The sequence below is a fragment of the Dokdonia sp. LLG6352-1 genome, from assembly GCF_045055815.1.
In the GTDB taxonomy this organism is placed as follows: Bacteria; Bacteroidota; Bacteroidia; order Flavobacteriales; family Flavobacteriaceae; genus Dokdonia; species Dokdonia donghaensis.
This window is the reverse complement of sequence record NZ_CP159329.1, coordinates 57,672-288,357: the sequence shown is the minus strand read 5'-3', so window position 1 is coordinate 288,357 and position 230,686 is coordinate 57,672. Positions and strand designations below refer to the sequence as shown.

The following is a 230,686-nucleotide window of genomic DNA, read 5'->3' as shown; positions in this document are numbered from 1 at the left end:
GCGCATTCTTTATTTAGTTGATAAAAGATTTATTGCAAGGTAACTAAAAACGCCAAATCCTTGTGGGATTTGGCGTTTGATATTTTCTTAAAAATTTAACCAGTTCTATGCAGAAATCGCAGGTTTCATACCCATCTCACGTAAGTGACTAAAGTGAGCGATAAGTGCCTTTCTAGTAGTTTTATACTCGTGGTAAGGTAAATTAAATTCTTGTGCTGTCTCCTTTACAATTTTACTAATCTTAGTATAGTGTACGTGGCTTATGTGAGGAAAGATGTGGTGCTCCACCTGGTGGTTCAATCCTCCAGAAAACCAGTTCATCACCTTATTTTTAGTTGAGAAGTTTACAGTAGTAAATAGCTGGTGTATCGCCCAAGTATTTTTCATAGTTCCAGTCTCATCTGGTAGCGGCATATGTGCATCTTCTACCATATGCGCAAGCTGGAAAATAATACTCAAAATAAGACCCGCCGTATAGTGCATAATAAAGAAGCCTATTAAAATTTTCCACCAAGCAAGATCAATAAATACGAGAGGTATAACAATCCACATCGCGATGTATATCGCTTTTGTAATAAGTAGTGTGCTCCACTGCTTTACAGGGCTCTGTAGTTTTCCGTAAGATAATTTACGCTTCATATAACGTTTCATCTGGAAGAAATCTGTAGTAAGCGCCCAGTTAAAGGTAAGTAGACCATATAAAAACACCGAGTAGTAATGCTGGAACTTATGTGCCCAGTGCCATTTTCCGTGTTTTGAAAATCGTAACACGCGACCAGCTTCCATATCTTCATCGTGACCGTGTATGTTAGTATACGTGTGGTGAAGCACGTTGTGTTGTACTTGCCAGTTATAAACATTACCAGCGAGTATGTAAATACTGCTTCCCATTAATTTGTTTACCCATTTTTTACTAGAAAATGAACCGTGATTACCATCGTGCATCACATTCATCCCTATACCAGCCATACCCACACCCATAACAACGGTAAGGACAATCTGAAGCCAGGTAGGCATATCTAGCGTTAAAAATAAAAAGTAAGGAACTAAGTAAATGGCAAACATAATGATTGCCTTAAGGTACAGTTTCCAGTTACCTGTGCGTTTTATATTATTCTCTTTAAAGTAGTTGTTTACACGTTTATTTAAAGTTCTGAAAAACTTTGCAGAGTCCGTGCGAGAAAATTTTATAGTAGTCTCCATAATGTAATAATTACTCTCATAGCGCTACAATAACTGTTTTATTGTAGTGTTGTCGAGGTTTTTAATTCCGCTTTCGCGAAAAAAAATAATCTTCTTTTAATAGCTTGGTAAAAGTAATGCATAATATAGGCTACATCTATGAACCTGCGTTAAAATAATAGCGGGTATTATGGTACTTTTACACCGTTAATATACTAAATAATGGATATCATATTAAAATATTTTCCAGATCTAACAGATACTCAGATTGAGCAGTTCTCAAAACTGAAAGATTTATATCAAGATTGGAATCTCAAAATCAATGTAGTAAGCCGTAAAGATATAGATGAGATTTACTTACGTCACGTACTGCACTCACTAGGTATAGCAAAAGTTCAAACCTTTAATCCTGGTGCCAGTATAATGGATGTAGGTACGGGAGGAGGCTTTCCTGGAGTACCACTTGCCATACTACATCCAGAAGTAAATTTTCACCTTGTAGATAGTATAGGTAAAAAGATAAAAGTAGTAAACGAGGTGGTAGAGGGCCTAGGTATCACAAATGTAAAAACTACAAACGACCGAGTAGAAAATGTACCTGGTCAGTATGATTTTATTGTGTCTAGAGCGGTAGCTCAAATGGAAACATTTGTAAGATGGGTGCGCGGGCACATTGCAAAAAAATCTAACCACGAACTCAAAAACGGAATTTTATACCTCAAAGGAGGAGACCTCACAGAAGAACTTAAAAAGTATACCACCACTACTATTTATGATCTTCCCACATTCTTTGAAGAAGATTTCTTTGAAACAAAAAAGGTAGTTCACTTACCTATGAAGTATAAAGGATAAGCTAGAAAACAGACCTTTATGTACAAATCCAAATTTCTGATTACACTACGGTAAGAAGAAATTTGGATTTTTTTTTGCCTTGAGGCAACCTTTTTTAAAAACGATGCGTCTTTATAAATAGAAACCCAAACATCAGGTATGAAAGTCATACAATTTAATAACGAGCGACAACTCATAAAAAAAGCCATTAAAGGCAATAGAGGTGCACAGCGCAAACTCTATGATGAGCACTCGCCTAAAATGCTGAGCATCTGTCGTTATTATATAAAAGATGTACATCAAGCCGAAGAAGCTATGTGCAACGGTTTCTTAAAAGTATTTACAAAGCTAGATACCTATGGAGGTAACGGGAGTTTTGAAGGGTGGATACGTAAGATTATGGTACGAGAAAGTATCTCATACCTAAGAGCAATAAAGAAGTTATATTTTTCAGATGATGGTGTGGTAGAAAATAATGATGCTATAAATAACATACAGACAGATCTAGAAGTGGCACATATACAATCACTCATAGACGACCTGCCAGAAGGATATCGAGTCGTATTTGTAATGTATGCAATAGAAGGTTACAAGCATAGAGAGATAGCAAAAGCACTAGGGATTAGTGAGAGCACTTCAAAAAGCCAATTGTTTAAAGCGAGAAAGCAGTTACAAGCAGCGGTAAAAAAAGAATTAATAAATAACGGTAGAGATGAACTTAGAGGATAATTTTAAAGATAAGCTAGAGAGACGCCGTCTCGAGCCTACCGCATCTGCCTGGGATCGTATAGAGGGCAAGCTAGATGCTAGTCAAGGCAAGAAAAAAAGTAAAATAGTTTTATGGATGGGTATCGCGGCCAGCTTTATTGCCGGCGTGTTTATCACAGCACTTATTTACAACACGAGTGTGGTAGATGAACAAACACCTTATGTAGAAAATCAACCAGTAGAGGTGATAGATGAGGTAGCACCAGAACAAATAAGTGATAAGCCTAGTGAAATTTTACTTACAGATGCAACAACAAATAATGTAGAAGTACAAAAATCTGTTACCTCACCCAAGAACAATACTGCTACAAAGAAGAAAAGAACAAATCCTACTAAAAGTAAGTATCGCCCATACAGCAATGCTAATACTATAAACTCGCAAGTAGAAGAAGCTGTAGCCACTTCTATTAGAAAAGAAGGAGAGGTGAAATCTACTGTAAATGCAGTTGTAGATGTAAATCCTGATGAAGTAAAAACAAGCGAAGAGTTACTAGATGATGAGGTAGAAAACCTACTCAAAGCTGCCCAGCAAAATATCAATAAACAACCAGTGTATGCACAGCCACAACGAGTGGTAGATGCAAATGAGTTATTACTAGACGCCGAAGCTGAGGTAGATCCAGACTCCTTTAAAGATAGAATGTTCCGCACGCTCAAAAAAGAGTTTAATAGAGCCGTAGAGGCAGTTGCAAATAAAGATAATTAAGAAAATTCATCAATAACGCGCTATCATCGAGCGCACAAAACACAAACTATTATGAACACAATTTTTAAAATTGCCCTAGCGGCAACAGTGGTAATCTTTGCCCAAAACGTAAATGCGCAAGAAGCGCAACAAGAGGTCTCTCAAAAAATTGTAGACCAAGTATCAACCCTAGAAGCTCGAAAAGAGAAAGTAAAAGAAAACTGGAAAAGCAATCTCAAACAGAGAATCCAGTTTATAAATGCTCAAAGAGAAAAACAAAACATTAGTGCCACCCAGGCAGAACAACAAAAAAAGGATGCCGCACAAGAAGTTGCTCTTAATATAGAAAACGAACTAGCCATTATAGATAATCAAATCGCACTGGTAAAAAGAACCGGACGCATAGATCCTTCAAAACCTACCTCTGTAGAAATAGGTTTTGGTAGTGCAGATGAGAACGGCAACAGAGTATTAGGTATCGCTGTAAATACCAATAAGCCAAAAAAAGTCACATATGATAGACGTACGTATAGCGAGCTTGTATTTGCCTTTGGTCTCAACAACGGTATTGTAGAAAATGGAGCCGACTTTGGCGATGAGTTCTCCATAGGTAAATCGCGCTTTTTTGAACTAGGTTATGCCTGGAAAACGAGAGTATTTCAAAACTCTGGCGCGCTTCACCTCAAGTATGGAGTGTCATTGCAAACTAACAAGCTGTTTACAAAACAAAATGAGCGACTCGTAGTCACAGAGGGTGTCGCTGCTTATGAGGAGTTCCCACAAGAGTTAGACAAGACCCAGTTACGTTTCTCAAACCTAGTGGTGCCTGTGCACCTAGAATTTGGCGGGTGGAAAAAGGAGCAAGAAGAAGACTATGTGCGCTACAGGCTGTCAGGTAAATTTAGAATGGGTATAGGAGGTTATGTAGGTGTGCGACTTGGGACACAACAAAAATTGAAGTATAAAGAAAATGGAGACCGCATCAAGACAAAAGAGAAGCAAGACTTTGGTAGTGATAACTTTGTGTATGGGGTGAGTAGCTACATAAGACTATCGCAAGACCTTAGCCTGTACGGCAAGTATGACTTGAGCACCGCTTTCAGCACAAGTGACTTAGGTGATGTAAATAATGTCTCTCTAGGCTTGCGTTGGGACTGGTAACATATAATGTATAGCTAGCATTCTGTTTTTGTAAAAGTGTTTTATAACGCTTTCGCGAAAGCGGAATTAAGAAAGAAGGTAGCTCAGATATGTAAAATGTCTGGGCTATTTCTATTTATAAGTGATTTGATTTTTTTTATAAACGATGCAATGCGTTATATTGAAAACTGTTGTAATTTGAAGTACTTTTGCAGGCTACCAAAAGTTATTGTAACATAATCACGACAAGCTAGATTTGATATCAAAAGAAACCATAGACAAAGTTTTTGAAACCGCCCGTGTAGAGGAGGTGATAGGTGATTTTGTAAATCTTAAAAAATCTGGATCTAATTTTAAAGGCCTCTCTCCATTTTCTGACGAGCGTACGCCTAGTTTTATGGTGAGTCCTGTGAAGCAAATTTGGAAAGATTTTTCTACAGGTAAAGGAGGTTCGGCGGTTTCATTTTTGATGGAGCACGAGCATTTTAGCTATCCAGAAGCGATAAAATACCTAGCCAAAAAATACAACATTGAGGTAGAAGAAACAGAGCGCACAGACGAGCAAAAGGAAGCTGCAAATGAGCGTGAGAGTATGTATCTCGTGAGTGAGTATGCTCGTGATTACTTCCATAAAACGATGCTCAACTCTGAGCAGGGTAAGGCTATAGGTCTTTCATATTTTAAAGAACGCGGGTTTACTGCAGCGACTATTGAAAAATTTCAGCTAGGGTATAATCCAGATCAATGGGATGCTTTTACGAGTGAGGCAATACGTCAAGGTTACAAACTAGATTACTTAGAAAAGACAGGACTATCCATTGTAAAGGAGGAGAAACAATTTGACCGTTTTAAAGGGCGTGTGATGTTTCCTATACACTCTATGAGTGGTCGTGTACTAGGTTTTGGAGGTAGAATATTAGATAGTAGTAAGAAAGCAGCAAAGTATCTCAACTCGCCAGAGAGTGACATTTACCATAAGAGTAAAGTGCTGTATGGTATTTACTATGCAAAGCAAGCCATTGCAAAGGAGGATAACTGTTACCTAGTAGAAGGGTATACAGATGTGATACAGATGTTTCAGTCGGGTATTGAGAATGTAGTTTCTTCTTCTGGAACGGCACTTACTCCAGAGCAAATACGATTAATAAATAGACTTACTAAAAATATAACGGTTCTTTTTGATGGTGATGCTGCTGGACAGCGCGCAGCACTACGAGGGATTGATTTAATTCTTGAGCAGGGAATGAACGTGAGGGTTTGCTCTTTTCCTGAGGGGGAAGATCCAGACTCATTTTCGCGAAAGCATAGTAAAGAAGAAATCGTTGCTTTTTTTGATGAAAATGCAAAAGACTTTATACAGTACAAAGCAAACCTGCTTGTAGAAGAAGCGGCTGGTGACCCTGTAAAAAAGGCAGATACTGTACGTGATATGGTAGAGAGTATTTCTAAAATACCTGATGCCATAAAGCAAGAAATTTATGTGCAAGAGTGTGCGCGTATAATGGAGGTCTCTGAGACTGTGTTGTATAACACGCTTGCTCAAATACTTAAGAAAGATAAAAAGGAGGCAGCAAAACAAAATAGAGGTAATCAATCTCAACCGCCATCAGAGTATATGTCTGTGGTGCCAGACGAGATGCCTAATGCTGTTGAGAAAGTTAATGTGTTATATGAGCTTGAGCGCAAGCTTATAGAGTCATTACTTTTATACGGGCAGGTAGAAGAAGATTTTGAAGATCTGGTTCTTAAAGAAAATGAAGATGGCTCACTTGGCCTAGTGCCAGAGGTTCATAAACTTAGGGTTTTTGAAAAAATCTATTTAGACCTTCAAGATGATGAGGTGGAGTTTACAAACGACCTTTTTAAGGTTTTGTATGTGAGAATAGTAGAGCAAATGAATCTAAATGATAATTTTCAAATTCAAAACTTTATCAATGAGCTCGCTCCAGAAGAAGCAAGCGAGATTTCTAACATCATTCTTAATGATGAGAAGTATGAGCTACATCGCTGGGATACACGTGAGGTTTATGTGCGTAAAAAAGACACTTCAATAGCTCAGTTTGTATCAGAAACTGTGCTTAGTTTACGTAAATACCTTATCACCCAGAAGATAAAAGAGCTTATGGATAAGACACAAGGAAGCTCTAATAATCAGGAGATTATTAAAGACATTCTTGATTACCAATCGCTCAATACCTTACTAGGTAATAAACTGGGCCGAGTGCTGTCGGTCTAGATATGACTACTCTGCAATAAACGTGCGTGCTTTATAAGCTCTGCCACATTTTGTGCTTCTAGTTTTTTGAGTAATCGCATCTTATAAGTACTTACAGTTTTCTCGTTAATATCTAGGTCTGCGGCAATTTCTTTATTGCGCTTACCATTAGATAAGAGGTTGAGAACTTCTATCTCTCTACTTGAGAGTTTTTTATACTTATATGCTAAACCTTGCGTAGCGTTACCGTCATTTACAAGTCGCTGGCTTAAAGCCTCATTAAGGTATATACCACCTTTTTGAACTTGTGTAATGGCGTTTATAATACGCTCTACATCTGCTGTTTTTGCAACATATCCAGAGGCTCCATATTTGATAGCGCTTAGAGCGTACATCTCCTCGGGATGACAGCTTAAAACGAGTATCTTAATATGGGGAAACTCTCTTTTAATGGCTTTTAAAGCAGTTATACTGTTTAGGTTTGGGATATCGATTTCAAGAATGAGGATATCCACCTCGGTTGTGGTCAAGGTGTTCAGGAGGTTATTTCCGTCTTTTACATAGCCTATGATGTCATATTGACCTTCGGCTTGCAGAATAGAGGAAATACCCTTTCGTGTGATCGGGTGATGATCTGCTATTAGTACTTTGTTCATTAGTTATTGTTTAACAAATAATGAAACAAGAAATTGAGGGGTTTACTTGTTTGTTTGCAGCACTAATGTAAGCTTAATTGATAATTTTATTAACTTTTTTGTTAAAAATTTCGCTAAAATGCTATTTATTTAAGATTAACGGGTATTTCACAGACTGGTATTGGGTTCATTTTGTGAAGATTTGCAGTATTCAATTTTTTATAAAGCTTGAACACTCTGTGTTGTTCGTCTGTCCAATTGTCAGAAGTGCTGTTATCTTCATCTTGTGTCATAGCCCATTCTAATTGATCATATGTAGCTCCTATTTGGTCTTCGTCTGTGCGGTCATCTCCCCATAATCCATCTGTAGGAGCGGCTTTTTGTATACTCTCTGGTACACCTACTTGTGCAGCACACGCATACACTTCAGATTTCATTAAATCTGCAATAGGGCTCAAGTCCACACCTCCATCACCATACTTAGTATAAAAACCTACGCCAAAGTCTTCTACCTTGTTACCTGTACCAGCGACAAGGTATTTGTGTAACCCTGCAAAATAGTACAAAGTACTCATACGCAATCTAGCTCTCGTATTTGCTAGGCTTAGATTAAGTTGCTCGCTCATCTCTACTGCAGGCACAGCCTTTTTCATTTGCTCAAAGGTGTCGGTAAGGTTAACCTCCACGTCAGTAACATTTGCAAATCGTTCCTTAAGTTGCTTTATATGTTCTTTTGCGCGGGTTACTTGGCGCTCATCTTGATGTATGGGCATCTCTACGCAAAGTACTCTCAGTCCAGTTTTTGCACATAATGTTGAGGTAAGTGCACTATCTATACCACCACTTATACCCACTACAAAACCATTCATTCTTGCATTTGTTGCATATTCTTTTAACCAGTTTACAATGTGGTCTACTACTTTTTCAGTTTGCATTTGCGATTATTTTAGAGTGTATAAAATTGGTACTTTTACCTTTGTAAACGCTATATAATACAACTTTTTGTATTACCTGCGTTATGAATTATAAAGATACAAACTCTATGAATAAAATGCTTGTGCTTTTAGTAATGCTAGGGCTAGTAACCGGCTGCGCTGAAATTTCAAAAGAAGAAGCTGCTATAGAAGCTATTGAGTTAGATATGGAGGTGCGTCGCTTTGACCAATTATTTGCAAAGTCTACAATAGATGAGCTAGATAATTTAAAAGGGGAGTTTCCTTATTTGTTCTCAAAAAAGTATCCAGATGAGTACTGGGCGCAGCGCTTTAAAGATACCATCCAGCTAGAAATTAATGAAGAGCTGGCAAAAGCTTATCCAGATTTTAATCAGGAAGAGGAGCAGTTAGAAAATCTATTTCGTCATATAGTTTATTACTTCCCAGAGACTACTGTGCCTAAGGTGGTAACGCTAGCCTCTGAGGTAGATTATAGAAATAAAGTTGTTCTAGCAGATAGTCTTCTTCTTATAGGTCTAGATACTTACCTAGGTACAGAGCACCATTTTTATATAGGGATACCTAAATTTCAAAGTAAAAACTTTAGAAAAGAGCAAATAGCAGTAGATGTTGCCGCAGCGTTTGCAAATCAAAAAGTAAGTAAGCCCCGTACCCAAGATTTTCTTTCAGAAATGATTTATGAGGGTAAGAAATTGTATTTAATGAAAACCTTATTAGGAGAAACCCCGCTCAAAGAGGTCTTTGGGTATACAGAAAGTGAGCTTACTTTTGCACAAGAAAACGAGATGAATATCTGGGAGTTCTTTATTAAAAATGAACTGCTTTATGACACAGATAAAAAATTGCTTAGTCGTTTTATAGATCCCGCTCCTTTCTCAAAGTTTTATCTATCCTTTGATAATGAAACACCTGGGCGCATAGGGAGATTTATAGGTTATGAGATTGTTGCGTCATATATGTCTAAAAATGATATATCGCTTAAAGCGCTATTGAATCAAGATGCAACAACTATCTTTGCAAACGCAAAATATAAACCCTAAGAAATGGCGAAAAATATAAAATCTGATATAAAAATTTCTATTGAGCTTGATGAAAATCGTGTGCCAGAAAAAATGGCGTGGACAGCTCGTGATGGAGGAGTGGCAAATGAGGAGGCAAAAGCGATGCTACTCTCTCTGTGGGATCCTAACCAGAAAGAAACTGTACGTATAGATTTATGGACCAAGGATATGCCAGTAGATGAGATGCAGCAGTTTTTCCATCAAGTGCTTGTAGGGATGACAGACTCTTTTAAACGTGCTACAAATGATGAGAAAATGGCAGATACGATGAAAGATTTTACAGATTACTTTGCAGAGCACCTTAACTTAAAGGAGAAGTAAAAGATATGAGTTTGCTATTTATATACAATGCAAACTCTGGCGCCATAAATGGTATTCTAGATACGGCTCATAAGCTGGTGAGTCCAGAAACTTACCAGTGTGAGCTTTGTGATCTTACCCACGGAGCTTTTACAGAAAAGAAAGTGTGGTTACGCTTTCGCGAAAGCGTAAAAACCCCAATGCAGTTTTTGCATAAAGATGAGTTCTTAAGGCGCTACAGGTCTAAGTGGTTGCCGCAGTACGATTTTCCTGTGGTACTAGCCGCTACAGATGGTGGTCTAGAAGTTGCTATCTCAAAAGCGCGACTTACTGAGTTGCAAACGCCCGAAGCTTTAATAGAAGAAGTGCAAGAGGTATTGCGTCTTTTTAATTTTTGAGATTGCTGTTTATCTCCTCAATGTAATTTAAAATTTCATCTTGCCCGGTACCATCGCTTGAGCTACTCACAAAGTAGTTAGGAAACTCCCACCATACACCCTCAAGCATAATGCGTTTGTACTCTTCTATATTGCGTTCTAGGGCTTGTGGTCGCAGCTTGTCTGCCTTAGTAAATATGATAGAAAAAGGGATTTCCTTCTCACCCATATACTCCATAAACTCCATATCTATTTTTTGAGGCTCGTGGCGGCAATCTACCAGCACAAATGCAGAGATCATTTGCTCGCGTTGCTCAAAATAGTCGGTGATAAATTTTTGAAAATACTTCTTATCTTTTTTTGATACTCGAGCATAACCATAACCAGGTAAATCTACTAGGTGCCAGTTTTCGTTTATTAAAAAGTGATTAATAAGCTGCGTTTTTCCAGGTCTTCCAGAGGTTTTGGCAAGACTCTTACGGTTAGTAAGCATATTTATAAGTGAAGACTTGCCTACATTAGAGCGGCCTATAAAGGCATATTCTGGTATGCGCGTGTTGGGGCATTTTGATACCTCAGAATTACTTACTACAAATGTGGCAGACTTTATTTTCATAATGCAAAAGTAACAATGTAATCCCTCATTAAAGAATTACAATACAATAAAGTGCAAAGCGATTACCGTGTGGAGGTAATTGCAAATAGCTGAGAGTATAAATTTAAACTGTTTAGACTTTAGAGTAGGTTATTAAAAGCCTCTTTCTTTGAGCCACTTAAGTAGTATGTCGTTAAACTCGTTAGGCTTTTCCATCATTGCTGCGTGACCACACTCATCTATCCAAAAAAGATCTGAATCTGGAAGGAGTTTATTAAAATCCTCTGCAACTTCTGGTGGAGTCACACCATCTTGCTTACCCCAGATGATACACGTAGGTGTTTTCATCTCTGGAAGATCTTGCGCCATATTGTGTCGTATCGCACTTTTTGCAATCGCAAGTGTTTTGAGAAGCTTGTTACGATCATTTACGGTGTCATAAACTTCATCTACAATCTCTTTTGTAGCACACTCTGGGTTATAAAAAACACCCTGAGCCTTCTGTTTAATGTACTCATAGTCGCCACGCTTAGGGTAGCTTTCTCCCATTGCGCTTTCATAAAGACCAGAGCTTCCTGTGATAACCAGTGCTTTTACGGTCTCTGGAGCCATCTTTGTATGATAAAGGCCCACGTGACCTCCCATAGAATTTCCTAATAATATTACTTCTTTATACCCTTTCATTTTTATAAAATCGTTCAGGTATGAAGCAAAAGATTTTACTCCAGTCTTAAGAAGTGGCATTGTATAAACTGGTAGCTCAGGAATGACCACCTTATACCCATTTTCCGAAAAATGAGAAGTCACCGCATCAAAGTTGCTTAAGCCACCCATTAACCCGTGTAAGATAATAATTGGTGTGCCTTCGCCTTTCTCTAGATAGGTAAAATCTCCTTCAGTAATTAAGTCGTGTGTCATAAATGTGGTTAGTCTTCAATCCAAGCAAATATAGCTATTTCGGTTTTGATTGGTTACCATTTTTTGACTTTGCTTCATAGGGTTTATATCCTGTTATATAGTGTTCATTATGAGAGTTTTTAGTGCGCTTTCGCGAAAGCGTGCCTCAACATATCTAAGATTTTTTTTTAGTAAAAGACCTCAATTTAAAGTAATGAACCATTGTTAACAAGTATAGGGTGGTGGTACAACTTATCAACAAAGTGGTAGAATGTGGTAAAAAGTGGTAATATTTGCGCTATATTTGAGTTAATAGATAAAAACTAACCCATCTCGAGTGATTAATCTCATTGGAACATACGAATGTAAAATAGACGCCAAAGGCCGCCTTATGCTGCCTCAAGCGTTTAAAAAGCAGCTGGCACCTATCCTTCAGGATGGTTTTGTGCTTAAGCGTGCTGTGTTTCAAAAGTGTCTTGAGTTGTACCCCATTGCAGAGTGGAATGTGCTAAGCGCAAAAGTGAATAAGCTTAATCGTTTTAATAAAAAGAACGATGAGTTTATACGTCGTTTTAATGCAGGTGTAAAGCCTGTAGAGGTAGATGGTACGGGGAGAATTCTTGTGTCTAAGGATTTGGGAAGTTTTGCAAAGCTTGAGAAGTCTATCGTGGTAAATGCCGCGTTTAATATTCTTGAGATTTGGGATAAAGATTTATATGAAAAAGCCATTGACGAGGCGGCAGTAGACTTTGCAGATCTAGCCGAGGAGGTAATGGGAGATAGCGATATACCAGATGGATTATCATAACCCAGTTTTATTAAAAGAGACCGTAGATGGTCTTGACATAAAGCCAGATGGTGTTTATGTAGATGTCACATTTGGCGGTGGAGGTCACTCTAGAGAGATTTTGAGCAGGCTAGGTGAGAATGGTAAGTTGTATGGTTTTGATCAAGATCCAGATGCAGCGCAAAATGTGCCAGATGATAGCAGATTTGTGCTCATACCAGAAAACTTTAGGTTCATAAAGCGCTTCTTGCGTTTTCACGGTCATAAAAAGGTTGATGGGATTCTGGGAGATTTTGGTGTGAGTTCACATCAGTTTGATGTTGCAGAGCGAGGTTTTTCTACCCGTTTTGAAAGTGATCTTGATATGCGTATGAACCAGAAGGATGATCTCTCTGCTTATAACGTAGTTAATGATTATGCAGAGGAGGACCTAAGGCAAGTGTTCTGGCAGTATGGAGAGTTGCGCAATGCACCTAAGCTTGCTAGTGCAATTGTTGTAGCAAGAGGTAATGCGCCTATAAAAACAAGCGAGCAACTTAAAAAAGTGCTTGCGGCCTTTTTACCAAAACATAGAGAGCATAAAATACTCGCACAGATTTATCAAGCAATACGCATAGAGGTAAATCAAGAAATAGAGGTTCTTAAAGAATTTTTGCTCCAGACGGAGCAGCTGCTTGAGCCAGGTGGGAGAATAAGTCTTATAAGTTATCACTCTCTTGAAGATAGACTGGTAAAGCGTTACATACGTAATGGTCTTTTTGAAGGAGAGCCAGAAAAAGATATGTACGGCAATTTTGAAGTGCCGTTTAAAAAAGTAGGCCGATTAATTGTGCCTAGCAAAGAAGAAATAAAGAGTAATAACAGAGCTCGTAGTGCAAAGCTTAGAATAGCTGCAAAAGTATAGTGTGTTTATGAGTAAAGTAAATGACATACTTAAGGGTAAGTTTCTTGTAGATGAAGATGCTTTTAAGAACTGGAGAATGATCATTTTTTTATCTGTACTGGCGCTTATTATGATTGCTAGTTCGCATAGGGCAGATGAGAAAGTACACGAGATAGCAGATCTTAAAGATGAGGTTGCAGAGTTGCGCAGTGAGGCTGTAGATTCTAGAGTAAATCTCTGGAAATTAAAAACAAGTAGTAGTGTCGCAAAGGCGCTTGAGGCAAGAGGGGTAAAACCATCTAATGTACCTCCAAAAAAAATTAAAGTAAAAATAGAAGAAAGAGATTAAAAGTGGCTACATCAGAAAAGAACATATTAAACCGCCTTTATTTCGTCGCTGGATGTATGTTTCTTCTAGCGCTTATTATTGCATATAAACTTGTAGCGATACAGGTATTTCAAGGTGCGGCATATCGAGAGCTTGCTGTTACTAGTACCGAGAAGATGGTTACCATACCAGCTACGCGTGGTAATCTTTATGCAGAGGATGGTAGTCTACTTGCTACGTCTCAAATTAAGTACGATATACGCTGGGATGCACTCGCACCGTCTAAGGATAACTTTAATGAAAACATTGTAGCGCTTTCTAAAGGACTCTCTGAGGTGCTTGGTAAGCCTCAGTCATATTATGAAAACAGACTGCGCAAAGCACGTAGCACAAAAAACCGCTATTTATTTATTGCCCGTAAACTAGGTTATGCAGATTATGTAAAAATCAAGTCGTTGCCATTGTTTAATAAAGGCCAGTTTAGAGGAGGGATCATTGTAGAAGAGCATACAGAGCGTGAGCATCCATTAGAAAAAATGGCAGAGCGCACAGTAGGATACGAGCGTCAGGATGATAGTGGGTATTATACGCGCGTAGGCCTAGAAGGAGCTTATGGTTATTATCTAAGAGGTAAAGAAGGACGCCGTCTTAAGCAAAAGATTGCAAAAGGCGAGTGGAAACCTTTAGGGATAGGTAATGTAGTAGAGCCTCGCGATGGGTATGATGTCATTTCTACCATAGATGTAAATATTCAAGACGTTGCTCACAATGCCTTACTTACGAGTCTCGAAAAATACCAGGCAGATCACGGTTGTGTGGTAGTTATGGAAACTAAGACTGGCGAGATTAAAGCAATCTCAAATTTAGGTCGTACTAAAGAAGGAAAATATTACGAGCGTCTCAACTATGCGGTAGGAGAGGCACACGAGCCTGGGTCTACTTTTAAATTGATGTCTATGGTAGCTGCACTAGAAGACAAGGTGATTGACTCAAGTACGGTGTTTGATACAGAAAATGGACGAGTAAAATTTTATGACCGTACAGCTATAGATTCTAAGCGTGGTGGTTATGGTAAAATCACTGCGGCAAAAGCGTTTGAGTTGAGTAGTAATACCGCTTTCGCGAAAATGATAAACGATAACTATGCCTCAGATCCAGAAAAGTTTGTAAAACGACTTTTTAATATGGGTCTCAACGATCAGTTAGGGCTAGAGATAAAAGGAGAAGGAAAACCTAATTTTCCGTACCCAGGAGATAAAAACTGGTATGGAACTACGCTGCCTTGGATGGCCTTTGGTTATGGCGTAGAGCTTACTCCATTACAAACACTCACATTTTATAATGCCATTGCAAATGATGGTGAGATGGTAAAACCTCGTTTTATCAAAGAGGTAAAGGAGTGGGATCAAACTATAGAGACTTTTGATAAAGAGGTAATAAACTCACGCATCGCATCTCAAGAAACAATTAACGTTGTTAAGGAGATGATGAAGAAAACTGTAGAGCGTGGTACAGCAAGAAATATCTACAGCAAGGAATTCTCTATGGCTGGCAAGACGGGTACTTGTCAAACAGAATACTGGATAGAAGCGGGCAGGTATATATCATCTTTTGCAGGATACTTTCCTGCAGATGAGCCTAAGTACTCGTGCATTGTTGTGGTAAACAAGCCTAAAAAATCTATAGGGTTTTATGGCAATGTGGTTGCTGCTCCGGTGTTTAAAGAGATTGCTCAAAAAATATATTCAGATACGCCAGTGGTAGACGAAATAGCACTGCCGGCAGATAATGCTTCTAATATTACGAATGACTTTCAGAAGTATTATGCAAGCGTAAATAAGAGCCATAAGACAATCCCAAATGTAAAAGGTATGCCAGGTATGGATGCTGTAGCATTGCTAGAAAACTTAGGATTAAAAGTAAACTTTCGCGGAAGCGGAAAAGTAAAAAGCCAGTCTATTAAGGCTGGTGATAAGATAGAAAAGAACAAAACCATTACGCTGCAATTATCGTGATTTTACTTAAAGACATATTATATAGAGTAACCCTGGAGTCTGTAGTGGGTAATACTGCTATTGCTATCACAGATGTACATTTCGACTCGCGTAAAGCGTCTCTTAATGATGTGTTTGTGGCAATACGTGGGACCCAGAGTGACGGTCACGATTATATAGAAAAGGCAGTTGCTCAGGGAGCACTAGCGATTATTTGTGAGGAGATGCCGCAGCAAGTTGTAAATGGTATCACTTACGTGAAAGTAGCAGACACCTCTAGTGCCCTCGCTACAATAGCAAGTAATTACTACGGAAACCCATCTGCAAATCTGAAGCTTATAGGGATTACTGGTACTAATGGTAAGACTACTATCGCCAGCCTGTTATATCAACTTTTTAAGAAGGCTGGGTATAAGACTGGGTTATTATCTACTGTGAAGATTATGGTAGATGCAACAGAGCATAAGGCAACGCATACTACACCAGATAGTCTTACTATTAATAAGTATCTCGCAGAGATGAGTGCTGCCGGGGTTGAGTATTGTTTTATGGAGGTGAGCTCTCACGGTATTCATCAAAAGCGCACAGAAGGTTTACATTTTGAGGGAGGGATTTTTACAAATTTATCTCACGACCATCTGGACTATCACGAGACATTTGCAGAGTACAGAGATGTTAAGAAAAAGTTTTTTGATGAGTTGCCTAAAACGGCTTTTGCGCTTATAAATAACGATGATAAAAATGGACCTGTTATGGTTCAGAATACAAAGGCAAAGAAAGTAACCTACGCTTTAAAATCATATGCAGATTATAGAGCGCAAATTCTAGAAAATCAATTATCTGGATTATTACTTAAAATTCAAGATCAAGAAGTTTGGGTAAAGCTTATTGGTTCTTTTAACGCATATAACCTCTTAGCCATTTTTGCAACAGCAAAACTTTTGGGACTAGATCAAATGGAAGCATTACAGCTTTTAAGTGAGCTAGAGAGTGTGTCTGGACGTTTTCAATATTTTATTTCTGAGGGTAATGTGACTGCAATAGTAGATTATGCACATACGCCAGATGCCCTTAAAAATGTACTAGAAACTATAAATGACATTCGTACTAAAAATGAAGAGCTTATTACGGTTGTAGGAGCTGGAGGTGATCGTGATACTACAAAGCGACCTAAAATGGGCAACATCGCTAGCGCACTTAGTACAAAGGCTATTATCACAAGTGATAACCCAAGGTCAGAAAATCCAGAGGCTATTATTGAGCAAATAGAAGCAGGGGTAGAGCCTATACATTACAAAAGAATTCTGTCTATTACTGATAGAAAACAAGCTATCAAAACTGCTTGTCAACTGGCAAATGCGGGAGACATAATATTAATAGCAGGTAAAGGTCACGAGACTTATCAAGAGATAAATGGAGAGCGTTTTGATTTTGATGATTATAAAATAGTACAAGAAACTCTTAAACAACTTAACAAGTAATGCTGTATCATCTTTTTCAATGGTTAGACGAAGCTTATAACTTGCCAGGTGCAGGCTTGTTTCAGTTTAGTACGTTTAGAGCAGCGCTTGCGGTGTTGCTTTCATTAATACTATCTACGGTATATGGAGAGCGTGTGATTAAGTTTTTGCAACGCAAGCAGATGGGTGAGCAAATACGAGATCTAGGCCTAGAAGGACAAGCAGAAAAAGCAGGTACACCTACTATGGGGGGACTCATAATTATAGGTGCTACGCTAATACCTGTGCTGCTCCTAGGTGACTTGCAAAATATCTATATCATTCTTTTAATAGTAACCACTGTGTGGATGGGAATCATAGGTTTCCTAGATGACTATAAAAAGAAAATGCAAAAAAATAAAGACGGTCTAGCTGGTAAGTATAAAGTTATTGGCCAGGTTGGGCTGGGTATCATTGTGGGGGCAACAATGTTCTTTCATAGTGACATTACCATACGTGAAGAAATCAAGCAAACAGCAGGAACAGAGCAGGTAGAAATCACTACACTTAGAGGTAATGATAAGTTTGATGTAGCACATAAGAGTCTCAAGACTACTATTCCTTTTGTAAAGTATAACGAGATAGATTACAGCACGATACTTACTAGTATCAATGAAGACTGGAAAGACTATGCGTGGATCATATTTATCCCGATCGTGATTTTTATAATAACTGCAGTGTCTAACGGAGCAAATCTTACAGATGGTATAGATGGTCTCGCGGCGGGTACGAGTGCTATTATAGTGCTCACGCTAGGCATATTTGCCTTTATATCTGGTAACATCATCTTTAGTGATTATCTCAATGTGATGTATATCCCAGGTACGGGAGAGATGCTCATTTTTATAGCAGCATTTGTGGGTTCTCTCATTGGCTTCTTATGGTATAATGCTTATCCAGCACAAGTGTTTATGGGTGATACAGGTAGTCTCACTATAGGTGGTATTATAGCGGTACTTGCCATTGCTACTAGAAAAGAATGGCTCATTCCTATTTTATGCGGGATTTTCTTAATGGAGAATCTCTCTGTGGTAATGCAAGTTGGATATTTTAAATACACAAAAAAGAAATATGGAGAAGGTAAGCGCATCTTCTTGATGTCACCATTACACCATCATTATCAAAAGAAAGGCATACACGAGAGTAAGATAGTTTCTCGCTTTTGGATTGTGGGGATATTGCTTGCGGTACTTTCTATTATAACATTAAAAATTAGATAATCACGCTTTCGCGAAAGCGAAGTCAACACTAAACCTGCCAAAGTTAGAGGGTATAAAAAAATGAAGAAACGATTAGTCATATTAGGAGCTGGAGAGTCTGGCGTAGGCACTGCCATTTTAGGCAAGGCCAAAGGCTATGACGTGTTCTTATCTGATTTTGGGAAGATAAAGAATCACTACAAAGAGATACTCACTGCCGAAGAGTTTTCTTGGGAAGAAGAAGGTCATACAGAAGCACTTATTCTCAATGCAGATGTAGTGATGAAGAGTCCTGGAATACCAGATAAAGCACCTATTGTGCAAAAGCTAATAGAAAAAGGAGTCTCTGTAATATCTGAGATAGAATTTGCATCTCAATATACAGATGCCACAATTGTGGGGATTACCGGAAGTAACGGGAAAACTACAACCACGATGCTTACTGGATTTATTCTGGAACAAGCAGGTATTAATCTAGGCGTTGCGGGAAACATAGGAGACAGCTATGCAAAGATGGTGGCGCAAAAGGAGATTGACACCTATGTGCTTGAAATAAGCAGTTTCCAGTTAGACGGAATCGCAGATTTTGCACCTCATATCGCGGTGGTGCTCAATGTGACACCAGATCACTTAGATAGATACGATTATAAGTTTGAAAATTACATCGCATCAAAATTTAGAATAGCGATGAACCAAAAAGAAACAGATTATCTCATCTATGATGCAGATGATCCCGTGAGTGTAGACTGGCTTAATAAACACCCGGTGCGCTCAAAATTATTGCCCTTTTCACTCACACAAAAATTTGAAAATGGCGCTTTTATAAAAGACAATAACCTAGTAGTACAAATAGATAATAACACCTTTACAATGACCACAAACAATCTCGCTCTTAAAGGGCAACACAACAAGAAAAACGCAATGGCTGCCTCTACGGTAGCAAATTTATTAAACATCCGTAAGGCAACGATACGTGAGAGTTTAGAAGGTTTTCAAGGGGTAGAGCATAGGTTAGAGCAGGTGCTTAAGATTAACAACGTGCAGTACATAAATGACAGTAAGGCGACTAATGTAAACGCTACCTTTTATGCACTAGATAGTATGAACGACCCTACGGTATGGATAGTAGGTGGAGTAGATAAGGGTAATGATTATCGTGACTTATATCCCCTTATTAATGAGAAGGTAAAAGCAATTATCTGTCTAGGTGTAGATAATCAAAAGCTTATGAGTCATTTTGAAAATATGGTGGATATTATTGTGGAAACACCGTCTATGACAGAGGCTGTAAAGATTGCTTACAAGGTGGCAGAGCGTGGTGATAATGTATTGCTTTCTCCAGCGTGTGCAAGCTTTGATTTATTTGAAAACTATGAGGATAGAGGCCGCCAGTTTAAAGCTGCCGTACGTAACCTTTAATTCTGATTATACAACCGGCTGCAAGCTGCAATCCCCCGTGAGTAGCCGGTGTATCAGAGTTTATAAAAAAAAAGAAAAATTACGCTTTCGCGAAAGCGCAACAAAAACAATTAATAGTAAGTGAGTACTAGTTTTAAAGACATATTTGCAGGTTTACAAGGCGACAAAGCTATATGGGCAATTGTTGCTCTACTGGCATTGTTTTCATTTTTGCCAGTTTATAGTGCTGCGAGTAACCTTGCTTATATAAAGGGCGACGGTAATACTGTGCGTTTTTTAATTAAGCACGGGATGCACTTAGTACTAGGTTTTGCGATGCTATATGGCGTGCATAAAATACCACATCATTATTTTAAAGGGCTCTCATTTATAGCATTGCCCTTTGTGATTATACTACTTATAGTAACGCTAGCCCAGGGTACCACGATGGGAGGTGCAAATGCAAGTAGATGGATTAAGATACCTATACTGGGTGTTGGTTTTCAGACATCAACCTTTGCAGGCGTTGTGCTTATGGTCTATGTAGCGCGTTATCTGGCAAAAATTAAGGATAAAGCTGTGACTTTTAAAGAAACTCTTGTTCCTCTATGGTTGCCTGTGGCGGTAGTTCTGGGACTCATATTGCCAGCCAATTTTTCGACCACGGCAATCATTGCTGCTATGGTGGTTGCTCTTGTGTTTTTAGGTGGGTACCCGCTTAAGTATTTAGGTATTGTAATAGCAACAGGTATTGTGGCGCTGTTATTTTTTGTGCTTATGGCAAAAGCTTTTCCGGGGATGTTCCCAAACAGGGTAGACACCTGGATAAGTCGTGTAGAAAACTTTGCAAATGATGAGGTAGATGCAGATGCAGATTACCAAATTGAAAAAGCAAAAATCGCAATTGCCTCAGGTGGTTTATTAGGTCAAGGTCCTGGTAAAAGTGTACAGAAAAACTTCTTGCCACAGTCATCTTCAGATTTTATATACGCCATCATTGTAGAAGAGTTTGGTCTTGCTGGAGCAGGTTTTCTATTGTTCTTATATATGTTATTGCTATTTAGAATAACAGTGATAGCCCATAAAGCCGAAACGATTTTTGCAAAGCTGGTGGTAGTGGGAGTAGGATTACCTATAGTTTTTCAGGCGCTTATTAATATGGCAGTTGCTGTAGAGTTGTTTCCTGTAACTGGGCAAACATTACCACTAGTGAGTAGTGGAGGTACATCTATATGGATGACCTGTCTCGCTGTAGGAATTGTGTTAAGTGTAAGTGCAAAGCGCAAACCTACGCCGGTAAAAGAAGAGAGTGAGTTAAACCCATTAGATGTTTTAAGTGAAGCCTTATAAAGTCATAGTATCTGGAGGAGGAACAGGTGGCCACATCTATCCTGCTATAGCCATCGCAAACGAGATAAAGCGCCGTCATCCTGACGCACAATTTCTCTTTGTAGGTGCGAGCGACCGTATGGAGATGGACAAGGTGCCACAAGCAGGTTTTGACATAGAGGGATTATGGATAGCAGGTATACAGCGCAAGCTCACGATAGATAATCTTATGTTTCCATTTAAGCTCATAAGTAGTTTGTGGAAGTCTCGTAAGATTATAAAAAAGTTTCAGCCAGACGTGGTCATAGGTACGGGTGGTTTTGCTAGTGGTCCCTTGCTTAAAATGGCAACGGTAGCTGGCATACCAGCATTAATACAAGAGCAAAACAGCTATGCGGGCATCACAAATAAATTACTGGGAAAACACGTAAGTAAAGTATGTGTAGCATATGATGAGATGCATCGATTTTTTCCTAAAGAAAAGATTGTAAAAACAGGAAATCCAGTACGCTCCGATTTACTTGATATATCAGGCAAAAGCGAACAAGCGATGGCAAAATATGAGCTAGATGCTAGTAAAAAAGTGGTGCTTGTGATAGGAGGGAGTCTTGGTGCAAAAGCTGTTAATGAGCTTATGTATGAGAAGCTACCTTTCCTTAGAGAACAAGGGGTACAGGTTTTATGGCAAACGGGTAAATTATATTATGACACCTATAAGCATCTAGATAGTGAAGATGTTAAAGTGATGGCATACATAGACCAGATGGATATGGCTTATGCTGCTGCAGATATTATTGTATCCCGCGCAGGAGCAAGCTCTGTATCTGAGTTATGTATCGTGGGGAAGGCAACTATTTTTATACCGTCGCCTAATGTAGCAGAAGATCATCAAACCAAAAATGCAAAAGCCATAGAAAAAGAAGGTGGCGCTATACTCATTGCTCAAAAAGACCTTGACAAGAAGTTTGAACTTATGGTTAAGGCATTAATAGATGATGAGCCGTCTAGGCTTGCTTTGGGCAATAAAATAAATGCGCTCGCTTTGCCTAATGCGACTAGTGATATAGTAGATGAGGTAGAAAAATTATTAAAAGATAAAAAGTAGAAACTTTACAGCATATTGTGAAGAGTTATATATGAAAGCACTTAAGGACATACAGAACTTTTACTTTATCGGCATAGGCGGTATAGGGATGAGTGCGCTTGCTTTTTATTTTCAAAATGAAGGTAAAAATGTAGCAGGTTATGATAAGACGCCTTCAGATGTAACCACAAAGTTGCAAGAGGCCGGCGTTGCTGTTCATTTTCAAGATAAGGGAGATGCGATAGATGAGATCTTTGCAGATAAGGAAAACACTCTTGTTATTTATACACCTGCGGTGCCAAGTACAATGGGAGAGTTAGTACGCTTTCGCGAAAGCGGGCATACCCTCAAAAAACGCGCAGAAGTCTTGGGTCTTATTGCAAACCAGTCGTTCTCGCTTGCCGTTGCTGGCACCCACGGAAAAACAACTACCTCAAGTATATTAGGTCACCTACTCGCTGCTACGGGAGCACCAGTAACGGCTTTTGTAGGAGGAATAACAAATAACTACAACGGTAACCTTATTCAGAACGGAAGCGATATTACCGTTGTAGAAGCAGATGAGTTTGATAGGTCATTCTTACAGCTCACTCCAGATATATTGTGCATCACCTCTATGGATGCAGATCATCTCGATATTTATGAAGACGAGGCAGATCTTGTGGCGACTTTTCAAGAGTTTGGATCTCTTGTAGCTCCAGAAAAGAGATTTATAAGAAATGGTTTACCACTTGCAGGTAATACGGTGGGTATAGAAGATGATGCAACATACTCGGCACAAAATGTGCGCATTGTAGACGGTGCTTATCATTTTGATTTTAAGTATCCAGAAGGTGTGCTTAAAGATTTGAAATTTACATTGCCAGGAAGACACAATCTATTTAATGCTACCACGGCACTTAGTATGGCGGTGGCTTACGGTACTCCAGTAGCAAAGTTGCCAGAAGCGTTAGCTAGTTATGCGGGTGTAAATCGCAGGTTTACCTATCGCTACCAGTCTCAAGATAAGGTGCTCATAGATGATTATGCACATCACCCTACAGAGATTGCGGCGGTGTATCAAAGTATAAAAGAGATGTATCCGGGCGAGGAAGTGCTGGCTATTTTTCAGCCACATTTGTTTAGTAGAACAAAGGATTTTATGGTAGATTTTGCCACAGAGTTATCTCGTTTTGATGAGGTAGCACTGCTAGATATTTACCCAGCGAGAGAGTTACCTATAGAAGGTATTACAAGTCAAGTATTGCTAGAAAAAATGACGCTTTCAAATAAAGAAATTGTCACAAAAAATCGCTTACCTGAGATTGTAACAGCTTCAAATAAGAAAATTATAGTAATGATGGGTGCGGGAGATATAGGTGTAGAAATATTAAAAGTTACAAAAATATTGCAGTGTGAAGGTTAATTGGTTTTACATAAAGATGCTTGTTTTACTGGGGTTCACAGTGTTTCTGTTTGGGTTTTCTGTGCAGAGAAACGACGCTCGTCTTGTAGAAGAAATTGCCATCTCTTTTGATGATGAAAGTGCACCTTTTGTCACTCGTGAGACCGTTAATAAATTGTTGATAGTAAGTGGGAAAAAGGTTACGGAAACGCCTAAAGAAAATTTAGCTTTGAGTATAATGGAAAATCGCGTCAAGGCGCATCCAATTATCAAGAATGCAGATGTTTATGTATCGATGAGTGGTGAGGTAGGAGTTGCAATAGAGCAACGCAAGCCTATTGCACGACTCAACGGTGCTACGTCATTTTATATAGACGAGGGTGGTGAGGTGATGCCACTGTCAGAAAATCACGCTGCTCACGTCCCTCTCGTTACAGGAGCAACAAAAAAAGATATAGACAAAGTATTTGAGCTTGTAAAATTTATCAATGGTGATACATTTCTCTCAAAGCACATCATAGGCATATTACGCACCGCTAGTGGTGAGTATGTGCTCAAAGCAAGAAAGCTAGCGTATACAATCTCGCTAGGTAAAGTAGAGCAACTTAATAAACGTTTCAGCAATTATAAAGCGTTTTATCAAAAGGCACAAAAAGATAAAAGCTTAGGTAATTATAAAACAATAGTGCTCAAGTATGACGGGCAAGTAGTTTGTGAGAAAAAGTAATAGAGGGTGTTATAAGAACGCTTTCGCGAAAGCGTAAACCTTCAAAATTAGAAGTATGGAAAATCAAAATATCGCAGTAGGACTGGACATAGGGACCACGAAGATCGTGGCAATGATAGGGCGGTACAATGAGTACAACAAGGTAGAAATTCTAGGTATAGGTAAGTCTAAAAGTCTTGGTGTGCATCGTGGTGTAGTTAATAATATTACCCAGACCATACAGTCTGTACAACAAGCAGTACAAGAGGCCGAAGATGTATCAGGGATTAAAATAAAAGATGTTGTAGTAGGTATAGCTGGACAGCACATACGCTCATTACAACATAGCGATTACATCACTAGAAATAACTCTGAAGAGGTAATAGATGCGCAAGATATAGAAGCATTATGTGATCAAGTACATAAACTAGTAATGTTACCTGGTGAGGAGATTATACACGTCTTACCACAAGAGTATAAGGTAGACGGGCAGAGTGAGATAAAGGAACCTATAGGAATGTATGGTGGTCGTGTGGAAGCAAATTTTCACGTAGTTGTAGGTCAAGTAGCATCTATAAGAAATATAGGACGTTGTGTTAAGAGCGCAGGGCTCAATTTAGATCGTATTACCCTAGAGCCACTAGCCTCTGCAAACGCAGTGCTAAGTCAAGAAGAAAAAGAGGCTGGTGTCGCTCTTATAGATATAGGTGGCGGTACAACAGATCTTGCGATTTTTAAAGACGGGATAATCAGGCATACGGCTGTAATACCTTTTGGTGGTAATATTATCACAGATGATATAAAAGAAGGTTGCTCAATTATAGAAAAACAAGCAGAGCTGCTCAAAATAAAATTTGGATCTGCGTGGCCAGGTGAAAATAAAGATAACGAGATTGTTTCCATTCCTGGATTGCGTGGTCGTGAGCCTAAGGAGATAACATTAAAAAACTTGTCAAAAATCATTCACGCAAGAGTAGTGGAGATTGTAGAACAAGTGTATCTAGAAATTAAGAATTACGGTCACGAGGAGCAGAAGAAAAAACTTATAGCAGGTATAGTACTCACAGGTGGAGGAAGCCAGCTTAAGCACTTAAAACAGCTAGTGGAATATATCACTGGTATGGATACTCGTATAGGATATCCTAATGAGCACCTAGCTGGAGATAGTGATGCAGAGACCACGAGCCCGCTTTATGCGACAGCAGTAGGCCTTGTGATGAATAGTTTAGAACACGGGCTATACAACTCACACCTTGATGCAGAAGAAGAGGCGATAGCAAAAGAAGAAGAGGTATTTACAGATACCATAAATGAAGTACAAGAAACAGACATAGAAGCAAGGCAAACTAAGCCACAAGCGCCTAAGCGCAGCATCTTTGATAGATGGGCAGATAAGTTTAAAGATTTTCTTGATAATGCAGAGTAGTGCAATAGCGTTACACTTTTAAACAAATAAGAACAAAAATCAAATCGGCGTATGGGCGTCGATCTAGTAGAATACAACGGGGCAAAAAATAAATTATATGAGTACGACACAATTTAATAACATCACATTTGATCTACCTAAAAACCAAAGCAATGTCATAAAAGTGATAGGTGTAGGTGGAGGAGGTAGCAATGCTATTAACCATATGTTCCAGCAGGGCATAAAAGGTGTAGATTTTGTAATCTGTAATACAGATGCACAAGCACTTGAGAATAGTACAGTGCCTATTAAGATACAACTAGGTGTAGGTCTTACAGAAGGTCTTGGTGCAGGAGCAAATCCAGAAGTGGGTGAGCAAGCTGCCATAGAGAGTGAGATGGATATTAAACAGATGTTAGGTACTAATACAAAGATGATCTTTATTACTGCCGGAATGGGTGGTGGTACAGGTACTGGTGCCGCTCCTGTAATTGCAAAGATGGCTCGTGAGCTTGATATCCTAGTCGTAGGGATAGTCACGATTCCTTTCCAGTTTGAAGGAAAAATGCGTAACGAACAAGCCCAGAAAGGAGTAGATAGACTACGTGCTCAGGTAGACTCACTCATTGTAATAAATAATAATAAGCTACGTGAGGTTTATGGAAACCTAGGCTTTAAAGCTGGTTTTAGTAAAGCAGATGAGGTTCTTGCCACAGCCTCAAGAGGTATAGCAGAGGTAATAACACACCACTATACACAAAACATTGACTTGCGTGATGCAAAGACAGTGTTGAGTAAATCTGGTACAGCTATAATGGGTAGCGCTACTGCTAGTGGTACAAGTCGTGCAAATGAGGCAATATCAAAAGCGCTAGACTCACCATTACTTAATGATAACAAGATTACAGGTGCAAAGAATGTACTACTCCTTATTGTTTCTGGTGGTGATGAGATTACTATAGATGAGATAGGTGAAATAAATGATCACATACAAGCAGAGGCTGGTCATAGTGCAAACATCATTATGGGTGTGGGTGAAGATGACTCTCTAGGAGATGCGATTTCTGTAACAATAATAGCAACAGGTTTTAATGCAGAGCAGCAAAACGATATTGTAAACGTTGAGACAAAAAAAATTATACACACGCTAGAGGAGGAGCAAAAAGCACAACAAGACCTTATGCCAGAGGCGACGGTAGAGATACCGCCAGCAGCACCAGTTGAGCCTCAAAAACCAGTAGCACCAGCTAAGATTGTACACACGCTAGACTTAGATGAGCTGGAGGATACTACTAGCGCTTTCGCGAAAGCGCCTGTAAAAGAAGTTCCACAAGAAAAAGCTCCAGAAGCACCACAGGCTCAGGCAAGACAAGAAGCTCCAGCAAGCCAGCAATATAAAATGGATATTGTGCCTACAACAGATATTATAAAAAATATCAATGTAGTATATGATGAAATTCTAGCCGAAAATGATGCAGACTTTGAAATCATAGATACAACTGTACGTCAAGAAAGCCCAATAGTTGAAAATAAAGAGCCAGAAGGAAACGGAATGCTCTTTTTTGATATGCCACTCAATGCAGACACTACTGTACAAGAGGAAGAAAGTGCACCTAAGCTTTTTGACCTTGACGATAGCACAGCATCAATAGAAGTAAATGAGCCTATAGAAATCATTCCAGTTACCGAGCATACTAATGATGGAGAGACTCGCTACAGTCTTGAAGATTATATGGAGCTCGAAGAGACACTCTCAAGTGCCTCTATTGTAAAAGAAGATATTGATGAGGAAGAAACAATCGTTTTTGAAACAAAGACAGTTGCTCCTCAAGAGAAAGAAGAAGATGAGCCAGAGGCAGAAATAGACCCTATGAATAGCCCTATCTCAAAGTTACTTATAGATAGAGCATCAGAGCGTAAACGTAAGATGAAGGAGTTTAACTACAAGTTTAGAAATAACCAGTCACGTATAGAAGAGATAGAGAAGCAGCCTGCATATAAACGTATGGGTATAGATCTAGATGAGACGCCAAAAAAAGATGGTAACCTATCTAGAACATCACTCTCTACAGATGATAATGACGAAGTACAACTACGTAAGAACAACTCATTTCTACACGATAATGTAGATTAATACAATTATTATTAGTGCTTTGTAGTCCAATGATCTCCCCCAAGATTGTTGGACTACTTTTTTATGGAGTGATTATTTCTACTTAAGTGGTACATATAAAACTCCGTATCTTTGATAATCTAATTAAAACAATAAACTATGAGTCTATCTAAAGATGTGATGACGGCTATGAAGGAGGCTATGAAGGCCAAAGATCAAAATGCCCTTACGTCACTACGCGCTATAAAATCTGCTATCTTACTTGCACAAACAGAAAGCGGTGCAAAAGAAGAAATAACAGAGGAGCAAGAGTTAAAATTGCTTCAAAAACTTGTTAAACAACGTAAGGATAGTGCAGCCATATTTAATGAACAAGGTAGAGCAGATCTTGCAGAGCCTGAGCTTGCTCAAGCAGAAGTTATTGCACAATTTTTACCTGAACAACTAGGAGAAGATGATATAGCCAAAGTGGTAGATGAGGTCATAGCTACTACTGGTGCTCAAGGAATGAAGGATATGGGTAAAGTAATGGGGCAGGTTAATGGCAAGCTAGCTGGTAAAGCAGATGGTAAGACTATAAGTACGATCGTAAAATCAAGACTGAGCTAATATATACGTTAAATATGATACTATTGAAAGAGGCACAATAATGTGCCTCTTTTTTTATAAATAAACTCAAGTAACAGCCATAACTTGCGAATACGTTTATTTATAAACATAAGCAGCGTCACTTTTCTAATTTTATGTATTAAATTTTATTTTGCAAGATACTAGTTTTCAATAGATAAGGCTAGTGTCTTTCACTTTTTTTAGTATGTTTGTGGCCTCCCCTTATTTTGTAGTAAAATTCTATCCTCAACTTATCTTTTAATTAAAAAGTTAATACTTAATACTAAAGGTTAAATGAAGAATTTTTTACGTGGGATCACGTTATTAGTCTGTTTTTTATTTTATATCACAGGGGCGGCTCAAGATGCAAAACTTGCCAGGGCAAATAAAAAATTTAATCAGCTTGCATATATAGATGCAATAGAAATCTACAAAGACCTCGTAGCAGAAGGCTTTAAGTCTTATGATGTTTTCAAAAAAATAGCAGAGGCTTATTACTATAACGGTAAGTACTCACAAGCACAAGAGTGGTATAAAAAGATCACAGAAAATTATGCAGACTCCGTAAGTGCAGAGCATTATTTTAGATTTGCACAAACTTTACGAGCAACAAAGGAGTATGACGAGTCTGATTATATGATGCAAATTTTTACCTCCTTAAATGGTAATGATTTTAGAGCAAGGCTATTTCAAGAAAATCCAGATTATGTGGCAGTAGAGGGATATAAGGAGAGTCTTTATGAGATTAATATGTTGCGCACGCTTAACTCTAGGTATTCAGATTTTGGGCCCGCATATTATAAGGGACAAATTGTTTTTGCCTCTGCAAGAGATACTGGTACAGTTACCAGACGTATACATAAATGGACTAATCAACCTTTTTTAGACCTATACAGGTCTACTATAAAAGAGGACGGTACAATGTCACCTCCATCTAGATTTAGCAGAAAGCTCAATACTATTTATCACGAGAGTTCACCCACTTTTTCAAAAGATGGAAAAACTGTTTATTTTACCCGTAACAACTTTACAAAAGGAGATTATAAAGCATCAAAAGACGGAATAAACAAGCTAAAAATTTATAAGTCCACGTATCTTTCTTCATCAAAGAGCTGGACAAAGGCAGAAGAAGTTCCCTTTAATAGTGATGATTTTTCAAATGCGCATCCGGCTTTGAGTCGGGATGGACGATTACTATACTTCTCTTCAGACAGAGCGGGAGGAGTAGGTAGATCAGACATCTGGAGGGTCGCTATAAATGAAGATGGGACGTATGGAGAACCAGAAAATATGGGCAAACCTATAAATACCGAAGGTAGAGAGGCGTTTCCTTTTATGAGTGATACAGGTAATTTATATTATGCTTCAGACGGTTATCCAGGCTTAGGCGGTCTAGATGTCTATGTTACAAATCCCTCTTCAGAAGAGATTGCTGTTGTGGGTGTGGGAGCGCCTATTAATAGCTCTAGTGATGACTTTGGTTATATTGTAAATGATAGTATAAAAATGGGCTTTTTCTCGTCTAGTCGTGCTCAGGGTATGGGTAGTGATGACATCTACCGTTTTAAACAGACAGAAAAACCACCTCGCAAATGTGATATCCCTATAAGTGGTTTTATAACAGATAAAAACACAAAAACACCTATTACAGATGCAAAGGTGCAACTTCTAGATCCAGATAATAAGGTTTTACAAGAAGTACAGGTCTCGCCTAAGGGTAAGTATACATTTGATCTTGTTTGCTCTCAGAATTATATCATACGAGCTTCCTCAAAAACGTATTACTCAAACGAAGTTTTTGTGATGACACCAGCAACAGAGCAAAGTTTAGAAAGAGATATAGAGTTAGAACTTAGACTTACAGAAGTAGGCGTAGGAGACGATCTTGCAAAGCTTCTCAATTTGAACCCTATATATTTTGACTATAATAAGTCAGATATAAGACCAGATGCAGCCCTTGAACTCACTAAAGTCATCTCTGCTATGAAGCAAGTGCCGGAGATGGTTATTAACGTGCGCTCACATACAGATAGTAGAGGTAAAGATTCTTATAACTTGTCATTATCAGATAGACGAGCAAAGTCTACAGTGGCATATATCATCTCAAGAGGTATAAATGCAGAGCGTATAAGTGGTAATGGTTATGGAGAGACACAACTTGTAAATGGCTGTGGTAATAATAGTGATTGTACCGAGGAGCAGCACCAGTTAAACAGACGCTCAGAGTTTATTGTTGTTAATCAGTAATGGAGTAAATTTGCGCTTTCGCGAAAGCGTAAAAAGGCTGCGTAGTTCAACTGGATAGAATATCAGATTTCGGCTCTGAGGGTTGGAGGTTCGAATCCTCTCGCGGTCACAAATAAATTTAAAATCCCCCATTAAGGTATAAACTTACTGGGGGATTTTAATCATAAGGCTCTTTGTCTATCAATTAATGAGGTAACTTATCTTTAAGTATACCATATAAAAAAGTACCTAGTATTGCCGCAGCAATAACTACTAGTATAGGTATAAAACCTGCTCCAATAAGAGTAAACATAGGACCTGGACACGCACCTGCAAGTGCCCACCCTAAGCCAAAGATAATACCACCTATAAGGTAGCGACTTACACTCCTAGTTTTTGGATAAAAGTGTATGGTCTCCCCATAAAAAGATTTTATATCAAATTTCTTAATGAGCTGTATAGTGATAACACCTATCACCAGTGCAGAACCTATAATTCCATACATATGAAATGCGTCAAATTTGAACATCTCATAAATACGAAACCAAGAGGCAGCCTCACTCTTAAACATTGTAATCCCAAAGAGGATTCCTATAAATAAATAAACTACTGTTCTCATTAGGCAAAAATTAAGGGGTATAATAAATGTATCATCACAAGACCTCCTATAAAGAATCCTACTACGGCTATAAGTGATGGGAGTTGTAAATTACTAAGACCAGAGATCGCGTGGCCAGATGTACAACCACCAGCATAACGCGCCCCAAACCCCACGAGGAGCCCGCCTATAATGAGTATAGCTAAGGTTTTAAAATCTAACAGCGCCGAGGTCTCAAAAAGTTCGGTGGGAAGGTATGCTTTACCAGCGCTATTAAAGCCTAGATTTTGTAAATCACTTATAGTTTCTGGTGTGATGGCAACAGCGGCATCTGGAGTCATAAAATTTGCAGCTATAAAGCCACCTATAATGGCACCTATAACCACGGTGAGATTCCATTTTTGTGCACGCCAGTCTAGTTTAAAAAAGTCTGCTTTTGTACCTGCTCCACAAATGGTGCACATCGTTCTAAGGTTAGAAGACATACCAAAGTTTTTACCCACCATAAGTAGTAAAAACATCACAAAAGCAATCATTGGGCCCGATACATACCAAGGCCAGGGGGAATATATCCAATTCATTACTTGATTTTTGACAAAGAAAGCGCAAAAATAACCCCTCTTCAGTAACATTTGTTACCTAAGAGGGGTCTTTATTAATCAAGTGTTTTAATGTATTGTAAATGTGTTTGTTATGCTTTCGCGAAAGCGTACCTATACTAGTTTTGATAAGCAGAGAGCATCCATACCAGTTTTTCCTGTTGTACGATATAATCACTCATAAGTGCTACTGTCCCTTCATCATTTGCATCTGCAGCTATTGATAAGATGGCTCTTTCTTTTTTGAGTAAGACAGTAAGTGCCTCGAGTATACTTGATATTGCTGCCTCACCATCTGTAATATTTTCGGCACCTTTAATCTCTGATATCTCTAGATATTTTTTAAAGGTGTGAAGTGGAGTAGCGCTTAGGGTAAGTACACGCTCTGCAATCTCATCTACTTTTATAAGTGCGTCGTTGTATAACTCTTCAAACTTAAGGTGTAATTCAAAAAATCGTTTTCCTCTTATGTTCCAATGAAAACCTCTTAGGTTCATATAAAACATCTGGTAGTTAGAAAGTAAATCATTAAGCTCCTCTGCCGTTTGTTGTGAGGAGGTTATGTCTAGGCCTATGTTATTTAGTTTTTTCATAATAATTAGTTTTTTTTAAGTTATTAATAGCTACGCTAAAACGTGCGCCTTAGTGTCTTAAAGTATTTTTATAAATTAAGAAAGCAAGAGGCTTTCATAATACATTACTCTTTATAATAGTTTTTGATACTCTTCTTTACATATAAAAAACGAAACAAACCTATAATTAATAAGGCTGGTCCTATAACAATGAGCATAATACCTATCCAGCGTATTTCGTTTAACAGGTCTAATTTTATAATAGCAAAACCAGAACTTAAAAAAACAATAAACGTTCTAAAATAAGCAAGAAAGGTCCTCTCGTTTGCCAGTCTCGTTCTATCTATCGCTAGTTTATCTCGTAGTGATTGCTCTAGTGTGCTCATAGGTTAGGTTATTTTTCCCGTAGCACAACTTACAAAAGATTTTGCCTTTAACAATACACCATTATCATCTTCTATAGATGGATAGCCTAGTTTTTTTAGAGTTTCCTTTACAGATAGCGCATCTAGAGCATCTTCGGCAGTAAAGGAGATTGTAGATGATTCTAGATCTACACTAACATTATGTACATTTTCTAATGCATTAATTTTTGTAGTGATTGTATTAACACAGCCACCACATCTTAGATTTTGAACAATTATAGCCGTTTTCATAGTGTAATATTTTGATGAAGAGATTACGTAAATTGATTTAATTAATTACGCTTTCGCGAAAGCGTGATTGCATACATTATAATCATTATGATTTATAGAATATGCTATTTCCAGTTGTTATAACCATCTTCTAGATCAAAGATGATTTTGAAACCTAGGCTATCTAATTTTGCCGCAGCGCGCTGGCTTCTATTACCAGATCTACAATAGAGGTACACTGGTTTATCCTTATCGAGTTCATTTACCTTAGTTGTAAACTCTGATGTTTTAAAGTAATCTATATTTTGTGCTTTTGCTATATGACCGGAGCTGTACTCATTTGCAGTACGTACATCTATGAGCTGCACACCAGGGGTTGCTATTGCGCTTTTAAAAGCGTCTCTGTCGAGTATTGTGATAGCATCGCTCTGTTGCAATTTATCACCAAAAAGTAAGGATAGAAATGACATAAGTATGAGTGTAAGTTTCATTATTATTTTTACTCAAAGATAAGCGCTTAGTGTACGTTTGTCAGTGACTTAGGTTACATAACAAGGCTTTTAAAACAAAAAAAAGTGACTGTTTGTACAGTCACTTTTTTCTTCACTAATTTAAAATAATAAGCCTTAATTATAATGAGGCAAATTATGCGTTATGGTGCTACCGTTTCTCCTCTCCAGGCCATCATTCCACCTGTAAGATTGTATGTGCTTTGTACACCCAAACTATCAAGTATTTGACAAGCTTGCCCACTACGATTACCGCTCCTGCAATAGATGTAGTAATTTTTTGAGGTGTCAAGCTCTTTTATAGAAGCCATAAACGAGGGCTGGTCTAAAAAATCGATCATTTGAGCATTAGCCTGTATTCCCTCTGCACACTCTCCAGGAGTTCTTACATCTAGAATTACAGCCTGACTGTCATTTGCAATGAGTTCTTGCCATTCGGCTTGATTTATATTTTTCATTTTAAAAGTTTTATAATGTTGTTGGACACACAAAATCTGTAACAGGTACACCAGCTTCTTTTATGGCTTTAAAACCACCTTTTACATCTATAAGATTGTGTATGCCTCTGCTTTTTAAAATAGATGCTGCAATCATACTTCTATATCCTCCAGCACAGTGTACATAAAAAGTGTCGTTTTCTGGAAACTCTGCAAGGTGATTATTTAAGAAATCAAGAGGAGTAAGGTGAGCGTCTTTTACACGCTCAGATAAATACTCACTCTCTTTACGTACATCGTATACCGGTTTTTTAGATTTTTCAAGATCAGACTTAAACTGTGCAGCCGTTATAGAGCTTACCGTATCATACTCAAGAGCTTCCTTTTTCCAGGCATCAAAACCACCCTTGAGATATCCCAGTGTGTTGTCAAAACCTACACGTGATAATCGTGTCACTGTCTCTTCTTCCTTACCAGGTTCTGTCACTAGTAATATAGGTTGCTTTACATCTGCAATAAGGGCTCCTACCCACGGAGCAAAACCTCCCTTGAGACCTATAAAAATAGACCTAGGTATGTGACCCTTTGCAAACTCATCTTGATGACGTACATCTAGTACAATGGCCCCCGTCTCATTTGCAGCAGCCTCAAAAGCTTGTGGAGATAAGGCTTGTGTACCTCTTTTTAAAACATCTTGTATGTCTTCATAGCCTTCCTTGTTCATTTTTACATTGAGCGGAAAATATTGAGGTGGTGGTAACAGTCCATCTATAACCTCATTTATAAACTCTTCCTTAGTCATATCTGCTCTCAAGGCATAGTTCATTTGTTTCTGGTTCCCTAGAGTGTCTACGGTTTCCTTCATCATATTTTTACCACAGGCAGATCCCGCACCGTGTGCTGGATATACTGTAACATCATCTGCAAGGGGCATTATTTTAGTGCGTAAGCTGTCATATAAGAAACCAGCAAGGTCGCGCTCTGTGAGTTCTCCCATTTTTTGAGCAAGATCTGGCCTTCCTACATCTCCTAGAAATAAAGTGTCACCACTAAAAATCGCGTGGTCTTTGCCGTCTTTGTCTTTAAGAAGGTAAGTTGTACTTTCCATCGTGTGTCCTGGAGTGTGTAAGGCTATAATAGTTACATCACCTAGTTTGAACTCTTGACCATCTTTTGCAATTATTGCGTCAAAAGAAGGGTTTGCATTAGGACCATATATGATAGGAGCGCCTGTTTCTTTGGCTAGTGTTACGTGACCGCTCACAAAATCTGCGTGAAAGTGAGTTTCAAAAATATACTTGATTTTTGCATCATCAAGTTTTGCTCTATCAAGATAAGGTTTTACCTCTCTTAAAGGGTCAATTATAGCAACTTCACCTTTGCTTTCTATATAATAGGCACCTTGTGCTAAGCATCCTGTGTAGATTTGTTCAATTTTCATACTTTCCATTTTTTAGTACGCTTTCGCGAAAGCGTTATATCATACATTTTAACTCGTTATTTGGTCTCATCATATTATTTATTTACAAAGAACTCCATATAAAAGATAAAAATGGCCATTGCAAAAATAAAGTAACCAAAACCTTTTTTGAGCTTCTGTCCATCTATAAAATTACTTAAATAACTGCCTATAAAAATTCCCACAAGAGAGATTAGTGTAAAAATGGAGAGAAATACCCAGTCTACATCCATCGTTAAAGCGTCACCTAAAAAGAAGCCCATAAGAGATTTAAAAGCTATAATTATGAGTGATGTGCCTACGGCTACTTTCATTTTTATGTTTGCAAGTATTACTAGGGCGGGTATGATTAAAAAACCACCACCGGCACCTATCATACCGGTAATAGCACCTACCAGCAATCCTTCTATTAAGATAAGAGGATAGTTATAAGAAACCTTACCATCATTTTTTTCTGGGCATTCTTTACGCTTTTTGAGCATTGAGAAAGCTGCTGGTATCATTAGTATTGCAAAGAGGCCAAACATTGCCATCCTGCGTGTAAAATCAAAATCACCTATGGTAAATAAAACGTCTGGTAAAGCTGGAACTACATAATGCCTTACCACTGTAACTCCTGCAATAGCAGGAATACCAAATACTACCGCAGTGCGCCAGTCTACATATCCTTTAAGATGCTGTTTAAGCCCGCCCACGAGCGCACTAGCACCTACAATAAATAAAGAGTATGCAGTTGCTATTTTTTCGTTTACAGAAAACAAATATGCAAGAACAGGTACCGCAAGTATGGAGCCACCACCACCTATGAGACCTAAGGAAATGCCTATAATGAGTGCACTTATATATCCTAATACTTCTAAAACTTCCATAATGAAACTTTGTATTTTACAGCAAATGTATTCTGATATAAAACTACTGGCGGTAACAAAGGTTACATAGCTAGTCTAAATCTATGATTTCTATATAATTTCTATGTAATTCTATTTTACCTAGTTTTTCTAATTTCTTGAGAAGTCTGGATATAACCACTCTCGAGCTGTGTAGTTCTCCTGCAATCTCTTGGTGTGTGTTGCGTATGCTGTTATCTTTATTAACTCTAGATTTCTCTCTAAGATAATCTAGTAAGCGCTGGTCCATATTGTTAAAAGCAATAGTATCTATGGTATGTAACATTTCGTTGAGACGCGTGTGGTAACTTTCAAAAACAAAATTTCTCCAAGATTTATATTTTGAGGTCCATAATTCCATTTTTTGGACAGGTACCATTATAAGTTTAGTGTCTGTTTCTGCTATGGCTCTAATCTCACTTTTTGTTTGCCCTAGGCAGCAACTCATAGTCATAGAGCAGGTATCACCTTTTTCTAGGTAGTAGAGTAGGAGTTCATCCCCTTCTTTATCGTCTCGTAATATTTTTATAGCACCAGATATAAGTAAAGGCATACCTTTTATGTAAGAGCCTATCTCCATAAGTTTAAAGCCAGCGGGAACTTCTTTATAAGTCCCTACTTGTGCAATCTCGTTTAGTAAGTCGTCTTCAAAAAGTTGACCGTAATTTTGCTTAAGTTCTTGAATCATTTATATATAAATAAGTCAGTTTGTAAATTACAATTATGATGATAGATACTTCAGTTTTTATGAAGCATTACATTACTACTGTATTTTTTGTACTGTAAAGTTAACCTAATTCTAATGTCCTTTAAGTAACAAAAGTTACAGTAAGAAAGATATAGAATTCATTAATTTTACAAAATGAGATGAGCCTTTTAAAAGGTAGCAAAGTTTGTAAGATTACTAGCAAATTACGTCTACTTATACGTGTAAAAGTCTAGCACTCTAGTTTAGAACATATGGAAAAATATTTGATAGGTTTTAAAGATGCAATTTTAGGTACCATAGACTGGACCTGGAAATCTGTCATTTTTGAAGTCCCTTGGTATTCAAATTACTTCTGGGGGCTTATCATTTTATCGTTACTTGTATGGTCTATGGAAATACTCTTCCCTTGGAGGAAGGAGCAATCTGTTTTTAGAAAGGACTTCTGGCTAGATGGGTTTTATATGTTTTTTAATTTCTTCTTGTTTGCAATAGCGATAAGCGGTTTTTATAAGCTATTGCAACTTGGTTTTGAAGATATAGGGATAAGCGAAGATTCTCTAGCGCTCTTTGATCCATCTTCTTGGCCTATGTGGAGCCAGTTACTCGTCTTTTTTATTGTACTAGACTTTGTGCAATGGTTTACACACACCTTATTACATAAATATCCTTTTTTCTGGAAGTATCATAAGGTGCACCATAGTGTAAAAGAAATGGGGTTTGCAGCACACTTGCGCTATCACTGGATGGAGAATATTCTCTATAAACCACTTAAGACATTTGGTGTAATGATTCTTTTTGGTTTTGAGCCTACGCAGGCATACATCGTGCACTTTATTGCTATAGCAATAGGTCACATAAATCACGCTAACATTAAGATTACCTGGGGACCTTTAAAGTATATTTTTAATAACCCCGTAATGCACTTGTATCATCACGCATATACCATTCCCGAAGGAACTTATGGCGTAAATTTCGGCATATCGCTAAGTGTATGGGACTATATTTTTAAGACAGATTATATACCTGAAGATAGCGGTACCATAGAGCTAGGTTTTCCCGGAGATGAGGTTTTTCCAAAAGACTTTGTGAGTCAAAACACCTACGGCTTCAAAAAAGGACAAGAATAGGGTAGTAGTACGCTTTCGCGAAAGCGTAATTACAAATAAACAATCGATAATCGGGGCTATCTATTCAAAAAGCTCAGATGATAGGTATCTATCACCACGATCACATATAATACTTACAATAAAACCACTCTCAAGTGTGCTTGCCAGTTTAAGTGCTGCTGCTGTAGCGCCACCGCTGCTCATACCCGCAAGAATACCTTCTTCTTTAGCAAGACGTCTAGCCATTGCAATTGCCTCTTCTGTACTTACTTCAAGAACACGATCTACCTTTGAAGCGTCAAATATAGCTGGGAGATAAGCCTCTGGCCATTTACGTATACCGGGTATTCTAGAACCGTCTGTGGGTTGTACGCCCACTATCTCAACATTTTTATTTTGTTCTTTGAGGTAGGTTGAGGTACCCATAATGGTACCTGTTGTGCCCATAGATGATACAAAGTGAGTTACTTTTCCATCTGTATCTCTCCAGATTTCTGGACCTGTAGACTTGTAGTGTGCTTTCCAGTTATTATCATTAGAAAACTGGTTAAAGCTGTAATAGCCTTCATTTTTTACTTTGTCGATAGCATAATCTCGAGCGCCTTCTATACCGTCTGGATGTAGCGTAACTTTTGCACCATAAGCGCGCATAGTTTGTACTCTCTCTTTGGTGGCCTTTTCTGGCATTACAAGCTCTATATCTAGACCATAAATGGCTGCAATCATAGCTAGTGCAATACCCGTATTACCACTTGTAGCCTCAATGAGTTTTGACGTTTTATCAATCTCACCTGCATCTAGAGCCGTCTTAATCATATTAAGAGCAGCACGATCTTTTACACTCCCTCCAGGGTTATTTCCCTCAAGTTTAAAATATAGATCTACGTTTGGGTTTGTATTAAGTGTAGTAGACTTTACAAGTGGCGTATTACCTATTCTATCTATGAGTGTTTTATTCATTTTTTCTTATTTGTTTTTGTAGATACTTGTAGCTCTGGTCTATGTACGACAAAGGTATGTGGCTCTATAGATGAGGTTATCCAGGTGTTACCTCCTATAACGCTGTGCTCACCTATTACTGTATCACCACCTAGTATAGTAGCATTTGCATAAATGGTTACGTTGTCTAGTATAGTAGGATGGCGTTTTGTGTTTTGTAATTCTTTAGTCACAATAAGCGCTCCTAGCGTTACTCCCTGATACAGTTTTACGTGATTGCATATCTCAACCGTTTCTCCTATAACTACACCTGTACCGTGGTCTATAAAAAAAGAGTCACCTATGGTAGCGCCAGGATGTATATCTATACCTGTAAGCTGGTGAGCATACTCTGTCATTAATCTTGGTATGAGTGGTAGGCCCAGATTGTAAAATTCTCTTGCCATTCTATAAATTGATATGGCAAAAAAGCCAGGGTAGGCAAGGTAAACCTCTTCAAGTGATTGTGCAGCAGGATCATTTTCAAGTATAGCCTGTGCATCTTTTTTGAGATTAGTGCAAATAGTAGGTATCACTTGCATAAAATCTGTCCAAGTCTTACAGGGTTTTCCTTTTATATTAGGACACGCAATATCTCTAATAGTTAAAAATAACTCTTCTAGAACTATAAGAGATGATTGTACATCTGTTTCAACATCAAAGAGTGTGTTAAAAAGAAGTTGAGCAAATCGCTGTGACTCCTCTTTTAACCGTACAGTAACGTGTACTTCTTTTTTATGAGCATTTATTGCATCTACAAGGTGTGATACCTCCATAAGTTATAAAATCTGGTGATGCGCCTAATTTATTAGACTTATTATAATACAAAAATAAGGTAATTATAAACGCTATGTTAGTAGTAGCTATGCAGGTCTATTTGAGTCTATAGTACTGGCTGCCTTTTTACGGGATTTATCATAATTAAAGAAAAATTGTGCCCAGATAATTTTAGATAGTGCATAAAGAAGCGGGAAAAGCACGATAAGAGATACCACAAAAGATATCATAAGTGAAGATGGAGTAAGCTCTTCTCTAAATATATAATTTAATACAACTACGGCCATAAATAAAGCAACCCCTAGAGCATAAGAAACATAGTAAGACCCTTGGTAGAAACCCGTTTCAAGTTCAAACTTTGTATTGCAGCAAGAGCAACGCTTGTGTACTTTACCCATTGTGCTAAACTTATAAGGGTGCCCTTTAAAAAAATCGCCTTCTTGGCACACCGGGCATTTCATAAATAACACGCTATATAGTTTGGTTCCTTTGAGCATAATAAGAAGTTTTATGTAAAAATAATCGGTTGTTACGACCTTGTAAGTAACTATTGTTACATAAGGAGAGATAATATAACCGCGAGAGAGAAAGAATATTAAATTGTGAGTTTTATATTTCTATTTTAAGCATAATTATTACCTTAGTCGTTCTATATGATGACACAACCAGATGCTTTAATTGCTAGATTTCTTCAAAAAGACGCTATATCTTTTGAGAAGATATATGAGCTGTATAGTGAGAGCCTCTTTGGTGTTATTAATAGCATACTGCACGATAAAGAATTATCTGAAGAGGTACTACAAGACACTTTTGTAAAAATCTGGAATAACTCAGATCGTTATAATCCTAAGAAAGGTAGATTCTTTACCTGGATGCTCAACATAGCGCGCAACAGTGCAATAGATAAAACAAGATCTAAGGCATTTAAGAATCAACGTAAAAACCATACAGCCGAATATTTCGTAGATATTCTTGAAGCGAGAGGGAGTTTTAATACCTCTGTAGACGCTATAGGGATTCAAAAATTTGTAGACGTTTTAGAGCCGCTTTGTAAAAAGATAATTCACTTTTTGTTTTTTAAAGGGTATACCCAAAAGGAAACAGCCGAAGAGCTAGATATTCCTCTTGGAACTGTCAAAACAAGAAATAGAATTTGCATAAAAAAATTAAGAGATATCATAGGAGTAGAATGAAAGACCCACAAACATATATAAACTCAGGAGTGCTAGAACTCTTCGTATATGGCACCCTTCCTGAGGAAGAGATGGTCGAGGTTGCTCACGTCGTAGCTCAAAATTCTGTACTTCTACACGAAGTAGTTTCTATAGAAAATAGCTTAATGAAACTTGCCAGCGCAGCCGCACCGGCTCAGGTGGCAGACTTTAGTAACCTAAGAAAGTATATAGATGTAAATGGTAAAGTAATACCGCTTTCGCGAAAGCGAACTCCTATACCTACCATAATATTATGGGCAGCTGCCATTCTTTTACTTGCTGGTGTAGGTTATTTATACACTGAAAACAGTAAGCTAGAAAACCAGCTTGTAGATACAGAGCGAGAGTTATTATTACAAGAGTCTAAAACCCAAGTAGCCGAATCTGATTTACAACAAACAAAGGATATCCTTAACGTGATAAGACAGCAAGATCTTATCGCTGTACCACTAGGAGCTCAGGCCGTTGCACCAGAAGCATATGCATCTGTGTACTGGGATAAAGAAAATGGTAAAGCTTATATAGATGTAAAAGGTCTTCCAGAACCTCCACAAGGAAAGGTGTATCAAGTATGGTCGCTTACTTTAGAACCACTCACGCCTACCAGCTTAGGGATACTAGACCAGTATGATGTTACGGGAAATCAAATCTTTGAACTTGATAATCCTAACCAGTCTGAAGCATTTGGTATCACGCTAGAACCTGCCGGAGGTAGTGAATCTCCTACTCTTGAGCAACTATATACGCTGGGTGTAGTAACCTCTTAATATTCTTCTTAAACTTTATATATAAGACACTAGTCGCAATTCTGTGCCTTCTCGTTTGTCTCATATAACTCATTAACTCATCCTTAATCTATGTTTGTTAATGTGAAGAGTGTTTTTCAATCTGAGTTGGGTTATGAGCAAAAAAAACGACCTACTTAAAAAAGTAGATCGTTCACAAACAAACTAAAAAACTATCCAACCTTATAGCTTTTATACTATATCAATACTTACGTAAATGCTTGTTTCTTGGTTTCTTATTATAAATTTTTTATTTGTGAGTAGGTTACTGGTCCTAACTCATAACTTGTTTCTAAGAGTTCTTTCTTAAGAGGAGTGAGATCTTTTTGCATACCTAATGCTTTATAGATTTGTGCTGTGTGAAATTGTGCTACAGGCTCATATGTTTTGCCTATTACGTGCTCCTCTGCTATAATAAGTGCTTGCGCATAATCTCCTTTTCCATAATGTGCGTGTGCTAGTAAATCATAAGACATAGGGGTGGGGCGGTTACTCACCTCCCTTTTTGCAAGAGCAATAGCTTTATCTGCTGTTTCTGGCTGAGATGCATAAAGCTCTACAAGATAAGCTCCATACATATCACCGTAGTTTATGGCAGTGGCGCTATTTATAAATTCCTTCTTTAAATCTTCGGAAGTTTTGTGATCTCCTATATACTCATAGATTTCAGATTTTAATAAGGTATAGTCTGGACTTTTAGTGTCTTTTTCAATCGCTTTAATAATTCGTAATGCCTCTTGAGGGTTATTCTCATAAGAATACGTTATCCAGGCAATTCCTTTTTTCGCGTAAGCGTTAGAAGGGTCTAGAGTTAAAGTCTTAAGATAGTGGTTGTAAGAATCTCTTATGCGACCAGCGTGACCATAATAATCTGCTAGGTTTGTATATACCCATATCTTAAGATCTGGAATATTGCTGCGCTCTGCGATGCGCATTGCGTTTTCCATATGCTGTATGGTGGCGTCTAGATTACCGCTGTAGTCTTCCCACTTTGCAAGTCTTATTAAGTAATTGTAGTTAGAAAAATCTGCTTCTTTGTCCAGTAATGTTTTTGCTTCTTTATACTTACCTAGCTCCATTGCTACATCAAATAAAACAAAATTGCTAGCGCTTACCTCACCGCCTACTTGTGCGGCAGAGTCTATGATAGTTTTTGCTTCTTTAAAACGGTGTTGAGTGATATAGTTTTGAGCGAGAGCGCGTAAGTAGTTGTCTTTACCTATCGCCGCTTTTTGTGCAGCTTTGTGCAAATTTTGCTCAGCCTTTTTGAGCATCTCGATATCTGCATTTTGATTAAAAAGGGCGGTGTAAGTTCCTGCGCTTTTACTTAAATCTATTATTTGCGAGCTGTCCTTTTTAATACGACTGTTCCAGAAGGCAACTTGATCATTAAGTTCTGAAATTACCTTACTATTTGAGGTGCTGAGATATGCATTATAATCATTTTGATCTGTGAGGATATCCTCCTTATGGCTATGACACGATGTGAGAAAGATTAATGTACATAGCACTATGAGGTATTTTGTATATGGTAGTTGGCGTGTTTTCATAGTTTGTTTTATTAAAAAAAAAGGGACTGAAAAACTTCAGTCCCTTTATCATTATTTATTGGGGAACTAGTGATTTGTTGAGGAACTAGTGAGGTCCTTCTAGGTATGGGAACGTGGTGCTTGGGTTTTCACCAGTGTTTGGTACATTATCTGTAACAAGAATTGGTAAGTCTGCCACGCCATCATTATCAAGATCTTGACCATTAAAACGGTCACCATTATTACCTCCAAAAAGGAGTATAAGTGATACATCTACAACATCATCTGTAAGATTACGACCAGTAAGTACATTACCATCACCATCTATATATGTAGTAGGTGCATCTGGCGCAACTTGTAATACATCTGCCGCGAGAACTGTTGTAAGTGTTGTTGCATCTAGACCTAATACATTATTTTCATATTCTACACCAAAAGCAGCGTGTAATGCAACTGCTCTATCAAGAAACCCTTGCTGAAAGTTTGCTACCATCTCAGATGGTATTGTAAGGTTAAAGCTGTTTTTTGAAGCGCTATCTCCATTAAGAACGGTGTTTATAGCGGCTCTTCCCATCTGGTCTTCTTGAGCAAAAGTTCCTTCAAAGTTAAGCTCCTCCATTTCCATTTGTTCTTCTGGTGCTGGTATAAATAAATCGTCATCATCGTTACACGATACAAACCCTGCGAGTACAGCACCTACTAATAGGTATTTTATGTTTTGTAATTTCATCTTTATGTGTCTTTAGTAATATTATTGTTGTCTTTTTGCTTCTACCCAAGTATTCCATACTTGTACATCAAATCCTGCTGGGTGAGCTACTGTAGGTCCTATAAGGGCGTTAGGGATTTCTACAACTATTGATAGCACATTTGTACCGTCAAAGGTGTCTACTGCATTTTCGGCAGTTTGAAAACCTCCATTAGGGCCATTGTTTTCTGCATCTCCGCCTATAACAGCATTAAAAGTTCCAAAATCAAAAAAGAAAGGATCTTCTCTAGGGCCTGCAAACATTTTAATACCACCTTCTGTAGTTTCTGTAATAGCATTACCATCTGTAGTAATCGCTACTGAACCTATCATTTGAGAAGCATCTATTGTACTATTTAACCCTGTGCTAGAAGGCGCATATGGCCCAAAAAAGTACATTCTCCCATCTCTAGCTATAGCTTGTATCACGCGATCTTCTACAAGATCTCCCGTGTTATCTATATTAAACTCAACTAGAACGTTCTCGTCAAATGTTGCGTCGTTACCTGCTGGCGCTAGCGAGCTCTGTACGTTTGCTACAAATACGGTGTTGTCTCCATTTTCTGCACTTTCAAAGGCAAAATAATCTGTGATGTCTGCCGTGGTTCCTCCCACAGCTGGTGCATCTAGGTGGTCTGCCGCGATAAGAGCACCCACTCCAGCAACAAGTGCGCTGGCAATTAGAATTTTTGATACTGTTTTCATTGTTGTATGTTATTTATTTCAGATATCTACGCAGCTTATGTGCTATGGGTTTTATGGCATACGTTAAACTCTTGTTAACATAATTTTTCAAAACAGCATTCTACAATCCCTCTTTACACAAATTTTACAAGCAGTTTGTGCAATTTTCAATAGAGTATAATACCTTAGACCTTATACAAACACCATAGTAAATGAATACATTATTAGGAATAGGGAGTAGAATAGATCACCATAAACTTGGAAAAGGGGTGATTACAAATGTAACATCAGAGTTATATTGGGTAACCTTTATAGACGGTGGTCTAGAGACCATCACGCTAGATGATCATTTTGACGTGATAGAAGCTATAGAAGATGAGGTAGATACTGTAAGTTTTTATGAAGTAGAGAAGTCTTTAAGAGACTTGTTAAAAAGATATAGTGACATCTCTGAGGTCGTCCCACTTGCAGATAAGTGGAGAGGAGGTACCCTCACAATGAACCCAAAGGATAGTAGCCTAGCCTCAAAAGAAATTCCTATAGATAGTTTCTTTCATAAAATCGTGATGGTGCGCGACCGTATACGTGTGATGGAGCAAAAGATAAACGCGAGTAAAACTCTTGATGATCAAGATAAAATAGACCTACAACAGTATATTACCCGCATCTACGGAAGTCTTACTACCTTTAATGTCTTATTCAAAAATAGCTCTCATAACTTTAAAGGAGCTTCTTCAAAGAAGTAAGAATCCTTTAGACTATACCTATTAAGTACAACTATAGACTAATAGGCGCTTGTAGGTTTTAATTACGCTTTCGCGAAAGCGTAAAACATCTTTTATTACATTTGAAACTATTAATCATCAATCAAATATATTTATATGGAATCACCACAACCTCAATTTTTACCAGTAAGCGCACTCTCAGACGAGCAGCGCGTAGACTTCTACCGAAAGACATATACCTATGTTGCGCTAGCGGTATTACTTTTTATCGTTACTGAGTACTTATTTTTTCAATCACCAGTTATAGTAAACTTTGCAATGTCACTTACGGGTGGATGGAGTTGGTTATTATTACTGGGAGCATTTATGTTTATTACAAACTATGCCGAAGGCCTAGCACTTAACTCCCGTGATAAGAAGAAGCATTATCTAGCGCTAGGTATCTATGTAGTGGCCGAAGCCTTTATTTTCATACCCTTATTGCTCATTGCTTTCTCAATGATAGATGGTGTTGAGATGCTTCAAAAAGCTGCTGTAATGACTATTGCACTCTTTGCGGGGTTATCTGGAGTGGTGATTATAACAAAAAAAGATTTTTCGTTTTTAAAATCAATACTCACTATAGGTTTCTTTCTTGCTCTAGGTCTTATGGTTGCAGGTTTGTTATTTGGATTTGACTTAGGACTCTGGTTTAGTGTAGGGATGGTTGCTCTTGCTGCAGGGTCTATACTTTATACAACCTCAAATATGGTTCATAAATATGATGAGGAGCAGTATGTCGCTGCTGCCTTAGGCTTATTTGCATCACTTATGTTATTATTTTGGTACATACTTAGAATATTTATGTCAAGAGACTAGTAATACCAAGTTTTATAAAAACAAAAAAAGCCATTGCTGTATAAGCGATGGCTTTTTTATTTACTTAATTGACCACTTATATAATCTGTGATTTTAGATTTTTAATTGTGGTAACAGGATTTTCGGCCTTAAAAACATAGCTTCCGGCTACGAGCACATCTGCTCCTTTTTCAATAAGTTGTGAAGCATTTTTATTTGTTACACCACCGTCTATTTCTATAAGCGTGGTCGCACCTTTTCTTATAATGAGAGAGTTGAGCGCAGCCACTTTATCATAAGTATTTTCTATAAATTTTTGACCGCCAAAACCAGGATTTACACTCATCACACAAACTAGATCAATGTCTCTTATTACATCTTCTAGTAGAGATATAGGTGTGTGTGGGTTAAGTGCTACACCAGCTTTCATACCAGCATCTTTTATAGCCTGTAGTGTTCTGTGTAAATGCGTGCAAGCCTCATAATGTACAGTAAGAATATCTGCTCCCAAATCTGCAAATGTCTGTATGTACCTATCTGGATCTACTATCATTAAGTGCACATCTATAGGCTTACTAGCGTGCTTAGTGATATCTCTAAGTACTGGCATACCAAAAGAGATATTAGGCACAAAAACACCATCCATAATATCTATATGAAACCAGTCTGCATTGCTATTATTTATCATTTCTATATCACGTTGCAAGTTTGCAAAGTCTGCTGCTAGTATAGAAGGGGCTATGAGTTTTGAAGACATAAAAGATTCTTTAGGGTAAAGATAAGATTATCTAAATATTGAAATGAAAAATCCCCGGTAATCAGCCGGGGATTCATTCATCAATCAAAAAACGAACAGTTATGATAAACTGTTGTTGCGGTTATTAAGTCGCCAGAGGCGTTAATTACTTACATTAGTTCGGTAAAGATACCAAAACTTTTATTTTACAAAAAGTTAAACTGAAACTTTAAGAGATTATGCACTTTATCGATGCATATATCACGTTTATCCCAGATATGTTTTAAGAATTTTACTTCTTGAGGTATGCTTGAGTCTACGTATAGCTTTTTCCTTTATCTGTCTAACTCGTTCTCGAGTAAGGTCAAAGGTTTCTCCTATTTCTTCTAGCGACATAGGTCGTTGGTCTCCTAGCCCAAAGTAGAGTCTCACCACATCTGCTTCACGAGGGGTAAGTGTCTCTAGCGCTCTCTCTATTTCTGTTTTAAGAGATTCGTGCAATAAAGCACGGTCAGGGTTAGGTGATTCTCCAGAGTTTAATACATCATAAAGATTAGAATCTTCTCCTTCTACAAGAGGAGCATCCATACTTATATGACGTCCAGAGTTTTTAAGAGACTCTTTTACATCTTTTATAGTCATATCCAGCTCCTTTGCAATCTCTTCAGGACTAGGAGGACGCTCGTTAGCTTGTTCTAAAAAAGCAAAAGTCTTATTAATTTTATTTATGGAGCCTATCTTGTTAAGTGGTAATCTTACTATACGTGACTGCTCTGCTAGCGCCTGTAAGATAGACTGTCTTATCCACCATACAGCATATGATATGAACTTAAACCCACGTGTCTCGTCAAAGCGTTGTGCCGCCTTGATAAGTCCTAGATTACCCTCATTAATAAGATCTGGTAGTGTAAGCCCTTGATTTTGGTACTGTTTTGATACAGAAACTACAAAACGCAAATTTGCCTTAGTGAGCTGTTCCAGAGCACGGTGATCACCCGCTTTTATGCGCTGTGCTAGTTCTACCTCTTCCTCTGCAGTAATAAGATCTACTTTACCTATTTCTTGTAGGTACTTATCTAAAGAAGCAGTCTCTCTGTTTGTTACCTGCTTAGTAATTTTAAGCTGTCTCATAGGGCCGAAATAAACTTGGGTTAGCGTTCATTTATTATACGAGGCAAAGTTGCAAAATGTTACAAAAATCTTAAAGTTTTTTTTAAGTGGTTTTTTAGTTATAGCTTAAGGCGCTTTTTCAAACCTCACAAAACACTGGTTTTTATACTTATATATTATCAGTAGTTTCAACTTTAGCAAGTATGTACAGTTTAATGTATCATAAATGTGAAGTGAAGGAGTTACGCTTTCGCGAAAGCGTAAAACACAACGTTTGGAGACTCAATAATATTATATAAAGCTTTTAAACCATATTGCTATTAAATATCTTTGCAACCTATGATAAGCTTACCTCTTTTTATTTCGGGTACCGAGATTGCCTTCATTATTTTTATAGTGATTATGGTTTTTGGTGCAGATAAAGTCCCAGAAATCGCACGTGGTCTAGGGAAAGGTATGCGTCAGATTAAAGACGCTACAAATGATATCAAATCTGAAATAACTAAAACTGCAGAGCGTAACGATATAGATCTTGATGTAACTAAGGATATCAAGAAAGAAATAGATAAGGCAAAGGAAGATATAAACGACATCACGGGGCCTATTAAAAGATCGCTCTAGATGTGGGAGCAACTCCAGCAATGGGATAGGTCATTATTTATATACCTTAACAGTCTGGGTATAGAAGAATATGATGCCTTCTGGATTTTTGTCACTAAGATTGAGCACTGGACACCGCTCTACATTCTCTTTTTTATTCTCTTTTTTATAGTTTACACACGTCACAAGGCATTTATAGGTGTAGGTATAACACTCTTAGTTTTTGTCACAACACTAGGTCTTACAGAACTTGTAAAAAATACAGTAGGTAGACTAAGGCCTAATAATAATACAGAACTTTCAGAGCTTATACGGGTATTACAAACTCCGGGTAACTTTAGCTTTTTTTCCGGTCACGCAGCTGTTTCTTTTGCAATAACCACATTTGTTGTACTGGCATTGCGATCAAGGTTTAAGTGGGTGTATTTATTTTATATCTGGCCACTACTTTTTATTATGAGTCGTATTCTTGTGGGGGTCCATTACCCGGGCGACATATTTGTAGGGGCACTTGTAGGAACTACTATAGGCTTTGTTTTTTGGAAATATCTAGGTAGGCGCTTGCTGTTAAAGGCGTAATCATTACCTATATAAAAACATATTCTTTAAAATTTCATATATAAAATTATGATTTTAATATTATGCGCGCATAATTATTAAATTTTTAATAAATTGAGGTGATTTTAATGCAAACCTAATCAATATGAAAAAAGCTAACTCCTTAGTACTTGGACTGTGCCTTCTTGCGGCATTCTCTTGTACAAAAGACCAAGATGAAGCGTCAGACCTTCTTACGGAAAATGTAGAGGTAAACCTTCAAGATTCAGACGCGTTCTTAACTATCGAAGAGATTAACGCCTTAATCAACCAGTCATTTTATGAAAAACAATCATTCTCTTGGAGTGAAGTCCCGGCCAATGTGCTTTGGAGTGCCACAGTACACGGAGGTAACGTTCTTACCATAGGTTATGGTGAAAAAGGTGAGAGCTTTAGAACAGAAAAAAATGACCGTCTTGATGCCACAAGGCTTGGTCTTGTAGATCTAGTTCAAAGTAGTGAGCAAATTGCCAAAAAAGATTTCAGAGTAAAAGAAGATGAGGTTCTTAATGTCGTAGACCTTGAGGTCACAAAGCTAGAAACTATAAGAGAGCTCCTAGCCTCAGATGGAGTGAGGTATTTAGAACCTAACGGTTATTCTTATTATGATATCACTACTCCACAAGGAGCAAAGCCGGCGCCTACTCAAACACGTAGTGCAGGTTGTGATACTAGTGGCAGTAGCCTTAATAGTGCAGATTATAGAAGTATATGGCCGGGAGCACTTGTACCTTGGACGTTTGATCGTCACAATATAGCCAGCGCTTGGGGGCGCTCTCGTGGTGCAGGTATCACAATAGGTATTATAGATACAGGTCTTTCACCTAACCAGCCATTGCTGGGTAGCAGTTTTGGAGATGGAGCTTCTATAAATGGAAGAACGGTAGAAAAATATGGAACTTATATAGACTCTGCCTGGTGGTGGTCTAATAATCTAGATGGACCTAATGACCGTTGTGGTCACGGTACAAGTATGGCAGGAGTCGCCGCAGGACCTCGCAACAACGATGGCCTTCCTTCTGGAGTAGCTTATGATGCAAATCTTGTAATGTATAGAGGAACATCTGATGTTGTTCTTAATGATTATCACGAGCGCAAAGGGGTGTCTAACGCATTACGAGCACTTGCAGATAGGAGTGATGTAGATATTATCTCAATGTCTATAGGTTACCCTTGGAGTATAGGTAATGTAAGAGATGCTGTACGTTATGCATATAGTCGTGGTAAACTCATATTTGCTGCAGGAGGTACAAGCACCAGTGCTACAAACTGGTACCCAGTTATTTTTCCAGCAAGTATGCCAGAGGCTATTGCAGTGACAGGAGTGACCGACTGGTCTGGAGGTTATAGGGAGTGTGATATTTGTCACGACGGTAACGAGATAGAATTTACAATCGTGATGGAACGCGATAGTAATGATGATAGAACAACACCAGTGATAGGTTTTAACCAGGGGCAACGTGATTATGTAGGTGGCTCATCTGTAGCTACAGCAACTATGGCTGGAGTTGCAGCGATGGTTTGGTCAAAATACCCTAACTGGTCAAGACAGCAGGTTCTTAATAGACTTCGCCAGTCATCAGACTTATATGGTAATACGAGTAGTAAGTACGGTTATGGTAATATAGATGCCTACCAAGCTGTACAGTAAATAGGATGTCATTTTGAATATCAAAGGTCTCATTGTAATCATCAATGAGATCTTTTTTTTGATATCTAGAATTACGCTTTCGCGAAAGCGTAATTAAAACCAGTAATATACTACCTCACACGACTCACCGTAAGCCCATCTCTTATAGGTAATAGAACGGTCTCTAGACGTTTGTCTTCATTGAGTAGTTTGTTATACTCCAGTAACACTTTAGTGTCTATGTCTTTCTCGTTAAGTGGTTCAACCACTTTGCCGCTCCAGAGCACATTATCAGAGAGGATAATGCCACCCTTGTTCATCTTATCAATAATCACATTATAGTAGTTAATGTAGTTGCGTTTATCTGCATCTATAAAAACGAGGTCAAAAGTAGTATCAATGGTTGGAATGATATCTAATGCTTGACCGAGGTGCTGTGTAATTTGTGATCCGTAAGGCGAAGCGTCAAAATGCTTGCGCTGGAAATCTACAAGTTCTTCCTTGATATCTATGGTGTGTAGAGAGCCTTCTTGTTGTAAACCTTCGGCGAGGCATAAGCCAGAGTAGCCTGTAAAAGTTCCTATCTCAAGAATGTTTTTTGGGTTTACTAGCTTGCTTATCATACTAAGCACTCTACCTTGATACGCACCAGAAAGCATACGTGGTTGTAGTATCTTTTGATAGGTTTCCTTTGTAAGCGCTTTGAGATGAGCTGGTTCTTGCGCCGAGTGGGCAACCACATAATCATCAAGTTCCTCTGGTAAAAAATGCATTATAAATAAGTTTGAAAGGGCAAAATTACCTATCGTTCTTGAGATAGGTCTAGGTAATGCAATAATTTATTTTTCGCCTAATATTCTTTTCCTGAAAGCTTCTTTGCGCTTCTCATCATCTCCATATAGCCAGCGCACAACATTATCATCCCATATCTGGTCATACTCGGTAGCATTAATAATCTCGCGTTCTAAAGCAAGATCTAATATTTTACCAGGATAACTACTCTGGTTGTCGCTTTCCATCTCACCCAGCGGGTATGGATCATCAAGTCCCATAACCACCTGCTTGACTCCTTGGTTTTCTATCACCATTTTAAGCGAATTTGTATCGTGTACTAGGGTGTCAAAAAAGATATTAGGATGCCCCACAGATTTACGTGGGTGTGTTTTTCCTTCAAAAAGATCTGGCCTTCCGTCAAAACCTTGTATACGTCTCCCTAGATTTATTTGTGCTAGTTGGCCACCGTGTGCAAAGCACACACGCATACCAGGATACTTATCTGCATAGCCATTAAGCGTAAGAAAGTGGTAGGCATCTGCACATTGTGCAAGCATCCAGATGAGGTGAAAACGCCAGTTTGTATTCTGCAGTTTTATAAACTTCTCACCATCATACGGGTGAATCTCTACTGCGAGGTTATACTTGCTTGCGAGTTCAAAAATAGGTTCATTTTCTTCATCAAAAATACATCGCCACGTCCCGATGGTATCCATATAGTGTGTAGGTAAGCATAGTAAATCCATACCTAGCACTTCTACACATCGCTCTATCTCCCATAATGCTCCACGCACAAACCCTGGGTGTACCACAAAACCAGTTGTAAACTTATCTGGGTGATCTTGTTGTACTCGTGCATTAAAGTCGTTCTGAAACTTAAGTGCTTGCTTCATTTCCTCTAGACGCAGTCCGTTTCCATAAAGTTGCGAGAGGTTAAGTACCACCGCGTGGTCTACCTTGTTGCGTTCCATCCACTCCAGTTTTTCGTGCAAGAAAAAACTAGAATCTGTCACAGGTCTGCTCCAGTCTTTTTGGAGCATAAACTTTCGGTCTTTGTCTACCCAAAAAATCCCTTTGTCTTTCATAAACTGAGGAATTTCCTCAGGGTAGGGAAGTAGGTGAGAGTGACCGTTTATGCGAAGTTTTTTATGTGACATATTGAGTATGCTTTCGCGAAAGCGTACTACGCAATCGCTGTTGTGTTTTTAAAAATACAATTATTATATGAGTACCGCCTTACTCTTTTACCTTCTTGAGTTGTATATAATATAAGACGAGTAGTATAATAAAACCGCCAAAGGTTGCAACCAAAAAATAATTACTTAATCCCGTCTGTTTACCCACGGCAACTGCCATAGATTGATATACCAGCCACCCAAAAAGAAGGGTGCAATACAGCGCCATTTGTGACATAAAGGTTTTTGTAACGGTAACCTGTGCCTCATTTTTAACCCCTTGTTTATGCTTATTAATCTTTATAGACTTGCCTGTCATAAACTGGAATAGTAAGATAAGTAAGACGCTAAGTATGGGTAAGATAAAAAGTTCATTTTTTGACCCATATCTATCTGCCACTCCAGTCGCATCAAAGTGCATAGGTACTTCGTCTGGAATGTCTCCATAGTGTATCAAAATCATCGCAAAGGTAACTCCCGCCACGAGCCAACTTAGTATCCAGAAAATCTTTTTAATATCCATCTACAAGCTTTTTGTGCGCCCTCCATCTACAGGAACATTGATTCCATTAATAAATGAAGCGGCTTCACTAGCTAGAAAAACAATTGCATTTGCTACCTCTTCTGGCTTTGCAAAACGTTTTGCTGGTGAAGCGTTTGCCATAGCTTGAGATACCTCTTCTATAGATTTCCCAGTCTTTTTTGCCTTGTTTTCTATAATCTCAGAGAGTCTACCAGTAGCGGTTGCGCCAGGAAGCACGTTGTTTACAGTGATGCCGTATTGCCCTAGTTCATTTGCCATTGTTTTACTCCAGTTTGCCACGGCACCACGTATCGTGTTACTCACGCCTAGACCATCTAGCGGTTGCTTTACCGAGGTAGAAATCACGTTAATGATACGTCCATATCCTTCGGCTTTCATCCCTGGGAGTACGGTTTGTGTTAATAGGTGGTTGGTTTGTAGGTGTTGTGTAAACGCTTTTGCGAAAGCGGTAACATCTGCATCCACAATGGGTCCACCTGGAGGGCCACCCGTGTTATTGATTAATATGTGATACACATTGTCTGTTGCCGAAACAGCAGCTGCCACCTCCTGCGGATTTGTAAAATCTGCCACCACATAGCTGTGCTTTTGTGAGCCGTTATTAGGTAACTGCTTGATTACGTTTTTGAGCTTCTCTTCTGTACGAGCAGCAAGGGTTACGTTTGCACCTTCTTCTGCTAGACCCATAGCCGTAGCTAGTCCGATCCCGGCTGTAGAGCCACAGACGAGTGCATTTTTATTAGTTAGGTTTAGTTTCATAGTATGTGATTGCGAGCGTAGCGAACTAATCTGTCCGATTGAGCTCTAATTTTATTTTCTAATTATATTTTATACAAACATTCTTTGCTTCAGTAAAAAATCGGAGCGCTTCAAAACCGCCTTCACGACCTACGCCGCTTGCTTTCACTCCACCAAAGGGTGTGCGCAAATCTCGATTCATCCAAGTATTCACCCAGACAATACCAGCTTCAAGTGCATTGCTTAAACGCATTGTTCTGTCAAGTTGCTGAGTCCAAACCGTTGCGGAGAGTCCGTATTTTGTGCCGTTTGCAAGAGCAAGGGCTTCTTCTTCGGTGTCAAAGGGCATTATAGTCACTACAGGTCCAAAAATCTCTTCTTGGTTAAGTTTGCAGTTATTACTGTCCACCTCAATAACCGTAGGTTCTAAGTAATAGCCCTTCTCATATCCTGCAACGGTTACTCGCTTACCACCACAAAGAACAGTACCACCGTAAGTCTGTGCATTGTGAATGTAATCTTCTACTTTCTCAAGGTGTGATTTTGATACGAGAGCTCCAAGGTTTGTTTTCTCTTGTGATGGATGGCCCACGACTAACTCCTTAACTTTTGAAATGAAATCACTTTTAAATCGGTCATAAATAGATCGCTCTACAAAAATGCGACTCCCACAGAGACAGATTTGCCCTTGATTTGCAAAGGAGCTCCTTACGGTTGTGGCAAGCATATCCTCATAATTACAATCGGCAAAAATGAGATTTGGGTTTTTACCACCTAGTTCTAGCGAGAGTTTTTTAAACATAGGGGCACACGTCTTTGCGAGATGCGCTCCCGTTTTTGTACCTCCCGTAAAACTTATCGCCTTGATGTCTTTATGTTCTAAAATAGCTTGTCCCGTTGTGTGTCCCAGTCCGTGTACTATATTGAGAACACCTGGAGGAAGCCCGGCCTCTGTACAAATCTCACCTAGCAGGTAAGCCGTCATAGGAGTCACTTCACTAGGTTTTGCAATCACACAACTGCCAGCGGCTAAAGCCGGAGCGATTTTCCAAGTGAAGAGATACAGTGGTAAATTCCACGGGCTTATGCATCCCACCACGCCTATGGGTTTACGCAGGGTAAAATTCATTGCGTTCAGCCCAACACTCTCGTGACTCTCTGCCGAAAACTGAGTGATCGCATTTGCAAAAAACCGAAAGTTACTCGCCGCCCTCGGAATATCCACAGCCATTGCTAGTGAAACCGGTTTCCCATTATCGCGACTTTCGGCTAGCGCAAGTTCTTCAAGTCTAGCTTCAATGCCACTTGCAATGTTCATCAAGATGCGACTGCGCTCATCAAGCGTGGTGCTGGACCACTGCGGGAATGCCGCTTTCGCGAAAGCGGTAGCTTCCTCAATATCTTGCGCACTACTATTGGGAATCTGCCCATATACCTCACCAGAAGCTGGCTCATAATTATCTAACCAATCATTTGATGTTGGATTTTTATAGTCGCCGTTTATGTAGTTTTTGATGTTCATTGTTTTCTTTTATCAGTTCGATCTCTACATTTTTCTCCTGTCAGTCCGAGCGCAGTCGAGTTTTCTTTGTCAGTTCGAGCGCAGTCGAGAACTAACTGTCAGGGTTATATTTAAAATGACTCGCATTCCTACATTCCGCTAAAGCCTGAATCATATCATAATCTTCAGATGCTAGAGCCAATTTCTTTTTTGAACTCCATTTTTTGAGTTTCTTTTCAAGGGCAATTGCTTGCTCTATATCATTAAACACTTCGTGCCAAATCAATGTAACTGGGCGACGCTTGTATGTGAAGCTACTCTTATTTCGTCCTTGTTGATGTTCTTCATAACGTCTCGCTATATCATTTGTAACACCTGTGTAAATCAGGTTGTCATTGCATTTGAGCATATAGACGTAATAGGTTTTCATTAGGTTAGGTTCATTGAGTTCTCGACTGCGCTCGAACGGACATCTTCTCGACTGCTTTTGAAATTACATCATTTCGACCTTATTTAAAAAGATATCTTCTCGGCCGTGCTAGAAGGGACAACTTCTCGACTGCGCTCGAAGGGACACTTTTAGAGTTTCTAGCCAATGGACAAATTCTCGCCTGCGCTCGAAGAGACATTGCTTCTATTTTTCTATCGGCTTATAAGCCATCACCTTAATCTCAACCACCAGATGCGGGTGTGGTAGCTGGTGTACGGCTACGGTGGTTCTTGCAGGGCCAGTTTCTTTATTAAAAAACTCTCCGTAGGCTTCGTTGTAACCGCCAAAATCATTCATATTTACAAGAAACGAAGTGACATCTACCACATCTTCTATCGTGGCATTTGCGGTTGCAAGTGTTTTCTTTATGTTTTCTAGTACGGCTCTGGTTTGCTCTTTGATATCAAGGTGCATTGTACCCATCTCGTCTATCACGTGCACGCCAGCAAAGGTGTTATCTGACTTGCGGCTGCTGGTGCCTGACACAAATAGAAAGTCTCCAGCTCTTTTAATATGAGGATAAGCTCCTCTAGGTGTCACTTTCTTTTCATTAAAAGGATCGCCTTGTAAACGTAGGTCTAAATCTTTATCACTCATAGGTATATGATTTTGTTATATGTTTCCGGCTATGGCATCGTCGTGCAAGATGTCTTCTGTAGCCTGTTGTACTTTTTTTAATTTCGCTTTAAGCGAAAGAGAATCAGGTAGTAATCCGTCATCCAGTAGGTTTAAAATAGCCTTGTTTTGTGCTCTACCGCGCGTCATCGCCTCTTTGTATCCTATAGCTTCGTTGAAAGTTACTAGACTATATTTTGAGTAATACTCCGTTGGGAATTCTTTCTCAAATTGTGTCTCGAGCTTTCTCTTCTCTTGAAACATAGGGTGAGCCGTGTGTTCTTTCATCTCGTGAAAGTTATCTACGGCAAGGTCTGCAATGGCATCTGTATCTGGTTTTCTAGTTTTTTCAAATTCCTTGAAAACCTTATCCCATCCTTGATCCCCAAATGCATCTAGCGTCGCGTCAAAAACTACCACATCTTCAAAACTAGCATTCATCCCTTGTCCATAAAATGGAACAATGGCGTGTGCCGCATCTCCTAGAATACACGTTTTTCCAAAGGCGCTCCACGGGTGGCATTTTATAGTGCCTAGCGGCCCTACAGGATTTTCTTCATACTCTTTTACCAGTTCTGGCATCATTGGGATAGCGTCTGGAAACTGGCGTGTAAAGTATTCTGTAATTGCAGCTGGACTATCTAGTGATGCAAAACTATCTGGAGCATCTTCATAATCTATAAATAGCGTTACAGTAAAACTCCCGTCTAGGTTAGGCAAAGCAATGATCATATCACGACCACGTGGCCAGATGTGTAAGGCATTTTTTTCAGTGCGGTAACCGCCATTTTCGGCAGGAGGGAAGGTGAGTTCTTTATAACCGTGACCTAAGTAATCTTGCGAGAAGCTGAATAAAAAGTCGCGACTCATATACATACTCTTACGCACTGCAGATCCTGCACCATCTGCTCCTAAAATAATATCTGCAGTGATGGTTTGCTCTTCTTTTGTGTGATAATCTGTAAAGGTTGCCGTAGCATTTTTAAGATCTACGTTTGTACACGCCTGGTTAAAGTGAACCTGTAAGGTATCATACTCATCTGCCGCATTGAGTAGCATAATGTTGAGGTCTGTACGTGAGATAGAATTTATGTATTCATCTGTACGTCCAGAGTACGGACTAAAAAGCGTGTTACTTTCTTTGTCGTGCAACATCCTTCCATTCATAGGGATACACAAATCTTTTACTCGATCTTCAAGACCTACAAGGCGTATTCCTTTTAAGCCTCTGTCTGATAAAGCGAGGTTGATACTTCTACCAGCATCTTGATGTACGGCTCTTAGGTCTGGACGCTTTTCCATCAAGGTGATTTTATAACCACGTTGCGCCATACGTAACGCTAGAAGCGAACCGCAAAGGCCTGCGCCTATAATGAGTATGTGTTCTTGTTTTGCCATATTATATTGTGAGTACTAGCGTGATCTCTCAGTTAGTACTGTTTGAATGTTATTTATTTCTCAAGCACTCCATTTCGTCTGCGACGGCTTTGTCGTTTGGAGTTCCATTTTCGCGTAAGCTAGATACTACAGCAGCGTGATTTTTGTCGTTTCTGTTTTGTGACATCTTTTTTACAGCTTCAATGCTCGTGATCTCAATCTCAAATGCCACGACGCCGTTTATTTGTCGCAATGTTTTTTCAGAAAGCGCATCCATATCTATTGGATTTTTTTGCGGTGCTTCATACTTATCCATCAATGCTTTGATGGATTTATAAGTGCCTTCCTTATCTAGTAAACGCACATTACCTCTCACTTGTACGGCCGTATAGTTCCAGGTGGATACTTCTTCAAAATCGTACCAACTAGCCGAAATATAACTGTGAGGTCCATTAAAAATACAGAGCGCCTCTGCGCCATTGTTGAGATGAGCAACTTGCTCATTCATTTTTGAGATGTGTGCGTGTATGATTTCGGTGCCGTCTGGACGTTTTGATAATTCTAGGGGGATGTGTGTCGCACACGATTTTCCTTCAAGATTTGTGACAAGAATCCCAAAAGCATTCTCTTTTAAGAAACTGCGTATCTCCTCTGGGTTTTCATTTTTATAAATCTCAGGGATATACATTACAGTATCTTTTTGAGTCGTTCTACCATTTCAAATACGTCTTGATAACTATTGTAAAGCGGCGCTGGAGCGACACGTATTACATCTGGCTCACGCCAGTCTGAGATGACTCCTGCTTCGGTTAGTTTTTTGTGTAAACTCTTATCGGCATTTTTTACTTGAATACTTAGTTGACACCCACGTTGCGCTGGATCGCTAGGTGTAATGATAGCGATGTGCTCATTGTTGAGTTCGTTTACTAAGAACTCCAGATAGCCAGTGAGTTTTTTAGATTTTGCGCGTATGTTGCTCATACCAGCTTCCTCAAAAATATCTAAGCTCGCCTTTACCGCTGCCATACTAAGGATAGGAGGATTTGACAATTGCCAGCCTTCGGCAGTTGGTATGGGGTCAAAGCCTTTGCGCATATTAAAGCGTGTGTCTTTATTTTGTCCCCACCAGCCTGTAAATCGCTGTATGTTTTTATCTGTATGGTGGCGCTCGTGTACAAAGCAACCACCTAGACTTCCTGGGCCGCTGTTGAGGTATTTATAAGTACACCACACGGCAAAATCTGCACCGCTCTCGTGTAAGTCTGGCATAATATTACCCACGCCGTGTGCAAGGTCAAAGCCTACTTTGCTGCCGTTGTTGTGACCTAAATCAGTGATTTTTTTAATAGGGTAGTACTGTCCAGAATAATAGTTTGTGTTACCTATGAGTAATAGCGCAACGCTGTCACCGTGTTCTTTTACAAGTGCTTCTAGGTCTTCATAACGGCATAATTCTTCTCCTTCTCGAGGTTGCCATAGTATAAGGCTCGTCTCTGGATCGTATCCACGCTGGCGTATCTGACTTTCTACCGCATACTTATCTGATGGGAAAGCATCACTTTCTATAATGATTTTATGACGTGATGGTGTAGGATTGTAAAACGAAACCATCATCAAGTGAAGGTTTGTCGTGAGCGTATTCATTATCACTACCTCACTCGGTTTTGCACCTACGATGTGTGCCATAGGTTTTGCGAGTTCCTCGTGATAAGACATCCACGGAGTTTCTTCTTTAAAATGCCCTTCAACACCCAGATCTGCCCAGTCATTGAGTTCTTGCTCGATGTATTGTGCGACAGATTTTGGCTGGCAGCCTAGACTGTTTCCGCAGAGGTAGATAAGTTCGTTATCCTCTTTGTCTACTGGTATGTAGAAGTGATTACGGTACTCTTTAAGGGGATCTTTTTCGTCTTGCGCTTTCGCGAAAGCGAGATTATTTTCATACACCATATATGCTGTTTTCTTGAAGAACTATTGCTTGTCTAAAAATAATGATTTTAAGGGAGAAAATGTCTTTACAGGCTTATGAAGCAGCGTAGATGTTCCGCACATTTAAATTATAATATGTAACTGAGTTTTTCTTACGTTGAGAGAGAAGGTTATTTATATTTGTGGAGCATTTAATAATAAACTTTATGAAAAAACTAGCTGTACTACTTTTACTAATTGCAGGATGCTATACACAGGTTACTGCACAAGAAAAAGAAAAATTTAGATTTGATATACGCCTAGGTTATGCTGCGGGTAATGAATATGGAGATGGTGTTTTATTTAATCTGGAGCCTAAATGGTCTATAGATGAAAAGATAAATGTAGGTTTTAGAATAGGTGGTGCGGCACTTGCCGAGTTAACAAGTCCTTCTAATGAAATTGACGTTTTTGAAACAGATGTCGTTACTGTTTATGGATCATACCTAGGTACAATAGATTATTACTTTTACCATAGAGATGGGTCACCTTTTGCAGTATTTGGAGGTGCAGGAGTAGGATATGTTTCTAGTGCAAACGTTATTGCAGATTTTGATGAATATGACGATGCAAATAATATTGAAACGGATGGTGGTCTAGGTGGGATGTTGCGAGTAGGTTTTGACTACTTTAAGTTTAGACTTGCTGCAGAGTATAATTTTGCGCCAGAAGGTCAATTACGTGACCTTAATAATAATGAGTTTGGTGCTGTAAAGAATGGGTACTTTGGTATCTCTTTAGGATTTTACTTTGGTGGTGGAAAATGGAAAAATGTAACAGTTCAAGAGTAAATATTACTGACATACTATAATAAAAAGGTCTCTCAATATGGGAGACCTTTTTATTATAAAACGTTTGCGTACAAATTCTTGCGCTATTGTGGTTTGAGTTATAAGATGATTTACTTTTGAGAGATGAACTCTCTGTTTCTCATACTATCAAGAAAAAGATACTTTGCACCCGCTTGGGTTTTTGCTTCACTCAATATTATGATAGGTACCTGGGTGCTTTACATCCCGAGAGTAAAAGAAAAGCTAGAAATAGATGATGGTGAGCTAGGTGTAGCTTTATTCTGTATGGGGTTAGGAAGTCTCGTGTCGCTCACGGTGGCCTCTCGAGTTATAAAGCGAGTGGGAGTAGGGGCATCTACAGTAGCAGGTATTATTATCTTCTCACTATTGTTTTTAATGCCATTACTTGCGCCATCTTATGCACTTCTGTGTGTTTCCTTGTTTTCTGTAGGGCTATTTTCTTGTTTTACAGATATAGCAATGAATGCGCTCGTCTCAGATATTGAAACCGAAGATAATGTGCATATTATGAGTTCTTCTCACGGTTTCTTTTCTATAGGAGGAGCAATTGCCGCAGTGATAGGTTATTTTATAATAGACCTTGTTAAGGTGCCTGTTTATCACAGTATGGGAGCTGCAATTCTGGTCATTGTCACAAACTTATGGCTATGCAAAAGTTATATAACGCATAGAACACCTATAGATGACAGTCACGGGACATTTAATTTCAATTTACTCAAACCGCTGTTAGGTCTTACCATCATAGCTCTTATAATTATGGGCAGCGAAGGAGCCATTGAGCAGTGGAGTAAACTATATCTAGAAGATATTGTGCAAGTAGCTACAGAAAAAACTGCAGGAATGGGGTTTTTACTTTTCTCACTGTTTATGGCGATAGGGCGTTTCTTTGGTGATGGGGTGAGTAAGCGTTTTGGGTCACTCAAAATTATCATAGGTGGTGCTCTTCTTGCGGTTGTAGGCTACCTAGCGGTACTCTCAGCTAGTACCTATGTCACTCTTGTAGGTTTTGCAATTATAGGGCTCGGCTTTTCTGTGATTATTCCTGAGTTGCTTAGACTTGCAGGGAAAGCAAAAGGAGTAAACAGCGCAGACGGTATTTCGTTTGTTGCGGGAGCTGGTTTTATAGGGTTTCTTGCGAGTCCACCATTGGTGGGGTTTTTGGCAGATTTTTCAAGTCTCAAGCTGAGCTTTACGGTGCTAGGTGGCGGAGCATTACTAGCGATGATTATTGGGATTACGCTTTCGCGAAAGCGTAATTAACCCCAACTATAGCTACACGTATGTTAAGGTAAAGTAGACAGTTATTGTAAATAGTTTTAAATCTAGTAGTATTATCTATCTTTGCACGCTATGACAAAACAGGCCCTAGATTCATTACAAGCACAAATAGACCTTGGTGAGATGCTTCCGCTTATGGAGGAATTTTATACCATACAAGGAGAAGGATTCCATAAAGGAACAGCAGCTTATTTTATACGAGTAGGTGGTTGTGACGTGGGATGTCACTGGTGTGATGTGAAGGAAAGTTGGGATGCTGCAATACACCCTCCTACAAATGCAAATACCATTGCCGAAAATGCTGCAAAGTACTCAGATACTATCGTGGTGACGGGTGGTGAGCCGCTTATGTGGGATATGAACCCGCTTACTAAAAAATTAAAGTCACTAGGACTTACAACTCATATTGAGACTTCTGGTGCCTACCAATTATCTGGTGATTGGGACTGGATATGTCTTTCTCCCAAAAAGCGTATGCTGCCTACACAGTCTGTATTAGAAAAAGCAAACGAACTGAAGGTGATTATCTTTAATAAGTCAGATTTTGACTTTGCAGAGAAGCACGCTGCACAAGTGGGCGAGGACTGTATTCTATACTTACAACCAGAATGGTCTGTGCGTGATAAGATGGTGCCACTCATTGTAGATTATGTGATGAAAAACCCAAAATGGAAGGTGAGCTTACAGACACATAAGTATTTAAATATTCCATAGTAGGCTTAAAGCTTTAGGCTATATGCTATAAGCAAGGGGTACTTTTACGGAGATGATGAAGTTGGTAGCCCAATAGTTTTTGTACATCTTTTTTAAAAATTTTATCGTCAAATATCCAGCAACTTTATATTTGCTAACAGCTAATTTTCGCGAAAGCGCATAAAAAAATCCGCTACTTCTCAGTAGCGGATTTTCTATTTATTGAGTTTCTTAGAAGCTTATGCTTCTACTTCTTCCTCTTCTTTTTCTTCCTTTAATCCTTTCTTCTGTACTGTGTCAAACATTACAGGAGTTGCTATAAATAGTGAAGAATATGTACCTACGATTACACCTACAATAAGTGCAAACATTAATCCTCTAATAGATGGAGCTCCTAAGAAGAAGATCGCTAGAAGTACGATTAACGTAGTTACAGAGGTGTTAAGTGTACGGCTCAATGTACTGTTAAGTGCTTGGTTAATTAATTTACCAAATCCTCTAGTAGAACCGTGCTCTTTAATGTACTCACGTATACGGTCAAAAACTACCACGGTATCATTCAGAGAGTACCCAATCACGGTAAGAATAGCCGCAATAAAGTTTTGATCTACCTCCATATCAAATGGCATTATGTTTTTAAATATTGCAAAGACTCCTAGTACTAACAATACATCGTGGAAAACTGCAGCTACAGCTCCAAGAGAGAATTGCCATCTACGGAAACGTAATAAGATGTATAAGAATACCACAATTAATGAACCGATTACGGCAAAAAGTGCACCTTTCTTAATATCATCTGCAATAGTAGGACCTACCATATAGTATTCCATTTTACCTACCTGCTTATCATCTGTAGACTTTGCAAATGCTGCATAAGTCATACCGCTAGGTAAGAATGGTGTAAGTGATGTAAATAGTTGTTGCTCAACCTGAGCATCTATATCTGTACCTGTCTCATCGATACGGTACTTTGTAGTAATCTTTAATTGATTATCTGCTCCAAAAGTTTTTACATCTGCACTTCCAAAATCTGCAACAAGTGCATCTTCTACTTCTTGTGCATTCATAGGTTGATCAAAACGTACTGTATACGTACGACCTCCTACAAAGTCAATACCTGCGTCAAGACCTCCTGTTAATAAAGCAGCAAGACCTCCTACGATAAGTACTCCAGAGATAGCGTAAGCAATTTTACGTTTTCCTAAGAAGTCTACATTGTTATTTACAAATAGGTTCTTAGTCATAGATGTAGCAAACTCTAAAGACTTTCCGTTTTTACCGTATCCATCTATAAATAGACGTGTGATAAAGATTGCACAGAAAAGTGATGTTGCAATACCTATCATAAGCGTAGTTGCAAATCCTTGTACCGGTCCTGTTCCAAATAAGAAAAGGATAAGTGCTGTTAAGAAGGTCGTAATGTTTGCATCAAGAATAGATGAAAGTGCGTTGTTAAAACCGTCTTTAATAGCATCTTTTTGAGACTTTCCTTTGCGTATCTCTTCTTTAATACGCTCAAAGATAAGTACGTTTGCATCTACAGACATACCTATAGTAAGTACAATACCCGCAATACCAGGAAGTGTAAGTACAGCTCCAAGACCAGCAAGTACTCCAAAGATGAAAAGGATGTTAACTACAAGTGCGATATCTGCAAATCCTCCGGCTTTACCGTAGTAAAATACCATCCAGATAAGTACTAGAGAAAGTGCAATTAAAAATGATAAGATACCAGAGTTAATTGCCTCTTGACCTAATGATGGTCCTATTTCTTCTGCTTGAATAATCTTAGCAGATGCAGGAAGTTTACCTGCGTTTAATACTGTTGCAAGATCTTGCGCGCTTGCTACTGTAAAGTTACCAGAGATCTCTGTGCTACCTCCTTTAATCTCTTGACGAGCATTTGCTGCAGAGTATACATTACCATCTAGTGCAATGGCAATAGCATTTCCTTTTTGAGCAACCTCACGAGTAAGTTTTGCCCATTGGTTAACCCCTTGTCCTTCAAAATCAAGACCTACAGATGGTTGTTGTGTTTGTGTAAATTGCTGGCGTGAGTCGTTTACAACGTCACCGTCCATATAAGGCGCTCCCTGTCTATTAGACTCAAGTGCATAAAGTCCTACGATGTCTGCACCTTCTTCTGGTACACCCCAAGCAAACTTTGCATAACGTAAAGATGCTGGACGCTGCTTGATAACTGCTGGGTTTCTCAAGTAAGAGTTGATTGTTGCTGTATCTTTTACAGCAGCAAATCCTACAGTTGGGATTGAGCTCATTTGAACCGCTTGTTGATTAGGACTAAAGACTTTAAATAATGGTCCAAAATCTTGCTCCTCTTCTTCTTCATCTACATCTTTAAGTAGGTCAGATACATTATCATCTAGTGTGCTGTCTTGAGCAACAGCGGCTTCTTTTTTCTCAGATGCAGCAACAAGAGTTCTTAATGTTTCATTTGCCCCTACAAGGTAGTTAAGTACTTCACCAGCATAGTGAGTTTGATAAAACTCAAGTTGTGCTGTCTTTTCAAGAAGACCTCTCACACGGTCAATATCCTTTGCTCCTGGAAGCTCAACAAGTATACGCCCGTTATCTCCTAGAGACTGTATGTTAGGTTGTGTAACTCCAAACTTATCAATACGATTACGTAACGTTTCAAAAGCAGAGCCTATAGTTTCTTTAATTTCACCTTCAAGAACTGTAGCAACTTCAGAGTTGCTCATTCCTGTGTTTACTTTGTCCTCTAGAACAACATTTGCAAAGATGTCTGGAGAAGCTAGTTGCCCACCCTGCTTTTCAAATTCTGTTACAAAATCCTCAAAGTAAGTGTTTTGGCTATCTTTTTGCGCCTCATCTGTAGCATCTAGTGCTGCGATAAAAGCTGGGTCTGTACTGTTGTTAGAAAGACCACCTAAGATATCACGTATAGATATCTGAAGTATCACGTTGATACCTCCTTTAAGATCCAGACCTTTATTAAGCTCTTTCTCTTTTGCATCATTATAAGTGATGCCAGCAAAGATAGGATTTGCTCCTATGCTGTCTAAGTACGTGCGCTCTATGCGATCTTGTGCATCTGCATCTGTAGGCGCTTGTGCAACGGCATAAGCCTTTGCTTCGTCTTCTGTTTTGTTTGTTAAATACGTAAATGATAGTTGGTATAAACATACCAGACCAAAAATTAACGCAAAAACTCTAATGAGTCCTTTGTTTTGCATTTTACTTTGTTTGAGTTCAGAAAAGGTGGCTTTACTGTAAACCAAAATCTCTGAAGGTTGATAAATAATTAATTGATAATAAGTGCCAATTCTGGGTATTGAAGCAGCGTTGTGGATATTACAACTAGCCACTAGCTAGACTGTATATATCTAGGTGAAGTTGTTAAGAAATAGGTCCAGCACGTACTTGTGGTATGCGGTACTGGATATTTTTTAATGCGATAGCATTGTACCTATAAAGTGTATAGGTTGTGTGTGTATTACTATTTTCTTCTCTTGCTTGCTGGTTATTAAAAGCAGCATAGGTATCAAAGCTTGTAGCACGTGTAGTCTCAGACTTAGGCTCAATAATATGACCCGCTGGTCCATCAAAATCGCTAGTATTCTGAATTTTATAGATGTCCAACTCATAGTACTCTCCAAGACTCTCACCAGTAGGGTAGTGGTCAGAAGTAGTTGTATAAGCTTGACTACTATTTTCTTTGCCAAATATTTTTTGGATCTCAGATACGTCTAGATCACTGTAGTAACTGAGTTTGAGCGTTCCATCTGCAAGCTCTTCAACTTTGATATTACTTACGTCTACATTTTCTAGTTTGCTCTTTACAAGTGCAATTGCATCTTGAGTGTTATGCACACTGTTTTGAGAAGTAGTAAATTTTATGAGAATCTCCTGGTTAGGTACAGCATTTTGCTCCAAGCTTATTCCTAAAATAGCTAGGGCAATAATAAATGTGTATAAGTACCACTTGTTTCTCACAAATTGATGTTTATTCATCAGGCGACAAATATAATATTCTCAGGCTAAGTACCCAATGTTTTAAAGACTACTTATTAGCATACTTAAAGGGCTTGTAACGTGTTATTTTGTTAGTTTTTAAGTATTCCGCTTTCGCGAAAGCGTAAAAAAAGCCTGCTACATTTAAGTAACAGGCTCTTTGTGTCGAGTTATGTAGGCTGTATTATAGCTCTAATAATCCGTTAGTTTTCTTAACGCCCTCTGCACTTTCTGCAAGGTGTGCTTTTTCTGCATCGTCAAGGTTGATCTCTACTATTTTTTCGATTCCGTTTTTACCTAGTACTACTGGCACACCGATACAAAGATCAGAAAGACCGTACTCACCATCTAGTAGTGTAGAACAAGGGAATATTTTCTTTTGGTCACAAGCAATAGCCTGTACAAGACCTGATACTGCTGCTCCTGGTGCGTACCAAGCAGAAGTTCCGAGAAGTTTAGTAAGTGTTGCTCCACCTACTTTAGTATCTTCTTTTACTTGAGTAAGACGTTCGTCAGAAATAAATTCTGATACTGGTACACTGTTGCGAGTTGCAAGACGTGTAAGTGGTACCATTCCTTTATCTGAGTGTCCACCTATTACCATACCATCTACATCTGAGATAGGAGCTTCTAGAGCTTCGGCAAGACGGTACTTAAAACGTGCACTATCAAGAGCACCACCCATACCGATAATACGGTTTTTAGGAAGTCCAGTTACTTTATGAGCTAGGTAAGTCATTGTATCCATAGGATTAGATACTACGATAAGGATCACATTAGGAGACTCTTTTACAAGACTAGCAGCAACACTTTTTACGATACCTGCGTTAATACCTATAAGTTCTTCACGAGTCATACCTGGCTTACGAGGTATACCAGAAGTAATTACCGCGATATCACTACCTGCAGTTTTTGAGTAATCACCAGTAGTACCTGTGATTTTTGTATCAAAACCGTTTAATGAAGCTGTTTGCATTAAATCCATTGCTTTACCTTCGGCAAAACCTTCTTTAATGTCTACTAATACTACTTCACTAGCAAAATCTTTTATTGCGATATATTCTGCACAGCTGGCACCTACGGCTCCAGCACCTACTACGGTAACTTTCATTGGATATAATTTTTAATATTTATGTTGATTTATACAGCTTTTTAAAGCTGCTACGAAAATACGATATCTCCTTCTTTTAATGTAGTCTAAGATGATAAAACTGTATTAATAGACGTCAAAAAAAAATCCCTGTCGCTACAAGTAGTGACAGGGATATAACAAGCCTGAATTCACAATCCAAATGAATCAAAATATTATGTTGCCTGTTTTTTTAAACCATTTCAAATACCCAACTTAGAATAGTTTAATAATCAACGTATGTTTACGCTGCTGTAAATGTACTACGACTCAAAAAATTGATTTTTTTGTTAAGTAGTGTTAGAGATCAAATATGTATATTTGTGTAGTTTATCGATAAATTAAGTGTTTAATCGATTAAAATTAAAATCTTGTACGGAAGTATGCACTTGTTGAGAAGACTTAATTAAAAAAATCCTCACTATCAGATAGCGAGGATTTACGTATGACTAGATTCTTTAAAATTAAACCCCTACATCTAATTATAAGAAAATAGCGAAAAGTGTCAAACACTCATCATATACTACTGCAATTTAAATATTATTTGAAGCTTTAAATTGTGAGGTGATAAAACATTAATCAGATTGTTTAAAACTACACTTTGTCGATTATAAATTACTTTTTATCGATATTATTTGAATAAGATGAGAGCTTTAAGATAGTTACAACCTGTACATAACTGCTAGGTTAGAATTTGTAAATCTCCCTACCGTTAAGATGTGAGATAAGCTCCATTTTGAGAAATGATAGCTCACCCCAATCTCACCTCTTATAGCAGTTTTTTGCGTATCAATTTTTTCTACTAGCTGATTTAAAATTGATAAAAACTGACTTTCTTGACCATTGAGCGAAAAATCATAATTGCTCACTGTTATTCCCAGATTACCCATAAACTCAAATTGCTTATGTCTCTTAGAAGTTATAAGTTGAAAAAGCATCGAATTTGAAGCTATTTCCATACCGTCTACTTCTAGAAGCGGAGTTGTCTCTGTGTCATCTGGATTATCTATAGTAAAGGCATCTAATTTGATCCTTAAGTCAAACCGAGCGTATGAAGCAGCGATAGCATACTGCAGTGATTCTGGATTTTCCTCTTTAGAGCTGTATTGATTGAGGTTATGTTTAACACCTATACCATAAATATTATATGCCGCATCTTCAATGGGTATTCTAGGGGAATAACGTAGGGTAACCTCTGTCTTTTTCCACAAGCCTACAGAGGCCTGTAGAAAGGGGTGGAAAAGCACACTTTGTTGTACGCCTTCAAAAGCTTGTAGTTCATTTGGTTCATCGCCTATGGTAAAATCAAAAAAGATAGAAGTCTCACCACCTAATGCACTCGGTATGATAGCGCTGCTCGAACCATCACGAATGATAAAATTATTGAAATCTGAATTTGAGACTTCAAAATTACGCTTACTATTGGGCGTCAATAGCGTGTTAAAGTGTAAAGAAATTTTGGTCTCGAATAATCCTAATGAGCGGGCATTATCTACCCAAGCTGCAGAAGATTGAAATGAGCTTGCCTCTGCACCGGGTGTGATAAAACCTTCAGAAATAAAAACTAGGTCTTGTACTGTGTTTTCTACATCTTCAAAAATAGATTGGGCTTGAAGCGAAGTGCAAATAATTAAATTGAAAATACAAAGGCGTAGTTTTAGTGTCATAATCACATAGGTTTCAGTAGGAAAATGGGAAAATACTATTTATCAAACTATTAGAGAATTGGTAATGCTATTTAAAATAAAAAAAGGCTCTAAACCTAAGTTTAGAGCCTTTCACGTATATAATTAAGAGTGTTTAAGCGTCTATATTTGCATAGATAGCATTCTTCTCGATAAACTCACGGCGAGGTGGTACCTCGTCACCCATAAGCATAGAGAATATTCTATCTGCCTCTGTACCATTATCTATGGCAACCTGGCGTAGTGTTCTAAACTCAGGATTCATAGTCGTATCCCAAAGTTGCTCTGCATTCATCTCTCCAAGACCTTTGTATCGTTGTATAGATACACCTTGAGTACCCAGACGTTCTGCTATCGCATCTCGTTCTTTATCATCCCAAGCATATTGCTTTTTCTGACCTTTTTTAACCAAGTATAATGGTGGTGTTGCGATGTATACAAAACCTTTTTCTACTAGCTCCCTCATATAGCGGAAGAAGAAAGTAAGAATAAGAGTAGAAATGTGACTACCATCTACATCGGCATCACACATAATAACTACTTTATGATATCTAAGTTTTGAAAGGTTAAGTGCTTTACTATCTTCCTCCGTACCTATAGTTACACCAAGAGCGGTGAAGATGTTTTTAATCTCTTCGTTTTCAAAAACTTTATGTTGCATTGCTTTCTCAACGTTCAAGATCTTACCACGTAGTGGTAAAATGGCTTGAAACTCACGGTCGCGACCTTGCTTAGCCGTTCCACCTGCCGAGTCTCCCTCAACAAGAAATACTTCACAAACTGCAGGATCTGTTTCAGAACAGTCAGATAATTTTCCAGGTAAACCACCTATACTCATTACCGTCTTACGTTGCACCATCTCACGCGCTTTCTTTGCTGCGTGACGAGCTTGAGCTGCAAGAATTACCTTTTGAACAATGGTCTTAGCATCATTCGGGTTTTCTTCCATATAAATCTCAATCATCTCTGCCACTGCTTGAGATACTGCAGATGTAACCTCACGGTTACCTAGTTTGGTTTTAGTTTGCCCTTCAAATTGTGGCTCACTTACCTTTACAGAAATAATAGCTGTAAGACCCTCACGGAAATCATCTCCCGCAATGTCAAACTTAAGTTTATCTAGCATTCCAGAGGCATCTGCAAATTTCTTGAGTGATCCCGTAAGACCACGACGAAAACCTGCAAGGTGTGTTCCTCCTTCGTGTGTGTTAATGTTGTTTACATATGAGTGTAAGTTCTCTGCATAGCTATCATTATAAATCATAGCCACTTCTACAGGGACACCATTTTTCTCCCCTTCCATAGAGATAACGTTTCCTATAATAGGGTTACGGTTACCATCTAAGAAACGTACAAATTCTGAAAGACCTTCATTAGAGTGAAAAGTTTCATTTTCAAACTCACCATCTTCTTTCTTATTTCGCTTGTCTGTAAGTGTTACAGTGATACCTTTATTAAGGTAAGCCAGTTCTCTTAATCTTGAAGCAAGCGTGTCATAATTGTACTCTGTAGTTTGCTGGAAGATAGAATCATCAGGAGTAAACGTAACTTCGGTACCTGTAAAATCTGTATCACCTATAGCTTTTACTGGGTATAATGCTTTACCACGTTCATACTCTTGTTCCCATACTTTACCTTCTTTATAAACCGTAGCTTTAAGATGGTTAGAAAGTGCATTCACACAAGATACACCTACCCCGTGTAGACCACCAGAAACCTTATAAGAGTCTTTATCAAATTTACCACCGGCACCTATCTTAGTCATTACTACTTGTAATGCAGATACACCTTCCTTTTTATGAATCCCTACAGGGATACCACGACCATTATCTCGTACCGTGATTGAGTTATCCTCGTTAATAGTAACATCTATAGCGTCACAGTAACCTCCCATAGCCTCATCTATAGAGTTGTCTACCACCTCATATACTAAGTGGTGCAAGCCTCTAACTCCTACATCTCCAATATACATCGAAGGACGCATACGTACGTGCTCCATTCCCTCAAGGGCCTGAATACTATCTGCCGAATATTGCTTTTTATTAGCGTCGTCGCTCATATTATAATTCTTAAAATATTGTCTAAAAACAAATATAAAGAAAGGGTCTCCAGAAAGGTCTTAAAAACCCTCGAAAACCCTTGAAGTTATTAACATTTTGTGGAAAAATACAAGCCTCTTTTTAGCGTAATTTGTGAGGTGCATTTTTACGCTTTCGCGAAAGCGGAATTATGATCTTTAAATATCTATAAAGCTTTAATTTTTCATCTCAGTTGGCGCGTTGATCTCTGCCTCTGGCGGAATGCGTTTTGCAAGAAATAAAACCTGACCTAAGTGACTTGACTGATGTTCCATTACGTGAAACCAGGCGTAGTAATTATTCATCCCATAACTAGGTACTTCTTCAAGAAGCCACTCGTCACTTGCAGACTTAAAAAGGGCTTTAGTGCGCTCTCTAACTTTTGTAAACTCCTCTAGATAATAGCTCACGGGCTTCCCTTTAAACTCCTCTTGAGCTTTTTTACCTAGGTCTAAGGCTAGTCCCCACTTTTTGGCTTCTTCTTCATTAAAGCCTCTGTTTTCAAATGTTCTTACTTGGTAAAATGCCTCTGCTGCTGCTAGGTGCATTACGAGTGCACCTATACGATTTGCATTCTCATCGTGTAGATGATCTATCTCGTGCTGAGACATTCCTTTTACTCTATACTCAACTCGCTCTTTCAAATCATCTAGCATTGAGATTAAAACACCTAGCTGTGGAGCATAACCATCTTCAGACTTAATTTCGGCTGGGCCAAAGTCCATAGCTTCGGTACCTTCTCCTGTTATCATTAGGGAGTGTGCTCCGGAAAAAGCATCGCTAGATGATTCTAGTGTATACTCTAGCACAGAACTGCTGTTTGTGCCGCCTATACCTTCTAACCAAGAGTCTATTTTCTCTCCTTTTGCTGTTTTTTCAAAGTCGGCATTTCCTAGTGGAAAATCTGTCATTATGCCGTTACTGTCTTCTATTTGTAAAGAGAAGTTGTCAAAGTAGAATATTCCATCAGATAGCATCAAACCACCTATAAGTAATCGTTCTGCATTTTTACCTATGGTTCCTTCTATGGTATATTCTTTCCATTCTGGATCTCTGATAGGTCTATCACCCATATTATCAAAAAAGCCGTTTTCATTATTCTTCATATCTACTCGGGCCCATAGTCCTGCCCAAGCTGTGGAGTCTGCAATTTCTGCCTTTACAGCTGCTTTAAGAATAAATTTGCGCTCCTTGTCCATACTCATATCTATAGATTGAGAAAAGGCTGTCCAGCTGTTTGATACTTGAGATTGCTGAGCTTTTGCAATAAATGAGCAGCAGAGTAATACGATAAGAGTTGGGTTAAATTTCATTGGATTGACTTGATTGAGTTCTTACTGGCTTTATTAGTAGCAAGATAGAGTTTTTGTTACACCAACCCCTTAACCTCCTCAAAATCTAACCCGCCATAATTGCCACTACTCATAAGCAGTATGGCTTTATTTTTAAGCTCTTGTTCAAATAGAAAGGCTTTAAAGTCTGCTGGCTCTGTAAATATGGTAAGGTCATCACGTTTAAACGCTGCTGCGATTTGCTGCGCTGTGATAGGTTCTAGTTTTTTGATTTCGACAGCCTTTGGTGAGTAAAAAACCACAGCCACATCTGCAGCATCTAGTGCTCCTTGATATTCGCTTAAAAACTCTGGATTAAGGCTGCTGTACGTATGAAGCTCTAGGCAGGCTACAACAGTACGGTCCCCATATTGTTCTTTTACGGCGCTTGTAGTTGCAGCTACTTTAGAAGGACTATGCGCAAAGTCTTTGTAAATGACCGTGTCTTTACTTTTAGCGATAAGTTCAAGTCGCTTACTGGCTCCCGTAAAGGTTGAGATGGCTTCATAAAAATCTTCTTCTACAACACCCATATGCTGGCAGATCCACTTGGCACCGGCTAGGTTATTGAGATTATGTTTCCCAAAAACTTCTATAGGCATCGCACCATCTGGAGTTTCTAGTAGGGTCTCACCATCTTCTACCGTGTACTTAGGTGTTTGGTAAGGATATTTTTTAATGTGGGCAGTGGCATTCTCTACTACTTTCACCACATTTTCATCTTCGGTATTGTACACCATTGCACCACCGTTTGTCATTGAGTCTACAAAAATCTGAAACTGCTCCACATAATTGTCAAACGTGGGAAAGACATTAATATGATCCCAAGCAATACCGCTTAGTAGGGCAATATTAGGTTTGTATAAGTGAAATTTTGGTCTGCGATCTATAGGGCTACTCAGGTACTCATCACCCTCTAGCACCATAAAATCTGCGTCATCTGTCATTCTCACCATCGTGTCAAAGCCTTCTAGCTGGGCACCCACCATATAGTCTACCTCTTTATCCCAGTAATGCATCACGTGCAGTATCATAGAGGTAATAGTAGTCTTGCCGTGAGATCCTCCTATAACGACTCTAGTTTTGTCTTTTGCACGCTCATATAGATATTCTGGATATGAGTAAATGTTGAGGCCAAGTTCTTGTGCTTTGAGCAACTCTGGGTTGTCTTCTTTTGCGTGCATTCCTAAAATAACTGCATCGAGGTCGCTTGTTAGTTTTTCTGGAAACCAGCCAAATGCTTCAGGTAATAGTCCATATTTTTCAAGTCGAGATTTTGACGGATCAAAAATCGTGTCGTCACTACCTGTTACGGTCTCTCCTTTGTGATGTAAAGCAAGTGCTAGATTATGCATTGCGGCTCCACCTATGGCTATAAAATGAATGTTCATATGTTGTAAAAGTCTTTATCGTAAAAATAAGATTTCGATTCCAAATGTGCGAGTATTATAAGTTCTATTTTGGGTGTGAGTACGCTTTCGCGAAAGCGTAACAAAAAACAATATCTTCTCTCAAGACAAGCTGCCAAAACACTGTTACGACTGCAAAAAGGCGTTTGTTTATGCAGAAATATTGACTCTCTGCGAGTTGTCTGTACTGACATAACGACATTCTCAGTAAAAGGCACTATTTTTGTCTAACCGATACCAACGTTCTGCTTACGGAACACAGAAAACGCACAACCAAATGAGTTTCTTCAAGAAAATATTTTCAAAAGAAAAAAAAGAAACCCTTGATAAAGGGCTAGAGAAGACAAAAACGAGCTTCTTTGATAAGATGAGTAAGGCAGTTGCCGGAAAGTCTAAGGTAGATGATGATGTACTTGATAATCTTGAAGAGGTGCTTGTTACCAGTGATGTGGGTGTAAAAACCACGCTTAAGGTGATCACGCGTATTGAAGAGCGAGTGGCCAAAGATAAGTATGTAGGTACAGATGAGCTTAACAAGATACTGCGTGAAGAAATTGCCGGTCTACTAAGTGAGACAAACACGGGTAACGCAACCGAATTTGAAATCCCATCGCAAAATAAACCACACGTGATTATGGTGGTAGGTGTAAACGGTGTGGGAAAAACAACCACTATAGGAAAGCTTGCTTACCAGTTTAAAAAGCAAGGTAAAAAGGTGGTGCTTGGTGCGGCAGATACGTTTAGAGCAGCAGCAATAGATCAACTGCAGGTATGGGCAGATCGAGTAGATGTACCTATTGTAAAACAGCAAATGGGAAGTGACCCAGCCTCAGTAGCCTTTGACGCACTAGAGAGTGGCGTAAAACAAGATGCAGATGTGATTATTATAGACACTGCCGGGAGATTACACAATAAGGTAAACCTTATGAACGAGCTTACTAAGGTGAAGCGTGTGATGCAAAAGGTAGTGGGAGATGCTCCTCACGATGTACTTCTTGTACTTGATGGTTCTACAGGTCAAAACGCCTTTGAACAAGCAAAACAATTTACAGCAGCAACAGAGGTGACTTCGCTAGCTGTGACAAAACTAGATGGTACTGCAAAAGGTGGTGTGGTGATAGGAATTTCTGATCAGTTTCAAATCCCTGTAAAATACATTGGAGTAGGAGAAGGTATCGAAGATTTACAAGTCTTTAATAAAGTAGAGTTTGTAGATAGTTTCTTTAAGTAAACCATCACTTTTTTATGAAACTCGATTTTAGGTGGCTTCCAGAACTTACGTTGCGCACCTTACGAGTGGTTGCTATTGGTTTTTTATTACTTAACCTTTATAGCGTCTATACAGCATACACTGCGGTAAGGAGTGACCTTGTGCCTGAATATCTAGCGCAGTACACCTCTTTTCCTCACTATATATTTATTGCCTTTTACAGTCTCATCATATTTTATATATGGAGAATCCTTAAAGGAGCGATTGCTTCACAATACTGGTGGGTGCCCGTAATTGCGGTGATTGTTTTTGAGTCTACTAAGTTTTTTATCTACGGTTTCTTGATGTGGGTTAATCCTTTTGGGTGACGCATTTTGTATTTTTAGTGGACTATAAAAATGCACTATGAAATACTTGTATACCCTCGCGCTCGCAACAGCGCTTTTTTCTTGTAAAAATGAAGCTCCTACTACCGCGGCAGACACAACTCCGCGATATGTTTGGGAAGCTTATAATGACTCCCTAGATATTGCAAAAACGCAAGCCCTTGAAAATAGCAGAATGCACCTCAAGCTTGTAATTGCAAAGGGACTCGATAAAAATGATATTTGGAACGATCTTAATGGGGAGATAAATACGCTTTCGCGAAAGCGTATCTCAGAAATCTCTTCGCTTATTTTAGAACAAGATATCCCGACCATCCAGAAGCACGTTAAAAATGGAGATTACTCATACGAAGAACTGACGCTATTTTACCTAGATCGTATCGCGCATTTTGAAAGTGACAATGACTTAGCGCTTAACGGAGTCATCGCTCTCAATAAAGAAGCGGTGAAGGAAGCGAGAGCACTTGATACTAAAGATAAATCAACCATAGATGAATATTCTGTGTACGGAATGCCTATACTTTTAAAAGATAACATTGGCGCAGCGGGGATGCCTACAACAGCAGGATCTGTAGCACTCACAGATAATATTGCAGGAGATGCATTTATTACCAAAAGGCTCAAAGAAGAAAATGCTATAATACTAGGTAAGGCTAACTTGAGTGAGTGGGCTTATTTTTTATGTACAGGTTGTCCAGTAGGTTATAGTGCTGTAGGTGGTCAGACCATAAATCCGTACGGTCGTTTACAATTTGAGTCAGGAGGATCAAGTTCTGGATCTGGGGTGAGCGTGGCAGCAAATTATGCCGTAGCCGCCATAGGGTCTGAAACTAGTGGATCTATACTGTCACCTTCTAGCCAAAATAACCTAGTTGGACTTAAACCTACCATCGGTCTTTTAAGTCGTAGTGGGATTGTACCTATTTCTAGTCACCTTGACACACCTGGTCCTATGACGAAGAATGTAGTGGATAATGCGATTGTACTACAAGCGCTCACGGGTAAAGATGCTGCAGATTCTTATAGTTATGCATCTACGGGTAATTATGTTCAAGCTGTTAAAGAAGGGAACCTTGAAGGAAAATATCTTGGTGTTATAAAGGGATACTTGCAAGACAGTACGTATGCTGCGGCTATCAATAAGCTTAAGGAAACAAAAGCTACACTTGTTGAGGTAGATATGGAACGAGTAAATATGCCAGGTTTTCTGTCTATCTTAAATATAGATATGAAAAATGATCTTCCTGCTTATTACGATGCAGAGGTTGCCCCTTCGGTAAAAAATAGAAATATAGAAGAGCTCATTTCATTTAATAATCAAGATAGTCTTACGCGTATTCCTTACGGTCAACAGCTTTTTAAAGGTATCGTTGCAGATAGCACAACCGATACAGAGCTTAAAGCAATTAAAGAAAACCTTATGGATATTACTCAAGCCTATTTTCAAGACGCACTGAGCAAACACCCTGAAGCTGGTGGGCAACTAGACGCAATACTCTCCATAAATAACTATGATGCTGGCTATGCAGCAGCGGCACATTATCCAGCACTTACATTACCTATGGGTTTCACCGCACAAGGAGAGCCTAAGGGAATTACCATTATCAGTCCGTCTAAAAATGAAGAAGTGATTTATAATATCGCAGTAGGAGTAGAGAGCACACTTAATGCTAGAACACTGCCAGAAGGATATCAGGAGTAAAAAAATGAATACACTTTAAATGGCTGTTGTCGTCTAGCTCTTAAAAGCTATTGGATAACAGCCATTATTTTTTCCCATAAATCTGTATCAAAACCAGAAGGACCTAATAATGACTCTTCGGTTGCATCGCCTAGGCGTATTACTACCAGTCCTTCACTGGGTAAAACATATACTTTTTGATCATCTTTACCTAAACCAGCAATAAGATCATCTGGTGCAGTAGGGATTAATTTTCCTGTAAATGTTGTCGTGGTGCCGGGTAGTCTATAGCTGTCTTGCCCATTAAGCCACCATAGATATCCGTAAGCCTCATTAATATCTTGAGAAGGCGTTGTCATTTCTGTAAAATATGCTGGATTTATTAATTGGTTTCCGTCCCAATTTCCTTCATTGAGCGTGAGTAGCCCAAAACGCGCCATACTTCGAGCTGTACTAAAGTATAATCTAAAATAGCCAAAAGGCACCCAGGCACCCGTCATACCGGTTTGTGACTTAAGCTTATTGTCATAGTAGGTGTTGAAATCATCGGGTATAGCTGCTGTTACTACATCTTGTAATAAGGTGTAAAAAGCGTTATGATAGTACCACTCAGCACCAGCATCATTAAGGTACAGCAGACACTCAGGGTCAGAGCAGTTGGTGTCATCTACTGTATAATCTCCTCCGCTGGTCATCGTGAGTTGGTTACGTATTGTTACCGCCGCTTCCTGTTCTGGAGTCATAGTAGTCCATCCCGTGCCTAGGTAATTGCTGGAAGCATCATTTATAGATAAGTAGCCTTCTTGTTGAGCAATACCTACGGTGTAAGCCGTGAGCGTTTTTGCAGCGCTATTCCAGCGATGGCTTGTAGTTGCGTCTGTATCTTGATAATAATTTTCTACTACTATTTTTCCATCTTTAAGGATGATAAAAGCGTTGCTGTTATTTTCTGCTACATAATCAGTGAGATCTTGTAAGGCTGTAAGATTCCAGTTAAGAGTAGACGGGCTTGTCACTTCCCAAGTGTCACCTGCGATAGGAGGGAAGTATAGATTACTAGTCTCGCCAGTATCATCTGGCTCTTCTGTGATGGTATCGTCAGTTATAAAAATCGTATCATCAGTAATGATTTCATTATCTGTAGTTGAACACGATAGACATATAAGTAATAAGAAATATAGGTAACGCATCATTGAGGCTTTATGATAGGACTCTAAAATATAAAAAAGGATTAATGTAGCTCTCATAATTAAGGAATTGGCAGTTTTTAGAGCAATCAAAAGGTGTAAAATATCAAGGTGCTATTTACTATGTTATTTGGCTTATCTTTGCACTCCCTTAAAAGGAAGGCTATGCGTACAAAATCATTGAAGAAGAATAAGATAAACGTAGTAACTCTAGGTTGCTCAAAAAACGTTTATGATAGTGAGGTCTTAATGGGCCAGCTCAAAGCAAATGAGATGGATGTTGCTCACGAAGAAGATGGTAACATCGTTGTGATTAACACCTGTGGTTTTATAGACAATGCAAAAGAGGAGTCTGTAAACACCATTCTTGAGTACGTAAAGCAAAAAGAAGAAGGCGATGTAGACAAGGTATTTGTTACAGGATGTCTTTCTGAGCGATACAAGCCAGACCTTCAAAAGGAGATTCCAGATGTAGATCAGTATTTTGGAACAACAGAGCTACCAGGATTACTTAAAGCACTTGGAGCAGACTATAAGCACGAGCTTATAGGTGAGCGTATCACAACTACACCAAAAAACTACGCCTACCTAAAAATAGCCGAAGGTTGTGACCGCCCTTGTTCTTTCTGCGCAATTCCTTTAATGAGAGGTAAGCACAAGTCAAAATCTATTGAGCACCTCGTAGTAGAAGCAAAAAAACTTGCTTCAAATGGCGTGACAGAGTTAATCCTTATCGCACAAGATCTTACGTATTACGGTCTTGATTTATATAAAAAACGTAACCTAGCAGAGCTTCTTGAAAACCTTGTTCAAGTAGAAGGTATAGAATGGATTCGTCTACACTATGCATTTCCTTCTGGTTTCCCGGTAGATGTACTTGATGTGATGAAGCGTGAGCCTAAGGTGTGTAATTACCTTGATATTCCGTTGCAACACATTGCAGATCCTATCTTAAAATCTATGCGACGTGGTACAACAATGGCAAAGACAAATGCGTTGTTAGAACGCTTTCGCGAAAGCGTACCAGAGATGACCATAAGAACTACCCTTATTGTAGGATATCCTGGAGAAACCGAAGAAGATTTCCAAACGCTGAAGCAATGGGTAAAAGATCAACGTTTTGAGCGTTTAGGATGTTTTACATACTCACACGAGGAAAATACACACGCATATAATCTAGAAGATGATGTGCCAGAGGATGTAAAAATGGATCGCGCAAACCAGATTATGGAGATCCAATCACAAATTTCTTGGGAGCTCAATCAGCAGAAAATAGGGAAGGAGTTTAAAATTGTTGTAGATCGTAAAGAAGGAAACTTCTTTATAGGTCGTACAGAATTTGACTCACCAGATGTAGATAACGAGGTGCTAGTAGATGCTACCAAGTTTTATTTAAAAACTGGAGACTACGCAATGGTAAAAGTAACAGAGGCAGAAGATTTTGATCTGTATGCAGAACCACTTGTAGCCTTAGAGCGACCACAAGCATTGCACGCAAAACGTGCTACCAAAAAATAAGAAGTAGTAAATTAATTTACAAAAAGCCTTTTGGAACAAATGTTTTGAAAGGCTTTTTTGTGTGTAAGAGTTTGTTTGCAAGGCTTACATTTGTAGCACTAAAAAAGCTTTTTTTATGCGTATTATTTGTCTAGTGTTTTTTGCTTTTATTCTTATTACTTCTTGTAAAGAGTCTAATCAAACAGAGGTTGCCCCAGTAGAAGAGCAGCCAGCAATAGCTGCGTCTACTACCAATGCATCACTCACTGCTATACAACTACCCTCTACGGGAAAGTCTCATCTACCTAGACTCAAGTCGAGTGGCGGTAAATTACATATGACTTGGGTGGAGCAAGAAGGCAAGATGGCAATTTTAAAATATGCTAGTTACGATAGTGCCAAGTGGAGTCAACCTAGAACCATTACATCTGGAGATAATTGGTTTGTAAACTGGGCAGATTTTCCAGCACTGGGCGTAAATGGTGATTACCTACTCACTAATATCTTAGAAAAATCTGCAGAGGGCACTTATGATTATAATATAAAGCTTCAATTATCAAAAGGTGATGAGATTATTAAAGATGATTTCCTACTCAATACAGATGGCGTAGATGCAGAGCACGGATTTGTATCTATTCAAGCATATGATGGAGGTTTTTATGCTACTTGGCTTGATGGTAGAAATACAAAAAACGAAGACGAGAGTAAAAACCAAATGACGCTACGCAATGCCTACATAGATTTAGCGGGAAATATAACGCAAGATACAGAGATAGATAATCGCGTTTGTGACTGCTGTAATACAGCAACGGCTATAACAAATAATGGACCGGTTGCCGTTTATAGAGATCGTTCAGACACCACACCAGAGGTACGAGATATGGCAATTGTGCGATGGGTAGATGGAGCGTGGTCAAAACCTATGGTTATAGGTAATGATAATTGGGAACTTAACGGTTGCCCCGTAAACGGACCTGCAATAGCAACCAAAGAAGAAAATGTGGTGGTGAGTTGGTTTACTGCAGAGGGTGATACTCCTAGAGTGCTCACGGCTTTTTCAAATGATAATGGAGCCTCTTTTGGAGGTGCAATCCGTGTAGATAACGGAAACGCAATAGGTAGAGTAGATACAGATTTTATGAGTGATGGCAGCGCTCTCATATCGTGGTTAGAACCAATGGGTGAAAACGTAGTGCTACAAGTAGCCCGAGTGTATGTAGATGGAACACACGATGCGCCAGTGACAGTAACCAATACCTCTGCCGAACGACAAAGCGGCTTCCCACAACTAGAAGTTGTAGGCGATTCGATTTTTGTAGCGTGGACAGATCTTAATGGTGACAACAGCGAGGTTAAGATGGTACACTTTGAGATGAAATAGTCTAATTTGCTCAATAACGTAATCTACCCCACAACAGTGTCCCTCTTCCAAGAGGGAGTCAGAGAGGTGTCCGCAGGAGTGAGTAAACTAGAATTTCATTTCCAATTCTCACCCTTCAGGACTGGGGAAGGAATTGGCAGACTGAGTCGGGGCTAGTAAAAAGAATTGCCAGCCGGAAAGTTTTCCCCGTCCCTAAAGGGTGACTTTTCTTAGGGAATTAGACATAAAAATAACCCAGCCCACCCACAACAGTGTCCCTCTTCCAAGAGGGAGTCAGGGAGATGTCCGCAGGAGTGAGTTAACTAGAATTTTATGTCATAATTCTACCCCTCAATTCTATCCATCAAAATAACGTAACCTACCCACAACAGTGTCCCTCTTCCAAGAGGGAATCAGGGAGATGTCGGCAAGAGTAAGTAAACAAAAAAAATGCCCTGAAATAGGGCATTTTTTTTGTTTTAGTAAGTAATGAATCTACAACCTAAACTTCCCGTTATTGGTCAAGAAAATAGCATTGGTGAAGAATAACTTTCCATTGTGCCAGAACGCTCTAAAAAGTGGGTCGTCTACCATATAGATAACGCTCCCGCGTCCCATACGTTCTTCTCCAAAAATAAGAGAGTTACTTAGTTTTCCTTTTGCCGTTTCTCCTGCAAATCCTGCTACATTCTCTACATCTTCAGGTATCCACGCTACGTTATAACCGCGGTCAAGATATGAGTAGGAGTTGCTTCCTAGCTTTAAGCTGTAGTACGTGTCTGGATAGCCAAAAGCCATAGGGTGCGTCGTATCTACTTTAGTCTTAAAGATAGAACCTGTGATAAAATTTGTAGTACTTGCATTCTCACGATCTGCATATGGAGTTAGGTTTTCTTTCTTTTCGCTTTTTTCAGTATCGCTGCCGCCGGTATTTCTTTTTATTGAAAATCCAGATTTGCCAGCAAGGCTTCCTACGGCATTTGCTAGTGCAATTACTTTACCGCCACCACGCACAAAGTCTTTTACCTTGTCAAGGTTACTTTCGGTAAGTACGCTTCCGTACCAGCCGCTAGGCATCACGAGCACATCAAATTCATCAAGATTTACACGCCCTAGCTTATCTGCATTTATAGAAGTCACAGGGTACTGTAATGTCTGTTCAAAAAAGTACCACGTAGCTCCATAACTCAATGATGAGGTTGCGTCTCCTTTAAGTAATGCAATCTTTGGCGGATTGATAAGCTTTACTTGTGACGACCCAAAATCTGGTCCAGAACTTGCAAATGAGGTTGTCGTAGCGGTAAGGGTTCTGTTATGCTTTAGCGAAAGCGTACTCAACACCTCATTAAAATCTTCACGTCCCAGATTATCACTTTTTGTGATGATTAAAGAACCGCGCTCGTAAGAAACTCCATTATTTACAAAGGGTTGCTCGCTAAAACGTACTCTAATGCCCTCCTTAAGAAGTCCTGCTAGAAACTGTGCATCATCAAGACTATTCCACTTCCCGATGTAGCCCGCTACATTTGTGCTTGCTGTGGTTATGTTTGTTTTAAAAGGGCTCGCGGCATTTGCTTTTACCAGTGATGTGCTTGCCACGGCATTAAGACCGTAAGCGTGTGGTAAATTCCACGCGGTAATATCATAAGTGAGCGGTGTGCTTAGTTTTGCATCTGGTTCAAAAAGTGCCTTTACCATTTTTCCTTTTGGCTGGTCTGTACTTATCACCATTGCTGTGTCATAGCTCATACTACCTTGACCGTTTGAGGTGTAGTTAAAACCTGTTGCCTTACCGTTTGAGGCAAAGCCATAGTTTATCTCGTGCTTGTCCATTAAGTCGGCTAGCGCTTTGAGATTATCTACATTACCAGAAAGTACGTAGCTTTTATATTTAAGATTGTTGTTATTAAAGTATGCTTTAAACTCTGAGTTGAGCTTTGCAGCATTTTTTACAGAAATCTCTACGGTAGAGAGTCCTGTAGTTTTGTGGTGTGCTACACGATCTACCAGCGTGAGTTCATAACCTCGATCTGTATGAATACCTAAACCGGCACGACCGTGACCAGCCTGCTCATAGGTCATCCCTATTGCTCCCATAAAGGTAGGGTAGGTGTCACCGTAAGAAGGGTAGAGTAAGTCAAAACTCTCTCTTGTGAAAAACAGCCAACCTTCTTTATCAAAATAGCGTGCGTGATTTGCTCCTATTTGCGTTTGGAAATCCATCTGCCAGTCTGTGATAATCTCGTGATATGGCTCTGCTGCCGGAGCAAAATAATAGGGATTGTTTATTCCCTGCTCGTGAAAGTCTACGTGCACGTGAGGCATCCACTTATTATATACTTTTAATCGTTGTTGTGACTCTACTTGTGATGCCCACGCCCAGTCACGGTTAAGGTCAAAAAGGTAGTGATTAGGTCTTCCTCCTGGCCACGGCTCATCGTGCTCTGTAGCTACTTGTGCTGGGTCATAAGGTGTAGACGCTACTTGATTAAACCAGTTTGCATAGCGATCACGCCCGTCTGGATTTACACAAGGATCCATAATAATAACGGCATCTTTTAACCATTCTTTTTTTGAAGTAATTAACTCATATAGTGTCACCATAGAAGCCTCTGTAGATGATGCTTCATTACCGTGCACGTTATAAGAAAGCCAGACTATTGCCTTGTCTGCCGTACCAGAGTTACCGGTAGCAATACCTGTTTGCTCCAGGTTTGCTTTGCGTATATTTTCTAGATTGCTATGGTTTGCGCTTGTGGTAATAACGGCATAGGTAAGGGGTCTACGCTCGTTAGTTTTACCATATTCTTGATAGGTGACTAGGTCACTATTTTCGGCTACGTGTTCAAAGTAGCGCACCACGTCTGAGTGTCGTGAGAACTGTGTTCCTATCTCATAACCCAGAAATTCTGATGGAGATTGTACTTGAGCGGTAAGTAATGTTGTGAGAAATAAGGCGACAAAAAAGCTGTAGATTCTGAGCATTTGGTTGGTTTTAGCAAAAGCTAAAGCTATAAAAAGAGCTCGCCGCAAATCAGCGTTTTAACGTTTTTTTGGGAAAAGTCGCAATTTATCAGAATTATCTTTACTATCTAAACCATAATTTATGCCAACCGACTGTCTGCCGTACCGAGAAACGGGGTATTTTTCTAATCTTATCACAAATTACCTAGATCAAGAAGAAGCACTTAAGCCCTTTTATCACAGATTTCCTACAGCAGATAATCTTATCAAACAGGCAGATGAGAAAGGACAATTTTTTAGTCCGCTTTCGCGAAAGCGTTTATACGATTCCCTTATTGCGCAGTATAAAAATACAAACACCTCTGCCGAGACACAGCTCAACTTAGAGCATCTTGCTAGCGAAAATACGTTTACCATCACCACAGGGCACCAGCTCAATTTATTTACGGGGCCGCTCTACTTTTTATATAAAATCATCTCTGTGATTAACCTCTGCAAGGAGCTTAAAGAGAAAGATCCAGACCGCAATTATGTGCCTATTTACTGGATGGCGACAGAAGATCACGATTTTGACGAGATTAATTACTTCAATTTTCAAGGTAAAAAAGTGCAGTGGAATCGTGAGGACGGAGGCGCCGTGGGCGAACTCTCAACCGATGGACTGGCGGAAGTACTAGCATTGTTTAAAACACAGCTAGGCACTTCAAGAAATGCGGAGTACCTCTCAAAACTCTTTAACGACGCCTACATAAATCACGATAACCTGGCAGATGCAACGCGCTATCTGGGTAACGAGCTTTTTGGTGAGTACGGCCTTGTCATTGTAGATGGTAACGACGCGGGACTTAAAGAATTATTTGCTCCTTATGTACAACGAGAATTGCTAGAGGGTGTGTTGCACGCAAAGGTGACACAGCAAACCGAGCAACTCACTGCACTAGGCTACCCAGAGCAAGTGCACCCTCGTGAGATTAACTTGTTTTACATTACAAAAGGCATCCGTGAGCGCATTATCAAGGTGGATGATATGTATGTGGTAAATGATACAGATATCCGCTTTCGCGAAAATGAGATACTCGACGAGCTTGCTAACCATCCAGAACGGTTCTCGCCTAACGCCTTGCTGAGACCACTTTTTCAAGAAGTGATTTTACCGAATCTTTGTTATATAGGTGGAGGCGGAGAGCTGGCGTACTGGTTCCAACTGAAAGCATATTTTGAAGAGGTTAAAGTACCTTTTCCAGCCTTATTACTTCGTAACTCGGCATTAATACGTACCGAAAAGCAACGTACAAAGGCGGAAAATTTAGGCGTGTCGTTGCCAAATTTATTTCTAAAACAAAACGAACTCATCAACCGAAAGGTGCGTGCTATCTCAAATATAGAGATAGACTTTTCTGCGCAACGCAGCTTTTTAAAAGAGCAGTTTAAAGCAATGCACTTACTAGCCGAAGAGACAGACGCTAGTTTTATAGGAGCCGTAAAAGCACAAGAAGTAAAACAACTCAAAGGCTTAGAAAACTTAGAGAGTAGATTGCTGCGCGCACAAAAGCGAAAGTTAAGTGATCACGTACAACGCCTAGTAGATTTACAAAACGAAGTTTTCCCAATGCAAAGCCTGCAAGAAAGAAACACTAACTTCTCACAGTTTTATCTAGAATTTGGCGAGCAACTCATCCCTGAGTTAGTAAATGCTCTTGAGCCGCTAGGCGGCGAGTTTACAGTGGTTACTTTGTAGGGGGTAGATGAGAGAAGAAGCTATCAAAAAATACTATTTGAGATTTGGTGTTTTGAATTTCGTCTTTTCATTAATTATTATACTTGTACCCAGGGATATAGTATTATTAGAGCGTTTTTTTGCAATGATAGCTATAAACCTAGGTTACCATATGCTTTATTGGTTTTATGTCAAGTTGTATGATTCTTACATAAAATTAGAGGGTTCTTTTGAAAAAAGCTTTTGGTATTTTGGAATAAAATTTTTTATAGTTTTCGGCTTTGTTTCAAGTTTAATTATTGCATTTACGTTTGTCTATAACTTTTTTATAGTTAAAGATTATGCTACTCTAACTGCTATTTGTGTCCCGATAGGGCTTTTTCTTGGAGTCCTACTTGTGCAGATCAAACTAGAAAAATAATTTTTAATTTTTGATTTTTTTCCCTTTTACAAACTTGATGATCATTGGATTTCCATTATCATTTATGCAAAATTCTTCACCATCTTTCTTTCCGTCTGTATAAGGACATTTATATATTAAAGTAGTATCCTTATGCCTTGTGACTAAAGTCTTTTTAAAATTGGTGTCGTAATAAGTCCTTTCAGTGAATTTTCCATTCTTATTTGTTATGTATCGTATTCTTTCTTTTGGTGCGAGCGGGTCCTCTTTATAGTAGAGAACTTTTTCGGCGAGACGTCTATTGCTCCTTCCAAAATATGAACGCCATTCTAGAAGAACACCATTCTTATATATCTCTTCTGCAACAATATGACCATTTCCGTTTTTTCTAAGTTTTTGTGCAACACCAGTAAATAGCTCATCATTATAGCCTTGATATGCAAGATTGTTGTCAAAATATATCTCTTTGACAGATAATGTGTCTTGAGAGAATACATTTTGATAACCTACAATAAGTAGAAAAAGAAACATTAAACGTAACTTCATATCTATAAATTCAACTGCCTTATCCCTTCATAAGCTACAATTCCTACGGCATTTGCTAGGTTTAAACTTCTGATGTGTTCGCTAAATAATGGGATTTTATAAAGTTGGTTAGGGTGTTTTTCGGTAATTTCTTTTGGGAGTCCTTTAGATTCTTTTCCAAAGACGAGAAATAGGTCTTCTTCAAAAGGAATGTCATAATGGGACTTTGTGCCGTGACTTGAGAGAAAGGCCATTTTCGCGAAAGCGTTCTTATTAAAAAAGTCTTCTGTATTATCATAATACTGTACGTCTAGATGCTGCCAGTAGTCAAGACCTGCGCGTTTAAGGCGGGTGTCGTCTATCTCAAAACCAAAGGGTTTTACAAGGTGCAACTTGCAGCCAGAACCGAGGGCAAGCCTACCTATGTTACCTGTGTTATTGGGGATTTCTGGATTGATGAGTACAATATTGAGCATAATGGCTTGCTTGATGGGATGTATGGTGTATAAATGGTGTGTGAGATACTAATGTTATCACAAAAACTAAAGCTTGTCACGGGCTATAACTCCCGTCTACAGTATCTTTACCCAAAAATAGCATTTTGAGAGTAAACTACTTCCCCAAAAAATTGATATATCTTATTGCCATCGTACTTTTTACGGTAGGTAATACACAGACGGCACAAGCACAGGATTTTGAAAAAATTAAAGAGTTTTTTACGTTTCACCCTAACCACAAGGCTGTTGTAAAAGATAGTACTTTATATGCCTCTAAGTTTATAGCGGCACCAGTAATGAGCTACAGCCCGGAGACAAATTTTGCCTTTGGGACAGGTGCAAAATACTTATTTAAATTTAACGGTAGTGGGGAGGAGACGCGTGTGTCTAATATGCCTATCACGCTGCAGTACACACTTAATAGTCAGTTTTTTGTTTATTCTGGATTTGAGATTTTTACTAACCAAGAGAAGTGGGTGATAGAGGGTAATATCCTTTTTCAAAATTACCCAAGACTGTTTTATGGTTTTGGCACAAATTCTCCAGAAAGTGCAGAGGAGGAGTATAATTATTACCAGTTGCTAGTGGAGCCTATCTTTCTAAAACAGGCTTTTACACGTTACCTTTTTGTAGGTGCAGGTGTACGATTTAATCACATTTATTCTGTTGATATAGAAGAGGGCGGACTTATAGATCAAACCAGACCTACGGGGTATGATGGATCTACATCGCTAGGTGTTGAGGTCGCTGCGCTGTATGATAACAGAAATAATGTGCTTAATGCTCAGAATGGGTGGTACCTAGAGACGACGAGAGGTCAATATTTTGAGGAGCTGGGAGGTACACATAATTTTGATTTGACACGTTTTGATTTAAGACATTACACAAAGCCATTTGCAGATAAGGATGATATTATTGCATTCCAGATGGTGGGAAGATTTACTCGTGGTGACTTACCGTTTTCTGAGTTTTCTTTTCTTGGGGGTAGTGAGATTATGCGTGGTTATAGAGAAGGCCGTTATGTAGGTAGAGATTTACTTGCAAGTCAGGTAGAGTATAGAAAGACGTTTAAGAACTCTCGTTTTGGCGCTGTATTATTTGCCGGTGGAGGTGATATCTATAATGATGTGAGCGATTTTCAGTTTAAGAATTTAAAACCTACTTATGGAGGTGGTCTTCGTTTTATGATAGATAAGGAAGAACGTCTTAATCTTCGTTTTGATGTAGGTTTTGGTAGAGGATCTAGCGAGTTTTACTTAGGGATTGCCGAGGCATTTTAATAGCGCGCAGCTAGTGTGATTTGCATCATTTTATTTTTAGAGATAGGAACAAAATTTCTATATTACTCTGAAAATAATCCTGATACGATGCTTAAACCTGTACTCTTTTTTCTTTCCATTTTTTTAGTTTGTAGTTGTGCTCAACAACAAGAACCAGAAGTTGCCGTAAACCCAGAAACGTACTGGGGAGAAAACCCTTGGCCAGACATTAGAAAGAAGCGTATTAGTAAGCTATTACCGCAAGCACTCAAAACAGCAGAGGTAGATTGCTGGATGACTATTTGTAGAGAAAATAATAATGATCCCATTGCAGATCACATAGGAGGAGAAAATGCCGGTGGCACCGCTGTATTTTTATTCTACAACGACGCAACTGGTTTTCACTCTAAAGTGTTCTCACCTTCTGGAGAAGCAACTGCGCTAGATGATCTAGATATACACGACGAAGTTGTGAGTGTAGAGCGAGGAACATCAGCTATTGAGCAAGCCTCAGATTTTATCAAAACAAAAGATTTTAAAAGTATTGCCGTAAACACTTCTTCAAAAAATGTGATGGCAGACGGACTTACGCATACACAGTATGAAGAAATCGCTAGTGCCTTAGGTGACGCAACCTCAAAATTAGTATCCTCTGAAGAGGTGGTCTATGAGTGGTTATCTATAAAGCTGCCAGAAGAAGTTGCCATCTTAAAGAAAGCAGCAAAGCTCACTGCCCAGTGGCAGATTGAAGCCTACGAGCAAGTAGTACCTGGCACATCTACAGATGAAGATATTGCAAAATATTTAAAACAAAGAATGACCGAGTATGGTGTGACAGATGGATGGGCACCTGCTCAAAATCCTAATGTAAATTCTGGTCCAGACCGTGGGCACTCGCACGCTACAGATAAAGTAATTATGCCTGGTGATGTGATACAAATAGACTTTGGCATCAAAGTATATGACAGGTGGGTGACAGATATACAGCGATTTGCATATGTTTTAAAAGAGGGTGAGAGCGAGGCTCCAGATGAGATTATGCACTACTGGGAAAGTTCTAAAGCTGGAAATAGGGCAGCATTCGCTGCGATGCAACCTGGCGTAAAAGGAGTAGATGTAGATAGAGCCCAGCGCGTCTTTATGGAAAAAGCAGGGTCTGATTATGTGATGTGGAGCACGGGTCACCCAGTAGGCTATGTCGCTCACGATGTAGGACCTAATCTAGGAGGTTCTCAAGCATCACACGTGAGACCAGCCTCAGAAAAAGTAATCAAGGAAGGGATGACCTTTGCCTTTGACGGTTTTCACTCTTGGAAACTAGCAGACGGTGGTGTAAAAACAATGTCTGTAGAGGAGATGGCCGTAGTAACAGAAAATGGAGCGGAGTATCTTATCGCTCCACAAGAAGAACTTGTTATTATCTCAAATAAGTAAACTAAGCAAAAAACCAGTAATCCTTAACCGCTTCTTTACCCCAAGAATCAAGTAGTGCTTGTATTTCCTTCTTACCATCGGGAGAAGAAACTACAATCATAATCTGCGCATTTTCTATAGATGGGACATCTGTAAAAGATTGCATACGTACATCATAAATGTCTTTACCTATCTGTTTCTCATTATTAGAAACCCAGTGAAAGGTGTCATTATACGATTGTAAAATTTTAGCCATATCCTTACCGTTGCGGCCGGCACCCCAGAGTACGAGTGGTCGTTTTTTATCACGATCTATCTCATAAAAGAATCGCATTTTCATATCAAAGTAGCGATTGTCTTTATACTCATCCCAAGTACGTGAGATACGATTAGAGCGATCACGCCAGTGATGAAGTATGGCATCTATCCCTATAACTTTGAGCCCGTGTTTATACATACGGAAACATAAATCATAATCTTCTGGATAAATAATAGGATCAAAAGCACCTACGGCGTCAAAATCATCTTTATGAATCATCCAGCAATGTGACGGGATAACACACTCTTTATAAATCTGCTGGTAGTGTGTACTTGTTCTTGCCACTTCATTAAGCCAGCGTTCATAGCGTAAAAAACCGTCACCTACCTCGCCTTCATCTACAAAGTGCTCTGTACCTCCAGCAATCACGTGCCCTTTTCCATACTTATGCCACTCATCTACTAATAGCTGAATTTTATATTCTGGCATTTTGTCATCAGAGTCCATCCTGTTGAGCAGGGTTCCGCGTACTTCTCTGTATCCACATTGTAATGTAGGGATGAGTTTATAGCCATCACTGTCAAAAACACGAACGCGTGCATCTTGCTTTGCAAATGCGGCAAGAATCTCTGGAGTCTCATCTGTACTGTGATCATTTACAGCAATAAGTTCCCAGTTTTGATACGTCTGGTTTATAATCGAGTTTATGCAATCGTGCAGATATGGAGCCGTGTCTTTTACGGCCATTATGATAGATACGAGGGGTTGATTTACTGCCACGATTTTGGAAGGTTTTTTGTGATTTCTATAAGGTCAAAAGTACTACTTTCTCTCGCGCCGTGTTCAGTCACCCATTTTGCGGTTTCTTGTAATCCTTGTGCAAGTGTTGTGGCTGGTTTTGGAGTAAAGATTTCTGTGAATTTTGAGTGGTCTGCATAGGCGTGTACCACTTCCTCACGCTGTTCAAGGTGATTGATGGTTACCTCTTTTTTCATAGCAACTCCTACTTCTTTAGCTAGATCATTTACCGTGTTTTCTGTGTCTGCGCCTATGTTAAAGATTTGGTTGTCCGCTTTCGCGAAAGCGTAACTAGCCGCAATATAAGGTGCCACATCATCTATGTAGGTAAAAGCACGGGTTTGATTTCCGTCGCCAAAGATGGTAAGCGGTTCGCCCTTTAACATCTGATTCATAAAAATGCCCACCACATTGCGATACTTATCTCCAATGTTCTGTCCAGGCCCATACACATTGTGCGGACGAAAAATAATATAGTCTAGCCCAAAAATTTTATGTGCATTATCCAGATCCATCTCTACCGCATATTTTGCAATACCATAAGGGTCTTCGGGTTGTGGTTTTTGCGATTCTTTAAGTGGTAATTCTTGAGTTCCATACACAGCAATAGAGCTTGTAAAGATGAACTTCTTTATGTTATGATTAACTGCAGCATTAATGAGGTTGATGCTCCCAATGAGGTTATTCTCGTAGTTGAACTTACGTATAAAATGGCTCAAGCCTTCGGCGGCATATGCAGCTAGATGGTAGATGTAATCTATGTGATGTTGTACAAATATCTCATCTATAAGCGCGGTGTCTGTAATGCTTCCTTCTATAAAAATCGCACCTTGAGGTACATTGCTTGTAAAGCCGCCAGAGAGGTCGTCAAGTATGATTACTTGGTGATGTAAAGCTAGTAAATGACGAGCAACGTGGCTTCCTATAAAACCAGCGCCACCGGTAACTAATGAGGTTATTTGCATACTGCAAACTTAGGAAAAGGAATTGAGAGGGGCGTTGTTACGCTTTCGCGAAAGCGTAAAAAAAAACCACCTTTTACAGTGGTCTTTATATATTATCTCTTGCTTGCTCTGGCTTGCTTAAAATATTTTACTGGAGGAAAGAGCATCCCGAAAGATTCTCCATCGTCTTTACCTAGGTGTTTGTGGTGCATTTTGTGTGCTCTTCTTAATGCTTTACCGTACCATCCATTTGCATTACGAAACAATTTAAATCTCTGGTGGATAAAGATGTCGTGCACGCCAAAGTAGGCAAGACCATAGGCAAAAATACCTAAGCCTATAGGTAAACCTATCCATACGCCTTCGTACTGCCACAATAGGAAACAGCCTATTGAAACTAGCGCGTAAAAAATAAAGAAGAGGTCATTTTTTTCCCACCAAGAGTTGTGTTTTTTATGGTGGTGGTCTTGGTGTAAAGACCATAAAAAGCCGTGCATTACATATTTATGTGTTGCCCAGGCTAGAAATTCCATAATGACAAAAGTCATAACAAAAACGAAGATCCAAAGTAATGTTTGCATTTGTATAGGGGATTCTTTTAAATAAGGTTTAAACGATATTTTACATAGCTACGTGCAAGAAGACTTGCCTTTACGTAGTCTGGTACGCGCACTCTTGTATTCCTAATTTCGGCAGAGGGAACGCGTTTAAGTTTTGTGAGTAATTTTCTATAATAACGGAAGGCGGTGTACACCCCAAACTTTGCTTCTATAGGTAGTCTATTTATACCTGCTAGTCCTTTTGCAAAGTCTTCTTCTATCTCTTCGATAATACGTTGTTTAGAGGCTTCATCAAGATTTACAAGATTTGTATTAGGGAAGTAGGTGCGACTTAGTCCTTCAAAATCTGCCTTGAGGTCACGTAAAAAGTTTACTTTTTGAAAGGCAGAGCCTAAGCTCATAGCGCTGTCTTTAAGGCTTTCGTATTTTTCTTTATCTCCTTTTACAAAAACGGTAAGACACATAAGGCCTACGACATCTGCGCTTCCGTAAATGTATTCCTTGTACTCTGCATCTGTGAGATAATCTAGTTTTGTGAGATCTAGGCGCATACTTTTCATAAACGATGCGATATGAGCAGGGTCTATATCATATTTATGCACAGTCTCTTGAAAGGCGTTGAGAATAGGGTTGAGGCTTATTTTATCTGTAAGCGCGTGCTCAAGATCTTCTTCAAAACGCTTGAATAGTGTAGGCTTATCATAGTCGTGAAAAGAATCTACAATCTCATCTGCAAATCTTACAAAACCATAAATGTTATAAATGTCCTGACGTATACAGGGTGCAAGCATTTTAGTCGCGCTTGCAAATGAGGTGCTATATGATTGAGTTACAACCTTTGCACAGCTTCTCGATACGGTGTCAAATAGAGATTTCATTACTTAATTGATTTGCTTATTAATTGTGATACAAGCTTACCAGATATGAGGGCTGGAGGTACGCCAGGTCCTGGAACCGTTAACTGTCCAGTAAAATACAAATTTTTGACTTTCTTACTCCTTAAATTAGGCCTAAGAAAAGCTGTTTGCTTTAAAGTATTTGCCATTCCGTAGGCATTTCCTTTATAGCTGTTATACTCACTTACAAAGTCATCTACACAAAATGACTTCTTAAAGATAATATGATTTCTGAAATTTTGACCAGATAATCGCTCTAGTCTTTCCATTATAATATCAAAATATTGATCACGTAGTGCCCGCGTATCTTCTACTCCAGGAGCTATAGGGATTAAGAAAAATCCATTTTCTTTACCTTCTGGCGCCATTGTCTCATCTGATACTGATGGGAAATTTGCATAAAATAAAGGCTCTTCTGGCCAAGCAAGATCGTCATAAATGGTTCTTGCGTGCTGGTCAAAATCTGTATCAAAGAACAAGTTGTGATGAGCTACGTTATCAAACTTTTTATCAAACCCTACATAAAAGAGTAGTGATGACGGCGCAAACACACGGCTGTCCCAGTACTTCTCTGTGTATTGTCTATATGATGGGTCTAGCAAAGTCTCACTGTGATGATAGTCTGCTCCACTTACGACATAATCTGCAGTAATGGTTTCCCCATTAACTATAATTCCTTGTACTTTTCCTTCATCTACCAGAATTTTACTGGCACCAGCGCTTGTATGAGTTTTTACTCCTAGTGAGTGTGCAAGCTTAATCATTCCTTGGATTACCTCGTGCATACCTCCTTTAGGATGCCAAGTCCCTAAGCCAAAATCTGCATAGTTCATAAAACGATAGAATGCAGGTGTGTTATTAGGTTTAGCTCCGAGAAACAATACTGGAAATTCTAAAATAGAAACCAGCTTCTCATTTTTAAAAGCCTTGCGCACATCATCACTTATAGTTTTAAAAAACTGATTTACGCGTACCGCCGTTTCTGGAGTTACAAGTTCAAAAGGAGAAAGGCCTGGCTTGTTAACTACATCATTAATAGCAATGTCATAGTTGATCCCAGCATTTTTTATAAACTTTTTGAGTTGAGGAGAGCTGCCTGGCTCTATACGCTCAAACTCTGTAGCTATTTTATCTAGCGTATCACCTATGGTTACAACTTCATCTTTAAACCAAACGTAATAAGCAGGGTCCAGCTTTTCTAACTGGTAAAAGTCTGCAACCTTTTTATTAAAATCTCCAAAAAACTTTTCAAAGATATCTGGCATCCAGTACCAGCTAGGGCCCATATCAAAAGTAAAGCCTTCTTCTTTAAGTTGTCTCGCACGACCACCTAGGGTATCATTTTTTTCATAAAGGTGTACCTCGTTACCAGCTTGAGCTAGATAACACGCAGCAGATAAGGATGAAAATCCAGATCCTATAATCACAATCTTTTTAGGCATACGTAGCAGACTTGTTTTTTACAACATTTACAAATTCTCTTATACTCATCATTATATGCACATTTTTAGGAAGACTAAGCTCGTCTATTTTACTAGTCATAGATCCTAAAACATATAAATCTAGTTTCTGGTTACCAAAAAGTTCATTAAACTCATCAAAATATGCAGGTATATCTTCTGCCAGCGGCTGTACAGTAAAATACGTTGCAAATGAGAGGTTAGGATGATTTGAAGAAAGGTACTTTAAGTTTGATAACATTATGCTCTGCCCTAAGTAAATTACCTTGTAGCCATTTGCAACAAGTTCATAATTTAGAAAGAGTAGGCCTAGCTCGTGTATTTCGTTTTCTGGTAAGAAAAGTGCAAATGTTTTATCCTTGAGAGGCGGCACATTAATTTGTGTCTTCTCAATATTTATAAGAATCTTTTGCTTAATAAGATTAAAGATAAAATGCTCGTGAGATGGGTTTATCGTATCCGTTTGCCATAATAACCCTATCTCTTGTAGTAAGGGTATAAACGTCTCGTAAAAAATGGTGACAAATGGCTTATCTTCATTAAGAGCATTATATGTTTTGTGAAATAAGTTTTGATCAAAATTCATCATTGCTATCTTAAATGAATTGATAGCGTGATTTTCATTTGCTGCACTGGTTTCGGTAACTAGCTCTGCCACGAGCGCTGCAATTTCCTTTGTGGAGTGCTTTGCTATTTTAGAAATCTTGAATTTATTCTCTGTAAGAAATACAACATTAAGAAGCTTTTGCAAGTCGCTTAAGGCATACGTTCTAATATTTGTAGAGGTACGCTGTGGCTCAAGAAGACCATACCTTTTCTCCCAGATACGTATGGTATGGGCTTTTATACCACTTAAACTCTCTAAGTCTTTAATGCTAAATTTTGTCTTTACGGCATTTTTCATACTACACATATTTCTTGTAAAAATAGCGAATTTACTTATTTTGTTTAATCAAATAGTGTTAAGTTTTAAACAAAATATCAAATATGCGATATTTTCTTATGCTCTAAATGTATAAAAGTTATTCCCGTGATGCTTAAAGTATAGGTGTTTTTGGGTTCTATTTGTATAGTTAAGAGTACTTGTATAAAAAAAAGAGCTAACCTTACGATTAACTCTTGTATTGTACCCGGGATGGGACTTGAACCCACACGCAACTAGTGCACACGGCCCTCAACCGTGCCTGTCTACCAATTTCAGCACCCGGGTAGAAAAGCGGCATTTTATCAATGCGGGTGCAAATATAAAATCTTCTTATGAAACTTGTGTATTAATCTACAGATATTTTAAAATAGGATAAAACTGTTCTATAAAAAAACCTCTATCGTTAGATAGAGGCTTATGCTTGTAAAGTGACCTGGCTGGGGCTCGAACCCAGGACCCTCTCCTTAAAAGGGAGATGCTCTACCAACTGAGCTACCAGGTCGTTATTTTAACGGGGTGCAAATATAAAATCTTCTTTTGAGATTTTGGGCATATTATGTAATTAATTTAAGAACGTTTTTTTAGCGGTGACACATAAAAAAACCTCTATCGTTAGACAGAGGTTTGCACTTATAAGTGACCTGGCTGGGGCTCGAACCCAGGACCCTCTCCTTAAAAGGGAGATGCTCTACCAACTGAGCTACCAGGTCATTGCCTTAATGCGGGTGCAAATATACAGTTAATTAATTCTTACTGCCAAGTGTTTTAAATAAAATTTTCAATCTTTTTTTTAGATTAATATATACTTTTGTTTCTCAACAAGTTCGCTTATGAAAATATATCTAGTAGGTTATATGGGGTCTGGAAAATCAACCATTGGACCGCTACTTGCCGAAGTGCTTTCTTATAAATTTATAGATTTTGACACCTACATTACTCAAAAAGAGGGGATGAGTATCTCTGAGATTTTTAAAAATAAGGGAGAAATATATTTTAGAAAAGCAGAGTCTACTTACTTACAACAACTTTTAGAAGAAGAATCTGAGCAGGTCGTTGTTGCATTAGGAGGAGGTACCCCTTGTTATGGTACAAATCTCCAGGTGTTAAAGGATAGTGATGCGCAAACGGTATATCTTAATTGGCACTTTAAAACACTTGCTCAACGTTTATGGTCTGCAAAAGAAGAGCGCCCTCTCATCGCTAGTATGCAATCTTATGAAGATCTAGAAGATTATGTTAGAAAGCACCTATTTGAAAGAGGTCTTTATTACAACCAGTCAGATCTAGTTTACAAAATAGAAGATCAAAGTCCTCAAGAAGTTGTAGATGGTATACAGGAGTTTTTATTCTAATACAGCAGTATCATTACCTTTTCTAAAAGTTACTTTTACAGATTCATTGAGAGAAGTACTTAAGGAAATACCTTTAAAGTCTGCTTTAACAGGGTATTTTTTGTGGTTTCTATTTACAAGTACTGCCGTTTTAAATCTCTTGAGCGGTACATCAAGAAAATGCTTTACACCGTATATTAGCGTTGTGCCAGAGTTTAGTACATCATCTATAAGTATCACAGATTTATCTTTATACTCCTCTGGTGACATACTGGTTTCTACAGTGCCTAGAGGTTTTTTCTTATTCATAGATACTTTACAAAGCTTGGTTTGTAAAGGTGAGATTTCAGAAAGTACTTTGGCTAGACGTTCTGCAAATTTGTAGCCATTATCTGCAATACCAGCAAGAATGATTTCTTCTTCATTTGCATTACTCTCATAAATCTGAAACGCTATACGTTTTGTTTTATGCTGTATAGCTGTGTGATCTAGTATTTTTTCCAACTTAACTTTCATACTTGAAATTGCTTATGGTATAAAGATATTTAATATCCAGCTTATTCTTCTTCGTCACTACCAAAAAAGGAGTCATTATTATATATATCATCTATATCTCTACGATCCTTTTTAGTAGGTCTACCAGACCCCTTCTTGCGGTAATAATCTTTTGAATATTTGAGAAGTTCTAATTTTTCTAGATTTTCTTTTGGAGTATGATCTTGTACATACATTCCCACTAGTTTTGCCCCCAGTCTACTTTCTGGTAGGTCTAAAACTTCAAGAATATAGGTAACTTGATTTTTTCGCACAGAGATCTTATCTGTAGGATACACATCTCGCGATGGTTTTACAGAAGCTCCATTCATTTTTACCTGCCCTTTTTTACAGGCAGCCGTGGCTATAGATCGCGTCTTAAAGTAACGCACACACCATAAATATTTGTCTACTCGCATATAAAAAGCCCTAAAACAGCGTTAATAACTGTAAAGTAATGTGCAAAAATACATCAAAATTGTATCTTGCGCTCCTTAAAATAATATTGATGAAATTAAGAAATTACCTTGGTTTAGTGCTGGTTTTACTAGTTTGTGTAGCTTGTCCTAATAATGATGATGACCTTATAGAGGTTCCCGTAAGAGACCGTGGCGAGCAGTCTATAGAAGATGACGAGTTACTGGTAGAGTACCTTTCTACTCACTTTTATAATTATGAAGAGTTTGAAAATCCACCTGCAGATTTTGATTATAAAATAGTTTTTGACACTATAGCTGGTGATAATAGTGATAAAACTCCATTAATAAACAGACCAGAGCTTAAGAAAAAAGAATATTTTAGATTTGATACAGAAAACTCACTATATATTTTACAAGTAAGAGAAGGGAGTGGAGAAGAGCCAGTGGCAACATTTGCAGATTCTACATTACTAACTTACGAAGGTTTTAATCTTTACGGAGATGTGTTTGATGCATCTGTAAATCCTATATGGCTTAATCTTCCTACCACAATAGACGGTTTTGCAAATGGGTTAGGAACTTCTGTAAATCTTCTAAGTACAGTTGCAGAAGATAATAATGTAGGTTTTGGTGGCGCTTCAGGCTTTACAGTAGAGCCAGATGGTACTACTTCTTTTAACCAAGATTATGGAGTAGGTGCGGTATTTGTACCTTCAGGTCTTGCTTATTTTAACCAGCCTCCGGCAGATATTAGCTTGTACGGATCTATCGTTTTTACATTTTCAGTATATGATGTAGTTATTACAGATCACGATGGTGATGGTATTATTACTATAAATGAAGATATAGATAATAATGGATTCCTCTTTGACGAGGCAGATAATCCAGATGAAGATGCTGTTCCAGCTTTTAGAGATCCTAATGATGATAATGATGGTATTCTTACTAAACTAGAGATAGTAACAGATGAGGATGGAAACTTTATAAGCCTACTGGATACAGATGGAGATGGTATAAATGATCACTTAGATACAGATGATGATGGTGATGGAAGACCTACAATAGATGAAATTATTGTAAATGCTCTTACAGGTGAAATCACCTACACAGATACAGATGGAGACGGTACACCAGATTATCTAGACTCAGATAGTTAGTAGACGGTATACCGCTTTCGCGAAAGCGTAATAAAAACCCACATTGTACATCACAATGTGGGTTTTTTAGTTAGATTTAGTTTATCACATCTATTTTGCAGGAGACGCTATGGTTAAATTAATTATAGAAAATAGTACAATGGTCATTCTTTAAAAAGCAAAAAACACCCCAGATGAGGTGTTTTATAACAGTTTTTGAAGCGTGTTTTAATTCTTCTTATCAAAAGCGTATGAGAGACTTAAAATCCATTGAGAAGGCCTTGCATCTACTTGAAAACCTACACTGTTATCTTCTACTTGTGACTCAGTGATAATCGTATTATCTGTAAAGGCACCTTCATACCTTACATCAATACCTAGCTGGCCTAGTGTTATTCCTACACCTAGTTGATATCCTACGGTAAATGAATTTTCTGGATCTTCAAAATCTATATCTACCTCTTCAAATCCATTTTCAAGAATGTATTGAAATGATGGTCCCGCCTTAATGTTGAGTGGCCCTATTATGTCAAATCCTACGAGAAGCGGAATGTCTATTTTTGAAAGTTCATAATCATATACGTCTGAAGATACTCCGTCGTTTGTGTATTCTGTATTAAGCTTTGTATATAACAGCTCTGGTTGTATAATGAGCCCAGCAAACTTTGCTTTATAAAAAACACCAGCGTGAAAACCGGTTTTGTTTTCTTTACTAAAAGTGCTGTTTGCAAACTCAGACGTAAACTCTAAGTCACCTACAGATCCATAATTAAGTCCTCCTTTAATACCAAAGCCAGTACTCTGGCTTAAAGCTGTAATACCTGATAAAAGTAGTACGGCGACAATGATTTTTTTCATAATTGAAATTTTATTGATTAATGTAAAGACAAATAAAAAGGCAGTATGTTACAATCATACTGCCTATGTCATATAGTAAAAACGTATGGTATACGTTATTATTTTCTTGAAATCACTTTTTCTACTTTCTTAACAATCGCGTTTGTATTAAGGCCATATTTCTCCATAAGTTGTGCTGGAGTTCCACTCTCGCCAAAAGTATCTTCTGTAGCGACATACTCTTGTGGTACTGGATGCGTAAGTGATAGCTCTCTAGCAACACTCTCACCAAGACCTCCTAGAAAGTTATGCTCCTCTGCAGTCACGACACATCCTGTCTTTTTTACAGACTTAATGATTGCCTCTGCATCTAGTGGTTTTATGGTGTGTATGTTTATTACATCTGCCGTGATGCCTTTCTCGTTAAGGACTTTGCAAGCCTCTAGCGCTTCCCATACTAGGTGACCTGTTGCAACAATTGTTACATCATTACCTTCTTGCAATTGTACGGCTTTACCTATTTCAAAAGTTTGATCTGCTGGAGTAAAGTTAGGTACTACCGGACGGCCAAAACGTAAATAAACCGGCCCCACGTGGTCTGCAAGGGCTATTGTAGCGGCTTTGGTCTGGTTATAGTCACAGGTATTTATTACTGTCATACCTGGTAACATCTTCATAAGACCTATGTCTTCTAGTATTTGGTGTGTTGCACCATCTTCACCTAGGGTAAGACCTGCGTGAGATGCACAAATCTTTACATTTTTACCAGAGTAGGCTATAGACTGTCTTATCTGGTCATAAACACGACCTGTAGAGAAGTTTGCAAAAGTACCTGTAAAAGGTATTTTACCTCCTATGGTAAGGCCTGCGGCTATACCCATCATATTTGCTTCTGCAATTCCTATTTGGAAAAAGCGCTCAGGATTTTCATCTATAAAGGTTTGGATTTTTAAAGATCCTATAAGGTCTGCACAAAGAGAAACCACATTTGGGTTTGTTCTACCTAGTTCTGTCATTCCTGCGCCAAAACCTGATCTTGTGTCTTTACTGCCTGTATTTTCGTATGTTTTCATTGTAAAAGTTTTTGGTACGCTTTCGCGAAAGCGTAATAAGAAAAGGTTTAGTAATCGCCTAGTGTTTCTGGATTTTGCTCTAGTGCACTAGCGAGTTGCTCATCATTAGGAGCTTTACCGTGCCAGGCGTGAGTGCCCATCATAAAGTCTACACCGTTACCCATAACTGTGTGTAATAACACACAGACAGGTTTACCTTGACCAGACGCGGCTTTTGCCTCGTTCATTCCAGATACAATGGCCTGAATGTCATTTCCTTTTTCTATATCTAAAACAATCCACCCAAAGGCTTCAAACTTTGCACGCACACTTCCTAAATCAAGTACGTGGTCTGTGCTACCGTCTATTTGCTGACCATTGAGGTCTACAGTTGCAATAAGGTTGTCCACCTTTTTTGCAGAGGCATACATTATAGCTTCCCAGTTTTGTCCTTCTTGTAACTCACCATCACCCATAAGTGCATAGATGGTGTGGTTATCGTTATTAAGTTTTTTTGCTTGAGCGGCACCTACGGCAACACTAAGTCCTTGGCCTAGTGATCCAGAGGCTATACGTACTCCTGGTAGCCCTTCGTGTGTAGTAGGGTGACCTTGTAGACGTGAGTCTAACAATCTAAAAGTGTTAAGTTCTTCTACGGGAAAATACCCAGATCGTGCGAGCACGCTATAAAATACGGGTGATATGTGACCGTTAGATAAGAAGAAGAGATCTTCTCCTATACCATCCATATCAAATCCTTCTTTACGTTCCATTAGTTCTTGATAGAGAACCGAAATAAATTCTGCACATCCTAAGGATCCTCCAGGGTGACCTGAACTTACTTTGTGTACTTGTCGTACAATGTCTCTGCGCACTTGTGTTACAAATGCTTCTAGCTTCTTAATATCTGCCATCTTGGGTAAATTTTATCACGTAAAAATAAGCATATAAAAAAGTCCTACCATCTAGATTGCTCAAGATTGTAGGACTTCTTTGATTTTTGCGAAATATTGAATTTAAATTGCTTTATGCAATAACATCCATATTTTCTGAAAGTGTACCTATAAATTTTGTGATAGGTCCTTTTACCATCATTGCCATCATTGCATTAAACTCACCTTGAAAAAGGAGTTGCACTTCTGTTTTTGAGGCTTCTAGTTCTTTAATATCTGCAGTGAGCTCAAAAGGAATTTTGTCACTGGCAGCACCTAGTACTACTTTACTGTGTGGTATACCTTCTTTAAGATCTAATACAATCTCTGGCATTCCTTTAAGACCAAATAAGAAACGGGTATCGCTTATTTTTTCAAATTTGGTGTTTTCTGGCATTAATTTTTCAAAATTCTCAATGTTCATCAAGAAGTTGTATACCTCTTCTTGAGATTTATCTAAAGTTTTAACTGGGCTCTCTAAGTTCATTTAGCTTTTTTTAATTTGTATAATTATCCCCAGTTTGCTGGGTCTTTACGCCAGTTTTCTAAGGTTTCTTGCTGCGCTTCTGTTATGAAGTTTGTATCGCGAGCTTGTAATAATAGGTGCGAGTAATCACTTAATGTATTAAGTGCTACGCCAGCTTCTTCAAAATTTGTAGCGGCTGTGTCAAACCCATAAGTAAAGATGGCTAGCATCCCTTTTACATTCATATCAGAATTTTTAAGAGCTTCTACTGCCATAAGGCTACTCTTACCAGTGCTTATAAGATCTTCTATCACCACTACATTACTGTTAGGCTCTAGGTGACCTTCTATTTGATTTTTACGTCCGTGCTTTTTTGGTTCAGGGCGCACATAAGCAAAAGGTACATTAAGATAATCTGCAACAAGCATACCAATACCTATCGCTCCCGTAGCAACGCCTACTATCGCATCTGGCTTACCGTAGATAGACTCTACTTGTTTTGCCATCTCTTGATGTATGTAGTTACGTATTGCTGGGTACGACAGTGTGATACGGTTATCGCAATAAATGGGAGATTTCCAACCAGAAGCCCACGTAAAAGGAGTTTGCGGTTGTAGTTTTATTGCATTAATTTGCAAAAGCAATTCGGCAGTTTTTTTTGCCGTTTCTTTGTCTAAAATCATATTGCAAATGTATAAAGTTTTTGTCAATGATATTCCTATTATTCTATCTACCGAAAAGGTAATAGGTAAACAGTATAAGACGATTCCGATTAAGACGGTTAAGATTAAAAAATTAATCAAAAAACTATACAAGGGAGAACAGCTATACATCAATCTATATCACCCTAAAGAAGAAAAACTTCTTAAACATTTACGCAAGAAGCTTAAGCTCGTCATAGCGGGTGGTGGGCTTGTTTATAATGACAAAAAGGAAATTCTTTTTATACACCGCAACGGCAGGTGGGATCTCCCTAAAGGAAAGATAGAAAAGAAAGAGGGCATAGAAGAATGTGCCTTGAGAGAAGTAGAGGAGGAGACCGGTGTAAAAGGACTTACTATTAAGAGACCGCTTGAGATTACTTATCACGTTTTTAAACGTAACGGTAAATTTAGACTTAAAGAGACTTTCTGGTATGAGATGCATACTAGCTCTACAGAGGCTCTTGTACCACAAACTAAAGAGGGTATAAAAAAAGCAAAGTGGCTCAACTTTGAAAAAGCACAAAAAGCGCTTGATAAATCTTACGAAAATATCAAGCTTATCTTCCCGAGTACATATCTAGTTAAGCATCCTAACGATAGGGTAGCGTAGATGCGCTTTCTCATAGTTAGGTGATTTTTTATGAAGCCAGTCTAGCTGGGCATACCAGTTTTCGGCAAATTGCGGTTCTAGTGATTTTTTGAGGTTAAATTCAATTTGTAATTGTGGGTTACGTTTAAGCACTTCGAGTGCTTTGTCTTCCCACACATATGGTGAGAATCCTTCCTTTTGTTGCAATATGGTGTCAAAAAAGTTCCAGTTAAAGAAACTGTCTGTTGCCTCTGGCTCGAGGGTTTCTAGCAAGTAGCGTATTCCATCTTGATCTGTAGGCACGAGATAGCCACCCTTTGCCACAGTTACTTCTTGGCTCGTAGTTTTTACAGCTGTGTTGTAGTGTAAATAATGACCCTCGTAAGCACTCTTGCGAGTGTCATATGTGTCTATATGATATACTTCTCCCGTAAACGTAGTATCCCTTTTAAGCTGTTTGAACTTAATGTTGTTGTCCTTTAAAATGAGAGCAATGTCACGGTAGCCTCTAGGTATCACATATGCCTTAGGTATACGCACTTCCTTAGTAGGTTTAAAGTAATCGTAGTAGGTTACTTCCTTGGTAAAAGGCTTTGTTCTATCATATTTGAGGCGTTCTTTTCCTGTGATTTTACTTGGTATCATTTCTCCCTCGTAGCCTAAAAACTCTAAGGTTGTGGTTTTTGTTGTGTCTAGAGCAAATTGTACGGGATAAGTTTCCGCTTTCGCGAAAGCGTTAAAAGCCTCTGCACGTATTTTTTTAATCTGATCTCCGTTTTGAGCAGTGAGTTTTAATACACTTTTCATTAACTCATATGTACCTTCTACACGTGGTTTATATGGCTTGAGCATATGTGTCTCTACCATAAGGCCTATGGTGTTCCATAGTGATGTAAAGCCCGTTGAGTAACGAGGGTAGTCCATAAACTGGCTAAAACCTTTTTCTGGAACGCTATTAAAAACGTTTACATAAGGAGTGATTTCCCAGTCTTTACTCTTAAGATCTTCCTCAAGCATAGGCTGGAAGGTTTCGTGCACGTAGTTACCTAAAGCACCGCCTAGCTTATTGTGTTGTGTAAAAAGATGGGTCAGGGTGTACTGATAGTCTGCGCCATTACTCACGTGATTATCTATAAAAACGTCTGGAGATATCATATGATAGATTTCTGCAAAGGCTTGTGCGTTTTTTGTATCTCGCTTTATAAAATCGCGGTTGAGGTCGTAGTTTCTAGCATTACCTCTAAAACCATATTCTTTTGGCCCATTTTGATTTGTGCGTGATGTACTGTTACGATTAAGAGCGCCGCCTATATTGTATATGGCGATGGCACTTACCCAAGTATCTTCTGGAGCTTTTATCTTGCCTTGTGCGAGGTCACGCATAAGCATCATTGTTGCATCTATCCCATCTGACTCTCCCGGGTGAATGCCATTATTTATGAGAATACGGCGCACATCGGTATCATCAGAAAACTCACTATCAAAACTACGATTAGGATTAAAGGTGACTAGCGTGAGGGGCTTACCTGTATCTGTCATTCCTACTTCGTAGGTTTTTATAGATCTGTATGCCTTGTCAAGGTCTTGATAAAATGTGATCACCTCATCATAAGTAGGTGTTTCTGTACCACCGCTTTTTTCAAAGAGGGTTGTAAAGTCTTTATTATCTGGGTTGTCTTTGTGCTCTCCACAACTTAAACTAAGGATAGAGATGGCGATGAGTACGATACCTTTTTTCATATGGTGGTTGGATTGTGCTGTGAAGATACAAATTGACAAAAAAAAGGCCCCATCTTCTTTTTAAAAATGAGGCCTAAAGCAGGGAGATTGGTTAGTTGTTATTTTTTTACAACTCTTTTTACAAGTTGTGTTTGCCCTGCCGTTATGTGCATAAAATATACTCCAGCTTCATAATATCTGAGTGATATGTTTGTGTTTATACCGCTACTAGATAACTCTATACGCTCAACTATACGACCTCTTATATCTGTTATAACCATATAATCTAGTGGTGTATTACTCAAGTTCTTGAGAGTAATGTCTCCTCGCGTGGGGTTAGGGAAGAGTATGATGTCGCTTTCGCGTAAGCTTAAATCATCTACACTTAACGGGTTGTTTGTCACTGTGATTGTAAACTCACAGGTAACCATATTTCCATCTTCGTCAAAACCTGTAAGCGTTACCGGTACCTCTTGAGGAGCATCTATGATCGTGCCAGCAACAGGTTGTTGAGAGACATTTGTAAAGGTGCCGCCACCACAGTTATCTGTAAGTGATTCTATGTAGTTTTCTATCTCATAAAGGTCAAAGAGATCTGCCTCTACGGTAAAATCTTCTTGACAAGAGATGAGTCCAAAATCATCTGCATCTACAAGAACTGTCGCTTCACAAGTGGCAGTGTTTCCGTTTTGATCTGTAACGGTGAGTGTCACGATATTTTCTCCCACATCTGCACAACCAAATTCTGTTATGTCTAGACTAAGTGTTACCTCTCCACCACAGTTGTCTGTACTACCATTGTCTATCATATCTGGTGTTATACTAGCTGTACCAGTATCTTCATCAAGTATAACAACAATGCTTTGACAGATAGCTGTAGGTGGGGCCTCATCTACTATAGTGACATTTACTGTACAAGTGGCTACATTACCTTTTGCATCTGTAACGGTAATATTTACAACATTCTCGCCTAGATTAGAACAATCAAAAGTGTCTACGTTAAACTCAATATCTGAAGTAGGCGTACAGTTATCAGGAACTCCTAGAAGATCGTCATCTGGATCTGCAAAGCTTATCTCAAATCTCAATAGTTGTCCAACGTCACCTTGTGTATTATCACAAACAGACAGACTCCAGTTTCCGTTTATTTGTTCACCAGCAAAGGTATCTGCAAAGGTTCCTCCTTCTGGAGAATAAATTCCGTTTACAAGACCTGTTGTCATTGTGATGTCTTCTCCATCATCATCAAAGGTTGCATTTTCATAACCCTGTGCATTTCCGCCATTACCTGCAGAGAGTACAAGTTCTGTACCTTGTGGTGATGTAAGGGTTAAGTCTAGGTCACCTACAAAAGAGTGATCCAGATCTACAATGACCGTAGCAATGCGATAGGCGTCACCTATAGTGCCCTCAAGATCTACTGCTGCTGTAGAGGTGGTAGGTCCTCCGGCACAATTTGTACCTCCTGTACCCGTCATCGGGATACTTTCAGGCACTCCGTCACCAGTAAAAGGAATACCCTGTACAGGTACGAGGTTACCTATTACATCTTCTGGAGTAAGAATTGCGATACCATTTTCATCTAGTGAGATGGTTGCATCCATACATTCTGGCGTGGGTGCAGTAACATCTATTACTGTCACAATCGCTTCACAAGTAGTCGTATTACCAGCATTATCTGTAGCAGTTACTACTACCACATTTGGACCGGTGTTTGCACAGCCAAATTCTGATATGTCTAATTCTAAATTATCTATAAGACAAGTAGATGATGTATCTGCAAGTACATCTTCTGGTACAATAGTAACCATACCATTCTCATCAAGCTCAATAGTGATATCTTGACAAGTGATTTGCGGTATAATACTACTTGTAACCGTTACAATAGCCTCGCAGTTTGCCGTATTTCCATTCTCATCTGTAGCCGTGAGGGTAACCACGTTTTCTCCAAGATTTTCACACGTAAATGAATCAATATCTATACTTAAAGTTACTGGCGTACAGTTATCACTTGTGCCACCATCAATATCTTCTGGAGTTATGGTTGCCATTCCATTTTCATCTAGTGCTATCTCAATATTTTGACAAAACATTCTAGGTGCTAGATCATCAATAATTGTGATAGTGAAAGAACAAGTATCTAGGTTACCATTACCATCTTCTACAGTAAAGGTGTTAGTAGTGGTACCTACGGGGAATGGGTTACCGCTTGCAAAACCAGCAGTTTGTGTAACAGTACCACCGCCAACACAGTTCTCATTTGTAAATGGTCCTTCGTAAGAAATAATTGCCCCACAACCCGATGCCGCATCAGAAAATACAATTTCTGCAAAACCTGTATTTCCATCTCCATAATTAGATAGTACTTCCATACGGATTGTAGTTGCCGTAATAGGGGTAAATGTAAATATCTCTGGTGCGCTCGGTGCGTTTTCTTCCGCTTGCGCGAAAACTGTAGGCGCTCCCTCTACATCTATAAACGTACTACCATCTATACTATAAGAAATCAAAACATCTCTTATACCTGAAGTTCCATCTGGCCCCGGACCACCACCATTTTGATTCCAGAAAGAGAATCCGCTCACGGTTGTCTCTGCTCCTAAATCAAAATCAATTGTGCCAGTACTTCCTTCTCCTATCCAAGAATTTTCTGGAGTAGAAGGAGCGTGATCTGTAGTAAGGCTAGGAGAGGTGTTTAACCCCGTTCCGTCTATTGCATTTGTAATCGTACTGCCAAAGGCGCTATTATATGTTGTAGTAGCTCCCGTAGGTACGATAGGGTTAGAAATTTCAGATAGATTAATAACCAAATCTTCTGGACAGGTAATTTCTATCGGTTGGTTATTAACTACTGTTATTACAGCTTCACAAGTAGCAGTGAGACCTTGCTCATCTGTTACTGTTAGAATAACAGTGTTTTCACCTAAGTTATCACAAGTAAACTCAAACACATCTAGTTCATATGTTAGTTCTCCACAAACAGCAGTACTGCCTCCATCTACTAGTACTGGGTCTACAGTAATCATTCCTTCCTCATCTAGTTCTACAGTGATGTTTTGGCATACAGCTGTAGGTGCTATGTTGGTTTCGACAGTGACAATAGTTTCACAAGTCGAGCTATTTCCATTTGCATCTGTTACGGTGAGCACTACTATATTTTCCCCTAATTGCTCACAAGTAAATGTGTCAATATCTATTGCAGTAGCAATATCACCACAGTTATCAGAACTTCCATTGTCAATATCATCTGCGGTAATGGTTGCGATGCCATTTTCATCAAGCACAACAGTTATAGGTGCGCAAACAGCTCTTGGCGCTACATCATCTATAAGAGTGATTGTAAATGAGCAAGTCACCTCATTACCGTTAGTGTCAGTTGCTATAAATGAATTTGTAGTGGTGCCTAGCGGGAACGGACTACCACTTTCAAAACCAGCTGTTTGTTCTAAAGTACCGCCACCCAGACAATCAAGATTTTCAAAAGGACCATCGTAGTTTACAATAGCGCCACATCCATCTGTTACATCTGCAAAAGCGACCTCTGCTATTCCTGTATTACCATCGCCATAATTGCTTAGTACATCAAAGCGTATGTAGCGAGCTGCCACCTGAGTAAATGTAAATACCTCTGGACCTACAGGTTCTGAAGTAGTAACCTGAGCAAATACTGTAGGCGCTTCAGGAAGTACTGTATATGTCACGTTATCTAACGAATAGAGTATAGTAACATCTTGAATACCAGAAGACCCTTCTGCTCCAGGACCTCCACCGTTTAAATTCCATAGAGAGAATCCATTTATAATAGTTTCTTGTCCAAGATCAAAATCTATACTACCGCTCGATCCAGTACCTATAAAAGCATTACTAGGTGTCGAGGCTTCGTGATTTGCCATTAAGCTAGGAGACATCTCAAGACCAGTGCCATTAAAAGCATTTGCAAGCTCACTTCCAAATGCAGGGCTAAATGATGTCGTGCCATTAGAAACTTCTACAGGCATCAATACCTCAGAAAGATTAAGTACAATATCTTCTGGACACTCTATACTAAGCGGTTGAGTATTCTCTACAGTCACAATAGCTTCACAAGTCGTAAACTCGCCACTAGGGCTCGTTGCAGTAAGTAATACTATATTTTCACCTAGTTGCTCACAAGTAAAGGTGTCTTGATCTAGTGTAAGCTCAAAAGTGCCACAGTTTGAGAAGCTACCCCCATCTACTTGTTCTGGGGTGATGGTTGCCATTCCGTCTTCATCGAGTTGTACGGTAAGGTCCATACATACAGCAGTAGGAGGACTGTCACTTATGACAGTGACGATAGCCTCACAAGTAGCGGTAAGACCATTACTATCAGTTACGGTAAGTGTCACTGTATTTTCTCCTACATTATCGCAAGTAAAAGTATCTGTATCTATTGATAATGTAATATCACCACAGTTATCTGTACTGCCTCCATCTATATCTTCTGGTGTAATGCTGGCCGTACCATCTTCACCTATTTCTATAGTAATCGCTTGGCAAACAGCTCTTGGTGCTACATCATCTATAATGGTGATGTCAAAAGAGCACGTTTGTACGTTACCGGCACCGTCTGTAACTTCAAAAGTATTTGTGGTTGTTCCTAACGGGAACGGGCTTCCACTTGTAAAACCTTCGGTTTGTACAAGTTCACCACCTCCAGCACAGAGTGCATTTGTAAATGGTCCTTCGTAAGTGACTATTGCCCCACAACCTGACGGAGTATCGGCAAAGACTATTTCCGCGAAAGCGGTATTACCATCTCCATAATTGCTCATCACCTCCATACGAATCACGGTAGCAGCAATTTGATCAAACGTAAATAGCTCTGGCGCAGATGGCTCACTTGTCGTTACCTGAGCAAACGTAGTAGGAGCACCCGGTATGGCAGTAAATGTTGTGCCATCTGTAGAGTAGAGCATTGTTACCTCTTGTATGCCAGAAGTGCCATTTGCACCAGGACCACCACCATTTTGATTCCAGAAAGAAAAGCCACTTAAAAGTGTCTCTCCTCCCAGGTTAAAATCAATTGTACCAGAAGTTCCTGAGCCTATAAAAGAATTACTAGGCGTGGTAGCCTCGTGGTTTGCTGTAGTACTAGTTGTGGTACTTAATCCCGTTCCGTTTGTAGCATTTGCTATATCACTACCAAAGGCAGGGCTAAAGCTCGTTGACGTACTACTTATGGTGACAGGTTCTAGTACTTCAGATAAGTTTAGAATGAGGTCTTCTGGGCACGTAATGGTTACTGGTTCGTTATTAACTACAGTTACAATAGCCTCACACGTTGAGGTATTGCCTTGAGGATCTGTTACTGTAAGTACAACGGTGTTTTCGCCTAGATTCTCACAGGTAAACTCTGTAATATCTGCTTCATAGGTAAGTGGTCCACATACAAAAGTGCTTCCTCCATCTAGTAAGGCAGGGTCTAATATACCTACACCAGTAGCATCAAGTTCTAGTGTGATGTTTTGACAAACTGCAACAGGTATATTAGGATTTTCAATAGTCACAATTGCTTCACAAGTAGAAATTAATCCATTACTGTCTGTAACGGTTAGGGTTACTATATTCTCTCCTACATTCTCACAACCAAATTTATCTATGTCTATAGCAATGCTCACATCACCACAATTATCTGTACTACCTCCATCTACATCTGCCGCCTCTATAGTTGCAGAGCCTGTTTCATCTAATTGTATCGTGATATCTTGACACACTGCTCTTGGAGCTACATCATCTATCACCGTAATATCAAAAGAACAGCTAAGAGTGGTGCCATTTGTATCAGTCACCTCAAAGATATTTGTGGTTGTACCTAGTGGAAAAATACTGCCGCTAGTAAAACCTGCCGTCTGTACAAGCTCTCCACCACCTAGACAATCTACATTTGTAAAAGGACCTTCATATACAATTGCTGCACCACAACCTACCGTGGTGTCTGCAAAAGCAATTTCTGCAAATCCAGTATTACTATCACCATAATTGCTTAATACTTCAAAGCGTATAACAGTAGCTGCTATTTGTGTAAAGTTAAATGTCTCTGGAGCTACATCTTGTGATGATAACGCTTGCGCGAAAACTGCCGGCGCTCCATCTACCGGAACAAAGGTTGTCCCATCTACCGAATAAGAAATGCTTACATCTTGAATTCCTGAAGAGCCATTTGCACCTGGCCCACCGCCGTTAAGGTTCCAAAAAGAAAAACCAGTTATTGTCCTTTCGGTGCCCAGATCAAAATCTATAGTTCCCGTTGTGCCCGCTCCTATAAAGGCATTGTCTGTTGTAGTTCCATCGTGAGTGGCAGTAAGACTTGGTGAAGTCGCAAGACCAAGGCCGTTAATGGTATTCTGTATACTACTACCAAAGGCTGAATTAAAACTTGTCGTTACATTAGTAGGTATAACTGGCTCTAGCACTTCAGAAAGATTTATGACAATATCTTCTGGGCACGACAGATTAAGTGGCTGGTTATTTTCTATGGTTACAATTGCCTCACAAGTAGTGCTATTTCCAGACGCATCTGTTGCTGTAAGCGTTACTATATTTTCGCCTAGGTCATCACAGGTAAAAGTTGTTATGTCTGCAGAAAGGGTAAATGTTCCACACCCTGCAAAGCTTCCTCCATCTATTTGTTCTGGGGTAAGCGTCGCTATACCATCTGCATCTAAAAGTAGAGTGATATCTTGACAAACAGCAGTAGGAGCATCACTTCCTACAATAGTTACAATAGATTCACAAGAAGATGATAGGCCGTTACTATCTGTAACTGTTAAGGTCACAATGTTTTCTCCTACATTATCACAGGTAAATGTATCTGTGTTTATTGACAATGTAATGTCACCACAGTTATCTGTACTGCCTCCATCTATATCTTCAGGAGTAATTGTTATAGAACCAGTTTCGTCTACTTCTAAGGTTATGTTTTGGCATACAGCTCTTGGCGCAACATCGTCTATTATAGTGATATCAAAAGAGCACGTTTGTACGTTTCCTGCGCCGTCTGTTACTTCAAAAGTATTTGTGGTTGTTCCTAGCGGAAATGGACTTCCACTCGCAAAACCTTCGGTTTGTACAAGTTCACCACCTCCTGTGCAGAGCGCATTTGTAAATGGTCCTTCGTAGGTGACAATTGCTCCGCAGCCTGACGAAATATCGGCAAAGACTATTTCCGCGAAAGCGGTATTACTATCTCCATAATTACTCGTCACTTCCATACGTATTACCGTAGCCGCTATCTGATCAAAAGTAAAAATCTCTGGTGCCGAAAAATCATTATCTGTGATTTGTGAAAAAATAGATGGAGCACCAGGTATAGGGATGAAGTTTGTTCCATCTGTGCTATAAGAAAAGACAACATTTTGAACACCAGAAGAACCATTTGCACCGGGACCACCACCATTTTGATTCCAAAATGATAGTCCGCTTACCAGAGTCTCACTACCAAAGTTAAAATCTAAAGTTCCAGTAGTACCGGTTCCTATAAAAGAGTTGCTCGGAGTTGTAGGTTCGTGTGTAGCTGTAGTACTTGGCGAGACGGTGAGCCCCGTACCGTTTGTAGCATTTGAAAGTTCACTGCCAAAGGCAGCCGTAAAAGTTGTAGTAGTACTTGTAATCGCTATAGGTTCTAACGCCTCAGAAAGATTAAGAATAATATCATCTGGGCAAGTTATGGTTACCGGTTCATTATTTACTACGGTAACTATCGCCTCACAGGTTGAGGTATTCCCTTGAGGATCTGTAATTGTTAGAACGACGGTGTTTTCACCTAAGTTTTCACAGGTAAATTCTGTGATATCTGCTTCATAAGTAAGTGGTCCACAAACAAAAGTGCTTCCTCCATCTAGTAGTACAGGATCTAAAATTGCTATGCCCGTAGCATCTAGTTCTACAGTTATGTTTTGACAGATAGCCTCTGGTATATTTAGATTTTCTACTGTTACAATTGCCTCACAAAAGGAGGTATTTCCATTACCATCAGTTGCAGTAAGGGTTACTATATTTTCGCCCACATTTACACAGCCAAATTTGTCTATATCTATAGACAGTGTGACATCAGTACAGTTATCTGCCGTTCCGCCGTCTATATCTGAGGCAAGTATAGAAGCACTACCCGTTTCATCGAGTTGTATAGTAATATCCTGACATACCACATCTGGAGCAACATCATCTGTTATTGTCACATCAAAAGAGCAGGTGATTATGTTACCAGCACCATCATCTACCTCAAAAGTATTAGTAGTAGTACCCAGTGGGAAAGCACTTCCCGATGCAAATCCAGCAGTCTGAGTAAGTGTGCTTCCTGGGAAACATTCTTGATTTGTAAACGGACCTTCATAAGTAATCACTGCGCCACATCCCGAGGTAGTGTCTGAGAAAGCAATTTCTGCAAAGGCAGTATTCCCATCTCCATAATTAGATTGTACTTCAATGCGTATTGTCGACGCCATTACGGGTGTCCAGTTAAATATTTCTGGTGCGGCAGCAGCATTTGGTATCACTTGCGTGAAGGAAGTAGGCGCTCCAGGAATAGGTGTAAAGTCTGTTCCGTTTGTTGATGATGAGATAATCACATTTTGAATACCCGAAGTTCCATCTGCCCCTGGACCTCCTCCATTTTGATTCCAAAAGGCAAGTCCAGAAACGGTTGTCACAGCACCAAGAGAAAAATCTATGGTTCCAGTAGTTCCTTCACCTATCCACGAGTTAGTATTACTCGATGGTGCGTGCTCACTTTCCAAAGAAGGGAAAGCCTCAAGCCCTGTACCGTCAAAGGTGTTATTGAGACTTGTACCAAATGCCGTAGTAAAACTAGTAGAAGCCGAATTAGGAATGATAGGCGTAGCGACTTCAGATAAGTTAATGTTTATATCTGCCGGACAAGTAATTACGAGCGGCTCATTATTTTCTACGGTAACAATTGCGGTACAGGTATCTGTATTACCAGAAGCATCTGTTACGGTAAGCGTTACAGTGTTATCCCCCAGATTCTCACAGGTAAATTCTTGAACATCTAGCGATAATTCTACGGCGCTACCACACGTAGACCCCGAGCCATTATCAATGTCTGCAGGAGTGATGCTTGCCATACCATCCACAAGCTGTATAGTGATATCTTGACAAACGGCCACCGGTAGTTCATTAGAAGTAACCGTAACCATTGCCTCACAAGAAGCGCTGTTTCCATTTACATCTGTTGCTGTAAGCGTCACAGTAACTGGCGTACCTACATCTGCACAAGTAAATGTATCTTGATCAATGCTCAAGGTTACATCTCCACAATTATCTGTAGTGCCATTATCAATATCGGCTGCTGTGATTACAAAGTTTCCTGTCTCATCAAGTACCACTTCGATATCCTGACATACCACATCTGGAGCGACATCATCTGTTATTGTCACATCAAAAGAGCAGGTGATTATGTTACCAGCACCATCATCTACCTCAAAAGTATTAGTAGTAGTACCCAGTGGGAAAGCACTTCCCGATGCAAATCCAGCAGTCTGAGTAAGTGTGCTTCCTGGGAAACATTCTTGATTTGTAAACGGACCTTCATAAGTAATCACTGCACCACATCCCGAGGTAGTGTCTGAGAAAGCAATTTCTGCAAAAGCAGTATTCCCATCTCCATAATTAGATTGTACTTCAATGCGTATTGTCGATGCCATTACTGGCGTCCAGTTAAATATTTCTGGTGCGGCAGCGGCATTTGGTATCACTTGCGTGAAAGAAGTAGGCGCCCCAGGAATAGGTGTAAAATCTGTTCCGTTTGTTGATGATGAGATAATCACATTTTGAATACCCGAAGTTCCATTTGCCCCTGGACCTCCACCATTTTGATTCCAAAAGGCAAGTCCAGAAACGGTTGTCACACCACCTAGAGAAAAATCTATAGTTCCAGTAGTTCCTTCACCTATCCACGAGTTGGTATTACTCGATGGTGCGTGCTCACTTTCCAAAGATGGGAAAGCCTCAAGCCCTGTACCGTCAAAGGTGTTATTGAGACTTGAGCCAAATGCCGTCGTAAAACTAGTAGAAGCCGAGTTAGGAATGATAGGCGTAGCGACCTCAGATAAGTTAATGTTTATATCTGCCGGACAAGTAATTACGAGCGGCTCATTATTTTCTACGATAACAATTGCGGTACAGGTATCTGTATTACCAGAAGCATCTGTCACGGTAAGCGTTACAGTGTTATCCCCAAGATTCTCACAGGTAAATTCTTGAACATCTAGCGATAATTCTACGGCAGTACCACACGTAGATCCCGAGCCATTATCAATGTCTGCAGGAGTGATACTTGCCATACCATCCACAAGCTGGATAGTGATATCTTGACAAACGGCCACCGGTAGTTCATTAGAAGTAACCGTTACAATCGCCTCACAAGAAGCGCTGTTTCCATTTACATCTGTTGCTGTAAGCGTTACAGTAACTGGCGTACCCACATCTGCACAAGTAAATGTATCTTGATCAATACTCAAGGTTACATCTCCACAATTATCTGTAGTACCATTATCAATATCTGCAGCTGTGATGATAGCATTACCTGTTCCGTCTAGAAGAACCTCAATGTTTTGGCATAATACATCTGGTGCTACATTATCGGTAATAACAATATCAAATGAGCAGGTTTGCGTTCCGCCACTGCCATCTGTAACTTCAAAGGTATTTGTGGTTGTTCCTACTGGGAAAGCACTTCCGCTAGGTAATCCTGCTGTTTGTGTTACTTCACCACCACCATTACAGGCAGCATTAGAAAATGGCGTTACATAAGCTACTAGTGCACCACAACCTGGTGTATCATCAGAAAATGCTATTTCCGCGAAAGCGGTATTACCATCTCCATAATTTGATTGTACTTCTATGCGAATGCTAGAAGCAATGATAGGTGTAAAGTTAAAGACCTCTGGGGCCACAGGACCATCTCCAGTTACTTGTGCAAATACTGCTGGTGCTCCAGGGATAGGTGTAAAGTCTGTTCCATTTGTTGATGATGAGATAATGACATTTTGAATACCTGAAGTTCCTGAAGCACCAGGACCTCCGTTGTTTTGATTCCAAAAAGAAAAGCCACTTACGGTCTGACTACCACCTAGATTAAAAGTGATTGTGCCAGAGGTTCCTTCACCTATCCACGAGTTTGTAACTCCAGAAGAACTGTGGTCAGAATTAAGATCTGGAAAAGTGGTAAGTCCATTACCATTAAAAGTATTATTAAGACTCGACCCAAAAGCAGTGGTAAAACTAGTACTAGCAGATGAGGGTATGATGGGTGTAGCCACTTCAGAAAGATTAAGGGTAATATCTGCTGGACAGGTGATGGTTGTAATACTGTTACTCTCCACCGTAACGATTGCTTCACAACTTGCTGTATTACCTTGATCATCTGTAACTGTAAGTGTAACGGTGTTAACTCCTAAATTTTCACAATTAAATTCTGTGATGTCTGCACTTAGTATAGGAGCTCCACAAGCTACAGTGCTACCATTATCAATATCTGCAGCTACAATGGTTGCTACTCCTGTATCATCAAGGCTTATTGTAATATCTTGACATACTACGGTGGGTACTACAGTATTTTCTACTGTGACAATAGCCTCACAGGTAGCACTATTACCATTGTCATCTGTTATGGTTAGTATTACTGTATTTTCTCCTAGGTCTGCACAAGTAAAATCTGTTATGTCTAAGGTTGGGGTTGCCGTACCACAGTTATCTGTAGAGCCATTGTTTATTTCTTCAGGAGTGATGGTAACAGAGCCCGTTGGATCTAGTTGTACCGTAATATCTTGACAAATAGCGATAGGAGCCACATCATCTATAATGGTAATATCAAAAGAGCAAGTTGCTGTATTTCCGTTTCCATCATCTACAATAAAGGTGTTTGTAGTTGTACCTATGGGGAAAGGATTTCCACTAGCAAATCCTGTTGTTTGAGTAACGGTGGCTGCCACACAATTTGTAGCTACTATAGGTGCATCATAGGTGATGACTGCTCCGCAACCATCAGTAATACTAGAAAAAATGATTTCTCCCAGACCAGTGTTGCCATCTCCATAATTAGATAATACCTCTATACGTATAGTCGAGGCATCAATAGGTTCAAAAGTAAATTCTTGCACTGCAGCGTTATCACTGGCTACTACCTGTGCAAAAGTTGCAGGAGCTCCTGCAATAGGTGTAAAATCTGTCCCATTTGTAGAAGCACTTATAATAACATCCTGTATACCAGATGAGCCTGAGGCACCAGGGCCACCTGCATTTTGATTCCAAATGTAGATTCCATTTATGCGCTCTGTACCACCTAAACTATATTCTATAATACCACTAGTCCCACCACCTATAAAGGAGTTTGCAGGCACTGTAGCGTCGTGAGTTGCAGTAAAACTTGGAAATTCTGATAAGCCACTACCGTTAAAGGTATTGTTAAGCGAACTGTCAAAAACAGTTGTGAAGGATGTAGAGGCAGAGACAGGTGTAACCGTCGTGACATTTTCTGAAAGATTAAGTATGATATCTGCAGGGCAAGTAATATCAAGTGCTCCTGCTTCTACAGTTACCGTTGTAGTACACGTATCTGTATTTCCTGCAGCATCTGTTATGGTGAGCGTTACCGTATTATCGCCTATGTTAGAACAGTCAAAGTTGGTTATGTCAAGTGATAATACAGCGTCTGGACAATTGTCAGCAGAGGGTGTAACGGTATCATCCACATCTGCTGTGGTAATACTTGCAAGGCCATCCTCATCTAACGTAATTGTAAATGGAGCAATACAGTTTGCCACTGGCGCTTCATTGTCTGTTACTGTAACTGTAAAGGTACAAGTCGCCACCCCATCTGGATCGCCAGTAGCCTCAAAGGTTACTGTAGTATCTCCCACAGGAAAGAAGTCTCCAGATGCTGGTCCTTCTATTTGTGTAACCGTAAATGTTGCCGTTCCATCCGGATCGTTTGGAGTAGGCGTGGCAAATGTGACATTTGCACCGCATAGTCCAGCATCATTTATTTGTGTAATAGGTGCAACAGGACAGTCTGTAAAAGTCGGTGCGGTTTGCGCAATGGCAGTCGAAAAGATACCACATACCAAGAGTATGCGTATCGCAGTAGTAATTTGTTTCATATTAATCCCCCAATTAATGAAGACTAAATGTATGCACTATAAGTGGTTTGTATAAAGTGAGTTAAGTCAGAAATTTCCGTCAGAAATCGCGTCAATCTACACGGGTAAATGCCCTATGTGTCTCATTTAAAATAATTGAGGGTATGTACGCTTTCGCGAAAGCGTAATTCTTCCCACATTACGCACTAAGTACGTCTACAAGGCATATTTATGAAGGTAGCTCACACCACTTTCTATTAGACATAAAAAACTTGCGGTTATAGCTTATTGCCCCTTTGGTCCATACGTATCATACAATTTGAGGTGATAATCGCCGTACACTTTACCGAAATGAGATGCGTGGCCACTGTTTTGATAAACAAATAATTAGTCGCTTTTTAAGTGATGTAATCTAGCTTTTAGAAAAAAGGAGTGTATTGTAATACTCTAAAATCTATAGTGTTAAAGTCAGGATTTTCTGCCTTTAGTTTTTTATAAAGCGCTAGGCTTCCCACAGCTCTATTTGCGGCGCCCGAGGGTGCTGTGAGTGATACCGTTTTAATAGTGCGACCTTCCCAGTCAAAGTTGTGTACTCTAGGTACTACATTGCTTACAACCTTAAGGCGCACCTGTTTTTCTTTACAAGCTTTCCTAAAGAAATACTCAGGACCGTTTTTACTGTTTCCGCCGGTAAATAATAGGGTATCTACTTGTGTATGTTTAGAGAGATAACCGAAGATATCGCGCAGCGTGATGTTACTCATCCCTATGTCTGAGGCATCTACTTTTTGTCTCTCTGAAGAGGCGACAATGTCACAAATACCTATGTTTCTAGATTTTAAAAACGCTTTGCGCTGGCCTATGGCCTCTGCCGTGTTTTCAAATTTGAGGTTGAGGTTAAAAATCTTATCGAGTATAGGCCACAATTGCCCGTCTATACTACCGTAACTAAAATCTACATCACCCGGTTTTAAATCACCCGTTGTAAAGCGTGGTGGGGGTAAGGTACCCACTATCAGCTTGGTTGCTTTTTCCAGATTAAAAGGTGGGTAGGGATGTATATGCTTAAAAGGTCTTGACATATGCTCGTAAAGTTCGTAAATTGAAAGGAAACAATAGCATTATGGGACGCGGAGATAAAAAATCACGACGAGGCAAGATAAGTAGAGGCACCTTTGGCGCACGTCGCCGAAAGAAAGGACGTAAAAAAGCTAAAGAAGCCGCAAAAATGGAGAAGGTTTAACCTTTTGCTTTTAGTCTTTTTAAAATGCGTAGCTGTTTTTTGTCTACCTTTTTTCTAGGCATATTCCCAGAACAGAGACCAGTTGTATGCGCATTTTTATCATCTACAAGCTGTGGAAATCTATCATTAAAATGCGAACTAGCTCTTGTATACAATAAGTAAGTCAAACCTTCACTAAATGCATAGCCACAGCTACTCCCAGAAGCTTCTGAAAGTATCTCAATCGTGCTTTTAGAAAAAGAGCCCTTGTACTGCTTGATAATTTCAAAGGTATAACGCACGGGATCTGCACTACTGCGCTTGCGTGCTTTATTAAGTACTTCTTTCTTGATAAGATTACCACTAAAAACGACATCGGCGCGTTCGTACTTTTCTGTAATTTCTTCTTTTTTTGAAATCCTCGGATCTTTTGCACAGGTACAAGCAATTGCTGGCACACTAGTGAGAACAAACAGCGCTATGATTAGTGATCTTAGCATCGATTACCTTGTAAATACAAATTCATTTTTATCTTCATTAGACTCTTCTGCACTGTAGGCGTAGCCGTCGTAATCAAAACCTTTGAGACCGTCTATTGTGTTTACATCCTTATCGATAATATAACGCACCATCGAGCCACGGGCTTTTTTTGCAAAGAATGAAATAATCTTGAGTTTCCCGTTTTTAAAATCTTTAAAGATAGGTGTGATTACGGGTACTTTGAGCTGCTTAGGTTTTATAGATTTAAAGTACTCTTGACTCGCAAGGTTTACAAAAAGCTCATCATCTTTAAGTTCTTTATTAAGCGATTCGGTAAGGGTGTCTCCCCAAAACTCGTATAAATTTTTATTACTGGAGTACTCCAGTTTTGTACCCATCTCAAGGCGGTATGCCTGCATTAAATCTAGTGGTCGCAAGATCCCGTACATTCCACTTAAAATACGTAAAGTGTCTTGAAGTTTGTCAAGCTTTTCTGTGGGTAGGGTATAGGCATCAAGCCCCGTGTATACATCACCATCAAAGGTGTACACGGCAGGTCTCGCATTCTTTTTTGTAAATGGAGTGGTAAAATCTTGGTATCGCTGGTAGTTTAAGTCTGCAAGCTTCTCACTGATGTGCATCAGGTCTTGAATCTCTTTTTTTGTCGTATTAGAAAGCTTGTTGTTAAGCTTTTCTGCTTGCTCTAAAAACTGCGGCTGTGTAGCACGCGTAGTAGGTAGCTTATCTTCAAAATTAAGTGACTTTGCTGGTGATACAACGATTTTCATAGGTGTTTTTCTTTTGTATCAAAGTTAGCAATTATGTCTTATAATTAAGTGCTTGGCTATTGTTTTTGGTTATGGTGGGATTGATAGTTTAATGTGGTGTTTGATTTATAAAGATGTAAGATTTAATAATACCAAATGTTCAACATCCCTCTAAATCTCCCTTCAAAGGGAGACTTCTAGCTCTTTCCCTTTGAAGGGAAGGTTGAGGTAGGTGTTGAATGGCATTTAGGTATTAATTCAAAAACTTACTTAAGCATCATAAAACAAAAAAGCAACCCCAAAAGGAGTTGCTGCTTGTTGTTATGAGTAAGCTTTCGCGAAAGCGTAAAAAAACCTTACTGCTCTTTGCTGTGTACGGCATAGGCGCGCCACTTTTCTATACAGCCCGCCATATCTTCTGGTACGGGAGTTTCAAAACGTTTGTACTCGCCTGTGGTGGGGTGTACAAAACCTAGTGTTTTTGCGTGTAGTGCCTGGCGTGGTAATATTTTAAAACAATTCTCTACAAACTGCTTGTACTTTGTAAAAGAGGTTCCTTTTAATATTGCATTACCACCGTAACGCTCATCATTAAAAAGGGTGTGACCTATGTACTTCATATGCACACGTATCTGGTGTGTGCGTCCAGTCTCTAGCTTGCAAGCCACCTGAGTTACATATCCTAGGCGCTCTAGTACTTTGTAGTGTGTAACGGCTGGTTTCCCTTGCTCCTCCTCATCATCTTTAAAAACGGTGTTCTGTAGGCGGTTTTTAGGGTGACGGCCTATGTTACCTTCTATCGTACCCTCATCATCTACCACGTTACCCCATACGATGGCCACATACTCACGCTCTGTCGTTTTATTAAAAAACTGCTTTGAGAGGTGGGTCATCGCGTGCTCCGTCTTTGCTACCACTAGAAGACCACTGGTGTCTTTATCTATACGGTGCACAAGCCCTGGGCGCTCACTAGAGTTGTTAGGTAGATTATCTATGTGGTGTATAAGTGCATTAATCAAGGTGCCAGAGTAGTTACCGTGACCTGGGTGCACGACCATACCGGCAGGCTTGTTTACTACGAGAAGATCATCATCTTCATAAATAATATCTAGTGGGATATCTTCTGGAGTGAGTAAAAACTCGTGTGGCGGGTGCTCAAACATCGCGCGTACCACATCTCCTGCTTTTACCTTGTAATTTTGTTTTACAACTTTGTTGTTTACTTGTATGCTACCATTTTTGGCAGCCTTTTGTATTTTATTACGTGTAGCATTTTCTACAAAGTTCATTAAGAACTTATCTACGCGTAGCGGTTCTTGACCTTTACTGGCAGTAAAGCTATAATGCTCATATAGCTCATCGTCTTGAGGTTCTGGACCTATGGGTTGTTCTTCGTTCATTGTTTAATTATCGTCAGATGCGTTATTAGAAATAGCATCTCGGTAATCTCCTTTACCATTACCTAGTACGAGGTCTATCACAGATGTTTTTTCTAAGCGATCTCCTGCTTTTACTTTTTTTCCTTTGTGTCTTAGGTCTCTTACCTCGTCTTCACCTATCCAGTCTACGTAGGTGATTTTTCCTATTTTAAAACCTAGCGCTTTAAGTGTAGGCTCTGCCTGGCGGCGTGTTTTTCCCACAATAGGAGGGATGGTCATTTTTTGATAACCAGAAGGGTTAAGCACTAGGTATATCTGTCTGTTTTCTTTTACAAATTTTCCAGCGTTAGGCTCTTGATCAATCACAGAGTACTTAGGGTAATCTGGGTTAAAGTTTGCACTGTCTATAATAAAGTAGCGCAGCTCTGCATTTTCTAGTTCTTGACTCACTAGGTCTAGTGTCATCCCTTTTACATTAGGCACTGCGATGCGCTCATCGTGATTTGTGGTACTACCTAACCACCATCTGGTAATAAAAATTAAGGCAATTACAATAATGATGGCAAGGGCGATTTGTTTTACAAATGCTTTGCTTACTAGAAATTTTACAAAACTCATAAATGGGATGTGGTTAGAGGTGCAAATATATAAAATTGACAGCCTATTTGGCGTAGGTATGATTATACCTATTTTTACAATGTACGTTAATGAGGCAGATTTAGTTGTCTCCTTTAAAATTTTCACGAAAGTGCAGAAAAGAAATATCGCCGTTTTAATGGGTGGCTACAGTAGCGAGTATGAAATATCGCTTAACAGTGGTGCCACCGTAGTTGCTTATTTAGATAAAGAAAAATTCCAAGTTTATGCCGTGCACATCCTTGCCGAAGGATGGTTTTGTGTGGTAGATGGTGAGCGATTTACGATAGATAAAGGTGACTTTAGCTTTAAGGACGCTTCCGCGAAAAAGGTAACTTTTGACGCCTGCTACAATACCATACACGGAACGCCGGGCGAGGACGGAAAACTACAAGCCTACCTAGAATTGCTAGGAATCCCACAGACAAGTTGTGGTTTTTATGAGAGTGCAATGACGTTTAATAAGCGTGACACACTAAGCGTATTGAGTTCATATGGCGTGCCAATGGCAGCATCTGTATATGTAAATAAGGGCGATGAGATTGATATGTCTTTTAAAAATCTGCTTGCTATAAAAGTGGGCTATCCTTGTTTTGTAAAGCCTAACCGCGCAGGTTCTAGTTATGGAGTGAGTAAGGTGTACAAAGAGGGTGATCTTATAGCGGCGCTAGATAATGCGTTTAAGGAAGATAATCAGGTATTGATTGAATCATTTTTGAGCGGGACAGAAGTATCTGTAGGGGTGTATGATTTTGGCAATGGGGCAGAGGTGCTTCCAGTTTGTGAGATTGTACCAGATGGGGACTTCTTTAGTCTAGAAGCAAAGTACTCTGGAAAATCACAAGAGATTGTGCCAGCAAGACTAGATGAGCGTGAGACGGCAGATGTGCAGGGACTTACAAAGGGTATTTATGAATTGCTGGGTCTTAAGGGGATTTGCCGCATAGATTTTATCTTTCACGAGGGTAAACCACATTTTGTAGAGGTAAATACTAATCCTGGATTGTCAAAGGAAAGTATCATCCCAAGAGAGTTTAAAGCAGCTGGATTATCACTTACAGAAGTGTTTGGGAAAGCTATAGAAACTTGTATTAAAGCACAGAAGTAATAGCGTATCTAGCTAACACATAGAATAGAACATTAAGATTAAGATTATGAAAAGAAAGGCAGTATTTCCGGGGAGTTTTGATCCCATTACACTTGGGCATTACGATATAATAGAACGTGGTCTTACGCTCTTTGACGAGATAATACTTGCTATAGGTGTCAACTCAGATAAAAAATATATGTTCTCTCTAGAGCAGCGCAAGCAGTTTCTAGAAGATACGTTTAAAGATGAGCCACGCATTAAAGTAATGACCTATAAAGGTCTTACTATAGACTTTTGTAAGGAGCAAGAAAGCGAGTTCATTTTAAGAGGACTGCGTAATCCTGGAGATTTTGAGTTTGAAAAGGCAATCGCCCATACTAACAGAAAATTATCTGGTATCGAGACCGTATTCTTACTTACAAGTTCTGGTAAGAGCTATATATCTTCTTCCATAGTACGTGATGTAATACGTAACGGTGGTGACTGCTCTGGTCTAGTACCAGATGTGGTTGAGCCTTGCGCAAATAAGATCTGGAAAGAGATACAAGCAAAAGCAAAATAAAGCTCAAAACCTTTATCCATAAAAAAGCCGCCCACTGGGCGGCTTTTACCATTTATATATATATAATCTAAAACCTAATTACTTTTTATTCTGCTGTTCTTTGATGGTCTTTTTGTCGATATCAAAGTCATTTGTAGTTTGATTTATATTTCCCGTTGGATTGGTCGGGTTAGTTTGCTCTACTTTTCTTTCAAATTTACGTTCCATAATCTTTTTCATTTTTAAGTTGATATAAAGATAAAAATCACGGTTGTTAATTCGTCTTAAAGGCTTGTTAGTCTTAGGTTAAAGTATTGATTATCTTATGGTTTCTACAAAGCTAGCCACACTGTTTGCTCCATTCTTAGTAATGTGCTTTATAAAAGCACTTCCTATAATGGCTCCTTTTTGATGGGTAGTGGCTGCCTTAAAAGTTTCTTCATTACTTATTCCAAAACCTACAATCTGTGGGTTGTTAAGATTCATAGCTGTAATACGTTTAAAGTAATCTTCTGTGCTGTTGCCAAAACCGCTCGTAGCGCCCGTCGTACTCGCACTACTCACCATATAGATAAACCCATCACTCGCGGCATCTATCTGTTGTATACGCGCGTCACTAGTTTGTGGTGTGATAAGGAAGACATTAATAAGTCCGTACTTTTCAAAAATCTTTTTATACTCCGCTTCATATTCGGCAAGTGGTAAGTCTGGCATAATAATACCATCTATCCCTATTTCTTGACAACGCTTACAGAATTTCTCAACCCCATATTGCAACATCGGGTTAAAGTAACCCATCACAATAAGCGGGATATGTATGGTCTCACGAATACCGTCTAACTGGCTAAACAACTTTTCGGTAGTCATCCCATTATGAAGTGCGGCAGTACTTGACTCTTGAATAGTAGGCCCATCTGCCAGCGGATCTGAAAATGGTAATCCTATCTCCACCATATCTACACCACTTTCTTGAAGCTGCGTTAAGACAGAAACAGTATCATCTATGGCTGGATATCCAGCAGTGAAGTATAAGCTTAGTAGCTTTTTATCTTCTTGTAATTTTTCTTTTATTCTATTCATCTGAATACATATTTTGTCATTCCTGCCTAAGCGGGAATTAATATTGATGTTTATTTCGCTTTCGCGAAAGCGTAGTTCTATAAATTAAAATATTCTATAAACGTATTTAAATCTTTATCACCACGTCCCGAAAGATTGATCACTACGATATCGTCTTTTTTGAATTTTCTAGTCTCAAAAATGGCAAGTGCGTGACTTGTCTCAATTGCAGGGATAATACCTTCTAGTTTACTCAGCTCTAGTCCAGCCGTCATCGCATCTGCGTCTGTGACAGAGATAAACTCCCCACGTCCAGAGCGGAAGAGGTTTGCGTGCATAGGTCCTACACCTGGGTAATCAAGACCAGCAGAGATAGAATAAGGCTCTGTAATCTGCCCATCGTCTGTTTGCATTAATAAGGTCTTACTCCCGTGTATAATTCCCTCGCGTCCTAGTGCAGATGTTGCAGCACTCTCACCAGTATCCACTCCTTTACCAGCAGCCTCTACTGCTATAATACCTACTTCTGGTTCATCAAGATAATGGTAATATAATCCAGCGGCGTTACTACCACCACCCACACAGGCTACTACATAATCTGGATTTTCTTTTCCTTCTTTTTCTAGCAACTGCTTCTTAGTCTCCTCAGAAATCACCGACTGAAAACGAGCCACCATATCTGGATAAGGGTGTGGTCCCACCACAGATCCTATGATGTAATGTGTGTCTACGGGGTTATTAATCCAGTCACGTATCGCTTCGTTAGTCGCGTCTTTTAAGGTTCTACTTCCCGACATTGCTGGACGTACGGTTGCTCCTAGCATTTTCATACGGGCCACGTTAGGCGCTTGGCGCTCTATATCTACAGCACCCATATATACGATACATTCTAGTCCCATAAGTGCACAAACGGTCGCTGTCGCAACACCGTGCTGTCCCGCGCCAGTCTCTGCGATAATGCGGTTCTTACCTAAGCGCTTGGCCATAAGAATCTGGCCTATGGTATTATTTACCTTATGAGCTCCGGTATGACAGAGATCTTCCCTTTTGAGATATACCTTTGTGCCATACTTTTCGCTAAAGCGTTTTGCATAATAAAGCGGTGTAGGACGACCTACATAATCTTTTAAGAGTTGTTTAAACTCTTCTTGAAAAGAAGGCTCCTGCATAATTTGCACATACTGAGAGCGCAGTTCTTCTACGTTAGGATAGAGCATCTCTGGAATAAATGCTCCGCCAAAGTCTCCGTAGTACCCTCTCTCGTCTGCCTGGTAACTGGTGTTATTTTCTAGTATCATAGCTGCAATACTTTTTTAAATTCGGTTAATTTTTCAATATTTTTTAATCCTGGTTTATCCTCAAACTTGCTATTTACGTCTAGTGCGATAATAGGCAAATCTGTTGCCAGTATTTCTTTTACTTTTCCTACTTCTTCTAGTCCTATGCCGCCACTTAAAATGATAGGCGTTTGAGATGTGTAATTTTTTAAAACACCCCAGTCAAAGGTGTAGCCGTTGCCTCCTTTTTCTTTTCCCTTTGTGTCAAAAAGGAATGCATCTACAAGGCCCTCATAAGGTGTGAGCTGCTCAAAGTCAAAACTGTCTTTGATTCCAAAAACTTTCCAAATCTTGAGGTCACGACTGCGCTCGACCAGACAAGCTTGAAGTTCTTTTATGTATTCAGGGGATTCGCTCCCGTGTAACTGGATTACGTTGAGGTTGTGCTGTGTTATTTTCGCTTTCGCGAAAGCAATATCAGCATCTACAAAAACTCCTACGCGGTCAATTGCCTCAGGTAATTCTGGAATCTCTAGGTTGCCAAAATCTCGTTTGCTCTTCTCATAAAATATAAACCCAAGATAGTCTAGCTGCAGCGCAGCGACCTCTTGCGTGTTATATTTCATACCGCATATTTTGAGCTGAACTTGAGTCATTTAACGTAACTGTTTTATAAAAGTAGCGGCACTCTCGCCTGGGTTATCTGTTTTCATAAAATTTTCACCTATAAGGAAACCTTGAAAACCGTGTGGCTTTAATTCCTTGATCGCATCTACAGAACTGATACCACTTTCTGACACTTTTACAAACTCATCTGGAATTTGCTTGATGAGTTCTTTGCTGGTCTCTAGGCTTACTTCAAAGGTCTTTAGGTTTCGGTTGTTGATACCTAGCATATCGACAGAAGGCATAATAGACTTCTGTAATTCTTCTTCATTATGAGATTCACAAAGCACATCGAGACCAAGACCTTTTGCAAAGGTTGAAAACTGCTCTATTTGCTTTCGCGAAAGCGTAGCTGCAATCAGTAATATCGCATCTGCACCGTAGGCTTTGGCCTCAAGAATCTGGTATTCATCTACTATAAACTCTTTACGCAATAGCGGAAACTGTGCTGCTGCTCTGGCGAGTAATAAGTCGTCTAGCGAGCCACCAAAATATTTTCCATCAGTGAGTACAGACATCCCGCTCACGCCTGCCTGCTCATAACCGCTTGCGACATCTTGCACGCTCAGGCTGTTATTTATAACAGACTTGCTAGGAGATCTTCTTTTATGCTCTGCAATAATCCCAGAGCCTGTACTTACTGCTTTTGCAAGGGATACGGTTGCTCTGTCAAAAAGTACAGATTGCTCTAGCTGGCTCACAGGGATGAGACTTTTTCTTAAAGCTACTTCCTTGATTTTATCTGTTGTAATTTTATCTAGTATGGTCATCTTAGTTGCTTAGGGCTTGAAGTTGTTTAAGTTTTTGTGCGGCTTTACCAGAGAGTAAGCTCTCTTTTGCTTGTTCAAAACCTTGTAAAGGTGTTAGACCTTTTACGGTTGCAATAGCCATCCCAGCGTTTGCACACACCACATTATTTTGCGCCTGGGTGCCTTTACCAGAAATTACATTTGTAAATATCTGCGCCGAAGATTCAACAGAGTCACCTCCATAAATATCTTTTTGAGCGTGTGCATTTACACCAAAATCTCTAGGTGTGAGCATAAGCTCTGTTTCATTTGTAATAGCCTTTGTAGCTCCTGTAAGTGATATCTCATCATAACCATCTAGGGCGTGCAGTATGGTAAAATTTTTATCTCCTTTTTGATATAAATACCCATACATTCTTGCGAGTTCTAGGTTAAAAACTCCCACTAGCTGGTTGCTAGGGAATGCAGGATTAACCATAGGGCCTAGCATATTAAAAAAGGTTTTTACACCTAGCTCTCTTCGTATAGGGCCTACGTTTTTCATAGCAGGGTGGAAGAGTGGTGCGTGTAGTACACACATCCCTACCTCATCCATAGAGCGCTTCAAGAAGTCCTTATCGTTACTAAATTTTATGCCTAGATATTCCATCACATTACTACTCCCACTTACAGAGCTCACTCCGTAATTACCGTGCTTAGTCACGTGCACACCAGCACCTGCTGTTACAAAGCTAGAAAGTGTTGAGATATTAAAAGTGTCTTTACCATCACCACCTGTACCACAAAGATCTATGGCATTATACTCAGAAAAATCTACGGCAAGGCAAAGATCTAGTAAGGCATCTCTAAAACCTTCTAGCTCCTCTACCGTAATGCTACGCATCATATAAACGGTAAGGAAAGAAGCAATCTGACTCTGGTTGTATTTACCCTCAGAGATGTTTACGAGAACCTCACGGCTTTCGGCTTTTGTGAGTTGGTCGTGGTTAATTAATCTATTAAGTATGGCTTTCATTATTTAGGCGTGTTGATGTGAACAATAATAGGGTCTGCTTTATCTTTCTTTATGTTTTGCAATCCTATTGTTGCTAGTTCTTGATCTGTTGCTAGTCTTGAACTAGCTTGGTTAAGTGCTACGTAATTGTAAATCCCCTTTGGTGTGCTTGCTATCCAGCCTTTTGTAAGTGGTGACTTTCTTACAGAGGCTGTCTCGCTTGTAAATCGTTGCAAGAAACCTAATGCGCTTTTACGCATATCTTCTTTACTCGTTCCCGTAGGGAAAATAATATAGGTTCCGTTTGAAAAAAGTACCCAGTTAGGTCGCTTAGGACTTACACCAAGTTTTGTGTTAAAAATCAGGTTTTTATAGACATCTACATTCTCATCTTCTACCACTTCTTTAAGAGGCTCAGGTTCGGCTTCTATTACGACCACGGGTGTCGCAGGTTTTGTAGTTTCTTTAGGTGTTGATTTTGTGCTCTCACAACCACCTATTAATAGAAAACAACTTGCTAGTAGAAATAATGTAAATCTCATCGTATATAGTATTAACTAATCACCCAATTTTTAATCATTGTTTTTCCTTCTGGAGTAAGTACAGATTCTGGATGAAACTGTACACCGCGTATATCAAGTTCTCTGTGACGCAGTGCCATTATCTGGCCATTTTCATCTACCGCAGTAACTTCTAATGCTGGCGGAAAATCTTCTGTAGCTACCACCCACGAGTGGTAACGTCCTACGGCTATTTCTTCACCAAGATCTTTAAAAAGTACTGTATCTGGCTGCGTGATACTCACTTGTGTCGCGACACCGTGAAAAACCTTATCAAGATTGATAAGCGTGCCTCCGTACACTTCACCTATGGCTTGTTGCCCTAGGCAAACGCCAAGTATAGGTTTTCTTCCTCCATAAGTTTTTATTACTTGCTTGAGCAGTCCAGCTTCTTCTGGAATGCCAGGGCCTGGAGAAAGTAATATTTTATCATACTGCTCGCACTCTTCAAGCGCAAACTGGTCATTACGTTTTACGGTAACGATGCAATCTAATTCTTCTAGGTAGTGCACAAGGTTGTACACAAAGGAATCATAGTTGTCTATTACTAATATCTTTTTCATTGTCTAAATATCTTCTGCGATGTCAAGTGCTTTATTAAGCGCTCCTAATTTGTTGTAAACTTCTTGTAATTCTTTAGCTGGGTCACTGCCAGATACCACACCAGCGCCTGCTTGCCAGTGTAGTGTGTGATTTTTACTTAAGAAAGAACGTATGATAATAGCGTGATTAAAATTACCGTAAAAATCCATAAAACCTATCGCTCCACCGTAGAAGGTGCGATTGCGGTTTTCATACTTCTCAAGTAGCTGCATTGCCATATGCTTAGGCGCACCACTGAGTGTTCCTGCTGGAAAGGTGTCTGCTACCACTTGTAAGGTATTGCTACCGTCGTGCATTTGTCCCATTACCTTACTCACAAGGTGTATCACGTGCGAGAAAAACTGCACCTCACGATAGGTGTCTACCTTTACATCGTGACCATTGCGTGATAAGTCATTACGAGCAAGATCAACAAGCATCACGTGTTCTGAGTTTTCTTTTTCGTCTTTGGCTAGTTCTTTTGCAAGTATGGCGTCTTGCTCATCATTACCGGTACGTTTAAAAGTACCTGCAATAGGGTGAATCTCTGCGAGACCGTCTTGCACAATAATCTGAGCTTCTGGTGATGAGCCAAAGATTTTATAATCTCCGTAGTCAAAATAAAATAGATATGGCGACGGGTTTACACTGCGTAAAGCCCTGTATACATTAAACTCATCTCCGGTAAATTGCTGCGAGAAGCGTTTACTAGGCACAATCTGAAAAACATCCCCACGCTGGCAGTGCTGTTTACAAGTTTCTACGAGTGCTTTATAATCTGCATCTGTGATGTTGCTGGTGAGTTCGTTCTTTCGGTTGAAGTTAAACTCTGCAAAGTTTTTTGATTTTAAAAGCTGTTCAATCTCATCGATATTATTGTCTCCCGTCGTGTTGTGACAAAATATATGTGCCTCATTATTAAAATGATTAATAGCGATTATATTTTGGTAGACGGCGTAGTAAATATCTGGTATGTGGAGATCTCCTTCTTTTTTGGCGATTTCTATATCTTCAAAGTACTGAACAGAATCATACGATAGGTAACCAAACAAGCCATTGTTTATGAACTTGTGTGCTGTCTTTGTAGATGAGAACGCTTTCGCGAAAGCGTCTAAAACCCCTACAACATTAGTCTCTGCTGTAATTGTAATTTCCTCCTTCTTGCCATCGGGAAATTGCTGTGTGATTATACCATCGCCCACACTTATAGAGGCAATAGGGTTGCAGCATATGTAAGAGAAGCTATTATCATTTGCGTGATAGTCACTACTCTCGAGCAGTAAACTATTAGGAAAACGATCGCGCAGCCTTAAGTATACCGATACGGGAGTGATGGTATCTGCTAGGAGTCTTTTTGAAAATGTAGTTAATTGATATTTCATTTGTTACATATTGTTTTCTCAAAATTGAGAACAAAAAAAAAGCCTGTCGTAAAGACAGGCTGTATATGAATGGTACATAGGTGCGTGCTTACGACAACGATTGTTGTGTAATCCACCACCAAGTATGTACTGTATTGTTTTTCATTTATGATGTAAAGATAGGGAGCGATTTTATAATAAAAAAGCCCAATGGATAAAAAATATACATTGAGCTTTTTACGGGGGAATAATTAGGAAATTATTAGAGTGTCAAGCTCACTGCAAGCTCAAAATTATCTGAAATAGCATTGTCTTTTAAGTTATCAAAAAACGATGCAGAGCCATAACGTACACCATATTTTGTACGATCTACATTAAAAACGGTAGTGGCTACGCCATTCTCTATGGTCATATTAACCTTTGTAGGTAGTGTTATTCCTTTTATAGTGAGGTCACCTACTACGCTGTAACCATTACCACTTTTTGCTACTTCTGTGATAACAAATGTAGCTTCGCTATGGTTTGTAGTATCAAAGAAGTCTGCAGAGTTTAAGTGTCCTTCTAGTTTTTCTTTTCCTTCGCCAGCTTTTAAGTCTGTTACCGCAATAGTGGTCATATCTACTACAAAGCTACCACCAACTAGTTGGTCACCATCCATTTCAAGTGTTCCAGATTTTAGGTTAATAGTACCTGTGTGTTGTCCTAGTACTTTTTTACCTGTCCAAGTAATGGTGCTTTCTTTTACGTTTACTGTTTTTTCTACAGGTTCTGTGTTTGCAATGGCTCCAGTGGTTACGATAAGAGCTAAGAATGCTGTTGTGATTTTCTTTTTCATTTTTCTAATTTTTAGTTTCTGTTCTTAGTTTATTGAGCAAGTTATTGAGCTGCTCTATCTCAGTATTGTCTAGTTGAGTGGTTATTTTATCTTCGGCTTGAGTCACTACTTTGTCTAACTCATTAAGTAATGACAAGCCAGCCTCTGTAATTGTAATCTCAATTTTACGACGGTTTGAGGGGCAGGTACTGCGATTTACAAGTTCTTTTTTGAGTAGTTTATCTACCAGGCGTGTTGTGTTACTTGCTTTTGTAACCATACGGTCATTGAGTGTAGATAGGTTTGCAGGTTTTCCTTTTTGCCCACGTAATATGCGTAATACATTAAACTGCTGTAATGATATATCATAGGGTTTGAGTGCCAATAATAAGATATCATTAGACCATTGTGCTGTATAGGCTAGGTTTATAATAAGCCTTTGTGAGGGTTTGAGACTCGTAGTTTTTATGTGTTCTTCTATTGTCATTACAATATTTGTATATACAAATGTATAATTATTTTACAATAGATTAAGTATATTTAGATTTTTTTAACGTTAAAGTACTTCTGATTTTTTCCATTATCTTAACATCCTATTACTAAAGTCTGTTAAGAGATGTCCCTAGTTCTGGGTCTCTGTATAATTTTGTACGATGCGATTTTTAATACTCTTGTTGATTTTATGTACAATCTCTTGTAAGAAAGAGGTAGAAGAAAAGGCATATCATTATGTAGATGGTGCAGATATAAAGATGTTTGATTATAATGAGCTTGAGAGTTATATAAAAAATCATCCATCTGAGACACTTGTGGTAAATTTTTGGGCTACTTGGTGTGCACCTTGTATTAAGGAGTTACCAGCTTTTGAGAAATTAGGAGAGACCTATGCAGCTCAAGATGTACACGTTATTTTAGTGAGTCTTGACTTCCCAGAGCAGATGAATCATCTCAAGAGTTTTATAGAAAAAAAGGATTTGCAATCTGAGGTTGTATTCTTAGATGATGGAGATGCAAATAAATGGATACCTAAAGTAGATAAAAATTGGAGTGGAGCTATACCAGCAACGCTTATAATAGGTGATAAAAGAAAACGCTTTTATGAACAATCATTTACATATGGCTTGTTAGAAAGTGAATTGAAATACATAATTAATTAAAAATGAAAACTTTTAAAATATTAACCCTTCTTGCCTTGGTAGTAGTAGTGTCTGCTTTTGCGGCAAATGCTGTTGTCAAAAACGTGAGAAACGGATACAGCATAGGAGATGATGCAGCAGACTTTTATCTACGTAATGTAGATAATAAGATGGTGTCACTTAAGGATTACGATAATGCACAAGGATTTATAGTAGTATTTACCTGCAATACCTGTCCTTTTTCTGTAGCAAATGAGGATAGAATCATTGCACTAGATAAAAAATATAAAACACTCGGATATCCAGTAATTGCTATAAATCCAAACAACCCACAAATAAAACCTGGAGATAGTTTTAAAGCAATGCAGCAACGAGCACAAGATAAAGGTTTTACCTTTCCTTACTTACTTGATGATGGGCAAGAAGTATATCCAAAGTATGGAGCTACAAAAACACCTCACGTTTATATTATAAAAAAGGAAAACGACAGAAATACAATAAAGTACATAGGAGCAATAGATAATAATACACGTAATGAGGCAGCAGTAACAGAGCGTTATGTAGAAGATGCTGTAGATGCCTTACTAGCTGGAAAAAATGTACAGGTAACCGAAACCAAAGCAATAGGCTGCTCTATCAAATCCTAAGTTTTGAGAAAAAGTATAAAAAAAGCGAGCGTGAGCTCGCTTTTTTTATGAGAGTATGGTTGTGTAGTTAAAATAGGTGCTAAACCCCAAAAGTCATATTCATAATAATGGGTAAATTTGAATATCTTAAATAACTACAGCAATGTATTTTTAAATAATAATTATGAAAGATCTCACAATCCCAGAGTGGAAAGAAAAAATAGCTCAAGATAAAGACGCCGTAATACTAGACGTGCGTACCGAAGAAGAAACAGAAAATGGTATCATAGAAGGAGCAAAGGTGATAGATATATACCAAGGCCAAGGCTTTATTGATGAGGTAGAAAAACTAGATAAAGATAAAAACTACTACGTTTATTGTCGCTCTGGAGCACGTAGTGCTCAAGCGTGTGCCCTTATGGGACAGCTGGGTTTTGAGACTACATATAACTTGCTAGGAGGCTATATGGCCTGGAGCGAAAATAACTAGAGTATGAGAAAGAAAGTAACTCACATTTGCAGTGTTATTGCAATTATGATGATGGCTTTATCTTGTAACCAAGCGACCTCACAGCAAGCATCGCCAGAAGCTTCAGTTAGTGAAGTGCAAGAACAAAAGATAGTCATCAATCGCATTTCTCCAGATGAGCTTGAGACTGCGATGAGTGCTCAAGAAATCCAACTAGTAGATGTACGTACCGACCGCGAGTGGGAAAGTGGCCATATTAAGGGTGCAAAGCATTTTGAGATGAACAATGTAAACTGGCAGTCACAGCTAGAGACTCTAGATAAAGAGGAGCCCGTATATGTTTATTGTGCAAAAGGTGGTCGTAGTGCCAGGTGTGCAAAACAGCTAGAAGAGGCTGGTTTTACTACCATTTATGATCTTAAAGGTGGTCTCACGAGCTGGAAGGCTAGTGGTAAGACCGTAGAGTAACACATACTCATAAAAAGTAAAAACCCCATCTTAGTAGGATGGGGTTTTTTATGCTTTCGCGAAAGCGGAATCTATATCAATCTAATACACTTCATCAACATTAGTCGCTGTAAGTGTTTTTATAAAAGCCACCAGATCCTGAAGTTCTTGCTCTGATAGATTAAGATTATCAAAGGGAAGCGTTTGATGCTCCAGGTCAAACCCTAGGCCACCTCCGCCACCTTTATTATAAAAATCCATAACCTCTTCTAGTGTGCTATATACACCGTTATGCATATAAGGTCCAGTTACTGCAGCGTTACGTACCGTAGGTGTTTTAAACATCCCCTTGTGGAGCTCTTCTTTAAAACGCCAGTAGTAACCTAAGTCATCATCTAGCATCTTATTTTGTGCGGTTTCTGGTACGCCTATTACTTCGCGCTCTGTCTCTGCATAAAATGGTGGTACTGTACCATTAGTAAGTGGCATAAAGTGACAAGTTGCACAAAGGGCTTTCCCCATAAAGAGATTCATACCTCGTTGCTCGCTTGATGTAAATGAACGCTCATCGCCACGCATATTTTTATCAAATTTTGAGTCAAAACTATTGAGTGTACTTACATATGACGAGATGGCTTTTATCACATCAATATTTCTTTTTGAAACACCGCCATAGGCCTCATCAAAAAGTGTGATATACGTACTGTCTTCTAGTACCTCTTTTGAAAACTCGTGTACGTTTGAGTTAAACTCATCCTTGTTTGTAAAAACAGAAGATACTTGATCTATCAATGTAGGAGAGCGACCGTCTGCAAAGAAGTTTTGCTGGAAAACGGTATTTATGAGCGTAGGTGTGTTGCGCTGTAAATTTTTACCTGCGTTAGAGAGGTTTACGACCATCCCATCTGTATATGCTTTTTCTGGTACGTGACACGTAGCACAAGCCATCGTGCCATTTGCAGAGAGCTTATCATCAAAAAACAATTTTTTGCCTAAGGCGATTTGTGTTGCTGTGGGATTCTTATTTATGTTAGGAGTAAAGAATTCCGTATTAAAACTATCGTTTTCAAAAAATGTAGGAGCATCAAAGTTAAAAGGTGTATTTGTTGTTCCTTCCCATAGGTCGCTAGTTTTTCTTATAGCTACCCAAGTTTTTGTAATAGGAGAGAGGTGAGTGCTCACAAAGGTATAACGGTCAAAGCTGTTATAATTAGTATTAGAAATCATAAAAGCTATTGCTTTCTCGACCTGATTTATAAAGGTCTGGTCTAGTGTGACGTCCTTCTCTTTTATGATAGGTTGTATCGTTACTTTATAAGTGTCTACAAGATTTTGTAATGAAGCAGCACCTTCTGTAATGCCTAGCTGGCTTACAGGTGTGTCAAAACCAGATATAGAAAAACTAAGTACACGTAACAGTTGTTGGTGTGTAGCTATAAAATAGCGTTGTGGTGTAAGAGCTCGTTTTTCAATATTCTTTTTTAGAGTAGCGAGTAGGCCTGTGGTAATCTTTAGTTCTTTTTTGTATTGTGGAGTTGGTGTTCCTCCTTCATAGATAGATTCTTCTATCTTTTGTAAACCTACAGGATTCATTGTGCGGTCATTGTCCTCTTTATAAATAGGTAAAGCTGGTCCATTCGCGCGATGACCTACTTCTGGGTTGAGGTAAGAGGCGTAGGGTTCTGCTTTTTTAAAAGCAAGTCTAGCGTTGTTAAAAATCTTTTTGGCATCTGGATGTGATGCCGTAATCTCATTAAGAGAGTCAAGACCTGCGAGTGCATTATTTAGTTCTTGTAAGTAAATAGCTCTTGCAGCTTCCCAGTCTGGGGCTATATTTTTTTTATATGAAGTGTCTTGCTCTTGCTTGCAAGAAAGGGTTAAGGGTATCGCTAGTAGGCAAATTAATAAACGTAAGTAATTCATAACAATGTAATTATAATTAAAGCGCAATCACCTTAAAGGGATTGCGCTTTTAGTATTTCCGAATGGCTAATCCGGGAGGATATTATCTAGGCAAACCTTTAAGTAAAACTACTTGAGATGCTTGGTTATCTTCATATGTAGAGTTGATATGTCCATCAAGTCCAGCAAAGTCACTGTTTCTCCAGTAGTGTGGCTGTATGTTTAATATAAAAGTGTTAGGCACTCCTACTTTATCTGATATATCTATAAGTGCTCCAAACTCTCCACTAAGTCCTGTGCTATTATCATCTGCAAGGTCTTGACGTACTACAAGCTCAAGTACTTGCTGTATGTTTACACCATTTAAGTCAGACTGGTAGATGTATGCTGCGTGACCTCTAGAAAAAGAGTTAGGATCTTCTTGTACATATACAAAGTTCTCAGTTACAGTGATATTATCTGGGCTTTGTAAAGCTGCCAGGTTACCATCTTGATTATTTGTATCTGTATTACCACTTATGATTTGAGTAAGTTTACCTTCTAGGGGGTTTGTTTCATCTAGGTTTAACTTGTATACCGTTCCCCAGTCATTGTAAGTACCTTGACCTGGACCACGACCTGTAACTGCAAAGTATACATTTCTACCATTTGCATCAGATCCTTTTTGGTAATCTACATCTTCTACTCTCATAAACTGAGAAGCAAATACGTCGTTACACGCGCTTTCCATTTCATTTTTAGTAAGAGCAGCACCGTTTGGTATCTCAACAAACTCTACATCATATTCTGTCTGGAAGTCTAGTGAAGACTCGTTGTAAGCAGTGTTAGGAGCAACATCTACAACATTGCCAGCACCATCACCTACTTGCTTAAGACGTAATACGTAAATAGAACCACCTGTAAAATCTGCATCACCAGCAGTAGAGTAGTACATAGATACTTGACCTTCTGAGTTACTAGAGTCATCATCACCACCTACTATTACTGTAGCACCTGGATAAGCGTTTTGTGGTAATGGAGTTGCGTTTTCCCAAGAGAATTCTCCTAGTGCATCAAGACCAAAATCTGCTTGAGGAGTTGGAGTAGACGTTCTAGGATCTATAGCTTTTACATCATAGTGTATACTTTCTGAAGCACTTAAGAAAATGTCTTCTGTACCACCGTGTATATCTGCTTCCCACATAGTAGCACTACACTGGCGTGCAAAGTCTGCTACTCCAGAGTCTAGTAAGTAATCTCCAGAGATAGGCATTAAGTTCTGGTCAAAACGTATACGTGCAACAGCATAACTGTCTTCACAGTTTGTTACAAATATGTAGTCTTCTCCATCTTGTAAGAATCCTGCACCATCTGCAGATCCTGCAAGTTGAAAATCTCCTCCTATTACATCTGGAGTAGATACAAGTGAGAAAGCCTCTACGTAGTTAAACTGTGAGCTCATTGCTACAAGTGGAGCCGTAGGAGACTTGTCAGAAAACATAGTCTCTCCTGGTTCAAAATCTTCTCCATCTACACCATCTTCCCCATTTGACCCATCTGCACCGTCTTGTCCATCTGCACCATCTTGTCCGTCTACACCATCTATTCCGTCTAATCCATTCATTCCATCTACGCCATCTTCACAACTTGTGAAGGCTGCTGTTGCTGCTACAAAAAGCAGACTTAAAAAAACTGATTTGAAAGTTTTCATTGTAAAATAATTTTTTTGAGTGGTTAATTTGTGTGTTTGTATGAGGCTCTAAATTAGAATTGTATCTCTTTTTACAGGTTAATTAAGCGTAGCTTTTATATTAAATTGATGTGTATTTATTGTTACTGATTTTACAGTAATTTAAAGACAGATTTTACGTAGAGTTAACCTTTTGGCTTTTTGATATTTCTATTTTATAGGAGTAAAACCTATCATTATTGAAGGGTTATTTTTGGATTTAACAGACCTTTTGGCAATGAGCCGCTTTACTTTTAAGAGTTTGGTTTACGTTTTCGCGAAAGCGTAATGCATCTTTTAACACCGCTTTTAAGTGAGATGTCGTAATTTTAAAAGAAAAAATGACGCCTAGATTAGAACAAGCACTTGATAAATTGTACACTGCGTTATACACGGGGAAGCTCAATCCCGAGTGTTGTACAGCCTGCGCGGTGGGTACCATATGTGACACGGTAGATGCCTGGAAGCACTTTACAGACACACACGGCTCTTTACAGCTTAATTATGTGGGGAAGGTTAATGAAGGTTTTGGCCGCAGGCTTTATGGGTATCTCCCTAGCGAGCTATTAGAAATAGAAGCGGTTTTCTTAAAAGCGTGTGGGTATGAGTTACCGCTTACGCGAAAGTCAAAACGTCCACAACATCCTACATCGCAAGAAACCTTATATAATGGTATGCGTGCCGTTATTACTTTCTTATGTGAGCTAGATGGTGTAGAAGATGTTATGGAGATTGAACAGAAGTTACTACACACAAACCTAAGCTCTGTAACACACGCTACGGTTTAAAACCTCAAAATGTAAGCCTCTTACTGTTATATAATTACGATATATAAAAGACATCTTTTTGAGATTTAAAAGTGTTGTCTCTGGGTGTGTATGCCATAGGTTTAAGAAAATTTTAAGTTTTTATTAGCATAACGATTTTAGCTAGATTTCGTATTAATTCTGATATTATGGTGCTTTTAACATTATTTGTTAAGAATATCTAACAAACGCAATCTAATACAGACAATCTTATGAAAAGAAGAAACTTTGTCCAACTAGCCGGAATGGGTGCTGGTGCTGTGATGATGCCTTCCCTATTAATGGGAAATAACATCCCTACAGAGGCACTCCTAGAACCAGGAATGGATATACTAATGAAAAAACAAATGGCAGATGTTGCTCTTAACACAGCAAAAAGTCTAGGAGCTTCTTATGCAGATGCTCGTATAGGTAGATATCTTAACCAGTTTGTACGTACTAGAGAAGATAAAGTACAAGGAGTTGTAAACACAGAGTCTTTTGGAATAGGAGTGCGTGTGATTGCAAATGGTACTTGGGGATTTGCATCTACAAATGATGTCTCACCAGATGGTATTAAAAAAGCAACAGAGCAAGCAGTCGCAATAGCAAAAGCAAACTCAAAGTTTCAAACAGAGCCAGTAGTACTTGCACCAGAGGCATCATATGGTGAAGTATCTTGGAAAACTCCTATCAAAAAAGATTTTAAAGAAGTGCCAGTTTCAGAGAAAGTAGATTTACTACTCACTGCAAATGCTGCTGCACAATCTAGCGGAGCAAACTTTGTAAACTCTGCCTTGTTTATGGTAAATGAACAAAAATATTTTGCCTCTACAGAAGGTTCGTACATAGATCAAGATGTACATCGCATCTGGCCTACATTTGGTGTAACTGCTGTAGGTGGAGGTAAGTTTAAGACTAGACAAGCTATGAGTGCACCTATGGGAATGGGGTATGAGTATCTAGATGGTCTTGCTTCAGAAAAACTAGAAGGTCCAGAAGGCCTTAAATTATATAGAGGCAGCTATGATATGGTAGAAGATGCTACCACTGCAGCAAAGCAAGCAAGAGAAATGCTTACAGCAAAGTCTGTAGATGCTGGTAAGTACGATCTTGTACTAGAGCCTAACCACTTAGGACTAACCATACACGAGTCTGTAGGTCACCCTACAGAACTAGATCGAGTACTAGGTTATGAAGCAAACTATGCAGGTACCAGCTTTGCCACTATAGATAAATGGAATTCTAAAAACTTCAAGTACGGTAGCGACCTTGTAAATATTGTGGCAGATAAAACACAAGTAGGATCACTAGGAGCCGTAGGATGGGATGATGAAGGCGTAAAAACTAAAAAGTGGGACATCATACGTAACGGTGTACTAGTAAACTATCAAGCAATACGTGATCAAGTAAAAATGATAGATCAAAACGAGTCTCACGGTTGCTGTTATGCACAGAGTTGGAATGATGTTCAGTTCCAGCGTATGCCTAATATCTCTCTAGAGCCTGGTAAAGAACCATATTCTATAAACGATATGATTAAAGATGTAGAAAAAGGAATCTACATAGCCGGTAGAGGATCTTACTCTATAGACCAGCAGCGTTATAACTTCCAGTTTGGAGGGACGATGTACTACGAGATTAAAGATGGTAAAATAGCAGGTATGCTTAATGATGTTGCTTACCAGTCTAACACGCAAGAGTTCTGGAACTCTTGTGCTAAGATTTGTGATAAGGATGACTATCGTCTTTTTGGTTCTTTCTTTGACGGGAAGGGGCAACCATCACAAGTAAGTGCAGTATCTCACGGGAGCTCAACTTCAAGATTTAATGATATTAATGTAATTAATACCGGGCGTACGGTATAAGTCTAACTTTTAAAAGAATAAATAATGGCAATATTTTCAAAAGAAGAGGCTAGAAAGATATTAGAAAAAGCACTAAGCTTTTCTACTGCAGATGCCTGTGTAGTAAATCTAGGTGGGAGCCAGGGAGGTAATATACGTTATGCTCGTAACTCGGTATCTACAGCGGGATATCAATCTAACCAGAGTCTTGCGGTTACTGCAAGCTTTGGTAAAAGATCTGGTACCGCAACTATAGATGAGCTAGATGATGCATCGCTCAAAAAAGTGGTACAACGAGCAGAGGAGCTAGCAAAACTATCTCCAGAAAATCCAGAGTATATGGAGCCACTAGGCCCACAACAATATGATGAGTCAAAAACCTTTGTAGAGGCTACGGCAAACATTACTCCAGAGTATAGAGCAGAGGTAGCAAATAGTAGTATTACCCCTGCAAAAACAAAGGATGTAACAGCTGCAGGATTTCTAGATGACGGGCAAGGCTTCAGCGCAATGATGAACTCAAACGGGCTATTTGCATATAATAAGTCTACAGATGTGAGTTTTACAGTAACGATGCGTACTAATGATGGTACAGGATCGGGATGGGTGACGAGAGATTATAATGACATAAATAAGTTTGACTCTTCAGAGGCGTCACAAGTCGCTATAGATAAAGCTGTAATGTCACGACAAGCAAAAGCAATAGAGCCTGGTAAATATACTGTGATATTAGAACCATCTGCAGGACTTGGATTATTACAAGGCTTAGGTAGAGCACTTAATGCCCGCTCTGCAGATGAGGGACGTAGCTTTATGTCTAAAGAAGGCGGAGGCACAAAACTTGGAGAAAAAATAGTAGATGAGCGTGTAAACCTATGGTCAGACCCGCTTAACGATGAGGTGCCAGCAGCCACTTGGAATGGAGCAGGTCAACCACTAAAGAAAACTACCTGGATAGAAAATGGTACGGTTAAGAATCTTGCTTATGGAAGATACTGGGCAAAAGAAAAAGGTGTTGAGCCAGTTCCTTTCCCAAGTAATTTTATAATGGGAGGTGGTGATGCATCTCTAGATGATTTGATAAAAAGTACAAGAAAGGGAATCTTAGTCACAAGACTGTGGTACATACGCTCTGTAGATCCACAAACACTGTTATACACAGGTCTTACCCGTGACGGTACTTTTTATATAGAAAACGGAAAAATCAAATACCCAGTAAAGAATTTCCGCTTTAATGAGAGTCCTATTATTATGCTTAATAATCTTGAGACCCTCGGGAAGCAGGTACGTGTAGACGGTAGTTTAATCCCTTATATGAAGGTGAGAGACTTTACGTTTACCAGTCTTTCAGATGCGGTATAATATAATATAGTTGATAGGAAACTGGTTACGGCTTTATGCGGTAGCCAGTTTTTATTTTAAGTAAGCTTTCGCGAAAGCGTAATACAAACAATCACAGTTTACATAAGTTACATAAGGTAATGCCTAATAAATTTTTCTTCACACGCTTACAATACGAATCTGGAGATTGGGATGTAGACCAGCGTATGCCGTCTAACTTGCTTAACTCTCTGGTAGAGTACACCACGCTAGATGTAGATACAAAGGAAAACATCATTACTCTGGCTAGTGATGATATTTTTAAATCGCCCTTTTGCTATATTTCTGGGCATAAACTGGTGCAGTTTTCTAAGAAGGAAAAAGAAAACTTTAAACGTTATGTGGAGAATGGAGGCTTTGTCTTTGCAGATGATTGTAATCACGATATAGACGGCCTATTTGCAAAGTCTTTTGAGCGACAGATGGAAGAAATTTTTGGTCAAGATAGCCTCAAAAAAATTCCTAACGATCACGAGATTTATAATGTCTTTTTTGAATTTGAAGATGGTCCACCCACCACCTCACAAGAGCTTAACGGCTGGGGAGATGACCTCGTGCACGATTACCTTAAGGCCATAGAGATAAATGGGAGAATAGGCGTGCTGTATAGCAATAAAGATTACGGCTGTGAGTGGGATTATGATTTTAGAAACAAGCGCTGGTATAAAATAGACAATACCCGTTTTGGGGTAAATATTGTGATGTATGCCCTTACCTCATAGTATCGTTTTAATGATGCAGTCTTGCGAGCCAAGAAATAACCAATTTTAAATTGAAAATTGAATGAAACAAGAGTTAGTCACACTACAGCAGGAGGTAAATAGTCTTACTTCAAAACTAGGTGATCTTAAAAAAGAAATAGCAAAGGTTATCATAGGACAAGAAGATACAGTAGAGCAGTTACTTATCACATTTCTAGCTGGTGGTCACGCTTTACTAGAAGGAGTCCCAGGGCTGGCAAAAACGCTTATGATAAGGACATTATCACAGGCTATAGATCTCGACTTTAAGCGCATACAGTTTACACCAGACTTAATGCCGTCAGATATTGTAGGTACAGAGATTCTAGAAGAAGATCACAGCACCGGTAAAAAATCTTTTGAGTTTAAGAAAGGACCCATATTTGCAAATATTATACTGGCAGATGAGATTAACAGAACCCCGCCAAAAACACAGGCAGCGCTGCTAGAGGCAATGCAAGAGTTTGAGGTTACCTATTCTGGTAAAACCTATGAGCTAGAGCGTCCGTTTTTTATACTTGCTACGCAAAACCCTATAGAGCAATCTGGAACGTTTCCTTTACCAGAGGCGCAACAAGATCGTTTCTTATTTTATATAAAAATAGGGTATCCCACAGCAAGCGAAGAAAAGCATATTTTAAAAAGTACAACAGGCGGAGTAAAGCAAAAGGTCCAACCCGTGTTAAGTGGTGCCGAAATTTTGAGATTACAAGAGCTTGTAAGGCAAGTGCCTATAAGTGATAATCTTATAGACTTTGTAAGCACCATTGTACGTGCAACACGACCAGAGACTACCACAAATGATTTTGTAAAGCAATGGGTAGGCTGGGGAGCAGGCCCCAGAGCCGGGCAAGCTATGATACTCACAGCAAAAGCAAGAGCACTATCACAGGGTCGTATAGCCGTAACCCTAGATGATATTAAAAACGTGGCTCTACCAGTACTTCGTCATAGAGTGATTGTAAACTTTAAAGCAGAGGCAGAGGGTATTACTTCAGATACGGTGACGCGTCAATTATTAGATCATACAGACTTTAGCGCATAATATTTATGGCAAAAGACGATTATAGAGCACTTCTTAAACCAGATGTAATTAATACAGTTTCTGGTTTATCACTCATCTCGAGAGTAATTGTAGATGGGTATCTCTCTGGCTTAAATAGAAGCAGGCGAGTAGGAGCTGGTCTTGAGTTTAGCCAGTATAGAGGGTATGAGCCTGGTGATGACCTGCGACTTTTAGATTGGAAAATGCTCGCACGTTCTGGACGCTATTATATCAAGCAATCTGAGATTGACACCCATATAACTGTAAAGTTTATTGTAGACACTAGCGCCTCAATGCTTCATAAAGAAGAAGGATTATCTAAAATGGAGTATGCAAACGTGCTCATTGCTAGTCTCGCTCATCTAGCCCATTCTCAGGGAGATGCAGTGGGTTTACTTACTGTAAATAACAAGCAGTTAGAAACATTACAGCCAGCTACGGGAAAATCACATTTTAATAGATTTTTATACCAATTGCTCAAGCTCAAAAATCAAGGAAGCTGGCCAGAGCGTATAACTAGTGATCAACTTCATAATCGTAGCCATAGAGAGCTTATATTTTTTATTACAGATCTCTATGAGCAAAGCGAAGAAATTACAAATATGATTACTGCCTTGAAGACCTCTCGCAATGAGGTTGCAGTTATTCATCTTTTAGGAAAGCAAGAGCTCGAGTTTAATTATAAATGGCAAGTAATTTTTGAAGATCTTGAATCTGGAGAAAAAGTAAAAGTAAATGCCAGAGATGCCCGTGCTCATTACGTACAGGCTATGGAATCATCAATGACAATAATTAAAGAAAAGCTCCTGTCTAGTGGTGTGGGTTATAATCTTTTTACATTAGACAAACATCTAGGAGAGGCATTACAGCTCTTCTTAAAAAAACGAGCAAACTTAATCTAGTATGACGCTCCTACAACCTACATATCTCTGGGGTCTACTAGGATTGTTAATCCCTATAGCCATACACTTGTGGAGTAAACGCAAAGTAAAAACAATACAGGTAGGGAGCACGCAATTTATAACAGAAACAAAGTCAAAAAAGAGTAATAGCATACAGGTTAATGAGTGGTGGTTGCTGCTGCTGCGCTGTTTACTTATCGCTATACTCACAATCATACTAGCACAGCCTTATACAACACATACACCAGATCAAGTAGCGGTAGCTTATATTTTTGAACCCTCACTTATAGACACGCAAGAGGAGCAAAGTCGTTTTAAAACACTACCCTTAGAAGATAGGTTTTTATTAAAAGAGGGATTGCCTAAATGGGATCTAGAGACAGAGATACCACCCAGTAAAACAATACCTAGTTACTGGCAACTTGCACAAGAGATAGGCGCCCTAAGAGCAGATAGTGTGGTTGTATTCTCACAAAATCTAGTCCAAGGTATACAAGGTAAACGACCTAGCTTAGGTAAACATATAAACTGGGTTTCCATCACATCTCAAGAAGAGAAGGAAGTCCCATTTTATGCAATACAAGATCAAGATAGTATCACTATACTTTCGGCAGTAGGGGAGAGTGATTATCACGCTTTCGCGAAAGCAAAAAAAGCAGCATCACAATTTGCGGTTAAAGATGGTACCATCTCTATTATCCAAAACGATACAGAGCGACTAATACCCGTTGTAAAACAAGATACTAAAACGATAGATGTAATTTATAACAGCTCTTTTGCTACAGAGGCGATGTATCTAGAATCTGCATTAAGAGCAGTAAAAGGCTATACCAGAAAACCTATAACCATTAATATTTATAAAGGTTTAAAAAGTGCAGCAGACCCGGCACCAGATTATCTAATATGGTTGTCTAATGAGGAACCACCGGAAGTTGATATTCCAGTTTTGAAATTTGAGGAAGACCTATTTTCAAATAAAATAGTAAAGACTATTTCTGGAACAAACTATACAAATCTCACCCAGAGATTATCACCAGAGGTGGTGATTAATAAGCGGTTAGTAGAAGGGGTGTTGCACTGGCTTTCACTAGATGCGGCTGTACAAAGTGATTTTGATAGACTTGATAACAGATCGCTTGCAATGAGTCAGTTTAAACCAAATATTGATAAAAGTAGCTCTATGCCCAGCAAAGAAGTAAAAGCCTCTCTTGTAGATCCTTTATGGTTACTGCTTATAGTTATGATTATAATAGAACGTGTTGTTGCAAAACTTAGAAAACAATAATGCTAGAGGGAAAAAGACATATAGCAAAGTACACGAGCCGCTGGCAATTATTACTAGTAGTACAGGGCTTGCTTTATGGTATAGGAGCAGGTGTTTTCTGTTGGTTGTTGAGCAGGCAGTTAGGGATGTCTATGTTAGTATTTACTCTAGTAACTGGACTAGCGATGTTAGTGTTAAAACCGTGGCGCATTACGGCTACCACAGTAAGTGAGTATCTAGATCATCACCTTGGCAGTGCAGAGTATAGTACTAGCCTATTATTTACAGAAACAACAAGTCTATCTGGCTTAGGACAATTACAGCAGCATAAGGTAAGTACTGTTTTACAAGAGCAAATAAACACCGTACGCCCAAAAACAAGTGTAAAGACAGCAGCTATTGTTGTATTTATGCTCATAGGTGCGGGGTACGTGGGTTCTCAATTTATTGTTCCTCCGGTTTTAGATAATGGTGATTCTCAAAAGGAGGTGATACAATTACAGTCTACAGATTCCATAACGCCCTTGCACGCACCGCCGGTATTAAAACAACAACAGCTTACTATACAATATCCATCATATACTAAACTAGCAAGTCGTACTACGAGTAGTATGAATGTAAAGGCAGTAGAGGGTTCTAAACTTTTTTGGAGCCTAGATTTTGAGGGTTTTGTAAAAGAGGTCACACTAGAAGGTCTAGGGACGGGCAATAAGTTTAATTTAAAAAGAACTAACGAGAACTCACTCAGAGCTTCTGGCAGTTTAATTCCTACTACCTCTGGTTATTGTAACTTTAATTTTATTGATAGTCTAGATGGTGCATATACATCAGATATTTATGCGATAGAAGTGGTGAAAGATCAACCTCCTGCCATTACCATAAAAGATATCGCTCAGTTTACAAGTTTTGAGCATACAGACCGTAAACTGATAGATTTTAGTGCCTTGATTACAGATGATTTTGGTATCGAGAGTGCTCAAATTATAGCAACTGTAAGTAAAGGAGAAGGGGAGTCTGTAAAGTTTAGAGAAGAAAAAATAGCTTTTGATGCGCCCATAACTAAGGGTATAAAAACTATGACCGCAACAAAAAGTATTAGCCTAGATGCCTTAAAAATGGAACTAGGTGATGAGTTATATTTTTATGTAGAGACAAGAGATCAAAAGACACCAAAGCCAAATATCACGCGCAGCGAGACCTACTTTGCAGTGATTAAAGATACGGTGAGTGATGGTTTTGGGGTAGAAGGCACGATGGGAGCAGACCTAATGCCCGATTATTTTAGAAGTCAGCGGCAACTTATAATTGATACAGAAAAACTTATAAAAGATAGAAACACACTTACAAAGCAAGAGTTTACAAATAGGAGCAATGGGCTAGGATTTGACCAGAAGGCCTTACGTCTTAAGTATGGTAAATTTATGGGTGATGAGGACGACTCAGGTATAGGAGTTGCCCAAGATATAGATATGAGCGATTATGACGAAGATGATCCTACGGCCGGCTTTCGTCACGATCACGATACAGAAAATGAACACAACCTTGTAGAAGAAGACCACGACCACGAGCACGAAGAAGAACTTGGGGAAGAAGAAGAAAAAGAAAACTCCCTTTTTGAAGATTACCTGCATAATCACGACGACCCAGAGGAGTCAACACTTTTTACAGAGTCGCTGCGTGGCAAGTTAAAAAATGCAATGGCACAAATGTGGGATGCAGAGTTACATCTCAGGCTAGCAGATCCAGATACATCTTTGCCTTACCAGTATAAAGCTTTAAAACTCATACAAGAGATAAAAAACAGTGCACGTATTTATGTGCACCGCATAGGTTTTGACCCTCCACCTATAAAAGAAGATAAGAGACTCTCTGGAGAGATTAAAGAGATAACAAACGTCTTTAAAAAAGAAGATTTTGATAATAAAGATCCTTATGTGTCTATGAGAAAAAGCATAGAGATATTAGAAAAAAGATTACAAAATGAGCGAGAACTTACGGAGGAGGATAAGACCGCTTTCGCGAAAGCGGGAGAAGAACTTGCACAACTAGCCATCTTAGAGCCCTCTAAGCATCTACTTACTCTACAAAAACTTAAATGGCTCACAGAAGATAAGAAACAACCTAAAACCGTGATACAATCTGTACAAAAAGGACTTCTTGAGGCATTGCCTAGAGTTTCAGAAACTCCTAAAAACCCAGAAGGGTACACGAGTAAGCTAGAATCATTATTCACAAAAGAGTTACAAAAACGTGATTGATACAATACATTTTTTACGTGAGGATCTTATTTGGCCTACAGTGATAGGCCTAGCGTTGCTCTGGATCTTATTTCTCTGGAAGGAATACAAGACAGTTACAACCACAAGGTTTATCATACGTGGGATTGTTGCTCTACTAGCACTGAGTGCGGTGGCTTCCTTATTTTTAGAACCTGTAACTTTTCAAAAACAGGTAAAGGGAGTAGCCGTTTTAAAGACAGCAAATTTTGATTCAAATCTAATAGATAGCCTTAAGAGTACAACTCCAGCGCTAAAAACAATTACCTATAAAGAAAATCAAAATCTACAGCCACAATTAGACTCCATAAGTGAGCTCCATATCTCAGGTGACGGGGTTGCTATTTATGATTTGTGGCAGTTTAAAAATAAGAAAGTCTATTACCATCCTCACAAACCTACCTCTGGGATTATAAAACTCGCTTATGATACAGAAGTATTGCTTGGAGATTCACTTACTGTAACTGGTCTATATAAAAACTCTTTTTCTAGTAATACGGTATTGCTACAAGAGTCTGGAGCACGTACTATAGACTCTGTAAAAATCTTAAATCAAGATGAGACTGTTTTTAAATTACACATACTACCCAAAGCAAAAGGAAATTATCTTTATCATATCATAGTTAAAGACAGTCTGGGTAAGATTATAAGTTCAGACCCGCTTCCATTAACAATAAAAGATCGTGGTCGCTTGCGTGTTTTAATGGTGAATACATTTCCTACGTTTGAGACTAAATATCTCAAAAACTACCTAGCAGAGAGTGGTCACGAGGTACTTGTGCGTAGTCAGATTACAAAAGATCGTTATAAGTTTGAAAATTATAACCGTAGCCAGAAAAGCATTTACAATTTTACACGTCAAAACCTTTCTGAATTTGATGTTATAATTACAGATGTGAGCACGTATAATGGCCTGAGCCAGCGCTCAAAAAATGCCATTAATTACCGAGTAGAAAAGCAGGGTATGGGACTACTTCTTCAAGCAGATGCCCGACTTATAAAGCAGGGGGCAAAATTTGGTTTTCGCTTTAAGCGAAAAAATATAACAGCATTACAGCTTCCTTCTTGGCCTAGAGTAAAAATACCAGTATACCCTGCCACACTTACAAATGGTGCTCTTGTTGAACCTATATTAGCAACAAAAAATAGCATCTTAAGTGCCTATGCACAAAAGGGAACAGGACGCATAGGTACTCTACTGGCTGAAGATTCTTTTCAATTATTACTAGGTGGTAATGAGGATGTATATCACTATTTATGGAGTACGGCGCTAGGTAAAATAAGCCAGCAACCACAGTCGCTTGTACAGTGGTCACTCAGTGATTATATGGCATATAGTGATGAGCCGTTTCAATTTAATTTGCGCACAAGTATACCATTGCCAAAGGTTGTAATGAATAATGATGTAGTAGTACCCCTTGTACAAAATGTGACGCTACAAGATCAATGGTCTGGTACAATTTACCCTAATGGTGATGGATGGGTAAACCTCAAGGTGGCGCAAGCTCCCGCTTCTCTAAAGGCTATGTATGTTATAAATGATACCGCGTGGAGGGCAAAAAAGGTGTACAAACAAATAACAGAAAATGCTTCCTTTTATAAGAATGAGAACAGTCTTTCTTCAGAAAGTTCTATACCTGTACCGTTTATAAAATGGTGGGCATTTACAGTTTTCATTCTAGCAATGGGTTATCTATGGCTAGCCCCTAGAATTTATAAGAGCTAGATGCCTAAGATTTCTTTATCTTTTGCTCATCTGTTGCAAGTCTTTTTTCTTCTTTTTCTACAAATTTTTGATGTTCAGACTGTGCGTAGTGATCTTTTTTTCGACTATAGATGCTTTTGATGCCTTCTGCTTTTCCGTAAATAGTGACCTTGTCGTGAGGTAACATTTTAAAGTTACCAGACGGTGATCCAAAATAGCCTACGCCCTCACGCTCTACACCTAATATAGTGATTCCCTCCTCACGTAGGTCTAACTCTTGTAATGTGCGATGACACATCCAGCCATCATCATCTACCTGTGCTTCTATAATTTTATAGTTGTCTTTGAGGTGTAATACGGCAGCATAATCATTAATCTCAAGATCTGTATATTTTTTAAGCATCTTATTTATGATACGTGATAGCCCCCTGTCTACCCAAGCGCTCCTTATACCTAGCCATAAGAATATCATACCAGCAACTATAATGAGAAAACCATAAAGTCTAGAAGCATTAGACTCTGGTAATACAAATGTGAGGATGAGTGAAGACATTGCCGTTACAATACCCGCGTTACCTATGAGCATAAGATTATAGATGATCTTACGTCTCACAGGGTGATTCATAATATTCTCTGTTTCTTGAGTGCTTAGACCAGCACCTGTGTAAGCAGATCTTGCTTGAAATTTTGCACTCTCGCTAGATAGACCTGTATGTACAAGTGCTATGGTAGCAATTTTTGTAATAAGAACCGAAAGGGTCACAATTAAAAATAGAGATACTGCTGCAATCATAATTTGATGTTGTTATATAAAGTAATTTATGCTAGCAACTTAACCTCCTAGTGTGTTGAGATAAAATGCCAGCACGAGTCCTATGGCTGTTGCCAGGCCTGTCCAATATTTGTCTTCTTTAAAAGCTTTTGGAAAAACCTCTATAGCCAGTGAGCTTACTAGGGCACCTCCCGCAAAGCATCTTATAAGATCTAGAATATCACTAGAAACATTATTGAGTTCTTTTAAAATAATCTATGACGTGTAAACTAGTAAAACCGTGTATGAGTATACTAAATAGTATAACATAGCTCACAATGCCAAAAAGTTCATCATAGGCGGTAAAATTTCCTTTCATAAGAGCATAGCTTAAGTAAAAGAAACTACCTATGCCTCGTATACCAAAAAAGCTTATCGCCCATTTTTTTGATTTTGAAAAATCTGTAGTTAGCATCGCCAGATATCCAAAAATGGGTCTTAAAATAAGAACAAAAAGAAGACTTGCAAAAACACCCCAAACATCTGTATATGATAAAATACCAGAAACAACAGCTCCACCAAAAAAGATAGTCCACAAGGCAACTAGTAGCTTTTCTGTCTCCTCAGCAAAGTGAAGCATCGTGGTGTTTATATTATCATCTGAGTTTTTACCACAATGAAACTGCATAAATACTCCGGTGGCAAATACACTTAAGAATCCATAAGTGTCTAGTACCTCTGCAATACCGTACGAGAAAAAGGTGAGAGCGACCGCAATAAAGCCATCTAAAATATAACGACGGTTTTCTTTACTATGGTATTGTACAACCCAGCTGTATATATAGCCTATAAGAGCCCCAATGAGGACACCACCTATAATTTTAAAAAAGAAATAGTACCCAGTAAAATGTAGCCAGTCTATTTCTGAAAAACTAGCCGCATTACTCCACAAAATCGCTAAAAAAACAAATGGAAAAGCAAACCCATCATTAATACCAGCCTCTGCCGTGAGTGTATATCTTAAGCCTGTATTGCGCTCCTTAAAATTTTGTCGCTCTTCTAGTTGTAGTTCACTTGCTAGAACGGGATCTGTAGGAGCTATTACAGCGGCAAGTAGTAGGGATACCGGTCCGTTGAGGTCTAGTAGGTAGTACGCAATAAGAAACACAGCAATCATAAAGAGCGGCATTGTTATGGCGATAAGGGATAATGGTTTTTTCCAGTCACTCCATTTATAACTTGTGCCTATTTTGAGCCCGGCGGTCATTAAACTTATGATAACGATTACCTCACTTACTATTTTTCCAAATTCTAGTTTCCACAGTGGGTCTGGCCAAGGCAGTGGGGCGCCTAGGTAGTATAAACACACCCCAAGAAGAAGTAAAGGAATGATGTAAGTTATTTTAAGCTTTTTTGAATAAACAGGTATAAAGGCCATTAGGGAGATGGCAAAACCGGTATAGGCAAGAGCTGGAAAGTATGACGATATTTCTATAACTGCCATCACTATTCGACTATTGTTTCAATGGTACGGCTTAGTTGTTTTTGAGGCTCTAATTTTGTGTATGTGCTCTTTTTTGTGATATCTAGAGATTCATTTTCTGCATCAGGAAGACCTAGCCAAGGTTCAATACATACATAGTCTGCTCCGGGTTGTGCCCAAAGTGCAAGATTTTGGTAACCAGTAAATCGTACAATTATACCCTTGGTTTTTGACTTTTCGCGTAAGCGTACCCAATTATAATCTATATCAGAAAAAATGAGTGCATCCTTATTAAACAATGATTTAGACAGTGAGAGTAGAGCCCCATCTGTATTTATATCACGTGTCACTGAGGTAAGTAGCCCAGTATTGTCTAGTGTAAGTGACGATAGGTTTTGTGCCTCTGGAAACTCTATTACATAATCTGAAAGTTCTTTTTTATCACTTACGGGACACGCATATGCCGTGTGACCGCCAAAGGTAAAGTACATAGGGACGGTGTCTAGATTTACCACCTCGTAAGCCATAAGTAAGCGGTTATCTTCTAGTATGTATGTTATTGTAAATGAAAATTTAAAAGGGTACAAAACCAGTGTATCTTCATTATGACTCAAGGTAAAAGAGCACGATGAGGGGCTTAACTGTTTGTAAATAAAATGGTCATTATCACGAGCTATGCCGTGTTTTGTCATAGGGTAGGCGGTTTCTTTATAAATGATGGTACCTTCTTTTATGGTGCCTATAGCGGGAAATAAAGGTGGCGAACTGCTTCTCCAAACTTCTGGATTGATTTGCCAGATGTATTCTTGTCCAGTTTTATTATTTGTGAGTGATCGTATCTCAGCACCTTTTGCAAGGATGGAGCAGGTGAGGTGCTCGTTTGTAATAGTATGCAGCATATATAGGGTTGTTGTGGTCTGTACTTAAAGGTAGTATAATTTATGGCAAGTTGCATACCCTGTTTATGATAACTACGCTTTCGCGAAAATGGTCTTCTCTTATAACCATCTCATAATTAAAAAACTCAATGTGCTTTGTTGCAAGTTCTTATTACAATATCAAGAGTGAAAATAAAAAAAAGGCTACTTGAGGGTAAGTAGCCTTTTGGGTCAATATGATTACGCTTAGTACGTCTAACAAATCAATACTCAATCACATTGAAAAAAGGGGCATTAATGCTTTTTTATAGAGTCTCTTCTGGTCTAATTCAAATAAAAACTGAAAAGTTTATTACTTAGAGCGTCTATGTTCTTTTTTCCTTACAAAAATCTTTATGCTGACAGTGGGTGTCTGTTCTTTGTAATGGCAAATGTAGGTATCTACTTGATTTTTAAGGGTAAACCCAGATGCACAGCTAGGGATTAGATAAAAGGTTGTTTGTAATAGATAAACTACACAAGATATTGCAATTTATAAGTAGCTATGCATATTGATGACCTTAGATGGTAAAAGTAGATTAATTACAATATGATAAATGTACTAGAAGCTACCGTAAGTTATCTAGCGTAGACGCTACTTTGTTTATGTATTAAACAAAAAAAGGTACCCAGCGACGGATACCTTTTGCAAATAAATTGGTTTAAATACCCCTAATAATCTAAACCGTGGCAAGAATACTAGATTTTCTGTTAGGTATTTTACGGATTTCCTTTTTTTGGGGTAAAAAAGTCAATTTTTTTAGATTATTTTTTTGGACACTATATAAACAGTAATATAATAGTGAGTATAAATCCACCTATTGCAAAGAGCATCCCTTTTTTAAAAATAGGCATTTTAGGCGTGTACATCCAGAATGCAGAGATTACAAAAAAGAGTAAAGAAGCTCCAAAGAAAATATTTAAGAAGTATACGGGGCTGTTAGTCGTTGCTTTATGGAGGTGCTCCATCTTATCAAGTATATAAGGAAGTTCCATCTTGCGAGTGGTTACAATACCGGTTTCTTGATTATATGATCCTCCTTTAAAATAGAAAACAGTTCCCTCAGCCTTAGTCACTTTTGGATTTTTTCGCAATTTTGAACTCAACTCGCTAGAGGTAAGCCTAGGCTCCATTTGCTTTTCTGTAATCACTTCGTGTTTTAAAAAATCTGTATTTCTATAGACCATTACAATCCCACTTATGGCATAGACAGCCATAATACCGGCTAGAAAGAAACCAAGATATCTATGTATTGAACGTACTTTTAATGAAAATGGAGTTTTGCGTTTTGCCATAAGTGGTTTAATTTTTTTACAACTTTAATTTCAACAAAGAATAAATGCTTATTTTATTTCTAAAGAGTTCCAGATAAGGTTTATTAGTTTTTCTCCTATTGAGTTCTTAGTGTCATTCATTCTCATAGCCATAATTAATAGACCAGAATCTTTTTTGCCTACACTTGCTATTTCATATATATTAACTTCGTCATTGTATGTAAGATAGGCTTGTATTACATTTAAATCTTCCCCTGAAGTTAGTTTATGGTTATACTCACGGCGTTCCATTTCAAACCCATAGTTTATACTCTCTTTAGTAACTTCACCTAACATAAGTTCCTTCAAATTTTCTGGATTTATAGTAGAATATTTTTGAATTAAAAATCCATCACCCTCAGGAGTCATAAGCATTAATTGTTCAATACCTTGTTCAATTTTAGTTTTACCAACTTTATATTCTTTAAAAAAATTGAAACTAAACATTTCATCATTGTAGGTTAAAGTATCTTTCTGTTTAAGAAGAATATTTTTTACACCATCTTTGGTTTGAAATTGGAATTCTTTGTCAAGAGAAATTTCAAATGACTCTCCATTGATCTCAATAGTATAGTCTTCCTGAGAATGAGCTTTGGTGAAAAATAGAATTAAAAGTGAAAATGTAATTTTTAAAGAAGTTTTCATAATAGTTTTGATTGATGATTTTGAATTAAGAAGCCGAAAATACTCAAAATATTTAATCCTTGTAATAAAGTGTGCATATTCGAAAAATTAGCTTTTCAGCTGAATTTTAAAGGCAAAAATGCGAAGTTGATTTTGAGAGGTTAAATTGTAGGAATTTTTTAAACGAGATTTATTAATTTCAAGAGAATTTTCGCGAAAGCGATCTCTTAAACTACTAGATTTTAATTATTTGCATTAATAGTATAGTCTAAAGTCTAGTAGCTTACAGAGTTTGTAATGTTTTTGAAACATCTGTTCTACAACTTCTTTAAAGTCATCATTTTCTTGAAACATAGTAATAAACACCCTGTCTATAGTATTATAACTTAAGATGTCTTTATTCCTTGATCCATAGCCAGATATGGCTCTTGCTCCAGTTACATCTAAAAAGTATTGTGACTCTTCATCAGTAAGATCTAGAGCTTTTCTGTTTGAAAAATGAATGATTTTACCGGTCATCTTCCCCTCAAAAATTTCGGCTATCTCCTCAATGCTATAATAGTAATCATTGAGCATAATATTATTGGGCTGGCCAGACATTATGAGATATATAATTTCATAATCCTTAAAATTATGGTCATCATAAATGAGCGTATTTAGGCTATCTTCTAGTCCTTCTATAGTGTCGCAACTTTTGTAAATACTAGTAATTCCTTGTGTTAAGGCAATATCTTCTAGGGTTTTTAAAACAACTGTCGTGGCTTCTAGCTCTACATCTGGCACTGCCTCAAGGCAGTAAACAAATTTTTCTGCCTCGGTATAAGGTGTAAGATGCGATAGGGGCTCATTCATAACACAATGTGCAGTTAATTGGTTAAGCTAGATAATAGCTTAACCAATTTATTTTCTGAATTGTAAAAATAATATAAAACCTTTCCATTAGTTTCTAAAAGCCTCCCGTTTACCTTACGAAATTATCAAGAATACATTTGATCTAGTCTTTAAGGAGCTTTTTATTGTAGTGTTTTGTCTTATACCTTATAAAAAAACAGCGTTAAGATGATTTTAATGAGTTTATGTACGCTTTCGCGAAAGCGGTATCAATCTTTTTAAAATTTGTGACCACGATATAATAAATTTTTGATAGTTTTATTTTAAAGTTCAGTAAATAAGACTGTTAACTTTGTAAATGAGGAGAATGATATGGCTAAAGCTATAAAAAGTATGACGTTAGATAAGAAACCTACGTACCAAGAATTAGAAAGGGAGATAGCGGTTTTAAAATCTGAGAGAGAACAGAGTTATAAGACACTCTTTGATAATTCTACCATATCTATATGGAATGAAGATTTTACCTTGGTGTATAAAGAAATAGAAAGATTAAGAACACATAAAATTTCTGATATAAGGGAGTACTTAAAGGAAAATCCCGATACGTTGTTCTTATTATTACAAAGCTTGAAGATTAATAGTGTTAATGAGGCTACTTTAAAGCTTTTTAAAGCAAGTAGTAAACAAGATTTTTTAGATAATATACAAAGCACATTTGGCGAAGGAGCGACTAAAGTGTTTGTAAATCTTATAGTTGCTATTTGGAACAATGAGAAATCATTTTCATCAGAAGTAAATTACAAAACGCTCAAAGGAGATGAGTTTGCGGCTATGATATCTCTTAACCTACCGCAAAATTTATTTGAGCAAAAAACGGTTCCAGTTACTATACAAGACATCAGTGCGCTTAAGGAGGCAGAGTATGCCAAGAAAAAATCGATATTAAATTTACAACAGGCTCAAAAAATTGGAAAAATAGGCAGCTGGGAGTGGGATTGGAAAACCGGTGCTGTTTACTGGTCTGATGAAATGCTTAATATTTTTGGACTGAAGAGAGGAGAGATGGAGCTTACAAGCCTGAATGTGGGGCAATTTATTGTAAAGGAAGATAGAGAAAAAGTAAATGATATCATTAGAGGGCTTTATAAAGGTAAAGGTATGAAGCCTTTTAAATTTAGTATTTTAAGATCTAATAGTGAGATAAGACATTTAAATATTCTAGCGATAGAAGTTGAAAACGGAAAAGTTTTTGGAGTAACACAAGATGTTACTGATATTAAGAATATAGAAAATGACTTAAATGCAGCACAAACTCTTGCAAAAGTAGGTAGCTGGTTATTTGATATCTCCACACAAAAAATAGAATGGTCTAATGCTATGTTTTCTATCTGGGGTTTTGATCCTGCCCAAGGAGCTCCTCATTATGATCAACTTATTGAACGCCTACACCCTGAAGATATAGAGTTATGGAATGTTTCTGTACAAAGAGCTATAGACTCTGCAATTCCTTATGATATTGAGCATAAAGTATGTCTTCCAGATGGAACACAAAAAGTAGTGAGAGGCATATGTGAGCCAGTAATGGGTCTTGATGGAACCGTAGTAAGCTTAAAAGGAACAGGTCAAGATATTACCGAACAAAAACTCTTAGATCAAGAACTTATAAGAGCAAAGGAAGAAGCTGAGAAAAGTAAAAACCATTTTAATAATATCATTGATAATATAGGTGACCCTGTTTTTGTAAAAGATGATCAAAGTAGACTCCTTGTAGTTAATGATGCATTTTGCAAGCTTTTTGGTTTTGATAGATTAGATATTATAGGTAAAACTCTTGCAGAAGACGTAACAAAAGAGGAAAGGGATGCTTTTTTAGAGATTGACAGAAAGCTTATACGCGATGGTATAGAGAGTATAAATGAAGAGTCTATTACTATACGAGGTGGAGAGACACAAAGAATTTCTACTAGAAAGACACGCTTTATAGATAATGAAGGTGAAGTTTTTATAGTAGGTGTTATACACGATATTACAGAGCGTTTTAAGACAGAAACCATAATAAAAGAGGCAAAGGAACGTGCCGAGGCAAACGAACGACGTTTTAGAATTTTAATGCAAAACCTAGAAGCTGGCGTTGTGGTACACGCCCCAGATACTTCAATAGTACAATGCAATGATAGGGCTTCAGAAATATTGAGTATAGACCAAGAAGATATGCAAGAAATGGCGCTTCGTTATGTCAATCCTAAACTTATTAATTTAGATAAGTCACCACTGGCATTATCAGAATATCCCGTAAATAGAATAGCAAGGACTAAAGAGTCTATAAATAATCAAATTATCGGGCTTCTAGGTGATAATGATAAAGAGATAAAATGGACAACTCTTAATGGTTTCCCCGTACTTAATGATGTAGGAGAAATTACAGAGATAGTTACGGTTTTTATTGATATAACAGAACAGCGACAAAATGAAAAGGATAAACTTAAAGCCAAATTATTATTAGATAAAACGGAAAGTGATCTCAGTGATGCTCAAGCCCTCGCAAAAATCGGTAGTTGGCTAGTGAGACCATCTGGTATGAAGATGGAATGGTCTAAAGAAATGTATAATATATGGGGTTTTGACTTTGGTAAGAAATTACCAGATTATGAAAGCGTACTGGAGAGAGTACATCCAGATGATCTGGAGCTTCTTAAAAATGCTTTAGATAAAGCAATAACTATAGGAGAGCCATATAATATAGTGTATAGAATTTGTATTCCTAATCGTCCACAAAAAACTATAAGAGCAATATGTCAGCCTGTGATGGGGGAGGATGGAAAAGTAATAAACCTTGCGGGAACTAATCAAGATATAACCGAGCAAAAGAAATTATCTTGTGAACTTATACGCGCCAAAGAGAAAGCCGAAGAGAGTGATAGGTTAAAGTCTGCTTTTCTTGCAAATTTAAGCCACGAGATGCGCACCCCAATGAATGGTATTTTAGGCTTTTCAGAATTACTAAGGAGAAAAAACATATCTGAAGAAAAAAAGGATATTTATCTAGAACTTTTAGAAAAAGAAGGACACCGTCTTTTGAGCTTTATCTCTAACATTGTTGATATCTCTAAGATAGAGTCTAACATCATAAATATTGAAAATTCTCACCTTAATCTCAATACCCTTATTGATGATTTATATTCAAAATATCAATTAAAACTAGAAGGTACAAATATTAAACTTGAAGTTAAGAAGGCGCTATCAGATACAGACAGCGCTATAGAAACTGATGAAAATAAACTCGTTCAAATAATATCTAATCTACTAGAAAACGCAATAAAATTTACAAAGGAGGGCTCTATAGAATTTGGCTACACTTTAAAAGAAGAAATACTACAATTCTATGTTAAAGATTCTGGAATAGGAATAGATGAAGAAGAACAAAAAAACATCTTTGACCGATTTAGGCAGGGTAAGAGAGAACAAACTCATAATCTAGGTGTAGGGTTAGGTTTGTCTATTGTAAAAGGTCTAATTAAAATTTTGAATGGATCTGTATGGATAGAATCAAAAACAGGTGAAGGATCAATATTTTATTTTACAATTCCTTACAAAAAAGTAGCAGATAAGGTTACTATTGTAAATGATCCTAGTGAAACAACTTTAGAAAATGGTGATTTTACAATTTTAGTAGCCGAAGATGATAATTTGAGCTTTCTTTATATAAAGGCTTGTCTTTCTAATTATAACTGTACTGTTATAAGGGCTGTTAATGGAAAGGAGGCCGTAAAAATTGTTAATGAAAACCCCTCACTTGATCTCGTATTAATGGATATAAATATGCCAGAGATGGATGGTAACGATGCTCTAGTAGAAATAAGGAAAACAAATAAAGAAATAAAAGTAATTGCCCAGACCGGTCTCGCTATGTCTGGTGATAAAGAAAAAATGCTCAATGCTGGCTTTACTGACTATGTATCAAAACCTATTTCTACTTCGCAACTCATAAGCACAATAAACAAGCACTTACAAATAGCAACATAAACTCATAGCGTCATAAATTGTCAACGTATTATTTGTCACCCAAAAATAAAAAACCCCGTAAACACTAGTGTTTATGGGGTTTAATTGTGGAGTCGGAGGGATTCGAACCCTCGTCCAAACAAGCAATGTTACTGCTTTCTACGTGTGTAGTCACTGTTTAGATTTTCGTGAGATTGCCGGTCAGTGACTACCAACGCACCCCTTATCTTCAATCAAGTTTCTCTCTCGCATCAAAGCCCTACAAGAGATAGGTTTACTTTTACGAAGTCACTATATCGATTGCCGTAAACCAAGGCTCTCGAGTGACTTCCTGCTTGTCTACCTTGTAGACCGAGGCGTAATCTTACTATAATTCAGATTATGCAGCTAGGGCGTAGTTATTCTCGCCGTTTAAAAAAGTTGAAATATGAGATTTACGAGCTATTTTCCAGCGCTCGACACGCTTACAATACCATTGATCTCGCTGTCAAAACCAGTCGACCCCAGTAGTATCACTCTCACACGTACTCCTTAACTCATAAGCTGTAAACTTTATAAGTTCTCTTGTACGCTTTCGCGAAAGCGGAATAGCAAATATAGCACTAAACCTTATATTTGCTCTTAATAAAATGCAAAAGCTATACCAACAATATAGCCTGCCAAAACTTCACACACATTATGAAATTTGCCATCATCACAGAACGTAAGAATCCGCCAGACAGAAGAGTTGTTTTCTCACCAGAAAAACTAGCCGAAGCACGAGAGCAGTTTGAAGATGCAAGTTTTGTAGTAGAAGAGTCAGACATACGCGTTTTTCCAGATATGGCATACACTATAAATGGTTTTGATGTACAAGAGGATGTAACAGATGCAGATGTAATGATAGGAGTGAAGGAAGTGCCCCTTGATGCTTTGATATCAGGTAAAAAGTATTTCTTTTTTAGTCACACCATAAAAAAGCAGCCTTATAACCGCAAGTTGCTCAAGGCTATTCTTGATAAAAATATTGAGATGTATGATCACGAGGTAATTACTAGAGAAGACGGAGCACGTCTCATAGGTTTTGGCCGTTATGCAGGTCTCGTAGGCGCATATAATGGTTTTAGACTACTAGGGCAACGAGATGACTTATTTGAACTTCCCAAAGTAGAGAGTCTAGCAGATCTTGATGCTGTAAAAGAAGAACTGGATAAAATTAATGTACCGGCAATAAAAATTTGTCTTTCTGGTAGTGGTAAAGTAGCCAGAGGTGCAAAGGAAATACTGGACCACCTTAAAATAAGAGAAGTAACAGACCAAGAGTACCTAATTCAAGAATTTACAGAGCCAGTATATTGCCTCATAGATGTACTAGAATACAATAAAAGAAAAGATGGCCAGCTGGGCAGTAGAGCAGAGTTTTATAAAGATCCTTCTGGATATGAAAGTGATTTTATGAAATATGCAAAGGTTACAGATTATTTTATAGCGGGCCACTTTTATGGAGATGGCGCTCCTTACTTGTTTACACGAGAAGATGCAAAACACCCAGATTTTAAAATCAACCTAGTTGCAGATATATCTTGTGATATAGATGGGCCAGTTGCAAGTACCATAAGACCATCTACCATTGCTGAGCCTTTTTATGGATACAACCCACATACTGAGAAAGAAGATAACTATAAGAATGAGGGTGTGATAGCTGTTATGGCAGTAGATAATCTTCCTTGTGAGTTGCCTAAGGATGCGAGTGAAGGTTTTGGAGAATTATTTTTAGAACACGTCATTCCAGCATTTTTTAATGATGATAAAAATGGTATACTTGAGCGTGCTCGTATGACGCAAGATGGTAAGCTTACCCCACGCTACGCTTACCTTCAAGATTATGTAGATGGTAGGGAATAATGTTAATAACGTCCTAATTTTCTTACAATAATTAATGTCTTTAGGGTCTCCCTTTGTATCTTTGTACGTTCAATCAAAAGAATTACATGAAGGTTTTAATTACAGGTGCCACGGGATTAGTGGGGACAGCCCTAACAGAATTATGTCACAAGAATGGAATTGATGTTAACTATCTAACAACATCAAAAGATAAAATACAATCAAAAAATAATTACAAAGGATTTTACTGGAATACAAAAACAGATGAGATTGATGATGCCTGTTTTGAAGGTGTAGATACTATTTTTCATCTTGCTGGAGCTACGATTGCCCAGCGCTGGTCTGTAGAAAATAGGAAAGCTATCTTTGAAAGCCGGGTTGTAACTACAAGGTTACTTTATAGTACGCTTTCGCGAAAGCGTAAAAATGGCGAGATTGTTACCGTAAAGCATTTTATTACTGCAAGTGCTATAGGAGGGTACCCATCTTCTTTTACAAAACTATATGATGAGTCTTATCCTGAATATGCTTCTGGCTTTTTGGGTCAGGTGGTGGAACAATGGGAGACAGCTGCACTGGAGTTTCAAAAAATAGATGTTATGACCTCTAGAGTACGCACAGGGGTAATACTTGATAAAGAGGCAGGTGCATTACCTAAGCTTATGAAGCCTATTTCTTATGGAGTAGGTGCGCCGTTAGGTACTGGTAAACAATGGCAATCGTGGATACATATAGATGATATGGCTGGTATATATTATCACATTTATGAAAACAAATTATCTGGCGTTTATAACGGTGTTGCACCCTCACCAGTAACCAATAAAAAGTTTACAGAAGTGGTGGCAGATGAGTTAGGTAAACCACTTATACTTCCTAAAGTACCTGCGTTTGCCCTTAAGCTTATGCTGGGCGATATGGCTGCGGTGGTTTTGGAAAGCCAGAAGGTAAGTGCCCTTAAAATACAAGAAGACGGTTATAAATTTAAATACAGTGATATAGATAGTGCAGTAGCAGACTTGCTCGCATAAAAAAAGCCACTCGATAGAGTGGCTTTTTAATTATATAGCTTATCTAAACTTATGCTTTAGTCGCTTGAAGTTTTACAGTAAGCTGGATATCATCAGAGATAAACTTATCTCCTAAGTTATCAAAGATAGATTTTGACCCATAATTTACTCCCCAGTTTGTACGGTCTATTGTAAATGGCTCACTTGTAAGTGTCATATTTGCTCCATCTACGCTATAAGTTACAGGGAACTCAATGTTCTTCTTTTGATCTCTTATTGTAAGGTTACCTTGCATCATTTTCTTTCCTTCTTTTTCTGTAACTCCAGTTACTTCAAAAGCTGCTGTAGGATATTTTGCCACATTAAAGAAGTGATCTTCTTTACCCTCAGCTTGTCCTTTAAGGTGTCCTTCTAAAGATGCTTTACCATCACCTTCTAGATCTGTAACTGTAATACTAGTCATATCTATTAAGAAGGTACCTGTAATTTTGTCTCCAGCCACTTTTACAACACCACTCTCGATGTTTATAGTACCCGTGTGATTTTCTGTTGGCTTGCTACCTACCCAGTCTATAGTAGACGCACTAGTGTCTACAGTAAATTTCATAGCATCTGCTACAGTTGCAACTTCTTTAGCTTCGGTAGCCTCAGTTTCGTTTGTTTTGTCTCCTTTACAAGACACAGTTCCTGCTATAAGAGCAATTACTGCAAGAGTATTTAAAACTTGTTTTTTCATTTTGATATATATTTAGTGAACTGCAAAATTAACATTTATTAATAGTCGTCTTCTTAATAATTTCATAAATACATCATATTAATGTAAATAAGTTTTTGGTAAAGTTGGAAATGAGCATTTTTAAAGAGGGAAGGTGGATTGACTTAGGCTGTTTTTATAGTACTAAAAAAGCAATGACATTTTGACATTTTACAGCAATTGGCAGTACTTTTGCCATTTCAGTAAAAAATTGATTTAAGACCACTATGGCAACAGAAGATAAAAAACAAGATACTACCGTAGACGAGGCTGCTCAAGAGCAGCTTGTAAACGAGGCAGAGCAGGCAAATGAGACTAAAGAAGCCGAAGACGCGGCTCCTAAAGATGAGCGTACTGAGCTAGAAGTTGCTCAAGATGATCTTGCTGCCGAGAAAGATAAGTTTTTACGCTTATTTGCAGAGTTTGAAAACTATAAGCGTCGCACTACAAAAGAACGTATTGAATTGTATAAAACTGCAGGTCAAGAGGTAATACAAGCTTTATTACCCGTGGTAGATGATTTTGATAGAGCGCTTAATGAGTTTAAAGGAGATAAGGATGATGTACACGTAAAAGGTATGACCCTTATAAGCAATAAATTTAAGGAGACACTTAAGTCTAAAGGGCTTGAAGAAATGGAAGTAAAGGCTGGAGATGCTTTTGATGCAGATCAGCACGAGGCTATTACCCAAATACCTGCACCTAGCAAGAAGCTCAAGGGTAAAATTGTAGATGTGATAGAGAAGGGGTATAAACTTGGAGATAAAATCATCCGGTTTCCCAAGGTAGTTACAGGACAGTAATATAAGTAGTACAAGGAAAAGTGTAGATGAGCATCTACCGTCCTTAATGATTTAAGAGTGCTCAGTCTTACTGAGTTTTTATTATGAAAGAAGATTTTTACGACATATTAGGTATCTCTAAAGGAGCTACTGCAGCAGAGATAAAGAAAGCATACCGTAAGAAGGCGGTACAGTATCACCCTGATAAAAATCCAGGTGATGAAACTGCAGAGGCAAACTTTAAGAAAGCGGCAGAGGCTTATGAGGTATTAAGTGATGAGCAAAAACGTGCTCGCTATGATCAATATGGTCATCAAGCCTTTGAAGGCGGTGGCGGCTTCGGCGGTGGCGGTATGAATATGGATGATATTTTTAGCCAGTTTGGAGATATCTTTGGCGGCGCTTTTGGCGGTGGCGGAGGTGGTTTCTCTGGTTTTGGTGGAGGCTTTGGCGGCGGTCAGCGTCGTGTGAAAGGAAGTAACCTTCGTATACGAGTGAAGCTCACACTAGAAGAAATAGCAAACGGCGTAGAGAAAAAAATCAAGGTAAAGCGTAAGAAGCAAGCGGCTGGCGTATCATATAAAACCTGTACAACTTGTAATGGTGCTGGACAAGTCACCAAGATCCAGAATACGATCTTAGGTCGTATGCAAACTAGTGCACCTTGTACTACTTGTGGTGGATCAGGACAGATGATAGACAAGCGTCCTGCTGGAGCAGATGCTCAAGGACTTATTGTAGATGAGGAAACAGTAAGTATCAAAATACCAGCTGGAGTAGTAGATGGTATGCAGCTCAAAGTGACGGGTAAAGGTAATGAGGCTCCAGGTAATGGAATCGCTGGAGATCTACTAGTAGCAATAGAAGAAAAAGATCACGACTTTTTACAGAGAGAAGGAGATAATTTACACTATGACCTTTATATAAGTATAAGTGAGGCCGTACTTGGTACATCAAAAGAGATAGATACTGTAACTGGTAAAGTGCGTATCAAAATAGAAGAGGGTGTACAGAGTGGTAAGATATTACGTTTACGAGGTAAAGGTATCCCTTCTATAAATGGATATGGTAAAGGAGATTTACTTGTACACGTAAATGTGTGGACACCTAAAACTCTTAATAAAGAACAAAAGCAGTTTTTTGAAAAAATGGCTACCGATGATAACTTCTCACCAAATCCAGAAACAGGTGATAAATCATTCTTTGAGAAGGTAAAAGATATGTTCTCTTAATAGCTGTTTTCAAATTTTATGAAACCAAATTAATTGGGTTCATAAAAAAAAGTTATATTTGAATAACGTTAAACAATGTTTGACGTTATTTTTCTTTTTCATAGCAATTTTTTTTCCCATCCTGAGCTTACGCCTAGGGTGGGTTTTGCTTTTAAGACGTTTTGTAATTAAGTAATTACGCATAGGTGAGCGTTGTTTAATTATTCTCACATCTGCGGGTTTATAATTTTCCTAAAATATACACAACACGTATACGTCACTCAGGTCATATCCCTATCTTAGCTTGATTAACGTCTTTATATGAATTCACTACTTGTAGCAGATACGGTTTCAAAAAAGTTTGGAGACTTTACTGCACTTAACGATGTGTCTATTACCGTACCAGAGGGGAGTATTTTTGGACTTTTAGGTCCCAACGGAGCTGGTAAAACGACACTTATACGTATCATAAACCAGATTACAATGCCAGATACTGGTAGTGTGACCTTAGGAGGAGAACCTTTACAACAACATCATATACGTGATATAGGCTATATGCCAGAAGAGCGTGGTTTGTATAAATCTATGAAGGTAGGAGAGCAAGTACTCTATCTCGCACAGCTTAAGGGGATGTCTAAGGCCGAAGCAAAAACAAGAGCAAAGCACTGGTTTGAAAAACTTGAGATAGGCGACTGGTGGGGAAAAAAAATACAAGAACTTTCTAAGGGTCAAGCTCAAAAAATACAGTTTGTGGTAACCGTAATGCACCAGCCTAAATTGCTCATTTTTGACGAGCCATTCAGTGGTTTTGATCCTATAAATGCAAACCTTATTAAAGACGAGATTTTACAACTTAGAGATGAGGGTGCCACAGTCATCTTTAGCACACACCGTATGGAGTCTGTTGAGGAACTGTGTGATCATATTGCACTCATAAATAAGTCAAACAAGATTTTGGATGGTGAGATTAACACTATAAAGAGAGCATATCAAAACAATACGTTTGATATAGGGGTGCAGGTGGTAGATGAGACCGCTTTCGCGAAAGCGCAACAACAACTAGCATCTTCTTTTAAAGTTACTCCTGCACAGTTTAAGAGCTTAGGTAATGAGCATAAATTGCGAGTTGAAATGGGTGATAATGGTAGTCCAAACGAACTATTAAGCACCTTACAAACGTATGGACAAGTAACACACTTTGTAGAAGTGATCCCGAGTGTAAACGATATTTTTATTCAAACCGTTAGTCAGAACAAATGAGCATCCTTTCTTTAATAATAAAGCGAGAGTATATCGCACGAGTAAGAAATAAGTCATTCTTGATAATGACTTTTTTGAGTCCGCTTATTTTGGTAGGTATGATATTGCTTATCTCTTATTTAACGCAGCTCAATAGTGAAGATAAACGCACAATTGTAGTGGTTGATGAGTCTGGACAATTTGAAACTGTATTTTTTAATACAGATAAGACAAGCTATGTAAACCTTAGTGATCAAGGGCTTGATGCTGGTAAGGAAGTTGCAAAAGATGATGTTTATTATGGACTCATTCATATCTCAAAAAACCCAGAAACGGCTACAAATCCGGTAACATTTTATGGTAATGAAACGCCCTCATATGACTTTATAGGAGATATAGAAAAGCGCATCGAAAAAAGAATTACAGATCAAAACTTAGTTGCACAAGGTATAAACCTCACGGCACTAGAGACTGCAAAAAGCACGATAGATATTAATATAGAAAACTTCTCTGGTGAGTCTAGCTCAAAGATGAGTAACTGGGTGAAAGCAGGTTTTGGGGGTGCTGCGGGGTATCTTCTTATGATGTTTATTATTATATATGGTAATATGGTAATGCGTTCTGTGATTGAGGAAAAGACTAATAGAATTATAGAGGTAATTATCTCTTCTGTAAAGCCCTTCCAGCTTATGCTAGGTAAAATACTAGGTACAACACTGGCGGGCATCACGCAGTTTGCTATATGGGTTCTAGTAGGTGGGGTATTACTGGTGGTTCTTACAGCAGTTTTTGGGGTAGATCCATCTGCGACAACCTCTGTAAATCCTGCAGCATCACAAGCTCAAGAGATAGCTCAAGATCCTAATATGATGATAGAGTTACTGCAAGAGATTCAAAAATTACCTTTGCTACAGCTAGTGGGTGGCTTCTTTATTTATTTTATAGGCGGGTACTTTTTATACAGTTCTATTTATGCGGCTATAGGCGCAGCGGTAGATAATGAGACAGATACACAGCAGTTTATGCTGCCTATTATTATGCCACTTATGCTGGCTATATATGTAGGCTTTTTTGCAGTAATAGATAATCCTCACGGTACGGTAGCAACAGTATTTTCTATTATACCGCTTACATCACCTATTGTGATGTTAATGCGCATACCCTTTGAAGTGCCACTATGGCAAATTATATTATCCATAACATTACTTATAGCCACCTTTATTTTTACAGTGTGGTTTGGATCAAAAATATACCGAGTAGGGATCCTTATGTATGGAAAAAAACCTACTTATAAAGATTTAATAAAATGGTTAAAATACTAGCGATACTTCTCTATCTACAAGAAGAAGCGGTAGATAAGGTAAAAGATATTATAGAAGAAGACATCTGGGGCACAATAAAAGAGTGGCTTAGCTTTGAACTCATAAGTCTAGGTAAAGAACCTAATCATATAGGTTTTACCGTAGGGCATCTCATTGTACTTATCATTGCATTTATACTCACAAGTATTGTGCTTAAGTGGGTGCGTGTTTTAATGACACGTAGAATGGAAGGTGATGACAAGCTCAAGTTTGTAAGTGTTTTTAAATTTATAAAATACATTGCCTATATAGTGGTAGTACTTGCAACGATGAGTGCTTCTGGTATTGATATAACGGTATTGCTCACAGCCTCTGCAGCTTTATTTGTAGGTCTGGGTCTTGCTTTACAAGAAGTCTTTCAAGATGTAATAGGGGGGATTTTGATAATGGTAGATAAATCAATTTCGGCAGGTGATATTATTGAGATGGATGGTCGTGTAGGTAGAGTTTTTGAAATAAAACTGCGAACCACTAGAGCTCTTACTAGAGATGATAAAGTGATTATAATACCTAATCACAAGTTTATTACAGACACCGTATATAACTATACCCAAAATCATAAAACTACTAGAGAAAACGTAAAAGTAGGTGTTGCATACGGTAGTGATACCAGAGCGGTAGAAAAGATATTACTGGAGTGTGCAACAGAGCACCCAGATATTTTAAAGCATCCTAAACCTTTTGTGCTTTTTGAAAATTTTGGAGATAGTTCGCTAGATTTTGGACTCTATTTCTGTGTGAGGGACAGCTTTGTAGATCCTAGAATAAAAAGTGCTTTACGATATGCGATAGATGACCGCTTTCGCGAAAGCGGAATTACCATCCCATTCCCGCAGCGCGATTTACATCTTTTTAATACTGATAGACCAGTGTTTGTGCCAAAGGAGAAATCTGATGAGAATAATTCACTTCCAAAAAATGATACTATAAATGAGTAAAACTGCCAGATTTATTATTGCTTTACTATTGTTTACAGGGACAGTGAGCGCACAGTTGACAGATTTGGCACGAGTAGAGTATACCTATTTCCCACAGAGTGATTCAGATAATTCTTTTAGGAGGTTTAGATCTTTCATAAATGTACCTGTAAAACTTAAAGAAGATGTTTACTTAGTACCAGGTTTTGAGTACCGAAATGTAAATTTAAAATTTGAAGATGTTACTCCTTTTAGCCGTGAGGATCTGGATAGATTTCAATCTTTTAGTTTTTCGCTAGGCTACACGCAAAAATTAAATGATAAATGGCGTATAGGTGCAAAGATAGGTTCAAGAATTACTTCAAACTTTAGTACAGAAACCTTTTCTAGCAGTGATGTTGTACACACTGGGGCCGTATATTTTATTAATGATAAGACTAAAGATGGTCTTGATAAACCGTGGAGACTTATTATAGGTGGGAGATATGATACAGAATCTGGTAGACCGTTTCCATTACCTTTTGTAAATTACTATCGTGAGTTTCACCCAGACTGGTCGTTTACCTTAGGGGTGCCTAAGTCTAATATAAAACGCTATTTTGGTAAAAACAGAGAGCATATCATTCAGAGTTTTTTAAGTCTAGATGGTTTTTATGCAAACATTCAAGATAATGTAGAAGTAAATATACCAGAAGGGGAGTTTGAAACAGCAGAGAGTATCTCTATGACGGTTGCCCTTTTTGGATTAGGGTATGAATATTGCTTTACAAAACACCTAGTGTTTTATTTTTATGCTGGACACACTGTCATAAACGACATACGACTACGTGATGGAGATCGTAATGACGTTTTTACAATAAATGATAAGAACACCTTTTATGGTCGTTCTGGAATAAAATTTAAATTATAATAATGGCAAAGATTTTAATTATAGAAGATGAGGCTGCGATAAGACGCGTTCTTACCAAGATATTATCTGAAGAGAGTAAGGACTATCAGGTAGAAGAAGCTGGAGATGGCCTAGAGGGTATAAATAAAATTCGAGAAGAAGATTATGACCTTGTACTTTGTGATATTAAAATGCCAAAAATGGATGGTGTTGAGGTACTAGAGGCTGCCCGTAAACTCAAGCCAGAAGTTCCTATGGTAATGATCTCTGGTCACGGTGATCTTGATACGGCTGTAAATACAATGCGCCTAGGCGCTTTTGATTATATATCAAAACCACCAGACCTTAATAGGTTACTTAACACCGTGCGCAACGCACTAGACCGCAAAACGCTCGTGGTAGAAAATATAAAGCTCAAAAAGAAAGTGAGCAAAAAGTACGAGATGGTAGGTGAGAGTGAAGAAATAGGGCAGATTAAAGCGATGATTGAGAAGGTGGCTCCTACAGATGCCCGCGTGCTCATTACGGGACCTAATGGAACAGGTAAAGAACTTGTGGCGCACTGGCTACACGAAAAAAGTGAGCGTTCTAAGGGGCCACTTGTAGAGGTAAATTGTGCCGCAATACCATCTGAGCTTATAGAAAGCGAACTTTTTGGTCACGTAAAAGGAGCTTTTACAAGTGCAAATAAGGATCGCGCAGGCAAATTTGAAGCAGCAAATGGAGGTACCATCTTTCTTGATGAGATAGGCGATATGAGCCTATCTGCACAAGCCAAAGTACTAAGAGCACTACAAGAAAGTAGAGTGCAGCGAGTAGGTAGTGATAAGGACATTAAAGTAGACGTGCGCGTAGTAGCAGCGACTAATAAAAACCTAAAGCAAGAAATTGCAGATGGAAACTTTAGAGAAGATTTATATCACAGGCTTGCGGTTATACTAATCAGAGTACCTGCACTTAATGACCGTCGTAACGATATTCCTATCCTTATAGCACATTTTGCAAAGAAGATCTCACAAGAGCAGGGCACCGCGCTTAAAACGTTTTCAAGCAAAGCCATAGACCTTTTAAAAGCTTATGACTGGACAGGTAATATACGAGAATTACGCAACGTGGTTGAGCGTCTTATTATCTTAAGTGGTCCAGAGGTTACAGAGGGAGATGTAAAACTATTTGCAAGTAAATAACAGATGGTATGAGTGATATGGATTACAACACATTTAAGGTAACAGCGCCCGTAAAACTTTCAGATAAGAGCACGACGCTTTTTCAAGATCAAGAAGAAAAAGAACTAGAGAAAAAACTCAAAAAAGTACGCAAGCAGCTCGGTAAACTTCAAGACACAATGTACGCACACGATAAGTATGCAGTACTCGTATGTTTGCAGGGTATGGATACCTCTGGTAAGGACAGTCTTATAAGAGAAGTCTTTAAAGACTTTAATGCTCGTGGTGTTGAGGTACAGAGCTTTAAAGTACCTACAGATCTTGAGCTGGGTCACGATTACCTGTGGCGTCACTATATCGCCCTACCTCAGAGAGGAAAATTTGGCGTGCACAACCGCACACATTATGAAAATGTACTCGTCACGCGCGTACATCCCGAGTATATTCTGGGTGAAAACCTACCAGATGTCCACACGGTAGAAGATGTAAATGACGCTTTCTGGGATAAGCGTTTTGAGCAGATCAAAAACTTTGAAAAGCATCTTGTAGAAAACGGGACACTTATCTATAAGTTCTTTATGCATTTATCAAAAGATGAACAAAAAAATAGATTGCTACGTCGTCTGGAAAAAAAGGAAAAAAATTGGAAATTTTCTGCCGGCGACCTCAAAGAGCGCAAGTTATGGGACAGCTATCAAACTTATTATGAAGACGCTATAAATCGTACTTCTACAGACAAGGCACCGTGGTACGTTATCCCAGCAGATAATAAACCCGCTGCTCGTCTAGCAGTTGCAAGCATTCTACTAGAGACACTCTCACAATATGAAGATATACAAGAGCCAGAACTAGATGATAAAACAAAAGCAAATCTTTCAGCATACAAAGAACAGTTAGAAAATGAATAAAGTACTCAAAAACATCTTTACGGTTGCTTTGGTGGTGGGGGTTTCCGCTTTCGCGAAAGCGCAAAACGACTCAATCACCGTACGTAACATCTATACAGAAGCATTAACAAAAGGGCAGAGCTACCAGTGGCTTGATCACCTCTCTAATGATATAGGCTCTCGCCTAAGCGGAAGTCTAGGTGCCGAAAGAGCCGTAGCCTGGACAAAAGCCGAACTTGAAAAAGCAGGCCTTGATAAAGTATGGTTACAACCAGTAATGGTACCTAAATGGATACGCGGTGAGGCAGAAAGAGCACATATAGAAGGAGAAAATGCACGCATAACCTCTGTGCCTATTTGTGCACTAGGAGGATCTGTGGCAACTAAGTCTGTAGGACTTAGAGCAAACGTAGTAGAGGTAATGGGTATAGAAGAGCTCAAAGCGCTTGGGGAAGAAAATGTAAAGGGCAAAATAGTCTTTTATAATCGCCCTATGAATGATGAGCTTATACGCACCTTTCAAGCGTATGGAGGTTGTGTAGACCAGCGATATGCAGGAGCTATGGAGGCTGCAAAGCTAGGTGCAGTGGGAGTGATCGTAAGATCTGTTACCCACAGCATAGATGATTACCCACATACGGGGTCTATGTCTTATGGAGATTTACCTGCCTCAAAACGTATACCTGCAGCTGCCATAAGTACAAAAGGGGCAAACCTGTTAAGTACATCTTTAAAGCTCAATCCAGAGTTAAAATTCTTTTACAAGATGTCTTGTAAAAATATGGGAGAAGTTGAGTCATACAATGTGATAGGTGAGATAACCGGGAGTGAGTTTCCTAATAAATATATGGTTGTAGGCGGTCATCTAGACTCTTGGGATCTAGGAGATGGCTCTCACGATGATGGTGCAGGAGTTGTACAGAGTATGGAAGTCTTACGACTTATGAAGGCTGTAGGATATAAGCCTAAGCATAGCATACGTGTGGTATTATTTATGAATGAAGAAAACGGTTTACGTGGCGGTAGAAAATATGCAGAAGAAGCTAAGGCAAAAGGTGAGCAACATATCTTTGCCCTAGAGAGTGACTCAGGTGGGTTTACACCTAGAGGTTTCTCATTTGATACAGATGATCGTAATTATAATGAAGTACTAAGCTGGAAATCACTTTTTGAACCTTACCTCATACACGATTTTACAAGAGGAGGTAGTGGTGCGGATATTGGTCCACTTAAGGCTACAAATGATGGCATTGTACTAGCTGGCTTACGACCAGACTCGCAACGTTATTTTGACCATCACCACGCGGCAAATGATACTTTTGATGCGGTAAATAAACGAGAACTAGAGCTAGGAGCAGCAACTATGACAAGTCTAGTGTACTTAATGGATAATTATATTCAAAAGCCTGCCAAATTAATACAGGCACCCATAAAGCAATAAGGGTTTTAGATAATGCCTTTTTCTTGATAAATGGCAATCCCTTTATCTATCATATCACTAATGGATGCTTCTAGCGAGGCGTCCATTTTTTTTATATGAAAACAACTCTTGCCCTTAAGACATTTCTTAAGCGCAGGGTCTAGGTCTGTAAAAGCAGCAACATCTGTATAAATAGGGAAGAAGTAAAGTCTGCAGTCTTTGGGTTTAGGTATCACACTTGCAAAGTAATGACCATCTACTTTTTGTTTGCCTTGCATTGTGGGTATAGTTCCTGCCGCCTCAAGACCTGCGCTGTCGTCTTTTCTGAGTTGTAGCTTGTCTTCGTGTGCTTTAATAAGTGTTCTTAAAGCTAGGTCTATTTCTATAGGGTTAGTGAGCATAGGTGAGATGTACAATGTGATTACTGCCTTAAGATAAGAATTTGCTATTAAACTACTCGGTCTTTGTTTATGGATGAAGTATTTTTGCGCTTTCGCGAAAGCGTAAAAAAATCCAACCCAATGCAGTTTTCAGACTACACAAAAGAATTTGGCACAAACCTTAAAATAGCATTCCCTATAATGCTGGGACAGCTGGGTCATATACTTGTAGCTCTTGCAGATAACTTGATGGTAGGACAGCTAGGTGCCGCACAACTGGCAGCAGTAAGTCTGGGTAATAGTCTCGTTTTTATAGCACTTTCTATAGGTATAGGTTTCTCATTTGCCATCACGCCACTTGTGGCAGAGGCAGATGGTCAAGGTAATATAGAGAAGGGGCGACTGCACTTTCACCACGGGGTGATTATGTGTGCTGTAAACGGTGTGTTGCTTTTTGTAACCTTGCTTATTGCAAAGCCAGTATTGTATATGCTAGATCAACCGCCAGAGGTGGTAGCGCTTGCTATACCGTACCTTGAGATTGTAGCGTTGTCTATGATTCCGCTTATGATTTTTCAAGCTTTTAAGCAGTTTGCAGATGGATTGTCACAAACTAAATACGCGATGTATGCCACTATACTAGCAAATATTGTAAATGTCTTATTTAACTATGTGCTCATTTACGGGATATGGATTTTCCCAAGGCTTGAGGTTGAGGGTGCTGCTTGGGGAACACTCATATCACGATTTTTTATGCTGGGGCTGCTCATTTTTATGCTTTCGCGAAAGCGTAAATTTAAATCTTACTTTTTCTGGGATGGTGCAAGTCACATACAGCTTAGCGAGTTTAAAACACTTATAAAATTAGGTTTTCCCACAGCTTTACAAATGCTTTTTGAAGTAGGTGTGTTTACGGCGGCTATTTTCTTATCTGGAATTCTGGGGACTAATGCCCAGGCGGCAAATCAAATTGCGCTTAACCTTGCGTCTATGACATTTATGATAGCAGTAGGGCTGGGAGTCACTGGTACTATACGTGTAGGAAACCAAAAGGGTAAAAGGGATTATCCAAATTTGAGGCGTATCGCTTTTTCTATCTTTATACTTTGTTTCCTTATCGAGGCGGTCTTTGCTGTAGGTTTTATAGTGCTCAAAGACTGGTTGCCTCCTTTTTATATAGATAATCCGGAGGTGATTTTTATGGCAGCACAATTACTCGTTGTGGCAGCATTGTTTCAGCTCAGTGATGGAGTACAAGTTACTATTCTAGGTGCGTTAAGAGGTTTACAAGATGTAAATATTCCTACCGTGATATGTTTTATAGCTTACTGGGTAATAGGTTTCCCGGTGATGTGGTATTTTGGGAAAGAGGCGCAAATGGGTGTGCAAGGCATCTGGGTAGGGCTACTGGTAGGGCTCACAGCATCTGCCACGATGCTATATTTTAGATTTAACTACCTTAGTAAAAAGTTGATAAGTGGGGTGTAACCGCACCATAATAAGAGATATATAAATAGATAATTATGACAGTACCAAAGTTCTTACTAGGTGATAATTCAGATTTTTCTGATCATATTTTTGTGATTCATACAGAGTTCCCTCGTTTTATAATAGACCTCACTATTGATGAAATAGAGTGGTTTGAAGAGTTTGACCGTCAAGACGAAGATGAGCTTGCCTCTGAAACCGAAAATGCTATAAAAGAAGCTACAGAGTGGTACGACGCCGAAATGGAAAAATTTGAGAACGAGTAGGTAATGGAGCAACTCGTACAGTATGATCAAGAGCTTTTTTTATTTTTAAACGGTCTAGGTAGTGCCACCTGGGATCAGTTCTGGCTTATTGTAACCAATAAGCTGAGCTCTATACCCTTATATGCGCTCTTACTTTTCTTTATTTACAAGCAGTACGGGATGAAGGGGACACTCATTACTGTGGTATGCGTAGCATTGCTCATTACTGGAGTAGACCAGCTTGCAAATGCTTTTAAGCACGGGTTTATGAGACCAAGACCGTGTAGAGTTGCCGCTTTTGAAACTACCATAAGATACATTGCAGAGCGCTGTGGCCGTTATGGATACTATTCTGCACACGCTGGTAATAGTATGGCTGTTGCCGTTTTTGCAGGTCTAGCGCTTAGGCGTAGTTATAAGAATTTGATTTTCTTTTTACTTTTTTGGTCTGCGGTAGTGGGGTATAGCCGCATTTATGTGGGAGTACATTATCCTGGTGATGTCCTTACTGGTTGGATTATAGGAGCAGCGATAGGCTATGGTCTTTATAAATTGCAGCAGTTTTTAATTGTGAAATATGATAAGTAGTTAGACTGTTACTTACTTGCGATATCTAGTAATTGCTGTGCTGCTATAAAGGGAGAAACCTCTCCTTGAGCCACTTTAGATAAGACAGCATCTAGTTCACCTACCACCTTGTCATTTGCATAAAAGGCGTCTTTAAGTTTATTTTCTATGGTTTGTAGTAGCCAGAATTTATTTTGCTCGGCTCTTTTTGCTTCAAAGTAAGTTGAGGTTTTTGTTGTTTCGGTATAATCAGATATGAGTTGCCATACTTCTTCAATCCCTGTGTTTTCTAGGGCGCTACAGGTTGTAACCTTTGGTGTCCAGTTGCTGGGTTTAGGAGGGAAGAGGTGCAACGCTTTCGCGAAAGCGGTCTTAGCCAGCTTTGCAGCTTTTGTGTTGCCACCGTCTGCTTTATTGATCACAATGGCATCTGCCATCTCAATAATACCTCTTTTAATGCCTTGTAGCTCATCACCAGCCCCAGCTAGTTTGAGTAGCAAAAAGAAGTCTACCATAGAGTGTACGATGGTCTCGCTCTGACCTACACCCACCGTTTCGATTATAATCACGTCATAACCTGCAGCCTCACAGAGTATAATGGCCTCTCTAGTTTTTCGAGCTACACCTCCCAGTGATTTTCCTGAGGCGCTGGGACGTATATAAGCATTAGGGTTTTGAGCAAGTGTATACATTCTAGTTTTATCACCTAGTATACTACCGTGAGATACAGAGCTCGTAGGGTCTACCGCTAGTACGGCAACTTTATGTCCTTGTGAAGTAAGAAAGTTGCCAAAGGTTTCTATAAAAGTGCTCTTGCCCACGCCAGGCACGCCAGTAATACCTATCCTTACAGATTTATTAGCCTTACTAAGGCAAGCCTCTATAAGTTGTTGTCCTTTATCTTGATGTGATTGTACAGTGCTCTCAATGAGAGTGATGCCTTGAGAGAGTGCCGTGATATCTCCTTGAGCAATAGCAGTTGCTAGATCTTGAGTATTTATAGTTTTTTGCCTTTTACGAGTCTTGTAAAACGCAGGATTAATACTCTTGTTGATATGTGTAGCATCTTTACTCACAGAAGTGCCAAATTACTACTTTCTTCATAATTATGTGAGTTTAAGAGCTGCGTTTTATCCCTAAAAGAATTGCCAAGTGTAAAGAAGTAAAACTAGGGTTATGAGTCTTTGTACTTCTTTTTAACCTTGGCTTTAAGCTTGGCAAGATCTGCGTGTGATTGCTTTATCTGGAACTCCATAGGTACAAGCACTTCTAGTATATGCACAGGTAACCAGCTGTCATCTATAAGACGTTTGAGGAGTATGAGTACCATCTCGTCTTGAATCATACACGCGCCTACAATGTTTGTAGGTGTTTTATGCTCCATAGCTGCTGTTACATCTAGCCAGTCACGATCTGCACTACCCTTTACAATATCTAGCCTGTTTGGCGTGATACCTTCTTCTGCCATTCGGGATACTATCTTGTGACAAAACTTATTGCGGCTTACACTTTCCTTAGCTAGAAATCTTTTATACTCTGTAATCTCAACTTCTTCTGCAGCATTAAAATAGCGACGCTCTGCCCAGAAACATTCGTCTAGCAGATCGTTAAGATTTTCATATGCAATATCGAGGTGATTCATATACTGAGCTTCAAATATAGACTAGTCGCAGTATTTAAAATAGTCTTACTTCATTATTACTTAAAAATTATGAATAGTTTATTTATAATCTAGTAGTATCTTAATGGGCTGTTAACTCAAAAAAAATAAAACTTTTTGCAACATTGCAAAAAAGACCTCGTCTTTAAGAAGAATAGCAATAATAAACCAATCAAAACCAACCATCCATTTTGCTAGTTAGTGATCTCATACAAAAATGCAAGGCAAATGATAGAAAGGCACAGCTGCAGCTGTACAATAAATACTGTGATGGTATGTATTGTGTAGCCTTTAGATTTTTGAAAAATGCATTTGAGGCAGAAGAGGCAATGCACGAGGGCTTTATAAATGCCTTTGCAAAGCTTCATCAGTTTACGGGAGAAGTCACCTTTGGAGCCTGGCTTAAGCGCATCGTGATTAATAAAAGTCTCGATATGATCAAGGCAAAAAAAGCAACACTTATCCCACTTAATGAGGAAGTAATGGGCAAGGTAGATGATGATAATGATTGGAATGTGGCAGACGGGGTAACCGTAGACCACATTAAGAAAACCATCAGTGAGCTTCCTGAGCGATATGAGTATCCTCTTATGCTATTCTTAATAGAGGGATACGATCACCAGGAGATCTCAGAGATATTACAGATTACAGAAGTCGCTTCTAGAACGCTGGTGCACCGCGGTAAGAAGAAGCTTCAACAACACTTAAAGACCCTTAATTATGGCACAGGATATTAGAGAGCTTATCAAAAGCGAGAGCGGTGAGCAAGAGCAGCTGCGAGAAGGCCACTTATCACGTTTTGAGCAATTACTTGAAGAGCGTATGCCAGAAGAGCAAAAACCTTCAAAGCCTAAAGGCGGTATATTTTTATGGATGAAGATAGCAGCCATACTTATTGTAGCTGGTGGTATTGTAATGATGGTGTATAATAACGCTTTCGCGAAAGCGGAAGACGCACCCATAGTACAAGCTACCCCAGAAAATACAGAAACGGTAGAACCAGAAATCTTATTAAGTGCTATATCACCAGAATTTAAAAAAGTAGAAGATTACTACCTCGCTAGTGTAAACCTAGAGATTGCCCGCCTTGAGATAACAGATGATAATAAAGAGCTTATAGATGCTTTTATGAAACAGCTGTCAGATCTTGATGCAGAGTATAAAAGTCTCAATCGGGAGATTACCGAAAGTGGTGTAAGTGAAGAGATGGTAAACGCAATGATAGAAAACTTAAAATTGCGTGTGGAGCTTATGATAAAGCTCAAAGCTAAACTTAAAGAAATGAAAAACGCTGCTCAACAAGAAGCAGCCATTCAAACCGTATAAGATGAAACAGTATAAGATATTATGGCCAGTGATGATGTTACTATTTGTAGCAACTGGGAGCGTATTTGCGCAGGCTAAAAAAACAAAGTTAAACGAACGCTTTTCTGTAAACAAAGACGTGCAGATAGATATAGACACACGTTATGCAGATGTGATTTTTGAAACCTGGAACAAAAATGAAGTCGCTATAGAGGCTTATGTAGAGGGAGAAAATGCAAGTGAAGCAGCAAGGTCTTGGGATCTTGACGTGAGTGGTAATAGTAACCAGGTACGAGTTACAAGTAAAGGAGGTTATGGAGATGTAAAAGTATATAATCTAAGCGATCTAGATAACGTACACCTAGATCTTGATCTAGGAGAAATTATAGGGCAGTCACTTAGTATTGTTGAGCCTGTGATGAATGGTCTTGTAGGGCCGCTACTAGAAGGTATCTCTGGAGCAAGACTTCCAGATGAGTATTATGAAGAAATGGGGAAAATGAAATTTGACCACGAGGCATATAAAAGAGAAGGTAGAGCTTACATAAAGCGATGGGAGCGTGAGATGGATAAGAGTTTTGGCCCTGAGTTTGAGCGTAAAATGGAGAAGTGGGAGAAAGAAGCAGAGCAAAAATCTGAAGACTGGAGCGAGCGTCTTATAGAGCAATCTGGCATCCCAAAATGGCCTTTTAATAGCAAAGGAAATATCACTTTTGACAGTGATGAGTATGAAAAAGATAAACAAGCTTACGTAAATAAGTTAAACCGAAAGTACGGTACAAGAGTAAGTGTACGTGAGGTAGATAGCTGGCTTGAAGATGTTGAGGCCTGGGGAGAAGATTTTGGAGAGAGAATGGAAGACTGGGGTGAGAACTTTGGTAAATCTATGGAGAAGTGGGGCGAAAACTTCGGTGAGAACTTCGGGAAGTCTATGGAGAAGTGGGGAGAGTCTTTTGGAAAAGATATGGAGAAGTGGGGAGAAAACTTCGGCAAGAAAATGGAAAAATGGGCAGAAGAGCACGAAGGTGAGTGGGAAGAAACTCATACAAGAGATGAAAACGGAAATAGAAGTAGCCACTACAGCCTTAATTATGATTCTGATAAGGCTTCATCAAAAAAGTCTAACCGAAATGTAAAACGTGTTATTATCATAAAAATGCCTAAGCGTGCAGAGCTAGATCTTAATGTACGTTACGGTAAAGTAAAAATGGCAGATGCTTATAATGCAAAAGCTATTATCTCACACGGTAGCCTTGCTGCCACAACCATCGATGGAGGAAACACCTCCATCGATGTTTCTTACAGCCCTGTAACCATCACAAACTGGAACAAAGGAACTCTCGTGACTAATCACGTTAAAGATTGTAATATAAACACAGCTACAGACATTAAAGTAACGTCTAACTCTAGTAACGTACACATTAATCGTCTAGATGGTTCTGGTATGATATCTGGGTCATTTGGTAAGTTATCAATTCCTCAAGTAAGTGATAACTTTGGGACGCTTACTTTATTTTTAGAAAATAGCGACCTGGCTTTAAAATTACCGCAGGCGGCATTTAACTTTAGTTACAGTGGTGATCATAATGACTTCTTTATCCCTAAGCAACTCGAGACACAGTCTATGAAAAACGGATCTACAGAAATGGTAAACGGGTTTCATAAGTCTAGAAGTACTGGTAATACCATTACGATTAATGCTAAGTATAGCGACGTAGTATTGCAATAAACAGCGATTACATACTAAATTATTGTGCAGCTATGGCTGCTTTTTGTGTTTTGTATTGAAGTTGTATTTTTAGGCAACAAATAACAACCAATGGATACTAGTTTTTTTAGTGCGCTTACAAAAGAATTTACATCTCCTCTCCACACTCCTTTTCAAAAAGAAGACTTCTATCCGCTAGATTTATCTACGTCAAATAATGAGCTAGATGTTGAGCTTCTTACAAGACCTTATGATCATCATAAATTCTTACAGCTGTATCTTAAGATAAGTGGTTCTAAGGTAGCCTACGGCGGTTATCTAGAGAAACGACCTCTCTATGATAGATCAGATTATTTTCAGGCACAAGATCCGGGAGATAAGCGCAACATTCATCTTGGTATAGACTTGTGGTGCAATGCGGGAGAAAGTATTGTCAGTCCCCTAGATGGAGAGATACATAGCTTTAAACACAATAAGAATTTTGGCGATTATGGACCTACGCTTATTGTAAAGCACACCATAGACGGGCAGGAGTTTCACACCCTATATGGACACTTAAGTGTAGCATCTTTACATAATAAAAAGGTCGGTCAAAAGGTAAAAGCTGGTGAAGTAATTGCCGCTCTAGGTACTCCAGATGTAAATGGTGATTATGCGCCTCATCTACACTTCCAGATAGTTATAGATATGCAAGGTAAAGAGGGTGATTATCCTGGTGTAGGAAGCCAAAATGATCTTGAGTTTTATAGAAAGAACTGCCCAGACCCTAATCTGCTATTAAAAATTTATGAATAGCCTTTGCGACGGCATCTTCTTTATTTGTAAAATCGCTAGTATAATCTGCTAGTGATTTTAGAGTAGGAGTAGCATTCTGTACAGCAACACCTTTACCTACGCGACGTATAAGCTCATCATCATTATGGTTATCGCCAAAAGCCATTACAGCCTCTAGCCCAAAGTTATATTCCTTTTTTAATAAGACCGCTAGCGCCTTTGCTTTGTCTATATGTTTTGGGGTAATCTCAAGGTAGGTGTCCTTAGATCTATAAAGGTGTACTTTATCACTATAGAGTTGTTCTAGTAATGCAACTAGACTATCAAGTTCTTCTGGGGCTCCCATACACATTAGTTTGTGTATGCCTAGCTTATTGTTAATTAGAAAGTCCAGACTTTCAGTAGCCGCTTGATAGATAGGAGTAGCTCTTGTGTTGTTTATTTCGCGTAAGCTCCACTCATCTTCTTGATCTGTAAACCAGTGCTGGTTGCTATAAATACTTAAGTTGTAAGAATGTTTTGTATGATGTGGGATAAGTGTAGACAGTACTTGCGTGTCGTAGCTATTATTTTCTATTATAGTTCCATCCTTTCCTATAATAAGTCCTCCATTAAAGGCAATAAGTGCCTCACCTAGATTGCCCAGCCCTTCTTGCAAGTAGCGCATAGCTTGTGGTGGGCGTGAGGAAGCTAGTATGAGGGGTAATCCCGCTTTCGCGAAAGCGGAAATACTAGCATCACTCAACCATCGGTCTGCATTGAGTAACGTACCGTCTATATCTGAACATAAAAGCTGTATGGTGTCTATCATAGCTATAAAAATAATAAGGCGGCCTCAAAAGAGAGCCGCCTTATGTAGAAAATTATTAAAACAATCTAGCTGTTTAGAATCACCCATTGTCCTTTTGCAATAAGTGGTTCAGCCTGTTTGTACTTTACTTCTTTTGTCTCACCATTTATTACATTTTTAATAGTAACACGGTCGTTACGACCTATTTTAGGTTGAGATCTTACAATAGTTTCTGTAACCTGTTGTTGCTGTGGTTGTGTGTTACCAGCAGCTCTAGCCTGTGCAGAACGCTCATCCATATTAGGGATTTCTTCCTTTTGAGTTTGCGTTTCTTCACGGCGCTCACGTATTTGCGATGCATCGCTCACTTGATCTTGGTTACCCTGTGGAATCTCTCCTTTAAATAGGAATGAAATCACCTCTTTATTAACCTTATCAATCATCTTTTTGAAAAGCTCAAATGCTTCAAACTTATAGATTAATAATGGATCTTTTTGCTCGTGTACAGCAAGGCGTACACTTTGCTTAAGCTCATCCATCTTACGAAGGTGTGTTTTCCAAGCGTCATCTATAATGGCAAGTGTGATGTTCTTTTCAAAATCTGTCACGAGTTGCTTACCGTCTGAGTCGTAAGCTTCTTTAAGATTTGTAACTACACGTAGCTCTTTTGTACCATCTGTAAATGGTACCACGATACGCTCAAACTTTGCATTAGGATCTTCATACACTCTCTTGATGATAGGGAAGGCAAGGTCTGCATTCTTAGTCATCTTTTCTTTATAGTGATCAAAAGCTGCTTTGTAAATGAGGTCTGTAAGATCTTTTGCAGACTTACTGTTAAAGTCGCTCTCACTTACTGGGCTCGTCATAGAGAAATAACGAATGAGCTCAAACTCAAAGTTCTTAAAGTCTTGTGCTTGCTTGTTTGACTCTACAATAACCTCAGAGGTGTCATAGATCATATTTGCAAGGTCTACACGTAAACGCTCTCCATATAGTGCGTGACGACGACGCTTATATACAACCTCACGTTGCATATTCATCACATCATCATACTCAAGTAAGTTCTTACGTACTCCAAAGTTGTTTTCTTCTACTTTTTTCTGTGCGCGCTCTATAGATTTTGAAATCATACCGTGTTGTATCACTTCTCCTTCTTTGAGCCCCATTCTATCCATCATCTTTGCAATACGCTCAGACCCAAATAAACGCATTAGGTTATCCTCAAGCGATACATAAAACTGTGAGCTTCCTGGATCTCCTTGACGTCCAGAACGACCACGTAGCTGTCTGTCTACACGACGTGAGTCGTGACGCTCTGTACCTATAATGGCAAGACCACCGGCTGCCTTTACCTCGTCAGATAACTTAATATCTGTACCACGACCTGCCATATTTGTAGCAATGGTTACCACTCCAGGGTTACCAGCCTCTGCAACGATGTCTGCCTCGCGTTTATGTAGCTTTGCGTTAAGTACGTTATGAGGTATTTTACGAAGGGTAAGCATTTTACCTAGTAATTCTGATATCTCTACAGAAGTTGTACCTATCAAGACTGGACGTCCAGATTTTGAAAGTTCTGTAACTTCATCTATAACGGCGTTATACTTCTCGCGCTTCGTTTTGTAAACTAAGTCGTCTTTATCTTTTCTTGCAATAGGGCGGTTAGTAGGTATCTCTACTACGTCTAGTTTGTAAATCTCCCAGAATTCTCCAGCCTCTGTAACCGCTGTACCTGTCATACCAGATAGCTTGCGATACATACGGAAGTAGTTTTGAAGCGTTACCGTTGCAAAAGTTTGTGTAGCATCTTCAATTTTTACATTTTCTTTTGCCTCAATCGCTTGGTGTAGACCGTCACTGTAACGACGACCATCCATAATACGACCGGTTTGCTCATCTACAATCATCACCTTATTTTCCATCACGACATACTCGGTGTCTTTTTCAAATAACGTGTATGCTTTAAGCAGCTGGTTCATTGTGTGAATACGCTCAGACTTGATTCCAAACTCTTTAAAGAGTTCTTCCTTTTCTGTAGCTTCTTCTTCTGGTGATAATCCTTTTGCTTCTATTTTTCCTATCTCAAGACCTATCTCTGGCATTGTGAAGAAATCTGGATTGTCTTTACCAGAAAGTGTCTCGATACCTCTGTCTGTAAGTTCAATCTGATTGTTCTTTTCATCTATCGTGAAGTATAGTGCCTCATCTATTTGATGCATTTCACGATTATTGTCTTGCATATAGAAGTTCTCAGTCTTTTGTAATAACTGACGTATTCCTTCTTCACTCAAGTATTTTATGAGGGCTTTATTTTTAGGTAACCCACGGTATACACGCAAGAGTTGTTTACCACCTTCTTTTGTGTCACCTGAAGCAATAAGTTTTTTTGCTTCTGGTAAAACTTTTACAAGCTCCTGGCGCTGTAGGTTTACAATCTTCTCTATTTGTGGTTTAAGATCATTAAACTCGTGCACATCACCTTTAGGTACAGGTCCAGATATAATAAGTGGTGTACGAGCATCATCTACAAGTACAGAATCTACCTCATCTACAATTGCATAGTTATGTGGGCGTTGTACTAGATCTTCTGGTTTGTGAGACATATTATCACGTAGGTAGTCAAAACCAAATTCGTTATTTGTACCATATGTAATATCTGCCGCGTATGCTGCACGACGCTCAGGACTGTTAGGTCTGTGATAGTCTATACAATCTATAGTCATCCCGTGAAACTGGAATAAAGGAGCCATCCAAGCGCTATCACGCTTAGCTAGGTAATCATTTACTGTTACAAGGTGTACACCATTACCAGTAAGTGCGTTAAGGTAAACAGGTAGCGTCGCCACGAGTGTTTTACCTTCACCCGTTTGCATCTCTGCTATTTTACCTTGGTGCATTGCCACACCACCTATGAGCTGTACGTCATAGTGTATCATATCCCAGGTTACTTCTTTACCAGCGGCATCCCAGCTATTTGACCAGATGGCTTTATCGCCTTCTAGTGTTACATAGTCTTTTGTGCCACTAAGTAAACGATCATACTCTGAGGCAGTTACCTCAAGTGTTGTATTATTAGTAAATCGCTTTGCAGTTTCTTTTACAACGGCAAATGCTTCTGGGAGTATTTCAGAGAGTGTTTTTTCAGAAATCTCGTAAGCCTCGTCTTTAAGCTTGTCTATGGCTAGGTAAACGTCTTCACGCTCATCTATATCTTCGGTAGCTTCGGCTTTTATTTTAAGCGCTTCTGTAGCTTCTGTGTTTTCTTTGAGAGCAGCTGCAAGAATTTGCTTAAACTCTGCTGTTTTATTTCTCAAGTCATCTAGTGATAACTTTGCTAAGGCTGCTTCGTGTGCTTTAATTTTTTCAACAATAGGGGTGATCGCTCCCACGTCTTGTTTAGACTTATCGCCTACAAAAATTTTTAATACACTGTCTAAAAATCCCATAATATGGTGTTGTTTTGTGTCAATTTTGAACCCGTAAATTTAATCAAAAAAAAAGCCTCATAGAGAGACTTTTTAGTGTTTTAACGGGTATATATTTAATATTCGTCTTCGTTCCAGAGATAATCCTCGTCTGAGGGATAGTCTGGCCAGATCTCTTCGATAGAATCATAAGAATCACCTTCGTCTTCGATAGCTTGTAGATTTTCTACAACTTCAAGTGGTGCTCCAGTTCTAATCGCATAATCGATCAACTCATCTTTAGTAGCAGGCCAAGGCGCGTCACTTAGGTAAGAAGCTAGTTCAAGTGTCCAGTACATAGCATTTGTGTTTTTTAATTTGTGCAAAAATAATTTTTCTAAGCAGAAATGCAAGTGAATTGAAGATTATTTCAAAATAAATGTAAGAACGTGGCTTTCAGACCTTGTAGAGAGTATAATTACGCTTTCGCGAAAGCGAGATACCTCTCAATAATTGTTTTCTGTATTCGGTACTCTTAATCTAGCTTGGTAGGTATCCATTTTACCTCATCTGCTTGTAAGTCTTTAGACAACTTTCGTGCCAGCACAAATAGGTAGTCAGAAAGGCGGTTAAGGTATTTAAGTGTATGCTTGTCAAACGGCTCTAGCTCGTAAAGCGCTGTGGCCAAGCGCTCTGCGCGCCTACATACAGTACGTGCTACGTGACAATGTGACACGGTGGTGTGACCTCCAGGGAGTACAAAATGCGTCATAGGTGGAAGTTCTGTTTCCATCTTATCTATTTCATTTTCTAGTAGTTCAATATCTTCTTCATTAATTTTTGGGATATTGAGGCGCTCTTTGCCATTTTTAAGAATCATCTTCTCTGGGTCTGTAGCGAGTACAGCTCCTACGGTAAAGAGTTTGTTTTGAATATGAATAAGAATCTCCTTGCTACGCACATCAATCTCTTGATCACGTATGAGGCCTATAAATGAGTTAAGCTCATCTACAGTGCCGTAGCTGTCTATTCTTATATGATGTTTTGGGACTCGCGTGCCGCCAAATAAGGCTGTAGTACCGGCGTCACCAGTTTTTGTGTATACTTTCATTTGTGATGAAGTTGTATGCTGTTATTGTTGTTCTTTTTCTCTTTCCTTGCGTTTTTTTTGAAAACCTTCATTAAAGTTGCGCGTTCTTCTCCCACGTTGCTTTGTGGTATTACGTTTTGTATTTGCAAAAACTAGTAAGAATAAAACGGCAACCCCTATGATACTTACAAGTATCTGTGTGATAGGAGAGAGGTTGTTAAAAAAGTCCATATTTTGTTATTGTGTCGTGAAGATAAAAAAAAGGATATGATTCTACTTTGAAAAGTGGTAAGTATGTAAAACAAAAAAACGCCAGCAAGTGGCGTTTTGAATAGTTTTTTTTGAGTAGGATCTAGTTACTTTTTATTTTTTACATCGCTCTCTATAACTCCATCTCTAAGGCGTATTACTCTATGCGCGTGCTCTGCAATATCTTCTTCGTGTGTAACCAGGATCACTGTATTACCTGCTGCGTGTATAGCGTCAAAGAGTGCCATAATCTCAACCCCTGTTTTTGAGTCTAAGTTACCCGTAGGCTCATCTGCAAGTATGATAGACGGTTTATTTACAAGTGCACGACCTACGGCTACACGCTGGCGCTGTCCTCCAGAGAGCTGGTTAGGTTTATGGTCCATACGGTCTGCAAGGCCCACGTCTGTAAGAACCTCTTCGGCTCTTTTATTACGAGAAGATTTTGATAACCCAGCATATACCATAGGTAGTGCTACGTTATCTAAAGCTGTTGTTCTAGGTAGTAAGTTAAATGTTTGAAAAACAAAACCTATCTCTGTATTACGTACATCTGCAAGCTCATCATCACTCATCTGGCTTACATCTCGACCATTAAGAACATAAGATCCTGCTGTAGGTGTGTCAAGACACCCTAAGAGATTCATTAATGTAGATTTACCAGACCCAGAAGGTCCCATAAACGCTACATACTCGCCCTTGTCTATATCTAGATCTATACCTTTAAGTACGTGTACAATTTCGTTTCCTAGAGGGAAGTCACGTATGATGTTTCTTATTTTAATGAGGTTACCCATAGATGTGTTTAGTTTGCTATTAGAAGATGTTACACACAATTTGTTACACAATTTACTTAAAAATGTAAGTAAGATGTAAAGATGCTTGATTTAACCTCAGTTATAATTGTATAGATTATCCTCAATTATAACTTGATGTAAAAATCTTCTTTGGCTTGTTTGGGTCTAAAAAATACCATTCCAAAATAAAATGCATCTACCGTAGCAGTTACTTGTGGTAGTGCTTTTATATACTCCCAGGCTTCTGTCATTTCTTGCGACCAGTGTATGTCGTCAAAAACCCATACACTCTCATCGTTTACAGTAACTAGAAGTTTATTTACATAGTTTATAGTAGCGTCTCTGGCGTGATTACCATCAAAGTATATGAAGTCAAAATTCTTCTTAATGTGGTTATCTAGCTCTGTAGTAAAGTCGCCTACGTAAATTTTTACGTTTTTTATACCTGCATTATTCAGCTCTTGTTGTGCTATTTGAGCCGTCTGAGGGCAGCCTTCTATACTTGTAACTTGGGTATTACTCTTTATAGCTAGTGCTGCAGTCGCAATACCTAGTGAGGTACCTAGCTCTAGTACCTCTTGAGGCTGAAAGTAGGCAATAAGCCGCTGGAGTAATAAAATGCGTTTATGAGTTGCTCCAGCATAGGTGGCGATGTCCTTTATTTTTCTTTCGGCAGATTTAAATACGCGTGAGCCAGCACCATAATCTGTTACTGTGATGGTTTGCTGGTTATCTAGCAATGACCTTTTATAGGCGTATAACTGTTGTGAGATGCTAGGGTCACTCTTTCCTCGTAATACTTCCTTTTCTAGTTTGAATATAAAAGGGGAGTGTATCCCGTGTAGATGAAAGGTTTTAGGTAGCCATTTTATGTATGCAAGCGCAGTATGTAAACTATTATTATTTGCGATAACTAGTGCTTTTAAAACAGAGGGTTTACAGGTGTTTGGATAAGGGTTACTCTTCCATTTTTGAGCTCAGTTCAAACCAGCGTTCTTCTTTTGCCTCTATGTCGTCTATTATTTTTTGAAGTTTTATGCTCTCTTCTGTGATCTCATCTTGAGAGAGATCAGGATTTAAAAACACTTTTTGTTTTTCTTCCTTTTGTCTCTCTAGCTTTGCAATCTCACGTTCTAGTTTTGCGTGCTCCTTTTGCTCATTAAAAGAGAGTGCTCCTTTGTGCTGTTTTTCTTTCCAGCTTTTGGTGTCACTTGCTGTTTGAGTAACAGATGCTTCAAATTTCTGTTTGTTTTCTAGCTGTGCTTGTTCTTTTTCTGCTTTCGCGAAAGCGTTACTTATCCCACCCTCGTATGCTCTAAAGTCTGAGTAGTTACCCGGGAAGTTTTCTACCACGGCATCTCCTTTAAAAACAAAGAGGTGGTCTACTATTTTATCCATAAAGTAACGGTCGTGAGAAACCACCACTAGACACCCTGGGAAATCTAATAGAAATTGTTCAAGCACGTTGAGCGTTACTACATCTAGATCATTTGTAGGCTCATCTAGAATTAAAAAGTTAGGATTCTGAATAAAAACGGTGCATAGGTAGAGTCGCTTGCGCTCCCCACCACTTAGTCGCTCTACAAAGTCATACTGCTTCTTACGGTCAAACAAGAAACGTTCTAATAGTTGTCCAGCAGAGATGGTACGTCCTTTTTTAAGAGGGATGTGATCTCCAAACTCCTTTATAACATCTATCACCTTCTGACCCTCTTTTATGGCGATTCCTTTCTGAGTGTAATAACCAAATTTTACCGTGTCGCCCACAATCACCTTTCCAGAATCTGGAGGTAGTGCACCGGTCATTATATTAAGAAATGTGGTTTTACCCGTACCATTTTTACCTATGATACCTACACGCTCACCCGTTTTAAAAACATACTCAAACTTGTTGAGTAAGGTGAGATCCCCATATGATTTACCTACATTATGAAACTCAAGGATTTTACTCCCCATACGCTCCATATTAATTTCTAGCTGTACGGTGTGATCATTGCGGCGCTCGTGAGCACGTGATTTTATCTCTGCAAAGTCGTCTATACGAGATTTTGACTTTGTGGTACGAGCTTTAGGCTGGCGGCGCATCCACTCCAGTTCTTTTTTATATAGCTGTTTTGCTTTACCCGTTTCTGCCTCCCAGGCAGCAACGCGAGCATCTTTGTTTTCTAGATAGTAAGCATAGTTACCTTTATAGTTATAGAGTTTTCCATTTTCTAGCTCTACAATCTCATTACACACGTTTTCTAAAAAGTAACGGTCGTGTGTAACCATAAAAAGCGTGATGTTTTCTGTTCTAAAATAATCCTCTAGCCACTCTATCATCTCTAGGTCAAGGTGGTTAGTAGGTTCATCTAGAATAGCCAGATCAGGTTTAGTAAGCATCATCTGGGCAAGTGCGAGGCGCTTCTTTTGTCCACCACTTAGTAACTCAACCTTACGACCTAGGTCGTCTAGCTTAAGCTTAAAGAGAATCTGTTTATACTGCGTCTCAAAATCCCAAGCTTGTGCTGCCTCCATAGCATCAAAGGCTTTTTGATAAGCATCTGCCTCTTCCATATGAAGAAGTGCCTTCTCATAGTTTGCAATGGTTTTAAGTATAGGGTTATCTCCTGCAAATATGGTTTCTTCTATCGTAAGGCTTGGGTCTAAGTCTGGTTCTTGTGGTAAGAAAGAGATGGTGATACCCTTTCTGCTCACGACCTGCCCATCATCTGGCGATTCAAGACCAGCAATGATATTAAGGAGTGAGGTTTTACCTGTACCGTTTTTGGCAACAAAACCTATTTTTTGGTCCTTATTAATTCCAAAAGCGATGTCTTTAAAAAGGTGGCGTTCACCAAATGATTTTGATACGTTTTCTACAGAGAGGTAGTTCATTGTGTGTTGTGTGGATGCGGTATGCTGCATCTTTTATGATATAGTACAGTGTAAATCTGTAAACTATAAATATGATAAAGGTTTTTTTTACGCTTTCGCGAAAGCAAAAATAAGGCTTCCCAAAAGAACTATAGCGTTTTACGAGATGCTCTCTCGTCGATTATTGATGCTTTTTTGGAAAATTTTAAGCGATGAAATACACACCTCTCTGTGAAAGTTTTATTTTTATCGATGAAAGTCTATATTTGTGAGCCTAACACAACTTAAATGAGATACCCATTATTATTATTGATACTCGTGATTATGGCGAGTACAGCATCTTGTGTACCTCTCAAGGATATCACATATCTTCAAGAAAATGAGACTGCTACAGATAGTATAGTCTCGCTACAACAACAGCAACCTCCGTACAGAGTTCAAGTAGGTGATATATTAAGTATACGTCTCAAAGCACTAGACCAGCAACTTGTTGAGTTTTTTAACCCATCTGGAGAAGAAGGTGTATCGCTTAACGAGGGTTTTTATTACGATGGCTTTGCTATAGATACTCACGGTAATATACGTGTGCCAGAACTAGGGGAGATAAACGTACTAGGCAGAACAACTGAAGAAATACGTGAGATTATAGAGCAACGATTACTAGCAGATTACATTAAAGACGAAGCAGATCTTTTTGTGACAGTTAAGCTACCAGGTATAAGATACACGCTAGTAGGAGAAATAGGGAGCTCAGGAACGCAAAATGTACTCGCCGAAAAAGTGACTATACTAGAAGCCATAGCAAACGCTGGTGGAGTACCTATAACGGGAGATCTTACAGATGTGCTCATTATAAGACAGTACCCAGGGGGACAACGTGTGCATCACATAGACCTGACTCAAATAGATGTTATGCAGTCACCTTATTACTACATACAACCTAACGATATTATTACCGTAAACCCATTGCCACAAAAAGCGATAGGGATAGGTACTACCGGCTTACAGGCCTTTACCACCATACTGGGACTAGTCACAACACTAGCTTCTGTTATTTTACTAGCAACACGATAGAAGATGGAAGAAGAGTTTGACCCACAGAGTTCTGGAAGTTTTTTTGATTTTAAGGGCTTCTTATACAGGTTACTTAGTTACTGGTGGCTGTTTTTAATATGTCTAGCGATTACATTTTCTATAGCTCGCTATATCAATGTGCGCAAAGTCCCAATTTATAGAGAGACCAGCTTGATCTCCATTAAAGATGATCAAAACCAAATGTTTGGGGGTAATACCAGTCTTGTATTTAACTGGGGAGGAACTACAGATAAGGTCCAGACCAGTATTATTATGCTTAAATCGCGTACACACGCAGAGCGAGTAGTACAGTATTTACAATTTTACACTAATTACCAAAGACAAGGCAAGTACAATATAGAAGATGTATATGGTTACACACCATTTACTTTAAAACTCAATGATTCATTTCCGCAGTTATACGGTAAGCGTATGACCTTTATAGATGAAGGTAATGGAAATATAAGAGTGAAAATTCCTTTTGCGGGTGGTACAGCCCCTTTGTTCAACTATTCTACGCTTAAACCCTCATCTATCACAGCTCCTAATGCGGACTATGATGAAGTATTTCAACTAGGAGATACTATCAACACCCCATTTTTAAAAGCAACTTTATTACCTACAGATGTTTATCCTCTAGAAGGGCAAGAGTATTATGTAAGTCTAGGCAATTTTAATGGTACCGCTGGAAGATATAGAGGTATAGGAGTAACTCAAACTCCGCGAGGGAGCTCTACATTAGAATTAAGCCTGGTAGGCACAAATAAAAAACGCCTTATAGATTACTTAAATGCTAGTGTACAAGTGCGTACAGAAGAACAACTAAGGCAGAAAAATCTATTTGCAACAAAGACCATAAAGTACATAGATAGCAGTCTTAAAACTAGCAATGTAGATCTTGATAAGGCCTTAGAAGATCTTAATAAGTTTCAAAATAAAAATAGTACTGTGACACTTTCTGGTGGTGCAGAGCAAATAAGCATTGCTTTACAAGACCTTGATAATGAGAAAGACGGTCTGTCACGACAGCTAGTTTATTACAAGCAACTAGAAGATTACCTACGCACACGTACAGATTATACAAATGTGCCTGCTCCCTCTGTATCTCTTATAGATGAAGGTAGCATTACCGCTGGGGTGGCAAATATTGTACAACTAGCATTACAACGTAGTAACCTAGCCTATACAGCAAAGGAGGGTAACCCTGCTTTTAGAGATTTAGACAGACGTATAGATGCCGAAAAAGAGGTTCTTTTTGAAAATATAAAGTCAAGTAACCGGTTAATCAAAGCACAAATAGCTAACCTTAATAGGCAGATAGGACAGGCTCAAGGAAAACTAAAACAGTTTCCAAAAGAAGAACAAGAACTGGCAGAAATACAAAGACGCTTTACAATAAGTCAAGAAGCCTATAACCTGTATACAGAAAAACGTAGCGAGGCAGAGATTATAAAAGCTTCAAATGTATCTGATATTCTTTTTATAGATAGAGCAAAAGATGTAGGGAAGGGACCTATAGGTCCTAATACAAAACTAAACAAGGTACTAGCAGGCGTATTTGGTATGGTAATTCCCATTGCATTTGTGCTTATTATCTTCTTTTTAGACACAAAAGTAGGAACTCCAGAAGATGTGAAGAAACGCTCTAGCATTCCTATTTTAGGCACAATAGGGAAGAGTAAGCGTTCCTCTGGTCTTGTTGTGAGAGATTATCCACGTTCTGCAATGGCAGAGGCTTTTAGAGGGTTGCGATCTGGGTTGCAGTTTATGTATAAGAAGCGTGGTGTGGAGGGAGCAAAAACGGTTTTAGTAACTTCTAGTGTAAGTGGTGAAGGAAAGACATTTACTTCAATGAATCTTGCTTCGGTTTTCGCTTTAAGCGAAAAGAAAACAGTACTGGTAGGACTCGATTTAAGGAAGCCTAAAATATTTGACGATTTTGAGTTAGAAAATGATAAAGGTGTAGTTAATTACTTGATAGGCGATGCTACGCTGGATGAGGTAAAGCAGAAATCTGGTATTAATCATCTAGACGTTATTCTTTCTGGGCCTATCCCGCCTAATCCTTCTGAGCTTATCATAAGTGATGCTATGGGTGAGTTTATTGATACTCTTAAACAAGAGTATGATTATATTGTTTTTGACACGCCTCCATTAGGGTTAGTATCTGATGCATTTGAGCTTATGCCTTATGCAGATGCTTCGCTATATATGGTACGTCAAGGTTATACTCGTAAGGATATGCTAGGTCTTGTTAATGAGAAGTATCAAAGAGAAGAGGTGACACACATAAGTTTTGTACTTAACTATTTCCAGCAAAAACGAAAATATGGCTACGGTTATGGCTATGGTTACGGAACTTATAATAATGGCTACCACGAGGATGATGCACCTACGGGTATCTTAGGCAGGTTTAAAAAGCTGTTTACTAGGCGCAACTAAGATTTATGAGCCGTAATACGATAACAGAAGATAGCTGGCTTTATGAAATTAAGCCTAAAGGCAAACTTATTGATCTTAACTTTAAAGAGATTTGGAGTTATAGAGATCTCCTAGTGCTTTTTGTTAAGCGTGATATCGTTACAGTTTATAAACAGACTATACTTGGCCCGCTATGGTTCTTGATTCAGCCATTGTTTACCAGTATTGTTTTTACGCTTATTTTTAATAATATAGGTAACGTGAGTACTGGTACGGTTCCGGCTTTTTTATTCAACCTAGCTGGTATAACCTTATGGAATTATTTTAAGGAGTGTCTTACAACAAGTAGCACAACCTTTACGGCAAATGCTGGGCTTTTTGGAAAAGTATACTTCCCTAGGTTTATAGTACCGGCTTCACGAGTTATTTCTGGCCTTTTTAAGTATAGTATACAGGTATTGATCTTTGTTTTATTTTACCTCTATTTTGTTTTCTTTAAAGGGATAGATATAGCACCTTCTCCATTTTTTTTATTGAGTCTGTTATTAGTCTTTAATATGGCACTCATAGGTCTGGGAGTTGGGATGATTTTAAGTGCACTTACGACAAAGTATCGAGATTTGACGATATTGGTATCCTTTGGTATCAACCTACTTATGTATGTAAGCGGAGTTATGTATCCTCTAGAAGAGATGCGAGCAAAGTTGCCAGAGTATTATTGGCTCATAGAGTATAATCCTATAGCACAAACGATAGAGTTATATAGAAATCTGCTCTTGGGTACGGCGCAAGTCAATTTTGCTATGATGGGAATAAGTCTTTTAATAGGCGTTATATGTTTTCTAGTAGGACTTATAATTTTTAATCGTACCGAGCGCAATTTTATAGATACAGTGTAATTTATTTAGCTTTCGCGAAAGCGTCAGTATCCACAATAAAAAGGAGAGATTTGAAAGGTGGAAAAATATTTTAGTTAATGAATGATATCATCCTCAAAGTCGAAAATATAGCAAAGCAATACAGGCTTGGGCTTGTAGGGACTGGGACGTTAAGTCACGATATTAATAGATTGTGGCATAAAATAAGAGGAAAAGAAGACCCTTATCTTCAAGTAGGAGCAATAAATGATCGAAAAGCATCACAAAGTTCTGATTATGTATGGGCATTAAAGGATATAAATTTTGAGGTAAAACGAGGGGAGATTCTAGGAATCATAGGTAAAAATGGAGCAGGGAAGTCTACTCTTTTAAAGATTTTATCTCGAGTTACTGGACCCACTCAAGGAAGTATAAAAACTAGGGGGCGTATAGCCAGTCTTCTAGAGGTAGGTACGGGTATGCATCCAGAGCTTACTGGTCGTGAAAATATATACCTCAATGGAGCTATACTAGGAATGTCTAAAGCAGAAATTGCTAGTAAAATAGACGAGATAGTAGATTTCTCAGGTTGTAAGATGTATATTGATACACCTGTAAAAAGATACTCTAGTGGAATGCGTGTGCGGCTAGGCTTTGCGGTAGCTGCCTTTTTAGAACCTGATATTCTTGTGGTAGATGAGGTACTAGCAGTAGGTGATGCAGAATTCCAAAAGAAGGCGATAGGTAAGATGCAGGATATATCTCAATCTGGAGGCAGAACAGTTCTTGTAGTGAGTCATAATATGGGAACTATACAACAATTATGTAATAGGTGCATAGTCTTAAAAGATGGTTGTGTTGATTACGATGGTCCTACAAAGGAAGGAGTTGAAACTTATCTGAAAGATACTAATCATAGTGAACTGGATGGCATAAGTGAATTTATAGAGCATCAAACAGATGAAGAGTTCGTACTAAAAAGTTTCACGATTTTTCAAGAGGGTTCAAACAATGGTATATATTACAGTGAAAAAGATGTTGAATTAACCTTTTCATTTGCCCTTATTAAAGCTCTCGACGGTTTTAGAGTAGGTTTTGATGTGATTGATATGAGTACAAATCACTTACTTTTTAGATCGTATCACGATGACCAAAAGGATAGTATAGTGCAAATGAAAGCTGGTGATTACGAAATAAAGGGCATAATACCGGCAAATTTACTGAGAAAAGGTAGGTACTTTATAAAGCTAGCCATAGGTATTCACAATAGAAGATGGATAGTCTTTGATGATAGCATAGGTCAAGAGCTTGTAGTTCAAAATTTAGAAGGAGTAAATGCGATATATATGGAGGAGCGCCCTGGACTTATTATGCCATCTCTGTATTGGGAACAAAATTATAGATTACAGTAGTACAATGTTCAAAAATATACCATACAGAGTTGCTCATAGACTAGCAAAAGTTTTAAAAAACTATATAAAAAAAATAGATGTAAAAAGAAGCGTTGTTAAGAAAAGAGAAGAAGAGGAGATGTGGAACAAGCATTTTAATAATGCTGTTTTTTTTGAGTATAACTTGCAGGGGGAAGTAAAGATAAACCTATATAAGGACAGTGTTTTGTCCAAGCCAATTTATAAAGGTTTTGAAATTGATGAAATGAAGTTTTTACAATCTACTCTTAAAGAAGGAGATATCTTTATTGATATTGGAGCTAATGTAGGTTTGTTCTCATTACTTGCGTCAAAAAAAGTAGGGAATACTGGTAAAGTCATTGCTTTTGAGCCAACGCCACTAACTTACTCTAGATTACAAGAAAATATTATCTTAAATGAATTTAAGAACATTCAAGCAAGACAACTAGCGCTTTCTGATACCAAGGGTGAAATGAAATTTTATATTTCAAATAATGGATACGATGCCTGGAACTCATTAGCACCTAGTCACGATAATAAATTACAAGAGAGCATTAATGTACCTGTTAGTACCCTGGATAGTGAGCTTCAAGATGTAGATAAAACTAAAGTGAGTTTAGTCAAAATCGATGTAGAAGGGTGGGAAAAATTCACGTTGAAGGGAGGGAAATCTTTTTTTGAAAATTATGCACCTACTGTAATGGTCGAGTTTACGGAGCAGAATACTTTTAATGCTGGTTATATGGTCCAAGATATCTATAATGTATTATTAGATATGGGGTACTCGTGGTATAAAATCGAAAATGGCACCCTTTTACCGGATGCAATGCGACTTAGTTACCCTTATACAAACCTCATTGCAAAAAAAACAAAAGCATAGATGTTAGTAAGCATAATTACAGTCAACTTAAATGACAGAGTTGGTCTTGAAAGGACCTGTGCGAGTGTTTTTGAACAGTCTTTTACAGATTATGAACACATAATCATAGACGGTGCCTCTGTAGATGGTAGCCTAGATTATATGGAAACTCATAATGATAAATTCTCCTACTGGATAAGCGAACCAGACAGTGGTGTTTATTGCGCTATGAATAAAGGTATTCGACAGGCAAAGGGTAAATACCTCTTATTTTTAAACAGTGGAGATGTTTTCTTCTGTAACAACTCATTGCAAAATGTGTCTAAAGATTTATATTCAGTAGATTTTATATATTCAAATATTAATGTCAAGGACAATTTTAAAGAATATCTTAATAAACCTCCTAAAATTTTAAGTTTTAGATATCTTTATGATAATGTACCTCCACACCAGGCAACATTTATTAGGCGCGAAGTTTTTAAGAAATTTGGTTATTATGATGAATCTTTAAAAATTGTAGCAGATTGGAAATTTTTTCTCCTGGCTGTTTGCAAATACAATGCAACATATTTATACCTAGATAAAACATTTACTACGTTTTATATAGGAGGGATTAGTACAAATCCAAAAAATAGAAATCAGATGGAAGCCGAAAGAAATCAAGTACTTGAAAAGGAGTTTTCAATTTTATTAGAGGATATAAGATATAGATTCTATTTAGAGCGTATTATAAGAAATCTCAAAAAGTCCAAAACGATAAAAGTTTTACAGTATTTTAAAGTTTTAAATAAGTTTTGAATTAATGGAATTTGAAATATCCGTAATAATACCTGCCTATAATGTTGAAGACTATATCGCTAGAGCAATTCAATCAGCCCTTAAGCAGTCACAAGTTAGAGAGGTGATTGTAATAAACGATGGGAGCACAGATAACACACAAAATATTTTAAAACTTCTACAGAAAGATGATAATAGAATAAAAATACTTCATCATTTAGGTGAGGTAAATAGGGGACGGTCTGTAAGCAGAAATTTAGGGCTCTTAAATTCAAAGTCAAATTATATCGCATTTCTTGATGGAGATGATTTTTATCTAAAAAATAGATTTAAGAAAGACATCAAAATTTTTAAAAATGACCCTGATTGTGATGGAGTATATAATGCAGTTGGATTTATATATTACAATAAAGAATTGATTAAAAAGTCTCAACAACAGGAATTATATGGAGTAAAAAAAACAATACCACCAGATAAGTTATTTAAGTATTTATTAAACGGTAAGTATGGTCATTTCCAAATAGATGGTTTAACTGTCAAGAGGTCAATTTTTTTAAAAACGGGATTTTTTAATAATGAGCTTGTAGTTAGTGAGGATACAGATTTATTCTGGAAAATGGCTTTAAAGGGAAGACTGATTACAGGTCACATATCCCAGCCTGTCGCAATGCGAGGAATTCACAATAGTAATATTTTCAATAGAATTGATATTTATAAAAAATATCGATTCAAGCTCTATGAGTCTCTAATATTTTGGGGAGCAAAAAATAACATCCCATTAAGTAACATTGATCAACTTATGGAAGTGTTATGGCTTCTAAAACATAAAGATAAATTGGGAATGCTGAAAGAAATCAAATACTGGATGGCTCTCTTTTTTGTTAAACCAAGAATTTTATTTTCTTATTTGAGTTTAAAATATTTTCCTCTTGTGCGTAGACGAAAACAATTAATGACCCTTCTAATTAAAAGTAAATCGTTATGATTTCAGTATCGGTAATTATACCAGCTTTTAATGTACAAGATTTTATAAAGAAAGCCATTTTGTCAACACTTCAACTCGACGAAGTATCTGAAGTGTTGATCATAGATGATGGTAGTACAGATAATACATACAAAGTCGCATTAGAACTGCAAAAGGGTGATAAAAGAATAAAAATTTTTCATCACCCAGGAAAGTTAAATAGAGGGAGATCGGCAAGTAGAAATTTGGGTATAATAAAGTCATCATCAGAGTATATTGCATTTTTGGATGCAGACGATTTTTACTTAGCAAATCGTTTTAAAAAAGATAACGTCTTACTTCAGGACGCATCTATAGATGGTACTTATAATTCTGTAGGTTATACCTTGTATAGAGATATAAAACCGAGTGATGAACAACATTTGAAGATTGCAACTTTAAAGAATCCCGTATCACCTGAAGAACTATTTGAAAATATAATTTCTAGTAAACTAGGATATTTACATTTGAATGGACTGACTCTTAAACGTTCCGTTTTTAAATCTATAGGTCTTTTCAATACTGATTTAGTAGTCGCAGAAGATTCTGATCTTATTTTTAAGCTGGCTCTTAAACAAAGGCTTGTAGCCTCATCTATTTATGATGTGGTTGCCGAAAGAGGAATACATACAGAAAATGTTTTTATAAAAAGTGATATGTATAAACAATATAATCCTAAGCTTTTTGAATCACTTGTGAGTTGGGCATTAAAAAACAATTTAAAAAAGAACAAAATAGATACTTTATTAAACTGGCAGTGGTTCTATAAGTTTGAACAAGAAAAGACAATTGGAGCTTACTCTCTGTATTGGCTTACTTTTATTTTCAAAAATCCACGGTTAATGTTATCTGTCCTAGCTATAAAGTATTTTCCAATTGTGAGATTAAGAAAAAGCTTGTTTTCAAGATTGTATAATTGAATTAGCTTATTATCATATTAAAATGCCCAAACTCTCAATTATCACAGTTAATTTCAATGATCTGAACGGTCTTAAAAAAACCGTTCAGAGCGTGCATACTCAAAATTTTCAAGAATTTGAGCATATCATCATTGATGGAGGATCTACAGATGCAAGTGTTGAGTATATAAAAAAACATAAGGATAGTTTCTCACACTGGTTGAGTGAACCTGATAAGGGAGTTTATAATGCTATGAATAAAGGGATTGAGCAGGCTTCAGGCGAGTACTTGCTATTCCTTAATGCAGGTGATCATTTTATAAATGAGCAGTCTTTACAACGCGCTTCAACTCATTTATCAGATAAGGAAATAATTTATTTTAACCTTCACGTGATAGAAGGTTCGCGTGATTTTATAAAAACATATCCTAGTTGTTTGTCATTTTCATATTTTGTAGAAGATACATTACCACACCCAGCTACTTTTATAAAAAAGACCGCTTTCGCGAAAGCGGGAACCTACAGAGAAGATTTTAAGATAGTATCAGACTGGAAATTTTTTATAGATGCTATATGTAGATATCAGTTATCTTACAAAAAAGTATCTGAAACTATAACTACATTCTACATAGGAGGAATGAGTTCTGATCCAAAAAATTATGACCTAAAAAATAATGAGCGTACTGAAGTTTTGAGTAAGGAGTATACAGCATTTTATCAAGATGTTAATGATACCTTACATATGAGAAAAACACTTAATAGTTTTAAAAAATCAAGGATTATAAGTCTACTAGTGAAGCTTAAGTTTCTAAACAAATTTTAATGAATAGCCCTAAAGTTTCTATAATAGTACCTTGTTATAACCAGGCTCATTTTTTAAATGACAGCTTGCAATCTGTTTTAAATCAGATTTTTGACGCTTGGGAGTGTATTGTAGTAAATGATGGTAGCCCAGATAATACAGAAGAAGTAGCTCAAAAGTGGTGTGCAAAAGATGTAAGGTTTAAGTATATAAAAAAAACTAATGGTGGTTTATCTAGCGCTCGTAATGCTGGTATAGCGATAAGTCGTGGAGAATTTATCCTTCCACTAGATGCAGATGATGTTTTACATAAAGCGTTATTAAGTAGACTTGTCCCAGTTCTTGAAACTAATCGCGATGTGGCTGTAGTTTCCTGTTATAGTAAGTTCTTTGATGGAACAATAAGTAATATTGTTAATGAATTAAAACCTAAAGGAGATAGTTATAAACACTTACTTTATGTCAATCAACTAGTTGCTACATCGTTATACCGGAAGAGCCTCTGGAAAGCAGTGGGAGGCTATGATGAGTCTATGAAAAAAGGATTTGAAGATTGGGAGTTTTGGATTGCAATCACAAAATCTGAGTGGAAATATAAAATAATTCCTGAATATTTATTTTACTATAGGAAAGCAAAGAAGTCTATGCTTGTAGCTACAATTAATAATCACACAGAAATTGTAAAACAGTACATTATCAATAAGCATAAAGAACTTTATATTGAAGATTTTGAAAACTGTGTAGAAGTTTTTACTTACCACCTTAAGGTAAGCAGGGCAAAAGAGAAACGCTTACAAAATAGTTTAGAGTATAAATTAGGAAAAGTTTTACTAAAGCCTTTTAGGTTGTTGGGGCTTTTGAAGACTAAAAATAAAGGGTAATTACTATGCAAATTTCTGTTGTAATAAGAAATAAGAATCAAGAGACCGCCCTTACGTTTTTACTCAAAAATCTAGTAGCTAGGTATGCAGAGGATGTTAATGAAATAGTTGTTATTGATAATCTCTCTACAGATAATAGTAAACAAGTGGCTGAAACATATGGCTGTCGTTTTGAGAGTATTGAGCAGTTCTCTTATGGCGGTAGTGCAAACTTTGCAGCTAGTAAAGCAAGCCATCCTATTATTGTAATCTTTAGTGCTCATTCATACCCAGTAAGTCACGACTTTTTTAAACTTATTAAAGAACGCTTTAAAAATAATGATAAGCTCGCAGGGCTTCGTTGTTTACATAGTTCTAGCGATTATAGAAGCTATATAAACGAGGTAAGTGCGAATGAGGACCCAAATAAAGCAGGCCTCATTTTTTCTGGATCTGCCTTTAAAAAGTCTGTTTGGGAAATTATTCCTTTTAATGAAAACGTAGCCACTTTTGAAGATAAAGAGTGGTCTACCCGAGTTCTAAAAGCAGGGTATGAGATTGACTTTGTTCCTTCCATATTCCACTATGAAATAAAAAGAACTAAAAAGCAACTCTATTTTAGATTTAAAAATGATTTAATAGGTAATTATCAGCTGTGGCATCAAGATGTTAGTTTCTTATCTGCTACAAAGGGATTTATTGCAACGAGTTTTAGGCTTAAAGTAGGGCTGTTAGTTGATCTTTGGTATACTCTTAGGCGTTATATCCATACTATTAAGTTTATAATTAATAAACCTAAAAAATTTTAGTTTGCAAAACCATCTTAGCTCTCGCCGAGTAAATAATTTTGATTTTTTACGATTTCTGTTTGCGGTATTTGTGATTATTACACATTCATATGCATTGTCGGGTTTAGAAAGTCAACAAGATTTATTACAGCATATTACTAATAATCAAGCTAGTTTTTCTAGTATAGGTTTGAGTGGTTTTTTTGTAATAAGTGGGTATTTTATCTTTAAAAGTTTTGAACGAAGTAGTCACTTTTATGAGTATCTAAAAAAACGAGTTTTAAGAGTTTTTCCGGCTTTACTAGTAGTACTACTTTTATCACTTTTATTTGTAGGTTTGGTATATGAAGGTAAAACACCACTATTATTAAATTCTAGTTTTTGGACATACCTTCCTAATAATTTATCACTATACGGTTTTCAGGGCGTTATTTCTGGAGTTTTTGAGGAGAATTCTTATCACTCTATAAATGGGTCACTATGGACCATACAGTATGAGTTTTCTTTGTACTTAGCCATAGCTCTCCTGTTTTTTATAAAAGGTAGACCTATTTTTATAACAATAGTCATTAGTTTCATAGCATTGGTAATGTTAAGTATGTATCACTTATGGATTGATACATTTGGAGGAGTTAAGATTTTAGGTATGCAAGGTTTGCATATATTAAACCTTGGAAGTTTTTTTGTGGTAGGATCTTTACTTGCAATATTAGACTTTACAAAATGGAATAGTAAAATGCTTGTTGGTTTACTGTTTATTATAATACTAGTTTTCTTTAAGATAGGCTTATATAATCAAGTAAAGCACATCTTATTTCCTCCATTTATTGTTGGTTTAGGTTTTCTTCCAGTTAAGTACATCTCTAATTTTTCAAAATTTGGAGATCCTTCATATGGTATCTATATCTATGCATTTCCAGTACAACAATTATTAATCTACTTATATAGACCTAGTATAGCGGTTTTTATTATTCTTTCAATATCTATATCAATTTTGTTTGGTTATTTATCTTGGCATCTTATAGAGAAGAGAGCTTTATTACTTAAAGGACTAGATGTAGATTTAAAATCATTCTCTCGAAGACTTTTTTAGGTAATGTCGTACTGATAATGTAAATTGTTATTTATCCATATCATATGTTCCAAAAGATTAAAAATTTTAATAGGCTAATTAGAGCTAATAATGAATTGCTAACTGCAAATAATAGTTTGTTAAGGGAGTTGGAGTGGGCTCATATTTTTCACGATAGCATTAAAGGAAAAAAGCCATTAGAAAATCTATCTCTCAACGTAGGAAGATGGGCTGGTAATTATTCGTTTTTTTATATTCTCAATAGAATTCTTTTTGATTATGATATTAATAAGATATTAGAATTTGGGTTGGGTGAATCTAGTAAGTTTATATCAACCTACATAGATAATTATGATAAAGAATGTGAACATCTTATAATTGAGCAAGATGAAAATTGGAAAGAGGTTTTTTTGAGTAAGTTTTCATTGTCAAATCAGTGTGAAGTTCAGGTTTTGGATATGATAGAAAAAGAGGTTTACGGTTATATAACTAACAGTTATAAAAACCTAGATAAAGTAACCTCAAAATATGATCTATATATTGTAGATGGACCCTTTGGGAGCAAAAGATACTCTAGAAATGATATTATTACACTGGCTCAAAAATTTGATCCAAATGATGAGTTTATTATACTTATTGATGATCATCAACGTCAAGGTGAAAGAGACACAAGTGGCGAATTGCTGAAAATGCTCAAAGCAAAAAAGATACCGATTTTTAAGAACACCTTTAGAGGCAATAAGGAAGTTTTGTTAATTGCTACCAAAAAATATAAATATGCAACCTCAATTTAAGTCCTTATGGTATCTATTATTATGCCCATATACAACCGTGCATCTATCGTCCAGAGATCTTTAGATAGTTTGATTTTGCAAACTTATGGAGATTGGGAATGTATAGTTGTTGATGACGGCTCTACAGATGACACTATAAACATTCTTAATAATAACGCTTGCCTTGATAATAGGTTTAGAGTATATGAAAGAGATGTAACTAAGATTAAAGGAGCTCCAACCTGCAGAAATATTGGATTAGAAAAAGCAAAAGGAGATTTTATAATCTTTCTAGATTCTGATGATATATTGCAATCTCATTGTTTAGAGTCAAGATTAGCCAACTTTAAAAAAGAAAAAAACAAGGATTTTTTAATCTTTCCGATGGGTGTTTTTATAAATAGTAGCATTCAAAAGAAGGACATAACAACAACTAAAACCTACTTAGAAGATTTTTTGAGTTATAAACTTCCTTGGTCCATAATGTGCCCTATTTGGAAAGTAGACTTTTTAAGATCTCTGTGTGGCTTTAAAGAAGGTTACCCAAGGCTTAATGATCCAGAGCTTATGATTAGAGCATTAATTAAATCTGGAGATAATTATAAAGTCATAAATAATGTAGAATTTGATAGTATTTATTACCCGAGTATTACAGATTGGACACAAATATCAAATAAGTATTATAGAAGCTTGCTCCTATTTATTCCAGATATAACTCAAACCCTACTAGACGCTAAGAAAGAGTATTTAAAACCACTTTTAAAAGGTTATCTAAAAATATGGTATCGTGATTTTTTTCTACCAGGAAAACAAAATTTAATCAAAGAAAATTTAGAGCTCATTAGCGTTTTTAAAGCTAGAAAAGTTATAAGTAGTTGGCTAGCAATACAACTAAAGATGAGAGTGTATCTAATTATTGCATTTAGATTTTTTACTAGAAAATTAGGCAATTATCAAACTGCCAGTCTAGAATGAATTACCTAAAAAAAATTATTAAGACTTGTTGGGGGTATGTAAACTTATTAAAGTTTTTAATAGCTAAGACTCAAGTTATATTAAACTCAGAGGTAGTTTTCTTTCTTCCCTACTATCATATTGGCGGAGCAGAGCAGGTTCATCTTGACATTGTGCGAGCAATAAAAAATAAAAAAACGACAATTATATTTACACATCTGTCCGCAACACAACATTTTTTGTCTCGCTTTCGTGAACACTCGTCCATAATTGAGCTTAATAGTATTATTAACAAAAAGAGTCCCTATGTAAACAGATTCCTATTTAAAATAATAGCACATACAATAAATAGAAGTAATGTTACATCACATATAATGGGCTGTAATACTACATACTTTTATGACATTTTACCTTTGTTAGACGATAGTAAAAATAGAATTGATTTGATACACGCAATCGCACCAAGCGATAGTATGATTAGGCCATTGGCTGAAAGTGCATCATACATAGACACTCGTATTGTAATTAACAATAAAGCTAGAATAGATTTGTGTCAAATATATAAAGAGTTTAACCTCTTAGGTTTTAATAAGAATATTAAAGTTATATCTAACGGTGTAGATCTTTCTGCAGTAAGGAAATTGTCCAAGAAGTCAAAAGTTAAAATTAATGTAGGTTTTATAGGTCGATGGTCTGATGAAAAAAGACCTTGGTTATTTTTAAAAATTGCCCAAATGTTTGAAAGTAAAACAGCTCATATTTCTTTTGTTATGGCTGGCTCTGGTATGACTCCCTACAAGGATCGTATAGAAAACTCAAATACTGTATCATTAGGGGCAATAAAGTCTAAAGAAGATTTACATCAATTCTATAGTACATTAGATGTCATTATTATATGTTCTTCCACAGAGGGTTTTCCTATGGTGCTTATGGAGGCTATGCCTTTCGGAGTTATACCTTTATGTACGGATGTAGGTGGTATTTCGGAGCATATCACTTCATATAATAATGGAATATTAATTGATAAAACTGAAGAAGATAAAATAGTTCAAGCGTTTACAGATGCACTACTTGAACTTTGGAAAAAGCCATCACAAAAACAAAAGCTCTCCCAAAAGTCAAAAGAATATGCATATGCTCATTTTGGAATTGAGAAGTTTAATAAATCATATCAATCAATCTTCTCTTGAAAATTCTAACCGTAGCCATACCGAATCATCACTTTTTTCAATGGGTAAACCAGCTTGAAGGAGCTGGGTATGAAGTCTATTGGTTTGATATTACAGACAGTGGTCCGTCATCTCAAAAAATCCCTTGGGTAACTCAAATAAAGGGATGGAGACTTCGATACGATTTTCCACTACGATCACGTGTAAAAAAGTATTTTCCTAAGGCGTATAAGTATATTCAAAAACTTAATGAAAATGCAGTAGATATCGCTTTCGCGAAAGCGCTAAAAACTATAAATCCCGATATAATACATTGCTTTGAGATGCAACTTTCAGGCCTACCTATTTACTCAATAGTAAAAGACATAAATGTACCACTCATTTACTCGTCGTGGGGGAGTGACCTCTATGATTATGAACGCCTCGGTATGAGTAACAGTGAGGTAAATAATTTTTTAGGCAGAGTAGATTTTTTAGTGACAGATTGTAATAGAGATAAAGAAATCGCTCGTCAAAATGGTTTTAAGGGACATTTTTTAGGTGTTTTCCCTGGTAATGGAGGATTATCAATAAAGGAACAATCGAGCATAGCTACTTCAAGTAGAAAAAACATCATTATAAAAGGATATGATGATGGCGTAGGGCAAGCTGTTGTTGTTTTAAAAGCACTAGAGCTTGTACCCTACGATATATTAAAGATCTTCAAAATATTAATTTATAGCGCTGATAAAATTGTTGAAAAGTATGTAAATAAGGCTACTTTTTTTAAAAATCTAGAGGTACGTTTATATCCTCGTTATCGTTTTGTAAACAATGAAGAATTACTCAAAATGATGGGGGAGAGTGCTATACATATAGCTAGCAGTCTTTCAGACGGGATGCCTAATGCACTCTTAGAAGCTATGGCTATGGGGGCATTCCCTATACAATCTAATCCTGGGGGAGCTACCCAAGAAGTAATAACAGATGGTAAGAATGGCTTTCTTATTAAAAACCCACTAGATACCATAGAGATTGCCCATCACATAGAGGCAGCACTAGTTAATGAAAGTCTAAGAACCAGAGCACAAAAAATGAATACTACATTTATACAAGATCACTATAGTAGAAGTACCTTACAACCAAAGATTATAGCCTTATACAAAGAGGTGTATAATAAGCAACTTTCATAATGGATATTTCATTTTTAATTGTAACCAGAAACAGACCAAAAGCTCTTAGAGTTACACTTGATAAGCTGGCAGATATTATAGATCTAGCTAGCCAGGAGGTGTGGGTACATATAGACGGCTGCGAGAAAACATCGCCACTCATTAATGAGTATAAATGGGTGCAATGGAGCAGAAGCGAGAAGAGCTATAGCGCCTCATCCGCTCGTAACATATTATATAAAAAAGCCAGTGGAACCATTTTTATAGGTCTTGATGATGATGCACACCCCATAAGCCCAAATTTTATAGAAGAGGTTTTAATACGCTTTCGCGAAAACAAGGATCTCGGTATTCTTGCCTTTCAAGAAGTTCGTGGTATATATAGTGCAGATGTAGATGCCCTTGCAGTAAAACGCAGCGGAAAAGCCTATGTTACAAATGATTTTGTAGGTTGTGGATTTGCAGTAAGTAAAAAAGCATACAATGCTACAAATGGTTTTCCGCTATGGATGGATATTTACGGAGAAGAGTCTGCCGTAGCCATAGAAGTACTAGATGCCGGTTATGAAATTATTTATGATTATAACCTTATTGTAAATCATAGAGTAGATGTTGAGAAGCGTAAGTCTATGGGAAGAAATTACTTTAGATTTGAACATCAGTTAAAGAATGTCATAAGTTTTTACCTAGTATACTACCCAAAACCAGCGTTAAAAATAGCAAAAACGCTTTTTCATAATTTTAGAAAATATGCAATAAAGGACACAACTTATTTTATGTCTTTTATGAAAGTATGTGGGCGTACTTGTATAAATTTTAGAAAAATCTTAAAGTATAGATCGCCTGTAAACCAGCAAACTATCAACCATAAAGATAAATTAGCACCTCTCAAGTATTAATTTTAGATGACTAGCCATCTACAGTTGGGAGCATAATTCAATAAGAAACACTTACCTTTTAACCGAAAAATATATACTTTTATCGACCAACTATGTAGAGCTTGTTAAATAGTTCTTAACTCAAACCCAACCAATGAGAAAAATAGGATTTATCCCCTTGCGCAAAGGCTCAAAGGGCATACCAGGTAAAAATAAAAAGAAGCTGCTAGGCCGTCCTTTATTTTGCTGGGCGCTTGGTGAGGCAATTGCATCTCAATTAGACACAATTTATATTTTTACAGATGATAATGATATCATCACTTTTGTTCATAAGGAATACCACTGGACAGACAAGGTAAAGACCGTAAAACGTAGTGAAGAAAGCGCTACAGATGCAGCCTCTACAGAGATGGGAATGCTAGAGTTTGTAAATGGTTTAGAAGAGCCTTTTGATATATTATGCTTACTGCAAGCAACCTCTCCTTTTACTACTTCGGTAGATATAAATGCGTGCTTAGATAAAGTGCGATCGGGGGCAAATTATGATTCGGCACTTACGGTTGTAAATACGCATCGTTTTACTTGGTATGAAGACGGTACACCAAAAAATTATGACGTTTTTAATCGCCCACGTAGACAAGATTTTGAAGGCTTACTTATAGAAAATGGAGCTTGTTATGTGACTACAGGTAGCGCTTTTCGCGAAAGCAAAAACAGAATAAGCGGTAACATCGCGACAGTGCAAATGCCTGAAGATAGCCTCACAGAGATAGATACCCTCACAGACTGGAAAATAGTAGAAGAGTTACTAGCTGCTCGTTTAAAAACTAAGAAACAAAGTAATCGAATCACGCATCTTATACTTGATGTAGACGGCGTTTTTACAGATGGTTGTATTTATTATGGCGCAGAGGGCGAACTTATGAAAAAGTTTGATATGCGTGATGGTATGGGACTAGAGATATTGGGACAATACAATGTTGAGGTGATGGTAATGACCTCTGAAGATTCGCAGATTGTGGCTTCTAGAATGAAGAAGCTTAAAATTAAAGACGTCTTTAAGGGCGTAAAAGATAAATACAGTTTGCTTTCTAGAATCGTAACTGATAGAGACCTGTCCTTTTCAAATATTGCTTACATAGGTGATGATGTAAATGATATGGCAAATATTTGTGCAGCAGGATGGTCATTTACTCCGGCTAATGCAACAATGCCTATCAAAAACCACGCAGACGTAATACTACAAAATAATAGCGCAGAGGGAGCGATACGCGAGGCCTGTGACTTTATTATAAAATATAACAATAGATATGAGTAATTATAAAGCTCCGTACACCATTGCAGAGATAGGTGGTAACCATAAAGGTGATATGGAGATAGCAAAAGAAATGATAAAAGTAGCCGCTATCTTTTGTAAGGTAGATGCCGTAAAATTTCAAAAGCGACACAATATAGAACTGCTCACTAAGGAGCAATATGAAGCTCCACACCCTAATCCTATAAATTCATATGGAGATACGTATGGGGCACACAGGGAGTTTTTAGAATTTGATGTAAACCAGCACGCAGAGCTTAAGACTTTTTGTGAAGAGTTAGGCATTACCTATGCGACTTCGGTTTGGGATACTACGAGTGCAAAGGAAATAGCAGGACTTCATCCTGAGTTCATAAAAATACCAAGTGCTTGTAATAACCACTACGAAATGCTAGGGTGGTTATGCGAGAATTACAAAGGTGAGATACACTGCTCTACTGGGATGACTACTAGAGATGAGATAGAGGAACTAGTACAATTTTTTGAAAAGCATAACAGAGGTAAAGACCTAGTGCTTTATAACTGTACGTCTGGATATCCAGTACCCTTTCCAGATGTGTGTTTGCTAGATATTAAAACACTCATAGAGAAGTATGGCGATCGTGTAAAACACATTGGGTTTTCTGGTCACCATCTAGGTATTGCTGTAGATGTTGCTGCTTATACCCTAGGGGCAAATATAGTAGAACGTCATTATACATTAGACCGTACTTGGAAGGGTACAGATCACAGTGCCTCACTAGAGCCAGCTGGTATGCGTAAGCTTGCGAGAGACTTGAGAGCAGTATATCAAGCATTAGACTATAAAGCGACAGATATCTTGCCTATCGAGCAAGTACAACGCGATAAGCTTAAGTATCGTAAAGCATAATAATGGGTAAAAAAGTTTTCATTCTTTTTCCAGATGGTGTAGGCCTGCGCAACTTTGCTTTTACTAAGTTCAAAGAAGTAGGAGAGGCACAAGGATTTGACATCACATATTGGAATAACACCATATTTTCGTTGGAAAAGGAACTGGGTTATAAAGAAGTGGTGATTGAAAACACAAGGATTCACCCTAAAACGCCTACACTTAGTCACGCTAGAAAAAGGGTGGAACTTGCGCTTTCGCGAAAGCGTGAAAAGGATAATGTCTATCCCACCTATCGTTTTCCATTGCAGTGGGATGGTATAAAGAAAGCCTTAAAAAGTGCTTTTGTAAAGTATCACGAAACGTTTAGTGCTACGCCGAAGGGTTGGCAAGGCATAATGAACCAAATGCAAGCCGCCGAACGATCTACTGTTCGCTACAAGGAGCTTAAAGCACAACTAGAAGAGCACCGTCCAGATATTGTTTTTTGCACCACACAGCGGGCTACACAGGCCATTGCACCTATACTAGCAGCGCAGGATCTTGGGATAAAAACGGCGTGCTGGATATACAGTTGGGATAACCTGCCTAAGGGAATGACTACGGTAGAAACAGATTACTATTTTGTATGGTCTGAGTTGATGAAGGAGCAGCTCTTACAGTATTATCCAAAAACGAGAGAAGAGCAGATATTTGTAACAGGGACTCCGCAGTTTGAGCCTCATTATGATAAGGATTTATTGCTTTCGCGAAAGCAATTTTGTCTAGAGCATAACCTTAGCGAAGAGACACGATACATTTGTTTTTCTGGGGATGATCAAACCACGTCACCACTGGATCAATATTATCTAGAAGACACGGCAATTGCTGTACGCAAGTTGAGAGAAGAAGGTGAAGATGTAGCTATTGTATATAGAAAGGTGCCTATTGACTTTTCGGGTAGATATGATGAGGTTTTGGCAAACTATAGTGATGTCATAACACCTATAGATCCTTTGTGGAAACCTATGGGGAGTCAATGGAATCAAGTAATGCCTACCAAAGAAGATTTTGCTTTATTAGTTAATACTTGTCACCACTGTGAGCTTGTGGTAAACATATGCTCGAGTATGGTGTTTGACTTTGTGGCTCACGATAAGCCTACTATTTACCCTAATTACGAGCAGCCACAACTTAAAAAAGGAATACGTGATATAGGACAGAACTATAAATATGTTCACTTCCGCTCGATGCCAGATTATAATACAAGCGTTACCTGGGCAATGAATAAAGAAGAAATTTACGATGGAATTAAAGGCTTACTTAATGGTAGTCGTAATCCAGTGCCTGTTACTAAGAAGTGGTTTGGGATTGTAAACAAGCCAGAACAGCCTGAGAAGGCAAGTGAACGTATTTGGGAAGGGATAAATCAAATTCTTGATTAATGCTTTTTAATTCTTTTGAATATCTCTTTTTTCTCCCACTAGTCTTTATGATTTACTGGTTCTTATTAAAGAACACTGTAAAAGGTCAAAACATATTTGTTCTTCTTGTAAGTTATTTGTTTTATGGATGGTGGGACTGGCGGTTTCTCGCGCTAATAGCCTTCAGCACACTTGTAGACTATTTTGTGGGGCTTAAAATGTCTGGAGAGCATTCTCAAACAAGAAAAAAGGGACTTTTAATCGTATCCTTAACTATCAATCTTGGGCTTTTAGGGTTCTTTAAATACTATAACTTTTTTGTAGATAGTTGGATTTCGGCTTTCGATACATTAGGAGTCTCAATGCATAAAAGTACGCTGGATATAATTTTACCTGTAGGAATCTCTTTTTATACTTTTCAAACACTTAGTTATACAATTGATATTTATAGAGGGAAATTAAGGCCTACATCAAGTTTAATAAATTTTGCAGCTTATGTATCCTTTTTTCCGCAGCTTGTTGCGGGTCCTATAGAACGCGCCACAAATTTATTGCCGCAGTTTGCAAAGAAGCGAGTATTTAATGAGAAAAAAGCAATCTCAGGTGTTAACCTTATTATCTGGGGTTTATTTCAGAAGGTTGTTATTGCAGATAGTTGTGCTCCTTATGTAAATGCTATTTTTGGAGGTTATCAAGAGGTTAATTCGCTTAGTTTGGCCCTTGGTGCGGTGTACTTTGCTTTTCAGATTTATGGAGATTTTGCGGGGTATTCAAATATTGCCATAGGCTCTGCCCGATTACTTGGGTTTGATTTGATGCGCAATTTTAACTACCCTTATTTTTCTAGAGATATGGCTGAGTTTTGGCGAAGGTGGCATATCTCTTTATCTACTTGGTTTCGTGATTATGTATATATTCCTCTGGGAGGGTCAAGAGGAACAAAAGCAAATCAATTGAGAAATGTACTTATAATCTTTCTAGTGAGTGGCCTTTGGCACGGTGCAAACTGGACCTTTGTATTCTGGGGAGCGTTGCACGCGTTATTTTTTATACCCATACTACTCTCTAAATCTAATAGAAAGAATCTAGATCAAGTTGCACATAATACTATATTGCCTAATTTTAAAGAGATACTGCAGATGCTATGTACATTTATTCTAGCCTGTATAGCCTGGGTATTTTTTAGAGCAGATGGGGTGAAAATAGCTGGAAGATATTTGTATAGACTTTTTACCGACTTAACTTTTGATATTGAATTTATATCAAATGATAGATATACAGTAGAGCTATTGTTGTTAATAGCTATTTTTATAATAATAGAGTGGGTTCACAAAAGATATGAACATCCTTTTCAAGGCAAGTGGAAGTTTGTGAAATTAGTCTTTATACTACTATTAATTTTTACTCAAGGGGCATATTCCAACCCAAACGACTTTATATATTTTCAGTTTTAATGAGGAGCTTTTTCAAATATATAGGTGTAATCTCGATAATTATAGTAGTATTATTATTGCTTTTAGATGCAATTTATACGGAAGCATATCAAAATGAAGTGCCTAGAAATAAGGTGCAACTAGTTGCAAATATGAAAGAATCTCATATAGATTATATTTTTTTAGGTAGCTCTCGTACAGAGAATCATATAGATTGCGAGCTTGTAGAAAAATTAACAGGTAAAAGCTGTATAAATTTAGGAATTCAAGGTGGAAGACTTAATGATTATAAAATATTGGTTCGACTTCTCAAGCAGAATAGCATTTCCTTTGAAAAGCTTTTTGTTCAAGTAGACTACATTTATAATTTTAAGGGTCATTCACCTTCATTTATAGCATCATTTATGCCTTTTCTAAATAGTAATAACCTACCTCCAAATATTATCGATGATTTAGGCTTACCTGATTATTACTCAGTACCTTTTTTAAGGTACGTGGTAAATGATAGTAAAATAGGTTTTAGAGAGACGTTTATGCAATACCTAAGGAAACCTTCAAGAGTAAACTATGAGAATGGCTTTTCACCTTTGCAAGGAGTAGGGAGTCATATAAGTGGTCATTTCCCTAATAGTATTGTAAGTACAAACGAAGCATTAGAGGACATAGTACAGCAAGTAGAGCAGGATAAACTTATTTTGTTTACAGCGCCTTATTGTAAAAATGGAGAGAATAGAAATACTTTTTTGAAAACACTTAAGGAGCGTCATATAAGTTTAAAAGATTATTCTAAACTATTTGATGCTAATTCTGAGTACTATGTTAACTGTGGTCATCTCAATGAAAAAGGTGCGAAGCAATTTACTAAGATTTTAACCCAAGATATTCTTATAGACTAATGCACATTGCTTACATCACACCAGAGTATCCCCATCCAGAATTAGGCAATTCTGGCGGTATGGGCACGAGTATAAAAAATCTTGTGACTGCTCTTTGTAAAATGGGGCATAAAATCAGCTTATTTATTTATGATCAACATAAAACGGACACTTTTATTGAAGATGGGGTGACTTTTCATTTGATTGGCAAAAAGCATTATAAGATAGGAGGGTTCTATTTTTATAGAAAGCATATAGAGCAGTATATAAATAAGCATAGTAGTGATGTCGATATTATCGAGGCACCAGATTGGACAGGAATCACTGCCTTTATGAACTTTAAAAAGCCACTTGTAATACGTTTTCACGGAAGTGATACCTACTTCTGTCATATTGAGGGACGACCACAAAAATGGAAAAATGCTTTCTTTGAAAAACGAGCAGTAAGAAAAGCAAAAGCATTTATTGCACCTACACATTTTGCGGGTAAAAAAAGTATACAGCTCTTCAAACAGCCGTTATCAAAACTTAAAATTATCCATTATGGATTGGAGTTAGATAAATTCAATAATAATTATCCAGAAGAATTTATATCTAAACGTTTACTTAATATCGGCACACTTATTAGAAAGAAAGGCGTGTTTCAGTTAGTAGAAATATTTAATAAAATCATAATAGCGCATCCCACTGCAAAACTTGATTTTATAGGGGCAGATAGTTATGATGTACAAACCGGTAGTGCTTCTACTTGGCAATTAATGCAAGAGATGATGAGCCCTGCAGCTAGAGAGGCGATTACTTATTTAGGTAAAGTACCTTATGACCAAGTTAAAGAAGAGATACAAAAAGCACATATATGCGTGTTTCCTTCTCTTGCAGAAACACTTGGTATGGTGACTATTGAATCTATGGCTTTGCAAAAGGTGGTGGTTAATACTAATATAGGGTGGGCACAAGACCTTATAGAACACGGTAAGGATGGTTTTATGCATCATCCAGATGCTATTGATGCCTACGTGGACACTATAAGCACAGTGTTTGAAAATGATGCTCTTAGAATGAAAATTACAGAAGCCGCAAGAGAAACTATAGAAAAACGATTTGATATAAATCACATTGCTCAGACTAATGTTTCATTTTATAATAAAGTCATAAGCCTATGATTTTTATAGAACACGATGGTAGTAAGGTTAAGAGTGATGAAGGAAAAAGCAATGCTATTGTCGCTTGTATCTACACAATTGCCAAAAATAATCCTGATAAGTTTCTTATAATATATAAGGCTGGTTGCGATATAGAACGTTTTTTAGAGCAAGCAATATCTTTCAAGTCCAAAAATCATTACGTCTCATCATATAATGCACTTAATTCAGATTTTGGCTATGTAGAGGATAAACCATTTATACCTACAAATAATAGGGTGGTGTACCCAACCTGGAAAAAGGGAACCACCGCTTTGCTTATTCACGCATCGTTAATTAATCAGGTTGCAAATCAGATTAAGCCAAGTGGCGATTATTTGTATTGGATAAATTCTCTAGGAAAGCTTACAATGCCACTTGGAGTACTCAATTATCAAATTCCCATTTTTAATGATGTGTCATCTTTTAGTAATGAACTTCTGTATCGTTTTGTAAAACAGCATTATAAAAGAAGGTGGACGCTACACTTGCTGTTGTGCCATTTGTACTATGATAAAAGAATGCCTTTGTACGCTTTCGCGAAAGCGCAATTTTACAAAACCCGTTCATTATCCTTAGATATGGAGTCTTTGCAAGAGGTTGATTCTTGTAAAGATTATGCACCTCTTAAATACGGTGTCATTATACCTACGATAGGTAGGGAGGAATACCTTAAGGACGTTTTAGAAGACTTAAATAAACAACCAAATCCTCCATCTCAAGTCATTATAATAGAGCAAAACCCTAGTGAGGATAGAGAATCAAAACTTTATTACATAAATGATGTAAAATGGAATTTCACTATAGTTCATAAACTACTAGACATTGCGGGGGCTTGTAGAGCAAGAAATATAGCAGTGTCACTAGCTACTGCTCCTTGGTTATTATTTTTTGATGATGATGTACGTGTTGAGTCAACATTTATTGATGAGGTAACTACATTTATAAAAAGAACCAAAGCAACTTGTATTACGTTTGCTTGTTTACAAAAGGGTGAAAAGGAGACAATGAAAACCTATAAACAATGGGAATCTTTTGGGTCGGGCTGCTCTATTGTACATAGGGATATATACAGTAAATGTTCCTTTGATATGGCTTTTGAAAATGGATATGGCGAAGATGTGGACTATGGAATGCAGGTGCGTAATATGGGTAAGGATGTAATATATGCACCTAGCATACAGATACTACACCTCAAAGCTCCTACAGGTGGTTTTAGAAGTCCGCACAAGTTTCCTTGGAGCACAGAAGCCTTAACTCCAAAGCCCTCTCCTCAAATAATGTATCTCAGGAAGAAAAATTACACCTTAGAGCAAGTAAAGGGGTATAAGGTTGTTCAATTCTTTAAAACATTTGGATTTTTTAAAACTAAGAACCCTCTGTCTCACTTAGCGAGATTTAAAAAAGCCTGGGTACAAAGTGAAAAATGGGCGTCTAGGTTATGATTAAAATATATACAGATAACTCACTTCTCACTCCAGAAAATAGAGGGATAGCGCATCCCTTAATATTTGATTTGTACTATTTTGAGAAGACTCATAAAGATGTCTTAGCGCTTTACAGTCTAGTAGATACCCCTGAAAGTGCTGATGTTTTTCTATTTCCTATAAACTATCATTTCGTAAATAAAAGAGGTTATAAAAAGCATTACAGAGATTTATACAACACCGCCTTAAAATTTGAAAAGAAAATAATGGTCTACTCTGGTGGTGACTATGGTAAAACCTTTAATGATGATAATGTCATTGTATGGCGTAATGCAGGATTTAAAAGTCACAACGATAAGCAGACTGTAATTATACCAGCATTTATAGATGATCCTATAGATCGAGACGAGGTCTCTGGAGAAGTAATAAACTATACAAGTTTACCTCAAATTTCTTTTACTGGCTTTGCTTCAAAGAATTATCTAGAGAGATCTCGTGTTATAATGTCTGTTATAAAAAGAAACCTGCTAAGAGCTTTTCTTAAAGATAAAACAGATTTTCAAAAGGTCTTTTATGCTGCTTTGCAACGTTATAAATATCTGAAGAAACTAGAAAAATTTGATCGTGTTGAGACCAGTTTTATATATCGATTAAAATACAGAGCAGGTGCCAGATCTAAAGCCGAAAGACAGAAGACATCAAGAGAGTTTTTTGAAAATTTAAACGGCGCTCCTTATACCTTTTGCCTAAGAGGAGCAGGTAATTTTTCTGTAAGATTTTATGAAGCCCTAGCCTGTGGTCGTATACCAGTTTTAATAGATACAGATTGCCACTTGCCACTTGAAGGTATAATAAATTGGGAGCAACATATTTGTAAATTAAGTGTAGAAGATAATATAGAGGAAGCGCTACTGGCTTTTCATAAAAAATATGATCAAGTTTCTTTTGCAACCTTGCAAAAGTCTAATCGTAAATTATATGTAGATTATTTGGTAAGAGATCGTTTTTTTTGCAATTTATATCATTCTTTAAAACGTATTATATAATTTGAAATTCTCTCTAATAATTTGCACCTATATGCGCCCAGTAGCGCTTACCACGTTACTAGATTCTGTTAAAACCCAAACGGTTTACCCAGATGAGATCCTCATTATAGATGGAAGTGTTAATGATGAGACAGAAGTACGCTTTCGCGAAAGCGGAATAAAGAACCTCGTCTACTACAAAGTTTCAGACGCACAAAGAGGTCTTACTAAACAGCGGAATTACGGTATAGAGCGAGTAAGTAACACGATGGATGTGGTGTGCTTTCTAGATGATGATACAGTGCTTGAACCTACATATTTTGAGGAAATACTTGACGTGTATCAAGCATATCCTAATGCTTATGGTGTAGGAGGTTATATTAACAACGAAGTGCAGTGGGAGCGTGCAGAAACATTAAACCAAAGAGACATACATCACTTCTATTATGATGGGTATAGAAGGAAAGAGGGAGCGCGTTTTAAACTAAGAAGAAAGTTAGGTCTAGATGCAAATACTCCACCAGGCATCTTACCAAAATATGGTCACGGAAGGTCTGTTAGTTTTTTACCTCCTACTGGAAAAATTTATGAAGTAAAACAGCTTATGGGAGGAGTCTCGAGCTTTCCACTAGAGGTTTTGAAAAAGAATAAATTCTCTGAATATTTTGAAGGTTATGGTCTTTATGAAGATGCAGATTATACATTCAGAATTTCAAAACTAGGACAGCTATATGTACATACAGGCGCAAACCTTGCGCATCATCACGACGCTTCTGGAAGGCCTAATCAATATCATTATGGTAAGATGGTAACACGTAATGGCTGGTACGTGTGGAGAGTGATGCACCCTAAGCCTGGATTTATTAATATTATAAAATGGTATGCGATAAGTAGTGTTTTGACACTTATTCGTTTTGTAAATGTGGTTACTACTTCTAGCCGTAAAAAAGCATTAACAGAAGCTCTGGGTCGCACTGTTGGTCTTTTTAGCTTACTTTTAAGCAAACCTAGATAATGCGTTATAAAAAGGACATACAACGTTATAAAGAGTACAGTAAGAGCAGTGCTTTATTACTGGTGTTAACACAGCAGGGATTGTGGGCTTTGTTTGTATATCGTTTCTTTAATGCTATTTATAGATCTACAATGCCCAAGATTGTAAAAGCACCTTTACTGGTTATTGGTGTATTTTTTCAGAAATGGATTGAAGTGATTACAGGGATAACATTACCCTATGCAGCAACAATAGGTGAAGGCTTATATATAGGTCACTACTCAGGTATAATTATTAGTCCAGAAACCATAATAGGTAAGCATTGTAATATCTCGCAAGGAGTAACGATAGGTGTGAGTGGACGAGGCACACACCGCGGTGTCCCTACAATAGGTAATCGTGTTTATATGGCTGCTGGAGCTGTTATCGCAGGAGGAATAAATGTAGGTGATGGGGCTGTTATAGGAGCAAATTCCTTAGTAATTACAGATGTTAAAGAAGGTACTACAGTATTGGGAGTACCCGCAAAGATGGTAAGTGCTAAAGATTCTAAAGATTACATATAATGAATTTTTTAGTTATTTCTGACGCTCCTATCTTAGATAAAAACGGAATATATGAAGGGTATGCCCCTTATATAAAAGAGATGAATATTTGGCTTGATTCTGTAGATCAAGTAACCTTTGTATGTCCCACTAGTTATAAAAAAGCACTACTCACTGCTCCATTTGATAGACAGGACATCAATATTAAAAGTCTCCGAAGACTAGAATTTAACAGCTTTTTTGTTGCACTTATATCTATACTTATATTGCCATATCAAGCCATCGTTTTATGGAGTGCTATGCGTAAGGCAGATCACATACACTTGCGGGCTCCGGGTAACCTGTGCTTACTTGCTTGTGTGGTACAAGTTCTGTTTCCTAACAAGAAGAAAACTGCCAAGTATGCTGGAAATTGGGACCCTTTGTCAAAACAACCACTCGCTTACAGACTTCAACAAAGGATTTTATCGAGTACCACGCTTACTAAAAATATACAAGTGCTAGTGTATGGAGAGTGGGAAAACAGTACTAGTAATATCACACCTTTTTTTACAGCAAGTTATTACCTAGAAGAGATAGACTCTTTTAAAAAAAGAAGTTTTAATAAACCTTTAAGAGCAATTTTTGCAGGCACAATGGGAAGTAATAAACGACCATTTGAAACGGTACAGCTTATACATAAGTTACGTAAAGCTGGTCTTGATATAGTGCTTGAGATGTTTGGCGATGGTCCACAAATGGAAGATATCAAATGGTATAGGAAGGAAAATGGTCTCCTTGATTACGTCATTTTGAGAGGAAACCAACCGGCAAACGCAGTAAAAGAAGCTTACAAAAGATCTGATCTTGTCATACTATTATCAAAAAGTGAAGGCTGGCCTAAGGTTATTGCAGAGGGTATGTTTTGGGGAGCAATTCCTATAGTTACTCAAGTTTCTTGTGTTCCTTGGATGCTAGATAATGGCAGCAGAGGAATACTTGTTCAAGATCCAGATAAAATAAACACCACTCAACTAATCAAACAACTAGAAGATAGTGCATCTTTACAGAAAATGAGTAATGCTGCCACACAATGGTCTAGGCAATATACGATGGACACATTTACAGCTCAGATAAAAGAATTGCTTTAATGAGGGTATTACAACTTATAGACTCACTAGATGCAGGAGGGGCAGAGCGTATGGCAGTAAATATTGCAAATGCTTTATCTCAGGATAGTGTAGAATCATATATATGTGCCACAAGACGAGGCGGATCGCTAGAAAATGAACTGTTTGTAAAAGAGAGTCTTTTTATTTTAAATAAAAAAGCGACCCTAGACGTAATTGCTTTTTTTCGATTTTTTAAATGGTTAAAGAGAAAACAAATAAATATAATTCACGCACATTCCACCTCAATACATCTTGCAGTTTTTGCAAAAATTTATAACAATAATATTAAGGTAATCTGGCACGATCATTATGGAATGAGTGACTCTTTAGAAAATAGAAAAGCCTATTTACTCAAGCTACTAGGACCTTATATAAATACAGCGATAGTTGTAAATTCTAAGCTTGCCCTATGGTCTAAGGAAGTGCTTAAGATTAATAAAGTACACTTTTTACAAAATTTTGCTACTGTAACGGTGAATCAATCTAAAAAGACGTTGCTTAATGGAGAAGCAGGTAAGCGCATAGTGTGTCTAGCAAATTTACGCCCTCAAAAAAATCATTTAGCGCTTATTGATGCTTTTGCAAAAACACAATTGCAGTTTCCAGATTGGACGCTTCATCTTGTGGGGAAGTCTTTTAATGACGATTATTCAAAATCTGTGATGGATAGTATTAGTACAAACAACCTATCTAATAATGTTTTTTTGTACGGAAGCTGTCAAGATATAAGTCACATACTTAACCAAAGCACTATTGGGGTCTTAACCTCTTTATCAGAAGGGCTGCCGGTATCTCTACTTGAGTATGCAAATTGTGGTTTGCCGGTTGTAGTAACAAATGTTGGGCAATGTGCTGAGGTAGTAGGTCAAGATGGATTTGTTATTAATAACGTTATTGAAGATCTTCCTGATGTGTTTACTCAATTAATTAAAAACAAAGATAATATACGAGGGGTAATGGGAGGCCGCTTTCGCGAAAGCGTAAGTACAACCTATAGCAAAGACGCTTTTATAGAAAAGTTAATGCCCATTTATAATGATTTAATATCTTAGGGTGGTGAGTATTTCTCAAAATAAAACATATACAGTCTTTTTGATAATTCATATTATCATTGGGGTTTTGGTATACTTTGTAAAGCCATTTGCAATTGTTTATTTTCTTGGTGTTGTAGCTTATTTTATAATCCAGATTTTAAGGACTGGAAATAAAAATAATGAAGCCCTTATGGGGGCGGCTTATATAGCAGGCGCAGAGGTTTTTTTTAGAATGAGTAATGCCGTCCCTATCTATGAGGCGGGGAAGTATTCTGTAATTTCATTTATGTTAATTGGGCTCTTTTTGAGCGGTGCTAGCCGAAAATCTGGTGTTTACTGGATATATATATTCTTACTATTACCTAGCGTGCTTGTAGCTTCAATAACACTTGACTTAGGGACAGATGTAAAGAAAGCCGTTTTCTTTAACCTTAGCGGTCCTGTATGTTTAGGAATATCTGCATTATATTGTATAGATAGAAGAATAACGTATCGCCAGCTATCTAATCTTACAAAATGGATTCTATTACCCATAGTCGCAATGTCTATTTATATAACTCTTGGAACTCCAGATCTGAGGGAGACTTTACGCAGTACCGGAGCAAATTATGCGGCTACCGGTGGTTTTGGACCTAATCAAGTATCTACCGTACTAGGTTTAGGTATGTTTATGGCTCTAGTGCAATTAATTGTTAATAGTAAGAATAAAGTACTGTTATTCGTTCATCTGGCCTTAATAGGCTTTTTGCTTTATAAGGGTATAATTACTTTTTCGCGTGGTGGGGTTATCACAGGTTTAGTTTGTAGTGGTGCTTTTTTAATAATCTATTTTGCTGGATCCAAAGGAAAAGTTAGAAGGAAGATGATAACCTATCTCATCTTACTGGGTGGTGTTGTAGTAGGGGCTTCATTGTATAGCTCCTTTCAAACTAATGGACTTATAAATAAACGATATACAAATAGAGATGCAGCGGGTAGACTTAAGAGTGATATCACAACAGGTAGAGCAGAGTTACTAGAGACAGAGATATCTGCATTTTATAATAATCCGCTTGTAGGGGTTGGAGCAGGAAAGGTAAAAGAGTTAAGAGGTAATGAAAACATTGTTGGGGTTGCCTCTCACAATGAGATAAGTAGACTATTATCAGAGCACGGTATACTAGGTTTAATAATACTTGGGATTTTAATTATTTATCCATTAGTTTATAGATCTAAAAACAGGCGTAACTATCTGTTTTTTTCGGCGCTGTTGTTTTGGTTTTTAACTATAAACCACTCTTCAATGCGCATTGCGGCACCAGGTTTTATTTATGCTTTATGCCTATTAAATATTGTAAATGAAAACAAGAAAACTCCTGTACGTAGGCAACGCGCTCTCCGCTAGTGGTAAAACGCTTACTACTATAGAAACCTTGAGCCCGCTGCTCGAGCAGGAGGGCTATGACGTAATAGCGACATCTAAAAAGCCTAATAAACTTCTTAGGTTGCTGGATATGATTGCTACCTTTTACAAGGTAAGGGACACTGTAGATGTTGTTCTAATTGATACCTATAGCACGCTTAACTTCTGGTATGCAGTGATCATAGGGAGGCTTTGTAGAAAGAGTAATCTCCCTTATATTCCCATCTTACACGGTGGTAATTTACCAGAGCGACTAGAAAAAAAACCGGATATCTGTAAAAAGTTATTTGGTGAGGCCAGCTATAATGTTGCGCCTAGTGGTTATTTATATAGCGCTTTCGCGAAAGCGGGATTCTCAAATCTCATACACATTCCTAATACGATCAAAATCTCTCACTACCCATATAAAGTGCGAACAGCTTATGCACCAAAATTACTATGGGTACGCTCCTTTGCCAAAATATATAACCCTTTAATGGCTATTAAAGTTTTGGAGGAACTTTTATCATATCATCCAGATGCTGTGCTCACTATGGTGGGGCCTGATAAGGATGGTAGTCTGGAGGAGTGTCGCGCATATGCATTAACCAGAAAGTTGCCAGTAACCTTTACAGGTAAGCTATCAAAAGAACAATGGATAGCAGAGAGCGTTCATCACGATATATTTATAAACACGACAAATTTTGATAATATGCCACTGAGCGTAGTAGAGGCAATGGCTCTAGGCTTACTCGTAGTATCCACAAGTGTGGGAGGGATGCCTTACCTTATAAGTGATAGAGAAGACGGCTATCTTAGTCCACCGTTAGACGTTAAGTTGTTTACTGATAAAGTGGTAAACGCAATTACAAACACTAGTGACAGTATCAAGATTACACAAAAAGCTCGAGATAAGGCAGCTGCATATGACTGGGAATCAGTCAAAAGCAAGTGGTATCAAGTGCTCTCCTAATTTTATGATATATTTACATCCCTAACCAACTAGAAATGTCGTTTTTCTCAGATATTCATTTTAACGTTTCAGAACGTAAAGTGTTGCTTCGTATTTTTGATATAGTAGCTGTTCTGGGAGCACTTTATCTTACACAGTTATTTTTAGAATTTGATTATCTCGAGATCAATAGTCATAACCGAGTAGCTATTCTCGTCCTCATAGCCTATATATCTATTTTTGGGACTGTTTTTGAACTTTACTTTTTACCCAAAACAGTAAAGTTTCAGACTATGCTTAAAAATGTGATTTTAACCGTATCGGTAACTGTTTTATTCTATTTGTTAACCCCTTTTTATACTCCTATTCTTCCCGAAAACAGACTGCAGATAGTATTTTTCTTTCTAGCTATGGTTATAGGTATAAGCCTTTGGAGATGGATTTATATAACAGTTATTGCTGCTCCTAGGTTTTATAAAAAAGCTATTGTGGTAGGAGATTCATTTAACATTAGTAAGATTATAACAAATCTTGAAAGTGCAGATCCTAATTATAAAATAGCTGGTTATGTAAATACAGAACCTATGACTATTGAAGAGGTTATCTCAACCAATGCAAAAAGGTGTGAAATAGATAGTATAGTTAAGACTATAGAAGATAATGGTATCTCAGAGATTATTGTGGCTAGTAGTTATACAGATGGAGTAATGCTACCTCTTTATGATCAACTTATAACTCTTTTAGAAAAAGGATTTCCCATACGTGAGTATATGCAGGTGTATGAGGAGATCACACAGCGTGTACCTGTAGAGCACGTAGATAAGGACTTCTATCGTTATTTCCCATTTAGTAGGAGTAATCAAAATAAATTCTATAAACTTTTCCATAGAGTGTTTGATATTATTTCAGGTCTTTTAGGTTTGTTATTTATTACTGCTCTGTTACCACTAGTGTGGGTAGGAAATTTACTTGGCAATAGAGGACCACTTTTTTACACACAAACTCGTGTAGGTCTCAATAGTAAACCTTTTAAAATCATCAAACTACGTACGATGATTGTTAATGCAGAAAAAGATGGTGCCGCTTGGGCTCAAAAAGGGGATAAACGCATTACTAAATTTGGAAGGTTTTTAAGAATGAGCAGGATAGATGAGATTCCGCAATTCTTTAATGTATTAAAAGGGGAGATGAGTGTCATAGGCCCTAGACCTGAACGTCCAGTATTTGTAAAAGAATTGTCTAAAGAAATTCCTTTTTATGAAACAAGACATATTGTAAAACCAGGGCTCACTGGCTGGGCACAAGTAATGGGTAGCTACACTAACTCTGAAGAAGGCGCTTTAGAAAAGTTACAGTATGATTTATATTATATAAAACACCGTAACCTGTTTATAGACTTGAGTATTATACTTAAGACTATAAGTACAGTTATAAATTTTAGAGGGCAGTAGTTCTTTTATTCCTCTCTTGTGAGCTTAATATTTCTTAATATAAAGATATAACGTATTGTAATCGCTATAAGAAGTGGTAATAGGGCAGGAGCATATCGTTGTACACCTATAATCCAGTGAAAAAACAGTAGGCACATTAATATAACTGCTAGTTTCATATAGGGATACACCCACTTTGCTGGCTGCACTTTTGTAACTGCAAATGCTGCTAGCATATGAAAAGGAAATGCCCAGAGAATATTATAATTCCAAGCGGTAGCAATATGGTCTGTACCAAACCACAAGAAAGCCACTAGCACACCCGTAACACCCGTAAAAAGTAGAAGAGTAGAATCTAGCCACCCTATTCCATTATCACCTTTAAAGTCTTTATAGGTCTTGTAAATGATAAATAAAGCAATGAGTCCTAGTATAAATAGTGGGCTTACATAAAAAGGGACTCCATAAGAGTGTATAAAGCTAGGTTCAAATATAGTCTGAGAGTCTGCAACAAGTGCTTTTGAACTATTACTCTCAGTTACTTTAGCTGTTTTAAAAGAAGCCATAAGCTCGTTAGGTAAAAATAAATGCTCCTCTGGCGTGGCAACACGATCTATCACAGATCCTAGAGCTACATCTATACCTAAACTTCCCCAGCTGTTCCAAGGTACATACTGTCTTATAAGATCTCTATGAGTGAGTGTTGTATCAATACCTGTAAGCGTTAACTCCAGATTATTCTCTACAGAAGATGCAATGGCATAATAAGGTCGTGTTGCACAGTTGTCATAAAAGAAATCATATTTATAATAGCGGTTAGCCTCATCTAGATTATAGAGTAAAAACTCATAGGTATCTTGCTTTTCTTGCTGGTTTAGATTGAGCTCTTGTGATTTTATCCAGCGCTGTTGCGCTTTATAGCTGTACTCAAAATTTTTATAAGGAGCGGCTGCTAGCTTGTAAAGTAGTTTTCCTCTAGCAAATTTTAAGTAAAAATTAGGCGTGTCAAAATCAAAAACTCCATAATTAAAAACCATATCTATCTTGTTAGGCACATCTTTGACACGTACAGAAGTGTGCCCAAAGGCGTCATAAAGCTCTGGCCCTGGGCCTATAGTTATGAGCTCGATACGTGCCTCTGGTGAAAGTGTAGGAAATCGTTGCTGTGCCTCACAAATAAAAGAGTAAGCGAGTAAGAGTAGGAGTAGTGCCTTTTTCATAGATGGTAAAGATAGTTGAGAAGTGATAAAAGACCAACGCTTATCTCTTAACTTAAATCCATAAAAAAAAGCCAGACATAGTCTGGCTTTACAATATTAAAAAGGTTTTAAACACCTGGTACGATACGTACAGGTACTGTAAATTGTTCTCCCACTTTTTGTGTATCTAGTTTTTCATAATTAAGGCGTGACTTAATAAAAGCAGCTACATATTCTTCTTTAGTGTCTACATCTATTACTACTACCTCATTTGCTTTGTTTACCATCAAGGTAACCTGTGCAGTAAGATCTTTTTTTACTTCAAATCCTGGCTCGCTTAAAAGAGTTGCCACTTGTTGAGTTACAGTCTTCCCTTTCTCGTCAGACGTTGGTTCAGTTTCGGTTGCAAATACTGTGCTTATTGATAATAAGGCTACAAGTACTAATAGGTTTACTTTTTTCATAATAGGTTTTTGTTTTTTTCGATGAATTCTATAACAAAGAGACGGCTATTTTTTCAATATGTGACACCTCGCCTTGAAGCTTAACTGTTCTTTAACCCTCATTTACAGACGTTAACGTTGTGTTGATTTTCAAATAACGCTTTCGCGAAAGCGTAAAAACATACTCCCTAATTAATTGTTTAAAACCCTTAATAGGTTATTTTGAAAAAGGAAAAATTATGACCGAAAGTGTATTAATTATGAGATTTTATTACACATAGTGCAATGTTACCAAAACAAAAAAATCCCACTCTATAAAAGCGGGATTTTGCAACGTGATTACTCACGTTTATATATTGTAAGTCTTAAGCTAGTACAACCTGAACTTTATCTGCAGCTTCTTTAAACTCGATAGCAGATTGAACGTCAAGTCCAGAATCATCTATAAGTTTCTTTGCGATATCTGCATTAGTACCTTGTAAACGTACAATGATAGGCACGTTTATAGTTCCCATATTTTTATATGCATCGATAATACCTTGTGCCACACGGTCACAACGTACAATACCTCCAAAAATGTTTACTAAGATTGCCTTTACAGCTGGATCTTTAAGTATTAATTGGAAAGCAGCCTCAACACGCTCAGCATCTGCAGTACCTCCTACGTCAAGGAAGTTTGCAGGCTCACCACCAGATTGCTTGATAAGGTCCATAGTTGCCATTGCAAGTCCAGCACCATTTACCATACACCCTACGTTTCCGTCTAGGTCTACATAGTTAAGTCCTTTCTCACCAGCTTCAACCTCTACTGGGTTTTCCTCACGCTTGTCACGCATAGCTGCATAATCTTTACGACGGTATAATGCGTTATCATCTAGTGATACCTTAGCATCTACTGCCATAATCTTATCGTCACTTGTTTTAAGAACAGGGTTGATCTCAAAAAGTGAGCTGTCAGAATCTGTGTATGCTTTATAAAGAGCAGCAACAAACTTTGTCATATCCTTAAAAGCAGCACCGCTTAACCCAAGGTTAAAAGCGATTTTACGTGCCTGGAAAGGAAGTAATCCTGTTGCAGGATCTATCTCTTCGTGAAAGATAAGGTGCGGAGTCTCCTCTGCTACCGTCTCAATATCCATCCCACCTTCTGTAGAGTACATAATCATATTGCGACCTGTCCCTCTGTTAAGAAGTACAGACATATAATATTCTTCTGGTTCGCTGTCACCTGGGTAGTATACATCCTCTGCAACAAGTACTTGGTGTACTCTCTTACCTTCAGCACTAGTCTGAGGTGTTACAAGATCCATCCCTATAATCTGGTCTGCGATTGTTTTTACTTCATCAAGACTTTTTGCGAGTTTTACACCGCCACCTTTACCGCGTCCACCTGCGTGTACTTGGGCTTTGATTACGTGCCATCCAGTACCGGTTTCTTCTGTAAGTTTTTTGGCAGCTGCAACAGCTTCATCTGGAGTCTGTGCTACATAACCGCGTTGGATACGTACGCCAAAACTATTTAATATCTCTTTTCCTTGATATTCGTGTAGATTCATAATCTTCGTTTAAGATGCTTAATTTGCCTCGCAAAAATAATAAATGCGCTACGGGAGCGCAATAGTTTTTGTGATTAATTCTGAGGAATGATTTTATACAATTTCTGCACTGAGTCCCGCTTGTAAAAGTTTAGAACAACGAGGCTCTAAATCTTTGTAATCGCCAGACTTTACAGAGCATTTCC

Annotated in this window: 211 protein-coding genes, 4 tRNA genes and 1 other RNA gene (1 of these 216 running past the window's edge); 113 read left to right on the top strand and 103 right to left on the bottom strand. The window is 38.2% G+C overall.

Annotated features, from left to right (window positions below):
• Positions 1-105: 105 nt before the first annotated feature.
• Positions 106-1,203: a fatty acid desaturase family protein gene (locus ABVM49_RS01295; RefSeq protein ID WP_380033476.1), complete on the bottom strand. Its 1,098-nt coding sequence runs from the start codon at positions 1,201-1,203 to the stop codon at positions 106-108.
• Positions 1,204-1,404: 201 nt separating this feature from the next.
• On the opposite strand from ABVM49_RS01295, the gene rsmG reads away from it, so the two are divergent.
• The 5 genes from rsmG to dnaG all read left to right on the top strand — a co-directional run bounded on the left by rsmG (position 1,405) and on the right by dnaG (position 6,842).
• Positions 1,405-2,034 carry a 16S rRNA (guanine(527)-N(7))-methyltransferase RsmG gene (gene rsmG, locus ABVM49_RS01290; protein ID WP_038599649.1) on the top strand — a complete coding sequence of 210 codons (630 nt, stop codon included), beginning with the start codon at positions 1,405-1,407 and terminating at the stop codon, positions 2,032-2,034.
• A gap of 138 nt (positions 2,035-2,172) precedes the next feature.
• The gene (locus tag ABVM49_RS01285) at positions 2,173-2,742 is read left to right on the top strand and encodes an RNA polymerase sigma factor (protein ID WP_405202710.1); all 570 of its coding nucleotides are present in this window, start codon (positions 2,173-2,175) and stop codon (positions 2,740-2,742) included.
• Complete coding sequence (locus ABVM49_RS01280) at positions 2,726-3,487, top strand: hypothetical protein (protein WP_405202708.1); 762 nt, start codon at positions 2,726-2,728, stop codon at positions 3,485-3,487. The genes ABVM49_RS01285 and ABVM49_RS01280 overlap by 17 nt, the downstream gene beginning before the upstream one ends.
• Positions 3,488-3,538: 51 nt before the next feature.
• The gene (locus ABVM49_RS01275; RefSeq protein ID WP_405202707.1) at positions 3,539-4,627 is read left to right on the top strand and encodes a hypothetical protein; all 1,089 of its coding nucleotides are present in this window, start codon (positions 3,539-3,541) and stop codon (positions 4,625-4,627) included.
• Positions 4,628-4,862: 235 nt separating this feature from the next.
• Positions 4,863-6,842 carry a DNA primase gene (gene dnaG, locus ABVM49_RS01270; protein WP_405202706.1) on the top strand — a complete coding sequence of 660 codons (1,980 nt, stop codon included), beginning with the start codon at positions 4,863-4,865 and terminating at the stop codon, positions 6,840-6,842.
• Here the strand turns inward: dnaG and ABVM49_RS01265 are convergent.
• Both ABVM49_RS01265 and nadE read right to left on the bottom strand, forming a co-directional pair.
• Positions 6,839-7,477 carry a response regulator transcription factor gene (locus tag ABVM49_RS01265; RefSeq protein WP_038599666.1) on the bottom strand — a complete coding sequence of 213 codons (639 nt, stop codon included), beginning with the start codon at positions 7,475-7,477 and terminating at the stop codon, positions 6,839-6,841. The genes dnaG and ABVM49_RS01265 overlap by 4 nt on opposite strands.
• A gap of 125 nt (positions 7,478-7,602) precedes the next feature.
• A complete protein-coding gene (nadE, locus tag ABVM49_RS01260; protein ID WP_405202704.1) occupies positions 7,603-8,391 on the bottom strand; it encodes an NAD(+) synthase in 789 nt (262 codons plus the stop codon).
• A gap of 83 nt (positions 8,392-8,474) precedes the next feature.
• Here nadE and gldB point away from each other — a divergent pair, with 83 nt between their 5' ends.
• Genes gldB through ABVM49_RS01245 form a run of 3 tightly spaced genes read left to right on the top strand, consistent with a single transcriptional unit; the run spans position 8,475 to position 10,171 of the window.
• The gene (gene gldB, locus ABVM49_RS01255) at positions 8,475-9,452 is read left to right on the top strand and encodes a gliding motility lipoprotein GldB (RefSeq protein WP_405202702.1); all 978 of its coding nucleotides are present in this window, start codon (positions 8,475-8,477) and stop codon (positions 9,450-9,452) included.
• A gap of 3 nt (positions 9,453-9,455) precedes the next feature.
• Positions 9,456-9,794 carry a gliding motility protein GldC gene (gldC, locus tag ABVM49_RS01250; protein WP_035327624.1) on the top strand — a complete coding sequence of 113 codons (339 nt, stop codon included), beginning with the start codon at positions 9,456-9,458 and terminating at the stop codon, positions 9,792-9,794.
• 5 nt (positions 9,795-9,799) lie between these two features.
• Entirely contained in the window at positions 9,800-10,171 is a 372-nt protein-coding gene (locus ABVM49_RS01245) for a GTPase (protein ID WP_405202700.1), read from the top strand.
• Here ABVM49_RS01245 and yihA read toward each other — a convergent pair.
• Together yihA and ABVM49_RS01235 are read right to left on the bottom strand one after the other, a co-directional pair.
• Positions 10,161-10,766, bottom strand: a complete 606-nt coding sequence (gene yihA, locus ABVM49_RS01240) for a ribosome biogenesis GTP-binding protein YihA/YsxC (RefSeq protein WP_038599672.1) — start codon at positions 10,764-10,766, stop codon at positions 10,161-10,163. The genes ABVM49_RS01245 and yihA overlap by 11 nt on opposite strands.
• A gap of 132 nt (positions 10,767-10,898) precedes the next feature.
• Complete coding sequence (locus ABVM49_RS01235) at positions 10,899-11,663, bottom strand: alpha/beta fold hydrolase (protein WP_380033459.1); 765 nt, start codon at positions 11,661-11,663, stop codon at positions 10,899-10,901.
• A 316-nt stretch (positions 11,664-11,979) separates the two neighbouring features.
• On the opposite strand from ABVM49_RS01235, the gene mraZ reads away from it, so the two are divergent.
• The 16 genes from mraZ to ABVM49_RS01155 all read left to right on the top strand — a co-directional run bounded on the left by mraZ (position 11,980) and on the right by ABVM49_RS01155 (position 30,716).
• The gene (mraZ, locus tag ABVM49_RS01230; protein WP_038601257.1) at positions 11,980-12,450 is read left to right on the top strand and encodes a division/cell wall cluster transcriptional repressor MraZ; all 471 of its coding nucleotides are present in this window, start codon (positions 11,980-11,982) and stop codon (positions 12,448-12,450) included.
• Positions 12,437-13,333, top strand: coding sequence for a 16S rRNA (cytosine(1402)-N(4))-methyltransferase RsmH (gene rsmH / locus ABVM49_RS01225; RefSeq protein WP_038599677.1), 897 nt, complete (start codon positions 12,437-12,439; stop codon positions 13,331-13,333). The genes mraZ and rsmH overlap by 14 nt, the downstream gene beginning before the upstream one ends.
• Positions 13,334-13,340: 7 nt before the next feature.
• Complete coding sequence (locus tag ABVM49_RS01220) at positions 13,341-13,661, top strand: FtsL-like putative cell division protein (protein ID WP_038599681.1); 321 nt, start codon at positions 13,341-13,343, stop codon at positions 13,659-13,661.
• A 2-nt stretch (positions 13,662-13,663) separates the two neighbouring features.
• Positions 13,664-15,655, top strand: a complete 1,992-nt coding sequence (locus ABVM49_RS01215; protein WP_405202698.1) for a penicillin-binding protein — start codon at positions 13,664-13,666, stop codon at positions 15,653-15,655.
• Positions 15,652-17,115: a UDP-N-acetylmuramoyl-L-alanyl-D-glutamate--2,6-diaminopimelate ligase gene (locus ABVM49_RS01210; protein WP_405202697.1), complete on the top strand. Its 1,464-nt coding sequence runs from the start codon at positions 15,652-15,654 to the stop codon at positions 17,113-17,115. Before ABVM49_RS01215 ends, ABVM49_RS01210 begins: the two co-directional genes overlap by 4 nt.
• Positions 17,115-18,353, top strand: coding sequence for a phospho-N-acetylmuramoyl-pentapeptide-transferase (gene mraY, locus ABVM49_RS01205; protein ID WP_405202696.1), 1,239 nt, complete (start codon positions 17,115-17,117; stop codon positions 18,351-18,353). The genes ABVM49_RS01210 and mraY overlap by 1 nt, the downstream gene beginning before the upstream one ends.
• A 60-nt stretch (positions 18,354-18,413) precedes the next feature.
• Positions 18,414-19,751: a UDP-N-acetylmuramoyl-L-alanine--D-glutamate ligase gene (murD, locus tag ABVM49_RS01200; RefSeq protein WP_405202695.1), complete on the top strand. Its 1,338-nt coding sequence runs from the start codon at positions 18,414-18,416 to the stop codon at positions 19,749-19,751.
• A gap of 120 nt (positions 19,752-19,871) precedes the next feature.
• Positions 19,872-21,080, top strand: coding sequence for an FtsW/RodA/SpoVE family cell cycle protein (locus ABVM49_RS01195; protein WP_035327639.1), 1,209 nt, complete (start codon positions 19,872-19,874; stop codon positions 21,078-21,080).
• The gene (gene murG / locus ABVM49_RS01190) at positions 21,067-22,164 is read left to right on the top strand and encodes an undecaprenyldiphospho-muramoylpentapeptide beta-N-acetylglucosaminyltransferase (RefSeq protein WP_405202694.1); all 1,098 of its coding nucleotides are present in this window, start codon (positions 21,067-21,069) and stop codon (positions 22,162-22,164) included. Before ABVM49_RS01195 ends, murG begins: the two co-directional genes overlap by 14 nt.
• Before the next feature lie 31 nt (positions 22,165-22,195).
• Positions 22,196-23,548: a UDP-N-acetylmuramate--L-alanine ligase gene (gene murC, locus ABVM49_RS01185; RefSeq protein ID WP_405202693.1), complete on the top strand. Its 1,353-nt coding sequence runs from the start codon at positions 22,196-22,198 to the stop codon at positions 23,546-23,548.
• Positions 23,538-24,254 (top strand): cell division protein FtsQ/DivIB, encoded by a 717-nt coding sequence (locus ABVM49_RS01180; RefSeq protein WP_405202692.1) that lies wholly within the window; start codon positions 23,538-23,540, stop codon positions 24,252-24,254. The genes murC and ABVM49_RS01180 overlap by 11 nt, the downstream gene beginning before the upstream one ends.
• A 55-nt stretch (positions 24,255-24,309) precedes the next feature.
• Positions 24,310-25,659, top strand: coding sequence for a cell division protein FtsA (gene ftsA, locus ABVM49_RS01175; protein ID WP_405202690.1), 1,350 nt, complete (start codon positions 24,310-24,312; stop codon positions 25,657-25,659).
• A gap of 97 nt (positions 25,660-25,756) precedes the next feature.
• Positions 25,757-27,772, top strand: a complete 2,016-nt coding sequence (ftsZ, locus tag ABVM49_RS01170; protein ID WP_405202689.1) for a cell division protein FtsZ — start codon at positions 25,757-25,759, stop codon at positions 27,770-27,772.
• A 138-nt stretch (positions 27,773-27,910) separates the two neighbouring features.
• The gene (locus tag ABVM49_RS01165) at positions 27,911-28,360 is read left to right on the top strand and encodes a GatB/YqeY domain-containing protein (protein ID WP_035327651.1); all 450 of its coding nucleotides are present in this window, start codon (positions 27,911-27,913) and stop codon (positions 28,358-28,360) included.
• A 294-nt stretch (positions 28,361-28,654) separates the two neighbouring features.
• Positions 28,655-30,607: an OmpA family protein gene (locus ABVM49_RS01160; protein ID WP_405202688.1), complete on the top strand. Its 1,953-nt coding sequence runs from the start codon at positions 28,655-28,657 to the stop codon at positions 30,605-30,607.
• Between the two features lie 35 nt (positions 30,608-30,642).
• A tRNA-Arg gene (locus tag ABVM49_RS01155) sits at positions 30,643-30,716 on the top strand.
• Positions 30,717-30,791: 75 nt separating this feature from the next.
• Here ABVM49_RS01155 and ABVM49_RS01150 read toward each other — a convergent pair.
• The 10 genes from ABVM49_RS01150 to ABVM49_RS01105 all read right to left on the bottom strand — a co-directional run bounded on the left by ABVM49_RS01150 (position 30,792) and on the right by ABVM49_RS01105 (position 36,970).
• On the bottom strand, positions 30,792-31,205 hold the full coding sequence (locus ABVM49_RS01150) for a DUF6691 family protein (protein ID WP_405202687.1): 414 nt from the start codon (positions 31,203-31,205) through the stop codon (positions 30,792-30,794).
• A complete protein-coding gene (locus tag ABVM49_RS01145) occupies positions 31,205-31,765 on the bottom strand; it encodes a YeeE/YedE family protein (RefSeq protein ID WP_405202686.1) in 561 nt (186 codons plus the stop codon). The genes ABVM49_RS01150 and ABVM49_RS01145 overlap by 1 nt, the downstream gene beginning before the upstream one ends.
• A gap of 137 nt (positions 31,766-31,902) precedes the next feature.
• Positions 31,903-32,376, bottom strand: a complete 474-nt coding sequence (locus ABVM49_RS01140) for a Dps family protein (protein ID WP_405202685.1) — start codon at positions 32,374-32,376, stop codon at positions 31,903-31,905.
• Positions 32,377-32,480: 104 nt separating this feature from the next.
• On the bottom strand, positions 32,481-32,741 hold the full coding sequence (locus ABVM49_RS01135) for a YidH family protein (RefSeq protein WP_038599726.1): 261 nt from the start codon (positions 32,739-32,741) through the stop codon (positions 32,481-32,483).
• Positions 32,742-32,744: 3 nt separating this feature from the next.
• Positions 32,745-33,011, bottom strand: a complete 267-nt coding sequence (locus ABVM49_RS01130; RefSeq protein ID WP_298351983.1) for a heavy-metal-associated domain-containing protein — start codon at positions 33,009-33,011, stop codon at positions 32,745-32,747.
• 104 nt (positions 33,012-33,115) lie between these two features.
• Complete coding sequence (locus ABVM49_RS01125; protein ID WP_405202683.1) at positions 33,116-33,481, bottom strand: rhodanese-like domain-containing protein; 366 nt, start codon at positions 33,479-33,481, stop codon at positions 33,116-33,118.
• A 161-nt stretch (positions 33,482-33,642) separates the two neighbouring features.
• Positions 33,643-33,957: a rhodanese-like domain-containing protein gene (locus tag ABVM49_RS01120; RefSeq protein ID WP_405202682.1), complete on the bottom strand. Its 315-nt coding sequence runs from the start codon at positions 33,955-33,957 to the stop codon at positions 33,643-33,645.
• Between the two features lie 10 nt (positions 33,958-33,967).
• The gene (locus ABVM49_RS01115) at positions 33,968-35,377 is read right to left on the bottom strand and encodes a rhodanese-like domain-containing protein (protein WP_405202680.1); all 1,410 of its coding nucleotides are present in this window, start codon (positions 35,375-35,377) and stop codon (positions 33,968-33,970) included.
• Between the two features lie 74 nt (positions 35,378-35,451).
• Positions 35,452-36,264, bottom strand: coding sequence for a sulfite exporter TauE/SafE family protein (locus ABVM49_RS01110; protein ID WP_405202679.1), 813 nt, complete (start codon positions 36,262-36,264; stop codon positions 35,452-35,454).
• Between the two features lie 70 nt (positions 36,265-36,334).
• Positions 36,335-36,970: a Crp/Fnr family transcriptional regulator gene (locus ABVM49_RS01105; protein ID WP_038599736.1), complete on the bottom strand. Its 636-nt coding sequence runs from the start codon at positions 36,968-36,970 to the stop codon at positions 36,335-36,337.
• 272 nt (positions 36,971-37,242) lie between these two features.
• Here ABVM49_RS01105 and ABVM49_RS01100 point away from each other — a divergent pair, with 272 nt between their 5' ends.
• Positions 37,243-38,118 carry a sterol desaturase family protein gene (locus ABVM49_RS01100; RefSeq protein ID WP_405202677.1) on the top strand — a complete coding sequence of 292 codons (876 nt, stop codon included), beginning with the start codon at positions 37,243-37,245 and terminating at the stop codon, positions 38,116-38,118.
• Between the two features lie 60 nt (positions 38,119-38,178).
• On the opposite strand, the gene cysM is transcribed toward ABVM49_RS01100, so the two are convergent.
• From cysM to ABVM49_RS01085, 3 genes are all read right to left on the bottom strand, one after another.
• The gene (cysM, locus tag ABVM49_RS01095) at positions 38,179-39,057 is read right to left on the bottom strand and encodes a cysteine synthase CysM (RefSeq protein ID WP_405202676.1); all 879 of its coding nucleotides are present in this window, start codon (positions 39,055-39,057) and stop codon (positions 38,179-38,181) included.
• A complete protein-coding gene (epsC, locus tag ABVM49_RS01090) occupies positions 39,054-39,851 on the bottom strand; it encodes a serine O-acetyltransferase EpsC (protein ID WP_405202675.1) in 798 nt (265 codons plus the stop codon). The genes cysM and epsC overlap by 4 nt, the downstream gene beginning before the upstream one ends.
• 87 nt (positions 39,852-39,938) lie before the next feature.
• Positions 39,939-40,349 (bottom strand): DUF983 domain-containing protein, encoded by a 411-nt coding sequence (locus tag ABVM49_RS01085; protein WP_405202674.1) that lies wholly within the window; start codon positions 40,347-40,349, stop codon positions 39,939-39,941.
• 156 nt (positions 40,350-40,505) lie between these two features.
• Here ABVM49_RS01085 and ABVM49_RS01080 point away from each other — a divergent pair, with 156 nt between their 5' ends.
• Complete coding sequence (locus tag ABVM49_RS01080; RefSeq protein ID WP_405202673.1) at positions 40,506-41,045, top strand: RNA polymerase sigma factor; 540 nt, start codon at positions 40,506-40,508, stop codon at positions 41,043-41,045.
• Complete coding sequence (locus tag ABVM49_RS01075; protein ID WP_405202672.1) at positions 41,042-41,833, top strand: anti-sigma factor domain-containing protein; 792 nt, start codon at positions 41,042-41,044, stop codon at positions 41,831-41,833. The genes ABVM49_RS01080 and ABVM49_RS01075 overlap by 4 nt, the downstream gene beginning before the upstream one ends.
• Positions 41,834-42,090: 257 nt before the next feature.
• Here ABVM49_RS01075 and ABVM49_RS01070 read toward each other — a convergent pair whose 3' ends face one another.
• The 3 genes from ABVM49_RS01070 to ABVM49_RS01060 form a co-directional block, all read right to left on the bottom strand.
• Positions 42,091-43,401 (bottom strand): tetratricopeptide repeat protein, encoded by a 1,311-nt coding sequence (locus ABVM49_RS01070; protein WP_405202670.1) that lies wholly within the window; start codon positions 43,399-43,401, stop codon positions 42,091-42,093.
• A gap of 85 nt (positions 43,402-43,486) precedes the next feature.
• Complete coding sequence (locus ABVM49_RS01065) at positions 43,487-44,110, bottom strand: DUF4331 family protein (protein WP_035327714.1); 624 nt, start codon at positions 44,108-44,110, stop codon at positions 43,487-43,489.
• Positions 44,111-44,131: 21 nt separating this feature from the next.
• Positions 44,132-44,833 carry a DUF4331 family protein gene (locus ABVM49_RS01060; RefSeq protein WP_405202669.1) on the bottom strand — a complete coding sequence of 234 codons (702 nt, stop codon included), beginning with the start codon at positions 44,831-44,833 and terminating at the stop codon, positions 44,132-44,134.
• 191 nt (positions 44,834-45,024) lie between these two features.
• On the opposite strand from ABVM49_RS01060, the gene ABVM49_RS01055 reads away from it, so the two are divergent.
• Complete coding sequence (locus tag ABVM49_RS01055; RefSeq protein WP_405202668.1) at positions 45,025-45,558, top strand: hypothetical protein; 534 nt, start codon at positions 45,025-45,027, stop codon at positions 45,556-45,558.
• Positions 45,559-45,693: 135 nt separating this feature from the next.
• Positions 45,694-46,395: a Bax inhibitor-1 family protein gene (locus ABVM49_RS01050; RefSeq protein ID WP_405202667.1), complete on the top strand. Its 702-nt coding sequence runs from the start codon at positions 45,694-45,696 to the stop codon at positions 46,393-46,395.
• Between the two features lie 76 nt (positions 46,396-46,471).
• On the opposite strand, the gene rpe is transcribed toward ABVM49_RS01050, so the two are convergent.
• Both rpe and ABVM49_RS01040 read right to left on the bottom strand, forming a co-directional pair.
• Positions 46,472-47,131: a ribulose-phosphate 3-epimerase gene (gene rpe, locus ABVM49_RS01045; RefSeq protein WP_380033375.1), complete on the bottom strand. Its 660-nt coding sequence runs from the start codon at positions 47,129-47,131 to the stop codon at positions 46,472-46,474.
• A gap of 246 nt (positions 47,132-47,377) precedes the next feature.
• Entirely contained in the window at positions 47,378-48,241 is an 864-nt protein-coding gene (locus tag ABVM49_RS01040; RefSeq protein ID WP_035327724.1) for an RNA polymerase sigma factor RpoD/SigA, read from the bottom strand.
• A 318-nt stretch (positions 48,242-48,559) separates the two neighbouring features.
• On the opposite strand from ABVM49_RS01040, the gene ABVM49_RS01035 reads away from it, so the two are divergent.
• The 3 genes from ABVM49_RS01035 (at position 48,560) to ABVM49_RS01025 (ending at position 51,068) form a co-directional block, all read left to right on the top strand.
• Positions 48,560-48,841, top strand: a complete 282-nt coding sequence (locus ABVM49_RS01035; RefSeq protein ID WP_035327726.1) for a twin-arginine translocase TatA/TatE family subunit — start codon at positions 48,560-48,562, stop codon at positions 48,839-48,841.
• Complete coding sequence (locus tag ABVM49_RS01030; RefSeq protein ID WP_405202665.1) at positions 48,842-49,399, top strand: phosphatase PAP2 family protein; 558 nt, start codon at positions 48,842-48,844, stop codon at positions 49,397-49,399.
• A gap of 124 nt (positions 49,400-49,523) precedes the next feature.
• Positions 49,524-51,068 (top strand): S8 family peptidase, encoded by a 1,545-nt coding sequence (locus ABVM49_RS01025; RefSeq protein ID WP_405202664.1) that lies wholly within the window; start codon positions 49,524-49,526, stop codon positions 51,066-51,068.
• A 110-nt stretch (positions 51,069-51,178) separates the two neighbouring features.
• On the opposite strand, the gene ABVM49_RS01020 is transcribed toward ABVM49_RS01025, so the two are convergent.
• The 10 genes from ABVM49_RS01020 to kynU form a co-directional block, all read right to left on the bottom strand.
• On the bottom strand, positions 51,179-51,820 hold the full coding sequence (locus ABVM49_RS01020) for an O-methyltransferase (protein ID WP_405202663.1): 642 nt from the start codon (positions 51,818-51,820) through the stop codon (positions 51,179-51,181).
• A gap of 66 nt (positions 51,821-51,886) precedes the next feature.
• Positions 51,887-52,978 carry an amidohydrolase family protein gene (locus ABVM49_RS01015; protein ID WP_375252292.1) on the bottom strand — a complete coding sequence of 364 codons (1,092 nt, stop codon included), beginning with the start codon at positions 52,976-52,978 and terminating at the stop codon, positions 51,887-51,889.
• Between the two features lie 79 nt (positions 52,979-53,057).
• The gene (locus ABVM49_RS01010) at positions 53,058-53,519 is read right to left on the bottom strand and encodes a DUF1648 domain-containing protein (protein WP_405202662.1); all 462 of its coding nucleotides are present in this window, start codon (positions 53,517-53,519) and stop codon (positions 53,058-53,060) included.
• Positions 53,520-54,299, bottom strand: coding sequence for an SDR family oxidoreductase (locus ABVM49_RS01005; RefSeq protein ID WP_405202661.1), 780 nt, complete (start codon positions 54,297-54,299; stop codon positions 53,520-53,522). It lies immediately after the preceding gene.
• Positions 54,300-54,357: 58 nt separating this feature from the next.
• Positions 54,358-55,800, bottom strand: coding sequence for an aldehyde dehydrogenase (locus ABVM49_RS01000; protein ID WP_405202659.1), 1,443 nt, complete (start codon positions 55,798-55,800; stop codon positions 54,358-54,360).
• 91 nt (positions 55,801-55,891) lie between these two features.
• Entirely contained in the window at positions 55,892-56,209 is a 318-nt protein-coding gene (locus ABVM49_RS00995; protein ID WP_405202657.1) for a GIY-YIG nuclease family protein, read from the bottom strand.
• A 204-nt stretch (positions 56,210-56,413) separates the two neighbouring features.
• Positions 56,414-56,866: a RidA family protein gene (locus ABVM49_RS00990; protein WP_405202655.1), complete on the bottom strand. Its 453-nt coding sequence runs from the start codon at positions 56,864-56,866 to the stop codon at positions 56,414-56,416.
• Between the two features lie 15 nt (positions 56,867-56,881).
• On the bottom strand, positions 56,882-58,282 hold the full coding sequence (locus tag ABVM49_RS00985; RefSeq protein ID WP_405202654.1) for an FAD-dependent oxidoreductase: 1,401 nt from the start codon (positions 58,280-58,282) through the stop codon (positions 56,882-56,884).
• A 49-nt stretch (positions 58,283-58,331) separates the two neighbouring features.
• Positions 58,332-58,949, bottom strand: a complete 618-nt coding sequence (locus tag ABVM49_RS00980) for an FMN-binding negative transcriptional regulator (RefSeq protein ID WP_405202653.1) — start codon at positions 58,947-58,949, stop codon at positions 58,332-58,334.
• Positions 58,949-60,211 (bottom strand): kynureninase, encoded by a 1,263-nt coding sequence (gene kynU, locus ABVM49_RS00975; protein WP_405202652.1) that lies wholly within the window; start codon positions 60,209-60,211, stop codon positions 58,949-58,951. Before kynU ends, ABVM49_RS00980 begins: the two co-directional genes overlap by 1 nt.
• A 185-nt stretch (positions 60,212-60,396) precedes the next feature.
• Between kynU and ABVM49_RS00970 the strand changes: the two genes are divergently transcribed.
• From ABVM49_RS00970 to ABVM49_RS00960, 3 genes are all read left to right on the top strand, one after another.
• A complete protein-coding gene (locus ABVM49_RS00970; protein WP_405202651.1) occupies positions 60,397-61,020 on the top strand; it encodes a hypothetical protein in 624 nt (207 codons plus the stop codon).
• Positions 61,021-61,143: 123 nt separating this feature from the next.
• A complete protein-coding gene (locus tag ABVM49_RS00965; protein WP_405202650.1) occupies positions 61,144-62,301 on the top strand; it encodes an MFS transporter in 1,158 nt (385 codons plus the stop codon).
• A 90-nt stretch (positions 62,302-62,391) separates the two neighbouring features.
• Positions 62,392-63,033 (top strand): 7-carboxy-7-deazaguanine synthase QueE, encoded by a 642-nt coding sequence (locus ABVM49_RS00960; RefSeq protein WP_035336039.1) that lies wholly within the window; start codon positions 62,392-62,394, stop codon positions 63,031-63,033.
• A 218-nt stretch (positions 63,034-63,251) separates the two neighbouring features.
• On the opposite strand, the gene secDF is transcribed toward ABVM49_RS00960, so the two are convergent.
• The 7 genes from secDF to ABVM49_RS00925 all read right to left on the bottom strand — a co-directional run bounded on the left by secDF (position 63,252) and on the right by ABVM49_RS00925 (position 74,622).
• Positions 63,252-66,230: a protein translocase subunit SecDF gene (gene secDF / locus ABVM49_RS00955; protein WP_405202649.1), complete on the bottom strand. Its 2,979-nt coding sequence runs from the start codon at positions 66,228-66,230 to the stop codon at positions 63,252-63,254.
• Between the two features lie 163 nt (positions 66,231-66,393).
• The gene (locus tag ABVM49_RS00950) at positions 66,394-66,990 is read right to left on the bottom strand and encodes a hypothetical protein (RefSeq protein ID WP_405202648.1); all 597 of its coding nucleotides are present in this window, start codon (positions 66,988-66,990) and stop codon (positions 66,394-66,396) included.
• Positions 66,991-67,192: 202 nt separating this feature from the next.
• Entirely contained in the window at positions 67,193-68,119 is a 927-nt protein-coding gene (gene mdh / locus ABVM49_RS00945) for a malate dehydrogenase (protein WP_299148087.1), read from the bottom strand.
• A gap of 680 nt (positions 68,120-68,799) precedes the next feature.
• A complete protein-coding gene (locus ABVM49_RS00940; protein ID WP_405202647.1) occupies positions 68,800-69,804 on the bottom strand; it encodes a DUF6588 family protein in 1,005 nt (334 codons plus the stop codon).
• Positions 69,805-69,937: 133 nt separating this feature from the next.
• Positions 69,938-71,881 carry a DNA topoisomerase (ATP-hydrolyzing) subunit B gene (gene gyrB, locus ABVM49_RS00935; protein ID WP_038599816.1) on the bottom strand — a complete coding sequence of 648 codons (1,944 nt, stop codon included), beginning with the start codon at positions 71,879-71,881 and terminating at the stop codon, positions 69,938-69,940.
• A gap of 195 nt (positions 71,882-72,076) precedes the next feature.
• Positions 72,077-73,213 (bottom strand): DinB family protein, encoded by a 1,137-nt coding sequence (locus tag ABVM49_RS00930; protein ID WP_405202646.1) that lies wholly within the window; start codon positions 73,211-73,213, stop codon positions 72,077-72,079.
• A gap of 56 nt (positions 73,214-73,269) precedes the next feature.
• On the bottom strand, positions 73,270-74,622 hold the full coding sequence (locus ABVM49_RS00925; RefSeq protein ID WP_405202645.1) for a UDP-N-acetylmuramate--L-alanine ligase: 1,353 nt from the start codon (positions 74,620-74,622) through the stop codon (positions 73,270-73,272).
• Between the two features lie 295 nt (positions 74,623-74,917).
• On the opposite strand from ABVM49_RS00925, the gene ftsY reads away from it, so the two are divergent.
• Genes ftsY through ABVM49_RS00910 form a run of 3 tightly spaced genes read left to right on the top strand, consistent with a single transcriptional unit; the run spans position 74,918 to position 77,938 of the window.
• A complete protein-coding gene (gene ftsY / locus ABVM49_RS00920; protein WP_299148094.1) occupies positions 74,918-75,871 on the top strand; it encodes a signal recognition particle-docking protein FtsY in 954 nt (317 codons plus the stop codon).
• Positions 75,872-75,885: 14 nt separating this feature from the next.
• Positions 75,886-76,218: a hypothetical protein gene (locus ABVM49_RS00915; protein WP_405202644.1), complete on the top strand. Its 333-nt coding sequence runs from the start codon at positions 75,886-75,888 to the stop codon at positions 76,216-76,218.
• 37 nt (positions 76,219-76,255) lie between these two features.
• Positions 76,256-77,938: an amidase family protein gene (locus ABVM49_RS00910; protein ID WP_405202643.1), complete on the top strand. Its 1,683-nt coding sequence runs from the start codon at positions 76,256-76,258 to the stop codon at positions 77,936-77,938.
• Positions 77,939-77,985: 47 nt separating this feature from the next.
• Here the strand turns inward: ABVM49_RS00910 and ABVM49_RS00905 are convergent, their stop codons facing one another.
• Positions 77,986-79,110, bottom strand: coding sequence for a serine hydrolase domain-containing protein (locus tag ABVM49_RS00905; protein WP_405202642.1), 1,125 nt, complete (start codon positions 79,108-79,110; stop codon positions 77,986-77,988).
• A gap of 159 nt (positions 79,111-79,269) precedes the next feature.
• On the opposite strand from ABVM49_RS00905, the gene rimO reads away from it, so the two are divergent.
• The gene (gene rimO, locus ABVM49_RS00900) at positions 79,270-80,622 is read left to right on the top strand and encodes a 30S ribosomal protein S12 methylthiotransferase RimO (protein ID WP_405202641.1); all 1,353 of its coding nucleotides are present in this window, start codon (positions 79,270-79,272) and stop codon (positions 80,620-80,622) included.
• A gap of 115 nt (positions 80,623-80,737) precedes the next feature.
• Positions 80,738-81,982 carry a hypothetical protein gene (locus ABVM49_RS00895; RefSeq protein ID WP_405202640.1) on the top strand — a complete coding sequence of 415 codons (1,245 nt, stop codon included), beginning with the start codon at positions 80,738-80,740 and terminating at the stop codon, positions 81,980-81,982.
• 474 nt (positions 81,983-82,456) lie between these two features.
• On the opposite strand, the gene ABVM49_RS00890 is transcribed toward ABVM49_RS00895, so the two are convergent.
• Positions 82,457-84,946 carry a M14 family metallopeptidase gene (locus tag ABVM49_RS00890; RefSeq protein ID WP_405202639.1) on the bottom strand — a complete coding sequence of 830 codons (2,490 nt, stop codon included), beginning with the start codon at positions 84,944-84,946 and terminating at the stop codon, positions 82,457-82,459.
• 121 nt (positions 84,947-85,067) lie between these two features.
• Between ABVM49_RS00890 and bshC the strand changes: the two genes are divergently transcribed.
• Positions 85,068-86,663: a bacillithiol biosynthesis cysteine-adding enzyme BshC gene (gene bshC, locus ABVM49_RS00885; protein WP_405202638.1), complete on the top strand. Its 1,596-nt coding sequence runs from the start codon at positions 85,068-85,070 to the stop codon at positions 86,661-86,663.
• Positions 86,664-87,066: 403 nt separating this feature from the next.
• Here bshC and ABVM49_RS00880 read toward each other — a convergent pair whose 3' ends face one another.
• A complete protein-coding gene (locus tag ABVM49_RS00880) occupies positions 87,067-87,588 on the bottom strand; it encodes a hypothetical protein (RefSeq protein ID WP_405202636.1) in 522 nt (173 codons plus the stop codon).
• Positions 87,589-87,590: 2 nt separating this feature from the next.
• On the bottom strand, positions 87,591-88,046 hold the full coding sequence (locus ABVM49_RS00875) for a tRNA (cytidine(34)-2'-O)-methyltransferase (protein WP_405203644.1): 456 nt from the start codon (positions 88,044-88,046) through the stop codon (positions 87,591-87,593).
• 149 nt (positions 88,047-88,195) lie between these two features.
• Between ABVM49_RS00875 and ABVM49_RS00870 the strand changes: the two genes are divergently transcribed.
• Entirely contained in the window at positions 88,196-89,344 is a 1,149-nt protein-coding gene (locus ABVM49_RS00870) for a BamA/TamA family outer membrane protein (RefSeq protein WP_405202635.1), read from the top strand.
• 15 nt (positions 89,345-89,359) lie between these two features.
• Positions 89,360-90,757 carry a M24 family metallopeptidase gene (locus tag ABVM49_RS00865; RefSeq protein ID WP_405202634.1) on the top strand — a complete coding sequence of 466 codons (1,398 nt, stop codon included), beginning with the start codon at positions 89,360-89,362 and terminating at the stop codon, positions 90,755-90,757.
• A gap of 1 nt (position 90,758) precedes the next feature.
• Here ABVM49_RS00865 and ABVM49_RS00860 read toward each other — a convergent pair whose 3' ends face one another.
• From ABVM49_RS00860 to ABVM49_RS00820, 9 genes are all read right to left on the bottom strand, one after another.
• Positions 90,759-91,775, bottom strand: a complete 1,017-nt coding sequence (locus ABVM49_RS00860) for a glycosyltransferase family 2 protein (protein ID WP_405202633.1) — start codon at positions 91,773-91,775, stop codon at positions 90,759-90,761.
• Entirely contained in the window at positions 91,766-92,758 is a 993-nt protein-coding gene (locus ABVM49_RS00855) for an NAD-dependent epimerase/dehydratase family protein (protein ID WP_405202632.1), read from the bottom strand. Before ABVM49_RS00855 ends, ABVM49_RS00860 begins: the two co-directional genes overlap by 10 nt.
• A gap of 92 nt (positions 92,759-92,850) precedes the next feature.
• Complete coding sequence (locus ABVM49_RS00850; RefSeq protein WP_035327817.1) at positions 92,851-93,318, bottom strand: sterol desaturase family protein; 468 nt, start codon at positions 93,316-93,318, stop codon at positions 92,851-92,853.
• Between the two features lie 17 nt (positions 93,319-93,335).
• Positions 93,336-94,175: a phytoene/squalene synthase family protein gene (locus ABVM49_RS00845; protein WP_035336076.1), complete on the bottom strand. Its 840-nt coding sequence runs from the start codon at positions 94,173-94,175 to the stop codon at positions 93,336-93,338.
• Complete coding sequence (locus ABVM49_RS00840) at positions 94,175-95,635, bottom strand: phytoene desaturase family protein (RefSeq protein WP_405202631.1); 1,461 nt, start codon at positions 95,633-95,635, stop codon at positions 94,175-94,177. Before ABVM49_RS00840 ends, ABVM49_RS00845 begins: the two co-directional genes overlap by 1 nt.
• Positions 95,628-96,557, bottom strand: a complete 930-nt coding sequence (locus ABVM49_RS00835) for a MerR family transcriptional regulator (RefSeq protein ID WP_405202630.1) — start codon at positions 96,555-96,557, stop codon at positions 95,628-95,630. The genes ABVM49_RS00840 and ABVM49_RS00835 overlap by 8 nt, the downstream gene beginning before the upstream one ends.
• Positions 96,558-96,780: 223 nt before the next feature.
• Positions 96,781-96,863: transfer RNA gene (locus ABVM49_RS00830), tRNA-Leu, on the bottom strand.
• Between the two features lie 144 nt (positions 96,864-97,007).
• Positions 97,008-97,080: transfer RNA gene (locus ABVM49_RS00825), tRNA-Lys, on the bottom strand.
• A gap of 135 nt (positions 97,081-97,215) precedes the next feature.
• Positions 97,216-97,288, bottom strand: a tRNA-Lys gene (locus ABVM49_RS00820).
• A gap of 120 nt (positions 97,289-97,408) precedes the next feature.
• On the opposite strand from ABVM49_RS00820, the gene ABVM49_RS00815 reads away from it, so the two are divergent.
• Positions 97,409-97,930 carry a shikimate kinase gene (locus ABVM49_RS00815; protein WP_405202629.1) on the top strand — a complete coding sequence of 174 codons (522 nt, stop codon included), beginning with the start codon at positions 97,409-97,411 and terminating at the stop codon, positions 97,928-97,930.
• Here the strand turns inward: ABVM49_RS00815 and ABVM49_RS00810 are convergent.
• Positions 97,922-98,425 carry a phosphoribosyltransferase family protein gene (locus ABVM49_RS00810; RefSeq protein WP_405202628.1) on the bottom strand — a complete coding sequence of 168 codons (504 nt, stop codon included), beginning with the start codon at positions 98,423-98,425 and terminating at the stop codon, positions 97,922-97,924. The genes ABVM49_RS00815 and ABVM49_RS00810 overlap by 9 nt on opposite strands.
• Before the next feature lie 41 nt (positions 98,426-98,466).
• Positions 98,467-98,862, bottom strand: coding sequence for an RNA-binding S4 domain-containing protein (locus ABVM49_RS00805; RefSeq protein ID WP_038599868.1), 396 nt, complete (start codon positions 98,860-98,862; stop codon positions 98,467-98,469).
• An 89-nt stretch (positions 98,863-98,951) separates the two neighbouring features.
• Between ABVM49_RS00805 and ABVM49_RS00800 the strand changes: the two genes are divergently transcribed.
• A complete protein-coding gene (locus ABVM49_RS00800) occupies positions 98,952-100,019 on the top strand; it encodes an FKBP-type peptidyl-prolyl cis-trans isomerase (protein WP_405202627.1) in 1,068 nt (355 codons plus the stop codon).
• A 207-nt stretch (positions 100,020-100,226) separates the two neighbouring features.
• Here the strand turns inward: ABVM49_RS00800 and ABVM49_RS00795 are convergent, their stop codons facing one another.
• From ABVM49_RS00795 to pyrE, 5 genes are all read right to left on the bottom strand, one after another.
• Complete coding sequence (locus ABVM49_RS00795) at positions 100,227-100,856, bottom strand: outer membrane beta-barrel protein (protein ID WP_405202626.1); 630 nt, start codon at positions 100,854-100,856, stop codon at positions 100,227-100,229.
• Positions 100,857-100,954: 98 nt separating this feature from the next.
• Positions 100,955-101,908: a transketolase family protein gene (locus ABVM49_RS00790; protein WP_375253065.1), complete on the bottom strand. Its 954-nt coding sequence runs from the start codon at positions 101,906-101,908 to the stop codon at positions 100,955-100,957.
• 47 nt (positions 101,909-101,955) lie between these two features.
• Positions 101,956-102,801, bottom strand: coding sequence for a transketolase (locus ABVM49_RS00785; protein ID WP_038599879.1), 846 nt, complete (start codon positions 102,799-102,801; stop codon positions 101,956-101,958).
• A 112-nt stretch (positions 102,802-102,913) separates the two neighbouring features.
• Positions 102,914-103,306 carry an orotate phosphoribosyltransferase gene (locus ABVM49_RS00780; protein ID WP_038599884.1) on the bottom strand — a complete coding sequence of 131 codons (393 nt, stop codon included), beginning with the start codon at positions 103,304-103,306 and terminating at the stop codon, positions 102,914-102,916.
• A 23-nt stretch (positions 103,307-103,329) separates the two neighbouring features.
• Positions 103,330-103,968 carry an orotate phosphoribosyltransferase gene (gene pyrE, locus ABVM49_RS00775; protein ID WP_035327849.1) on the bottom strand — a complete coding sequence of 213 codons (639 nt, stop codon included), beginning with the start codon at positions 103,966-103,968 and terminating at the stop codon, positions 103,330-103,332.
• 7 nt (positions 103,969-103,975) lie between these two features.
• On the opposite strand from pyrE, the gene ABVM49_RS00770 reads away from it, so the two are divergent.
• The gene (locus tag ABVM49_RS00770) at positions 103,976-104,599 is read left to right on the top strand and encodes an NUDIX hydrolase (RefSeq protein WP_038599887.1); all 624 of its coding nucleotides are present in this window, start codon (positions 103,976-103,978) and stop codon (positions 104,597-104,599) included.
• Here ABVM49_RS00770 and ABVM49_RS00765 read toward each other — a convergent pair.
• The 3 genes from ABVM49_RS00765 to ABVM49_RS00755 all read right to left on the bottom strand — a co-directional run bounded on the left by ABVM49_RS00765 (position 104,567) and on the right by ABVM49_RS00755 (position 120,497).
• Positions 104,567-106,318 (bottom strand): M14 family metallopeptidase, encoded by a 1,752-nt coding sequence (locus tag ABVM49_RS00765; protein WP_405202625.1) that lies wholly within the window; start codon positions 106,316-106,318, stop codon positions 104,567-104,569. The two genes, ABVM49_RS00770 and ABVM49_RS00765, sit on opposite strands and share 33 nt — an antisense overlap.
• A 98-nt stretch (positions 106,319-106,416) precedes the next feature.
• The gene (locus tag ABVM49_RS00760; RefSeq protein WP_405202624.1) at positions 106,417-119,436 is read right to left on the bottom strand and encodes an HYR domain-containing protein; all 13,020 of its coding nucleotides are present in this window, start codon (positions 119,434-119,436) and stop codon (positions 106,417-106,419) included.
• 398 nt (positions 119,437-119,834) lie between these two features.
• Positions 119,835-120,497: a uracil-DNA glycosylase family protein gene (locus ABVM49_RS00755; RefSeq protein WP_405202623.1), complete on the bottom strand. Its 663-nt coding sequence runs from the start codon at positions 120,495-120,497 to the stop codon at positions 119,835-119,837.
• A gap of 41 nt (positions 120,498-120,538) precedes the next feature.
• Between ABVM49_RS00755 and ABVM49_RS00750 the strand changes: the two genes are divergently transcribed.
• Positions 120,539-120,658: a 30S ribosomal protein THX gene (locus ABVM49_RS00750; RefSeq protein ID WP_035327856.1), complete on the top strand. Its 120-nt coding sequence runs from the start codon at positions 120,539-120,541 to the stop codon at positions 120,656-120,658.
• Here the strand turns inward: ABVM49_RS00750 and ABVM49_RS00745 are convergent.
• The 4 genes from ABVM49_RS00745 to ABVM49_RS00730 form a co-directional block, all read right to left on the bottom strand.
• The gene (locus ABVM49_RS00745; protein ID WP_405202622.1) at positions 120,655-121,137 is read right to left on the bottom strand and encodes a hypothetical protein; all 483 of its coding nucleotides are present in this window, start codon (positions 121,135-121,137) and stop codon (positions 120,655-120,657) included. The genes ABVM49_RS00750 and ABVM49_RS00745 overlap by 4 nt on opposite strands.
• A gap of 3 nt (positions 121,138-121,140) precedes the next feature.
• A complete protein-coding gene (gene yaaA / locus ABVM49_RS00740; protein WP_405202621.1) occupies positions 121,141-121,905 on the bottom strand; it encodes a peroxide stress protein YaaA in 765 nt (254 codons plus the stop codon).
• Between the two features lie 335 nt (positions 121,906-122,240).
• Complete coding sequence (locus tag ABVM49_RS00735) at positions 122,241-123,284, bottom strand: RluA family pseudouridine synthase (RefSeq protein ID WP_038599909.1); 1,044 nt, start codon at positions 123,282-123,284, stop codon at positions 122,241-122,243.
• A 3-nt stretch (positions 123,285-123,287) separates the two neighbouring features.
• On the bottom strand, positions 123,288-123,881 hold the full coding sequence (locus ABVM49_RS00730; RefSeq protein WP_035327865.1) for a PASTA domain-containing protein: 594 nt from the start codon (positions 123,879-123,881) through the stop codon (positions 123,288-123,290).
• Between the two features lie 79 nt (positions 123,882-123,960).
• On the opposite strand from ABVM49_RS00730, the gene ABVM49_RS00725 reads away from it, so the two are divergent.
• Together ABVM49_RS00725 and coaD are read left to right on the top strand one after the other, a co-directional pair.
• Positions 123,961-125,007, top strand: a complete 1,047-nt coding sequence (locus ABVM49_RS00725; RefSeq protein WP_405203643.1) for a D-alanine--D-alanine ligase — start codon at positions 123,961-123,963, stop codon at positions 125,005-125,007.
• 46 nt (positions 125,008-125,053) lie between these two features.
• On the top strand, positions 125,054-125,551 hold the full coding sequence (coaD, locus tag ABVM49_RS00720; protein WP_375253482.1) for a pantetheine-phosphate adenylyltransferase: 498 nt from the start codon (positions 125,054-125,056) through the stop codon (positions 125,549-125,551).
• Positions 125,552-125,629: 78 nt separating this feature from the next.
• Here coaD and ABVM49_RS00715 read toward each other — a convergent pair whose 3' ends face one another.
• From ABVM49_RS00715 to ABVM49_RS00665, 11 genes are all read right to left on the bottom strand, one after another.
• Entirely contained in the window at positions 125,630-125,758 is a 129-nt protein-coding gene (locus tag ABVM49_RS00715; protein WP_262485440.1) for a hypothetical protein, read from the bottom strand.
• A gap of 90 nt (positions 125,759-125,848) precedes the next feature.
• Positions 125,849-126,610, bottom strand: coding sequence for a tryptophan synthase subunit alpha (gene trpA, locus ABVM49_RS00710; protein ID WP_405202620.1), 762 nt, complete (start codon positions 126,608-126,610; stop codon positions 125,849-125,851).
• Between the two features lie 77 nt (positions 126,611-126,687).
• Entirely contained in the window at positions 126,688-127,887 is a 1,200-nt protein-coding gene (gene trpB, locus ABVM49_RS00705) for a tryptophan synthase subunit beta (protein WP_298352229.1), read from the bottom strand.
• Positions 127,884-128,492 (bottom strand): phosphoribosylanthranilate isomerase, encoded by a 609-nt coding sequence (locus tag ABVM49_RS00700; protein WP_405202619.1) that lies wholly within the window; start codon positions 128,490-128,492, stop codon positions 127,884-127,886. Before ABVM49_RS00700 ends, trpB begins: the two co-directional genes overlap by 4 nt.
• Positions 128,493-128,522: 30 nt before the next feature.
• Complete coding sequence (gene trpC, locus ABVM49_RS00695) at positions 128,523-129,302, bottom strand: indole-3-glycerol phosphate synthase TrpC (protein ID WP_405202618.1); 780 nt, start codon at positions 129,300-129,302, stop codon at positions 128,523-128,525.
• Position 129,303: 1 nt separating this feature from the next.
• Positions 129,304-130,296, bottom strand: coding sequence for an anthranilate phosphoribosyltransferase (trpD, locus tag ABVM49_RS00690; RefSeq protein ID WP_035336121.1), 993 nt, complete (start codon positions 130,294-130,296; stop codon positions 129,304-129,306).
• The gene (locus ABVM49_RS00685; RefSeq protein WP_405202617.1) at positions 130,296-130,817 is read right to left on the bottom strand and encodes a hypothetical protein; all 522 of its coding nucleotides are present in this window, start codon (positions 130,815-130,817) and stop codon (positions 130,296-130,298) included. Before ABVM49_RS00685 ends, trpD begins: the two co-directional genes overlap by 1 nt.
• Positions 130,818-130,828: 11 nt before the next feature.
• A complete protein-coding gene (locus ABVM49_RS00680) occupies positions 130,829-131,398 on the bottom strand; it encodes an aminodeoxychorismate/anthranilate synthase component II (protein ID WP_035336124.1) in 570 nt (189 codons plus the stop codon).
• A 3-nt stretch (positions 131,399-131,401) separates the two neighbouring features.
• Positions 131,402-132,799 carry an anthranilate synthase component I family protein gene (locus ABVM49_RS00675; RefSeq protein ID WP_405202616.1) on the bottom strand — a complete coding sequence of 466 codons (1,398 nt, stop codon included), beginning with the start codon at positions 132,797-132,799 and terminating at the stop codon, positions 131,402-131,404.
• A gap of 241 nt (positions 132,800-133,040) precedes the next feature.
• Complete coding sequence (locus ABVM49_RS00670) at positions 133,041-133,613, bottom strand: YceI family protein (RefSeq protein WP_405202615.1); 573 nt, start codon at positions 133,611-133,613, stop codon at positions 133,041-133,043.
• A 4-nt stretch (positions 133,614-133,617) separates the two neighbouring features.
• Complete coding sequence (locus tag ABVM49_RS00665) at positions 133,618-134,079, bottom strand: MarR family winged helix-turn-helix transcriptional regulator (RefSeq protein ID WP_405202614.1); 462 nt, start codon at positions 134,077-134,079, stop codon at positions 133,618-133,620.
• A 166-nt stretch (positions 134,080-134,245) separates the two neighbouring features.
• Between ABVM49_RS00665 and ABVM49_RS00660 the strand changes: the two genes are divergently transcribed.
• From ABVM49_RS00660 to ABVM49_RS00645, 4 genes are all read left to right on the top strand, one after another.
• Positions 134,246-134,749 carry a TlpA disulfide reductase family protein gene (locus tag ABVM49_RS00660; protein WP_405202613.1) on the top strand — a complete coding sequence of 168 codons (504 nt, stop codon included), beginning with the start codon at positions 134,246-134,248 and terminating at the stop codon, positions 134,747-134,749.
• 2 nt (positions 134,750-134,751) lie between these two features.
• A complete protein-coding gene (locus tag ABVM49_RS00655; RefSeq protein WP_405202612.1) occupies positions 134,752-135,375 on the top strand; it encodes a thioredoxin family protein in 624 nt (207 codons plus the stop codon).
• A gap of 163 nt (positions 135,376-135,538) precedes the next feature.
• Positions 135,539-135,844, top strand: coding sequence for a rhodanese-like domain-containing protein (locus ABVM49_RS00650; protein WP_375253488.1), 306 nt, complete (start codon positions 135,539-135,541; stop codon positions 135,842-135,844).
• A 3-nt stretch (positions 135,845-135,847) separates the two neighbouring features.
• The gene (locus tag ABVM49_RS00645; protein ID WP_405202611.1) at positions 135,848-136,291 is read left to right on the top strand and encodes a rhodanese-like domain-containing protein; all 444 of its coding nucleotides are present in this window, start codon (positions 135,848-135,850) and stop codon (positions 136,289-136,291) included.
• Between the two features lie 81 nt (positions 136,292-136,372).
• Here ABVM49_RS00645 and ABVM49_RS00640 read toward each other — a convergent pair whose 3' ends face one another.
• Complete coding sequence (locus ABVM49_RS00640; protein WP_405202610.1) at positions 136,373-138,193, bottom strand: cytochrome c peroxidase; 1,821 nt, start codon at positions 138,191-138,193, stop codon at positions 136,373-136,375.
• Positions 138,194-138,275: 82 nt separating this feature from the next.
• Positions 138,276-139,862 (bottom strand): hypothetical protein, encoded by a 1,587-nt coding sequence (locus tag ABVM49_RS00635; protein ID WP_405202609.1) that lies wholly within the window; start codon positions 139,860-139,862, stop codon positions 138,276-138,278.
• Positions 139,863-140,221: 359 nt separating this feature from the next.
• Between ABVM49_RS00635 and ABVM49_RS00630 the strand changes: the two genes are divergently transcribed.
• The 9 genes from ABVM49_RS00630 (at position 140,222) to ABVM49_RS00590 (ending at position 151,845) form a co-directional block, all read left to right on the top strand.
• A complete protein-coding gene (locus ABVM49_RS00630) occupies positions 140,222-140,668 on the top strand; it encodes a Na(+)-translocating NADH-quinone reductase subunit F (protein ID WP_405202608.1) in 447 nt (148 codons plus the stop codon).
• Between the two features lie 230 nt (positions 140,669-140,898).
• The gene (locus ABVM49_RS00625; protein ID WP_405202607.1) at positions 140,899-142,533 is read left to right on the top strand and encodes a TldD/PmbA family protein; all 1,635 of its coding nucleotides are present in this window, start codon (positions 140,899-140,901) and stop codon (positions 142,531-142,533) included.
• 24 nt (positions 142,534-142,557) lie between these two features.
• Positions 142,558-143,874: a TldD/PmbA family protein gene (locus ABVM49_RS00620; protein ID WP_405202606.1), complete on the top strand. Its 1,317-nt coding sequence runs from the start codon at positions 142,558-142,560 to the stop codon at positions 143,872-143,874.
• Between the two features lie 119 nt (positions 143,875-143,993).
• A complete protein-coding gene (locus ABVM49_RS00615; RefSeq protein ID WP_038599958.1) occupies positions 143,994-144,614 on the top strand; it encodes a DUF4159 domain-containing protein in 621 nt (206 codons plus the stop codon).
• A 61-nt stretch (positions 144,615-144,675) separates the two neighbouring features.
• Positions 144,676-145,677, top strand: a complete 1,002-nt coding sequence (locus ABVM49_RS00610) for a MoxR family ATPase (RefSeq protein ID WP_298352285.1) — start codon at positions 144,676-144,678, stop codon at positions 145,675-145,677.
• A 5-nt stretch (positions 145,678-145,682) separates the two neighbouring features.
• Positions 145,683-146,579 (top strand): DUF58 domain-containing protein, encoded by an 897-nt coding sequence (locus ABVM49_RS00605; RefSeq protein WP_405202605.1) that lies wholly within the window; start codon positions 145,683-145,685, stop codon positions 146,577-146,579.
• A gap of 1 nt (position 146,580) precedes the next feature.
• A complete protein-coding gene (locus ABVM49_RS00600) occupies positions 146,581-147,864 on the top strand; it encodes a BatA domain-containing protein (protein ID WP_405202604.1) in 1,284 nt (427 codons plus the stop codon).
• Positions 147,864-150,101 (top strand): tryptophan-rich sensory protein, encoded by a 2,238-nt coding sequence (locus tag ABVM49_RS00595; protein WP_405202603.1) that lies wholly within the window; start codon positions 147,864-147,866, stop codon positions 150,099-150,101. Before ABVM49_RS00600 ends, ABVM49_RS00595 begins: the two co-directional genes overlap by 1 nt.
• Positions 150,094-151,845, top strand: coding sequence for a hypothetical protein (locus tag ABVM49_RS00590; RefSeq protein WP_405202602.1), 1,752 nt, complete (start codon positions 150,094-150,096; stop codon positions 151,843-151,845). Before ABVM49_RS00595 ends, ABVM49_RS00590 begins: the two co-directional genes overlap by 8 nt.
• Before the next feature lie 4 nt (positions 151,846-151,849).
• Here ABVM49_RS00590 and ABVM49_RS00585 read toward each other — a convergent pair whose 3' ends face one another.
• From ABVM49_RS00585 to ABVM49_RS00560, 6 genes are all read right to left on the bottom strand, one after another.
• Positions 151,850-152,617 carry a TrkA C-terminal domain-containing protein gene (locus tag ABVM49_RS00585; RefSeq protein WP_405202601.1) on the bottom strand — a complete coding sequence of 256 codons (768 nt, stop codon included), beginning with the start codon at positions 152,615-152,617 and terminating at the stop codon, positions 151,850-151,852.
• A gap of 211 nt (positions 152,618-152,828) precedes the next feature.
• Positions 152,829-154,079: a cation:proton antiporter gene (locus ABVM49_RS00580; RefSeq protein ID WP_405202600.1), complete on the bottom strand. Its 1,251-nt coding sequence runs from the start codon at positions 154,077-154,079 to the stop codon at positions 152,829-152,831.
• Positions 154,080-154,081: 2 nt separating this feature from the next.
• Positions 154,082-154,957 carry an aldose 1-epimerase family protein gene (locus tag ABVM49_RS00575; RefSeq protein ID WP_405202599.1) on the bottom strand — a complete coding sequence of 292 codons (876 nt, stop codon included), beginning with the start codon at positions 154,955-154,957 and terminating at the stop codon, positions 154,082-154,084.
• 798 nt (positions 154,958-155,755) lie between these two features.
• Positions 155,756-156,271, bottom strand: coding sequence for a hypothetical protein (locus ABVM49_RS00570; protein ID WP_405202598.1), 516 nt, complete (start codon positions 156,269-156,271; stop codon positions 155,756-155,758).
• Between the two features lie 48 nt (positions 156,272-156,319).
• Positions 156,320-156,934 carry a hypothetical protein gene (locus ABVM49_RS00565; RefSeq protein ID WP_405202597.1) on the bottom strand — a complete coding sequence of 205 codons (615 nt, stop codon included), beginning with the start codon at positions 156,932-156,934 and terminating at the stop codon, positions 156,320-156,322.
• A gap of 234 nt (positions 156,935-157,168) precedes the next feature.
• Positions 157,169-157,765, bottom strand: a complete 597-nt coding sequence (locus ABVM49_RS00560; protein ID WP_405202596.1) for a DUF6642 family protein — start codon at positions 157,763-157,765, stop codon at positions 157,169-157,171.
• A gap of 372 nt (positions 157,766-158,137) precedes the next feature.
• Here ABVM49_RS00560 and ABVM49_RS00555 point away from each other — a divergent pair, with 372 nt between their 5' ends.
• Positions 158,138-161,767, top strand: a complete 3,630-nt coding sequence (locus ABVM49_RS00555) for a PAS domain S-box protein (protein WP_405202595.1) — start codon at positions 158,138-158,140, stop codon at positions 161,765-161,767.
• 84 nt (positions 161,768-161,851) lie between these two features.
• Here ABVM49_RS00555 and ssrA read toward each other — a convergent pair.
• Positions 161,852-162,251: a transfer-messenger RNA gene (ssrA, locus tag ABVM49_RS00550) on the bottom strand.
• Positions 162,252-162,424: 173 nt separating this feature from the next.
• On the opposite strand from ssrA, the gene ABVM49_RS00545 reads away from it, so the two are divergent.
• Together ABVM49_RS00545 and ABVM49_RS00540 are read left to right on the top strand one after the other, a co-directional pair.
• Positions 162,425-163,630 (top strand): NAD(P)-dependent oxidoreductase, encoded by a 1,206-nt coding sequence (locus tag ABVM49_RS00545; protein WP_405202594.1) that lies wholly within the window; start codon positions 162,425-162,427, stop codon positions 163,628-163,630.
• An 86-nt stretch (positions 163,631-163,716) separates the two neighbouring features.
• Positions 163,717-164,637, top strand: coding sequence for a TIGR01777 family oxidoreductase (locus ABVM49_RS00540; RefSeq protein ID WP_405202593.1), 921 nt, complete (start codon positions 163,717-163,719; stop codon positions 164,635-164,637).
• 49 nt (positions 164,638-164,686) lie between these two features.
• Here ABVM49_RS00540 and ABVM49_RS00535 read toward each other — a convergent pair whose 3' ends face one another.
• Positions 164,687-165,352, bottom strand: coding sequence for a YceI family protein (locus tag ABVM49_RS00535; RefSeq protein WP_375252492.1), 666 nt, complete (start codon positions 165,350-165,352; stop codon positions 164,687-164,689).
• A 245-nt stretch (positions 165,353-165,597) separates the two neighbouring features.
• On the opposite strand from ABVM49_RS00535, the gene ABVM49_RS00530 reads away from it, so the two are divergent.
• From ABVM49_RS00530 to ABVM49_RS00490, 9 genes are all read left to right on the top strand, one after another.
• A complete protein-coding gene (locus tag ABVM49_RS00530; RefSeq protein ID WP_035327963.1) occupies positions 165,598-166,173 on the top strand; it encodes a nucleotide exchange factor GrpE in 576 nt (191 codons plus the stop codon).
• Between the two features lie 83 nt (positions 166,174-166,256).
• Positions 166,257-167,384: a molecular chaperone DnaJ gene (gene dnaJ / locus ABVM49_RS00525; protein WP_375252493.1), complete on the top strand. Its 1,128-nt coding sequence runs from the start codon at positions 166,257-166,259 to the stop codon at positions 167,382-167,384.
• A gap of 300 nt (positions 167,385-167,684) precedes the next feature.
• Positions 167,685-168,623 (top strand): ABC transporter ATP-binding protein, encoded by a 939-nt coding sequence (locus tag ABVM49_RS00520; protein WP_375252494.1) that lies wholly within the window; start codon positions 167,685-167,687, stop codon positions 168,621-168,623.
• Positions 168,620-169,924, top strand: coding sequence for an ABC transporter permease (locus ABVM49_RS00515; RefSeq protein WP_405202592.1), 1,305 nt, complete (start codon positions 168,620-168,622; stop codon positions 169,922-169,924). The genes ABVM49_RS00520 and ABVM49_RS00515 overlap by 4 nt, the downstream gene beginning before the upstream one ends.
• A complete protein-coding gene (locus ABVM49_RS00510) occupies positions 169,909-170,901 on the top strand; it encodes a mechanosensitive ion channel family protein (RefSeq protein WP_405202591.1) in 993 nt (330 codons plus the stop codon). Before ABVM49_RS00515 ends, ABVM49_RS00510 begins: the two co-directional genes overlap by 16 nt.
• Positions 170,894-171,790, top strand: a complete 897-nt coding sequence (locus ABVM49_RS00505; RefSeq protein WP_405202590.1) for a DUF6268 family outer membrane beta-barrel protein — start codon at positions 170,894-170,896, stop codon at positions 171,788-171,790. Before ABVM49_RS00510 ends, ABVM49_RS00505 begins: the two co-directional genes overlap by 8 nt.
• A 2-nt stretch (positions 171,791-171,792) precedes the next feature.
• Positions 171,793-172,956 carry a sigma-54-dependent transcriptional regulator gene (locus tag ABVM49_RS00500; RefSeq protein WP_405202589.1) on the top strand — a complete coding sequence of 388 codons (1,164 nt, stop codon included), beginning with the start codon at positions 171,793-171,795 and terminating at the stop codon, positions 172,954-172,956.
• Positions 172,957-172,964: 8 nt separating this feature from the next.
• Positions 172,965-173,843 carry a PPK2 family polyphosphate kinase gene (locus ABVM49_RS00495; RefSeq protein WP_405202588.1) on the top strand — a complete coding sequence of 293 codons (879 nt, stop codon included), beginning with the start codon at positions 172,965-172,967 and terminating at the stop codon, positions 173,841-173,843.
• Positions 173,836-175,263 carry a M20/M25/M40 family metallo-hydrolase gene (locus ABVM49_RS00490; protein ID WP_405202587.1) on the top strand — a complete coding sequence of 476 codons (1,428 nt, stop codon included), beginning with the start codon at positions 173,836-173,838 and terminating at the stop codon, positions 175,261-175,263. Before ABVM49_RS00495 ends, ABVM49_RS00490 begins: the two co-directional genes overlap by 8 nt.
• Positions 175,264-175,268: 5 nt before the next feature.
• Here ABVM49_RS00490 and ABVM49_RS00485 read toward each other — a convergent pair whose 3' ends face one another.
• The gene (locus ABVM49_RS00485; protein WP_035327979.1) at positions 175,269-175,643 is read right to left on the bottom strand and encodes a hypothetical protein; all 375 of its coding nucleotides are present in this window, start codon (positions 175,641-175,643) and stop codon (positions 175,269-175,271) included.
• 120 nt (positions 175,644-175,763) lie between these two features.
• Here ABVM49_RS00485 and ABVM49_RS00480 point away from each other — a divergent pair, with 120 nt between their 5' ends.
• The 3 genes from ABVM49_RS00480 to ABVM49_RS00470 are packed head-to-tail and all read left to right on the top strand — an operon-like array spanning position 175,764 to position 177,943.
• Complete coding sequence (locus tag ABVM49_RS00480; RefSeq protein ID WP_298352549.1) at positions 175,764-177,110, top strand: MATE family efflux transporter; 1,347 nt, start codon at positions 175,764-175,766, stop codon at positions 177,108-177,110.
• Positions 177,111-177,145: 35 nt separating this feature from the next.
• Positions 177,146-177,376 (top strand): hypothetical protein, encoded by a 231-nt coding sequence (locus ABVM49_RS00475; protein WP_038600020.1) that lies wholly within the window; start codon positions 177,146-177,148, stop codon positions 177,374-177,376.
• A 3-nt stretch (positions 177,377-177,379) separates the two neighbouring features.
• A complete protein-coding gene (locus ABVM49_RS00470) occupies positions 177,380-177,943 on the top strand; it encodes a phosphatase PAP2 family protein (RefSeq protein WP_405202586.1) in 564 nt (187 codons plus the stop codon).
• A gap of 8 nt (positions 177,944-177,951) precedes the next feature.
• Here ABVM49_RS00470 and meaB read toward each other — a convergent pair whose 3' ends face one another.
• Both meaB and ABVM49_RS00460 read right to left on the bottom strand, forming a co-directional pair.
• On the bottom strand, positions 177,952-178,998 hold the full coding sequence (gene meaB, locus ABVM49_RS00465; protein WP_405202585.1) for a methylmalonyl Co-A mutase-associated GTPase MeaB: 1,047 nt from the start codon (positions 178,996-178,998) through the stop codon (positions 177,952-177,954).
• Between the two features lie 98 nt (positions 178,999-179,096).
• The gene (locus tag ABVM49_RS00460; protein WP_405202584.1) at positions 179,097-179,564 is read right to left on the bottom strand and encodes a DUF2383 domain-containing protein; all 468 of its coding nucleotides are present in this window, start codon (positions 179,562-179,564) and stop codon (positions 179,097-179,099) included.
• A gap of 209 nt (positions 179,565-179,773) precedes the next feature.
• Here ABVM49_RS00460 and ABVM49_RS00455 point away from each other — a divergent pair, with 209 nt between their 5' ends.
• From ABVM49_RS00455 to ABVM49_RS00440, 4 genes are all read left to right on the top strand, one after another.
• Positions 179,774-180,319 carry an RNA polymerase sigma factor gene (locus ABVM49_RS00455; protein WP_035327995.1) on the top strand — a complete coding sequence of 182 codons (546 nt, stop codon included), beginning with the start codon at positions 179,774-179,776 and terminating at the stop codon, positions 180,317-180,319.
• Positions 180,303-180,908, top strand: a complete 606-nt coding sequence (locus ABVM49_RS00450) for a hypothetical protein (RefSeq protein ID WP_405202583.1) — start codon at positions 180,303-180,305, stop codon at positions 180,906-180,908. The genes ABVM49_RS00455 and ABVM49_RS00450 overlap by 17 nt, the downstream gene beginning before the upstream one ends.
• A 1-nt stretch (position 180,909) precedes the next feature.
• Complete coding sequence (locus ABVM49_RS00445; protein ID WP_405202582.1) at positions 180,910-182,616, top strand: hypothetical protein; 1,707 nt, start codon at positions 180,910-180,912, stop codon at positions 182,614-182,616.
• A 90-nt stretch (positions 182,617-182,706) separates the two neighbouring features.
• Positions 182,707-183,390 (top strand): peptidoglycan DD-metalloendopeptidase family protein, encoded by a 684-nt coding sequence (locus ABVM49_RS00440; RefSeq protein WP_405202581.1) that lies wholly within the window; start codon positions 182,707-182,709, stop codon positions 183,388-183,390.
• Here ABVM49_RS00440 and ABVM49_RS00435 read toward each other — a convergent pair.
• The 8 genes from ABVM49_RS00435 to ABVM49_RS00400 all read right to left on the bottom strand — a co-directional run bounded on the left by ABVM49_RS00435 (position 183,362) and on the right by ABVM49_RS00400 (position 192,579).
• Complete coding sequence (locus ABVM49_RS00435) at positions 183,362-184,180, bottom strand: Cof-type HAD-IIB family hydrolase (RefSeq protein ID WP_405202580.1); 819 nt, start codon at positions 184,178-184,180, stop codon at positions 183,362-183,364. The genes ABVM49_RS00440 and ABVM49_RS00435 overlap by 29 nt on opposite strands.
• Positions 184,181-184,245: 65 nt before the next feature.
• The gene (gene secA / locus ABVM49_RS00430; RefSeq protein WP_405202579.1) at positions 184,246-187,608 is read right to left on the bottom strand and encodes a preprotein translocase subunit SecA; all 3,363 of its coding nucleotides are present in this window, start codon (positions 187,606-187,608) and stop codon (positions 184,246-184,248) included.
• Between the two features lie 95 nt (positions 187,609-187,703).
• Complete coding sequence (locus ABVM49_RS00425; protein WP_013751528.1) at positions 187,704-187,925, bottom strand: DUF2795 domain-containing protein; 222 nt, start codon at positions 187,923-187,925, stop codon at positions 187,704-187,706.
• A 176-nt stretch (positions 187,926-188,101) separates the two neighbouring features.
• Positions 188,102-188,677 carry a cob(I)yrinic acid a,c-diamide adenosyltransferase gene (locus ABVM49_RS00420; RefSeq protein WP_035328013.1) on the bottom strand — a complete coding sequence of 192 codons (576 nt, stop codon included), beginning with the start codon at positions 188,675-188,677 and terminating at the stop codon, positions 188,102-188,104.
• 21 nt (positions 188,678-188,698) lie between these two features.
• Entirely contained in the window at positions 188,699-188,887 is a 189-nt protein-coding gene (locus tag ABVM49_RS00415) for a hypothetical protein (protein ID WP_298352397.1), read from the bottom strand.
• 125 nt (positions 188,888-189,012) lie between these two features.
• Positions 189,013-189,702: an ABC transporter ATP-binding protein gene (locus tag ABVM49_RS00410; protein WP_405202577.1), complete on the bottom strand. Its 690-nt coding sequence runs from the start codon at positions 189,700-189,702 to the stop codon at positions 189,013-189,015.
• A 125-nt stretch (positions 189,703-189,827) separates the two neighbouring features.
• Complete coding sequence (locus ABVM49_RS00405) at positions 189,828-190,442, bottom strand: O-methyltransferase (RefSeq protein ID WP_405202576.1); 615 nt, start codon at positions 190,440-190,442, stop codon at positions 189,828-189,830.
• A 217-nt stretch (positions 190,443-190,659) separates the two neighbouring features.
• On the bottom strand, positions 190,660-192,579 hold the full coding sequence (locus ABVM49_RS00400; RefSeq protein ID WP_038600056.1) for an ABC-F family ATP-binding cassette domain-containing protein: 1,920 nt from the start codon (positions 192,577-192,579) through the stop codon (positions 190,660-190,662).
• Between the two features lie 267 nt (positions 192,580-192,846).
• Here ABVM49_RS00400 and ABVM49_RS00395 point away from each other — a divergent pair, with 267 nt between their 5' ends.
• The 32 genes from ABVM49_RS00395 (at position 192,847) to ABVM49_RS00240 (ending at position 227,324) form a co-directional block, all read left to right on the top strand.
• Positions 192,847-193,632, top strand: coding sequence for a polysaccharide biosynthesis/export family protein (locus tag ABVM49_RS00395; RefSeq protein ID WP_299148218.1), 786 nt, complete (start codon positions 192,847-192,849; stop codon positions 193,630-193,632).
• A gap of 3 nt (positions 193,633-193,635) precedes the next feature.
• Positions 193,636-196,074: a GumC family protein gene (locus ABVM49_RS00390; RefSeq protein WP_405202575.1), complete on the top strand. Its 2,439-nt coding sequence runs from the start codon at positions 193,636-193,638 to the stop codon at positions 196,072-196,074.
• Positions 196,075-196,079: 5 nt separating this feature from the next.
• A complete protein-coding gene (locus ABVM49_RS00385; protein ID WP_405202574.1) occupies positions 196,080-196,952 on the top strand; it encodes an ABC transporter permease in 873 nt (290 codons plus the stop codon).
• A gap of 77 nt (positions 196,953-197,029) precedes the next feature.
• Entirely contained in the window at positions 197,030-198,322 is a 1,293-nt protein-coding gene (locus tag ABVM49_RS00380) for an ABC transporter ATP-binding protein (RefSeq protein ID WP_405202573.1), read from the top strand.
• Positions 198,323-198,326: 4 nt separating this feature from the next.
• Positions 198,327-199,202, top strand: a complete 876-nt coding sequence (locus ABVM49_RS00375) for an FkbM family methyltransferase (RefSeq protein ID WP_405202572.1) — start codon at positions 198,327-198,329, stop codon at positions 199,200-199,202.
• Positions 199,203-199,979, top strand: a complete 777-nt coding sequence (locus ABVM49_RS00370; RefSeq protein WP_405202571.1) for a glycosyltransferase family 2 protein — start codon at positions 199,203-199,205, stop codon at positions 199,977-199,979.
• A gap of 4 nt (positions 199,980-199,983) precedes the next feature.
• Positions 199,984-200,943 carry a glycosyltransferase family 2 protein gene (locus tag ABVM49_RS00365; protein WP_405202570.1) on the top strand — a complete coding sequence of 320 codons (960 nt, stop codon included), beginning with the start codon at positions 199,984-199,986 and terminating at the stop codon, positions 200,941-200,943.
• On the top strand, positions 200,940-201,881 hold the full coding sequence (locus tag ABVM49_RS00360) for a glycosyltransferase family 2 protein (RefSeq protein ID WP_405202569.1): 942 nt from the start codon (positions 200,940-200,942) through the stop codon (positions 201,879-201,881). The genes ABVM49_RS00365 and ABVM49_RS00360 overlap by 4 nt, the downstream gene beginning before the upstream one ends.
• Positions 201,882-201,903: 22 nt before the next feature.
• Positions 201,904-202,683 (top strand): glycosyltransferase family 2 protein, encoded by a 780-nt coding sequence (locus ABVM49_RS00355; protein WP_405202567.1) that lies wholly within the window; start codon positions 201,904-201,906, stop codon positions 202,681-202,683.
• Positions 202,683-203,543: a glycosyltransferase family 2 protein gene (locus ABVM49_RS00350; RefSeq protein WP_405202566.1), complete on the top strand. Its 861-nt coding sequence runs from the start codon at positions 202,683-202,685 to the stop codon at positions 203,541-203,543. The genes ABVM49_RS00355 and ABVM49_RS00350 overlap by 1 nt, the downstream gene beginning before the upstream one ends.
• A 5-nt stretch (positions 203,544-203,548) precedes the next feature.
• Positions 203,549-204,331 (top strand): glycosyltransferase, encoded by a 783-nt coding sequence (locus ABVM49_RS00345; protein WP_405202565.1) that lies wholly within the window; start codon positions 203,549-203,551, stop codon positions 204,329-204,331.
• A 1-nt stretch (position 204,332) separates the two neighbouring features.
• The gene (locus ABVM49_RS00340; protein ID WP_405202564.1) at positions 204,333-205,403 is read left to right on the top strand and encodes an acyltransferase family protein; all 1,071 of its coding nucleotides are present in this window, start codon (positions 204,333-204,335) and stop codon (positions 205,401-205,403) included.
• Positions 205,404-205,447: 44 nt separating this feature from the next.
• Entirely contained in the window at positions 205,448-206,176 is a 729-nt protein-coding gene (locus ABVM49_RS00335; RefSeq protein WP_405202563.1) for a hypothetical protein, read from the top strand.
• Between the two features lie 6 nt (positions 206,177-206,182).
• A complete protein-coding gene (locus ABVM49_RS00330) occupies positions 206,183-207,130 on the top strand; it encodes a glycosyltransferase family 2 protein (protein ID WP_405202562.1) in 948 nt (315 codons plus the stop codon).
• The gene (locus ABVM49_RS00325) at positions 207,127-208,299 is read left to right on the top strand and encodes a glycosyltransferase family 4 protein (RefSeq protein WP_405202561.1); all 1,173 of its coding nucleotides are present in this window, start codon (positions 207,127-207,129) and stop codon (positions 208,297-208,299) included. The genes ABVM49_RS00330 and ABVM49_RS00325 overlap by 4 nt, the downstream gene beginning before the upstream one ends.
• Positions 208,296-209,450, top strand: coding sequence for a glycosyltransferase family 4 protein (locus tag ABVM49_RS00320; RefSeq protein WP_405202560.1), 1,155 nt, complete (start codon positions 208,296-208,298; stop codon positions 209,448-209,450). The genes ABVM49_RS00325 and ABVM49_RS00320 overlap by 4 nt, the downstream gene beginning before the upstream one ends.
• Complete coding sequence (locus ABVM49_RS00315) at positions 209,450-210,328, top strand: glycosyltransferase family 2 protein (protein WP_405202559.1); 879 nt, start codon at positions 209,450-209,452, stop codon at positions 210,326-210,328. Before ABVM49_RS00320 ends, ABVM49_RS00315 begins: the two co-directional genes overlap by 1 nt.
• 133 nt (positions 210,329-210,461) lie before the next feature.
• Positions 210,462-211,625, top strand: a complete 1,164-nt coding sequence (locus ABVM49_RS00310; protein WP_405202558.1) for a cytidylyltransferase domain-containing protein — start codon at positions 210,462-210,464, stop codon at positions 211,623-211,625.
• Complete coding sequence (locus ABVM49_RS00305) at positions 211,618-212,493, top strand: N-acetylneuraminate synthase family protein (protein WP_405202557.1); 876 nt, start codon at positions 211,618-211,620, stop codon at positions 212,491-212,493. Before ABVM49_RS00310 ends, ABVM49_RS00305 begins: the two co-directional genes overlap by 8 nt.
• Positions 212,494-212,495: 2 nt before the next feature.
• A complete protein-coding gene (locus ABVM49_RS00300; RefSeq protein WP_405202556.1) occupies positions 212,496-213,896 on the top strand; it encodes a UDP-glycosyltransferase in 1,401 nt (466 codons plus the stop codon).
• Positions 213,896-215,329 carry an MBOAT family O-acyltransferase gene (locus tag ABVM49_RS00295; RefSeq protein WP_405202555.1) on the top strand — a complete coding sequence of 478 codons (1,434 nt, stop codon included), beginning with the start codon at positions 213,896-213,898 and terminating at the stop codon, positions 215,327-215,329. The genes ABVM49_RS00300 and ABVM49_RS00295 overlap by 1 nt, the downstream gene beginning before the upstream one ends.
• Positions 215,330-215,385: 56 nt before the next feature.
• Positions 215,386-216,204: a hypothetical protein gene (locus ABVM49_RS00290; RefSeq protein ID WP_405202554.1), complete on the top strand. Its 819-nt coding sequence runs from the start codon at positions 215,386-215,388 to the stop codon at positions 216,202-216,204.
• The gene (locus ABVM49_RS00285) at positions 216,204-217,346 is read left to right on the top strand and encodes a glycosyltransferase family 4 protein (protein WP_405202553.1); all 1,143 of its coding nucleotides are present in this window, start codon (positions 216,204-216,206) and stop codon (positions 217,344-217,346) included. Before ABVM49_RS00290 ends, ABVM49_RS00285 begins: the two co-directional genes overlap by 1 nt.
• Positions 217,343-218,809: a glycosyltransferase family 2 protein gene (locus ABVM49_RS00280; RefSeq protein WP_405202552.1), complete on the top strand. Its 1,467-nt coding sequence runs from the start codon at positions 217,343-217,345 to the stop codon at positions 218,807-218,809. The genes ABVM49_RS00285 and ABVM49_RS00280 overlap by 4 nt, the downstream gene beginning before the upstream one ends.
• A complete protein-coding gene (locus tag ABVM49_RS00275; protein WP_405202551.1) occupies positions 218,806-219,837 on the top strand; it encodes an exostosin family protein in 1,032 nt (343 codons plus the stop codon). Before ABVM49_RS00280 ends, ABVM49_RS00275 begins: the two co-directional genes overlap by 4 nt.
• Before the next feature lies 1 nt (position 219,838).
• Positions 219,839-220,831 carry a glycosyltransferase family 2 protein gene (locus ABVM49_RS00270; RefSeq protein ID WP_405202550.1) on the top strand — a complete coding sequence of 331 codons (993 nt, stop codon included), beginning with the start codon at positions 219,839-219,841 and terminating at the stop codon, positions 220,829-220,831.
• Entirely contained in the window at positions 220,831-221,376 is a 546-nt protein-coding gene (locus ABVM49_RS00265) for a serine O-acetyltransferase (RefSeq protein ID WP_405202549.1), read from the top strand. Before ABVM49_RS00270 ends, ABVM49_RS00265 begins: the two co-directional genes overlap by 1 nt.
• Positions 221,376-222,485 carry a glycosyltransferase family 4 protein gene (locus tag ABVM49_RS00260; protein WP_405202548.1) on the top strand — a complete coding sequence of 370 codons (1,110 nt, stop codon included), beginning with the start codon at positions 221,376-221,378 and terminating at the stop codon, positions 222,483-222,485. Before ABVM49_RS00265 ends, ABVM49_RS00260 begins: the two co-directional genes overlap by 1 nt.
• On the top strand, positions 222,485-223,558 hold the full coding sequence (locus ABVM49_RS00255) for a glycosyltransferase (protein WP_405202547.1): 1,074 nt from the start codon (positions 222,485-222,487) through the stop codon (positions 223,556-223,558). Before ABVM49_RS00260 ends, ABVM49_RS00255 begins: the two co-directional genes overlap by 1 nt.
• 40 nt (positions 223,559-223,598) lie before the next feature.
• Positions 223,599-224,924 carry an O-antigen ligase family protein gene (locus tag ABVM49_RS00250; protein ID WP_405202546.1) on the top strand — a complete coding sequence of 442 codons (1,326 nt, stop codon included), beginning with the start codon at positions 223,599-223,601 and terminating at the stop codon, positions 224,922-224,924.
• Entirely contained in the window at positions 224,878-225,894 is a 1,017-nt protein-coding gene (locus ABVM49_RS00245) for a glycosyltransferase family 4 protein (RefSeq protein WP_405202545.1), read from the top strand. Before ABVM49_RS00250 ends, ABVM49_RS00245 begins: the two co-directional genes overlap by 47 nt.
• 35 nt (positions 225,895-225,929) lie before the next feature.
• Entirely contained in the window at positions 225,930-227,324 is a 1,395-nt protein-coding gene (locus ABVM49_RS00240; protein ID WP_405202544.1) for a sugar transferase, read from the top strand.
• 5 nt (positions 227,325-227,329) lie between these two features.
• Here ABVM49_RS00240 and ABVM49_RS00235 read toward each other — a convergent pair whose 3' ends face one another.
• From ABVM49_RS00235 to ABVM49_RS00220, 4 genes are all read right to left on the bottom strand, one after another.
• Positions 227,330-228,523, bottom strand: a complete 1,194-nt coding sequence (locus tag ABVM49_RS00235) for a DUF4105 domain-containing protein (protein WP_405202543.1) — start codon at positions 228,521-228,523, stop codon at positions 227,330-227,332.
• A gap of 107 nt (positions 228,524-228,630) precedes the next feature.
• Entirely contained in the window at positions 228,631-228,966 is a 336-nt protein-coding gene (locus tag ABVM49_RS00230) for a hypothetical protein (protein WP_038600131.1), read from the bottom strand.
• Between the two features lie 344 nt (positions 228,967-229,310).
• Positions 229,311-230,501, bottom strand: a complete 1,191-nt coding sequence (gene sucC / locus ABVM49_RS00225) for an ADP-forming succinate--CoA ligase subunit beta (RefSeq protein ID WP_405202542.1) — start codon at positions 230,499-230,501, stop codon at positions 229,311-229,313.
• A gap of 93 nt (positions 230,502-230,594) precedes the next feature.
• Positions 230,595-230,686: the 3' end of an ATP-dependent Clp protease adaptor ClpS gene (locus ABVM49_RS00220; RefSeq protein ID WP_035328087.1), read on the bottom strand. 184 nt of this gene lie beyond the right edge of the window; 92 of the gene's 276 nt are visible here — the last part of the coding sequence; the start codon falls outside the window, past its right edge; it ends in the stop codon at positions 230,595-230,597.

Coding starts and splice junctions, on each gene's coding strand:
- ABVM49_RS01295 (WP_380033476.1), bottom strand. CDS start 1,203: ATGGAGACTACTATAAAATTTTCTCGCACGGACTCTGCAAAGTTTTTC.
- rsmG (WP_038599649.1), top strand. CDS start 1,405: ATGGATATCATATTAAAATATTTTCCAGATCTAACAGATACTCAGATT.
- ABVM49_RS01285 (WP_405202710.1), top strand. CDS start 2,173: ATGAAAGTCATACAATTTAATAACGAGCGACAACTCATAAAAAAAGCC.
- ABVM49_RS01280 (WP_405202708.1), top strand. CDS start 2,726: ATGAACTTAGAGGATAATTTTAAAGATAAGCTAGAGAGACGCCGTCTC.
- ABVM49_RS01275 (WP_405202707.1), top strand. CDS start 3,539: ATGAACACAATTTTTAAAATTGCCCTAGCGGCAACAGTGGTAATCTTT.
- ABVM49_RS01265 (WP_038599666.1), bottom strand. CDS start 7,477: ATGAACAAAGTACTAATAGCAGATCATCACCCGATCACACGAAAGGGT.
- nadE (WP_405202704.1), bottom strand. CDS start 8,391: ATGCAAACTGAAAAAGTAGTAGACCACATTGTAAACTGGTTAAAAGAA.
- gldB (WP_405202702.1), top strand. CDS start 8,475: ATGAATTATAAAGATACAAACTCTATGAATAAAATGCTTGTGCTTTTA.
- gldC (WP_035327624.1), top strand. CDS start 9,456: ATGGCGAAAAATATAAAATCTGATATAAAAATTTCTATTGAGCTTGAT.
- ABVM49_RS01245 (WP_405202700.1), top strand. CDS start 9,800: ATGAGTTTGCTATTTATATACAATGCAAACTCTGGCGCCATAAATGGT.
- yihA (WP_038599672.1), bottom strand. CDS start 10,766: ATGAAAATAAAGTCTGCCACATTTGTAGTAAGTAATTCTGAGGTATCA.
- ABVM49_RS01235 (WP_380033459.1), bottom strand. CDS start 11,663: ATGACACACGACTTAATTACTGAAGGAGATTTTACCTATCTAGAGAAA.
- rsmH (WP_038599677.1), top strand. CDS start 12,437: ATGGATTATCATAACCCAGTTTTATTAAAAGAGACCGTAGATGGTCTT.
- ABVM49_RS01220 (WP_038599681.1), top strand. CDS start 13,341: ATGAGTAAAGTAAATGACATACTTAAGGGTAAGTTTCTTGTAGATGAA.
- mraY (WP_405202696.1), top strand. CDS start 17,115: ATGCTGTATCATCTTTTTCAATGGTTAGACGAAGCTTATAACTTGCCA.
- murD (WP_405202695.1), top strand. CDS start 18,414: ATGAAGAAACGATTAGTCATATTAGGAGCTGGAGAGTCTGGCGTAGGC.
- murC (WP_405202693.1), top strand. CDS start 22,196: ATGAAAGCACTTAAGGACATACAGAACTTTTACTTTATCGGCATAGGC.
- ftsA (WP_405202690.1), top strand. CDS start 24,310: ATGGAAAATCAAAATATCGCAGTAGGACTGGACATAGGGACCACGAAG.
- ftsZ (WP_405202689.1), top strand. CDS start 25,757: ATGAGTACGACACAATTTAATAACATCACATTTGATCTACCTAAAAAC.
- ABVM49_RS01165 (WP_035327651.1), top strand. CDS start 27,911: ATGAGTCTATCTAAAGATGTGATGACGGCTATGAAGGAGGCTATGAAG.
- ABVM49_RS01160 (WP_405202688.1), top strand. CDS start 28,655: ATGAAGAATTTTTTACGTGGGATCACGTTATTAGTCTGTTTTTTATTT.
- ABVM49_RS01150 (WP_405202687.1), bottom strand. CDS start 31,205: ATGAGAACAGTAGTTTATTTATTTATAGGAATCCTCTTTGGGATTACA.
- ABVM49_RS01145 (WP_405202686.1), bottom strand. CDS start 31,765: ATGAATTGGATATATTCCCCCTGGCCTTGGTATGTATCGGGCCCAATG.
- ABVM49_RS01140 (WP_405202685.1), bottom strand. CDS start 32,376: ATGAAAAAACTAAATAACATAGGCCTAGACATAACCTCCTCACAACAA.
- ABVM49_RS01135 (WP_038599726.1), bottom strand. CDS start 32,741: ATGAGCACACTAGAGCAATCACTACGAGATAAACTAGCGATAGATAGA.
- ABVM49_RS01130 (WP_298351983.1), bottom strand. CDS start 33,011: ATGAAAACGGCTATAATTGTTCAAAATCTAAGATGTGGTGGCTGTGTT.
- ABVM49_RS01125 (WP_405202683.1), bottom strand. CDS start 33,481: ATGAAACTTACACTCATACTTATGTCATTTCTATCCTTACTTTTTGGT.
- ABVM49_RS01120 (WP_405202682.1), bottom strand. CDS start 33,957: ATGAAAAATATAAATCAAGCCGAATGGCAAGAACTCATTGCAAATGAC.
- ABVM49_RS01115 (WP_405202680.1), bottom strand. CDS start 35,377: ATGAAAATTGAACAAATCTACACAGGATGCTTAGCACAAGGTGCCTAT.
- ABVM49_RS01110 (WP_405202679.1), bottom strand. CDS start 36,264: ATGGAAGTTTTAGAAGTATTAGGATATATAAGTGCACTCATTATAGGC.
- ABVM49_RS01105 (WP_038599736.1), bottom strand. CDS start 36,970: ATGATTCAAGAACTTAAGCAAAATTACGGTCAACTTTTTGAAGACGAC.
- ABVM49_RS01100 (WP_405202677.1), top strand. CDS start 37,243: ATGGAAAAATATTTGATAGGTTTTAAAGATGCAATTTTAGGTACCATA.
- cysM (WP_405202676.1), bottom strand. CDS start 39,057: ATGAATAAAACACTCATAGATAGAATAGGTAATACGCCACTTGTAAAG.
- epsC (WP_405202675.1), bottom strand. CDS start 39,851: ATGGAGGTATCACACCTTGTAGATGCAATAAATGCTCATAAAAAAGAA.
- ABVM49_RS01085 (WP_405202674.1), bottom strand. CDS start 40,349: ATGCTCAAAGGAACCAAACTATATAGCGTGTTATTTATGAAATGCCCG.
- ABVM49_RS01080 (WP_405202673.1), top strand. CDS start 40,506: ATGATGACACAACCAGATGCTTTAATTGCTAGATTTCTTCAAAAAGAC.
- ABVM49_RS01075 (WP_405202672.1), top strand. CDS start 41,042: ATGAAAGACCCACAAACATATATAAACTCAGGAGTGCTAGAACTCTTC.
- ABVM49_RS01070 (WP_405202670.1), bottom strand. CDS start 43,401: ATGAAAACACGCCAACTACCATATACAAAATACCTCATAGTGCTATGT.
- ABVM49_RS01065 (WP_035327714.1), bottom strand. CDS start 44,110: ATGAAATTACAAAACATAAAATACCTATTAGTAGGTGCTGTACTCGCA.
- ABVM49_RS01060 (WP_405202669.1), bottom strand. CDS start 44,833: ATGAAAACAGTATCAAAAATTCTAATTGCCAGCGCACTTGTTGCTGGA.
- ABVM49_RS01055 (WP_405202668.1), top strand. CDS start 45,025: ATGAATACATTATTAGGAATAGGGAGTAGAATAGATCACCATAAACTT.
- ABVM49_RS01050 (WP_405202667.1), top strand. CDS start 45,694: ATGGAATCACCACAACCTCAATTTTTACCAGTAAGCGCACTCTCAGAC.
- rpe (WP_380033375.1), bottom strand. CDS start 47,131: ATGTCTTCAAAACTCATAGCCCCTTCTATACTAGCAGCAGACTTTGCA.
- ABVM49_RS01040 (WP_035327724.1), bottom strand. CDS start 48,241: ATGAGACAGCTTAAAATTACTAAGCAGGTAACAAACAGAGAGACTGCT.
- ABVM49_RS01035 (WP_035327726.1), top strand. CDS start 48,560: ATGATAAGCTTACCTCTTTTTATTTCGGGTACCGAGATTGCCTTCATT.
- ABVM49_RS01030 (WP_405202665.1), top strand. CDS start 48,842: ATGTGGGAGCAACTCCAGCAATGGGATAGGTCATTATTTATATACCTT.
- ABVM49_RS01025 (WP_405202664.1), top strand. CDS start 49,524: ATGAAAAAAGCTAACTCCTTAGTACTTGGACTGTGCCTTCTTGCGGCA.
- ABVM49_RS01020 (WP_405202663.1), bottom strand. CDS start 51,820: ATGCATTTTTTACCAGAGGAACTTGATGATTATGTGGTTGCCCACTCG.
- ABVM49_RS01015 (WP_375252292.1), bottom strand. CDS start 52,978: ATGTCACATAAAAAACTTCGCATAAACGGTCACTCTCACCTACTTCCC.
- ABVM49_RS01010 (WP_405202662.1), bottom strand. CDS start 53,519: ATGGATATTAAAAAGATTTTCTGGATACTAAGTTGGCTCGTGGCGGGA.
- ABVM49_RS01005 (WP_405202661.1), bottom strand. CDS start 54,299: ATGAAACTAAACCTAACTAATAAAAATGCACTCGTCTGTGGCTCTACA.
- ABVM49_RS01000 (WP_405202659.1), bottom strand. CDS start 55,800: ATGAACATCAAAAACTACATAAACGGCGACTATAAAAATCCAACATCA.
- ABVM49_RS00995 (WP_405202657.1), bottom strand. CDS start 56,209: ATGAAAACCTATTACGTCTATATGCTCAAATGCAATGACAACCTGATT.
- ABVM49_RS00990 (WP_405202655.1), bottom strand. CDS start 56,866: ATGAGTGATAAAGATTTAGACCTACGTTTACAAGGCGATCCTTTTAAT.
- ABVM49_RS00985 (WP_405202654.1), bottom strand. CDS start 58,282: ATGGCAAAACAAGAACACATACTCATTATAGGCGCAGGCCTTTGCGGT.
- ABVM49_RS00980 (WP_405202653.1), bottom strand. CDS start 58,949: ATGTATATCCCTGAGATTTATAAAAATGAAAACCCAGAGGAGATACGC.
- kynU (WP_405202652.1), bottom strand. CDS start 60,211: ATGGTGTATGAAAATAATCTCGCTTTCGCGAAAGCGCAAGACGAAAAA.
- ABVM49_RS00970 (WP_405202651.1), top strand. CDS start 60,397: ATGAAAAAACTAGCTGTACTACTTTTACTAATTGCAGGATGCTATACA.
- ABVM49_RS00965 (WP_405202650.1), top strand. CDS start 61,144: ATGAACTCTCTGTTTCTCATACTATCAAGAAAAAGATACTTTGCACCC.
- ABVM49_RS00960 (WP_035336039.1), top strand. CDS start 62,392: ATGACAAAACAGGCCCTAGATTCATTACAAGCACAAATAGACCTTGGT.
- secDF (WP_405202649.1), bottom strand. CDS start 66,230: ATGCAAAACAAAGGACTCATTAGAGTTTTTGCGTTAATTTTTGGTCTG.
- mdh (WP_299148087.1), bottom strand. CDS start 68,119: ATGAAAGTTACCGTAGTAGGTGCTGGAGCCGTAGGTGCCAGCTGTGCA.
- ABVM49_RS00940 (WP_405202647.1), bottom strand. CDS start 69,804: ATGACACTAAAACTACGCCTTTGTATTTTCAATTTAATTATTTGCACT.
- gyrB (WP_038599816.1), bottom strand. CDS start 71,881: ATGAGCGACGACGCTAATAAAAAGCAATATTCGGCAGATAGTATTCAG.
- ABVM49_RS00930 (WP_405202646.1), bottom strand. CDS start 73,213: ATGAAATTTAACCCAACTCTTATCGTATTACTCTGCTGCTCATTTATT.
- ABVM49_RS00925 (WP_405202645.1), bottom strand. CDS start 74,622: ATGAACATTCATTTTATAGCCATAGGTGGAGCCGCAATGCATAATCTA.
- ftsY (WP_299148094.1), top strand. CDS start 74,918: ATGAGTTTCTTCAAGAAAATATTTTCAAAAGAAAAAAAAGAAACCCTT.
- ABVM49_RS00915 (WP_405202644.1), top strand. CDS start 75,886: ATGAAACTCGATTTTAGGTGGCTTCCAGAACTTACGTTGCGCACCTTA.
- ABVM49_RS00910 (WP_405202643.1), top strand. CDS start 76,256: ATGAAATACTTGTATACCCTCGCGCTCGCAACAGCGCTTTTTTCTTGT.
- ABVM49_RS00905 (WP_405202642.1), bottom strand. CDS start 79,110: ATGATGCGTTACCTATATTTCTTATTACTTATATGTCTATCGTGTTCA.
- rimO (WP_405202641.1), top strand. CDS start 79,270: ATGCGTACAAAATCATTGAAGAAGAATAAGATAAACGTAGTAACTCTA.
- ABVM49_RS00895 (WP_405202640.1), top strand. CDS start 80,738: ATGCGTATTATTTGTCTAGTGTTTTTTGCTTTTATTCTTATTACTTCT.
- ABVM49_RS00890 (WP_405202639.1), bottom strand. CDS start 84,946: ATGCTCAGAATCTACAGCTTTTTTGTCGCCTTATTTCTCACAACATTA.
- bshC (WP_405202638.1), top strand. CDS start 85,068: ATGCCAACCGACTGTCTGCCGTACCGAGAAACGGGGTATTTTTCTAAT.
- ABVM49_RS00880 (WP_405202636.1), bottom strand. CDS start 87,588: ATGAAGTTACGTTTAATGTTTCTTTTTCTACTTATTGTAGGTTATCAA.
- ABVM49_RS00855 (WP_405202632.1), bottom strand. CDS start 92,758: ATGCAAATAACCTCATTAGTTACCGGTGGCGCTGGTTTTATAGGAAGC.
- ABVM49_RS00850 (WP_035327817.1), bottom strand. CDS start 93,318: ATGCAAACATTACTTTGGATCTTCGTTTTTGTTATGACTTTTGTCATT.
- ABVM49_RS00845 (WP_035336076.1), bottom strand. CDS start 94,175: ATGAAATCTCTATTTGACACCGTATCGAGAAGCTGTGCAAAGGTTGTA.
- ABVM49_RS00840 (WP_405202631.1), bottom strand. CDS start 95,635: ATGCCTAAAAAGATTGTGATTATAGGATCTGGATTTTCATCCTTATCT.
- ABVM49_RS00835 (WP_405202630.1), bottom strand. CDS start 96,557: ATGAAAAATGCCGTAAAGACAAAATTTAGCATTAAAGACTTAGAGAGT.
- ABVM49_RS00815 (WP_405202629.1), top strand. CDS start 97,409: ATGAAAATATATCTAGTAGGTTATATGGGGTCTGGAAAATCAACCATT.
- ABVM49_RS00810 (WP_405202628.1), bottom strand. CDS start 98,425: ATGAAAGTTAAGTTGGAAAAAATACTAGATCACACAGCTATACAGCAT.
- ABVM49_RS00805 (WP_038599868.1), bottom strand. CDS start 98,862: ATGCGAGTAGACAAATATTTATGGTGTGTGCGTTACTTTAAGACGCGA.
- ABVM49_RS00800 (WP_405202627.1), top strand. CDS start 98,952: ATGAAATTAAGAAATTACCTTGGTTTAGTGCTGGTTTTACTAGTTTGT.
- ABVM49_RS00795 (WP_405202626.1), bottom strand. CDS start 100,856: ATGAAAAAAATCATTGTCGCCGTACTACTTTTATCAGGTATTACAGCT.
- ABVM49_RS00790 (WP_375253065.1), bottom strand. CDS start 101,908: ATGAAAACATACGAAAATACAGGCAGTAAAGACACAAGATCAGGTTTT.
- ABVM49_RS00785 (WP_038599879.1), bottom strand. CDS start 102,801: ATGGCAGATATTAAGAAGCTAGAAGCATTTGTAACACAAGTGCGCAGA.
- ABVM49_RS00780 (WP_038599884.1), bottom strand. CDS start 103,306: ATGAACTTAGAGAGCCCAGTTAAAACTTTAGATAAATCTCAAGAAGAG.
- pyrE (WP_035327849.1), bottom strand. CDS start 103,968: ATGATTTTAGACAAAGAAACGGCAAAAAAAACTGCCGAATTGCTTTTG.
- ABVM49_RS00770 (WP_038599887.1), top strand. CDS start 103,976: ATGTATAAAGTTTTTGTCAATGATATTCCTATTATTCTATCTACCGAA.
- ABVM49_RS00765 (WP_405202625.1), bottom strand. CDS start 106,318: ATGAAAAAAGGTATCGTACTCATCGCCATCTCTATCCTTAGTTTAAGT.
- ABVM49_RS00760 (WP_405202624.1), bottom strand. CDS start 119,436: ATGAAACAAATTACTACTGCGATACGCATACTCTTGGTATGTGGTATC.
- ABVM49_RS00755 (WP_405202623.1), bottom strand. CDS start 120,497: ATGTCAAGACCTTTTAAGCATATACATCCCTACCCACCTTTTAATCTG.
- ABVM49_RS00750 (WP_035327856.1), top strand. CDS start 120,539: ATGGGACGCGGAGATAAAAAATCACGACGAGGCAAGATAAGTAGAGGC.
- ABVM49_RS00745 (WP_405202622.1), bottom strand. CDS start 121,137: ATGCTAAGATCACTAATCATAGCGCTGTTTGTTCTCACTAGTGTGCCA.
- yaaA (WP_405202621.1), bottom strand. CDS start 121,905: ATGAAAATCGTTGTATCACCAGCAAAGTCACTTAATTTTGAAGATAAG.
- ABVM49_RS00735 (WP_038599909.1), bottom strand. CDS start 123,284: ATGAACGAAGAACAACCCATAGGTCCAGAACCTCAAGACGATGAGCTA.
- ABVM49_RS00730 (WP_035327865.1), bottom strand. CDS start 123,881: ATGAGTTTTGTAAAATTTCTAGTAAGCAAAGCATTTGTAAAACAAATC.
- ABVM49_RS00725 (WP_405203643.1), top strand. CDS start 123,961: ATGTACGTTAATGAGGCAGATTTAGTTGTCTCCTTTAAAATTTTCACG.
- coaD (WP_375253482.1), top strand. CDS start 125,054: ATGAAAAGAAAGGCAGTATTTCCGGGGAGTTTTGATCCCATTACACTT.
- ABVM49_RS00715 (WP_262485440.1), bottom strand. CDS start 125,758: ATGGAACGTAAATTTGAAAGAAAAGTAGAGCAAACTAACCCGACCAAT.
- trpA (WP_405202620.1), bottom strand. CDS start 126,610: ATGAATAGAATAAAAGAAAAATTACAAGAAGATAAAAAGCTACTAAGC.
- trpB (WP_298352229.1), bottom strand. CDS start 127,887: ATGATACTAGAAAATAACACCAGTTACCAGGCAGACGAGAGAGGGTAC.
- ABVM49_RS00700 (WP_405202619.1), bottom strand. CDS start 128,492: ATGAAATATAACACGCAAGAGGTCGCTGCGCTGCAGCTAGACTATCTT.
- trpC (WP_405202618.1), bottom strand. CDS start 129,302: ATGACCATACTAGATAAAATTACAACAGATAAAATCAAGGAAGTAGCT.
- trpD (WP_035336121.1), bottom strand. CDS start 130,296: ATGAAAGCCATACTTAATAGATTAATTAACCACGACCAACTCACAAAA.
- ABVM49_RS00685 (WP_405202617.1), bottom strand. CDS start 130,817: ATGAGATTTACATTATTTCTACTAGCAAGTTGTTTTCTATTAATAGGT.
- ABVM49_RS00680 (WP_035336124.1), bottom strand. CDS start 131,398: ATGAAAAAGATATTAGTAATAGACAACTATGATTCCTTTGTGTACAAC.
- ABVM49_RS00675 (WP_405202616.1), bottom strand. CDS start 132,799: ATGAAATATCAATTAACTACATTTTCAAAAAGACTCCTAGCAGATACC.
- ABVM49_RS00670 (WP_405202615.1), bottom strand. CDS start 133,613: ATGAAAAAGAAAATCACAACAGCATTCTTAGCTCTTATCGTAACCACT.
- ABVM49_RS00665 (WP_405202614.1), bottom strand. CDS start 134,079: ATGACAATAGAAGAACACATAAAAACTACGAGTCTCAAACCCTCACAA.
- ABVM49_RS00660 (WP_405202613.1), top strand. CDS start 134,246: ATGCGATTTTTAATACTCTTGTTGATTTTATGTACAATCTCTTGTAAG.
- ABVM49_RS00655 (WP_405202612.1), top strand. CDS start 134,752: ATGAAAACTTTTAAAATATTAACCCTTCTTGCCTTGGTAGTAGTAGTG.
- ABVM49_RS00650 (WP_375253488.1), top strand. CDS start 135,539: ATGAAAGATCTCACAATCCCAGAGTGGAAAGAAAAAATAGCTCAAGAT.
- ABVM49_RS00645 (WP_405202611.1), top strand. CDS start 135,848: ATGAGAAAGAAAGTAACTCACATTTGCAGTGTTATTGCAATTATGATG.
- ABVM49_RS00640 (WP_405202610.1), bottom strand. CDS start 138,193: ATGAATTACTTACGTTTATTAATTTGCCTACTAGCGATACCCTTAACC.
- ABVM49_RS00635 (WP_405202609.1), bottom strand. CDS start 139,862: ATGAAAACTTTCAAATCAGTTTTTTTAAGTCTGCTTTTTGTAGCAGCA.
- ABVM49_RS00630 (WP_405202608.1), top strand. CDS start 140,222: ATGACGCCTAGATTAGAACAAGCACTTGATAAATTGTACACTGCGTTA.
- ABVM49_RS00625 (WP_405202607.1), top strand. CDS start 140,899: ATGAAAAGAAGAAACTTTGTCCAACTAGCCGGAATGGGTGCTGGTGCT.
- ABVM49_RS00620 (WP_405202606.1), top strand. CDS start 142,558: ATGGCAATATTTTCAAAAGAAGAGGCTAGAAAGATATTAGAAAAAGCA.
- ABVM49_RS00615 (WP_038599958.1), top strand. CDS start 143,994: ATGCCTAATAAATTTTTCTTCACACGCTTACAATACGAATCTGGAGAT.
- ABVM49_RS00610 (WP_298352285.1), top strand. CDS start 144,676: ATGAAACAAGAGTTAGTCACACTACAGCAGGAGGTAAATAGTCTTACT.
- ABVM49_RS00605 (WP_405202605.1), top strand. CDS start 145,683: ATGGCAAAAGACGATTATAGAGCACTTCTTAAACCAGATGTAATTAAT.
- ABVM49_RS00600 (WP_405202604.1), top strand. CDS start 146,581: ATGACGCTCCTACAACCTACATATCTCTGGGGTCTACTAGGATTGTTA.
- ABVM49_RS00595 (WP_405202603.1), top strand. CDS start 147,864: ATGCTAGAGGGAAAAAGACATATAGCAAAGTACACGAGCCGCTGGCAA.
- ABVM49_RS00585 (WP_405202601.1), bottom strand. CDS start 152,617: ATGATTGCAGCAGTATCTCTATTTTTAATTGTGACCCTTTCGGTTCTT.
- ABVM49_RS00580 (WP_405202600.1), bottom strand. CDS start 154,079: ATGGCAGTTATAGAAATATCGTCATACTTTCCAGCTCTTGCCTATACC.
- ABVM49_RS00575 (WP_405202599.1), bottom strand. CDS start 154,957: ATGCTGCATACTATTACAAACGAGCACCTCACCTGCTCCATCCTTGCA.
- ABVM49_RS00570 (WP_405202598.1), bottom strand. CDS start 156,271: ATGGCAAAACGCAAAACTCCATTTTCATTAAAAGTACGTTCAATACAT.
- ABVM49_RS00565 (WP_405202597.1), bottom strand. CDS start 156,934: ATGAAAACTTCTTTAAAAATTACATTTTCACTTTTAATTCTATTTTTC.
- ABVM49_RS00560 (WP_405202596.1), bottom strand. CDS start 157,765: ATGAATGAGCCCCTATCGCATCTTACACCTTATACCGAGGCAGAAAAA.
- ABVM49_RS00555 (WP_405202595.1), top strand. CDS start 158,138: ATGACGTTAGATAAGAAACCTACGTACCAAGAATTAGAAAGGGAGATA.
- ABVM49_RS00545 (WP_405202594.1), top strand. CDS start 162,425: ATGAAATTTGCCATCATCACAGAACGTAAGAATCCGCCAGACAGAAGA.
- ABVM49_RS00540 (WP_405202593.1), top strand. CDS start 163,717: ATGAAGGTTTTAATTACAGGTGCCACGGGATTAGTGGGGACAGCCCTA.
- ABVM49_RS00535 (WP_375252492.1), bottom strand. CDS start 165,352: ATGAAAAAACAAGTTTTAAATACTCTTGCAGTAATTGCTCTTATAGCA.
- ABVM49_RS00530 (WP_035327963.1), top strand. CDS start 165,598: ATGGCAACAGAAGATAAAAAACAAGATACTACCGTAGACGAGGCTGCT.
- dnaJ (WP_375252493.1), top strand. CDS start 166,257: ATGAAAGAAGATTTTTACGACATATTAGGTATCTCTAAAGGAGCTACT.
- ABVM49_RS00520 (WP_375252494.1), top strand. CDS start 167,685: ATGAATTCACTACTTGTAGCAGATACGGTTTCAAAAAAGTTTGGAGAC.
- ABVM49_RS00515 (WP_405202592.1), top strand. CDS start 168,620: ATGAGCATCCTTTCTTTAATAATAAAGCGAGAGTATATCGCACGAGTA.
- ABVM49_RS00510 (WP_405202591.1), top strand. CDS start 169,909: ATGGTTAAAATACTAGCGATACTTCTCTATCTACAAGAAGAAGCGGTA.
- ABVM49_RS00505 (WP_405202590.1), top strand. CDS start 170,894: ATGAGTAAAACTGCCAGATTTATTATTGCTTTACTATTGTTTACAGGG.
- ABVM49_RS00500 (WP_405202589.1), top strand. CDS start 171,793: ATGGCAAAGATTTTAATTATAGAAGATGAGGCTGCGATAAGACGCGTT.
- ABVM49_RS00495 (WP_405202588.1), top strand. CDS start 172,965: ATGAGTGATATGGATTACAACACATTTAAGGTAACAGCGCCCGTAAAA.
- ABVM49_RS00490 (WP_405202587.1), top strand. CDS start 173,836: ATGAATAAAGTACTCAAAAACATCTTTACGGTTGCTTTGGTGGTGGGG.
- ABVM49_RS00485 (WP_035327979.1), bottom strand. CDS start 175,643: ATGCTCACTAACCCTATAGAAATAGACCTAGCTTTAAGAACACTTATT.
- ABVM49_RS00480 (WP_298352549.1), top strand. CDS start 175,764: ATGCAGTTTTCAGACTACACAAAAGAATTTGGCACAAACCTTAAAATA.
- ABVM49_RS00475 (WP_038600020.1), top strand. CDS start 177,146: ATGACAGTACCAAAGTTCTTACTAGGTGATAATTCAGATTTTTCTGAT.
- ABVM49_RS00470 (WP_405202586.1), top strand. CDS start 177,380: ATGGAGCAACTCGTACAGTATGATCAAGAGCTTTTTTTATTTTTAAAC.
- ABVM49_RS00460 (WP_405202584.1), bottom strand. CDS start 179,564: ATGAATCACCTCGATATTGCATATGAAAATCTTAACGATCTGCTAGAC.
- ABVM49_RS00450 (WP_405202583.1), top strand. CDS start 180,303: ATGGCACAGGATATTAGAGAGCTTATCAAAAGCGAGAGCGGTGAGCAA.
- ABVM49_RS00445 (WP_405202582.1), top strand. CDS start 180,910: ATGAAACAGTATAAGATATTATGGCCAGTGATGATGTTACTATTTGTA.
- ABVM49_RS00440 (WP_405202581.1), top strand. CDS start 182,707: ATGGATACTAGTTTTTTTAGTGCGCTTACAAAAGAATTTACATCTCCT.
- ABVM49_RS00435 (WP_405202580.1), bottom strand. CDS start 184,180: ATGATAGACACCATACAGCTTTTATGTTCAGATATAGACGGTACGTTA.
- secA (WP_405202579.1), bottom strand. CDS start 187,608: ATGGGATTTTTAGACAGTGTATTAAAAATTTTTGTAGGCGATAAGTCT.
- ABVM49_RS00425 (WP_013751528.1), bottom strand. CDS start 187,925: ATGTACTGGACACTTGAACTAGCTTCTTACCTAAGTGACGCGCCTTGG.
- ABVM49_RS00420 (WP_035328013.1), bottom strand. CDS start 188,677: ATGAAAGTATACACAAAAACTGGTGACGCCGGTACTACAGCCTTATTT.
- ABVM49_RS00415 (WP_298352397.1), bottom strand. CDS start 188,887: ATGGACTTTTTTAACAACCTCTCTCCTATCACACAGATACTTGTAAGT.
- ABVM49_RS00410 (WP_405202577.1), bottom strand. CDS start 189,702: ATGGGTAACCTCATTAAAATAAGAAACATCATACGTGACTTCCCTCTA.
- ABVM49_RS00400 (WP_038600056.1), bottom strand. CDS start 192,579: ATGAACTACCTCTCTGTAGAAAACGTATCAAAATCATTTGGTGAACGC.
- ABVM49_RS00395 (WP_299148218.1), top strand. CDS start 192,847: ATGAGATACCCATTATTATTATTGATACTCGTGATTATGGCGAGTACA.
- ABVM49_RS00390 (WP_405202575.1), top strand. CDS start 193,636: ATGGAAGAAGAGTTTGACCCACAGAGTTCTGGAAGTTTTTTTGATTTT.
- ABVM49_RS00385 (WP_405202574.1), top strand. CDS start 196,080: ATGAGCCGTAATACGATAACAGAAGATAGCTGGCTTTATGAAATTAAG.
- ABVM49_RS00380 (WP_405202573.1), top strand. CDS start 197,030: ATGAATGATATCATCCTCAAAGTCGAAAATATAGCAAAGCAATACAGG.
- ABVM49_RS00375 (WP_405202572.1), top strand. CDS start 198,327: ATGTTCAAAAATATACCATACAGAGTTGCTCATAGACTAGCAAAAGTT.
- ABVM49_RS00370 (WP_405202571.1), top strand. CDS start 199,203: ATGTTAGTAAGCATAATTACAGTCAACTTAAATGACAGAGTTGGTCTT.
- ABVM49_RS00365 (WP_405202570.1), top strand. CDS start 199,984: ATGGAATTTGAAATATCCGTAATAATACCTGCCTATAATGTTGAAGAC.
- ABVM49_RS00360 (WP_405202569.1), top strand. CDS start 200,940: ATGATTTCAGTATCGGTAATTATACCAGCTTTTAATGTACAAGATTTT.
- ABVM49_RS00355 (WP_405202567.1), top strand. CDS start 201,904: ATGCCCAAACTCTCAATTATCACAGTTAATTTCAATGATCTGAACGGT.
- ABVM49_RS00350 (WP_405202566.1), top strand. CDS start 202,683: ATGAATAGCCCTAAAGTTTCTATAATAGTACCTTGTTATAACCAGGCT.
- ABVM49_RS00345 (WP_405202565.1), top strand. CDS start 203,549: ATGCAAATTTCTGTTGTAATAAGAAATAAGAATCAAGAGACCGCCCTT.
- ABVM49_RS00335 (WP_405202563.1), top strand. CDS start 205,448: ATGTTCCAAAAGATTAAAAATTTTAATAGGCTAATTAGAGCTAATAAT.
- ABVM49_RS00330 (WP_405202562.1), top strand. CDS start 206,183: ATGGTATCTATTATTATGCCCATATACAACCGTGCATCTATCGTCCAG.
- ABVM49_RS00325 (WP_405202561.1), top strand. CDS start 207,127: ATGAATTACCTAAAAAAAATTATTAAGACTTGTTGGGGGTATGTAAAC.
- ABVM49_RS00315 (WP_405202559.1), top strand. CDS start 209,450: ATGGATATTTCATTTTTAATTGTAACCAGAAACAGACCAAAAGCTCTT.
- ABVM49_RS00310 (WP_405202558.1), top strand. CDS start 210,462: ATGAGAAAAATAGGATTTATCCCCTTGCGCAAAGGCTCAAAGGGCATA.
- ABVM49_RS00305 (WP_405202557.1), top strand. CDS start 211,618: ATGAGTAATTATAAAGCTCCGTACACCATTGCAGAGATAGGTGGTAAC.
- ABVM49_RS00300 (WP_405202556.1), top strand. CDS start 212,496: ATGGGTAAAAAAGTTTTCATTCTTTTTCCAGATGGTGTAGGCCTGCGC.
- ABVM49_RS00295 (WP_405202555.1), top strand. CDS start 213,896: ATGCTTTTTAATTCTTTTGAATATCTCTTTTTTCTCCCACTAGTCTTT.
- ABVM49_RS00285 (WP_405202553.1), top strand. CDS start 216,204: ATGCACATTGCTTACATCACACCAGAGTATCCCCATCCAGAATTAGGC.
- ABVM49_RS00280 (WP_405202552.1), top strand. CDS start 217,343: ATGATTTTTATAGAACACGATGGTAGTAAGGTTAAGAGTGATGAAGGA.
- ABVM49_RS00275 (WP_405202551.1), top strand. CDS start 218,806: ATGATTAAAATATATACAGATAACTCACTTCTCACTCCAGAAAATAGA.
- ABVM49_RS00265 (WP_405202549.1), top strand. CDS start 220,831: ATGCGTTATAAAAAGGACATACAACGTTATAAAGAGTACAGTAAGAGC.
- ABVM49_RS00260 (WP_405202548.1), top strand. CDS start 221,376: ATGAATTTTTTAGTTATTTCTGACGCTCCTATCTTAGATAAAAACGGA.
- ABVM49_RS00255 (WP_405202547.1), top strand. CDS start 222,485: ATGAGGGTATTACAACTTATAGACTCACTAGATGCAGGAGGGGCAGAG.
- ABVM49_RS00245 (WP_405202545.1), top strand. CDS start 224,878: ATGAAAACAAGAAAACTCCTGTACGTAGGCAACGCGCTCTCCGCTAGT.
- ABVM49_RS00240 (WP_405202544.1), top strand. CDS start 225,930: ATGTCGTTTTTCTCAGATATTCATTTTAACGTTTCAGAACGTAAAGTG.
- ABVM49_RS00235 (WP_405202543.1), bottom strand. CDS start 228,523: ATGAAAAAGGCACTACTCCTACTCTTACTCGCTTACTCTTTTATTTGT.
- ABVM49_RS00230 (WP_038600131.1), bottom strand. CDS start 228,966: ATGAAAAAAGTAAACCTATTAGTACTTGTAGCCTTATTATCAATAAGC.
- sucC (WP_405202542.1), bottom strand. CDS start 230,501: ATGAATCTACACGAATATCAAGGAAAAGAGATATTAAATAGTTTTGGC.